The organism is Burkholderia sp. AU28863 (genome assembly GCF_002223195.1).
Lineage (GTDB): Bacteria > Pseudomonadota > Gammaproteobacteria > Burkholderiales > Burkholderiaceae > Burkholderia > Burkholderia sola.
This window is the reverse complement of sequence record NZ_NKFE01000008.1, coordinates 341763-569360: the sequence shown is the minus strand read 5'-3', so window position 1 is coordinate 569360 and position 227598 is coordinate 341763. Positions and strand designations below refer to the sequence as shown.

Annotated in this window: 212 protein-coding genes and 4 pseudogenes (2 of these 216 running past the window's edge); 108 read left to right on the top strand and 108 right to left on the bottom strand. The window is 66.8% G+C overall.

Annotation, left to right across the window (positions count from 1 at the left end; genetic code table 11):
* A protein-coding gene (locus CFB81_RS32435) for a GNAT family N-acetyltransferase (RefSeq protein ID WP_089437867.1) crosses the window boundary here: on the top strand, positions 1–200 show its 3' portion. 376 nt of this gene lie to the left of the window's left edge; the window shows 200 of its 576 coding nt (coding positions 377–576); its start codon lies beyond the left edge, outside the window; the stop codon is at positions 198–200.
* A gap of 149 nt (positions 201–349) precedes the next feature.
* Here the strand turns inward: CFB81_RS32435 and CFB81_RS32430 are convergent, their stop codons facing one another.
* A complete protein-coding gene (locus tag CFB81_RS32430) occupies positions 350–925 on the bottom strand; it encodes a DUF308 domain-containing protein (protein WP_069620078.1) in 576 nt (191 codons plus the stop codon).
* Between the two features lie 12 nt (positions 926–937).
* Complete coding sequence (locus tag CFB81_RS36345) at positions 938–1321, bottom strand: hypothetical protein (RefSeq protein ID WP_179236115.1); 384 nt, start codon at positions 1319–1321, stop codon at positions 938–940.
* Between CFB81_RS36345 and CFB81_RS32425 the strand changes: the two genes are divergently transcribed.
* On the top strand, positions 1220–2695 hold the full coding sequence (locus tag CFB81_RS32425; protein ID WP_089437866.1) for an HD domain-containing phosphohydrolase: 1476 nt from the start codon (positions 1220–1222) through the stop codon (positions 2693–2695). The two genes, CFB81_RS36345 and CFB81_RS32425, sit on opposite strands and share 102 nt — an antisense overlap.
* Positions 2696–2800: 105 nt before the next feature.
* Here the strand turns inward: CFB81_RS32425 and CFB81_RS32420 are convergent, their stop codons facing one another.
* The 9 genes from CFB81_RS32420 to CFB81_RS32380 all read right to left on the bottom strand — a co-directional run bounded on the left by CFB81_RS32420 (position 2801) and on the right by CFB81_RS32380 (position 11383).
* Entirely contained in the window at positions 2801–3109 is a 309-nt protein-coding gene (locus CFB81_RS32420; RefSeq protein WP_256976404.1) for a hypothetical protein, read from the bottom strand.
* Positions 3110–3226: 117 nt separating this feature from the next.
* Entirely contained in the window at positions 3227–3535 is a 309-nt protein-coding gene (locus CFB81_RS32415; protein WP_089437865.1) for an EthD family reductase, read from the bottom strand.
* Positions 3536–3595: 60 nt separating this feature from the next.
* Positions 3596–5077, bottom strand: coding sequence for an MFS transporter (locus tag CFB81_RS32410; protein ID WP_089437864.1), 1482 nt, complete (start codon positions 5075–5077; stop codon positions 3596–3598).
* Between the two features lie 50 nt (positions 5078–5127).
* Positions 5128–5724 carry a TetR/AcrR family transcriptional regulator gene (locus CFB81_RS32405; RefSeq protein WP_089437863.1) on the bottom strand — a complete coding sequence of 199 codons (597 nt, stop codon included), beginning with the start codon at positions 5722–5724 and terminating at the stop codon, positions 5128–5130.
* A 132-nt stretch (positions 5725–5856) separates the two neighbouring features.
* Complete coding sequence (locus tag CFB81_RS32400) at positions 5857–7329, bottom strand: NAD-dependent succinate-semialdehyde dehydrogenase (protein ID WP_089437862.1); 1473 nt, start codon at positions 7327–7329, stop codon at positions 5857–5859.
* Between the two features lie 113 nt (positions 7330–7442).
* Positions 7443–7934, bottom strand: coding sequence for an Lrp/AsnC family transcriptional regulator (locus CFB81_RS32395; RefSeq protein ID WP_006749694.1), 492 nt, complete (start codon positions 7932–7934; stop codon positions 7443–7445).
* Positions 7935–8019: 85 nt separating this feature from the next.
* Positions 8020–9420: an aspartate aminotransferase family protein gene (locus CFB81_RS32390; RefSeq protein WP_069620085.1), complete on the bottom strand. Its 1401-nt coding sequence runs from the start codon at positions 9418–9420 to the stop codon at positions 8020–8022.
* A 163-nt stretch (positions 9421–9583) separates the two neighbouring features.
* Positions 9584–10510, bottom strand: coding sequence for a glyoxylate/hydroxypyruvate reductase A (locus tag CFB81_RS32385; RefSeq protein WP_089437861.1), 927 nt, complete (start codon positions 10508–10510; stop codon positions 9584–9586).
* A 12-nt stretch (positions 10511–10522) separates the two neighbouring features.
* Positions 10523–11383 (bottom strand): GNAT family N-acetyltransferase, encoded by an 861-nt coding sequence (locus CFB81_RS32380; RefSeq protein WP_089437860.1) that lies wholly within the window; start codon positions 11381–11383, stop codon positions 10523–10525.
* A 22-nt stretch (positions 11384–11405) separates the two neighbouring features.
* Between CFB81_RS32380 and CFB81_RS35885 the strand changes: the two genes are divergently transcribed.
* The 15 genes from CFB81_RS35885 to CFB81_RS32300 all read left to right on the top strand — a co-directional run bounded on the left by CFB81_RS35885 (position 11406) and on the right by CFB81_RS32300 (position 29744).
* Positions 11406–11798, top strand: coding sequence for a hypothetical protein (locus CFB81_RS35885; RefSeq protein WP_143328659.1), 393 nt, complete (start codon positions 11406–11408; stop codon positions 11796–11798).
* Between the two features lie 51 nt (positions 11799–11849).
* Complete coding sequence (locus CFB81_RS32370; protein ID WP_069620089.1) at positions 11850–12518, top strand: haloacid dehalogenase type II; 669 nt, start codon at positions 11850–11852, stop codon at positions 12516–12518.
* Positions 12519–12693: 175 nt separating this feature from the next.
* Positions 12694–14232 carry a methyl-accepting chemotaxis protein gene (locus CFB81_RS32365; protein WP_089437858.1) on the top strand — a complete coding sequence of 513 codons (1539 nt, stop codon included), beginning with the start codon at positions 12694–12696 and terminating at the stop codon, positions 14230–14232.
* Between the two features lie 694 nt (positions 14233–14926).
* A complete protein-coding gene (locus CFB81_RS32355) occupies positions 14927–16510 on the top strand; it encodes an ABC transporter substrate-binding protein (RefSeq protein WP_089437857.1) in 1584 nt (527 codons plus the stop codon).
* Positions 16511–16589: 79 nt separating this feature from the next.
* Complete coding sequence (locus CFB81_RS32350; protein ID WP_069620092.1) at positions 16590–17543, top strand: ABC transporter permease; 954 nt, start codon at positions 16590–16592, stop codon at positions 17541–17543.
* A gap of 30 nt (positions 17544–17573) precedes the next feature.
* A complete protein-coding gene (locus CFB81_RS32345; RefSeq protein WP_089437856.1) occupies positions 17574–18530 on the top strand; it encodes an ABC transporter permease in 957 nt (318 codons plus the stop codon).
* Positions 18530–20398, top strand: coding sequence for an ABC transporter ATP-binding protein (locus CFB81_RS32340; protein WP_089437855.1), 1869 nt, complete (start codon positions 18530–18532; stop codon positions 20396–20398). Before CFB81_RS32345 ends, CFB81_RS32340 begins: the two co-directional genes overlap by 1 nt.
* Before the next feature lie 139 nt (positions 20399–20537).
* Positions 20538–21872 carry an FAD-binding oxidoreductase gene (locus CFB81_RS32335; RefSeq protein WP_089437854.1) on the top strand — a complete coding sequence of 445 codons (1335 nt, stop codon included), beginning with the start codon at positions 20538–20540 and terminating at the stop codon, positions 21870–21872.
* A 23-nt stretch (positions 21873–21895) separates the two neighbouring features.
* Positions 21896–22327 (top strand): helix-turn-helix domain-containing protein, encoded by a 432-nt coding sequence (locus CFB81_RS32330; protein ID WP_069620498.1) that lies wholly within the window; start codon positions 21896–21898, stop codon positions 22325–22327.
* A 120-nt stretch (positions 22328–22447) separates the two neighbouring features.
* The gene (locus CFB81_RS32325) at positions 22448–23182 is read left to right on the top strand and encodes a cupin domain-containing protein (RefSeq protein WP_089437853.1); all 735 of its coding nucleotides are present in this window, start codon (positions 22448–22450) and stop codon (positions 23180–23182) included.
* A gap of 2 nt (positions 23183–23184) precedes the next feature.
* Positions 23185–24510 carry an FAD-binding oxidoreductase gene (locus CFB81_RS32320; RefSeq protein WP_069620496.1) on the top strand — a complete coding sequence of 442 codons (1326 nt, stop codon included), beginning with the start codon at positions 23185–23187 and terminating at the stop codon, positions 24508–24510.
* 148 nt (positions 24511–24658) lie between these two features.
* Complete coding sequence (locus CFB81_RS32315; protein ID WP_069620495.1) at positions 24659–25936, top strand: FAD-binding oxidoreductase; 1278 nt, start codon at positions 24659–24661, stop codon at positions 25934–25936.
* Positions 25933–27390 carry an aldehyde dehydrogenase family protein gene (locus CFB81_RS32310; protein WP_089437852.1) on the top strand — a complete coding sequence of 486 codons (1458 nt, stop codon included), beginning with the start codon at positions 25933–25935 and terminating at the stop codon, positions 27388–27390. The genes CFB81_RS32315 and CFB81_RS32310 overlap by 4 nt, the downstream gene beginning before the upstream one ends.
* A gap of 69 nt (positions 27391–27459) precedes the next feature.
* Positions 27460–28647, top strand: coding sequence for a M20 aminoacylase family protein (locus CFB81_RS32305; RefSeq protein ID WP_069620507.1), 1188 nt, complete (start codon positions 27460–27462; stop codon positions 28645–28647).
* A 194-nt stretch (positions 28648–28841) separates the two neighbouring features.
* On the top strand, positions 28842–29744 hold the full coding sequence (locus CFB81_RS32300) for a GNAT family N-acetyltransferase (protein WP_089437851.1): 903 nt from the start codon (positions 28842–28844) through the stop codon (positions 29742–29744).
* A 169-nt stretch (positions 29745–29913) separates the two neighbouring features.
* Here CFB81_RS32300 and CFB81_RS32295 read toward each other — a convergent pair whose 3' ends face one another.
* Entirely contained in the window at positions 29914–30777 is an 864-nt protein-coding gene (locus CFB81_RS32295; RefSeq protein ID WP_089438162.1) for an SDR family oxidoreductase, read from the bottom strand.
* A gap of 110 nt (positions 30778–30887) precedes the next feature.
* Between CFB81_RS32295 and CFB81_RS32290 the strand changes: the two genes are divergently transcribed.
* Entirely contained in the window at positions 30888–31793 is a 906-nt protein-coding gene (locus CFB81_RS32290) for a LysR family transcriptional regulator (protein WP_089437850.1), read from the top strand.
* A gap of 62 nt (positions 31794–31855) precedes the next feature.
* Here the strand turns inward: CFB81_RS32290 and CFB81_RS32285 are convergent, their stop codons facing one another.
* Complete coding sequence (locus CFB81_RS32285) at positions 31856–33364, bottom strand: diguanylate cyclase (protein WP_089438161.1); 1509 nt, start codon at positions 33362–33364, stop codon at positions 31856–31858.
* A gap of 325 nt (positions 33365–33689) precedes the next feature.
* On the opposite strand from CFB81_RS32285, the gene CFB81_RS32280 reads away from it, so the two are divergent.
* A complete protein-coding gene (locus CFB81_RS32280; RefSeq protein WP_069620489.1) occupies positions 33690–34985 on the top strand; it encodes an MFS transporter in 1296 nt (431 codons plus the stop codon).
* A gap of 55 nt (positions 34986–35040) precedes the next feature.
* Positions 35041–35823, top strand: a complete 783-nt coding sequence (locus CFB81_RS32275; RefSeq protein ID WP_069620506.1) for a substrate-binding domain-containing protein — start codon at positions 35041–35043, stop codon at positions 35821–35823.
* A 24-nt stretch (positions 35824–35847) separates the two neighbouring features.
* Here the strand turns inward: CFB81_RS32275 and dctA are convergent, their stop codons facing one another.
* From dctA to CFB81_RS32195, 16 genes are all read right to left on the bottom strand, one after another.
* Positions 35848–37176, bottom strand: coding sequence for a C4-dicarboxylate transporter DctA (dctA, locus tag CFB81_RS32270; RefSeq protein ID WP_089437849.1), 1329 nt, complete (start codon positions 37174–37176; stop codon positions 35848–35850).
* A gap of 34 nt (positions 37177–37210) precedes the next feature.
* Positions 37211–38131 (bottom strand): LysR family transcriptional regulator, encoded by a 921-nt coding sequence (locus CFB81_RS32265; protein WP_089437848.1) that lies wholly within the window; start codon positions 38129–38131, stop codon positions 37211–37213.
* Positions 38132–38387: 256 nt separating this feature from the next.
* Complete coding sequence (locus CFB81_RS32260) at positions 38388–38678, bottom strand: hypothetical protein (RefSeq protein ID WP_069620486.1); 291 nt, start codon at positions 38676–38678, stop codon at positions 38388–38390.
* A gap of 150 nt (positions 38679–38828) precedes the next feature.
* Positions 38829–39254, bottom strand: coding sequence for an Hsp20/alpha crystallin family protein (locus tag CFB81_RS32255; protein ID WP_069620505.1), 426 nt, complete (start codon positions 39252–39254; stop codon positions 38829–38831).
* 36 nt (positions 39255–39290) lie between these two features.
* Complete coding sequence (locus CFB81_RS32250; protein WP_089437846.1) at positions 39291–39734, bottom strand: Hsp20/alpha crystallin family protein; 444 nt, start codon at positions 39732–39734, stop codon at positions 39291–39293.
* A 374-nt stretch (positions 39735–40108) separates the two neighbouring features.
* Complete coding sequence (locus tag CFB81_RS32245; protein ID WP_027810892.1) at positions 40109–40300, bottom strand: hypothetical protein; 192 nt, start codon at positions 40298–40300, stop codon at positions 40109–40111.
* Positions 40301–40473: 173 nt separating this feature from the next.
* Complete coding sequence (gene rfbB / locus CFB81_RS32240) at positions 40474–41490, bottom strand: dTDP-glucose 4,6-dehydratase (protein ID WP_069620484.1); 1017 nt, start codon at positions 41488–41490, stop codon at positions 40474–40476.
* A complete protein-coding gene (rfbD, locus tag CFB81_RS32235) occupies positions 41487–42371 on the bottom strand; it encodes a dTDP-4-dehydrorhamnose reductase (RefSeq protein WP_089437845.1) in 885 nt (294 codons plus the stop codon). Before rfbD ends, rfbB begins: the two co-directional genes overlap by 4 nt.
* Positions 42368–42949, bottom strand: a complete 582-nt coding sequence (gene rfbC / locus CFB81_RS32230) for a dTDP-4-dehydrorhamnose 3,5-epimerase (RefSeq protein ID WP_089437844.1) — start codon at positions 42947–42949, stop codon at positions 42368–42370. Before rfbC ends, rfbD begins: the two co-directional genes overlap by 4 nt.
* Positions 42946–43842 (bottom strand): glucose-1-phosphate thymidylyltransferase RfbA, encoded by an 897-nt coding sequence (gene rfbA / locus CFB81_RS32225; protein ID WP_069620481.1) that lies wholly within the window; start codon positions 43840–43842, stop codon positions 42946–42948. The genes rfbC and rfbA overlap by 4 nt, the downstream gene beginning before the upstream one ends.
* Before the next feature lie 99 nt (positions 43843–43941).
* Positions 43942–45339, bottom strand: coding sequence for an MFS transporter (locus CFB81_RS32220; RefSeq protein WP_089437843.1), 1398 nt, complete (start codon positions 45337–45339; stop codon positions 43942–43944).
* Positions 45336–46055 carry an ABC transporter ATP-binding protein gene (locus CFB81_RS32215; protein ID WP_069620479.1) on the bottom strand — a complete coding sequence of 240 codons (720 nt, stop codon included), beginning with the start codon at positions 46053–46055 and terminating at the stop codon, positions 45336–45338. The genes CFB81_RS32220 and CFB81_RS32215 overlap by 4 nt, the downstream gene beginning before the upstream one ends.
* Positions 46052–46837 carry an ABC transporter ATP-binding protein gene (locus CFB81_RS32210; RefSeq protein ID WP_089437842.1) on the bottom strand — a complete coding sequence of 262 codons (786 nt, stop codon included), beginning with the start codon at positions 46835–46837 and terminating at the stop codon, positions 46052–46054. The genes CFB81_RS32215 and CFB81_RS32210 overlap by 4 nt, the downstream gene beginning before the upstream one ends.
* The gene (locus CFB81_RS32205; protein WP_089437841.1) at positions 46834–47721 is read right to left on the bottom strand and encodes a branched-chain amino acid ABC transporter permease; all 888 of its coding nucleotides are present in this window, start codon (positions 47719–47721) and stop codon (positions 46834–46836) included. Before CFB81_RS32205 ends, CFB81_RS32210 begins: the two co-directional genes overlap by 4 nt.
* Positions 47714–48607: a branched-chain amino acid ABC transporter permease gene (locus CFB81_RS32200; protein WP_069620477.1), complete on the bottom strand. Its 894-nt coding sequence runs from the start codon at positions 48605–48607 to the stop codon at positions 47714–47716. Before CFB81_RS32200 ends, CFB81_RS32205 begins: the two co-directional genes overlap by 8 nt.
* A 32-nt stretch (positions 48608–48639) precedes the next feature.
* The gene (locus tag CFB81_RS32195; protein WP_069620476.1) at positions 48640–49740 is read right to left on the bottom strand and encodes an ABC transporter substrate-binding protein; all 1101 of its coding nucleotides are present in this window, start codon (positions 49738–49740) and stop codon (positions 48640–48642) included.
* A gap of 318 nt (positions 49741–50058) precedes the next feature.
* On the opposite strand from CFB81_RS32195, the gene CFB81_RS32190 reads away from it, so the two are divergent.
* The 10 genes from CFB81_RS32190 (at position 50059) to CFB81_RS32145 (ending at position 58728) form a co-directional block, all read left to right on the top strand.
* On the top strand, positions 50059–50409 hold the full coding sequence (locus CFB81_RS32190; RefSeq protein WP_179236147.1) for a RidA family protein: 351 nt from the start codon (positions 50059–50061) through the stop codon (positions 50407–50409).
* 17 nt (positions 50410–50426) lie between these two features.
* Positions 50427–51671: a D-amino acid dehydrogenase gene (locus CFB81_RS32185; RefSeq protein WP_089437840.1), complete on the top strand. Its 1245-nt coding sequence runs from the start codon at positions 50427–50429 to the stop codon at positions 51669–51671.
* Positions 51668–52477: an aspartate/glutamate racemase family protein gene (locus tag CFB81_RS32180; protein WP_089437839.1), complete on the top strand. Its 810-nt coding sequence runs from the start codon at positions 51668–51670 to the stop codon at positions 52475–52477. Before CFB81_RS32185 ends, CFB81_RS32180 begins: the two co-directional genes overlap by 4 nt.
* Before the next feature lie 90 nt (positions 52478–52567).
* Complete coding sequence (locus tag CFB81_RS32175) at positions 52568–53269, top strand: GntR family transcriptional regulator (RefSeq protein WP_069620472.1); 702 nt, start codon at positions 52568–52570, stop codon at positions 53267–53269.
* Positions 53270–53423: 154 nt separating this feature from the next.
* Positions 53424–54308, top strand: a complete 885-nt coding sequence (locus tag CFB81_RS32170; protein WP_089437838.1) for a glycosyltransferase family 2 protein — start codon at positions 53424–53426, stop codon at positions 54306–54308.
* 78 nt (positions 54309–54386) lie between these two features.
* The gene (locus CFB81_RS32165; protein WP_089437837.1) at positions 54387–55322 is read left to right on the top strand and encodes a dihydrodipicolinate synthase family protein; all 936 of its coding nucleotides are present in this window, start codon (positions 54387–54389) and stop codon (positions 55320–55322) included.
* 104 nt (positions 55323–55426) lie between these two features.
* Positions 55427–56605 carry an L-rhamnonate dehydratase gene (gene rhmD / locus CFB81_RS32160; RefSeq protein WP_089437836.1) on the top strand — a complete coding sequence of 393 codons (1179 nt, stop codon included), beginning with the start codon at positions 55427–55429 and terminating at the stop codon, positions 56603–56605.
* A 17-nt stretch (positions 56606–56622) separates the two neighbouring features.
* Positions 56623–57411, top strand: coding sequence for an SDR family NAD(P)-dependent oxidoreductase (locus CFB81_RS32155; RefSeq protein ID WP_069620468.1), 789 nt, complete (start codon positions 56623–56625; stop codon positions 57409–57411).
* A gap of 17 nt (positions 57412–57428) precedes the next feature.
* Positions 57429–57743: an L-rhamnose mutarotase gene (rhaM, locus tag CFB81_RS32150; protein ID WP_069620467.1), complete on the top strand. Its 315-nt coding sequence runs from the start codon at positions 57429–57431 to the stop codon at positions 57741–57743.
* Between the two features lie 88 nt (positions 57744–57831).
* On the top strand, positions 57832–58728 hold the full coding sequence (locus CFB81_RS32145) for an amidohydrolase (protein WP_089437835.1): 897 nt from the start codon (positions 57832–57834) through the stop codon (positions 58726–58728).
* Between the two features lie 128 nt (positions 58729–58856).
* Here CFB81_RS32145 and CFB81_RS32140 read toward each other — a convergent pair whose 3' ends face one another.
* Positions 58857–59711, bottom strand: a complete 855-nt coding sequence (locus CFB81_RS32140) for an SDR family oxidoreductase (protein ID WP_089438159.1) — start codon at positions 59709–59711, stop codon at positions 58857–58859.
* Between the two features lie 104 nt (positions 59712–59815).
* Between CFB81_RS32140 and CFB81_RS32135 the strand changes: the two genes are divergently transcribed.
* Positions 59816–60187 (top strand): helix-turn-helix domain-containing protein, encoded by a 372-nt coding sequence (locus tag CFB81_RS32135; RefSeq protein ID WP_256976403.1) that lies wholly within the window; start codon positions 59816–59818, stop codon positions 60185–60187.
* A 19-nt stretch (positions 60188–60206) separates the two neighbouring features.
* Here CFB81_RS32135 and CFB81_RS32130 read toward each other — a convergent pair whose 3' ends face one another.
* The 4 genes from CFB81_RS32130 to CFB81_RS32115 form a co-directional block, all read right to left on the bottom strand.
* Entirely contained in the window at positions 60207–60446 is a 240-nt protein-coding gene (locus CFB81_RS32130) for a hypothetical protein (protein ID WP_256976402.1), read from the bottom strand.
* Positions 60447–60561: 115 nt separating this feature from the next.
* Positions 60562–60876, bottom strand: a complete 315-nt coding sequence (locus CFB81_RS32125) for a hypothetical protein (protein WP_027806289.1) — start codon at positions 60874–60876, stop codon at positions 60562–60564.
* Between the two features lie 199 nt (positions 60877–61075).
* On the bottom strand, positions 61076–61558 hold the full coding sequence (locus CFB81_RS32120) for a LysR substrate-binding domain-containing protein (RefSeq protein ID WP_218829351.1): 483 nt from the start codon (positions 61556–61558) through the stop codon (positions 61076–61078).
* A gap of 162 nt (positions 61559–61720) precedes the next feature.
* On the bottom strand, positions 61721–62314 hold the full coding sequence (locus CFB81_RS32115) for an FMN-dependent NADH-azoreductase (RefSeq protein WP_089437833.1): 594 nt from the start codon (positions 62312–62314) through the stop codon (positions 61721–61723).
* Between the two features lie 90 nt (positions 62315–62404).
* Here CFB81_RS32115 and CFB81_RS32110 point away from each other — a divergent pair, with 90 nt between their 5' ends.
* Positions 62405–62809: a helix-turn-helix domain-containing protein gene (locus CFB81_RS32110; protein ID WP_089437832.1), complete on the top strand. Its 405-nt coding sequence runs from the start codon at positions 62405–62407 to the stop codon at positions 62807–62809.
* Between the two features lie 347 nt (positions 62810–63156).
* Positions 63157–63456: pseudogene (locus CFB81_RS32105) on the top strand (Tn3 family transposase); the annotation flags it as partial.
* Between the two features lie 248 nt (positions 63457–63704).
* On the opposite strand, the gene CFB81_RS32100 reads toward CFB81_RS32105, so the two are convergent.
* Complete coding sequence (locus CFB81_RS32100) at positions 63705–64634, bottom strand: LysR family transcriptional regulator (RefSeq protein WP_069620461.1); 930 nt, start codon at positions 64632–64634, stop codon at positions 63705–63707.
* 311 nt (positions 64635–64945) lie between these two features.
* On the opposite strand from CFB81_RS32100, the gene mdlC reads away from it, so the two are divergent.
* The 14 genes from mdlC to CFB81_RS32035 all read left to right on the top strand — a co-directional run bounded on the left by mdlC (position 64946) and on the right by CFB81_RS32035 (position 81898).
* Positions 64946–66535, top strand: a complete 1590-nt coding sequence (gene mdlC / locus CFB81_RS32095; protein ID WP_089437831.1) for a benzoylformate decarboxylase — start codon at positions 64946–64948, stop codon at positions 66533–66535.
* Positions 66536–66589: 54 nt separating this feature from the next.
* Complete coding sequence (locus CFB81_RS32090) at positions 66590–68041, top strand: aldehyde dehydrogenase (RefSeq protein WP_089437830.1); 1452 nt, start codon at positions 66590–66592, stop codon at positions 68039–68041.
* Between the two features lie 141 nt (positions 68042–68182).
* Positions 68183–68308, top strand: coding sequence for a hypothetical protein (locus CFB81_RS36740; RefSeq protein ID WP_256122085.1), 126 nt, complete (start codon positions 68183–68185; stop codon positions 68306–68308).
* Positions 68305–69651, top strand: coding sequence for an MFS transporter (locus CFB81_RS32085; RefSeq protein ID WP_069620458.1), 1347 nt, complete (start codon positions 68305–68307; stop codon positions 69649–69651). Before CFB81_RS36740 ends, CFB81_RS32085 begins: the two co-directional genes overlap by 4 nt.
* Positions 69652–69765: 114 nt before the next feature.
* Positions 69766–70938 (top strand): 4-hydroxybenzoate 3-monooxygenase, encoded by a 1173-nt coding sequence (locus CFB81_RS32080; RefSeq protein ID WP_089437829.1) that lies wholly within the window; start codon positions 69766–69768, stop codon positions 70936–70938.
* Positions 70939–71057: 119 nt separating this feature from the next.
* Complete coding sequence (locus tag CFB81_RS32075) at positions 71058–72203, top strand: alpha-hydroxy-acid oxidizing protein (RefSeq protein ID WP_089437828.1); 1146 nt, start codon at positions 71058–71060, stop codon at positions 72201–72203.
* A gap of 83 nt (positions 72204–72286) precedes the next feature.
* Positions 72287–73246 carry a helix-turn-helix domain-containing protein gene (locus CFB81_RS32070; protein WP_089437827.1) on the top strand — a complete coding sequence of 320 codons (960 nt, stop codon included), beginning with the start codon at positions 72287–72289 and terminating at the stop codon, positions 73244–73246.
* A gap of 151 nt (positions 73247–73397) precedes the next feature.
* The gene (locus CFB81_RS32065) at positions 73398–74450 is read left to right on the top strand and encodes a carbon-nitrogen hydrolase family protein (protein ID WP_089437826.1); all 1053 of its coding nucleotides are present in this window, start codon (positions 73398–73400) and stop codon (positions 74448–74450) included.
* 149 nt (positions 74451–74599) lie between these two features.
* The gene (locus CFB81_RS32060; protein ID WP_218829350.1) at positions 74600–75832 is read left to right on the top strand and encodes an MFS transporter; all 1233 of its coding nucleotides are present in this window, start codon (positions 74600–74602) and stop codon (positions 75830–75832) included.
* A 116-nt stretch (positions 75833–75948) separates the two neighbouring features.
* Positions 75949–77370: an indoleacetamide hydrolase gene (gene iaaH, locus CFB81_RS32055; RefSeq protein WP_089437825.1), complete on the top strand. Its 1422-nt coding sequence runs from the start codon at positions 75949–75951 to the stop codon at positions 77368–77370.
* A gap of 36 nt (positions 77371–77406) precedes the next feature.
* Positions 77407–78591 (top strand): substrate-binding domain-containing protein, encoded by a 1185-nt coding sequence (locus tag CFB81_RS32050; protein ID WP_089437824.1) that lies wholly within the window; start codon positions 77407–77409, stop codon positions 78589–78591.
* 4 nt (positions 78592–78595) lie between these two features.
* Positions 78596–79441, top strand: coding sequence for a branched-chain amino acid ABC transporter permease (locus CFB81_RS32045; RefSeq protein WP_089437823.1), 846 nt, complete (start codon positions 78596–78598; stop codon positions 79439–79441).
* Entirely contained in the window at positions 79419–81194 is a 1776-nt protein-coding gene (locus CFB81_RS32040; RefSeq protein ID WP_089437822.1) for an ATP-binding cassette domain-containing protein, read from the top strand. The genes CFB81_RS32045 and CFB81_RS32040 overlap by 23 nt, the downstream gene beginning before the upstream one ends.
* A 20-nt stretch (positions 81195–81214) precedes the next feature.
* Positions 81215–81898 carry an ABC transporter ATP-binding protein gene (locus tag CFB81_RS32035; RefSeq protein ID WP_089437821.1) on the top strand — a complete coding sequence of 228 codons (684 nt, stop codon included), beginning with the start codon at positions 81215–81217 and terminating at the stop codon, positions 81896–81898.
* A 63-nt stretch (positions 81899–81961) separates the two neighbouring features.
* On the opposite strand, the gene CFB81_RS32030 is transcribed toward CFB81_RS32035, so the two are convergent.
* Complete coding sequence (locus CFB81_RS32030; protein WP_039350043.1) at positions 81962–82699, bottom strand: helix-turn-helix transcriptional regulator; 738 nt, start codon at positions 82697–82699, stop codon at positions 81962–81964.
* Between the two features lie 453 nt (positions 82700–83152).
* Here CFB81_RS32030 and CFB81_RS32025 point away from each other — a divergent pair, with 453 nt between their 5' ends.
* The gene (locus tag CFB81_RS32025; RefSeq protein ID WP_084044419.1) at positions 83153–84211 is read left to right on the top strand and encodes a porin; all 1059 of its coding nucleotides are present in this window, start codon (positions 83153–83155) and stop codon (positions 84209–84211) included.
* 209 nt (positions 84212–84420) lie between these two features.
* Here the strand turns inward: CFB81_RS32025 and CFB81_RS32020 are convergent.
* Both CFB81_RS32020 and CFB81_RS32010 read right to left on the bottom strand, forming a co-directional pair.
* Positions 84421–84707, bottom strand: a pseudogene (locus tag CFB81_RS32020) (helix-turn-helix domain-containing protein); the annotation flags it as partial.
* Positions 84708–84954: 247 nt separating this feature from the next.
* Entirely contained in the window at positions 84955–86355 is a 1401-nt protein-coding gene (locus CFB81_RS32010; RefSeq protein ID WP_089437820.1) for an ISNCY family transposase, read from the bottom strand.
* A 726-nt stretch (positions 86356–87081) separates the two neighbouring features.
* Between CFB81_RS32010 and CFB81_RS32005 the strand changes: the two genes are divergently transcribed.
* Positions 87082–88779: a M4 family metallopeptidase gene (locus CFB81_RS32005; RefSeq protein WP_089437819.1), complete on the top strand. Its 1698-nt coding sequence runs from the start codon at positions 87082–87084 to the stop codon at positions 88777–88779.
* A 265-nt stretch (positions 88780–89044) separates the two neighbouring features.
* Here the strand turns inward: CFB81_RS32005 and CFB81_RS32000 are convergent, their stop codons facing one another.
* Positions 89045–90064, bottom strand: a complete 1020-nt coding sequence (locus CFB81_RS32000) for an ABC transporter substrate-binding protein (protein ID WP_089437818.1) — start codon at positions 90062–90064, stop codon at positions 89045–89047.
* Positions 90065–90115: 51 nt separating this feature from the next.
* The gene (locus CFB81_RS31995; protein ID WP_069616898.1) at positions 90116–90460 is read right to left on the bottom strand and encodes a DUF3088 domain-containing protein; all 345 of its coding nucleotides are present in this window, start codon (positions 90458–90460) and stop codon (positions 90116–90118) included.
* Between the two features lie 491 nt (positions 90461–90951).
* On the opposite strand from CFB81_RS31995, the gene CFB81_RS31990 reads away from it, so the two are divergent.
* The 4 genes from CFB81_RS31990 (at position 90952) to CFB81_RS31975 (ending at position 95296) form a co-directional block, all read left to right on the top strand.
* Positions 90952–92136 (top strand): porin, encoded by a 1185-nt coding sequence (locus tag CFB81_RS31990; protein WP_089437817.1) that lies wholly within the window; start codon positions 90952–90954, stop codon positions 92134–92136.
* 119 nt (positions 92137–92255) lie between these two features.
* Positions 92256–93512: a sulfite dehydrogenase gene (gene soxC / locus CFB81_RS31985; RefSeq protein WP_179236131.1), complete on the top strand. Its 1257-nt coding sequence runs from the start codon at positions 92256–92258 to the stop codon at positions 93510–93512.
* Entirely contained in the window at positions 93505–94029 is a 525-nt protein-coding gene (locus tag CFB81_RS31980; RefSeq protein ID WP_069616900.1) for a c-type cytochrome, read from the top strand. Before soxC ends, CFB81_RS31980 begins: the two co-directional genes overlap by 8 nt.
* A 79-nt stretch (positions 94030–94108) precedes the next feature.
* On the top strand, positions 94109–95296 hold the full coding sequence (locus tag CFB81_RS31975; protein WP_089437816.1) for an LLM class flavin-dependent oxidoreductase: 1188 nt from the start codon (positions 94109–94111) through the stop codon (positions 95294–95296).
* Between the two features lie 57 nt (positions 95297–95353).
* On the opposite strand, the gene CFB81_RS31970 is transcribed toward CFB81_RS31975, so the two are convergent.
* From CFB81_RS31970 to CFB81_RS31940, 7 genes are all read right to left on the bottom strand, one after another.
* The gene (locus CFB81_RS31970) at positions 95354–96571 is read right to left on the bottom strand and encodes an acyl-CoA dehydrogenase family protein (RefSeq protein ID WP_089437815.1); all 1218 of its coding nucleotides are present in this window, start codon (positions 96569–96571) and stop codon (positions 95354–95356) included.
* Positions 96572–96719: 148 nt separating this feature from the next.
* Positions 96720–97607, bottom strand: a complete 888-nt coding sequence (locus CFB81_RS31965) for an ABC transporter permease (RefSeq protein ID WP_089437814.1) — start codon at positions 97605–97607, stop codon at positions 96720–96722.
* Complete coding sequence (locus tag CFB81_RS31960; RefSeq protein WP_089437813.1) at positions 97604–98593, bottom strand: ABC transporter ATP-binding protein; 990 nt, start codon at positions 98591–98593, stop codon at positions 97604–97606. The genes CFB81_RS31965 and CFB81_RS31960 overlap by 4 nt, the downstream gene beginning before the upstream one ends.
* 67 nt (positions 98594–98660) lie before the next feature.
* Complete coding sequence (locus CFB81_RS31955; RefSeq protein WP_089437812.1) at positions 98661–99692, bottom strand: ABC transporter substrate-binding protein; 1032 nt, start codon at positions 99690–99692, stop codon at positions 98661–98663.
* Positions 99693–99740: 48 nt separating this feature from the next.
* Positions 99741–100613 carry a TauD/TfdA family dioxygenase gene (locus CFB81_RS31950; RefSeq protein ID WP_089437811.1) on the bottom strand — a complete coding sequence of 291 codons (873 nt, stop codon included), beginning with the start codon at positions 100611–100613 and terminating at the stop codon, positions 99741–99743.
* A gap of 260 nt (positions 100614–100873) precedes the next feature.
* Positions 100874–101881, bottom strand: coding sequence for an SDR family oxidoreductase (locus CFB81_RS31945; protein WP_069616907.1), 1008 nt, complete (start codon positions 101879–101881; stop codon positions 100874–100876).
* Between the two features lie 63 nt (positions 101882–101944).
* Positions 101945–102226 (bottom strand): hypothetical protein, encoded by a 282-nt coding sequence (locus tag CFB81_RS31940; protein ID WP_089437810.1) that lies wholly within the window; start codon positions 102224–102226, stop codon positions 101945–101947.
* A gap of 285 nt (positions 102227–102511) precedes the next feature.
* Between CFB81_RS31940 and CFB81_RS36340 the strand changes: the two genes are divergently transcribed.
* Complete coding sequence (locus tag CFB81_RS36340; RefSeq protein ID WP_176730141.1) at positions 102512–102667, top strand: hypothetical protein; 156 nt, start codon at positions 102512–102514, stop codon at positions 102665–102667.
* A gap of 84 nt (positions 102668–102751) precedes the next feature.
* Here the strand turns inward: CFB81_RS36340 and CFB81_RS31935 are convergent, their stop codons facing one another.
* From CFB81_RS31935 to CFB81_RS31920, 4 genes are all read right to left on the bottom strand, one after another.
* Positions 102752–102913 (bottom strand): alpha helical protein, encoded by a 162-nt coding sequence (locus CFB81_RS31935; RefSeq protein WP_069616909.1) that lies wholly within the window; start codon positions 102911–102913, stop codon positions 102752–102754.
* Positions 102914–102948: 35 nt separating this feature from the next.
* The gene (locus tag CFB81_RS31930; RefSeq protein ID WP_089438155.1) at positions 102949–103218 is read right to left on the bottom strand and encodes a DUF2934 domain-containing protein; all 270 of its coding nucleotides are present in this window, start codon (positions 103216–103218) and stop codon (positions 102949–102951) included.
* A gap of 26 nt (positions 103219–103244) precedes the next feature.
* Positions 103245–103670 carry a CBS domain-containing protein gene (locus tag CFB81_RS31925; RefSeq protein WP_089437809.1) on the bottom strand — a complete coding sequence of 142 codons (426 nt, stop codon included), beginning with the start codon at positions 103668–103670 and terminating at the stop codon, positions 103245–103247.
* A 72-nt stretch (positions 103671–103742) separates the two neighbouring features.
* A complete protein-coding gene (locus CFB81_RS31920) occupies positions 103743–104453 on the bottom strand; it encodes an MgtC/SapB family protein (RefSeq protein ID WP_069616912.1) in 711 nt (236 codons plus the stop codon).
* Between the two features lie 494 nt (positions 104454–104947).
* Here CFB81_RS31920 and CFB81_RS31915 point away from each other — a divergent pair, with 494 nt between their 5' ends.
* Positions 104948–105232, top strand: coding sequence for a helix-turn-helix transcriptional regulator (locus CFB81_RS31915; protein WP_089437808.1), 285 nt, complete (start codon positions 104948–104950; stop codon positions 105230–105232).
* A complete protein-coding gene (locus CFB81_RS31910) occupies positions 105222–106526 on the top strand; it encodes a HipA domain-containing protein (protein WP_089437807.1) in 1305 nt (434 codons plus the stop codon). The genes CFB81_RS31915 and CFB81_RS31910 overlap by 11 nt, the downstream gene beginning before the upstream one ends.
* Before the next feature lie 69 nt (positions 106527–106595).
* Here CFB81_RS31910 and CFB81_RS31905 read toward each other — a convergent pair whose 3' ends face one another.
* Entirely contained in the window at positions 106596–107561 is a 966-nt protein-coding gene (locus CFB81_RS31905; RefSeq protein WP_089437806.1) for an SDR family NAD(P)-dependent oxidoreductase, read from the bottom strand.
* 139 nt (positions 107562–107700) lie between these two features.
* Between CFB81_RS31905 and CFB81_RS31900 the strand changes: the two genes are divergently transcribed.
* Positions 107701–108621, top strand: a complete 921-nt coding sequence (locus CFB81_RS31900; RefSeq protein ID WP_089437805.1) for an AraC family transcriptional regulator — start codon at positions 107701–107703, stop codon at positions 108619–108621.
* A 148-nt stretch (positions 108622–108769) separates the two neighbouring features.
* Here CFB81_RS31900 and CFB81_RS31895 read toward each other — a convergent pair whose 3' ends face one another.
* The 9 genes from CFB81_RS31895 to CFB81_RS31850 form a co-directional block, all read right to left on the bottom strand.
* Entirely contained in the window at positions 108770–109300 is a 531-nt protein-coding gene (locus CFB81_RS31895) for an OsmC family protein (RefSeq protein WP_089437804.1), read from the bottom strand.
* A 60-nt stretch (positions 109301–109360) separates the two neighbouring features.
* The gene (locus CFB81_RS31890; RefSeq protein ID WP_089437803.1) at positions 109361–110431 is read right to left on the bottom strand and encodes a substrate-binding domain-containing protein; all 1071 of its coding nucleotides are present in this window, start codon (positions 110429–110431) and stop codon (positions 109361–109363) included.
* 167 nt (positions 110432–110598) lie between these two features.
* Positions 110599–111657 carry an ABC transporter permease gene (locus CFB81_RS31885; RefSeq protein WP_089437802.1) on the bottom strand — a complete coding sequence of 353 codons (1059 nt, stop codon included), beginning with the start codon at positions 111655–111657 and terminating at the stop codon, positions 110599–110601.
* The gene (locus CFB81_RS31880) at positions 111654–113222 is read right to left on the bottom strand and encodes a sugar ABC transporter ATP-binding protein (RefSeq protein WP_089437801.1); all 1569 of its coding nucleotides are present in this window, start codon (positions 113220–113222) and stop codon (positions 111654–111656) included. Before CFB81_RS31880 ends, CFB81_RS31885 begins: the two co-directional genes overlap by 4 nt.
* A gap of 102 nt (positions 113223–113324) precedes the next feature.
* A complete protein-coding gene (locus CFB81_RS31875) occupies positions 113325–114707 on the bottom strand; it encodes an LLM class flavin-dependent oxidoreductase (protein ID WP_089437800.1) in 1383 nt (460 codons plus the stop codon).
* 25 nt (positions 114708–114732) lie between these two features.
* On the bottom strand, positions 114733–115500 hold the full coding sequence (locus CFB81_RS31870; protein WP_089437799.1) for an ABC transporter permease: 768 nt from the start codon (positions 115498–115500) through the stop codon (positions 114733–114735).
* The gene (locus CFB81_RS31865) at positions 115497–116231 is read right to left on the bottom strand and encodes an ABC transporter permease (protein ID WP_089437798.1); all 735 of its coding nucleotides are present in this window, start codon (positions 116229–116231) and stop codon (positions 115497–115499) included. The genes CFB81_RS31870 and CFB81_RS31865 overlap by 4 nt, the downstream gene beginning before the upstream one ends.
* 4 nt (positions 116232–116235) lie before the next feature.
* Positions 116236–117039 carry a transporter substrate-binding domain-containing protein gene (locus tag CFB81_RS31860; RefSeq protein ID WP_089437797.1) on the bottom strand — a complete coding sequence of 268 codons (804 nt, stop codon included), beginning with the start codon at positions 117037–117039 and terminating at the stop codon, positions 116236–116238.
* 188 nt (positions 117040–117227) lie between these two features.
* Complete coding sequence (locus CFB81_RS31850; RefSeq protein WP_089437796.1) at positions 117228–118535, bottom strand: NtaA/DmoA family FMN-dependent monooxygenase; 1308 nt, start codon at positions 118533–118535, stop codon at positions 117228–117230.
* 347 nt (positions 118536–118882) lie between these two features.
* On the opposite strand from CFB81_RS31850, the gene CFB81_RS31840 reads away from it, so the two are divergent.
* The 6 genes from CFB81_RS31840 to CFB81_RS31815 all read left to right on the top strand — a co-directional run bounded on the left by CFB81_RS31840 (position 118883) and on the right by CFB81_RS31815 (position 125957).
* Positions 118883–120040: an MsnO8 family LLM class oxidoreductase gene (locus CFB81_RS31840; protein WP_089437795.1), complete on the top strand. Its 1158-nt coding sequence runs from the start codon at positions 118883–118885 to the stop codon at positions 120038–120040.
* On the top strand, positions 120037–120612 hold the full coding sequence (locus CFB81_RS31835; protein WP_089437794.1) for a GNAT family N-acetyltransferase: 576 nt from the start codon (positions 120037–120039) through the stop codon (positions 120610–120612). Before CFB81_RS31840 ends, CFB81_RS31835 begins: the two co-directional genes overlap by 4 nt.
* A 76-nt stretch (positions 120613–120688) precedes the next feature.
* Complete coding sequence (locus tag CFB81_RS31830) at positions 120689–122329, top strand: ABC transporter substrate-binding protein (RefSeq protein ID WP_089437793.1); 1641 nt, start codon at positions 120689–120691, stop codon at positions 122327–122329.
* A gap of 61 nt (positions 122330–122390) precedes the next feature.
* Positions 122391–123401, top strand: coding sequence for an ABC transporter permease (locus CFB81_RS31825; RefSeq protein WP_089437792.1), 1011 nt, complete (start codon positions 122391–122393; stop codon positions 123399–123401).
* Positions 123402–123414: 13 nt separating this feature from the next.
* Positions 123415–124284, top strand: coding sequence for an ABC transporter permease (locus tag CFB81_RS31820; protein ID WP_089437791.1), 870 nt, complete (start codon positions 123415–123417; stop codon positions 124282–124284).
* A complete protein-coding gene (locus tag CFB81_RS31815) occupies positions 124281–125957 on the top strand; it encodes an ABC transporter ATP-binding protein (protein WP_089437790.1) in 1677 nt (558 codons plus the stop codon). The genes CFB81_RS31820 and CFB81_RS31815 overlap by 4 nt, the downstream gene beginning before the upstream one ends.
* Before the next feature lie 137 nt (positions 125958–126094).
* Here the strand turns inward: CFB81_RS31815 and CFB81_RS31810 are convergent, their stop codons facing one another.
* Positions 126095–126307 (bottom strand): twin transmembrane helix small protein, encoded by a 213-nt coding sequence (locus CFB81_RS31810; protein WP_006489184.1) that lies wholly within the window; start codon positions 126305–126307, stop codon positions 126095–126097.
* On the bottom strand, positions 126304–126654 hold the full coding sequence (locus CFB81_RS31805; protein ID WP_050017815.1) for a hypothetical protein: 351 nt from the start codon (positions 126652–126654) through the stop codon (positions 126304–126306). The genes CFB81_RS31810 and CFB81_RS31805 overlap by 4 nt, the downstream gene beginning before the upstream one ends.
* A gap of 242 nt (positions 126655–126896) precedes the next feature.
* Here CFB81_RS31805 and CFB81_RS31800 point away from each other — a divergent pair, with 242 nt between their 5' ends.
* Together CFB81_RS31800 and CFB81_RS31795 are read left to right on the top strand one after the other, a co-directional pair.
* Complete coding sequence (locus CFB81_RS31800; RefSeq protein ID WP_069616929.1) at positions 126897–127655, top strand: YoaK family protein; 759 nt, start codon at positions 126897–126899, stop codon at positions 127653–127655.
* A gap of 96 nt (positions 127656–127751) precedes the next feature.
* On the top strand, positions 127752–127937 hold the full coding sequence (locus CFB81_RS31795) for a ribbon-helix-helix protein, CopG family (RefSeq protein WP_006489181.1): 186 nt from the start codon (positions 127752–127754) through the stop codon (positions 127935–127937).
* A 62-nt stretch (positions 127938–127999) separates the two neighbouring features.
* Here CFB81_RS31795 and CFB81_RS31790 read toward each other — a convergent pair whose 3' ends face one another.
* Both CFB81_RS31790 and CFB81_RS31785 read right to left on the bottom strand, forming a co-directional pair.
* Positions 128000–128836: a spermidine synthase gene (locus tag CFB81_RS31790; RefSeq protein WP_089437789.1), complete on the bottom strand. Its 837-nt coding sequence runs from the start codon at positions 128834–128836 to the stop codon at positions 128000–128002.
* Positions 128837–128917: 81 nt separating this feature from the next.
* Entirely contained in the window at positions 128918–129271 is a 354-nt protein-coding gene (locus CFB81_RS31785) for a zinc ribbon domain-containing protein YjdM (RefSeq protein ID WP_006498247.1), read from the bottom strand.
* Positions 129272–129400: 129 nt separating this feature from the next.
* Between CFB81_RS31785 and CFB81_RS36735 the strand changes: the two genes are divergently transcribed.
* From CFB81_RS36735 to CFB81_RS31770, 3 genes are all read left to right on the top strand, one after another.
* Positions 129401–129904 carry an HPr family phosphocarrier protein gene (locus tag CFB81_RS36735; RefSeq protein WP_256976397.1) on the top strand — a complete coding sequence of 168 codons (504 nt, stop codon included), beginning with the start codon at positions 129401–129403 and terminating at the stop codon, positions 129902–129904.
* A 65-nt stretch (positions 129905–129969) separates the two neighbouring features.
* Positions 129970–130191: a hypothetical protein gene (locus CFB81_RS31775; RefSeq protein ID WP_050017811.1), complete on the top strand. Its 222-nt coding sequence runs from the start codon at positions 129970–129972 to the stop codon at positions 130189–130191.
* Between the two features lie 346 nt (positions 130192–130537).
* A complete protein-coding gene (locus tag CFB81_RS31770; RefSeq protein ID WP_069616932.1) occupies positions 130538–131104 on the top strand; it encodes a GNAT family N-acetyltransferase in 567 nt (188 codons plus the stop codon).
* 22 nt (positions 131105–131126) lie between these two features.
* Here CFB81_RS31770 and CFB81_RS31765 read toward each other — a convergent pair whose 3' ends face one another.
* Both CFB81_RS31765 and CFB81_RS31760 read right to left on the bottom strand, forming a co-directional pair.
* Complete coding sequence (locus tag CFB81_RS31765; RefSeq protein WP_089437788.1) at positions 131127–131348, bottom strand: hypothetical protein; 222 nt, start codon at positions 131346–131348, stop codon at positions 131127–131129.
* On the bottom strand, positions 131345–131704 hold the full coding sequence (locus CFB81_RS31760; protein ID WP_089437787.1) for a hypothetical protein: 360 nt from the start codon (positions 131702–131704) through the stop codon (positions 131345–131347). The genes CFB81_RS31765 and CFB81_RS31760 overlap by 4 nt, the downstream gene beginning before the upstream one ends.
* Positions 131705–132294: 590 nt before the next feature.
* On the opposite strand from CFB81_RS31760, the gene CFB81_RS31755 reads away from it, so the two are divergent.
* Positions 132295–133005: a response regulator gene (locus tag CFB81_RS31755; RefSeq protein WP_089437786.1), complete on the top strand. Its 711-nt coding sequence runs from the start codon at positions 132295–132297 to the stop codon at positions 133003–133005.
* A gap of 43 nt (positions 133006–133048) precedes the next feature.
* Here CFB81_RS31755 and CFB81_RS31750 read toward each other — a convergent pair whose 3' ends face one another.
* The 3 genes from CFB81_RS31750 to CFB81_RS31740 all read right to left on the bottom strand — a co-directional run bounded on the left by CFB81_RS31750 (position 133049) and on the right by CFB81_RS31740 (position 137784).
* Positions 133049–134704, bottom strand: coding sequence for an efflux transporter outer membrane subunit (locus tag CFB81_RS31750; protein ID WP_089437785.1), 1656 nt, complete (start codon positions 134702–134704; stop codon positions 133049–133051).
* 1 nt (position 134705) lies between these two features.
* Entirely contained in the window at positions 134706–136298 is a 1593-nt protein-coding gene (locus CFB81_RS31745; protein WP_069616936.1) for a DHA2 family efflux MFS transporter permease subunit, read from the bottom strand.
* An 85-nt stretch (positions 136299–136383) separates the two neighbouring features.
* Positions 136384–137784 (bottom strand): HlyD family secretion protein, encoded by a 1401-nt coding sequence (locus tag CFB81_RS31740; protein WP_089437784.1) that lies wholly within the window; start codon positions 137782–137784, stop codon positions 136384–136386.
* 159 nt (positions 137785–137943) lie between these two features.
* Between CFB81_RS31740 and CFB81_RS31735 the strand changes: the two genes are divergently transcribed.
* Together CFB81_RS31735 and CFB81_RS31730 are read left to right on the top strand one after the other, a co-directional pair.
* Positions 137944–138144, top strand: coding sequence for a hypothetical protein (locus tag CFB81_RS31735; protein ID WP_089437783.1), 201 nt, complete (start codon positions 137944–137946; stop codon positions 138142–138144).
* A 203-nt stretch (positions 138145–138347) separates the two neighbouring features.
* Complete coding sequence (locus CFB81_RS31730; protein ID WP_069617013.1) at positions 138348–138818, top strand: NUDIX hydrolase; 471 nt, start codon at positions 138348–138350, stop codon at positions 138816–138818.
* Here the strand turns inward: CFB81_RS31730 and CFB81_RS31725 are convergent.
* From CFB81_RS31725 to CFB81_RS31685, 9 genes are all read right to left on the bottom strand, one after another.
* Positions 138796–139275, bottom strand: coding sequence for a hypothetical protein (locus tag CFB81_RS31725; protein WP_089437782.1), 480 nt, complete (start codon positions 139273–139275; stop codon positions 138796–138798). The two genes, CFB81_RS31730 and CFB81_RS31725, sit on opposite strands and share 23 nt — an antisense overlap.
* A 117-nt stretch (positions 139276–139392) precedes the next feature.
* Positions 139393–139872, bottom strand: coding sequence for a BON domain-containing protein (locus CFB81_RS31720; protein WP_089437781.1), 480 nt, complete (start codon positions 139870–139872; stop codon positions 139393–139395).
* A gap of 172 nt (positions 139873–140044) precedes the next feature.
* Positions 140045–140551, bottom strand: a complete 507-nt coding sequence (locus CFB81_RS31715) for a low affinity iron permease family protein (RefSeq protein WP_069616941.1) — start codon at positions 140549–140551, stop codon at positions 140045–140047.
* Positions 140552–140706: 155 nt separating this feature from the next.
* Entirely contained in the window at positions 140707–141447 is a 741-nt protein-coding gene (locus tag CFB81_RS31710; protein WP_089437780.1) for an FRG domain-containing protein, read from the bottom strand.
* Between the two features lie 127 nt (positions 141448–141574).
* Entirely contained in the window at positions 141575–141958 is a 384-nt protein-coding gene (locus CFB81_RS31705) for a DUF305 domain-containing protein (protein ID WP_069617014.1), read from the bottom strand.
* A gap of 94 nt (positions 141959–142052) precedes the next feature.
* Positions 142053–143723 (bottom strand): GMC family oxidoreductase, encoded by a 1671-nt coding sequence (locus CFB81_RS31700; RefSeq protein WP_089437779.1) that lies wholly within the window; start codon positions 143721–143723, stop codon positions 142053–142055.
* Positions 143710–144375, bottom strand: a complete 666-nt coding sequence (locus CFB81_RS31695; RefSeq protein ID WP_089437778.1) for a gluconate 2-dehydrogenase subunit 3 family protein — start codon at positions 144373–144375, stop codon at positions 143710–143712. Before CFB81_RS31695 ends, CFB81_RS31700 begins: the two co-directional genes overlap by 14 nt.
* Complete coding sequence (locus CFB81_RS31690; protein WP_089437777.1) at positions 144372–145223, bottom strand: hypothetical protein; 852 nt, start codon at positions 145221–145223, stop codon at positions 144372–144374. Before CFB81_RS31690 ends, CFB81_RS31695 begins: the two co-directional genes overlap by 4 nt.
* 19 nt (positions 145224–145242) lie before the next feature.
* Positions 145243–146343 (bottom strand): enolase C-terminal domain-like protein, encoded by a 1101-nt coding sequence (locus CFB81_RS31685; RefSeq protein ID WP_089437776.1) that lies wholly within the window; start codon positions 146341–146343, stop codon positions 145243–145245.
* 133 nt (positions 146344–146476) lie between these two features.
* Here CFB81_RS31685 and CFB81_RS31680 point away from each other — a divergent pair, with 133 nt between their 5' ends.
* Complete coding sequence (locus CFB81_RS31680; protein WP_089437775.1) at positions 146477–148312, top strand: thiamine pyrophosphate-requiring protein; 1836 nt, start codon at positions 146477–146479, stop codon at positions 148310–148312.
* 31 nt (positions 148313–148343) lie between these two features.
* Here the strand turns inward: CFB81_RS31680 and CFB81_RS31675 are convergent, their stop codons facing one another.
* Together CFB81_RS31675 and CFB81_RS31670 are read right to left on the bottom strand one after the other, a co-directional pair.
* Positions 148344–150122, bottom strand: coding sequence for a glycoside hydrolase family 15 protein (locus tag CFB81_RS31675; RefSeq protein WP_089438154.1), 1779 nt, complete (start codon positions 150120–150122; stop codon positions 148344–148346).
* A gap of 5 nt (positions 150123–150127) precedes the next feature.
* Positions 150128–151111, bottom strand: coding sequence for an SDR family oxidoreductase (locus tag CFB81_RS31670; RefSeq protein ID WP_089438153.1), 984 nt, complete (start codon positions 151109–151111; stop codon positions 150128–150130).
* A gap of 272 nt (positions 151112–151383) precedes the next feature.
* Between CFB81_RS31670 and coxB the strand changes: the two genes are divergently transcribed.
* From coxB to CFB81_RS31650, 4 genes are read left to right on the top strand one after another with little or no spacing between them, the layout of a single operon-like run.
* Positions 151384–152445 carry a cytochrome c oxidase subunit II gene (gene coxB, locus CFB81_RS31665; RefSeq protein WP_089437774.1) on the top strand — a complete coding sequence of 354 codons (1062 nt, stop codon included), beginning with the start codon at positions 151384–151386 and terminating at the stop codon, positions 152443–152445.
* A 13-nt stretch (positions 152446–152458) separates the two neighbouring features.
* Positions 152459–155098, top strand: coding sequence for a cytochrome c oxidase subunit I (ctaD, locus tag CFB81_RS31660; RefSeq protein ID WP_089438152.1), 2640 nt, complete (start codon positions 152459–152461; stop codon positions 155096–155098).
* Entirely contained in the window at positions 155095–155496 is a 402-nt protein-coding gene (locus CFB81_RS31655) for a cytochrome C oxidase subunit I (RefSeq protein WP_069616950.1), read from the top strand. The genes ctaD and CFB81_RS31655 overlap by 4 nt, the downstream gene beginning before the upstream one ends.
* Complete coding sequence (locus CFB81_RS31650) at positions 155487–157070, top strand: cytochrome c (RefSeq protein ID WP_089437773.1); 1584 nt, start codon at positions 155487–155489, stop codon at positions 157068–157070. The genes CFB81_RS31655 and CFB81_RS31650 overlap by 10 nt, the downstream gene beginning before the upstream one ends.
* 246 nt (positions 157071–157316) lie before the next feature.
* Here CFB81_RS31650 and CFB81_RS31640 read toward each other — a convergent pair whose 3' ends face one another.
* Positions 157317–158777: an efflux transporter outer membrane subunit gene (locus CFB81_RS31640; protein ID WP_089437772.1), complete on the bottom strand. Its 1461-nt coding sequence runs from the start codon at positions 158775–158777 to the stop codon at positions 157317–157319.
* A 77-nt stretch (positions 158778–158854) separates the two neighbouring features.
* On the opposite strand from CFB81_RS31640, the gene CFB81_RS31635 reads away from it, so the two are divergent.
* The 3 genes from CFB81_RS31635 (at position 158855) to CFB81_RS31625 (ending at position 163813) form a co-directional block, all read left to right on the top strand.
* Positions 158855–159472: a TetR/AcrR family transcriptional regulator gene (locus CFB81_RS31635; RefSeq protein ID WP_089437771.1), complete on the top strand. Its 618-nt coding sequence runs from the start codon at positions 158855–158857 to the stop codon at positions 159470–159472.
* An 82-nt stretch (positions 159473–159554) separates the two neighbouring features.
* Positions 159555–160679, top strand: a complete 1125-nt coding sequence (locus CFB81_RS31630; protein ID WP_089437770.1) for an efflux RND transporter periplasmic adaptor subunit — start codon at positions 159555–159557, stop codon at positions 160677–160679.
* Entirely contained in the window at positions 160676–163813 is a 3138-nt protein-coding gene (locus CFB81_RS31625) for an efflux RND transporter permease subunit (protein WP_089437769.1), read from the top strand. Before CFB81_RS31630 ends, CFB81_RS31625 begins: the two co-directional genes overlap by 4 nt.
* A gap of 138 nt (positions 163814–163951) precedes the next feature.
* On the opposite strand, the gene CFB81_RS31620 is transcribed toward CFB81_RS31625, so the two are convergent.
* The 9 genes from CFB81_RS31620 to CFB81_RS31580 all read right to left on the bottom strand — a co-directional run bounded on the left by CFB81_RS31620 (position 163952) and on the right by CFB81_RS31580 (position 172303).
* Positions 163952–164350 (bottom strand): RidA family protein, encoded by a 399-nt coding sequence (locus tag CFB81_RS31620; RefSeq protein WP_089437768.1) that lies wholly within the window; start codon positions 164348–164350, stop codon positions 163952–163954.
* An 85-nt stretch (positions 164351–164435) separates the two neighbouring features.
* The gene (gene benD / locus CFB81_RS31615) at positions 164436–165212 is read right to left on the bottom strand and encodes a benzoate diol dehydrogenase BenD (RefSeq protein ID WP_089437767.1); all 777 of its coding nucleotides are present in this window, start codon (positions 165210–165212) and stop codon (positions 164436–164438) included.
* Complete coding sequence (benC, locus tag CFB81_RS31610; RefSeq protein WP_089437766.1) at positions 165209–166231, bottom strand: benzoate 1,2-dioxygenase electron transfer component BenC; 1023 nt, start codon at positions 166229–166231, stop codon at positions 165209–165211. Before benC ends, benD begins: the two co-directional genes overlap by 4 nt.
* Positions 166232–166270: 39 nt before the next feature.
* On the bottom strand, positions 166271–166759 hold the full coding sequence (gene benB, locus CFB81_RS31605) for a benzoate 1,2-dioxygenase small subunit (RefSeq protein ID WP_089437765.1): 489 nt from the start codon (positions 166757–166759) through the stop codon (positions 166271–166273).
* Entirely contained in the window at positions 166756–168114 is a 1359-nt protein-coding gene (locus CFB81_RS31600) for a Rieske 2Fe-2S domain-containing protein (RefSeq protein WP_089437764.1), read from the bottom strand. The genes benB and CFB81_RS31600 overlap by 4 nt, the downstream gene beginning before the upstream one ends.
* 116 nt (positions 168115–168230) lie before the next feature.
* On the bottom strand, positions 168231–169181 hold the full coding sequence (gene catA, locus CFB81_RS31595; protein ID WP_089437763.1) for a catechol 1,2-dioxygenase: 951 nt from the start codon (positions 169179–169181) through the stop codon (positions 168231–168233).
* Between the two features lie 74 nt (positions 169182–169255).
* Positions 169256–169546, bottom strand: coding sequence for a muconolactone Delta-isomerase (catC, locus tag CFB81_RS31590; protein ID WP_069617017.1), 291 nt, complete (start codon positions 169544–169546; stop codon positions 169256–169258).
* 35 nt (positions 169547–169581) lie between these two features.
* Positions 169582–170718, bottom strand: a complete 1137-nt coding sequence (locus CFB81_RS31585) for a muconate/chloromuconate family cycloisomerase (protein WP_069616962.1) — start codon at positions 170716–170718, stop codon at positions 169582–169584.
* 670 nt (positions 170719–171388) lie between these two features.
* On the bottom strand, positions 171389–172303 hold the full coding sequence (locus tag CFB81_RS31580; RefSeq protein WP_069616963.1) for a helix-turn-helix domain-containing protein: 915 nt from the start codon (positions 172301–172303) through the stop codon (positions 171389–171391).
* Positions 172304–172664: 361 nt separating this feature from the next.
* Here CFB81_RS31580 and CFB81_RS31575 point away from each other — a divergent pair, with 361 nt between their 5' ends.
* The 6 genes from CFB81_RS31575 to CFB81_RS31550 all read left to right on the top strand — a co-directional run bounded on the left by CFB81_RS31575 (position 172665) and on the right by CFB81_RS31550 (position 178831).
* Positions 172665–173720: a porin gene (locus CFB81_RS31575; RefSeq protein ID WP_089438151.1), complete on the top strand. Its 1056-nt coding sequence runs from the start codon at positions 172665–172667 to the stop codon at positions 173718–173720.
* Between the two features lie 85 nt (positions 173721–173805).
* Positions 173806–174129, top strand: a complete 324-nt coding sequence (locus tag CFB81_RS31570; RefSeq protein ID WP_069616964.1) for a hypothetical protein — start codon at positions 173806–173808, stop codon at positions 174127–174129.
* A 168-nt stretch (positions 174130–174297) separates the two neighbouring features.
* Positions 174298–175545 (top strand): MFS transporter, encoded by a 1248-nt coding sequence (locus CFB81_RS31565; protein ID WP_089437762.1) that lies wholly within the window; start codon positions 174298–174300, stop codon positions 175543–175545.
* 70 nt (positions 175546–175615) lie between these two features.
* Positions 175616–176470, top strand: coding sequence for a dihydroorotate dehydrogenase electron transfer subunit (locus tag CFB81_RS31560; protein ID WP_089438150.1), 855 nt, complete (start codon positions 175616–175618; stop codon positions 176468–176470).
* Positions 176463–177497 carry a dihydroorotate dehydrogenase gene (locus tag CFB81_RS31555; RefSeq protein ID WP_089437761.1) on the top strand — a complete coding sequence of 345 codons (1035 nt, stop codon included), beginning with the start codon at positions 176463–176465 and terminating at the stop codon, positions 177495–177497. Before CFB81_RS31560 ends, CFB81_RS31555 begins: the two co-directional genes overlap by 8 nt.
* Before the next feature lie 110 nt (positions 177498–177607).
* Entirely contained in the window at positions 177608–178831 is a 1224-nt protein-coding gene (locus tag CFB81_RS31550) for a hydantoinase/carbamoylase family amidase (RefSeq protein WP_249190651.1), read from the top strand.
* A gap of 7 nt (positions 178832–178838) precedes the next feature.
* On the opposite strand, the gene CFB81_RS31545 is transcribed toward CFB81_RS31550, so the two are convergent.
* Positions 178839–179369 (bottom strand): DNA-binding protein, encoded by a 531-nt coding sequence (locus CFB81_RS31545; protein WP_069616967.1) that lies wholly within the window; start codon positions 179367–179369, stop codon positions 178839–178841.
* A gap of 262 nt (positions 179370–179631) precedes the next feature.
* Between CFB81_RS31545 and CFB81_RS31540 the strand changes: the two genes are divergently transcribed.
* The 3 genes from CFB81_RS31540 to CFB81_RS31530 are packed head-to-tail and all read left to right on the top strand — an operon-like array spanning position 179632 to position 183276.
* Positions 179632–180858: an aromatic ring-hydroxylating dioxygenase subunit alpha gene (locus CFB81_RS31540; RefSeq protein ID WP_069616968.1), complete on the top strand. Its 1227-nt coding sequence runs from the start codon at positions 179632–179634 to the stop codon at positions 180856–180858.
* Positions 180859–180906: 48 nt separating this feature from the next.
* On the top strand, positions 180907–182262 hold the full coding sequence (locus CFB81_RS31535; protein WP_089437760.1) for an SLC13 family permease: 1356 nt from the start codon (positions 180907–180909) through the stop codon (positions 182260–182262).
* Between the two features lie 42 nt (positions 182263–182304).
* The gene (locus tag CFB81_RS31530) at positions 182305–183276 is read left to right on the top strand and encodes a PDR/VanB family oxidoreductase (RefSeq protein ID WP_256976396.1); all 972 of its coding nucleotides are present in this window, start codon (positions 182305–182307) and stop codon (positions 183274–183276) included.
* 127 nt (positions 183277–183403) lie between these two features.
* Here the strand turns inward: CFB81_RS31530 and CFB81_RS31525 are convergent.
* A pseudogene (locus CFB81_RS31525) lies at positions 183404–183728 on the bottom strand (integrase core domain-containing protein); the annotation flags it as partial.
* Between the two features lie 193 nt (positions 183729–183921).
* Here CFB81_RS31525 and CFB81_RS31520 point away from each other — a divergent pair.
* From CFB81_RS31520 to CFB81_RS31510, 3 genes are all read left to right on the top strand, one after another.
* Entirely contained in the window at positions 183922–185391 is a 1470-nt protein-coding gene (locus CFB81_RS31520) for a benzaldehyde dehydrogenase (protein WP_089437758.1), read from the top strand.
* 14 nt (positions 185392–185405) lie between these two features.
* On the top strand, positions 185406–186533 hold the full coding sequence (locus CFB81_RS31515; protein WP_089437757.1) for an NAD(P)-dependent alcohol dehydrogenase: 1128 nt from the start codon (positions 185406–185408) through the stop codon (positions 186531–186533).
* Positions 186534–186703: 170 nt separating this feature from the next.
* A complete protein-coding gene (locus tag CFB81_RS31510) occupies positions 186704–187867 on the top strand; it encodes a helix-turn-helix domain-containing protein (protein ID WP_256976432.1) in 1164 nt (387 codons plus the stop codon).
* 209 nt (positions 187868–188076) lie between these two features.
* On the opposite strand, the pseudogene CFB81_RS31505 reads toward CFB81_RS31510, so the two are convergent.
* A pseudogene (locus tag CFB81_RS31505) lies at positions 188077–189522 on the bottom strand (leucyl aminopeptidase); the annotation flags it as partial.
* 147 nt (positions 189523–189669) lie between these two features.
* Here CFB81_RS31505 and CFB81_RS35880 point away from each other — a divergent pair.
* Positions 189670–190029, top strand: a complete 360-nt coding sequence (locus tag CFB81_RS35880) for a hypothetical protein (RefSeq protein WP_141723345.1) — start codon at positions 189670–189672, stop codon at positions 190027–190029.
* A 73-nt stretch (positions 190030–190102) separates the two neighbouring features.
* Positions 190103–190654: a sigma-70 family RNA polymerase sigma factor gene (locus CFB81_RS31500; protein WP_084044105.1), complete on the top strand. Its 552-nt coding sequence runs from the start codon at positions 190103–190105 to the stop codon at positions 190652–190654.
* 77 nt (positions 190655–190731) lie between these two features.
* Here the strand turns inward: CFB81_RS31500 and CFB81_RS31495 are convergent, their stop codons facing one another.
* The 12 genes from CFB81_RS31495 to CFB81_RS31440 form a co-directional block, all read right to left on the bottom strand.
* Positions 190732–191094, bottom strand: a complete 363-nt coding sequence (locus CFB81_RS31495; RefSeq protein ID WP_256976395.1) for a Fis family transcriptional regulator — start codon at positions 191092–191094, stop codon at positions 190732–190734.
* A gap of 97 nt (positions 191095–191191) precedes the next feature.
* Positions 191192–192679 carry a metalloprotease TldD gene (gene tldD, locus CFB81_RS31490; protein WP_089437753.1) on the bottom strand — a complete coding sequence of 496 codons (1488 nt, stop codon included), beginning with the start codon at positions 192677–192679 and terminating at the stop codon, positions 191192–191194.
* A gap of 51 nt (positions 192680–192730) precedes the next feature.
* Complete coding sequence (locus CFB81_RS31485) at positions 192731–194089, bottom strand: metallopeptidase TldD-related protein (RefSeq protein ID WP_089437752.1); 1359 nt, start codon at positions 194087–194089, stop codon at positions 192731–192733.
* A gap of 224 nt (positions 194090–194313) precedes the next feature.
* Positions 194314–195534 (bottom strand): thioredoxin, encoded by a 1221-nt coding sequence (trxA, locus tag CFB81_RS31480; protein ID WP_089437751.1) that lies wholly within the window; start codon positions 195532–195534, stop codon positions 194314–194316.
* Positions 195535–195612: 78 nt separating this feature from the next.
* Positions 195613–197400: an ABC transporter ATP-binding protein/permease gene (locus CFB81_RS31475; RefSeq protein ID WP_256976431.1), complete on the bottom strand. Its 1788-nt coding sequence runs from the start codon at positions 197398–197400 to the stop codon at positions 195613–195615.
* Positions 197401–197420: 20 nt separating this feature from the next.
* Positions 197421–197843 (bottom strand): biopolymer transporter ExbD, encoded by a 423-nt coding sequence (locus tag CFB81_RS31470; RefSeq protein WP_069616980.1) that lies wholly within the window; start codon positions 197841–197843, stop codon positions 197421–197423.
* Between the two features lie 11 nt (positions 197844–197854).
* Positions 197855–198595: a MotA/TolQ/ExbB proton channel family protein gene (locus CFB81_RS31465; RefSeq protein WP_027810027.1), complete on the bottom strand. Its 741-nt coding sequence runs from the start codon at positions 198593–198595 to the stop codon at positions 197855–197857.
* Positions 198596–198618: 23 nt separating this feature from the next.
* Positions 198619–199362, bottom strand: a complete 744-nt coding sequence (locus tag CFB81_RS31460; protein WP_256976394.1) for an energy transducer TonB — start codon at positions 199360–199362, stop codon at positions 198619–198621.
* Positions 199363–199396: 34 nt separating this feature from the next.
* Positions 199397–201787, bottom strand: coding sequence for a TonB-dependent receptor (locus tag CFB81_RS31455; RefSeq protein ID WP_089437748.1), 2391 nt, complete (start codon positions 201785–201787; stop codon positions 199397–199399).
* A 295-nt stretch (positions 201788–202082) separates the two neighbouring features.
* A complete protein-coding gene (locus tag CFB81_RS31450; RefSeq protein ID WP_012336653.1) occupies positions 202083–202547 on the bottom strand; it encodes an Lrp/AsnC family transcriptional regulator in 465 nt (154 codons plus the stop codon).
* 136 nt (positions 202548–202683) lie between these two features.
* Positions 202684–203631 carry a DUF4880 domain-containing protein gene (locus tag CFB81_RS31445; RefSeq protein WP_089437747.1) on the bottom strand — a complete coding sequence of 316 codons (948 nt, stop codon included), beginning with the start codon at positions 203629–203631 and terminating at the stop codon, positions 202684–202686.
* A gap of 182 nt (positions 203632–203813) precedes the next feature.
* Entirely contained in the window at positions 203814–205016 is a 1203-nt protein-coding gene (locus CFB81_RS31440) for a sugar transporter (protein WP_089437746.1), read from the bottom strand.
* Positions 205017–205216: 200 nt separating this feature from the next.
* Between CFB81_RS31440 and CFB81_RS31435 the strand changes: the two genes are divergently transcribed.
* From CFB81_RS31435 to CFB81_RS31405, 7 genes are all read left to right on the top strand, one after another.
* Positions 205217–205891: an HAD family hydrolase gene (locus CFB81_RS31435; RefSeq protein WP_050013954.1), complete on the top strand. Its 675-nt coding sequence runs from the start codon at positions 205217–205219 to the stop codon at positions 205889–205891.
* A gap of 579 nt (positions 205892–206470) precedes the next feature.
* Positions 206471–207433, top strand: coding sequence for a cyclopropane-fatty-acyl-phospholipid synthase family protein (locus CFB81_RS31430; protein ID WP_089438149.1), 963 nt, complete (start codon positions 206471–206473; stop codon positions 207431–207433).
* A 13-nt stretch (positions 207434–207446) separates the two neighbouring features.
* Positions 207447–208541 carry a methyltransferase type 12 gene (locus CFB81_RS31425; RefSeq protein WP_089437745.1) on the top strand — a complete coding sequence of 365 codons (1095 nt, stop codon included), beginning with the start codon at positions 207447–207449 and terminating at the stop codon, positions 208539–208541.
* Between the two features lie 12 nt (positions 208542–208553).
* Positions 208554–209609: a Rieske 2Fe-2S domain-containing protein gene (locus CFB81_RS31420; protein WP_089437744.1), complete on the top strand. Its 1056-nt coding sequence runs from the start codon at positions 208554–208556 to the stop codon at positions 209607–209609.
* A complete protein-coding gene (locus CFB81_RS31415; RefSeq protein ID WP_089437743.1) occupies positions 209606–210658 on the top strand; it encodes a Rieske (2Fe-2S) protein in 1053 nt (350 codons plus the stop codon). Before CFB81_RS31420 ends, CFB81_RS31415 begins: the two co-directional genes overlap by 4 nt.
* 437 nt (positions 210659–211095) lie before the next feature.
* Positions 211096–212643, top strand: a complete 1548-nt coding sequence (locus tag CFB81_RS31410) for a DUF6402 family protein (RefSeq protein WP_256976393.1) — start codon at positions 211096–211098, stop codon at positions 212641–212643.
* 13 nt (positions 212644–212656) lie between these two features.
* A complete protein-coding gene (locus tag CFB81_RS31405) occupies positions 212657–213088 on the top strand; it encodes a hypothetical protein (RefSeq protein ID WP_143328657.1) in 432 nt (143 codons plus the stop codon).
* A gap of 30 nt (positions 213089–213118) precedes the next feature.
* Here CFB81_RS31405 and CFB81_RS31400 read toward each other — a convergent pair whose 3' ends face one another.
* Positions 213119–213826: a succinate dehydrogenase/fumarate reductase iron-sulfur subunit gene (locus CFB81_RS31400; RefSeq protein WP_089437741.1), complete on the bottom strand. Its 708-nt coding sequence runs from the start codon at positions 213824–213826 to the stop codon at positions 213119–213121.
* A gap of 91 nt (positions 213827–213917) precedes the next feature.
* Entirely contained in the window at positions 213918–214160 is a 243-nt protein-coding gene (locus tag CFB81_RS31395; protein ID WP_069616990.1) for a DUF6566 family protein, read from the bottom strand.
* A gap of 176 nt (positions 214161–214336) precedes the next feature.
* Here CFB81_RS31395 and CFB81_RS31390 point away from each other — a divergent pair, with 176 nt between their 5' ends.
* From CFB81_RS31390 to glgB, 8 genes are all read left to right on the top strand, one after another.
* Complete coding sequence (locus CFB81_RS31390) at positions 214337–215032, top strand: MgtC/SapB family protein (protein WP_041492325.1); 696 nt, start codon at positions 214337–214339, stop codon at positions 215030–215032.
* The gene (locus tag CFB81_RS31385) at positions 215029–215367 is read left to right on the top strand and encodes a hypothetical protein (RefSeq protein ID WP_069616991.1); all 339 of its coding nucleotides are present in this window, start codon (positions 215029–215031) and stop codon (positions 215365–215367) included. The genes CFB81_RS31390 and CFB81_RS31385 overlap by 4 nt, the downstream gene beginning before the upstream one ends.
* A complete protein-coding gene (locus tag CFB81_RS31380; RefSeq protein WP_089437740.1) occupies positions 215364–217562 on the top strand; it encodes a VTT domain-containing protein in 2199 nt (732 codons plus the stop codon). The genes CFB81_RS31385 and CFB81_RS31380 overlap by 4 nt, the downstream gene beginning before the upstream one ends.
* Positions 217553–218344 (top strand): endonuclease/exonuclease/phosphatase family protein, encoded by a 792-nt coding sequence (locus CFB81_RS31375; RefSeq protein WP_089437739.1) that lies wholly within the window; start codon positions 217553–217555, stop codon positions 218342–218344. The genes CFB81_RS31380 and CFB81_RS31375 overlap by 10 nt, the downstream gene beginning before the upstream one ends.
* A gap of 29 nt (positions 218345–218373) precedes the next feature.
* Entirely contained in the window at positions 218374–218862 is a 489-nt protein-coding gene (locus CFB81_RS31370; protein ID WP_089437738.1) for a phage protein NinX family protein, read from the top strand.
* A gap of 147 nt (positions 218863–219009) precedes the next feature.
* Entirely contained in the window at positions 219010–222402 is a 3393-nt protein-coding gene (locus CFB81_RS31365) for a maltotransferase domain-containing protein (protein ID WP_089437737.1), read from the top strand.
* On the top strand, positions 222402–225812 hold the full coding sequence (treS, locus tag CFB81_RS31360) for a maltose alpha-D-glucosyltransferase (protein WP_089438148.1): 3411 nt from the start codon (positions 222402–222404) through the stop codon (positions 225810–225812). Before CFB81_RS31365 ends, treS begins: the two co-directional genes overlap by 1 nt.
* On the top strand, positions 225809–227598 hold the 5' portion of the coding sequence (glgB, locus tag CFB81_RS31355; RefSeq protein ID WP_089437736.1) for a 1,4-alpha-glucan branching protein GlgB. It continues 421 nt past the right edge of the window; only the first 1790 of its 2211 coding nucleotides appear in the window; its start codon is at positions 225809–225811; its stop codon lies off the right edge, out of view. The genes treS and glgB overlap by 4 nt, the downstream gene beginning before the upstream one ends.

The window sequence follows — 227598 nt, the reverse complement described above, 5'->3', positions numbered from 1 at the left end:
TCGATTACGGTTTCGACATGATGCAGATAAACCGCATCGAAGCCCAGGTTCACCCTCAGAACGCATCCTCTATACAAGTGCTGGAAACGCTGGGCTTTGTCCGTGAAGGGTATCAGCGTCAAGCGGGGTACTGGCGTGGTGCCTATCACGATCTCCTGCAGTTTTCGTTGTTACGTTCTGATTGCCTACGTCGTGGCTAACGAGCGGGTCAACGCCTTCGACTGCGAAATAATTGCTGTTGTCAGCACTACGATCGCCCGCAAGAGTTCATGCTTTGCACAACGCGCGGCCTTGACCGTAAGCATGGCGACGGCGCTTGTAGCGTGACATCTTCATTCCGACCGACGGCTCACGACACCCTGCGCCGCATCCCCCGCACCTGCAGCCAAATGGCGGATATCAGGAAGTAAAGCGCACCTACTCCCGCATAGCCGGCGATCTTCACGATCGCCGGCGGCATCGGCGCATGGCTTTGGACAATGAAGAACAACCCGGCCAGCGCCGATTGCGCGCCGCTCAGCACCATCACCCACTGCGCACCGGCGTGCTTCCATCGCCGCACGGCGGTGCCGAGTTGCAGCGCGCCGGAGAGAATCGCCCAGACGCCGAACACCGCGAGCACCGCGGCCATGCCCGCGTTCAGCGCCGGAAATACCGCCAGTGTCGTGACGGCGCTGATCGCGACGTTGACCGCTTGCGTGCGGTTTGCCGCCATCCCGCCGCTGCGGGACAGGTCGACGAAATTGGCGAGCGCATCCCAGGCCGGATAAACGACCAGCAGGACCGCCGCGCCGGCCTCGCTCTGCCGGCCGACGGAAAACGCCAGCGCGACCCAGATCAGCGAGAACACCGCCCGGGAAAAGTAGTATCGTTTCAGCCAGTGTTCGTCGGCAGGGGCGTGGAATTCGGGGTAGCGATCAGTCATTTGCACTCCTTTTTACATTGAATCGTCGTCCCGGCCGGCATGCAGAATTTCCGCCACGCGGATTCGGATGCGGCGCCGACCGGATCTCCAGTGCGCCGAGTATCGCAATCGTCCGCGCTTGCCGCCATCGGTCAGATGTCCGATGGCGAAGCCCGCTGCCGGTTGCCTGCACCGATGCCGGCGGACATCGCGCCCGCCCGGCTCCGGCGCGCCGCAGCTGCGCATGCTCATGCACGCCGCGACGCCGTCGCGTATGATCGTTTTCCCATCCTCGCGAATGTCCCCGCCCACCCGATGCCCGACGCCGAAGCCCATCACACCCCGCTGCGCATAGTCGACGCCGTCCGCGCGCTGGCCTTCATCGGCGATCTCAGCATGGGCCAGCCGACCGACCATTCGCCGCGCACCGGGTGGCTGGCGGCGCAGCTCGCGCACGCGGCACGATTCGATGCATCGGTCTGCGACACGGCCCGCGAGGTGGCGCTGTTGCGCTGGTCGGGCTGCACGGCGAACGCGGCGGGCTTCGCGCAGATATTCGGCGACGACGTCGCGATTCGCGCGGCGATGCTCGCGAACCGGGCCGGCATGGCTGAAGCGATCGGCGGCGCGGGTGTCGCACTGATCCCGCTCGCGCAGATTCATTGCGAAGTCTCCGGCGAGGTGGCGCGAATACTCGATCTGTCCCGCGCGACGGAAACCGCGCTGCGGCACATTTTCGAAACCTGGGACGGCAACGGGCTGCCTGCGCGGCTCGTGCGCGAACAGGTGCCGCCCGCCGTGTCGATCGTCGCACTGGCGGGCGATCTCGACGTATTCAGCCGCACGTACGGCATCGAACGGGCCCTCGAATTGATCCGCCAACGCGCGGAGTCGCGCTATCCGGCCGTGCTCGTCGAGACGGCTGCGCGCGACGCACCGCGCTGGCTGGCGGCGCTCGAACACATGGCGCCCGTCGACGTGGATGCCGCATTGGCCACGCCGGACATGCAGGGCGCGACGTCCGCCGAATTGATTGCGGACGTCATCGATCTGAAATTGCCGTGGATGACGGGTTTTTCGCGTTCGGTCGCCGCGACGGCGGCCGCGTGTTACGGCCGTCTGTCGCCGGACGAGGCCGCGCGCGAACGCGTGTACCGCGCCGGCCTGATTCATGGCATCGGCAGGGCTGCGGTGCCGAACGACGTGTGGAATCTGCCGACGCGGCTGCCTGCGAGCGCGTGGGAAAAGGTGCGACTCGTGCCGTACTGGACCGAGCGCGCGGGCAGGCAGACCGGCGCGCTCGGCGAAGCCGCGGTGCTTGCGTCGTATGCCTACGAGCGGCTGGACGGCTCGGGGTATTTTCGCGGCGCGCGCGATGCGGCGCTGACGCTGGAAGCGCGCGTGCTGGCGGCGTCGCTGGCGTGGGTCGCGTTGCGCTCGGCGCGTCCGTGGCGCGCGGCGCTGAGCGATGCGGCCGCCGCCAGCCAGTTGCAGGAAGAAGCGGCGTGCGGCCGGCTATGCGGCGAAGTGGTGGCCGCGCTCGTGACGGGCGGCGCGCCCGTGCTCCGGCGCATCGCCACGGGCGCGCCGGCCGCTGGCCCGCGCCTGTCCGCACGGGAAATCGACGTCCTGCGGGCGATTTCCCGCGGCGCGAGCAACAAGCAGGTCGCGCAGGCGCTCGCGATGAGTCCGAGCACGGTGCGCACCCATGTCGAGAAGGCGTTCCGCAAGCTCGAATGTTCGACGCGTGCCGCGGCGACTCTCAAGGCGTCGGCGTTGGGGCTGCTCTGACGCGTTCCGCGACGCGGATTCGCTTTCGTGTGTATGCGAACCGCCGGTCGGGCCGGCGCGACCTTTGACACTCCGCCCGCGTATCGAAGATGGCGGTTGCACCATTCAAGTCGGCCAGTCGTTCATCCGTTTCCGGCGTTCCGGGGCTCTTGCATCGGTGTCGGCCCAACCGTATCCCAACGCCGCGATTGCGAAGTAGACGGCACCGAGGGCTTCACAGGAAAGCAGCGCGCCGGCCAGCGCCGTTCGCGCCCCACCCGAGATCGTTCGCATCGGCGTGCCGGCGTGCTTCCCGCGATGCACTGCGGCGCCGATCCGAAACAGGCCCGACACGATCGCGAGCACGCCGAACGCACGCGGCAGGCCGTTCGCCAATGCAACGATGAAGATCTGACGTACCGACATTGCAGTCATCCCCCGGCCGAGTATTCGCGTGACGGTTGCCTATCCTGATACCCGATCGTTCGCGGCGCTATCGGACAAGTGACCGATGGCGCCGGCCGCAACCGATGCATGGCGGTGCGATCGCCGCTACGACACGGGCGAGAACACATCCGCGATGTGCCGATCGGGTTCGATATCGGTGAACGCATCGATATCGGCCATCACATCTGCCGTCTCCGGGGCAGCGAACGCAGCATCCAGCGCGGCGCTGTCCTTGAAGCGGCACATCGCGACGACGATCAGTTCGCTATCCTCACGTGCCGGGAAGAACGCGTCGATGTAGTCGAGCCCGTACGGCTTCCAGGATTTCTCCACCAGCGGAATGTGTTGCTCGACGTAGTAACGGGAATCGAATCGCGTGCCCGCGGCTCGGCGATAGGAAACGACGAAATACATGCAGAACCTCCGGGTCGGACTGCTACGGCGATGAATGTCGCTACGGGCGAATACGGCGGATTACGACCGTTCGCGTTCGGCGCCGAATACCGGCCGGGCGGCAGCCCGCCTCGACGGGTGCGCGGCGGGCGCGCGTGCGAGCGAGATACCCAGCGCGGCGCCGACGGCGAGGAATACCGAGATCGACAGCAGTGCGACGATGAACGCGTGCGCGATGGCCGCCGGCTCCTGGCGCGTGCCGAGCGTCGTATAGAAAATGCCGCCGATGATCGCCACGCTGAGCGACGTGCTGACCTGCAGCGTCGAGCTGGCGATGCCGGCGATCATGCCGGACAGCGCCGGTGCGACGCGCCCTGTCACCATGCGCATCAGCGTCGGCAGCGCGAGCCCTTGTCCGAAACCGATAACGAAGAGAACGACGGCGAGCGGCACGGCAGCGAGCGGCATCCCGATCGGCGTTACATTGATCAACCACGCGAGGCCGACGAGCCCGACGATCTCCAGCCCCATGCCGAACGGATTGACGTAAGCGCCGATGACACGCGAGCAGAAAGGCGTCGACAACGGGCCGAGCAGGAACCCGACGCCGAACGGCAAGAACACGAGGCCCGCGCTCAGCGCGTCGACGTGCAACGCATTCTGCAGATACACCGAGAACAGCAGGAAGAACGCGCCGATCGAGTACAGCAGCAGCGCGATCAGCAACGCGCGGCCCAGCCCCGGTGCGCGCAGCGCGGCCGGATCGAGCAGCGGTGCGCCGCCGCGGCGGCCGAGCCGGCGCTCGTAGCGCCAGAAGAACCCCGCGAGGGCCGGCGCCGCGAGCAGCGACACCCATGCCCATACGGGCCAGCCTGCTTCGCGCCCCTCGATCAGCGGCACGATCAGCGCGCCCAGCGTCAGCATCGACAGCGCGGTGCCGCCGAAGTCGAGTTTGCGCGCATGCTGCGCACGCGTTTCTTTCAACAGCGGAATCCCGAACAGGACGACCAGAATCGCCAGCGGCAGGTTGACGAGGAAGATCGTGCGCCAACCCAGATTCAACAGATTCAGCGAGATCAGGATCCCGCCCAGCGCCTGCCCGACCACGGCGGCGAGGCCGAATACCGCGCCGTACAAGCTGAGCGCGAGCGGCTTTTCCGATTCCGGAAAGATTGCCTGGATCGAAGCGAGCGCCTGCGGCGCCATGATCGCGGCCGTTACGCCCTGCAACGCGCGGCCGACGATGAGCGTCCACGGCGAACTCGCGAGGCCGCACAGCGTCGAGGCGATCGCAAAGCCGATCAAGCCGAGAAAAAACACGCGACCGCGGCCGAACAGGTCGCCCAATCGCCCGCCGGTGATCAGCGTCACCGCGTACAGGCCCGCATACGATGAAATGACGAGCTGCTCGGCCGACGACGACGCGCCCAGTTCCGCGCGGATCGACGGCAGCGCGACGTTGACGATGAAGAAATCCAGCGGCGGCAGGAACGCGCCGACGAGCAGGACCGAAAACATGGCCCAGCGGCGCGGGTCGGGTGATACGGGGTCATTCCTTGACATGGACGGCTCTCCATACGGAACCATTTGGTTCCAAATTGGGTAAAAAAATATCAGTCGAGGATGCGCATCGTGCGGTCGACCAGCGCGACCACGTCGGGTTCGGACATACCGGTTTTCCCCAGCACGCGCATGCCTTCGATCTGGCAGACGAGCAAACGCGCCAGCACCTGTTCGTCCTGCTCGGGGATCTCGCCGCTCGCCTGGCCACGGACGATCGCGCCGGCATAGAGTTGCTGCAGCCGCCGGTACAGGCGGCCGGTGCGTTCCGCGACATCCGCGTCGCGCGCGGCCAGTTCGGTGGTCATCGCGACCGCGAGACAGCCCCGTCGGCCCGCCTCGCCGACGGACAGGCGCGCATAGCGCAACAGCGACTCGCGAATCGCATCCTTCACGGCGCCGGGTTGCGACAGGATGTCCGCGGTTGCCTTGAGCCCGTCGGCCATATACAGGTCGAGCGCCGCCAGCAGCAGCGCCTTCTTGTCGCCGAACGCCTTGTACAGACTCCCGCGCGACAGGCCGGTGCCGGCCATCAGGTCGGGCAGGGACGCGCCTTCGTATCCGCGATCCCAGAAAACGTCCATCGCGTCGCGCGCGGCATCGTCAAGTTCGAATTCGCGGGGACGGCCCACGCCAGCCGGATTTGCCATTGATCGGTTTCGCAAACGATGCGGTGCCTGAAGTTGGATTCATTATATGGACCGATCGGTTCCGATGTCAACGCGTGTGTGCCGACTAGGTGCGGCGATGGCCGTCCTCGCGGACGGCCGGGATTCATCCGATCAGTCCAGCCCGCCCTGGCACAGATACTTGATCGACAGATAATCGTCGAGCCCGTAACGCGAGCCTTCGCGACCATAGCCCGATTCCTTCACGCCGCCGAACGGCGCGGCCTCGCTCGCGAGCGCGCCTTCGTTGATCCCGACGATGCCCGTTTCGAGCCGTGCCGACACGCGCGCGATGCGCCGCACGTCCTGCGTGTAGAAATACGCGGCGAGCCCGAACGGCGTGTCGTTCGCGGCATCGACCGCTTCGTCCTCGGACTCGAAGCGAAACAGCGCGGCGACCGGGCCGAAGGTTTCCTCGCAGGTCAGCTGCATGTCGGCGGTGGCATCGGCGAGCACCGTCGGCGCGTAATAGTTCGCGCCGAGTTCGGTCAGGCGCTTGCCGCCCGTCAGCACGCGGGCGCCGCGTTCGACCGCATCGCCGACGTGCCGCGCGATCTTGTCGACCGCGCGCGCGTTGATCATCGGGCCGATCTGCGCGGCCGGGTCGGTCGCCGGCGCGACCTTCAGCGCGGCGACGCGCGCGGCGAGCTTCTCGGCGAACGCGTCGTAGACGCCGGCCTGCACGTACACGCGATTCGGCGACACGCACGTCTGCCCGCCGTTGCGGAACTTGGCCGCCATCAGCCCGTCGACCGCGGCATCGAGCTCGGCGTCGTCGAACACGATGAACGGCGCATTGCCGCCGAGCTCCAGCGACAGCTTCTTCAACGTCGCCGCCGATTCGCGCGCGAGCAGCTTGCCGACGGGCGTCGAGCCGGTGAACGTGATCTTGCGCACGCGGCCGTCGGCGAGCCAGTCGGCCGCGGCTTCGACGCCGCGTTCGCGCGACGCGGTAATCAGGTTCAGCACGCCGGCCGGCACGCCGGCTTCCTGCGCGAGAAACGCGAGCGCGAGCGCGGTCAGCGGCGTGTCCTCCGCCGGCTTCGCGACGACCGTGCAGCCGGCCGCGAGGGCAGGCGCGATCTTGCGCGCGATCATCGCGAGCGGGAAGTTCCACGGCGTGATCGCGGCGACGATGCCGATCGGCTCCTTCACCGCGCTGAGCCGCTTGCCGCGCTGCTGCTGCGGGATCAGGTCGCCGTACGTGCGCGTCGCTTCCTCGGCGAACCACAGCACGTACGACGCACCGTACGCGACTTCGCCGCGCGCTTCGGCAAGCGGCTTGCCCTGTTCGCGCGACATCAGCTTCGCGAGATCGTCGGTGTGCGCGACGATCGCCGCATGCCATGCACGCAGGATCGCGGCGCGTTCGCGCGCGGGCGTCGCGCGCCACGCGGGCAGCGCGCGGGCCGCCGCATCGGTCGCCGCGTGTGCGTCGGCGGCGCTGCTGTCGGGTGCGTGGGCAACGGTCTCGAGCGTGGCCGGATCGGTGACGGCGAAGCGGCGGCCGTCGAGCGCATCGCGCCACGCGCCGTCGATCAGGTTGGCGGTGCGAACGAGTTCGGTTCGGGACAGCGTAAGCGGCATGACAGGTCCTTGAGTGAAGCGGTTCGGCGACAACGACAACGACGGCGGAGCGGGCGTGCGACGACCCCGCGCGGACAGCGGGCTGCCGCGTGACAGGGTGCCGCGCCGGTGCGTCAGTGACGTTCGCCGAACAGCGATTCGAGCGGGTAGTGCCGTTTGACGAACGGCGACTTGATGATCACGTAACTGAAATACTTCTCGATGCCGATGTTCTGCTCGAGCAGCCCTTCGACGATCGTCTGGTAATGGCTCACGCTGCGCGTGATGAACTTCAGCAGATAGTCGTAGCCGCCGCTTGCAAGGTGGCATTCGACGATCTCGTCGACGTTGCGGATCGCCGCGACGAAGCGGTCGAAATCCTCGCGCCGGTGGTCGGCCAGCGTGACCTCGGTAAACACGACCTGCACGTCGCCGAGTTTCTCGAGCTGGATGTGCGCGCCGTAGCCGCCGATGTAGCCGGCCTTCTCGAGCCGCTTCACGCGGATCAGGCATGGACTGGGCGACAGCCCGACCGCATCGGCCAGCTCGACGTTGGTCATGCGGCCGCGCTTTTGCAACTGGGAGAGGATGCGCAGGTCGATGCGATCCAGCTTGCTGTCCGTCATGTTCACGTGAGAAGGCAAAAATGGAATGTCCGGTTACTTTAGAGTCGAACGATGGCGGCCACAAGCCCGGCTTTCCCTTGGCCGGTCAGGCGGGCTGCGCGTGCGCGGCGTCGAGCGCGCGCTGCACGCCCGCGTCGGCCAGCACGTCGTCGAGCGTCTTGCGCACGCGTTCGAACAGCAGGTCGAACTCGCCCGCGGTGAAGCTCAGCGCCGGCGCGAAGCCGAGCACGCCGTCGCCGAACGCGCGGAACACCACGCCGTTCGCGTACGCGGCGGCCGCGATCTTGTCGGGCACGTTCAGCGCCGGGTCGAAGCGCGTCTTGTGCGCCTTGTCGGCCACCAGTTCGAGCGCGCCGAGCAGGCCGACCGAGCGGGCGTCGCCGACGAGCGGATGCGCGCGCAGCGCGTCGAGCCCCGCGGCGAAGCGCGGCGCCAGCGCCTGGCCGTTCGCGAGCAGTCCGCCTTCGTGATAGAGCTTCAGCACCTCGAGGCCGATCGCCGCGCTCACCGGATGCGCGGAATACGTATGGCCGTGGCCGACCACCGGCGAATCGGCGCGGTCGCCCGCGATCCCTTCGTAGATTTCGTCGGACATCAGCACCGCGCCCATCGGCGCATAGCCGGCGGTCAGGCCCTTCGCGACGGTCATCAGGTCCGGATCGACCTGTTCGGCCTCGCATGCGAACAGCGGGCCCGTGCGGCCGAAGCCGGTGATCACCTCGTCGGCGACGAACAGGATGCCGAGGCGCCGGCACGCGTCGCGCATCGCCTTCAGCCAGCCGGCCGGCGGCACGATCACGCCGCCGGAACCCTGCACGGGCTCGCAGAAGAATGCGGCGACGTTGTCCGCGCCGAGTTCGGCGACCTTCGCTTCGAGTGCGGCGACCGACGCGGCGATCAGCGCCTGCGGATCGTCGCCGAGCGGATGGCGGTACGGGTAGGGCGACGGAATATGGTGCTGGTCCGCGCGCGGCAGGTCGAAATGACGGTGGAACGCCGGCAGCGCGGTGAGGCCGGCGCCGACCGACGACGAACCGTGATAGCCGCGTTCCAGCGCGATCATCTGCTTCTTCGACGGGCGGCCGGTCGCGTTGAAATAATGCGTGATGAAACGGATCGCGGAATCGACCGCGTCCGAACCGCCGAGCGTGAAGTACACGCGGTTCAGCGACGGCGGCGCGAGCGCGGCGAGCCGTTCGGCGAGTTCGATCGCCGGCTGCGAGCCGAAATGGAAATAACCGGTCGCGTAGGGCAGCTTCGCCATCTGGTCGGCGGCGGCCTTCACGATGCTGTCGCGGCCGTAGCCGACGTTCACGCACCACAGGCCCGAGAACGCGTCGAGCAGCGTGTGGCCCGCGGCGTCGCGCAGGAATACGCCGTCCGCGGATTCCAGCACGGTGACGCCGCGCGCCTCGTGCGCACGGTAATTGACGACGGGGTGGATCAGATGTTGACGATCGGCTTCGATCAGCGCGGCTTGGTTCATGGGAAGGCGGGACTCTCGTCAGGTGTCAGCGGTGAGTTCATGCTAACGGGCGAGAAATCCGCATGCGTCTTCAATTTGCGGCCCGAAACGTATGCGCGCGGCGTTTGTGCGGGGCGCTTCGGCATTTTCTGCTGCGCGCCCGGCGGGCCGGGCGCGCGTCAGGTCAGTAGCCGCGCGTGCGATCGACGACGCCGATCATCGGCTGGCCCGCGCGATGGCGCGCGAGGTTCGCGAGCACCGCGTCGACCGCGGTGTCCGGCCGCGTCGCGCTGGCGATATGCGGCGTGATGCGAATGCGCGGGTGCATCCAGAACAGGTGGCCGGCCGGCAGCGGTTCGGGATCCGTCACGTCGAGGATCGCGCTGTCGAGGCGGCCGCTCGCGAGCGCCGCGAGCAGCGCGGCTTCATCGAGCTGCGGGCCGCGCCCGACCTGCACGAGCGATGCGCCGGCCGGCAGCGCGTCGAACACACGTGCGCCGAGCAGCCCGCGCGTGCTGTCGGTGAGCGGCAGCAGGCAGATCAGGATGTCGGTGCGGGCGAGGAACGCGTCGAGCCCCGCATCGCCCGCGTAGCAGTCGACGCCGTCGAGCGTGCGCGGCGTGCGGCTCCAGCCGGCGCACGGGAAACCGAAGCGCCGCAGCGTGTCGAGCACGGCCTGGCCGAGCGTGCCGAGCCCGAGCACGCCGACGCGCCGCGACGCGGCCGCGCGCACGGGATGCTCGCGCCACACCTGGTCGCGCTGCTGCGCCGCATAGTCGAACAGGTCGCGATGGATCGTCAGCACGGCCTGCGTCACGTATTCGACCATCCCTTCGACGATGCCCGGCTCGATCATCCGCACGACGGGGATATGCGAGGGCACGCGCGACAGGTCGAACTGGTCGATGCCGGCGCCGACCGAGAACACGACCTCGAGATTCGGCAGCAGCGCGACCGGATCGTCCGGCGGCTGCCATGCGGCGAGATAGCGGACGGCTTCGGCGTCGCCGAGGTCCGGCCAGATCCGGAACGGCAGATCGGGCGCCTGTTGCGCGAAGCGCGCTGCCCACTGCGCGCCGCGCACCGGGTCGGCCTTGTAGAGAAAGCTCATCGTGCGCTCCGCTCAGCCGAGCGCCTGGTTCACGATCGCGAACGCGCGCAGCGCCGGGTCGCGGGCAGGCGTCGCGCCGCGCGCCATCGCGACGACGGTGTCGACGCGCGGCAACCCGAGACCCTGCAGCCAGTCGGACAGCCCGCTGTCGCCCGGCACGTCGAGCCGCACGAACATGCCTTCGTGCAGCGCGAGCCAGTGGCTGATCAACGCCTGCGCGCGCAGCGCATCCGGCGCGACCACCGGGCCGATCACGTGGCCGCGGCCGAACCGGCGGAACAGCGCGAAGCCGAGCAGTTCGCCGTCGCGGTCGAGCGCGATCCCGTTCGCGACGTCGAGCAGCGCCTCGACCACCGCACCGCGTTCGTAGCCGGCCGCGCGCGACGCGAGCGCGGCGAGACGCGGCCCGTCGTTGGTGCCGAGCGGGCGCAGGCGCTCGCCGGGCGGCAGCGAGATCAGCGGAGGCTGGAACGCGGCGCCCTGGTGCTGATCGATCGTATCGATCACATCGAAGCCGAATTTCGCGTACAGCGGCTCGCCCGCCGGCGTCGCATGCAGAAAAATGGTCCGCGCGCCGAGGCTGTCGACCACGCGGGTCATCAGCTCGCGCCCGATGCCGCAGCCCTGGCGCTCGGGCGACACGATCACCATGCCGAGCGACGCGTGCGATTCGCCGAAGCGCCAGCCGAGCGCGGTACCGACGACGCCGGTTTCGTCTTCGGCGACGAAGCCGCCGCCGAGCTGGAACGCGAAGCGCCAGTCGTCGAGCCGGTGCGGCCACTTGACCGCCTCCGACAGTCGATGGGCGGCGGGCAGGTCGGTTTCGGCGAACGGACGATAGATGAGCGTGCGGGAAGGATTGAGGTCGGACACGCCGGACTCCGGATGGGTGGGAATGATCCGTTCACTCTGCCAGCGCGGTGGCGGCACGGATAGGACGATTCGCCTGTTTTCCGGCGGCGGCGGGCGCGCCCGCGAGATCGATGCAAACCGGCTCGATCGGCGCGAACGAACGCGCGGATCGTGCCGGCGCGGCCGGTCAATCCGGCCACGCGTGCTGTGGAATGCCACTACGATCGATGCACGGCGGCACTGCCGCCTGCCGAAGGGCCGCACCGGCCGGCGAGCCCGCCGCGGTAACGTGGCGCGCATCGGCTGGCCCCGCCGCGCCGCGCCCGATCGCGCCGCAGATCGTGCTGCATGTGGCGGGCAACACGCGGCGATTCTGCGTTTTGAGCGGCGCCGAATGATGCGCGAACGACTTTTTGCCCTGATTCAATTTCGTTAAACCCAGCCCATCCCCGGCCCTGCCGGGGCTTCACACCGACAGGACCTGACCATGATCCAGTTTGAACCGAAGTACATCACCTTCGACTGCTACGGCACGCTGACCCATTTCCGGATGGCCGAGACGGCGCGCGAAATCTATGCGGACCGGCTGTCGCCGGCCACGATGGAGGCCTTCGTGCGCGCGTTCGCCGCCTATCGGCTCGACGAGGTGCTCGGCGCGTGGAAGCCGTACCGCGACGTCGTCGTCAACGCGGTCCGCCGCACGTGCGCGCGGCTCGGCGTGAAGTTCGACGAAGCCGAGGCCGAGCTTTTCTATCATGCGGTGCCGACGTGGGGCCCGCACCCGGACGTGCCGGCCGGGCTGTCGCGGCTGGCGTCGAAGTACAAGCTGGTGATCCTGTCGAACGCGATGGACGACCAGATCATGAGCAACGTCGACAAGCTCGGCGCGCCGTTCCATGCGGTGTTCACCGCGCAGCAGGCGCAATCGTACAAGCCGCGGATGCAGGGCTTCGAATACATGTTCGACAAGCTCGGCTGCAAGCCGGAGGACGTGCTGCACGTGTCGTCGAGCCTGCGCTACGACCTGATGACGGCCGAGGATCTCGGGATCAAGCACAAGGCGTTCGTGAACCGCGGCCACGAGCCGGGCACGCCGTTCTACAACTATTACGAAGTGTCGGACATCGGTCAGCTCGCGACGCAACTCGGGCTGTAAGCCGGCTGCGCTGGCCGATCCATCGAGCGCCGGGACGCGGCCGTGATGCCGTCGCGTCCCCGGTACGCGTTCGTTCAGCGCACGAAACGAGGGTAATTACCGATATCGAGTGATTCAAGGTGGGGCCGCCCGGGCCGATATATGTACCGAACGGTTAATATTTCGAGGCCCCCGCATGAAGTTGTCCACCAAACTGCTGATGCTCGTCGCCGCGGCGCTGCTCGGCGTCGTCCTGCTCGCCGCGTTGTCGCTGCACACGCTGCGCGACGCGCTGATCGACAGCCGCCGCGAAGAGATCGTCATTCTGCTGACCAAGGCCGAGCATCTGGTCGATTCGTATCGCGCGATGCAGACGAGCGGCACGCTCACGCAGGAGCAGGCGCAGCAGCAGGCCAAGGCCGCGCTGGCGGCGCTCAACGCGAATTCGAAGAGCTACTTCTGGGTCACGACGTCCGACGGCGTCAACCTCGTGCACCCGAACGCGAAGTTCATCGGCACGCGCGCGAAAGGCAACCGCACGACCAGCGGCATGACCGACAGCGAGGCGTACCGCGCGGGGATGGCGCAGGCGCATTTCGCGCTCGTCGACGTGCTGATCAAGCGCAGCCCCGACGCGGACCTGGAGCCGAAGCTGCAGGGCGTGGTCGCGATTCCGGACTGGAACTGGTGGATCGGCACCGGATTTTTCTACGACGACATCAACGCGGCGTTTGCGCGGCTCGCGATGGTGCTCGGCGCCGTCGCGCTCGTCATCGCCGCGGCGCTCGCGGCCATCGCATGGGGCGTGCTGCGCAGCGTCAGGCGCACGCTCGGCGGCGAACCCGCGCATGCGACGCAGATCGCCGCCCGTATCGCCGCCGGCGAACTGGACGTGCAGTTCGATACCGCGCACGCCGCGCCCGGCAGCCTGCTCGTCGCGCTGGGCGACATGAAGGCGCGGCTGACCGACACCATCGCCGAGATCCAGACCACGACCCACTCGATCGCCACCGGCACCGGCGAGATCGCGCAAGGCAACCTGGATCTGTCGCAGCGCACGGAGCAGCAGGCCGCGTCGCTGCAGGAAACGGCGGCGAGCATGGAGCAGATCACATCCACGGTCAAACAGAACGCCGACAACGCGCGCCAGGCGAATGCGCTCGTGGCCCAGGCCAAGGATGCGACCGAACTCGGCGGCGCCGCCGTGCAGGCAGTCGTCGAAACGATGCGGCAGATTTCGGACGGGTCGGTGCGGATCGCCGACATTACCGTCGTGATCGAAAGCATCGCATTCCAGACCAACATTCTCGCGCTCAACGCCGCGGTGGAAGCCGCGCGGGCCGGCGAGGAGGGGCGCGGGTTCGCCGTCGTCGCATCGGAAGTCCGCTCGCTCGCGCAACGCAGCGCCGCGGCCGCGAAGGACATCAAGGGATTGATCGACGCGTCGGTCGAGCGGGCCGGCAGCGGCAGCCGGCTGGTCGAGACGGCCGGCGAGCGCATGACGGAGATCGTCCGGTCGATCGACCGGGTGGCCGACATCATGGGCGAGATTTCGGCGGCATCGGCCGAGCAAAGCACCGGCATCGAGCAGATCGGGCTGGCGGTCGCGCAAATGGACGAAGTCACCCAGCAGAACGCCGCGCTCGTCGAGCAGGCGGCTGCGGCCGCCTCGTCGCTGGACGAGCAGGCGGCGCGCCTGCGGGCCGCCGTATCGGTATTCCGGCTCGCTGCGTGACGGCTTCGCGCCACCCGCCCGCGGCTGGCGCATCATCCTGCCTCCCGCGCGCCACGCCGGCGCCCGCCCGGCGTGACGCGCCGACATGCCGGTGACCCACGCGTCGCCACACGACGGTGCGGCGCCTGACGGCTGCATGGGCCCGGTTGCCGGCCAGTCCCGTCATCTTCCCGTTTTCCCGCGAAGCCGTTCCGATCGAGCGGCATTCCTCTGAACTTTCCTGCGCGACGCACCGTCGCGATCCCCACCGTCGACGCCCGTGCATGCGGCGATCTGCCGCAATGCACCGCTCGTTTCAGCCGTCGTCGGCATGCGGACACGCATTCGACACAAACGTGCGGTTTGCGTGAGCCAAACGCGCGCCGGATGCCGAACGGGCAATTTTGTCGGCGCAATCTGCGGCGGCTGCGGCCTTACGATTTCCTGCATCGACACGGGTTCGGCAGCCGCCGCGACACGCCGCCGGGCCAACGGCGACACGTGCGCGCACGCAGCAATTCATGCTGCGCGGGCGGCTCAAAACGGTCGATTCGTATCGTGCGGGCCGCCCGAATCGCGACAAACCGCATTTTGGCGATGCTTAAATGAATTGCATGTGTACGACGTCGAGCCCGCCACCAGCAAGCGGGCGCGGCGCGATTGAACAACCACGCTGGACCCTTGGACCCACTTCCCACAGTCAGGAGCAGTTCGGATGAGCGACGATATCGACAAAGACGGCAAGGGCGGCTTCACGCGCCGCGACATGATGAAGGTCATGGCGGCGGGCGGCATGATGGCCGCCGGCGCCGGCGGACTGCTGATGACCCCCGACTCGGCGTTCGCCGCACCCGCGCCGAAGCGCGGCGGCAAGATCCGGGTCGCGAACGAATCCGGCTCGACGGCCGATACGCTCGACCCGGCCAAGGGCTCGACGGGCGCGGACTACACGCGCTTCTTCATGTTCTACAGCGGCCTCACGCAGCTCGATGCGAGCCTGACGCCGCAGATGAACCTCGCCGAGTCGCTGCAGACGACCGATGCGAAGACCTGGATCATCAAGCTGCGCAAGGGCGTCACGTTCCACGACGGCAAGCCGGTCGGCCCGGCCGACGTGGTGTTTTCGCTGATGCGCCACAAGAACCCGGCCACCGCGTCGAAGGTCAAGACGCTTGCCGAACAGTTCGCGGATGCGAAGGCGACCGGCCCCGACGAAGTCACGCTGACGCTCGCGAGCGCGAACGCGGATCTGCCGGTGATCCTCGCGACGCCGCAGCTCGTGATCGTCAAGGACGGCACGACCGACTTCTCGACCGGTATCGGCTGCGGCCCGTACAAGCTGAAGTCGTTCAAGCCGGGCGTGGCGACCATCGGCGTGCGCAACGACAGCTACTTCAAGCCGGGCCGGCCGTATCTCGACGAGATCGAGCTGATCGGCATCAGCGACAGCGCCGCGCGCCTGAACGCGCTGCTGTCGGGCGACGTGCACCTGATCAACGCGATCGATCCGCGCTCGACGCAGCGGGTCGCGTCGACGCCGGGCTACGCGCTGAAGGAAACCAAGTCGGGCCTCTATACCGACCTGATCATGCGCAGCGACAACCCGATCGTCTCGAATCCCGATTTCGTCGAAGGGATGAAGTACCTGTTCGATCGCGAGCAGATCCGCTCGGCGGTGTTCCGCGGCTACTCGGTGATCGGCAACGACCAGCCGATTCCGCCGGGGCATCGCTACTTCAACGCATCGCTGCCGCAGCGCGCGCACGATCCGGACAAGGCGAAATTCCTGCTCCAGAAGGCGGGGGCGCTCGGCGCGACGCTGCCGCCGATCTATGCGACGTCCGACGCGAACGGATCGATCGAAATGGCCGTGCTGCTGCAGCAGGCGGGCCAGAAGATCGGGCTGAACCTGCAGGTCAACCGTGCGTCGCCCGACGGCTACTGGTCGAATCACTGGATGAAGCACCCGCTCACCTTCGGCAACATCAACCCGCGCTCGAGCGCCGACGTGCTGTTCACGCAGTTCTTCAAGTCGGATGCGCCGTGGAACGAGTCGGGCTGGAAGAACGCGAAGTTCGACCAGTTGCTGCTCGCCGCGCGTTCGGAAACCGACGACGCGAAGCGCAAGCAGATGTACGGCGACATGCAGGTGATCGTGTCGCAGCAGGGCCGGGTCGGCATTCCGGCGTTCATCAGCTTCCTCGACGGGTACGACAAGCGGCTCGCGGGCCTCGGTTCGATCCCGACCGGCGGGATGATGGGCTTCATGTTCGCCGAGAACGTGTGGTGGAACGCATGACGTCGTGGCTGGCCGCCGTCGCGCGGCCGGTGCGGGCCTCCGCGCCGGCCACGCGCGGTTTTTTCGGGAGGGTCGCTCCATGAACCGAATTCTCATCGGGCTGATCGGCCGGCGCATCGCGGTCACCGCGCTGACGCTGCTGATCGTGTCCGCGATCATCTTCACGATCACGAACCTGCTGCCGGGCGACGCCGCGCAGGCCGCGCTCGGCCAGTCGGCGACGCCGGAGACGGTCGCCGCGCTGCGCCAGCAGTTCGGTCTCGACATGCCGGCGCACGAGCGGTACGTGCACTGGCTCGCAGGGCTGTTGCACGGCGATTTCGGCCGGTCGTTTTCCGGCGACATGCCGGTGTCGGAGCTGATCGGCGGGCGCCTGCCGAAGTCGCTCGCGCTGGCGGCGATCACGACCGCGGTGTCGGTGCCGATCGCGCTGCTGCTCGGGATCCTCGCGGCGGTCAAGCGCGAGTCGGTGATCGACCGCGTGATCAGCCTCGGCACGCTGTCGCTCGTCGCGACGCCGGAATTCCTGATCGCGACGGTCGCCGTGCTCGTGTTCGCGGTGAAGCTGCATTGGCTGTCCGCGCTGTCGTACAGCGGCCCGATCGAAAGCCTGCACGATTTCCTGCGTGCGTATGCGATGCCGGTGCTGACGCTGTGCGCGGTCGTGATCGCGCAGATGGCGCGCATGACGCGCGCCGCGGTGATCGAGCAATTGAGCGCGTCGTACGTCGAGATGGCCGTGCTCAAGGGCGCGAGCCCCGCGCGCGTCGTGCTGCGCCATGCGTTGCCGAACGCGATCGGTCCGATCGCCAATGCGATCGCGTTGAGCCTGTCGTATCTGCTCGGCGGCGTGATCGTCGTCGAGACGATCTTCAACTATCCGGGCCTCGCGAGCCTGATGGTCGACGCCGTCAGCAATCGCGATTTCCCGCTGGTCCAGGCCTGCACGCTGATCTTCTGCGTCGCTTACCTGACGCTCGTGCTGTTCGCCGACCTGTGCTCGATCGTGTCGAACCCGCGACTGCGCACCTGAGTGTTTCGTTTTCCTTCCGAGATGCCGCCCATGCAACCGATCGAACCCGTACAACGCAGCAGCGCGCTGCCGCCATCCGGCGACCCGCCCGTCGGGCGGGGCAGCATGCCGCCCGCCGCGCCCGCCCCCGACCAGCCGCGCAAGCGCCGCGCCGCGCGCATCGCCTTGACGACCGGCGGCCGCGTCGGTCTGTCGATGGCCGGCCTGATGTTGTTCATTGCCGTGTTCGCACCGCTGATCGCGCCGCATGACGTCGGCGCGATCGTCACGCCCGACGTGTTCGCGTCGTTCAGCGCGAAGCTGCCGTTCGGCTCCGACTTCCTCGGCCGCGACATGCTGAGCCGGATCCTGTACGGCACGCGGCTGACCGTGCTGCTCGCGCTGGCCGCGGTGCTGCTCGCCGCGGTGACCGGCACGACGCTCGGGCTGCTCGCGACCGTGTCGGGTCGCGCGGTCGACGAGACGATGAGCCGGCTGCTCGACGCGCTCACGTCGATTCCGTCGAAGATGTTCGCGCTGATGTTCGTCGCCGCATTCGGCTCGTCGCTGCCGCTGCTGGTCCTCACCGCCGCGGTCAGCTACATGCCCGGCTCGTACCGGATCGCGCGCGCGCTGGCCGTCAACATCAGCACGCTCGAATTCGTGCAGGTGGCCAGGGCGCGCGGCGAAAGCGCGTTGTACATCGCGTGCGTCGAGATGCTGCCGAACATGATCCACCCGATGCTGGCGGACACCGGGCTGCGCTTCACGTTCGTCGTGCTGCTGCTGAGCGGCCTGAGCTTTCTCGGGCTCGGCGTGCAGCCGCCGTATGCGGACCTCGGCTCGCTCGTGCGCGAGAACATCGCGAGCCTCGGCGACGGCTCGGCCGTCGCGATCATGCCCGCGGTCGCGATCGCGATCCTGACGGTGGGCGTCAACCTGATGATCGACGGTCTGCCGCATCGCGGCCGCCGCAAGGGCGCGGACGGCGCCGCCGGAGGACACTGATGCGACACGAATCGAATCCGCTCGTCGAGGTGCGCGGGCTGCGCGTGGTCGGCGGCCGGCCGGGCGGCGAGGAAACGACGATCGTCCACGGGGTCGACTTCGACATCGGGCGCGGCGAGGTGCTCGCGCTGATCGGCGAATCGGGCTCCGGCAAGACGACGATCGCGTTGTCGCTGATGGGCCATGCGCGTACCGGATGCCGGATCGCCGGCGGCTCGGTGAAGCTCGACGGCACCGACGTGTGCACGCTTTCGGCTTCGGCGCTGACCGCGCTGCGCGGCCGCAAGGTCGCGTATATCGCGCAGAGCGCGGCCGCCGCGTTCAACCCGTCGCGCACGATTCTCGACCAGGTGATCGAGAGCGCGCTGATCCACAAGACGATGACGAAGCGCGACGCGCAGGCGAAGGCGATCGAGCTGTTTCGCGCGCTCGCGCTGCCGGAGCCGGAGACGATCGGCAAGCGCTATCCGCACCAGGTATCGGGCGGCCAGCTGCAGCGGCTGATGGCCGCGATGGCGCTGATCACCGATCCGGAGCTGGTGATCCTCGACGAGCCGACCACCGCGCTCGACGTGACCACGCAGATCGACGTGCTGCAGGCGTTCAAGAGCGTGATCCGGCGCTACGGGATGAGTGCGGTGTACGTGTCGCACGACCTGGCCGTGGTCGCGCAGATGGCCGACCGGATCGTCGTGCTGAGCGACGGCGTGATCCGCGAGGCGGGCGGCACCGAACAGATCCTGCATGCGCCGACGCATCCGTACACGCAGAGCCTGATCGCGGCGGTCACGCCGAACGATGCCGAGCGCGACGCGCCGGCGCAACGACCGGCCGCGCCGGCGCCGCTGCTCGACGTGCGCGGCGCGATCGCCGGCTACGGCGGCCGCGCCGCGAACGGCTGGCCCGCGAAGGTGATCCTGCACGAAGTCGACCTGCGCATCGGGCGCGGGCAGACGGTCGGCGTGATCGGCGAATCGGGCTCCGGCAAGACGACGCTCGCGAAGGTGATCGCGGGCCTCGTGCCGGCGACGGGCGGCGCGATCCTGCTCGACGGCGAGCCGCTCGCGCGCGATATCGGCAAACGGACGAAGGAGCAGCATCGCCGCGTGCAGATCGTGTTCCAGAACGCCGATACCGCGCTCAACCCGGTGCATACCGTCGAGCGCACGCTCGCACGGCCGCTCGCGTTCTATCACGGCATCAGGGGCGCGCGTGCACGCCAGCGCGTCGCGGAGCTGCTCGAGCTCGTTCGGCTGCCGCCGGCGGTGGCCTCGCGGCGTACCGGCGAGCTGTCGGGCGGGCAGAAGCAGCGCGTGAACCTCGCGCGCGCGCTCGCGGCGGAGCCCGACCTGATCCTGTGCGACGAGGTCACGTCGGCGCTCGACACCGTGGTCGGCGCCGCGATCATCGAGCTGCTGCGCGACCTGCAGGCGAAGCTCGGCGTGTCGTACGTGTTCATCACGCACGACATCGCGAAGGTGCGCGCGATCAGCGACGACATCGTCGTGCTGTATGCGGGCCGCCGCGTGGAGACGGGCAGCCGCGATGCGCTGTGCGCGCCGCCTTATCACCCGTATTCGCACTTGCTGGTGTCGTCCGCGCCGGAATTGCGCGCGGGCTGGCTCGACGATGCGGCCGAGCGTTGCCACCGGCCGCTGGTGCCGATCGGCGAGCGCGAGAACGAGGCCGAGCTGTGTCCGTTCCTGTCGCGCTGCGCGATGCGCGTGGACGGCGTGTGCAACCGGACGGCCCCGTCGCTGCGCACGCTCGGGAACGGCGCGCAGGTGCTGTGCCATCGCAGCGAGGAGGATCTCGCGCGCTTCCAGGCGGAGCCGATTCCCGCCGGCGTCGCGCCGGTGCAGCCGTAGTGCGTGGCGCGCGAACCGTTCATCGCGCGGTGCGGTGAACGGCCCGCCGCATAGTGTGCCGCGGCGGTCGTGCAAAACGGCAATTTGCACGCGTGCCGCGCGCGAATACGCGGCAACTGCGGTTTTTGACGGTGATTAAATGATTCTCATTGAACGGTCGCCGATCGTCGTTGCCGGCATGCAAAAGAAGGATCCGATGAAACTGGAATCGTACTGGCTGGATACCCGCCCCGCGTTTCGCGACGGCAGCGTTGGGGCCGTCGAAGGGCGAGCCGACGTCGTCGTGATCGGCGGCGGTTTCACCGGCTTGTCGGCGGCGCTCGCGCTCGCGCAGCGCGGCGTTTCGGTGGTCGTGCTCGAAGCCGCGCAGGTCGCAGGCGAAGCGTCCGGCCGCAACGGCGGCCAGTGCAATACGGGCGTCGCGCAGGACTACGCGTCGCTGGCCGCCCGCATCGGCGCCGCGCAGGCGAAGCAGTTTTATCTTGCGTATGAAAGCGCGGTGAAGAGCGTCGAGACGATCGTGACCGAACAGGCGATCGACTGCGATTTCCGGCGCGCGGGCAAGCTGAAGCTCGCCGCGAAGCCGCAGCATTTCGCGGGGCTCGAAAAGACCTTCAACGCGTTGCGGCGCGACGTCGATCCGGACATCGAACTGATCGAGCCGTCGCGGATTCGCGATGAAATCGCATCCGACGGTTTCTACGGCGGGCTCCTGCAGCGCAACGGCGCGCAGATGCACATGGGCAAGTTCGGCGTCGGCCTCGCGCAAGCGGCCGTGCGGGCCGGCGCACGCGTGTACGAGCACGCGGCCGTCACGCAGCTCGACCGGCTCGACGGCGAGCGCCACCGCATCACCTGCGCCCGCGGCACGATCGTCGCCGACCGCGTGCTGGTCGCGACCGGTGCATCGCAGCACGGGCCATTCGCGTGGTTCCGGCGACGCATCGCGCCGGTCGGTAGCTTCATCGTCGTGACCGAGCCGCTGCCGGATGCGCAGTTGAACCGGCTGTTTCCGCACCGCCGTGCCTACGTGACGTCGCGCCAGATCGGCAACTACTTCCGCGTGACGCCCGACAACCGGCTGCTGTTCGGCGGCCGCGCGCGCTTCGCGATGTCGAGCCCGCGCTCCGATGCGAAGAGCGGCGACGTCCTGCGCGCCGGCATGGCCGGCTACTTCCCGGAACTGGCCAGCGTGCGGCTCGACTACTGCTGGGGCGGGCTGGTGGACATCACCGCCGACCGGCTGCCGCGCGCGGGCCAGCACGACGGGCTCTATTACTCGATGGGCTACAGCGGCCACGGCGTGCAGATGTCGGTGCACATGGGCCGCGTGATGGCCGACGTGCTGTATGGCGCCACCGCGTCGAACCCGTGGCGCGAACTCGACTGGCCGGCGATACCCGGCCATTTCGGGCACGCGTGGTTCCTGCCGCTCGTCGGCGCGTATTACCGGATGCAGGATTTCCTGCATTGAAGCGAGCGCCGGGAGAATTCGACATGACAGTGCAATTCGTTGGCTCGCCGCGTGTCGCGCGGCCCGTGTCGCCGGCGATCGGCGACGTGCTGCGCACGATCGACGCGTCGTTCGCGCAGCCGCTGAACCTCGATACGCTCGCGGCGGTGGCCGGGTTGAGCGTGTCGCGTTTCACCGCGCGCTTTCGCAGCGAAACCGGGCTGTCGCCGCACCGGTATTTGTGTCTCGTGCGGATACGGCGGGCGCAGGACCTGTTGCGCGCCGGTCTCGCGCCGTCGGTCGTCGCGACCGACGTCGGCTTCTTCGATCAGAGCCATCTGTGCCGGCATTTCCGGCGCGTGCTCGGGATCACGCCGCGCGATTACGTGGTCGCCCGCACGGGCGGCGCACCGGTGCGAACACCATCGACACGCATGCACGCCGAACGCCGCGATGCGTCGTGTCACGCGGCGTAAGCACACGCATGGACGACATGCCCCGCTGAGGATGTCCGGCACGAGAGCCGGCGAACGACGATTTCCGTTATCGCGTGACAGCTTTCGAACGAATCCGTCACGCACTGCACAGGAGCAGAAATGACCGCAGTTTTCGTGTTGCACCGGGCCGACGGCGCACCGTCTTCCACCGCGTTCCGCAAACAGGCGTTCGGCGCGAGCGATCCGTTCGCGTCGCATCGCGAGGTCGCGTGGGAAGGCCCCGACGCGATGGCCGCGGGGCGCATCGACTTCGTGGGCGAACTCGACGTGCCGAGCTTTCCGCACATCGAAACGCTCGTCGTCGTCCAGGGCGAGCTGACGCTCGAAGCGGCCGGGGCCGCGCCGCTGGTGGTCGGCCCGGGACAGGGCGCCGTCATCGGCGGCGGCACGGCGCTGCGCATCGCCGCGCAATCGCCGGTGCGGCTGATGTTCTGCGCGGCAGCGTGCGCGCAACCGACGAAACGCGGCCTCTTTGCGCTGCACGCCGACGCGGACTTCAAACCGTCCGCCACGCTGCCGGCCGAGGTACTGCTCGGCCCCGCGCCGCAATGCCGCAGCGACAACGTGTTCACCGACGACGGCGCCGGGTACTGCGCGGGCACGTGGGATTCGACGCCGTATCACCGGATCGTCCGGCCGCATCGCGCGAACGAGTTCATGTTCCTGCTGGACGGCGGCGTCCGGTTCGCGGCGCCCGACGGCAGCGTGGAATCGCTCGGTACCGGCGATGCGCTGTTCGTGCCGCGCGGCGCGTCGATCGGATGGGAAAGCAGCGAACGCGTGGCGAAGTTCTACGTGATGCAGAACGTCAAACCCTCCACCGAACGAGACTGAGCATGTCCCCTCCGCTGCGCCATATCGAAACCTTGTCCACGCCGCCGGCCGCGGCCGACGTCGTCGTGATCGGCGGCGGCATCATCGGCGTCTTCACCGCCTACTATCTGGCCCGCCGCGGCGTATCGGTCGCGCTCGTCGAGAAAGGGCGAATCGGCGCCGAACAGTCGAGCCGCAACTGGGGCTGGTGCCGGCAGCAGAACCGCGACGCGCGCGAGTTGCCGATGGCGAGCAAGAGCATCGATCTGTGGGAACGATTCGCCGCCGAATCCGGAGAAGACACGGGCTTTCATCGCTGCGGGCTGCTGTATCTCAGCAATGACGAGGCCGAACTGTCGCGCTGGGCCAGCTGGGGCGAATTCGCGAAGACCGCCGGTGTCACCACGTACATGCTCGACAGCAAGCAGGCCGCCGAACGCGGACGGGCGACCGGGCGGCAGTGGAAAGGCGGCGTCTTCTCGCCGACCGACGGCACGGCCGATCCAGGCAAGGCCGCGCCGGCCGTGGCCGCCGCGCTGATCAAGCTGGGCGGCAGTGTCCATCAGCACTGCGCGGCGCGCGGCATCGAGCTCGAAGGCGGCCGTGTCGCCGGCGTCGTCACCGAGGCCGGCGTCATCAAGACCCGAACGGTCGTGATGGCCGGCGGCGCATGGGCGTCGTCGTTTTGCCGCCAGCTCGGCATCCGGTTTCCGCAAGCGTCGATCCGTCAGTCGATCCTGAGCGTGTCGCCCGTCGACACGCCGCTGCCGGGTGCGATGTACACGTCCGGCGTGTCCATCACGCGCCGCGGCGACGGACGCTACGCATTGGCGATCAGCGGCCGCGCACGCGTGGACCTGACGCCGCAGTTCCTGCGCTTCGCGCCGCAATTCGTGCCGATGTTCGCGAAACGCTGGCGCAACCTGCTGCCGGGCGGCCTCGAAGGCGTGCGCAGCGGCCATGAAACGTTGAAGCGCTGGCGCCTCGATGCGCCGACGCCGATGGAAGCGATGCGCATTCTCGATCCGAAGCCCGACATGCCGACGGTCGCCGAAACGTACCGCCGCGCGTCCGAACTGTTGCCCGAACTGCGCGAAGCGAAGATCACGCACGCGTGGGCCGGGTACGTCGACAGCACGCCGGACGGCGTGCCGGGCATCGGCGAAGTGCCGGGCGTGCCGGGGCTGATCCTCGCGGCGGGTTTTTCGGGACACGGCTTCGGGATCGGCCCGGGCGCCGGGCACCTGATCGCCGATCTCGCGACCGGTGCGCAACCGTTCGTGGACCCGGCGCCGTACCGGCCCGCCCGGTTCAGCGAGTCCGCATGGGGCAAGGTCGCGGATTTCTAGTGCAGGGCCGTCGCGCTGATGCGGGGCAGCCTGGACGAGGTGCTTCGATCCCGATCGCGGGCAAGCGGCCCATCGGCCCGATCGGCGCGGCGAACGTTCAGCAGCCTCGCAGCGCGGTGCGGTGCGATGGACAGCTTTGGAGTGCCTGATGCGTTTCAGTTCCTACTGGCTCGACACGTCGGAGCCATTCGCGAGCAGCGCGCCGGCGTTGCATGACGGAAGTTGCGACGTGGCGGTGGTGGGCGGCGGGATCACGGGTTCGGCCGCGGCGCTGGCGCTGGCCAAGAAAGGCGCGCGCGTGATCGTCTGCGAGGCGGGCACCGTCGGGCAGGCGGCATCCGGACGCAACGGCGGCATGTGCAACAACGGCTTCGCGCAGGATTACGCGTCGCTGTCGCAGCGCATCGGCACGGAACTGGCCAACCGGCTCTATCTCGCGTTCGACGCGGGCGTCGACACGGTCGAGCGGCTGGTCCGGGAGGAGTCGATCGATTGCGATTTCGTGCGCCGCGGCAAGCTGAAGCTCGCGGCGAAGCCCGAGCATTACGACAAGCTCGTGCGCAGTCAGGCCCTGCTCGCGGCGAGCGTGGACCCCGATACGCGCGTGGTCACGAAGGCGGAACTGCGCGACGAGATCGGCTCGAACCGATATCACGGCGGGCTGCTGTTCGGCAAAAGCGCCGGGATGCATGTCGGCCGTTATGTGCGCGGCCTCGCGCGCGCCGCGCAAGCCCGTGGCGCGCATATTCTCGAGCATGCGCCGGTGCTCGGCCTGACACGGCAAGCGGGCGGCACGTACGCGGTGCAAACACCGCTCGGCGAGATTCGCGCGCGCCAGGTCCTGCTCGCGAGCGGCATTTCACAGGTCGGGCCGTTCGGCTGGGTTCGCCGCAGGATCGTGCCGGTCGGCGCGTTCATCATCGTCACCGAGCCGTTGCCGAACGATCTGCTCGACCGCTTGCTGCCGACGCGGCGGATGGTCACCGACACGAAGAACTTCGTGAATTTCTTTCGCGTCACGCCCGACAACCGAATGCTGTTCGGCGGGCGCGCGCGTTTTGCCGCGTCGAATCCGCGTTCGGACGAAAAGAGCGGGGCCATCCTGCGGCAGCAAATGGCCGCCGTGTTTCCCGAGCTGGCCGACGTACGCATCGACTACTGCTGGGGCGGGATGGTCGACATGACGGCCAACCGGCTGCCGCGCGCGGGCGAACGCGACGGCGTCTACTACTCGATGGGCTATAGCGGCCACGGCACGCACATGGCCACGCTGATGGGCACGTTGATGGCCGAGATCATGGACGGACGCGCCGACCTCAACCCATGGAAAGATTTCGACTGGCCCGCGATTCCGGGCCACTTCGGCAAACCCTGGTTTTTGCCGTTCGTCGGCGCCTGGTATCGACTCAAGGACACTCTCCAATGAATTCCCCTGTTGTTCACCTGATGCAAGCCGGCCGGCTGGATCGCTTTTTCATCGACGGCGACTGGGTGCTGCCCGAAGGCGGCGAGCGGTTTGCCGTCATCAGCCCGTCCACCGAAGACACGCTGTGCGAGATCCCGCTCGGCAACGCGCGCGACGCCGACCGCGCGGTGCTGGCCGCGCGCCGCGCGTTCGAACGCTGGTCCTCGACTTCACCGCAGGAACGCGCGGCGTTGCTCGACCGTGTGCATGCGCTGATGCTGGAGCGCGCCGAGCTGTTCGCCACCGCGCTCGCGCTGGAGATGGGCGCGCCGATCGGCTATGCGCGCGGCGCGCACGTGCCGCTCGCGGCCGAACATATTCGTGTCGCGCGCGACAACCTCGCGCGCTACCCGTTCATCGAGCGGCGCGGGACGACCGCGGTCGCGCGCGAGCCGATCGGCGTGTGTGCGCTGATCACGCCGTGGAACTGGCCGATCTACCAGATCACCGCGAAGGTCGGGCCGGCGCTCGCGGCAGGCTGCACGGTCGTACTGAAGCCGAGCGAGCTGTCGCCGCTCAGCGCGCTGCTGTTCGCGGAAGTGCTCGCCGATGCGGGCGTGCCTGCCGGCGTCTTCAACCTCGTGAGCGGCAGCGGCGAAACGGTGGGCGCCGCGCTTTCGTCGCATCCGGAGGTCGACATGGTGTCGATCACCGGCTCGACGCGCGCCGGCGTGCTCGTCGCGCAGGCGGCCGCGACGACCGTCAAGCGCGTCGCGCAGGAACTGGGCGGCAAGTCCCCGAATATCGTGTTGCCGGATGCGGACCTGTCGCGCGCGATCCCGCCCGGCGTGGCCGCCGCGTTTCGCAACATGGGGCAATCGTGCAGCGCGCCGACCCGCATGATCGTGCCGCGCGCCGTGCTCGGCGCGGTCGAGGCACTGGCCGTCGCGGCGATGCAAACGCTCGTGGTCGGCGATCCGTTCGACGAGGCCACGACGCACGGGCCGCTGGCCAATCGCGCGCAGTTCGGGCGGGTTGCGCAGATGATCGACGTGGGCATCGACGAACGCGCGAAGCTGATCGCCGGCGGCCCCGGCCGGCCCGCGGGGCTCGACCGCGGCTTTTATGCGCGGCCGACGATTTTCTCCGACGTGCGTACCGACATGGCGATCGCGCAGCAAGAGATTTTCGGCCCGGTGCTCGCGATCCTCCCTTATGACACCGTCGACGAAGCGGTCGCGATCGCGAACGATACGGTCTATGGGCTCGGCGCACACGTACAGGGCGCCGACAAGGAACGCGCCCGTGCGGTGGCCGCCCGCATCCGTGCGGGGCAGGTGCATCTGAACTACCCGGCATGGGACCCTCAGGCGCCGTTCGGTGGGTACAAGCAGTCGGGCAACGGCCGCGAGTACGGGATCGAAGGGATGGAGGAATACATGGAGATCAAGTCGATCGTCGGCTATTACGACTGACGCAGCCGCTGCGCGCGATTCGCGCCGGCAGTACAGTTGGAAGCCCGCTACATTCCGAAGGTGCCGAAATTGGATAACCCCGTCATCCCCGACACATCGCTGCAAGCGCATCACGCGCACTGGGCGAAGCTGCGCCGCGACCTGCATGCGCATCCCGAGTTGCGATTCGAAGAACACCGGACGGCCGACGTCGTCGCCCGCGAGCTCGAGGCGCTCGGCTATGCGGTGTCGCGCGGGCTCGGCGGCACGGGCGTCGTCGCGAGCCTGCCCGGCGCGGATCCGCGCCGCGGCATCGTGCTGCGCGCCGATCTGGACGCATTGCCGATCCACGAAGCAAACGACTTCCCGCACGCGTCGTGCACGCACGGGATCATGCACGCGTGCGGCCATGACGGCCATACCGTGATGCTGCTCGGCGCCGCGCGCGTGCTGAAGACGCTGCCGCAGTTGCCCGGCACCGTCCATTTCGTGTTTCAGCCGGGCGAAGAGGGCGGCGCGGGCGCGCGCAAGATGATCGACGACGGGCTGTTCGAGCAATACCCGACGGAAGCGGTATTCGGCATGCACAACTGGCCCGGGTTGCCGGCCGGGCATTTCGGGTTGCGCACGGGCGCGATCATGGCCGCGGGCTCGCGCTTCAGGATCACGGTGACGGGCAAGGGCGCGCACGCGGCGCAGCCGCATCTGGGCATCGATCCGGTGCCGCTCGCGTGCTCGATGGTGCTGCAGTGCCAGACCATCGCCGCGCGGCACAAGGACCCCGTCGACCCGGCGGTCATTTCCGTCTGCATGTTCCATGCGGGCACGACGGACAACGTGATTCCCGACACCGCGGAGCTGCGCGGCACGATCCGCACGCTGTCGTCGGCATTGCAGCAGAAGCTGCAGCGCGACGTGCGGCTCGCGTGCGAAGGGCTCGCGGCGGCCTACGGCGCGCAGGTCGACGTGGCGTTTTTCCAGTACTACCCGGCGACGGTCAACACGCCGGCCGAGACGGCGCTGTGCGAAGCGGTGATTCGCGACACGTTCGGCGACGCGCGCGTCGACCGCGACGTGCCGCCGAACATGACGTCCGAAGACTTCGGCTTCATGCTGGAGGAGCGGCCGGGCGCGTACGTGCTGATCGGCAATGCACAGGACGGCGCGGCCTCACCGGCGCTGCATCATCCGAAATACGACTTCAACGACGACATCATTCCGGCCGGTGTCCGCTACTGGGTCGCGCTGGCGCAGCGTTACTTCACGCGATCGCCGTGATGCGTCGGGGCGGCGTGGAAACCGGCGACGTCTGGTTGATCGACCGTCAGGTCCGGGGCTGGCGTGCTTCCGGATCGCGGTGCACCCATGCCAGCCGGCGAGAACCGTGCAATTGATCGACGCTTCGATGTGATCGCCGCATATTTTTCTGACGTGCCGTGTCGCACGATCACACCCTTTGAAAGGACTGCGTAATGAACCAGGAACCTGAAGTGAAGGAGCGCGACGCGACGTCGGCGCTTCGCTACCGCAGATTCACCGCGGCGGACGTCCCCGCCGCCCATGCCCTTTCCATCGCGCTTCGCTGGCCGTTCAGGGCGGAAGACTGGCAGTTTTCCGCGGAAACGTCGACGGCATTCGCGGCCGAGGAAAACGGCGTCGTCATCGGCACGGCGATGTGCTGGAAGTACGGTGCGGACCGCGCGGCGATCGGGCATGTGATCGTCTCCGACGCGCATCAGGGCCGCGGAATCGGCCGCAAACTGATGGAGACGCTCCTCGACGAACTGGGGCCGCGCATCACGTTCCTGCATGCGACGCCGGCCGGTCGGCCGCTCTACGAGAAGCTCGGGTTCACCGTGTGCGGTTCGCTGGGCCAATATCAGGGGAACGTGGATCGGCCCGCCGCCGTTGTCGTGCCTGACGGCGAGCGGCTGCGCACTGGCTCGCCGGCCGACTGGCCGCGCCTCGTCGAACTCGACACGCATGCGTCCGGTCTTGAGCGCGAAGCGCTGTTGTCCGCGTTGCAGACGCGGGGAGAATGCGTGGTGCTCGAACGCGACGGCGAGATCGTCGGGTTTTCGGTGCTGCGGCGCTTCGGTCGCGGTTACGTGGTCGGCCCGGTGGTCGCGCCGCGTTCGAGCGACGATGCGCGCGCGAAGGCGCTGATCGGCTATTGGCTGACGAAACGCGACGGCGACTTCGTGCGTATCGATGTGCCTGACGGGAGCAGTTTGCCGGGCTGGTTGAGCGAACAGGGACTGAAGCAGGTGGATGCCTGTTCGAAGATGGTTCGCAACGCGCCCGCCACCGGGCAAGACGGTGCGGCCGACCCGACATTCGGACTGTACGGGCTGGTCAGCCAGGCGATGTTGTAGCCGTGGGCCGCGCCGCGACGGACGAACTCAGCGCGCCCGGCCTCCGCTGCTCGTCGATCGTGCGGGTCAGCGGCGACTGGACGTCGCCGGTGGCGGTCGCGCCGAACCGGCCGCGCCCGCCGCCGGTTCCCCGCACCACCGCGCGGCGCGTGAAAGCACCGCATTTCACTCAACGCGCGAGCGCGGCCGCGAAGTCGCGATACGTCCGCAACGGGCGGCCGAGGATCGCGGTCAGCCGCTCGACGTCGCCGGCTTCCGGCACCATCCCGTCGCTGACGTAGCGCTCGGCCATCAGCCGCATTTCGTACGCCATCCATTTCGGCATGAACGTCGCCAGGTTGTCTTCGAACGGCGTGGGATCGTCGCCGCCATACGCAACCGGCCGGCCGAGCGTGTCCGACCAGATCGACGCCAGTTGCGGGCCGGTCAGCGTGTCGGGCCCGACCAGGTTGATGGTGTCGACCGGCAGCTTGTCCGGTGCGTCGTTGCGACGGATCAACTCGATCGCCGCGACTTCCGCGATATCGCGCACGTCGACCATCGCGACGCCCTTGCCGCCGATCGGCATCGGGTACACGCCGTGCCCGACGATCACGTCCTTCACCATCGATTCGTTATCCATGAAATACGCGGGTCGCAGGATCGTCGCGCCGAAGCCCATCTGCTCGATCATCCGCTCCGCGCCGGATTTCACCGCGAAGTGCGGCACGTTCACGAAGCGGTCGGCGTGCAGGACCGACAGATAGACGACGCGCTCGATGCCCGCTTCGCGGGCCAGGTTCAGCGCGATCAGCGCCTGCGTGAATTCGTCGCCCGCCACGCCATTGAGCAGGAACAGCGTGCGCACGCCGGAGAAGGCCGCCCGCAGCGCATCGACGTCAAGCATGTCGCCCGGTGCGACGATCACTGCCGCCGGAAAATCGGCCTTGGCCGGATCGCGCACCAGCACGCGCACGTCGGCGCCGCGATCGACGAGTTGACGGACGACCTGGCGGCCCACACGGCCGGTGGCGCCGGTAACGAGAATGGTCATGATGTTCACTCCTGAGGTAACGATGGGATTGACTGCCCACGTAAGTTAGGTGATCCATACATGATCCGGAAGATGTGATAAATAGACATGTCGTCTCACTGGTGGAACACATGGACCTGCTCGCTCTCGCCGATTTCAATCTCGTCGCCCGCCATGGCAGCTTCGGGGAGGCCGCGCGGGTCGCGGATCGCCCGAAGGCGACACTGTCGCGCCGCGTGGCGGAACTGGAGAACAGTCTGTCGCTGCGTCTGTTCGAGCGCGGCTCGCGCGGCGTGAAGCTCACGCAGGAAGGGCGCGCGCTCTACGAGCGGACGGGCGCGCTCCTCGCGGAGCTGGCCGACAGCGCGTCGGCGATCGCAGCCGGGAGCGAGCGGCCGCGCGGCCGGCTGCGGATCAGCGCGCCGATGCTGTTTTCCCAGTTCGCGATGGGGAAGCTGGTGGCGACGTTCGCGCTGAGATACCCGGACGTCCGGCTGGAGGTGACGACCGAAGACCGGCCCGTCGACATGATCGAGGAAGGATACGACCTCGTGATCCGCGTGAACCCGGCCCCCGACGAGAGCCTGATCGGGCGCGTGTTTCTGCGCGACCGGCTGGTGGTCGTCGCGAAGCCCGAGCTGGCGCGGCCCGGCGGCGACGCGCCCACACCGGCACCGGCCGTGGTGCGCGACGGGAACGACACGCGCACTGCCTGGGAGGTCGCCGGACCGGCGGGGACCGCGCGCATCCCGATCGAACCGGTCGCAAGGCTGTCGTCGCTGAGCATGGTGCGTGATACGGTCCGCCTCGGCCTGGGCGCCGCGTGCCTGCCGGCGTCGCTGGTGAGCCGCGACCTGGCCGCCGGCACGCTCGTCAGTTGGGGCGACGTGCCGGGTTCCGATATCGCGCTGTGGGCGCTGTATCCGTCCAGGCGATTATTGAGCACGCGCGTGTCCGCGTTTCTCGATCACCTGAAGGACGCGTTTCCGTCAGGTGAGCCGGAAGAACTGGCGGCGTACATCGAACCGGGGCAGTGAAACGACCATGATGGTCGCGGCAGCGCGCGTACCGCCGCCCGTTCCGACTCGAACCGCCGCGTTCACGCCGGCTCGGGCTGCGCGCAACACACGCGGTTCCGGCCTTCGCGCTTCGCGCGGTAGAGCGCCATGTCCGCCTGATGCGACAGCGCGTGCACGGAGGCGTGCCGCGCGCGCCGGCCGGTCGCACAGCCGATGCTGACGGTGAAAGCCGGCACGGTTTCCTCAAACCCGTCGAGCCGGTTACGCTCCACCTCGCGGCGAATCGCGTCGGCGACCCGCGCGGCGCCGTTTTCATCCGTATCCGGCAACACCGCGACGAATTCCTCGCCGCCGTAGCGCGCGGCGAGGTCGCCGCGCCGCCGCGTATGCGCGCGGATGCATTCGGCGAGAAAGCGCAGCGCGGTGTCGCCCTGCGCGTGCCCGTGCCGGTCGTTGTACTGCTTGAAATGGTCGGCGTCGATGAACAGCACCGACAGGGTGCCGCCGCTGCCGCGCTGCAGCCGCTCCCATTCGTTGGCCAGCGCGGTATCGAGCGCGCGACGATTGCACAATCCGGTCAACGGATCGGTACGCGTGAGATCGGTCAGCAGCGTCTGTTTGCGGAAATTGTCGCGCAGGGCGAAGGCCAGCAGCCAGACCACCGCACAGAACAATGCGCAGATCACGGATGCCGACACGCCGACCGTCCACGACAGGCGCCGGATGCCGGCCAGCACGTCGTTTTCGGCCGGCGCGACGACCGCGATCAGCGGGGTGCCCGGTATCCGCTGGTAGGTATACAACCGCACGATGCCGTCGATGCTCGAACGCGCGGGATAGAAGCCCGATTCGCTGTTCACCATCCGCTTGAAGGACGTCGAGCGACGCAGAAGGTTCATCTGACCTTCGTTCAGCGACGGGTTTCTCGCGAGGATCGTGCCGTCCGCGCGGACAATCGCGCTGACCCCGTTGGGTCCGACGTCGAGGCGGGACAGCAGCTGCTCGAAGTAGGTGAGATCGACGGCGACGACCGCGATCCCGTCGAACGCATGATCCGGCCGTTCGATGCGTCGCGACAGCGCGATGGATTCCTTGCCGCCGCGCGAGCGTGCGCGATAGGGCTGGGAGACGTAGAGCCCGACGTTGTCCGCATCGCGATGGACCTTGAAGTAGTCGCGATCGGCGAAGTCCCAGCGGTGGGTCGTGCTGCAGCACCCGTCGATCAGCCGGCCGCGACTGTCGGTCACGCCCATGCCGGTCACGTACTGCGCGGCCGTGCGCTCGAACAGCAGGTCGTGCCGCAATCCGGCGTCCATGCGCTGCACGGCCGGCTTGCCGAGGTCGGCCGCCAGCGCGATCAGCGCGTTGTTCGACGTTTCGACCGTCCTCGCGATCTGGCTCGCGAGCACGGCCGCGACGTTGCGCGACGTCTCATGCGCATGCTCGACGACTTCGCTGCGCGCGACCCACAGCGTCACCGCGCTGATCCCGAGCGCCGCGAGCGACATCAGCGTACCCAACGCGCCGACGACGAACGGGTGGCGTCCGGCCCAGTCGGCGATTTTCTCGATCGAAGTGAATGCGGGCATGCTCGCGCTCGTGTTGAGACGCCGGCTGCACTTGCGCCGGCGCGGGTCCAATCCCCGTTAACGGCACGGCCGACAAAAAATCGAGGCCGGGATGGCCGCCCATCGACGACCACGGCCCGACGCGACGACGCAAACGTGTGCGGCCATGCGGCGATACGGCTCGAGCGCCGTCCGGCCCCGCGCCGATCACGTCGATTGATAACCGGACTGCATCAATCCTTCCAAAAATCGCACTTATCGTTTGATCGATAACGCGCCAACATGCCGGAAAACGACAATCGACCCGCCCCTCCCGCGTATTCCAGGATTTTCAGGAGACACCCAGATGCACCCCTCGTCCAGCCTTCCGGCCGAACGCTCGAAGGCCGCCGCGATCTTTCGCGTCACGGCCGGCAATTTTCTCGAGCAGTTCGACTTCTTCCTGTTCGGCTTCTACGCCACGCAGATCGCCAACGTCTTCTTCCCCGCGCAAAGCGAGTTCGCATCGTTGATGATGACCTTCGCCGTGTTCGGCGCCGGCTTCCTGATGCGCCCGCTGGGCGCGATCGTGCTGGGCGCGTACATCGACGAGGTCGGCCGCCGCAAGGGCCTGATCGTCACGCTGTCGATCATGGCGAGCGGCACCATCCTGATCGCGTTCGTGCCCGGCTACGCGACGATCGGGTTGCTCGCGCCCGTACTCGTGCTGATCGGCCGGCTGCTGCAGGGTTTCTCCGCGGGCGCGGAACTGGGCGGCGTGTCGGTCTATCTCGCCGAGCTCGCGACGCCCGGCCGCAAGGGCTTCTTCACGAGCTGGCAATCGGCCAGCCAGCAGGTGGCGATCGTCATCGCGGCGGCCCTCGGCTTTGCGCTCAATCAGTGGCTGAGCGCATCGCAGATCGGCGCCTGGGGATGGCGCGTGCCGTTCTTCGTCGGCTGCATGATCGTGCCGTTCATCTTCCTGCTGCGCCGCAACCTGGAGGAAACCCAGGAGTTCAAGGCCCGCAAGCATCGTCCGGGCATGAAGGAAGTGTTCGGCACGCTGGTCCAGAACTGGGGCGTCGTGATCGCCGGCATGATGCTGGTCGCGATGACCACCACGAGCTTCTATCTGATCACCGTCTACGCGCCGACCTTCGGCAAGACCGTGCTGCACCTGAGCACCGCCGACAGCCTGCTCGTGACGCTGTGCGTCGGCGTGTCGAACTTCGTGTGGCTGCCGATCGGCGGGGCGCTGTCCGACCGGATCGGCCGTCGGCCGCTGCTGGTCGGCATGACGATGCTCACCGTGGTGACCGCCTATCCGGCGCTGTCGTTCCTCGCTCACGCGCCGTCGTTCGCCAACATGCTGCTCGTCCTGCTCTGGCTGTCGTTCATGTACGGTATCTACAACGGTGCGATGGTCGTCGCGCTCACCGAAGTGATGCCGGTGCAGGTGCGCGTCGCGGGCTTCTCGCTCGCATACAGCCTCGCGACGGCCGTGTTCGGCGGCTTCACGCCGGCCATCTCGACCGCGCTCATTCACGCGACGGGCGACAAGGCCGCGCCCGGCTACTGGATGAGCTTCGCCGCCGTGTGCGCGCTGCTCGCGACGTTCGCGCTCTATCGTCACCGCACTCCCAAGTTGACGCCCGCGCATTGATGTCCGGCCGATCCGGAACGTTCATTCACACCCACGCATCCGCATGACCACGACCATGAGAAACCTGTTCCTGAAATGCTGCGCGACCGCGCTCGTCGCCACCGCGGCGGTCGCGGCCAACGTCCACGCCGCCGAACTGCACGTGATGAGCTCGGGCGGCTTCACCGCCGCGTACAAGGTGCTCGGCCCGAGGTTCGCGGCCACGACGGGCAATACGCTCGCGACCGCGCTCGGCCCGTCGATGGGCAAGTCGCCCGAAGCGATTCCGAACCGACTCGCGCGCGGCGAGCCCGCCGACGCCGTGATCATGGTCGGCTACGCGCTGGACGATCTGATCAGGCAGGGCAAGGTCATTCCCGAATCGCGCGTCGATCTGGCCGACTCGCGCATCGGCATGGTCGTGCGCGACGGTGCGGCCAAGCCCGACATCGGCACCGCCGAAGGGCTCAAGCAGGTGCTGCTGCACGCGAAATCGATCGCTTATTCGGACAGCGCGAGCGGCGTGTATATCGAACGCGAACTGTTCAAGAAGCTCGGGATCGAGGAACAGGTGAAGTCGAAGGCGAAGATGATCCCTCGGATTCCGGTGGCGTCGGTCGTCGCGAACGGCGACTACGAAATCGGCTTCCAGCAGGTCAGCGAGCTGCTGCCCGTCAAGGGCGCGACCTTCGTCGGCAAGATCCCCGAATCGCTGCAGTCCGTTACGCGCTTCGCCGCCGGTATCCCGGTCGGCGCGCAGCATCCGCAGGAAGCGAAGGCGCTGCTCGACTATCTGGCGTCGCCCGACGTGCAGGCCGACGTGAAATCGACCGGCCTGGATTCCGTTTCCGCGCATTGAGCCCGATCGACGGGAAGGCGTGCATCAGACCGTCTTCCCGTCACTCCCGCCGCCTGCCGCGGCACTGTCTTCATCGGCCGCGTCCGCCAGGGCCGGCCCGGCCGCCGCGAGCCGCTGCACCAGACGCGTCCGATCGCACGCACCTTCCCACGACGACACGAAAATCACCGCGCACGCATTGCTGATCACGCTGGTCAGCGCGCGGGCCTCCGACATGAAGCGGTCGATGCCGACCAGCAGCGCGACGCCGGCGACGGGCAGGTCGGGCATCACGGCGAGCGTCGCGACCAGCGCGACGAGCCCGCTGCCGGACACGCCGGCCGCGCCCTTGGACGTGACCAGCATGATCGCGAGCATCGTCGCGACCTGCGGCGCGGAAAGCGGGACGTCGCATGCCTGCGCGATGAACAACGCCGCGAGCGTCAGATAGATCGCGGTGCCGTCCAGATTGAACGAATAGCCGGCCGGCAGCACGAGCCCCACGACGCCTTTGTCGCAGCCGAGCGCTTCCAGCTTGACGATCAGGCGCGGCAGGACCGGCTCCGTGGACGAGGTCGCGAGCACGATCAGCAGCTCCTCGCGCAGGTAGCGCAGGAGCCGCCACAGCGCGAAGCCGTGCGCTCGCGCGAGCGGGGCGAGCACCAGTGCGACGAATAGCGCGCAGGCCACGTAGAAGGATGCCATCAGCTTCGCGAGCGAGCCGACCGAACCGATGCCGAAGCGGCCCACCGTGAACGCCATCGCGCCGAATGCGCCGAGCGGCGCAAGCCGCATGATCATCGCGAGCACGCGAAAGACGACCTGGGCGATGCCGTCGATCAGCGCAAGCACGGGCCGGGCGGCGCGCGGATGCGCATTCAGCGAGAAGCCGAACAACAGCGACAGCAGCAGCACCGGCAACACTTCGCCGGTCGCGAACGCGCCGAGCATCGTGTCCGGAATCACGCCGAGCGCGAACGCCACCAGGCTGCGCGGCTCCGCGTGCTTTGCATACGGCGCGAGGATGCTCGCATCCAGATGACGGACGTCGATATGCATGCCGGCGCCCGGTTGCAGCAGGTAGGCGACGACGAGCCCGAACGCGAGCGCGGCGGCCGTCAACAGATAGAAGAGCGCCAGTGCGCGTACGATCGTGCGGCCGATGGCCCGCCCGTTCGACAACGACGTGATGCCCGACACGATCGTGCAAAAGACGATCGGCGCGATGGTCATCTTCACGAGCGCGACGAACGCGTCGCTGAGCGGCTTGAGCATCGCGCCCGCCGCCGGCCACACGTGACCGATGCCGATGCCGAGCAGCATCGCGAGCAGGACCTGGACGTAAAGCGATTTGAACAGCCGGGTCCACCTCACGATGCCGCCTTCCTTTGTTTCCGTTCCGTCGTCGTCATGCCGATGTGCCGCTGCCGGCGTCGCCGCGCTTCGCGTCGACGATCATCCGGTGAAACGCCTCGGCGGCCGGCGTCAGCGAGCGGCCGCGCCGCTTGACGATGCCCACGCGCCGCTTCACGGCCGGCTCGACGAGCGGCACGCTCGTGAGGACAGGATGGTCATGCCCCGGCATCGCCATCGACGGCACCGCGGCGACGCCGAGCCCCGCCTCGATCAGCCCGAGCAGCGTCGTGACGTGGCGCGCCTCGCAGACGCTCGGCTTGCGCGGCGCGACGGCCGCCAAGGCCTGGTCGAGCAGCAGGCGGTTACCGGACGTCTTGTCCACCGAGACGTAATCGTGCTCGTAAAGCTCGTTCCAGGTCACGCGCTTCTTGCGCGCGAGCGGGTGGTCGCGGCGACAGGCGGCGACGAACCGTTCCTGGAGCAGCACCTTGAACTCGATTTCCGCCTCCTGGCTGCCGATGAAGCTCACGCCGAAATCCGCCTCGCCGCTGATGACGGCGCCCAGCACTTCGTTGGCGCTGGCGTCGAGCAGCTTCACCCGGATGCGCGGAAAGCGCTGATGATAGCGGGCGATGATGGGGGGCAGGAAATAGTAGGCGACCGACGGCACGCACGCGATCGTCACATGCCCCAGGCGGCTCGACGACACGTCGCGGATGCCGAGCAGCGCGGCGTCGAGATCGTCGAGCAGTTGTTCGGCGCTCTGCGCGAACACGCGGCCGACGGTGGTAAGCGCGACGCGGCGCGTGGTGCGCTCGAAGAGCCGCACGCCGAGCGCGTCCTCGAGCTTGTCGATCCGGCGGCTCAACGCAGGCTGGGAGAGGCTGACCGCTTCGGCGGCCTTGCGGAAACTGCCCGTTTCCACGACCGCGCGAAACGCCTGCAAGTCCGTCAAATCGAAATTGATGCCCACCGGTCACGCTCCGCCACTCAGATGCGCAGCATTTTGCATGATTCCGCCGGCGTCATGCGTGTTGCGTCGTCCATGCGGCAGTGTTGGCGTGGCACGGTGGGCGGCCCGGCCGGCCGGAATCCCGCGGCCCGCACCGCTAATCGGGCCTCCCGACACGGCTTCCTGATGTACCGTATCGCTTTTGGGCGGGCAATGCTCAAGCGCCGGCGTCGGCCACCTGGGCCCACGCCGGAAGCATGCTCAACGTCCGGCGCGACTAGCGCCGTGCGTGTTGTCCGTGATCCGGATCGCTGCTCGACATGGCTCGATATCGTCTGACATACCGATCCGACACCACCGACCGTCGCTGAATCCATGCAAGCGCGAGTTCGAGCGCCTGGTCACTTGCTTCGCGGGTATCGGCGAAGTCGCCGTCAACGCCGAGCGTCCGGGTTTCACCGTCGCGATCCGTGAGGATCGCCGCCGCCGAGTAGCGGCCCGTCTCCGTGTCGGTGACCACGGCCCGGACCGTATATCCGCCATGTTCGATCGTCCTGTTGGTATGCATCAGATGCCTCCTGCAGGGAAATGCGGCATGTGTGACGACGCGGCGGCGCCGGCGCCGCCGCGGAAGCGGGGCGCCGGCACTTCACGCCGCGAGCGCAAGCCAAGCGGCGCGGACCGCGCCGGGTCGATGAAACGCTCCCGGCGCATCCACTCACCCGGTCGTCACCGGGATCCGCCGCGGCTTCGCTTCTTCGCGTCGCGGGATGCTCAGTTTCAGCACGCCGTCGCGCAGTTGCGCGTCGATACGCGACACGTCGAAATCCGGGCTCAGCGTGAATGCGCGCGAGAAGTGCGGATGCTGCACTTCACCGTGCTGGAGACGCAATCCCGGTGGCGTCGGAACGACGGCCTCCGCTTCGATGGCAAGGCTGCCGTCGTGCACGCGGACGTCGAGCTTCTCGCGCGGCACGCCCGGCAGGTCCGCGTACAACGTGATGCCGTGCGCGTCCTCGACGATGTCGACGGCTGGCGCAATCCGCGTGCGCGGCGTGTCGCGCTGAGCCGCTTCCCGATTCGTCACGGCCGTTCGCGTTTCGGCCGGACGGGTGGTCAGTTCAGTCGTGTTCGTGTCACTCATGATGTCCTCCGTCATGCGTTCGTGACGTCGTGCTGTTTACTGGACGGTGATCGCCCGCGGCTTCGAGGCTTCCGACTTGCCGACGCTGATCGTCAGGCAGCCGTTCGTATAGCGCGCCTCGATCTTGTCGGGGTCCGCGTGCTGCGGCAGTTCGACCACGCGGCGGAACGCGCCCATGAACCGCTCGTTCGCGTAAACGCGTCGCTCGTCGTCGGTTGCGGCGTCGTCCGCGGGAGTACGCTCGCCGCTGATCGTCAGCAGCCGGCGATCGACGGAGATGTCGATCTTCTCGGGGGCGAGACCCGGCGCGAACGCGACGATCTCGATCGTGTCGTCGGTGCTGCCGATATTGACCGGTGGAAACGCACCGGGGCGCGGCGCGCGCAGACTGGCCGGAAAGCCCGTGAACACGCTGGCCATCTGCCGTTGCAGGCGGTCGAATTCCGCCAGCAGATCGGTGGGAAAGAAGATATCGCTCATGACTGGCTCCTGTTGTGTCCCTTGCGAAGGGACGAACCGGACCACGCGCTCCAGTTCGTCCATCCGCGACAGGGTCGCTGACAAACAAATCGAAACACGCAGCGTGTCAACCGCGACTGCCTCGAGCGATACCTAAAATAGGATACGGCGCGTGGATTTCAAGGGGGAGGGCATCGGCATTCTGTCGATACGTGCGGGCGCCATGTGGGCGACTTATCGTCGGCGCGCCCGGCATGGTCGACGTCGAGATGGCAGGGTCCGACATGTCCGACGTTGCGCGGATCGGAGCACGGCGATAGAGGGCGGAATTTGCAACGGCACGCTGGAAAAGACGCGGCGGCGTACCTCCGCCGCCGCGTCGCGTCCACCACTGTTCAGCGCGACGGCCCGGACGGCGGCTTCACTTCGGACAGGTCGTCCTCGCGAACTTCGGCCTGACGCACCGTGGTGCCGTCGTCGCCGGTTTCCGAAATATCGGTTTCGAAGGTCTGCTGCCCGTCGTCGCGTTTCTCCGCGGGCTTCTCGTTGCCTGTCTGCTTGTCTGCCTGTGGCTGTTGACGTGTCATCTTGCTCTCCTGGTCGCAACCTGGGATGTTGCGCACGTTGCAGGTGAGCAAGGCGCGGGCCGCGCCAGGCTTTCAAATGGAAAGGTTCACGCGATGCCATCAGCAACCACGGCCTGGCGATTGACCTCGACCCTCGGCACGGCGCGACCTCGACGTGCCGAGTGCCACCGCCTCTATACATACCAATCCAGCGTCTTCACGATCCCCGTTTCGAAGCTCTCCGCCGGCCGCCATTGCAGTTCCCGGGCGAGCTTCCCCGCATCGATCGCATAGCGCCGGTCGTGACCCGCGCGATCGGTGACGAACCGGACGAGGCGCGCATGCGGCGCGTGTTCGGGCCGTCGCGCGTCGAGCAGCGTACAGATCAGCGCGACGATGTCGACGTTGCGCCATTCGTTGCAGCCGCCGACGGTGTAGGTCTCGCCGACCGTCCCGCGCCGGATGACCGCATCGATCGCGCGGCAATGGTCGTCGACGTACAGCCAGTCGCGCACGTTCGCGCCGTCGCCGTACACGGGGATGTCGGTGCCTTCGATGCAATGACGGATCACGGTCGGAATGAACTTCTCGCCGTGCTGGCGCGGCCCGTAATTGTTCGAGCAGTTCGTCGTGGTGACGGGCAATCCGTACGTATGGAAATAGGCCCGGACCAGATGGTCCGAGCTTGCCTTGGTGGCCGAGTACGGAGAGTTCGGCGCATACGGCGTCGTTTCCGAAAAAGGCGGGTCGTCGGGACCCAGCGAGCCATACACCTCGTCGGTGCCGATATGGTGAAAGCGGCGGCGCGCGAGGGCGTCGGCCCGGCCGAGTTTTTGGTCGTTCAGCCACAGCTGGCGGCACGCGTCGAGCAGCGTCCAGGTGCCGAGCACGTTCGTGCGCACGAATTCGCCGGGGCCGTCGATCGAGCGGTCGACGTGGCTTTCGGCCGCGAAGTGGACGACGGTGTCGATCGCATGATCGCGCAGCAGCGACTCGACGAGCGTTCGGTCGCAGATGTCGCCGAGGACGAAGCGATGACGATCGGCGCCCGGCAGGTCGTCGCCGAGATTGTCGAGGCTGCCCGCATAGGTCAGCAGATCCAGCGTGGTGACGCTGACCTGCGGGTCGCTTTCGAGCAGATGCCGGACAAAATTGGCGCCGATGAAACCGGCGCCGCCCGTCACGAGAACATGTTTGGGTCGATAGCTCATTGGGTTCGCTTCCAGGTGGCAAACACGTCGGTGAGACCCGCGATCCACGAAGGCGATTCGACCCCGAAGTGTTCTCGCAGGAGGCTGCAGTCGAGCGCGGAATTCGCCGGTCTCGGCGCAGGCAACGGATAGGCGTCGGTCCGGATCGGCCGGACCAGCGGCACGCGGTCGATGAGGCCGGCGCGCCGCGCCTCGGTGAAGATTGCTTCGGCGAAGCCGTGCCATGTCGTCACGGGCGTGCCGCACAGGTGATAGGTGCCCCAGCGCAGCACTTCACCGGTCCGATATCGCGCCGCGATCGTCAGCAGCGCGTCGGCGATCGCACCGGCATGTGTCGGGCCGCCGTACTGATCGGCGACGACGCCGACGACCTCGCGCTCGCGCGCCAGGCGCAGCATGGTGCGCACGAAATTGCCGCCGTGCGCGCCGAACACCCATGCGACGCGCAGAATCAGGTGACGGTCGGGCAGTCGCTCGCGCACCGCTTCCTCGCCCGCGAGTTTGCTCCGGCCGTACACGCCGAGCGGCGCGACGGCGGCGGTTTCCGCGTACGGGCCGGGCATGCGGCCGTCGAACACGTAGTCGGTCGACAGATGAATCAACGGAATCCCGAGCGTGGCGCACGCGTCGGCCAGCACGGCCGGCCCGTCGCGGTTCGCCCGCCACGCGGCATCGGGCTCGGCCTCCGCGCGGTCGACGGCGGTCCATCCGGCGGCATTGATCACGAGCGAGGCCCGGTGTTCGTCGAGCGCGCGGCGCACCGAGCCTGCATCGGCTATGTCGAGCGCGGCGCGCGACAGCCCGACGAGCGGCTGCTCGCCCGCGCGCAACACGAGTTCGCGGCCGACCTGGCCGAGCGCGCCGGTCACGACGATCGTCATCGCGCACTCCCGTATACGGGCAGCAGCGCCGGCGCGCCGGCTGCCAGTTCGGCGAGCGGCGGCTGCCGACGATCCTTGTCCGACAACTGATACGGTGCGCCGGAATCCGGCCAGTCGATGCCGATCTCCGGATCGTCCCAGCGCACGCCCGCATCCGAATCGGGATCGTAGTACTGCGTGCACTTGTACGCGAAGTCGGCCTCGTCGGACAACACGCAAAAGCCGTGCGCGAAGCCGGGCGGAATCCACAGCATCCGGTGCGACACGTCGTCGAGCTGCGCACCGAACCAGCAGCCGAAGAACGGCGAGCCGCGCCGGATGTCGACGGCGACGTCGTAGACCGCGCCGCGCACCGCGTGCACCAGCTTGCCTTGCGGATTCACCCGCTGGTAGTGCAGCCCGCGCAGCACGCCGCGACGCGAGCGCGACTGGTTGTCCTGGACGAAGGTGGCGTCGACGCCGGCGTCGCGCAGCCAGCTTGCCCGGAAGCTTTCGACGAAAAAGCCGCGCGCATCGCCGAACACGCCGGGCTCGATCAGCAGCACGCCGGGCAACGGCGTTTCGATCACGCGGGTCATGCCGCGACCTCCTTGCTCAGCAGATCGAGCAGATAGCGGCCGTAACCGCTTTTCGCGAGCTTGTGGGCGAGCGTTTCGAGCTGCTCCGCATCGATCCAGCCGAGCCGGTACGCGATTTCCTCGGGACACGCGATCTGCAGGCCCTGCCGTGCCTGCATCACCTGGATGAAATTGGCCGCGTCGAGCAGCGATTCGTGCGTGCCGGTGTCGAGCCATGCGTAGCCGCGCCCGAGTATCTCGACGTTCAGCGCGCCGCGCGCGAGATACGCGAGATTCAGGTCGGTAATTTCCAGTTCGCCGCGCGCGGACGGTCGCACGGCCTTCGCGAGTTCGACGACGTCGTTGTCGTAGAAATAGAGGCCGGTGACCGCGTAGTTCGACTTCGGCTCGCGCGGCTTCTCCTCGAGGTCGATCGCGCGGCCATCCGTGTCGAACGACACGACGCCGTAGCGCTCCGGATCGCGCACGTAATAGCCGAACACCGTCGCGCCGGTCGTCCGTGCGGCGGCCTGTTGCAGCAGCGACGACAGCGCGGGCCCGTGATAGATGTTGTCGCCGAGCACGAGCGTCGCCGCGTCGCGACCGATGAACGGCGCGCCGATCACGAACGCCTGCGCAAGACCGTCGGGGCTCGGCTGCGCCGCATACGAAAAGCTCATGCCCCACTGGCTGCCGTCGCCGAGCAGTTGCCGGAACGCGTCGAGATCGCGCGGCGTCGAGATGATCAGCACGTCGCGGATGCCGGACAGCATGATCGTGCTGAGCGGATAATAGATCATCGGTTTGTCGTACACCGGCATCAATTGCTTCGATACCGAATGCGTGAGCGGGTGGAGCCGGGTGCCCGAGCCGCCCGCCAGAATCAGTCCTTTACGGCCAATCGCTGTTTGCATGAGGTCCCTCGCTGCAAGAGGAAAAGTGCGTGCGTGATACGCGGAATACACCGAATGCTTCGATTGCACCCGATTGCCTTCGATACCGTGCGCGCCCGGCTACGGCTGCTCGGCACCGTCAACGTGAATCGCACGGAATACGATCGCGAAGCCAAGCGCGTACAGCGCGGTGATCACCGCGAAGCCGACGGCCGTCGCGCGATCCGGATCGTCGATCACGTGCAGGATCACCGACGCGATCGCGATGCCGACGAGCGAACCGATCTGCCGGCTCGCGTTCAGCGACGCGGCGGCAAGGTTCGCGTCCGCCGCATCGGCCGACTGCATCACGACGAGATTCATCGCCGGAATGGCCTGGCCGGCGCCGAAGTTGGCCAAGCCGATCGCGACGGCCAGCACCGGATACGGCATCGCCGCGACGCCGACGAGCGCCACGCTGCCGAGCGCGGCCAGCGCGAGCCCGGAGAGCAGCGTGTGGCGCGCGCCGAACCGGGCACTGACCTTCGCGGACGCGAGATTGCCGATGCCGAACATCGCCATCAGCGGAAACAATTCGAACCCGGCGACGAGCGCGCTCGCGCCGCGGACGTTCTGCAAATAGAGGCTCAACAGAAAGATCTCGGCGAGAATGCCGAAGTTGATCGCGAGGCCCAGCGTGCTGCCCGCGACGAAACGCCGGTTCGCGAGCAGTGCCGGCGACAGGATGCGCGAATTCGCGTAGCGCTCGCGTAACGCGAATGCCGCGGTGGCGGCGAACGTCGTGGCCACGCCAGCGAGGATCGACGGCGAGTGCCAGCCGGCGCTCGGCCCTTCGATCAGCGTGAAGCTCAGCGCGGCGAGCGCGAGCGCGCCGAACAGATGGCCGAGCGCATTCAGCGGGCCGGGATGACGCGGCGCCCGTGCGATATGCCGGTACGTGAGCCACAGGCCGGCCGCGCCGACCGGCAGGTTCACCCAGAAGATGCCGCGCCAGCCGATCGCGTCGACCAGCACGCCGCCGACGCAGGGCCCGAGCGCCATCGCGGCCGACACCAGCGCGCCCCAGATGCCGATCATCCGCGTGCGCATCGGTCCCGGCGGGAACGCGAGCGTGAGCAGGCTCAGCGAACTCGGCATGAACAGCGCCGCGCCGACACCCTGGGCGAGGCGCGCCGCGACCAGCGCGCCGCTGGACTGCGCGGCCGCGCACAGCACCGACGCGCCGACGAACAGCGCGAGCCCGGCGACGTAGACGGCCTTCGACCCGTAGCGATTCGCTACCGCGCCGCCGAGCAGCAACAGCGCGGCGAAGCTGAGCGTGTACGCATCGACGACCCACACCAGCGCCGTCAGCGACATCGACAGGCTGCTTTCCATCGCCTTCAGCGCGACGTTGACGATCGTTACGTCGAGCATGGCCATCACGAAGCCGCACGCGAGCGCGACCATCACGAGCACGGGACGCGCCGCGGCGGATGTGTATGCGCCGGCGGCCGGCGTGGCGCTCCCGCCGCTCATGCGGCCCTCCCGCCGAGGTACAGGCGCCGCATCTCGTCGCTGTCGAGCAGCTCGGCCGCGGGGCCTTCGAGCGCGACGCGCCCCATCGTCAGCACGATGCCGCGATCCGCGATGCGTAGCGCCTCGATCGCATTCTGCTCGACCATCAGCACGCCGATATGCTCGGTGTCGCGCATCCGGACGATCGCGTCGAACACCTCGTCGACCATCTTCGGCGACAGGCCGGCCGACGGCTCGTCGAGCAGCAGCAACACCGGACGCGGCATCAGCGCACGCGCGAGCGACACGATCTGCCGCTCGCCGCCGGACAATGCGCCCGCCAGCGACCGGTAGCGCCGCCGCAGGACCGGGTACTGCTCGCACAGCTCGTCGATGCGCGCCTCGCGCGGAAACGCGGACATCGACTGGCCGCCGAGCATCAGGTTTTCGCGCACCGTCAGCGACGCGAACACGTTGTCGGTCTGCGGCACGAAGCCGATCCCGTACTCGCGGATCTTTCGGTGGACCGGCACGCGCGCCACGTCCGTGCCCTGGATCGTCACACTGCCCGCACGAGGCAGCACGAAGCCCGCGATCGACTTCAGCAGCGTCGATTTTCCGCAGCCGTTCGGGCCAAGGATCGTCACGATGTCGATGGCGCCGACCGTGAGCGACACGCCATGCAGGATGTCGACTTCGGGCGTATAGCCGGCGACGAGTTCGCGCACGTCGATCATGACGCCTCCAGCGGACGAGGGGCGGCATGGGCGCGTCCCAGATACGCGTCGAGTACGCGACGGTTGCGCTCCAGTTCGGCCGGCCGGCAGTTCGCGATCGTCACGCCGCGGTCGAGCACGACGCAGCGGTCGCACAGCTCGCGGATGAAATGCATGTCGTGCTCGATGACGACCAGCGTGACGCCCTGTTGGCGAATCCGTCGCAGTTCGTCGATCAACTCGCCGCGCAGGTTCGGGTGCACGCCGGCGGTCGGCTCGTCGAGCAGCAGCAGTTTGGGCTCGGTCATCATCGCGCACGCGATGCCCAGCAGCTTCTTCTGGCCGCCGGAGATCGACGCGGCGCAAAGGTGCGCGACGCCGGACAGTTTCAGTTCGTCCAGCAGCGCGGCGGCGCGGGCACGCGTATCGGCCTCGAGCGCGCGCGTCGCACGGCCGCGCCAGAGGGCGGCGGCGATTCCGTGGCGGACGGACGAAGCCGCCATCGCGAGTTCGAGCACCGACATGCGCGCGGGCATCGACGGCAACTGGAACGTGCGGCGCACGCCCAGCCGCGCGATCCTGTGCGGCGACAGCGCGTCGATCCGCTGACCGTCGAAGCGGATGGCGCCCGCCGCGAGCGGCGCGAACCCGGTGATCGCGTTGAGCGCGGTGCTCTTGCCGGAACCGTTCGGGCCGAGCAGTCCGACGATCTCGCCGCCGTCGACCGACAGCGTGACCCCGGACAAGACGACGTTCTCGCCGTAGCGGATCGTCACGCCGTCGAGATCGAGCAGCGCGCTCATGGCCGCACCTCCAGGCGCTCGGGTACGAGCCCGTGCGGACGCCAGAGCACACACCCGAGCAGCATCAGGCCGACCAGGCCCAGTCGCACCGCGCCGGTCAGGTCGCTGCCGACATCGAGCCAGTCCTTGAGAAACGGCGCCAGCGCGTAGACGGCCTGCACGATCAGCGTGCCCGCCAGCACGCCTGCGTGGCTGCCGAGGCCGCCGACCATCACGACGGTCCACAGCGCGAAGGTCTCGGACGCGATCATCGCGTCCGGCCCGACATAGCCGATGTACCACGCGGCGAGTGCCCCGGCGAGCGCGGCCGGCAGCGCGCCGGCAATGCACGCCCGCGTTTTCAGCGCGAGCGGATCGTAGCCGAAGCAGACCGCGAGCGCGGGTTCTTCGCGCATCACCTTCAGCGCCCGGCCGAAGCGGCTTGCGGTCAGGCGCCGGTACGTCGCATAGGTGAGCGCGAGGCAGCCGGCCGTGACCGCGAGGAACGCGAGTTCGGCCCACGGCGCCCGCAGCCCGGGGAATAGCGGCGCGATGCCGCCGATGCCTTGCGCGCCACCGGTCAACCAGCTTTCGTTGAGCGCGATCGTGCGCAGGATCTCGGCGATCGCGAGCGTCGCGATCCCCCAGTAGTCGGCGGAGAGCTGCCGCCCGAGCCGCGCGACGACGATCGCCAGCGCACCCGCGGCGGCCAGCGCGAGCGTCAGCGCCGAAGGCAGCGGCCAGCCGAGCTGCGACGCGATGCCGGCCGCGTACGCGCCGAGCCCGCTGAACGCAATGAAGCCGAAATTGACGAGTCCCGCATAGCCGGCCTGCAGGTTCAACCCGAGCGCCATCGTCGCGTACAGGCAGCCGACGGTCAGCAGATGGATGACGAAGCTAGACACGCCGTACCTCCCGATCGAAGATGCCGTAGGGCCGGAAGATCAGTGCGACGAGCAGGATCGCGAACGACACCGCGCCGACGTACTCGACCGGAAAGAATTGCATCGGCCGATCGACGAGCCCGCCGAAATCGACGTTCAGTGCGACGGTTTCGGCCACCGCGATCAACAGCGCGCCGGCCGCGGCACCGAGCGGGTTGCCGAGACCGCCCAGGATCGCCGCGGAAAACACCGGGATCAGCAGTCCGTAGCCGAGATTCACATGCACGCTCTCGGTGGCGCCGAGCATCGTGCCGCCGAGCGCCGCCAGCACGCCGCTCGCGAACGTGATCACGTTGGTCACGCGCGTCGCGTCGATGCCGGTCGCGAGCGCCAGCGCGCGATTCGAGGCGAGCGCACGCATCGCCCGCCCGAGCCCGGTGCGGTACAGCAGCGCCGCGAATATCGCGAGCGCGCCGGCGCCGCATGCGATCGAGCCCAGTTGCGGCACGGACAGCGCGACGCCGGCGATCACCATCGGCGGATGCACGTCCTGCGCATACTGTTGCGGTCGCGAGCCGGCGATGCCGAGCACCAGCGCGACCGCGAGCATCGAGATCGCGAGCGAGCCGATCATCGCCACCGCGCTGCCGGAGCGCAGCAGTCTCGCAAAAACGAACAGGTTCAGCAGCGTCGCGGCGGTGCCGACCAGCGCGCAGGACACGGCCGTCGCGAGTGCGAACGGCAGCCCCGCGCGTTCCAGCCAGAGCGTCGCGAATGCGCCCAGCATCGCGTACTGGACATGCGCGATGTTGGGAAAGCGGATCAGCGAATAGAGCGTCGACAGGCCGACCGACACCAGCAGCAGATCGGCGGTGCGGATCAATACGTCGACAATGAATGACAGCATGGCGAGGTCCTCTGGTTCATCCGGGCGGGCGCTTACTGCTGCGCGACGACCGATTGGCGGTAGACCACCTTCTCGTACGGCTGGACTTCCCGCTGGCCGTCCGCATCGAACGCGATCGCGCCGGTCACGCCGGTATACGACTTGCCCAATGCCGCGAGCGCCGTGCGAATCTTCGCCGGGTCGATGGATTGCGCGCGACCGATCGCCGCGGCGGACAACAGCGTTGCGTCGTACGCATAGCTGCCGAACGCCGAGCGCGGCGCCTCGTTGTACGCGGCTTGATAGGCGCTCGCATACGCTTTCGCGCCCGCACCGAGCGCGGCGACTTCGAGGCCGATCTGGCCTTGCGCGATCTGCGCGGGCGTGTCGCTCGTGCACATCGTCAGATAGATGCCGTACCACGGGTGCTGGTTCAGACGCATCTCGAATGCCTGCCGGTTCAGCGTCGCGGCCTCCTGGCCATAGGCGCTGTAGACATACGCGTCGGGCTGCGCGCGTGATGCCTGCTCCAGTTCGCGGCGATAGGTCGATTGTCCTTCCGTGTAGAGCACCGTCGACACCACGGTGCCGCCGAGCGCCTCGAAACGCTTCTTGAATTCGCCGGCGATGCCCTGGCCATAGCCGTTGTTCGGCGCGATCAGTGCGATGCGCCGCAGCTTGCGGGCGTACACGTCCTGAGCCGCGAAGCGCGCGGACAGGTCGTCCAGCCCGATCACGCTGAACGAGCCCGCGCCGATCTTGCGCACCTGCTGGCTCGACGAGCCGATGTTGATGTGCACGTCGCCCTGACGCACCAGGAACTGTCCGACTGGAATCGTCACCGACGACGAGAACTCGCCGAGCACGACCGGCACGTGCTCGACGGTCGCGAGCTTGCGCGCGGCGTCGAGTGCGGTATTGGCCGAGCCGCCCGAATCCTCGATGCGCACGGCGAGCTTCTGGCCCAGCACGCCGCCTTTCGCATTGATCTGCGCGACGGCAAGCTCGATGCCGCGGCGCTGGTCTTCGCCGATCGACGCGCTCGCGCCGGTCAGCGGCAGCACCGCACCCACGCTGACGTCGGCCTGCGCGGCGCCCGACGCAAGCGCACCGAGTGCGATCCAGACACCGACACTCCACTGACTTGCCTTCATCTTCGTTCTCCCGTCGCATGGTCGGCCGCACGGATGGCGGCATGGTTTGATATACAGAAGTGTCGACAGAATCACAGATCAAAAATCGTTTGCAAATAAATTTTCGAGTCGCTGTGCGGAATCGTGAAAGTCTCTGGAACGATAGAAAAATATCCCTGTTTTCATGCATTTATGCACTCTTTCAAAGAGCGTGGATAGTCGTGGTGCACAAGCGCGCCAATCTGGCGCAATGGAGAATATTTCTGAAAAAAGTGTATACAGAGGTGAATTGCAGTGCTTAAATCAGCCCAACTCGACACGACCTCGGAGGACAGTCAGATGGTGGAGATCAAGCGATACGGCGTGAGTGAACGGATGAGCCAACTGGTGGTCGCGGGCGGGCTGGCCTTCGTCGCCGGGCAGGTGGCGGACGATACGTCGCTCGACGTGGCGGGGCAGACCCGTCAGATTCTCGACAAGATCGACCGGCTGCTCGAAGAGGCGGGGCTCGACAAGCGCCGGATCGTGTCCGCGAGCATCTGGCTGGCCGACTATCGCAGCTTCGCCGAGATGAACAGTGTATGGGACGCGTGGGTGCCGCAGGGCGAGCCGCCGGCACGCGCGTGCGTCGAATCGAAGCTCGCGTTTCCGCAGTACACGGTCGAGATCGCGGCGATCGCCGCGAGCTAGTACAGGAGAAGCGGAGTATGAAGACGATCGTGCTCGGCGGCGGCATCGTCGGCGTGACCACTGCGTATTTTCTCGCGAAGGCGGGCGACGAGGTGACGGTGATCGAACGTCGCGACGGCGTCGCGCTCGAAACGAGCTTCGCGAATGCGGGGTTGATCGCGCCCGGCCATTCGTATACCTGGGCATCGCCGCGTGCGCCGAAGATTCTCTTCAAGTCGTTGTTTGCCGACGGCCAGGCGCTGCGGCTCAAATGGACGCCCGACTGGCGGATGTGGGCCTGGTGTGCGCTGTTCCTGCAGAACTGCACGGCCGAGCGCTCGCGACGCAACACGTCGATCAAGGTGCGGCTGTGTCGTTACGCGCAGCAGCGGCTTCAGCAGGCGACGAATGATGAACTGCTCGAGTACGACCGGACGAGCGGAGGATTGTTGTACCTGTATCGCGACCCTGCATCGTTCGAGCGCGGCGTCGCGAACATGCGGATCCTGACCGACAACGGCCTGCCGCTCGACATCCTCGATGCGCGGGCCACCGTCGAACGCGAGCCGGCGCTGCGCCACGCGGCGGGCGCGATCGCGGGCGCGATCCATTGCCCGAGCGACGAGAGCGGCGACGCGCATCTGTTCACGCGCGCGCTCGCCGAGCGCTGCCGCGCGCTCGGCGTCGAATTCCGCTTCGGCACGTCGATCGACGGCGTGCGCGCGAGCGCCGATGCGATCGACTACGTCGAGACGTCGCAGGGCCGCGTGACCGGCGATCGATACGTGCTCGCGCTCGGCGCGTACTCGCCGTTCGTCGCGCGCACGCTCGGCTACCGGCTGCCGATCTATCCGGTCAAGGGGTACTCGGTCACGCTGCCGATCGACGACACGCACGAGCCGCCCGCGCTCGGCGGCGTCGAGGAGAATCAGCTCGTCGCATGGGCGCGCTTCGGCGACCGGCTGCGGCTGACCGCGACCGCCGAGTTCAGCGGCTACGACACCACGCATTCGCCGCGCGATTTCGCGCACATGCTCGCGACCGCGCAGGCACTGTTCCCGAACGGCGCCGACTACACGAAGCCGTCGTACTGGGCCGGGCTGCGGCCGATGACGCCGGAGGGCACGCCGATCATCGGCGCATCCCGCCACCGCAACCTGTTTTTCAACACCGGCCACGGCCATATGGGCTGGACCATGTCGTGCGGCACCGCGAAGATCGTCGCGGATCTGATCCACGGCAAGCGGCCCGACATCGACATCACGGGGATGACCCTGCAATGAGCGAACTTCTCTCCACCTCCCCGGATTCGGGCGTCGGAGCCGGCCCGGCGCGCGACGCGTACGCCCGCTTCGATTTCTCGCTCGACGCCGGCATCGCGCGGCGCGCGGCGATCGGCCTCGTCGTGCTGGCGACCGACCATACGATCGAATACGAGTGGCGGCGTCTGCTCGCGATCGATGGCGTCGCGTTCTACGAAAGCCGGATCGCGAATTCGGCCGAGATCACCGCCGAGACGCTCGCGCGGATGGACGGCGGGATCTGCGCGGCGGTCGAATTGATCCGGCCGGGCGAGCGCCTCGACGTCGTCGCGTTCGGCTGCACGTCGGCGTCGATGGTGCTCGGCGAGGAGCGCGTGTTCGAGCGCATCCGCGAGGCGCGGCCCGGCGTCGCGTGCACCACGCCGATTACCGCCGCGCGCATCGCGCTGACGGCGCTCGGCGCGCGCGGGGTCGCGCTGCTGACGCCGTACGAGCGCACGATCAACGAAGCGATGGCCGCGTACCTGCGCGCACGCGGCGTCGATATCGTGCGGGTCGGATCGTTCGAGCACCGCGACGACAACGAGGTCGCCCGCATCGAGCGCGCGTCGATCGAGCACGCGGTGCTGACGCTCGCCGCCGATCCGGCCGTCGATGCCGTATTCGTGTCGTGCACGAGCCTGCGCATCGTCGATGCGCTGGCCGATATCGAAGCGCGTGCGGGCAAACCCGTGCTGTCGAGCAATCACGCGCTCGCCTGGCACGCGCTGAGGCTCGCGGGCATCGACGATCCCGTGCCGGGCTTCGGCAGCCTGCTGATGCGCTGACGCAGGGCGCGTGCATGTAAAAAGACGCGCGCGGGCAAATTGCCGATGGATAATGACGCGCGGTGACAACAGATGGAACCAGGAGACGAGATGTCGACTTCCGTTATGGCTGGCCGGGAGACCGCGGCGCCGACGCGCACGGGCCTCACGGTCAACGAGATTTACGAGCAGTTGAAACAGATGGCCGTGCTGTACGAGATCCGGCCGGGTGAACGGTTCAACGAGCTGGAGCTTGCCGAGCGCTTCAACGTGAGTCGCACGCCGATTCGCGAGGCGCTGAACCGGCTCGTTGCCGAAAACCTGCTGGTGTTCGTGCCGAACCGCGGTTTCTTCATTCGGGAACTGGAGGGGAAGGATGTGTTCGATCTGTTCGAATTGCGTCGCTCGATCGAGACGACCGCGGTGATGCTCGCATGCGAGCGCGCGTCGGACAACGACATCAAGGCGCTGCGTCGCTTCTGGAAGCAGGTGATGAAGAATGCCGCGCGGATGTCGTCGTCGGAGCTGGTCGTCAAGGACGAGCAGTTTCACCTGGAACTCGCCGCGTTGTCGGGCAATGCCGAGATCGGCCGGGTGCTGCAAGGGATCAACGCGCGGATTCACTACGTGCGCTGGGTCGATGTCGATCAGCGACGCAACGAGGCGTTTACCGAGCATCTCGAGATTCTCGACGCGCTTGCCGAACGCGATGCGGAGCGGTGCGCGACACTGACCGACACGCATATCCGCTGGCGGATGGAGGAAATCACGCGCGTCGTCCAGGCGAGCGTCGTCAAGCTGTACGCAAAATAAAGCAAGATCGGCCGCGGCGCCTGCGACGATCGCGTGCAGCACGCGAACGGGCAGGGCAGGCCGGTCGACGAGACAAGCAGTCGTGCAAAGGAGGACGGGCCGCCCGGATCGACCGGCGCGGCGCATCGCTACTTGATCGTCACGAGGTGCCGTCATGACACACGGTACGTTGGTCACGCTGTACAAGCCGTCAGCAGCGCAGATCGAGCATTTGCTGACCTTGCCTGCGAAAAGCCCCGCCGTCGTCGCGGTCGACAATTCGCCCGTCGCCGACCGCGCACTGTACGCGCGGCTCGCCGAAGGCGGCGTCGACGTCATCGCGAATCACAATCGCGGCGGCATCGCCGGTGCGTTCAACGCCGGCGTCGAATTCCTGATCGGCCGCGGCTGCGACGTCTTCTTCATCTTCGATCAGGATTCGCACGTTCCGGACGACTATTTCAACCGCATGCTCGCCGGCTGTGCGCGGGTGGGCGACAGCCGCTTCCTGGTCGGCCCGCGGATCTTCAACCGCAATTTTCAGCGCGACCTGCCGTTGTTCACGGTGCGCCGCTGGTCCGCGCAGATCACGCCGATCCACGGCGGCGCGCAGGGCCTGCTGTCGTGCTCGGTCATTATCTCGTCGGGCACCGCGATCTCGCTCGACGCGTATCGCGCGCTCGGCCGCTTCCGCGAGGACTTCTTCATCGACCACGTCGACGCCGAATACTGCATGCGCGCGCAGGCGCACGGCGTGCCGGTGCGCGTCAACGCCGACGTGTCGCTGCCCCACGAACTCGGCAGCCCGTCCGCGCAGCAGCACTGGCCGCGCGTCGAGATATTCGACCAGAGCGCGCTGCGCCACTACTATGCGGCGCGCAACTGCATTCTCGTCGCGCGCGACTATTGGCGGCGCTATCCGGCGATGCTGCTGATCAATCTCATCACGCTCAAGCACGTCGCATTCGTGCTGCTGCATGCGCGCAACAAGCGTCTGAAGCTCAAGGCAATCTATTGCGGCGTGACGGACGGGCTGCGAGGGCGGTACGGGCGCGTGTGACGCGTGATTTATCGTGGTATTGGCGCACGACCGACGCGCCATACAATTCGGATCACTTACTATAAGAGAGGGTTGCAGATGAGCCTGACTAAGCCGATTCACCGCCGCTATACGGGCGCGTTCTCCGTCGCGCCGACGATCTTCACCGAGTCGGGCGAGATCGACATGCCGGGCCAGAAGCGCTGTGTCGACTTCATCATCGACGCGGGCGCGGACGGCCTGTGCATCCTCGCGAACTACTCGGAACAGTTTTCGTTGACCGACGACGAGCGCGAGCGGCTCATCGCGGCGATCCTCGAGCACGTGGCGGGGCGCGTGCCGGTGATCGTGACGACCACGCATTTCAATCCGACGATCTGCGCGGCGCGCAGCCGAGCCGCGCAAGCGGCCGGTGCGGCGATGGTGATGGTGATGCCGCCGTACCACGGCGCGACGATTCGTTGCGGCGAGGCCGCGATCGAGCAGTTCTATGCCGAACTCTCCGATGCGATCGAGATCCCGATCATGTACCAGGACGCGCCGATGAGCGGCACGCAGGTATCGGCCGCGTTTCTGGCGCGCATCGCGCACACGATTCCGAATCTGCGCTATTTCAAGATCGAGGTGCCGCAGTCGGCGGCGAAGCTGCGCGAACTGATCGCGCTTGGCGGCGACGCGATCGAAGGGCCGTTCGACGGCGAGGAGGCGATCACGCTGCTCGCCGATCTCGATGCCGGCGCAACCGGCAGCATCCTCGGCGGCGGTTATCCGGACGGGCTGCGGCCGATTCTCGCCGCATATCTCGCCGGGGAGCGCGACGAGGCGGTCGCCCAGTACGAGCAATGGCTGCCGTTGATCAATTACGAGAACCGTCAGGCCGGCCTGCTGGCGGCGAAGGCGCTGATGAAGGAGGGCGGCGTGATCGCATCGGACGCGCCGCGGCGTCCGCTCGCGCCGCTGCATCCGGCGACGCGCGCGGGTCTGATCGAAATTGCGCGACGGCTCGACGCGCTGGTGCTGCGCTGGGCACGCTGACGCAACCGCCTCGCAGCACGACGTTGCGATTTCCGCCGCAGCCGGCACGCACGACGCGTACGGGCGGCCTTCTCACTCGATCACCCAACCAAGGAACCCGAAGAATGAGCATGCCGACGATACGCGCGGTCCGCGCGCTGACGGTGCGTGGTGGCGGCGCCGACTACCACGATCAGGATGCCGGTCACTGGATCGACGACCACATTGCGACGCCGATGTCGCGCTACCCCGAATACCGGCAGAGCCGCCAGTCGTTCGGCATCAACGTGCTCGGCACGCTCGTGATCGAAGTCGAGGCCAGCGATGGAACGGTCGGCTTCGCGGTGACGACCGGCGGCGAGATCGGCGCGTTCATCGTCGAGCGGCATCTCGCGCGCTTCATCGAAGGGCAGCGCGTGACCGACATCGAGAAGATGTGGGATCAGATGTTCTACGCGACGCTGTACTACGGGCGCAAAGGTGTCGTGCTCAATGCGATTTCGGGCGTCGACCTCGCGCTGTGGGATCTGCTCGCGAAGGTCCGGCAGGAGCCCGTGCACCAGTTGCTCGGCGGCAAGGTGCGCGACGAGCTTGAGTTCTACGCGACCGGCGCGCGGCCCGATCTCGCGAAGGAGATGGGTTTCATCGGCGGCAAGCTGCCGTTGCATCACGGCCCGGCCGAGGGCGAGGTCGGCCTGCGCCGCAATCTCGATGCGCTCGCCGAGATGCGTTCGCGCGTCGGCGCCGATTTCTGGCTGATGCTCGACTGCTGGATGAGTCTCGACGTGCCGTATGCGACGCGGCTCGCGCACGAAGCGCATGCGCTCGGCCTGAAATGGATCGAGGAATGCCTGCCGCCCGACGACTATTGGGGCTATGCGAAGCTGCGCCGCGACGTGCCGCGCGGCATGCTCGTCACGACCGGCGAGCACGAGGCGACCCGCTGGGGCTTTCGCATGCTGCTGGAGATGGAGTGCTGCGACATCATTCAGCCGGACGTCGGCTGGTGCGGCGGGCTCACCGAGCTGATGCGGATCTCGGCGCTCGCCGATGCGCGTGGCGTGCTGGTGATTCCGCATGGCTCGTCGGTCTACAGCTATCACTTCGTCGCGACGCGGCACAACAGCCCGTTCGCCGAATTCCTGATGATGGCGCCGCAGGCCGATCGTGTCGTGCCGATGTTCGATCCGCTGCTGCTCGACGAGCCGGTGCCGGTCGGCGGGCGGATGAAGGTGCCCGATACCCCTGGTTTCGGCGTGCGCCTGAATCCGGACGTGCGCATGCAGCGCCCGTATGAACACTGAGTGTACGGAGGGGCCCAATGACGAAGTTGCTCGAAGACAGGATCGTCGTCGTGACGGGCGGATCGCGCGGGATCGGCCGCGCGATCGCGCTGGCGTGTGCGCGGCATGGCGCCGACGTCGTCGTCAACTACTGGACGAACCCGCTGCTGCCCGCGCAGGCCGATCACGAGATCGACGCGCTCGTCGACGCGATCCGCGCGACGGGGCGCGACGCGCTCGCCGTGCCGGGCGACGTCGCGCAGCCCGACACGGCCAGCGCACTCGTCGCGACTGCGGTCGAGCGATTCGGGCGGATCGACGTGCTGGCGAGCAATGCCGGAATCTGCCCGTTCCACGGCTTCCTGGACTTGCCGCCCGAGCTGCTGCAAAGAACGATGGAAGTGAACCTGCACGGCGCGTTCTACGTGACCCAGGCCGTCGCCCGGCAAATGGCCGCACAAGGGCACGGCGGCGCGATCGTCGCGACCAGTTCGATCAGCGCGCTGGTCGGTGGCGGCATGCAGACGCACTACACGCCGACCAAGGCCGGTGTCCATGCGCTGATGCAGTCGTGCGCGGTCGCGCTCGCGCCGCATCGGATCCGCTGCAATTCGGTGCTGCCCGGCACGATCCGCACCGAAATCAACGACGACGATCTCGCCGCGCCCGGCAAGACCGAGTACTTCGAGCGCCGGATTCCGCTCGGCCGCCTCGGCGAGCCGGACGACGTCGCCGACTGCGTCGTGTTTCTCGCGTCCGACATGGCGCGCTACGTGAATGGCGCCGCGCTGCTCGTCGACGGCGGCATGTACGTGAACCTGCAATGAAACCGCGAGGCATGACCATGGAAACGATCGCCTTCAGGATGCGCCTTCACCCCGGCAAGCGGGATGAGTACCGACGCCGGCACGATGCGATCTGGCCGGAACTCGCCGACGCGCTGCGTGCAGCGGGCATATCGGACTACTGGATTTTTCTCGACGACGACACCCATCACCTGTTCGCCGTGCTCAAACGGCCGGCCGATCACCGGATCGCGCAACTCGCCGAAACGGACGTGATGCGCCGCTGGTGGGCGTACATGGCCGACCTGATGGCGACCGGGCCGGACGGACGTCCGGTCGAGAAATCGCTGGAGCCGATGTTTCATCTGGAATGACGCCGGCCCGTTCAACGGATGGGCAGCGCTCGACGTGTGCCGACCCATTGCAGCGGATCATCGTGTCGCATGAACTCACGGAGCCTACATGCAGATTGTCGATCCCCATGTCCATTTCTGGGACGCCGACGCGTTGAGCTACAGCTGGCTCGATCGCGCTCAGCCGGCGTTTTCGGGCGCGGTGGCGGACTTGCCGCGCCGCTACCTGCCCGCGGACCTGCGCGCGGACGCCGGCGCGGATATCGACGTGCTGAAGGTCGTGCATGTCGAGGCGATCCACGATGCGTGGACGACGCCGAGCGAAGTCGACTGGCTGCAGGCGCTTGCCGATGCGCCGGCGAGCGACGGGATGCCGGACGGCATCGTCGCGGGCGTCGACCTGTTCGCGCCGGACGCACGCATCCGGCTCGCGGGCGCGGCGGCGCACCCGAACGTGCGCGGCATCCGGCAGGTGTTGAACCGGCATCCGGACCCCTGGTACAACTATGTCGACGTGGACTATCTGGCCGCGCCGCGCTGGCGAGAGAACTTCGGGATGCTGAGCGAGTTCGGTTTGTCGTTCGACCTGCAGCTGTACCCCGCCCAGATCGGCGCGGCGCTCACCGTCATCGACGCGCACCCCGACACGCCCGTAATCGTCAATCACACGGGCATGTTCGTCGACCGGACCAGCGTGCACGGCTGGCGCGAATGGCGCGACGGACTGCGCGGGCTCGCGCGGCGGGCGAACGTGACGATGAAGCTGTCCGGGCTCGCGATGTTCGACCATCGCTGGACGGTCGAGAGTTTCCGCCCGTACGTGCTGGAGGCGATCGACGCGTTCGGCGCGGCGCGCTGCATGTTCGCGTCGAATTTTCCGGTCGATCGGCTCCATGCCGGCTATCAAGCGCTCTGGCACGCTTATGCGGCGATTGTCGCGGGCGCCCGCGACGACGAGCGCGAGGCGCTGTTCGTCCGCAATGCGATGCGAACTTACCGGTTGTGAGGCACGCGCCCGCCATCGGGTGGCGAGCGTTGTCACCGAAGCACGTGCCGGGCGCGCGTCCCGGCAACATCAGCCGAACGCGCACGCTGCAGCCGCGCTGGCTGATGCCTCATCGGGGCTTGTTCGCCCTAGTCGCGCAACGCAGTCGCGACGACGCTCGCCAATGGCGTCGTGGGCCGACCGATCAGTCGCGCGAGGGCGCCGCCGTCGTCGAACAGCGCACCGCGCGAGGCGGCCACGTCGGCATCGGCCAGGACACTGGCAAACTCGGGCGGCAACCCGGCGCTCGTCAGCACGTCTGCATAAGCGTCCTGCGCAAGATCGTTGTAGACGACGGTCTTGCCGGACTGCCGCGAAACCTCGGCAGCCAGTTGCGCCAGCGTGTACGCATCGTTTGCCGCCAGTTCATGGGTTTTTCCTGCGTGGCCGTCCGTCGTCAATACCACGGCCGCAGCCGCCGCATAGTCCTTCCGCGCGGCGGCAGAGAAGCGCCCGTCCTTCGCGGCCCCGACGAACGCGCCATGCTCGAGCGCAGCGGGAAGGGCCATCAGATGGTTCTCGGTGTACCAGCCATTGCGAAGGATGACGGCGGGGAGGCCCGAGGCCGCGATGGCTTCTTCCGTCTGCCGATGCTCGATCGCGAGTCGGACGGGCGACGTGTCGGCGCGCAGCATGCTCGTATAGGCGAGCAACGAGACTTCAGCCCGCCGGGCCGCGTCGATCACCGCGCGGTGCAATGGCAGGCGGCCGGCGACTTCCGTCGATGAGATCAGCAGGAGTTTGTCGACACCGACGAACGCGGTGGCGAGCGTTTCAGGCCGCTTGTAATCGGCCTCGCGCACCACCACGCCGCGCGCTTCAAGGTCGCGTGCCTTCGCCGGATTCCTGACCGCCGCGACGATCCGGTTGGCCGGCACGGCTTCAAGCAATGCGTCGATCACAAGGCGCCCGAGCTGTCCGGATGCTCCCGTTATTGCATACATGTTCATGCTCTCCGTGTATCGATAGGTGAGGCTCCAAGTGTAGGGATGAAGGTTTCCGTTGGAAACCATCTATCCATCAGTTACCATCATTTTCAAGTAACCAAATGGAAACCATCTCCGGGACGACGATGGGTTTGAGAATGAGAAAGAAGGTGGAGCCGCTTCCCGGCTGCCCGATGTCGAAATGCATGGCGTTGATCGGCGGTCTGTGGACGCCCGAACTGATCTGGTGCCTGAGCAATGGCCCGCGTCGGTTTTCGGAGTTGCGGCGCGACAACCCGACCATCACCGCCAAGGTGCTGACCGGCAGGCTGCGTGATCTCGAGGAGCGGGGCGTGATCCGGCGAAGCGTGTTGCCGACGTCGCCGCCGTCCGTGGAATACGAGTTGACGTCGCTGGGCCAGGAACTGCTGCCGGCGATTACGTCGATCGTGGAGGTCGGGTCGCGCCTGCTGCTGCGCGACCGGCCGCGCTAGCCATTCGCCACCGTGCGGGCTACCGCGCCGCCGTCGAACGCTGCCGCTTCGTATTCGGCAACGGCTCATGCTGCATCGGCCCTTTGACGAGTTCGCTCATCGCGTCGCAGATCCAGCGACTGGCCGGCTCGCGATGAAAGCGCGGATGCCAGTGCAGATAAAGTTCGTATGTGGGCGCGGGGAAGGGCAGCGGCAGCAGCTTGGCGTTCACGAGCTCCGCGAAGCGCCGCCCGACGGCCTGGAGCACCGTGGCGATCATGTCCGCCCCCGCGACGATGAACGGCGCGCCGATAAAGCGCGGCGTACGAAAGCGTACGTTGACACGAATCCCGAGAAACGGATCGCCGGGTGCGACACCACGCCGGCGCAACGCTTTACGCGTCTTTCAGCCAGGGCATTTCCACGGGTGACACGACCAGTTGCCGGAATTCGCGTTTCAGATCGAAGATGAACCCGACGAGGATCATGGAGTCGGCGTAAGGAATCGGAAAGACCTGCGGATTTTCCGGGGTACGCAGCGGCCGCTCCGGCGTGTCCGCCGTCGCCGCGGCGTTTTCGCGAACGCTTTCCAGGTCGTCTGCCATGGCCGGGCCGCCGGCTTTCAGCACACGGCTACGCAGCTCGCTGAAAGGTTCGATGCGCGCGGCGTCTTCGTGGTATTCGGGCACTTCATAAACGAACCAGGACATTGTCGTCTCCCATGAGAAGGGGCGCTATTCTAACGCTACACGAGGGCCTACCGAAAATCGGCCATGTTGTGCGATGGGCCCGGTCGCTGCGGGAAATACGCCGGGTGTTGCAACTGTCAGCAGCATAAACGCGGCGCCTTGGCCGTCAGTTTATGCGTCGCCCAGAAAGGTTCGGACAGGTTCGCTCCGTCTCTCCGATTCACGCCTGTCTATCAATTCTGAAGTCCGCAGCCGCCTCCCTGATGTGTTTCCAAAGCAGATCCGCGATCGGCCCGTGCGGTAAATCGCGCCGGCGCGCTGCCGTGATTTCGACCCGCCCTCCTTGCAGATGCCGTCCGCCAATCGACGGAAGGCGTCCGTCCCGCAACTCCTGTTCGATCGGATAATCGTGGGGATGGCCCCAGGCCGCGCCCTGCATGATGATCTCCTTCTTCATCAAATGATCGCCCACCGCGCAGGTCCGCGCTCCCTCGATGAGGTAGTAGTTCGGCCGATCGATGTGACGCGCCGTGTCTCGTATCACGCATTGGACGTAGCCACGCATCTGCTCAGGCGTGATCTCGTCCGAGATGGGCAAATGAAGAAATCCCGGCGCTACAACAGGGACGAGTTTCACCACGCACAAGTCGATGTACTCGAGCCGAGGATCGGCTTTGTCGGCGTGAATCGCGCCGATACCCACATGCGCGAGGGCACATGGCCCGAAGCGGCCGAGATCAGCGGAATCGAGTGCGCCGGAATCGTGAAGGCTGATCCGGACGGGCGCCTGATTCCGGGACGCGGGCAGGGGATCCGGTGTCAGGCGTTTCGTTCGAGCAATCGAAGCAGCGATTCCTCCGTCATGTCAAGCGCCCGGCGTAGCCGGAGCCGCAGAGTTCGGAGAGACCTCGCGCGCTTTTTCGAGTGCGCTCGCAATCGAGGCGCGGCGCACCTCCTCGCTGCGTCCGAGTCCTTCCGCGACGATGAACTCGATATCTTGGACACCCATGAACGTGAACACCGAGCGAAGCAAGGTCTCGGCATGTTCGAACGCCTGATACGGGGAGCCCTCGCTGTAAACATTGCCGCGCGCCAGCGCGACGATCACGCGCTTGCCCTGGGCAAGACCGATCGGTCCGTTCTCACCGCGCGTGAAGGTCTTGCCGCGCACGACGATATGATCGATCCAGGCCTTGAGCTGGGTGGGAACCGAAAAATTGTAGAAGCCGGCCCCGATCACGACGACGTCGGTTTCGAGGAACTGCTGCACGTCCTTGCCGGCGTCGAGCGTCATGAACGCGTCGAAGGAGAGATGCGGGAGCGTCTCGCTGGCAAGATCGCGATAGGTGACATTCACGGCGTCGTTGGTTGCGACGATCCGCTCGACGATGGCGGCAGAGAGCACGCGGCTCGCCGAGTTTGCGCCCATGATGCTGGAATCGAGATGAAGCAGTTTCACTGGATGCCTCCGGTATGGATTTGTGACCGGCACTATGCTATGTAACTAGAGGCAATCCGCCAAGAACGCATATTTTTAGGACCAGGTCAGATGGATATGCCTGCCTCACCGGGCGTCAGCACCCAATGCCATCAGGTCGGCAAGGTGCTCGCAATCGTCGGCGACAAATGGACAGTGATGATCGTCAGAGTGCTGGTCGAGCAGCCACGCCGCTTCAACGAGATCAAACGGACAGTCGGCGGCATCTCACAGCAGATGCTTACGCGTACCCTGAGGGCACTCGAGCGTGACGGCATGGTCAGCCGCACGGTCTACCCGACGGTGCCCCCGCAAGTCGAATATGCGCTGACGCCGCTCGGACAATCCCTGGCGGTGCCGGTTCGCGCACTCGGTGCGTGGGCGGGCGAGCATCTCGAAGAGATCGAGAACAACCGGGCACGCTATGATCAGGGCAAACAGGCTCGCAGCGAACGAGGTGGCTCAGAGCCGGCCTGACGTTCTGCGGGAGACGACGGCTCGCATCGTTCGAAGCGCTGATGGTGCCTGGGTTCGTCAACTGTTTGGCGCCGGCGCGCATAACGAACGAATTTCAATATTAATCGGGCCCCGTTGTCATACCCGGATTCAGATGTCGTAGCGCCAGCTAAATTCAGATGTCGCATATTTCATCGGCCTTTCCATCATTGAACGTTGAAGCGCCGAGTCTGAAGCAGCAGGGCGCTGACGTTCACCCGCGGGCCTTCGCAGACCGCCGCTCAGTTTCTGCTTTTGACGCAACTTCCAGAATCGCCGTTTCCATGTCAGCCACCGTGAACCGGCGGGGTTTCTTCGTGCCGGGTTGCAGTGCTGCACAGGGTGACCCGGTGTATCGGGCCGCCGATCAGCTCGGCAAGTTGCTGCGCACGCTTTTCTTGTGCGACTACTTCAGTAACGCAGCGTTCCGCCGGGAGCTGCATACGCTGCTGAATCGCGGCGAGTCGGTCCACCAGCTTCAGCGTGCGATTTACACTGGTCGTGTGGCCCCCGAGCGCGGCCGACGCCGAGATGAAATGGTCGCGATCTCGGGGTCGTTGACGTTGCTGACGAACCTCGTGATCGCGTGGAACACGCAGCGCATGCAGGCAACGGTCAACGACTGGCGTGACTTTGATTTCCACGCAATTTTCCGGTTAGGGCGAACCCGGTTGTATGCGGCCTCGCGGACTACCAATAAATATTGGTTTTCATTCAAATGGTTGCTATCTGGTTGCCGAGCCGGCGCTTTCCGGGCCGATCGTCGAAAACGCGGAACAAGAAATTAAAGTCGGGATAGTCAGGACTATGTTCCCATTCATTTTGGATATTCCCTGAACACGTGGATCGGATTGTCGACATGCGTGATTCAAGGCTATTAAGACGGGCGTTGCCCTTCTTTGCGCAAAGATCCTGTCAGATGACGAAGTTCGTCCAGCAGTTTGACGGCGGGCGTGGGTAGCGTGCCTCGCCTGCGCCGAAACGCCGTCAGAGTGCGTTGCGCATCCAGGCCTTCGATATCCAGGGCGTCGATGACGCCGGCTTTGCTTTCAGTGTCGTACATGGGTTCGGCCATCCAGGAGACAAAGCCACATCGTGCTACGAGGCTTTTGAGCACGGTGACCGAACGGGTCTCGACCGCGATGGCGGGCATCGGCAGACCGCGGGCCTTGAAGGTTTCCTGCATGTGGGCATAAGGTCCGGTTCCCTTGGGCGTGAGTGCCCACCGTTGTGTCAATGTGTCATCGAGTCGAAGACCGCGCTTCGCGCGCAGCGGATGATCGGGTGCCGCGACCACGAAACTCCTGTCGGTCCATGAACAATCGGAGAGCGCAGCGACATCCTCGGTTTCCACTCCCGATGTGCATAGCGCCAGGTCGATTTCATAAGCGAGCAAGCCCTCGACGAGACGATCCCACACGCCTTCGATCACCTCGACGCGCAGATTGGGCCATTTCTCGAGCACACATGCGATGGCCATCGGTAAGACGAGGCTCGCTATGCTGCCCACCGCGCCAACCTTGATCACCCCCTTCGCCAGGCCCCGCATCGCGTCCAATTCCTCGCGCGCCTGTTCAGCCTCCCTTTGCAGCGACATCGCATGCGGCATCAATGCTTCGCCGAGCGCGGTCAGTTGCATCCCTTTGGTGTGGCGCTCGAAAAGCGGCGCCCCGACGGATTCCTCGAGCCGCTTGATCGATCTGCTCAGCGCCGGCTGCGTCATGTTCAGTATGGTCGCGGCTCGTCCCAGGCTACCCGCGGAGACGATCGTGGTGAACATCATCAACTGCTGCAGATTGAAACTCATCGTGACGAACCAGGATTGAAAGGGGTGAAGGGAGCGAAGGCGATCCCGGCTCGCCAGCGCTGGCTAGGTGTCTTCCCTGAACGGAATCGCCGTGCCCGCTCAATGCGGCTGCCACCGAGCCCGTGATGACGCCGGAAAACCTTGGCCAGCAAGGCTTCGGGGCGAAATGGGGGCATCCGGCAAGCTGATCGAGCATGCCAAAATGTAATGACTTTTAGCATATTTTGCAATTTTCAAACAAGGCATTGAATCCCATACTGCGGCTCATCCAGTCACCGCCAGCCTGAGTGGCGAACCGCAGAGGATTCGAGATGCAACGAAACACAAGTGGGCAGCCGACCGTTCGCGATGCCGTCGTGGACTTGATGCGGCGCCTCGAATTGACGTCGGTGTTTGCCAATCCCGGCTCGACCGAGCTACCGATGTTCCGCGATTTCCCGGAGGACTTCCGGTACGTGCTCGGGTTGCAGGAGGCGGTCGTGGTCGGTATGGCGGACGGGTATGCTCAAGCGACCGGCAATGCCGCCCTTGTTAATCTGCATTCGGCGGCCGGTGTCGGCAACGCGATGGGCAACATCTTCACGGCCTTCAAGAACCGGACGCCGCTGATCATCACGGCCGGCCAGCAGGCCCGTTCGATCCTGCCGTTCGATCCGTTTTTGTCGGCCTCGCAAGCAACTGAGCTGCCACGGCCCTATGTGAAGTGGAGCATTGAACCGGCGCGTGCCGCGGATGTTCCGCTGGCGCTCGCCCGTGCTTACCACGTGGCGATGCAGGAGCCGCGCGGCCCGGTGTTCGTTTCCATTCCGGTCGACGATTGGGACCAGCAGGCCGACTTCGTCGAGGTGACGCGGGTCAGTACCCGGTTCCGTCCCGATCCAGTACGGATCGCGGAGATCGGCGATGCGCTGGACAATTGCAAACGGCCGGCCATCGTCGTCGGCGCGGAACTCGATCGTGCCGATGCCTGGAGCGAGGCAATCCAGCTGGCCGAGCGTCATAACGCGCGGGTTTATGTCGCGCCGATGTCGTCACGCTGCAGCTTCCCTGAAGATCATCGTCTTTTCGCCGGGTTCCTGCCCGCGATGCGGGAAAAAATCGTTCGGATTCTGGACGGACATGACCTGGTCTTCGCCGTCGGGGCGCCGGCTTTCGCGTATCACGTCGAAGGCAGTGGGCCGCATGTGCCCGACGGCGCGGCGTTGTACCAGCTCATCGACGATCCGGCTACCGCTGCGTGGACACCGGTCGGCACGTCGGTGGTGGCGAACATTCGCCTGGGGCTCGCGGACCTGCTCGCCCGTCCGGCACCGCAAGGCCGGCCTCTGCCGGCGCCGCGCGAGGTCATCGAGCGAGCCGAGCCCGCAGCAGTGATGTCGGTTGCCTATGCGTTACAGACGCTGTCCGAGGTCCGCAACGCAGCGGATATCGTGGTCGAGGAGGCGCCCAGTTCACGCCCCGTCATGCAACGTTATCTGCCGTTCACGCGCAGTCAGACGTTCTACACGATGGCAAGCGGCGGTCTCGGCTACGGCATGCCCGCCGCGGTGGGCGTGGCCCTGGCCAAACCCGGCAGCCGCGTGATCGGCCTCATCGGCGACGGCTCGACGATGTATTCGCCGCAGGCGATCTATAGCGCGGTCCAGCTCGATCTTCCGATCACATTCGTGATCCTGAATAACTCGCGCTACGCCGCCTTGCAGGAATTCGCGCCCGTGTTCGGCTTCGCCGCGTCGGATCCGGTACAGGGCACCGACCTCCCGGGGCTGGATTTCGTTTCCCTGGCCAACAGTATGGGATGCGAAGGCGTTCGAGTGAGCGACGCGCTGTTGCTGAAGCCCGCGCTGGAGGACGCGTTGTCTTCCGGAAAAACACGCGTCGTCGAAATTGTCGTGGCCTGACCGCGAGTTGGTGATTCGGCAGGCCGGTTTCCAAGAATATTCCAGGAGACGGTAATGAACCAGGTATTGATGTTGATTAACGGCGAGCGTGCGATGGCTCGCGATGGCGCGACATTCGAGCGCCGCAACCCGCTCGATGACACTGTTGCCTCGACGGCGCCGGCCGCGACTGTCGCCGATGCACAAGCGGCGGTGCAAGCGGCGGCCGCCGCGTTTCCCGCATGGTCGGCGATGGGCCCCGGCGAACGACGCGCGCTACTGAATCGGGCCGCGGATGCGCTCGAAGAAAAAGGCGACGCTTTCGCGCTAGCCATGGCAACCGAAACGGGCGCATCCCGCCTGTGGGCGGATTTCAACGTCAAGCTTGCGGCCGACGGGCTGCGTGAAGCGGCTGCGATGATCACGCAGATTTCGGGCGAGGTGATTCCGTCGGACGTGCCGGGCAGTCTCGCGCTCGGCGTGAGGCAGGCCGCTGGCGTCGTGCTCGGGATCGCACCGTGGAACGCGCCCGTCATCCTCGGCGTGCGTGCCATCGCGTTGCCGCTCGCGTGCGGCAATACCGTCGTGCTCAAAGGCTCCGAAACCTGCCCCGCGACCCACGGCCTCATCATCGAGGCGCTGCAGGACGCCGGACTGCCGCGCGGCGTCGTGAACTTCGTCACGAACGCGCCGGCGAATGCGGGCGACATCGTCGAAGCGATCATTGCCGAGCCGGCGGTCAGACGGGTGAACTTCACAGGTTCGACGCGCGTCGGCCGCATCGTCGCGACCCAATGCGCGAAATATCTGAAGCCTTCGGTACTCGAACTCGGCGGAAAGGCGCCGTTTCTGGTGCTTCACGATGCCGATATCGAAGCTGCCGTTCAAGGCGCGGCATTCGGGGCGTTCGCCAATTCCGGCCAGATCTGCATGTCGACCGAACGCATCGTCGTCGACACGAAGATCGCCGATGAATTCGTCGCGCGACTGGCGGAAAAGGCGCGAAGCCTGCCGCTTGGCGATCCGAGAAAAGGGCCGGCCGTGCTGGGCTCCGTCGTGGACATGGCGACCGTCAGGCGGTGCAACGACCTGATCGACGACGCGCTGGCGAAAGGCGCGACGCTGGTATGCGGAGGGAAAGCCGAGACCACGCTGATGCCGGCCACATTGCTCGATCACGTGACGGCGGACATGCATATCTACCGGGAGGAGTCGTTCGGGCCCGTCAAGGCGATCGTTCGCGTCAATGGCGACGAAGAGGCCATCGCATGTGCAAACGACAACGAATATGGTCTGTCCGCGGCAGTCTTCAGCCGTGACGTCGCGCGGGCGTTGACGGTAGCGAAGCGTATCGAGTCCGGGCTTTGCCACGTCAATGGCCCGACGGTTCACGACGAGGCGCAAATGCCGTTTGGCGGGATGAAGTCCAGTGGTTTTGGGCATTTCGGCGGCAAGGCGGGAGTCGCGGAATTTACCGATTTGCGCTGGATCACCGTGCAAACGACGTCTCGTCACTATCCGTTCTGATTGCTGCCGCGGTCAGCGCGCGTGTTTCTCGCCATGGATGCGGTCGGCTTCCGGATGGTGGGCACGAACACAATAACAACCCGATACCGTTGAGACGCCTTCGCTCCTGGAACGACGAGCGATCGGCTTAAGGAGACTGCAATGCCTGTCATCAATTTCGAGTCGTCGCTCGATCGCACCTGGTTCGAGTCCGACCGTCACGTCGGAAAACGCATTACGCAGGACCGCGATTCGGACTTCGCCCGCCGGGCCGGGGGAGCGAAATGAACGATCGCAATCCGCGTCTGCCGACCGTAGACATCGGCCGCACACTTGATGATGGACCGTTCTCGGCGTTCCAGCGAATGGTCGTCCTGCTCGCCGCGCTCGCGATCGTGATGGATGGATTCGATGGGCAACTCATCGGATTTGCCATTCCCAGCCTGATCAAGGAATGGGGCATCACGCGCAATGCATTTGCGCCCGCCGTTGCCGCCGGTCTCGTCGGCATGGGTATCGGCAGCGCGTTCGCCGGGCTTTTCGCGGACCGGTTCGGTCGGCGCTGGGCAATCATCGGGAGCGTGCTGGTATTCGGCCTGGCGACGAGTTCGATCGCGCTATCTCCGGACGTCATGACCATTGCGATCCTGCGTTTCTTCGCAGGACTGGGTATCGGCGGCGCACTGCCGAGCGCGACGACCATGACGGCGGAATTTACGCCTGCTCGCCGACGAACGCTCGCCGTGACCGCAACCATCGTTTGCGTACCGTTGGGGGGCATGCTTGCCGGGTTGTTCGCGAGCGTCGTGCTGCCTCATTATGGCTGGCGCGGCCTCTTTCTGATTGGCGGCACGCTTCCCGTCGCGCTGGCGTTCCTGCTGTATTTCGTCATGCCGGAATCGCCACGTTATCTGGCCCGCCGTCACGAACGTTGGAACGAACTGCGTCACCTGCTGACCCGCATGTCCCGCTCGATTCAGCCGGACGCCGTGTTCGCCGATCAGAAGGAGCAGAAGGCAGGGCAGCGTCCAGGCTTTCGTGCGCTGTTCGCCGACCATCAGGGCCGAGACACGCTGGCAATCTGGGTCGCTTTCTTCATGAACCTGGTCGCGGTCTACAGCGCATTCAGCTGGCTGCCGACGATGCTTGCAGGCGAGGGTCTCAGCCCTTCGGTGGCGGGTTCGGGGCTTACCGCCTACAACCTCGGCGGCGTACTCGGGGCAATGGGCTGCGCAGTCGCGATCGGTCGGTTCGGGTCGCGCTGGCCTTTGCTCGTGTGCTGCCTGATGGCATCCGCGAGCGCGCTTTTTCTGCGCGGTCTCGACGTCTCCGCCCACACGACGCTGCTCGTGTTCGGCATCGGTTTGCACGGTCTGTTCGTCAACGCGGTTCAGTCGACGATGTATGCCCTTTGCGCGTATGTCTATCCCACTGAGATTCGCGCGACCGGGACCGCATCCGCGCTCGCGTTTGGGCGGCTCGGCGCGATTCTCAGCGCGTTCGCGGGGGCCTTCGTGATCACGCAGGGTGGAGCGTCTGCGTACCTGGGCATGCTGGGGGGAGCGATGGCGATGGTCTTTATCTGCCTGATGATCGTGCGTCGCCATATTCCGCCCATCAAGGGCGTCTGAGATTAGTGTCGAGGGCGACATATGTTACGAGCTCCGCGCAGAGCACGTAACGACGTCGCTCATGTTCAACCGAATGACGGAAAGCGTCTGACAGTACCTTCAGTTGGAGATAGCATGCGCACTCAAGTAGGCATTATTGGCGCCGGTCCTGCCGGCCTCCTTCTCTCTCATCTTTTGCATCTGAAAGGTATCGAGTCCGTCGTGCTCGAAACCCGCGGACGCGAGCAGATCGAATCGACGATCAGGGCGGGTGTACTCGAGCAGGGGACGATGGACCTGCTTGAAGCGTCCGGTGTCGGTGAACGAATGAAGGCGGAAGGTGCGTTGCATCACGGCTTTGAACTCGCGTTCGACGGAAAGCGGCGGCGCATCGACCTCAAGGCGTTGACCGGGCGGGCCATCACCGTCTATGCGCAGCACGAAGTCATCAAGGATCTGGTGGCGGCTCGCGTTGCTGCGGGCGGCTCTATCCTGTTTGGTGTCGCGGATGTCTCGATTCACGACATCGACACGTCAGCCCCGTCGATACGGTTCATGCATCAAGGGCAATCGCATACGCTGAACTGTGATTTCGTGATCGGATGCGACGGTTCGCAAGGGGTGTCCCGTTCGGCGATTCCCGAGAGCGTTCGGCGCGATTTCGAGCGCGTCTATCCCTTCGGCTGGTTCGGCATTCTGGTTGAAGGTGCACCGTCCGCCGACGAACTGATCTATGCACGTCATGATCGTGGCTTTGCATTGGTCAGCACCCGTTCGCCGACGGTTCAGCGTATGTATTTCCAGTGCGACCCGAAAGATTCCGTCGATATGTGGTCCGACGATCGGATCTGGGCCGAAATGCACGCACGCGTCGACTCCGCCGATGCTCAGCGCGTTGTCGACGGGAAGATTTTTCAGAAGAATATCGTCGGCATGAGAAGCTTTGTCTCAACGACGATGCAGCATGGCAGGCTATTTCTTGCCGGTGATGCCGCTCATATCGTTCCGCCCACCGGAGCAAAAGGTCTCAACCTGGCAGTCTCCGACGTACGAATCCTGAGCGGTGGACTGGACGCGTATTACCGGACTGGCGATGAAGCGCAACTCGCTGCGTACAGTCAGTCCGCGCTGAAGCGGATCTGGCGCGCGGAGCATTTCTCCTGCTGGATGACCCGCATGATGCATCGCCTCGACGATGCCTCGCCGTTTGAACAGCAGTTGCAGGTTGCCGAACTCGAACATGTGACTACGTCCGAGACTGCGGCGAGGTCCATGGCGGAAAACTATGTCGGCAGCGTTGTCGTTTAGCTTTCGGTGCCGTTGCTCGGTCGTCTTCCGGCTCGGACGATCGACGGAGACGCGCGAAACCGGCGTGCAGTGCGTCTCGTGCTTTTTGCATTACGACTTACTCTGACAGTACTCCAATCATGACAACAGGATTTCCCGGAATTTTCTCCGTCAGCGACTATCGTGACGAAGCCAGACGGCGGCTGCCGCGCATGGTGTTCGACTATCTGGAAGGCGCGGCGGACGATGAATCGGGATTGACGCATAACCGTTCGGCGTTCGACAGGTTGCAGTTGTTGCCGCGCCGGCTGTCGGATGTCAGCACGCGAGAGCAGTCGGTGCCGCTTTTAGGGCGGCGGATTCCATTACCGCTGGTGATCGCGCCGACGGGCCTCAATAGCGCGTTCTGGCCGAAGGGCGACCTCGCACTTGCGCGCGCAGCGGGCAAGGCCGGTATTCCGTTTGCGCTATCGACGGCTTCCAACATGTCCATCGAAGAGGTGGCAAAAGGGGCCGACGGAGACCTTTGGTTTCAGCTGTACGTCGTTCATCGCAACCTCGCGAAGAGTCTGGTCAATCGTGCCCGTTCGGCTCGCTATTCGACCTTGATCCTCACTGCCGATGTCGCGGTGAACGGCTTTCGCCGACGCGATCTTCGCAATGGCTTTGCCATGCCGTTCAAGGCAAGTGCACGTGCGGCAGTCGACGGACTGTCGCACCCGCGCTGGCTTTGGTCCTATCTGATGAACGGCATGCCGGAGTTGAAGAATTTCGCCACGGACGATGCATCGGACACCGCCTCCCAGGCGGCGATTCTTCGCCGGCAGATGGATGCGAGCTTCAGTTGGGACGACCTGCGCCGTTTGCGGGACGAATGGCCGGGCAAACTCCTCGTCAAAGGCATCGTGACGGCCGACGATGCCGCGCGGTGCGTCGCGCTCGGCGTGGACGGCGTCATCGTTTCGAACCACGGCGGCAGGCAACTCGCCGACCTGCCCGCGACGGCCGACGTGTTGCCGGATATCGTCGAGCGCACCTCGGGCACGACGGTCATTCTTGACAGCGGCATCCGGACGGGGACCGACGTCGTCAAGGCGGTCGCGCTGGGGGCCCACGCCGTGATGCTGGGGCGCGCCACCTTGTACGGGCTGGCTGCCAGAGGGGAAACCGGCGTGAGCGATGTCATCGACATGATCAAACGGGAAACTGACCGGACGCTCGCGCTCATCGGTTGTCGCTCGATGGGCGAGCTCGATCGCAGCTATATTTCGAAGCGGCCATCATAGGTAACTGCGCATTGACGGCGGATTCTGGATGCGCAATTGTTCGGGGTAACACTCCCGCGTATTTGCCGCCGGAACCTTGTGCCATGAATCAAGTGACGACCACGGATCATTACCATCGCGACGACCGGCTTTTGGCATGGGCGGATCAGGTTCGGGCCAGTTGCGTCCCCATGGTTTTCAGCACCAAATCCGATCAGGGATTTCGTGGCGAGATTTCCAGCGTGAACACCGGCGGAGTGTGTGTGTCGCGGATCTCGGCGGTCGATCACGTCGCGGCTCATGACTGGGACGACGTGCGGCGCACGGCGGACGACTACCTGCTCGTGTCGATCCAGATCGAGGGGCGAGGTGCACTCGAGCAGGATGCCCGCACTGCGTTCGTCGACCCTACAGACATGGTGCTGTTCGACTCATCGCGCCATTTCGTCTGGCATTTTTCCGGACAACACTACACGATCCGCTTTCCCCGCCAGGCGCTGGAGAAACTGGTGCCGTGCGGCCGGCAGCACACCGCGGTGCGTATTCCTGCGGCTACCGGGATACGCCGTATCGCCGCGGACCATATCGCGTCGCTGCACCGAGTGCTTTCGTCAGACAAAGGCGCGATGACCGCTTGCGAGAGGCTTGGCGATGTGTCCGCCAACCTGGTCGCGCTGGCGTTGGCGGATTATTTCAACACGGTTCCGCTGCCCAGATCCAACGTGAAAGAGATGCATCTGCTTCGGGCACGTGCGTTGATCAAGGACCGGATTCACGAACCGGAACTGGGACCCGAACGGATCGCCGATGAACTGGGGGTGTCCAGCCGTTACCTCTACCGGCTGTTCGCCGAGGTCGGGGAGTCGATCGGCGAGACCATCTGTACGGCCCGACTCAACGGGTGCGGCGAGTGGCTTCGGCAACGTGCGTACGCAAACCGCTCGATTACCGATATTGCGATGGCATGGGGTTTCAATAATGCATCGCATTTCAGTCGCACGTTTCGGCGTCACTTCGGCATGTCCGCGCGCGACTACCGTGCGAAGCACCGCAGCGCTATTTGAATCGCCCTGAGCGGGCTGCGCGGCGATCCCACCGGCTGGCAGCATAAGTAAAAATCCTGTTCTGTCAGAGTCAAGCGTCCGCCATATTGGCCCCGGACACTTCCTCTACAACGTTGCGGGCGTCCCGTCCCGCGAGTCGTGGAGGAGTATCTTGGCTCTCAACCATCCCCAATATAAGGCGGCTGTCGTGCAAGCCGCCCCGGCGTTCCTTGATCTTCAAGCCGGAATCGAAAAGTCCATACGCCTGATTGAAGAGGCGGCGCAGGCCGGCGCCGCCCTGATCGCATTCCCCGAAGTGTGGCTGCCGGGCTACCCGTTCTACATCTGGCTGGGTACACCGGCCTGGTATATGAGCAAAGGCTATGTTCAGCGATATTTCGACAACTCGCTGAGCTACGACAGTCCGGAAGCCGATGCACTGAGGGACGCGGCGAGAAAAAACCGCATCACGGTGGTGATGGGACTCTCGGAGCGCAAGGGCCATTCGTTGTATATCTCCCAATGGATCATCGGCCCCGACGGAGAAACCCTCCTGCAACGACAGAAACTCAAGCCTACCCACCTCGAGCGGACGGTCTTCGGTGACGGGGAGGGCAGCGGCCTGACCGTAATCGACAGTCCGTTGGGAAAGCTCGGCGGGCTTTGTTGTGCCGAACACGTGCAGCCTTTGACCAAGGCCGCCATGTATGCGCAAGGCGAACAGGTCCACGTTGCGGCCTGGCCAAGCTTCTCGCTCTATGAATTTGCCAGCGCATTGAGCCACCAGGTGAACAACGCGGTTTCGCGGACGTATGCCGTCGAAGGAGGTTGCTTCGTCCTCGCGCCTTCGACAGTCGTGACCCAGGAAATGGTCGAGAGCCTTTGCGACACCGAGGACAAACGTCAGCTGTTGCGGGCAGGCGGTGGCCATAGCGTCGGATACGGGCCCGACGGGGCGGAACTGTTCGACAAGATCGACGAAACCGCGGAAGGCCTGCTCTACGCCGATATCGATCTCGGCATGCAATCGCTTTCGAAGTGCGTTTTCGATCCGGTGGGGCATTACTCGCGGCCTGACGTTCTGCGGTTGCTGATCGACCGGCGAGCGCGCCCCCCTGTCGCCGAGATTTTCGACAGAGCGCCTGGGGAGGAGGTTGCCGATGATCAGACTGCATCGGACAACAGCTGCCCGTCCGAGCCAGCGAGAAGTGGCGGAGATCGGTAGTGGGACCGCCGGACTCGCCATGTCATTCGATGGCGAGCCGGTTGGAGACTTCGTGTCGCTGCCGTGTGGGCTTGATGCCGATTAAGGTGGGATGGCTATTCTTCGAAGCGGTGACCATCAAGTCAAGACGATATAGTTAGGATGTCGATATGAACTACAAAGAAAATAGAAGCTACGAATGGAAGATGGTCGTCTTGCTTGCGGTGCTGTTCGGCATCGTCGGTCTCGACCGTCTGGTCATCGTGTACCTGTTCCCGGTTCTTCTGCCGGAGCTCAAGCTGAACAACACGCAGGCCGGCGCCATCGCGTCGGTTCTCGCGCTGACCTGGGCGATTTCGACTTGGGTGCTCGGGAGTTTGTCCGACCGCCATGGGCGTCGCAAGATCCTTCTTGGGTCGTCAATCTTCTTTTCGGTGATGACCTCCTTTACCGGCGTCGCCAAGTCGTTCCACAGCATGCTGCTCGTGCGAGGCCTCCTTGGCGTGGGCGAGGGTGGCGTGTTCAGCGCCAGCGTTGCGACCATCGACGAAATATCGACGCCGAGCCGGCGCGGCCTGAATCTGGGCATTCATCAGTCGTTTTTCCCGCTTCTGGGTATCGGCCTCGGGCCGATCATCGCTACCCAGCTCGTGATGCACATGCACTGGGAGTGGGTGTTTTTCGTGCTCGGCATCCCGGGGCTTTTGCTGACGTTCCTGATCGGCAAGACCATGCGCAAGACGGGGGCCGGTCGCGACAAGCAGGTCCGATCCGCATCGGGCGGCCCGTTGACCGTGCTGAGATACAAGAACATCTGGTTGACCACGGTCATCGGATCGCTGTTCCAGACGGGCCTGTTCGTGTTCTCGACGTTCGTCGCGCTCTATCTGACCAAAGTGGTGGGCCTCAGCCTCGGTACGGTCGGCCTGATCATCTCCGGATGGGGTTTCGGCGGGTTCATCGGGATGATCGCCGTTCCGGCGATATCGGATCGGCTCGGGCGCCGTATCGTGCTCGTCGTCTCCGCGACCTGCTATGGCCTCCTGATGTTGGCGTTCGTGCTTTGTCACGCTTCCCCGATCGTGATGTTCGCCAACCTCTTTGCTGCCGGGATTTGTGGCTTCGGGATCGCGCCGCTCTTTCTTGCCGTGATTCCTTGCGAATCCGTACCGTCGACGCTGACCGGCTCCGCCGTGGGCGTTCCAACCGCTGTCAGTGAACTCATTGGCGGGGTCCTGATGCCGGTGGTGGCAGGCGGGCTCGCCGACACGTTCGGCCTGGGTTATCCGATGCTGATCGTCGGGTGTGTGTCGTTGGTGAGCGCGTTCGTCGGGATGTTTCTCGACGAAACGGTGCCCGCGGCGACGTCGAAGCATGCCGTCTCGAACATCGACGCGGCCTGAACGTCCGGTGATGAGGCGACGCTGGCAGGGTTGACGGCGTCGTCGTCATTTCTGACGATGCGCGACAAAAAAGCCGGCGCGCAATCTACGAAGACCGACATGCACGAGAGACGTAGATGCCAACCCTGCCGCAGCTTTCAGTCGTCGACGCAAAAGGCGCGATCGATCGACGCGAGATTTCCTGCCTGGAATACGTTCAGGCGCTGGTCGATCAACAGGCCAAAACCGAGTCGCTGAACGGGTTCGTGTATTTCAACGCCGAGGCGCTGTTGCAAGCAGCGCGGGCGCACGATGAAGCGCTCGCAGCCCGAACTGGCCGGATGCCACTTGCCGGCATTCCGTTGGCTATCAAGGACAACATCGACTGTGCGGGCATGCCGACAGCCGCTGGAACGGCAGCGCTCCGCCACGCCGTACCGCGAGCGAACGCGCCGGTCGTGGCACGCGTGATCGAGGCCGGTGCGCTGGCAGCCGGCAAAGCCAACATGCACGAACTCGCTTTCGGCTGCACCAACGACAACGGATGTTTTGGCCCGGCCCGGAATCCGTATGACCCGTCCAGAATTCCCGGCGGAAGCAGCGGTGGGTCTGCCGTTCTGGTGGCGAGCGGTGCGGTGCCGGCGGCGCTCGGCACCGACACGGGCGGATCGGTACGGATACCGGCGGCGCTGTGCGGACTGGTCGGCTTTCGTCCTACGCATGGACGCTATCCGTCCGGGGGCGTCGTACCGATATCGCCCACGCGTGACACGGTCGGCCCGATTGCCCGCACCGTCTCCGACGTGATACTGCTGGACGAGATCCTGTCGGGAAGTGATTCAGCGCTTCCCGTGATCGACGGCGAACGTGACTTTCGCCTGGCAGTCCCGTACTCGACGATGTGGGAGGGGCTGTCGCCCGATGCCCGGCCGGTACTCGAACGTGCGCTGCAGCAGCTCGAGGAAGCCGACTTCGAACTGGTCGACGTGGATCTGCGACGTTATCCGTTTTTCCGTGCGAAGAAGAACGCCACCATCCCTTTCTTCGAATTTGCCGGCGCCGTGGCGCGCTATCTGGAAGCAGGCGGCGTAGCCGTGACGTTCCCGGAGATCGTCGCCCGTATCGAGAGCCCGGATGTGGCCCGAATCGTCGGCCACATCCTGGGGGGCGGTGCGATTTCCGCGACCGAATACGCCGAAGCGCTTCTCGCGCGAGAGCAGTCGCGCACGTCGTACGTGGCGTGTCTTCGCGAAGTGGACGCAGACGCACTGCTGTTTCCCACAGTCCTGATTCCGGCCTGCAGCATCGGCGCTGAAACGGTGGTGGTCGGGTCCGAAGCGCTCGATGTCTTTGCCGCATACACACGAAATACCGAACCGGGCAGCAACGCAGGGGTACCCGGCATCACCGTGCCGGCAGGTCTGACCCAGGATGGGCTCCCGGTTGGATTGGCGCTGGACGGTGCTCCGCATTCGGATCAGCGAATTCTGCAGATCGGCAAGGAAATGGAGCGTGTCCTGTGTGCCGCGACGTTCCCGCGTCTCGACGCACCCGTTTGAACCATCCGGCAACGGCTTAACGAGAAAGGCAAGCAAATGAATCGTCGAAATGTCCTGAAGAGTATTGCGCTCGGTGCTGCAAGTGCCGCGGTGGGCGTTGGCGGGCTCGTGCCGGCATCGGTACGCGCGGCAAATCAGCCGCTGAAGTTGGCGCTGATGGCGCCGATGAGCGGGCCGGCCGCATTCTTCGGCCAAGCCTGCAAAAACAGCGCAGCGATGGCAATCGCGGAGATCAACGCGCGCGGGGGCGTGTTGGGGCGCCCGCTCGAGTTGCTGGTGGGCGACGCCGGCGCAGCACCTTCCGAGTCGGCGCAGACGGCGCTCCGCCTCTGGAAGCGCGACAAGGCGGAGGTCTTCGTCGGATCGCACGACAGTGCCGTGCGCACGGCGCTGGAAAGTCTGTTCCGAGGCCTGGTGCCTTACTTCTATACGCCGATGTACGAGGGGGGCGATTGCGCGAAGGGGACGTTCTTCGTCGGCGAGACGCCCGCGCAGCAACTGACGCCGGTCATTCCGTGGCTGACCGCCCAACACCAGATCAAGCGCTGGTTCCTGATCGGCAACGACTACATCTGGCCGCGCAAGTCGAACGAAGTGGCGAAGAAGGCGATTCAGGGTGCCGGCGCGACCGTGGTCGGCGAAGAGTACGTGCCGTTCGACGTCGACAACTTCGACGCGGTACTCGGCAAGATCCGGGACAGCAAGGCAGATGCGGTGTTCATCACGCTGGTGGGCGGCTCGGCCGTCACGTTCAACAGAAGTTTTGCGAGCTTCGGTCTCAGCGACAAGACGATCCGTTTCGGCACGATGATCGAGGAAAACACGTTGATCGGCATCGGTGCGTCCAACGCCAGGAACCTCTACTCGGCTTCCGGCTTTTTCTCGACGCCGACCGCCACGTCCGCGCAGTTTCTGGAGCGCTATCACAAGCAGTTCGGCGCTTCGGCGGTATTGAGCAGCATTGGCGAGTCGACATACGAAGGCATCCTGATGTATGACGCGATGGCCAGGAAGGCGAATGCCGTGTCGATCGGCGAGCTGACGAAGGCGTCCGATGGGGCCAGTTACAAAGGCCCGCGCGGCGTGGTGACGATGAAGTCCCGCAATGTGACGGCCGACATCTTCCTCGCGAAGGCATCGGGCGCCCGCTACGACATCGTCAAGACGTTCTCGCAACTCGGCTCGGCCGAGACCTGTGCGAGCGGAGCGGGCGCGGGTTAACGTCATGCTGCTTTCCTATCTTCTCAATCTCGGGTACGCGTGTGCGGCCCTCGCGCTCACGACGATAGGCCTGGCCATCGTGTTCGGCCTGCTGGGCGTGCTGAACATGGCGCATGGCGAGTTCATCATGCTCGGCGCGTACTCGGTTGTCGTCGTGCAGCGTCTCGGGTTACCTGCCTTGCTTGCCATACCTTTGGCGATCGTCGTATGCGCCGCCGTCGGATGGATCGTCGAACGCCTGCTGGTGCGTCCTTTGTACCAGCGGCCATTCGATACCTTGCTCGCCACCTGGGGCGTTTCGATCCTGCTGCGCGAAGGCGTGGTCGCATTGTTCGGAAAGGGTTACCAGGACGTGGCCGGTGTGGATGGCGCATCGATCGATGTCTTGGGCACGCCGTATCCGGCATTCCGGCTCGCGATGATGTTCGCGGTGGGCCTCGCATTCGCCGGGCTCGCGGCATGGTACAGCCGCAGCCAGACGGGCGCGCGGATCCGAGGCATGGTCGCGAATCCCCTTCTTGCGAAGGCGGCCGGCATCAACACGACGCGACTGGCCAGCGGCACTTTCATCACGGGTGTGGTGCTAGCCGGACTGGCGGGGGTGCTGCTCGCACCGATCGTGCGGGTCGAGCCGTACATGGGCCTCGACTATCTGCTCAATTCGTTTTTCGTGCTCGTCGTCGGTGGCCTGGGCAGCTTGCTCGGTCTCGCGGTAGGCACGTTCGTCATCGGCGGAACGCAGGTCGCGGTGTCGAGTTTCATCGATCAGACGTCGGGTTATACGGCTGTTCTGATCCTGTCCATCTATTTCTTGTGGAGTCGCCCAAATGGCCTCGTCTCGCGCCGTTGAAACGGCCCTCCAGGTTGCCACGGCGGCGATTCTTCTGAGCTTGCCGCTGTGGGCCGGCGACTACAGCGCAAACCAGATCGGGCTGCTGTTGCTGTATGGAATGGCGACGCAAAGCGTTGCCTTGTGCTGGGGGAATTCGGGTTTCTTGCCGCTCGGCCAAAGCCTGTTCTTCGGGCTGGGCGCGTATGTCAGCGCGTTTGTATTGCGCTCCGCGGGCGCGGCCGGCGGCGAATGGCAGATCATTCTGCTTCCGCTTGCCATAGCGGCGCCGGCGGCGCTGGCCTATGCGATCGGATTCATCGTCTTTTCGCGCCGGATCGACAGCGGGCCGTTTTTTTCGTTGATTACTCTCGCGTTGTGCATGTTGGGGTTTCTGCTGGCCAATCAATGGAGCAGCGTGACCGGCGGTTTCAACGGGCTCACCGATATCCCCGATCTGCCGATGACCGACCGGTATGGAAATCTGTATTACGTGATCGCAGCGGCTGCGGTCGGGGTCACGGCACTGATCACTTGGCTGAACCGCAGACCGATCGGGACGCTCTGGGCAGCGATTTCGGAGAATGAAGATCGCCTCCAGTTTTTTGGATTTGCGACGCACAAGCTGAAGGCGGCCGCTTTCGGCCTCTCGGGCGCGATCGCGGGTTTGGGCGGCGCCCTGTATGCGCCGCACGAGGGTCTGGTCGGTCCGCAGGCGGTCGGCGTGGCATTGTCGGCGCAGTTCGTCATCTGGGCGGCCGTCGGCGGAAAGCGCAGTCCATTGGGCGCGCAACTCGGCGCCGTCGTGATCGGGCTGCTCGCCGCGACGTGGCGTGACCTGTTCACCTATTGGGAAGTGCTGGTCGCGCTGATTTTCATCGGTGTGGTGCGGCTATTTCCCGATGGCCTGGCCGGCGCGGCGGCCGCGCTTGCGCGCATGGCCGGTCTGCGCGTCGCGAGCCCCATTCCGGAGAAACGGATCGATGCGCACGACATCGCGACGATCGACCTGCGACCGGCTCAATCCACGCTGCTCAGTTTCAGGAAGGTGGAAGTCAGCCAGGGCGGCGTCAACATCCTCAACGGGCTTGATCTCGAGGTGGGAGCAGGGGGCGTCAATTGTTTCATTGGTCCCAACGGCGCCGGGAAGACGTCGACGTTCAACGCAATGACGGGCCGCTTGCCGGTTCGTTCCGGTGAAATCCACTTTCGCGGGGCCGAGATTTCGTCCTCGCCGGCGTGGCAGGTCGCCCGACTGGGCGTCGGCCGCAAGTTCCAGATTCCGTCGGTTTTTGCGCAGTTGTCCGTCAACGAGAATCTTCAGATCGCGCTGTGGGCGAACCGGATCCGTCCTCGAGAGATGGTGGCCGCGGCGCCGCTGCATTGGAATTCGCTTCAACGCGTTCGCACACTCGAAAAATTCGGATTTCTCGAATCGAATATGGCCGTTCGTGCGGGGGATCTTTCTCAAGGGATGCGCCAGATGCTGGAGTTCGCGATGGTGGCGATCACCGAGCCGCGTCTTATGCTGCTCGACGAACCGTGCGCCGGTCTCTCGGCGCACGAAACCCGTCACATGATGGACGCGATCACGTCGACCGTAAGCGAACTGGACGCGTCGGCCATCGTGATCGAGCACGACATGAGCGCACTCGAAAAGATCGCCGACAACGTGGTGGTCCTGCATCAAGGCAGAAGCCTCGCGGTCGGATCTTTGGCACAGGTCAAGATGTCGGAAGACGTCAAGGCCGTCTACTCGGGAGGAAGAAAGTGAGCGAGCGCCGGGGAGAAGCCATGCTGAGGTTTTCGTCGATCGTCGCGGGCTACGGCGACACGATGGTGCTCAAGGGGATCAGCGGCGAGGTGGCCGCAGGTAGCGTACTGGGCGTATTCGGCCGCAACGGCGTGGGCAAGTCGACGCTCATGCGCGCTTTGGCCGGCGTCATCCAGCCCGCGTCCGGTACGGTCACCGTCAACGGCAGCGAAGTGGGCAAAGTGCCGTCGCATCAACGGCGACGTTTGGGAATGAGCTATGCGCCGCAGGAGCGGGTCGTCTTCGACAATTTGAGCGTCGCGGACAACCTGACACTCGGATTCAAGACCCGAAGCCTGGACGCATACGACGATCTCCTCCGGATTTTCCCGCGGCTGAAGGAACGCTTGTTCCAACCGGCCGGGAAGTTGAGCGGTGGTGAAAAAAAGTTACTTTCCTTCGCCAGGGTCATCGCAGAGCGTTCGCCTCTCACGCTGATCGACGAGCCGTCGGAAGGTGTTCAGCAGGAGAATCTGGAGCGGATGGCGTCGGTCATCCGGTCTCGAATCGCGGACGGAGCGGCGTTCGTGGTCGTCGAACAGAATCTGACGTTTCTCACGTCGATCGCCGACCATTTCATCGGTCTGGATCATGGAGAGGTCGTGCTGTCGGGCGACTCGATCGATATGTCTCGCGACCGGCTCGAAGCGGTGTTGGCAGTCTAGTCTCCCGTATCGGGCGATTCGTCTCATCGTGCGTACGTGGCCGTCGACCGCGCCGTTCAATCGTCACGACGGCGCGGTCGTGACGGCCGCGGCGACGCAGGCAGCAAGCTCCGCGCGGTTGGAGAATCCCTTCTTGTCCATGATCCGCCGCAAATGGGTGCGCACGGTCGACAGGCTGATGCAGAGAAGACGGCCGATATCCTGATCGGTACAACCCTTTGCGACCAGCTGCGCGATCTCGCTCTCACGGTCCGTGAGTCCCGTTGCGCTGCCTGCCCGACGTTTGATCGCGCGGCAAAGGAACGGTTCGATCGCATCGAGCACGAGTTTGTCGCGCATCTCGAACTCAGGCCGATTCCTCGTTCGCCAGATTCTCAGATCGCTGAGCTGGCGTTCGCCGTCGAAGACAAACACGTTGATCCCGTGATGCAAACCGTCCTGCGCGAGAAACTCGTTGTAGAACTCGCTTTTCTCCAGTGCAGGCCGGTCCATCACTTCCTCCACCAACGTGGCCCTGCGCAGCTTGCAGAGTTGCGCCGTCATCGGGTCATTGTGCTGGTACCAGCTCGTATAACGACGCACGTGATCCGAATCGACGTTGACCGCAATCGGGTCGACATAGGTTCCTTTTTCGGCATCCCAGTTGTAGGAGACGCAGAAATCGGATCGCAGCAGCCGGGTCAAGTCTGACAAAACGACGCGCCTGACATCCACGATCGGTCCGAGCTCTTCGAGCCGTCCGATGATGTCGCCGAAAAGTCGGAGTTCGTCGAGCGTGAGATCGTGAACTTGTGGCTTCAAGGGTGCCTCATCGGTGGGAAGAATCAGGAGACAGCATGCGTGACAGCCTTGAAAGACTGGTTCGCATTACACACCAAGCATAGCAGCGCAAAAAATCCTGATCAGCAACGAACTTCGCTGCCTCTGTCCGTCCGTTGTATTCATGCCGCAGTCAGGTGCACTGCCTATTGCGGATCGGATGGGACGCTCGCGCGGGGCCTGAATTTCGTGAGCGCAGGCTCAGTCCGGAATGTCCCTGTCGACATTTCTAACGATGGGGCTCAAAAAACGCGGCTCATAGAGTAGACGCACAGTGGGAAGCGGACGTGCTGAGCCTGTTCGTTGTAGAGGCGAGCTGGAGAATTACCCGGAGACGCCTGCCCATTGACCAAACGATTCCGACGCATTTCCGGCGGGACGTTTTCCTCAGTCATTTCGTCAACGAAAACTACGCCATAAAATTAGGAAAGCGATATGAATACGGTCATCAAGCGAAGCATGGTGGTGTGCGCCGCGGTTGGGTGTGGCGTGGCACATGCGCAGTCGTCAGTGACGCTGTACGGGCTGGTGGATGCCGGCATCACGTACACGAACAATGCGAAATCGAGCACGGGACATGGTGCGCTCGTGCAGTTTACGTCTGGGTCCTCGCAGGGAGATCGTTGGGGGCTGACGGGTAAAGAGGATCTGGGTGGCGGGCTTAAGGCGATCTTCACGCTCGAAAGCGGTTTTCAACTTTCCAACGGCGCGTTGGCGCAGAGCGGGCTGTTGTTCAATCGCGCAGCCTTCGTCGGCCTTGACGGGCGCTTCGGCACGCTGACGCTCGGGCGGCAATACGACTTCATCGGTGATATTTTCCCGGCATACTCGATTGCGGGCAACACGGCGGCGGGTATTTTGGGCTGGGGAATCCCGGCGTATGCGGCTGGCGGGTATACGCTCGATAACCGACTGTGGGGCGACAACATCAATAACTCGGTGAAGTATCTGTCGCCCACGATTTCGGGTTTCAGTGTCGGCGCCATGTATGGTTTCGGCAATGTCGCCGGCTCGTTGGGCACCAACAGTTCGATGAATTTTCTGCTGAACTACAGCCAAGGCGGGCTTGCCGCATCGCTGTCGTATTTCAAGCAGCATAACGCGACGACTTCCGCGAATTTGACCGAGTACGCCGGTGGCGCAACTTACAGCCTGGGGAAAGCCCAGATATTCGGCGTAGTGACCGATGTCCAGCTGAGCAGCGGGACCCAGGCTCGGGCGCTGACCTATGACGGCGGCATGACATACTTTGTCAGGCCCGATATTTCGCTCGGAGCAGGGTTCCAGTTTCAACAGCGTAACAACGGGGTTGGCAGCGCGAATCAGATAACCATCGGTGCGGACTACTTCATTTCCAAGCGAACGGACGTTTATTTCGTTGGCGCGCTCGCGCACGATCATGCACACGGCGCTCAAATCGAGGCTGCGCTCGGATCGCCGTCCAGCACGAGTTTTCAGACCGCAGCGCGGATCGGCATTCGGCACAAGTTCTGACGGTTGCGGGCCGAGAACGATGGCGAACAGCGTGGGGCGCCGACTGGGATGTCGTGTGGCGGCTGATCGAACTCGGTGCCCGCACCGATACGCCCAAGGCAGCGGTCGGGCTGGTCGGGATATTCAAGATTCCCCGCGCCACCGTGCCGGACAGCCCGATATACCCCTTCAAAGTGAAGGTATGGTTGGTCTCGATGGCGCGCCAGGACGTGGCACTCATACAGCTTCTCGCAGGCCAGCGTCGGCCCGAAATCGGCGTAGCGATCACGGATGATCGACAGTGCCCGATCGGCCAGATCAGCGTCCAGCCGCCGATTACCGGGACGCCACGCTTGCGCGAAGCCAGTCCGGGCGGGCCAGCAGCCCGATACCGGGCGACCAGCCGTTCAATCTGCCGTCGACTGATCCCGAGCCGCTCCGCGGCCCGCCAAGGCATCAGACGCTGCTCGATCACAGCTTCCACGACCTTCAGACGATCCAGCTCCCGCATGCTCATGGTGATCAGTCTAGGTTGGCCCACGATGCGCTCCGGCAGTTCGAACCGCCGCCAGCATGCGCCGAAACCCTCGAGCTACGACATTTCAACTTTGCCCAGATGCGACATTACAACTTTGCTCTTACAACAATGTCATACCCGGATTCAGATGTCGTAGCGCCAGCTAAATTCAGATGTCGCATGTTTCATCGGCCTTTCCATCATTGAACGTTGAAGCGCCGAGTCTGAAGCAGCAGGGCGCTGACGTTCACCCGCGGGCCTTCGCAGACCGCCGCTCAGTTTCTGCTTTTGACGCAACTTCCAGAATCGCCGTTTCCATGTCAGCCACCGTGAACCGGCGGGGTTTCTTCGTGCCGGGTTGCGCTTCATTTGCCCGCACCGGCAGCCCGCGATGCGTTCGCGACGGCGCGGTGCCGATCCGCCGGCTGTCGCGCTGCGCCTGAAACGCTTGCGCCACCTGCAACGCGTGACTCAGCCGCTTGTGGTCCACGATTGCGCCTTGGTCGACCTCAGCCAGCCGGTCATAGGACTGAGCTGCCAGTATCTGACCGGCTGCTCGGATTTCAATCCGACCATCCGGGTACTCCCACACCTCGACGTCGCGATGTATCCACGCTCGATTCCCTGGCGTATCGTCCAGCAGGTACAGCACCCGGTCGTACTGCACCGTCAACGCCTTCGTCACCCGGCGTGTCTCACGCCAGGTCAGCAGCCGGTCCAGATCCTCGTCGGATCGCAGCGGCCGATGCGCATCAAAGCCGCTGCGCGGCGGCTTCGCGAAGCGCGCGTTATACGTGGCGATGAAGGAGGGCGCATAAGCGTTGGCATCCGCTACCGTGTTGATGCCGCGCAGTCGCATCTCCTTGACCAGCCGATCCTGCAGCGTCAGGTGGGCCCGCTCGACGCGCCCCTTGGCCGAGCTGCTGTTCGCACAGAACGTGTCGATGTTCAGTTCGTACATCGCCCGGCCGAAGTGCGTCACGCTCTGGCCGGTCTTGCTGGCGCTCGTATTGCGGAACACGCTGTACTTGTCGCTGTAGAACGCCACCGGCTTGCCGTAGCGCTCCAGATACATTCGCGTGGCCTCGAAGTAGCTGAACGTCGATTCGGTCTGCGTGAAGTGCAGCACCATCAGCCGGCTCGTCGCGTCGTCCACGTACACCAGCAGCGTGCAGGCCGGCGCTCGTTCCTCGAACCACCGATGATCGCAGCCGTCGATCTGGATCAGTTCACCCAGACACGCCCGGCGCGCTCGCGGCTGGTAGACCTTCGGCGGACGCTGCCGGCGCGGAATCCACAAACCTGCGTCTGTCATCAGCTTCCTGACCGTCTCCTTGGCCAGCCGAATGCCGTGACACTCCCAGAGCTTCTCGCAGGCCAGCGTCGGCCCAAAATCGGCGTAGCGCTCTCGAATAATGGTCAAGGCGCGTAACGCGAGCCCGTCGTCGAGCTTGCGGTTGCCTGGCCGGCCACGACGGCCCGAAGCGACGCCGCCAGGTCCGTGCTCGCGATACCGGATGACCAGCCGTTCTACCTGGCGCACGCTCAGGCCCAGCCGTTCGGCTGCACGCCCGGGCTTCAAACCCATATCCACCACGGCCTGGATCACCTTGAGTCGATCAAGCTCTCGCATCGTCAGTGTCACCATGTCACCAATCCGGCTGGCTGCATGGTCGGCTCCCGCGCTTGCTCAACGAGCCGTCCAGCATGCCAGCAGTCAAAAACACGACATCTGTAAATAGCCAGAACACGACATTAGGATATGGCTGCCACACGATTTGACGTTGATAACACGCATTATGTCAATTTACATCGACATAAGTACCGTCCGCACGCAGTCTGCGGCCCTACGGTCCGCCAAGGCTCGAACATCGCCGTGAGCGATCAGCAAGATCCCCCGAATCACCTCCCGTAGTTGTCATGCGATCCTCGCTCGCCGACGCCCATCGACATTTAATGACTCCACGTCACAACCAGAAGATATCAAAAGCATAAAAAATTGATTTTACGGCACGCGGATCATCAACAATCGAAATCAATATTCAATAAAAAATGATCTCGACCATCCACTTAACTCGAGATCTCATCGCCCGCACTCCTTACAATCCTGCCACGACGATAAAGCCGCAAAGCGTCGCGGTGACACGCCGTAGAGACATCGCCCCGTTATCGCCATCGACACGATCATTTCAAATTCCTCACCAAATCCCGACTTGATTAACGGCAACGATATGAAAAATTAATAACAAAGAAAATATCTTGTAATTATAAAAATCACCTCCTAGCATCCCCCTGCTGTTCGCGACATGTCTTGTTTAAAAGTCATCACTTGATGCATTCCTCGAACAAACCCACTCATAACCTGGGGAATTACATGAAGAAACTGTCTCGACTGCTGCCCATCACCGCGATTACCGTCGCGAGTCTCAGCGCTTTTGCGCAGGCCGGCGACCAGCCGGCCGCGGTCGACAAGGCGCTGCAACTGATCCAGCAGAACCCGACCACCTTCAGCGTGGCGGCCAGCGGCGCGGCACGCACGTTGAAGTTCGCCGGACCGCAAGCAGGCGCCCCAACCGACGGCGACCAGTTCCAGGTGCGTGACGTGATCGTCGATCCCGACGGCACCGAGCACGTGCGCTTCGATCGCTTCCACGCGGGCCTGCCCGTGATCGGCGGCGACGTGGTCGTCCATTCGCGCAACGGGCAGTTGAAGCAGGCAAGCGTGACGCAGCTCGCACCGATCAATCTCGCCGGCACGATCGGCAAGGTCGGCAACCGCGCCGTGGTACGCAACGCACCCGACGTAGGCGCGACGCGGGCCAGACACATCGCGGCCGCGCGCTTCAACTCCGACGTGCGCCGCGTCGATGACCCGGAACTCGTCGTGTTCGCCCGCGACGTCACGCCGACGCTGGCCTATGCGGTACGCGTCTACGGCAAGTCGACCGACACGCACGGCGACGCCGTGCTGTACTACGTCGACGCCCGCACCGGCGCCGTGCTCGACGCACAGGACCTGATCAAGACCGCCGCCGCGACCGGCACCGGCCGTTCGCTGTACTACGGCAACCTGACGCTCACGACGGACCAGACCGGCACGAACGCATACCGGATGCTCGATCCGGGCCGCGGCGGCGGCTCGGTCTACGATGGCCGCGGCCTGAGTTCGGACGAGGTCGAGCAAGCGACCGACCTGCCGATCTTCACGAGCAGCACGAACGTGTGGGGCAACAACACGACCACCGACCGGCAGACGGTTGCGGCAGACATCGACTACGGGCTCGCGTTGACTTGGGACTACTACAAGACCGCGCACAATCGCAACGGCATCTTCAACGACGGTCGCGGCGTGAGAAGCTACGCTCACGTGGTGTTCAATACCGGCAGCGGCACGACCGGCGCGAACGCGGCATGGCTGTCGTCGCGCGTGATGGCGTACGGCGACGGCGAACCGGGCACGCGCCTGCCGAAACCCGTGGTGTCGGTCGACGTCGCCGGGCACGAGATGAGTCATGGCGTGACCGAAGCCACCGCCAACCTGAACTATTCGGGCGACGCGGGCGGCCTGAACGAGGCGACGTCCGACATTTTCGGCACGCTCGTGAAGTTCTACGCGAACAACCCCAACGATCCCGGCAACTACGTGATCGGCGCGCGCGTGGTGAGCGGCGGCCTGCGCAAGATGTACAAGCAGGATCTCGACGGCCGGTCGTTCAGCTGCTACCCGTCGGGCGGCTTCTCGTGGTCGAATCCGCGCCACGATCCGCACTTCACGTCGGGGGTTGGCAACCGCTTCTTCTACCTGCTGTCGGAAGGGCCGTCGGTGCCGTCGACCGACACCGGCCTGTCGAGAGCGCAACTGGTCTGCAACGGCGACACGACGTTCAGCGGGCTGGGTCGCGACAAGGCCGGCAAGATCTGGTACCGGACGCTCACCGTGTACCTGAACGCCAACTCGAGCTACCCGAACGCCCGGCGTGCGTCGATCCAGGCGGCGAACGACCTGTACGGCGCGAACTCGGCCGAAAGCGCGACGGTCGCGCGCGCATGGAGTGCTGTCGGGGTGAATTGACGGCGCTTGCGGATCCGTCGAACGCCAGAGGCCGCGTGATGGTGCTTCGCTTCGGAGGAAAGCGATTCGGTCGTGGTCACGCGGCGCTCGGATAAATGACGGGAACGTGCCGACCGACCGCCTGCGCATGCAGGCGGTCGGTGGACTGTGTGTTCTTGCCGTCAGACGCCCGCCCCCGGGACCGCGCATGCTCCAGGCTCCGGGAGATTCCTTCGTCAACGGTCCGCCGCCAGGCCTATGTCTTCCGACGCAATCAGCTTCGCCCCTAACCGGCAAGCGCTTTCCGCTTCAGCGCATCACTCGCCGCCACCGTCGGATTGAACGACGTATCCCACAACGGCGCGACACGCGCCGGCCCGTCCAGCACACCGATGCGCGCAAACACGTCCGCGACCTGCTGGTGCTGCGCGACCACGTCGGGCGTCACCGGCAGCAGCGCGTAGTCTTCGCTGCGCTGGTCGAACATCGCGACGAGATCGGCAACCGGCACACGCGTCTCATGATTCTGCGCGATAGCGTAGTCGCGAAAATGCCCGTTCGCCCACGCATACGCACGCCGGAACCGCAGCAGCAAATCACCGGTCGCCGCGCGGCGACGCGCATCGTCGAGCGTGCGCGGATTCGCATACACCGGGAAATTGCCCGACAGATAACCCTTTCCCGTCTTGAGCACGCGGGCGCCGTAGCGGTTGCGCGCGAGCTGGCCGTTGTAGCCGTAAATCGCCCATGCGTCGATGTCGCCGCGATCGTACGCGGACAACCCGTCGGTCGGCGACAGGTTGATCGGCTGGATGTCGTCGAAGCTGAGGCCGGCTTCCGCCAGTTGTCGATACAGGAAATAGTGCGACGTCGTCGCGCGCACGTAGCCGACGCGCTTGCCCTTCAGATCCGCGATGCTGCGGATCGGCGTGTCCTTGCGCGCGAGCGTGACCTGGTTGTTCAGGTCTTCGCGCACGCGCGAGATGAATCTCACATTGGCTTTCTGGCGCGCGGCGAACACGGCGGGAATTTCGCTACCCGAACCGATATCGAGTGCATCCGCATTGAGCGCCTCGATGTGCAGCACGCCGTTGTTCAACTCGCGCCAGTCGATCCGGTATGGCGTGTTGTCGAGCCCGGCCGCATGCAGCAGCGCGCGCCAGCCGCCCTTGTAGGTCGCGACGCGCAACGTCGTGCCGGCGAGATCGGCATCGGCGTCCGGCACGGCAAACGCAGCCAATGGATGCGCCGCGACTGCGGCGCCGGCTAGCAGCAGGCGGCGACGTACCGCCGACATTGACGACATCGGATGCTCCTGGCGATCGGATGGAACCGGATGGAAAGCGAAACCGCCGCGTCAATGCAGCGCCGGAAAGCCGTGGCGTTCGGCCAGCAATTCGAGAATGCGGCGCGCGTCGGCGACGAAGCGCACGTCGCCGAGCGTCTGCGCGTCGTCCGGCGCGGGCTGGTCGCGGCCCAGCACGAGCACCGGCAGGCCCTGGTGCGCGTCGTCGAGCGCGTCGATCACAGCGGGCCGCGGCCGCTCGAAACCGACGCGCTTCACGTCGATACGCTTGGCGAGATCGGGCGCGCTCGCGAGCAGCCCTTCGATCGGCAGTCCATGCGGGCAGACGAAGCGCTGGCCCGGATGCTTCGGATCGGCAAAGCCCGGTGCCAGCAGAAACAGTACATCTCGACTCATGTCAAACGGCTCCTTTCTCGTTGATTGCCCCGGTCGGGAAGCGCGCGCACCCGCGCGCCCTGCTGTTCCCGACGCATGCCGGCCAGCGGCCGGATGTCAGACTCTACCGTCGCGCTTCGCCCGGCCCTACCAACGTTTTGCGGAATCGATATGCGAACGCGCATAGCGCATCGGCCCGTCGTCGCCTAGCGGGCCGTTGCGTAAACGCATCGTCATGCGAACGACGTGTACTACGCACATCGAACGATTTCATCGATCGATATGACCGCCTCAACGGGTTTCCGGCGAACGACGTTCGCTGTCCGCACGATGCGTTCGCCGCAGCAGGCGTGCCGGACGCAATCGCAGCACACCTGCCGGGCCGGCGGCAATGCACATTACAAATCGGCCGCTCAGCGATTTACAAACCACGGATCGGCCGTTCATCGGCGCGTCCGTCGTCAATAGCATCGTGATCCTCGCAAACGTACTGATAAAAACAGAGGTTGGTCATGATCAAAAAAACGGTGGTACTGGGTTTGGTTTCGATCGGTTCGGTCGGCGCGCATGCGCAGAGTTCGGTAACGTTGTACGGGGTGGTCGACGCCGGCATCGCGTATACGAACAACCAGGGCGGCGCGAGCAACATCCAGCAGACGAGCGGCAAGCTGAGCGGCAGCCGCTGGGGCCTCAAAGGCGCGGAGGATCTCGGCGGCGGCCTGCAGGCGGTCTTCACGCTGGAAAGCGGGTTCCGGCCGAGCGACGGCGGGCTCGGCCAGGGCGGCCGGCTGTTCGGCCGGTCCGCGTACGTGGGCCTCGGCAAGAAAGGGCTCGGCACGTTGACGTTCGGCCGTCAGTACGAGCCGATCACCGATCTCGTCGCGCCGTACTCGGGGGCGGGGTTCTGGTCTCCGGCCACGCACGTGGGCGACAACGACAACCTGAACCAGAGCTTCCGGCTGAACAACGCGGTGAAGTTCCGCAGCGACACGATCGCCGGCTTCACGGCCGACCTGCTCTACGCATTCAGCAACCAGGCCAATGGCGGCGCGGGCACCGGATTCTCGAACAACAACGCGTGGGGCGCATCGGCGAACTACGTGAACGGCCCGCTGTCGATCGGCGGCGGCTATGTGCGGTTCAATCATCCGAATGCGGCGTCGAATACGAGCGGCGCGGTGGGCGGCGCGACCTCGACCACCGGCAACGACTACAGCGGCGCGTTCTTCTACGGGCTGAACGGCGGTGTACTGAAGCAGCAGATCGGCGCGGCAGGCGCGAACTACGTGCTCGGCCGCGCGACGCTCGGCTTCGCGTGGAGCCACACGCAGCTCGATTATCTCGACGGTTCGTCGCGCAAGTTCAACAACTACGACGTGAATGCGCGCTACCAGCTCACGCCGGCGGCGACGCTGATCGGGGTCTATACGTTCACCGACGGGCGCGCGAGCGGCCTGCCGGGCACGAGCGGCCAGACGCTGAAGCCGCGCTGGCATCAGTTCACGCTCGGGTTCGACTATGCGTTGTCGAAGCGCACCGATATCTACGTGTCGGGCATCTACCAGCTCGCGGCCGGCGATGCGAGCACCTCGACGCCGGGCGGCTATCGCAAGATCGCGGCGATCTCGAACATCGGCAGCGCGTCGTCGACGAACCGCCAGCTCGCGTTCGTCAGCGGGCTGCGCGTGAAGTTCTGACGGCACGCACACCGGGCGTCGCGCAACGGGCACGATAAGCAAAGCGGGAATCGTTGTTTGCCGCGCCGCGCCCGGTTGCCGAGAATGATCGTTTCCCCGCGCGCGACATGCGTTCGACCATGACCGATTCCCGTTTTCCTCCCCGATCGCCGCGCAGCGGCCGGCGCGCGGCGCTGCGCCAGCTCGCCGGCGGCTGGGCGGCCGCGATGCTGCCCGCCAGCGGCGCGCTCGCGAGCCAGCCGCTCGACGTACCGCCGTGGACGCGCACGCCCGGCGCACCGCTGCTGTCGCCACCGTACGGCCTGCCGGCGGAGCACGAACGCGACGTGATCCGTCGCAGCGCCCGTACCCCTGCGCTACCCGGTTCCGGCTCGTCGATGACGCCGCTCGCCGACCTGTTCGGCGACATCACGCCGAACGGGCTGGTCTACGAGCGTCATCATGCGGGCGTGCCCGACATCGATGCGCAGCGCCATCGCGTCGTCGTGCACGGCCTCGTGCGCGAGCCGCGCGTCTTCACGCTCGACGACCTGCTGCGCTTTCCGTCCGAATCGCGGATCCACTTCCTCGAGTGCTCGGGCAACACCGGCAGCGAATGGAACGGCCCGAGCGGGCTGCCGGTTCAGTTCACGCATGGGTTGCTGTCGTGCTGCGAATGGACGGGCGTCCGGCTGTCGACGCTGCTCGACGAAACCGGCATCGATCCCGATGCATGCTGGCTGCTCGCCGAAGGCGCGGATGGCGCGGCAATGACGCGCAGCCTGCCGCTCGACCGGCTCCTCGAGCGCGCGCTGGTCGTCTATGCACAGAACGGCGAGCGGCTGCGCCCGGAGAACGGTTACCCGGTGCGGCTGATCGTGCCGGGTTTCGAAGGCAACACGAACATCAAGTGGCTGCGGCGGCTGAAGCTGGTGCGTGCGCCGGAGATGACGCGCGAGGAAACGTCGAAATACACGAATCTGCTGCCCGACGGCTGCGCACGCCAGTTCGTGTTCGAGATGGATGCGAAGTCGGTGATCACACGGCCGTCGGCCGGCCACCGGCTCGCCGCGCACGGCTATTACCCGATCAGCGGCTACGCGTGGTCGGGCCGCGGCCGGATTCGCGCCGTCGACGTGTCGACCGACGGCGGCCGCACGTGGCGGCCCGCCCGGCTCGCCGGCGACGTACGCGACCGCGCGCTGACGCGTTTCGAGGCCGACTGGGTATGGCGCGGCGAGCCGGCCGACCTGCAAAGCCGCGCGACCGACGAGACGGGCTACGTGCAGCCGACCCGCGACGCGCTTGTCGCCGCGCGCGGCCTGAACTCGCAGTACCACTACAACGGCATCCAGAACTGGCGCGTCGGCGCCGACGGCGAGGTGCGCAATGCGTAAGCCGCTCGCTTGCCTGCTGGCGGCCTGCGCGATGACGACGAGCGCGTTCGGTGCCGGTTTCGACCTGGGCCGGCCAATCGATCGCGCGGCGCTCGCCGCGTGGGACATCGACATCGCGCCGGACGGCAGCGGCCTGCCGCCCGGCGCGGGCACGGTCGCACGCGGCGCTCACGTGTTCGCCGAAAAATGCGCGATGTGTCACGGCGCCGGCGGCGAAGGCGGCGTCGGCGATCCGCTCGTCGGCGGCATCGGCTCGCTCGCGAGCACGAAGCCCAGAAAGACCGTCGGCAGCTACTGGCCGTACGCGACGACGCTATTCGACTACATTCGCCGGGCGATGCCGTACAACGCGCCGCAATCGCTGAGCGCGGACGACGTCTATGCGGTCACCGCGTACGTCCTCCACCTGAACGGCATCGTGCCCGGCGACGCCCGGCTCGACGCGCGCACGCTGCCGCGCGTACAGATGCCGAACCGCGACGGCTTCGTGCCCGACCCGAGGCCGGGCAGGCTATGACGCACGCCGCGCCGCTTGCCGCCGCATCGGGCCGCACACCCATGCGCATCGCGTCGCCCCTTTCAGCAAGGACCCCGTAATGAGCGATCCCTCCGTCACCGCCCCGCTTGCGCCGTCGCCGTTCGTCGACGTTCGTTCGCCGGCGGATTTCCCCGACAGCCCCGTATCGCGCACGCTCGCGCAGCCGTTGATGCTCGGGCTGTTCCTGCCGATCCAGGCCGGCGGATGGAGCGCATCGACGCTGCCGCGCTCGACCGACTGGACGTTCGACTACAACGCCGATCTCGTGGCCCGAGCCGAAGCGCTCGGCTTCGATCTCGTGTTCGCGCTGTCGCAATGGTTGCCGAAAGGCGGCTACGGCGGCGTGTTCGACGGCCACGCGCTCGACTCGTTCATGACGCTGGCCGCGCTCACCGCGCGCACCGAGCGGATCATCCTCGTCGCGACGAGCCACGTGCTCTACGGGCCGTGGCATCCGCTGCATTTCGCGAAGTTCACCGCGACGCTCGACCACATCTCGCGCGGGCGCTGGGGCATCAACGTGGTGACCGGCCACCGCGCGATCGAGCACGAGATGTTCGGCTGGAACCGGATCGAACACGACCGGCGCTACGAGATGGCTGCCGAATTCCTCGATGCGGTCCAGCAGTTGTGGGCGCAACCGGATAATTTCAGCTACACGCCCGAACTGTCGAGCTGGCGGCTGGGCGGCGCATTCGTGACACCGAAACCGCGCTACGGCCGCCCGCTGCTCATCAACGCGACGGGTTCCGATGCGGGCATCGCATTCGCCGCGCGCTATTCGGACATCGTGTTCGTCACCAGTCCGGCCGGCCCCGACGCCGAGCGCGCGATCGATGCGCTGCCCGCGCATACCGCACGCGTGAAGGCGGCCGCCGCCGCGCACGGCCGCACGATCCGCACGCTGCTCAATCCGCTCGTGATCTGCCGCGAGACGGCGGCCGAAGCGCGCGCGTACCGCGACGCCATCGTCGCGCATGCGGACGAAGGCAGCTTCCATCGCTTCGACAGCGACGCGCACGCGTGGCGCGGCGGTTTCGAGCAGCGCGCGCAAGCCGCCGCGCGCGCGATCGGCGGCAACATCTCGATCACAGGCTCGCCTGAAGAAGTCGCCGATACCCTCGTGCGGCTGCATCGCGCGGGCATCGACGGCATCCAGTTGAGCTTCTACGACTTCAAGCCCGATCTCGACTTCTTCGGCGAGCGCGTGCTGCCGCTGCTGCGCGAAGCCGGCTTGCGGCGTTGACGTCCGCGGGGCTGCAACCCGGCGCGGCGGCACAGCAGCCGCGCCCGGCGGCCGTCGTCAGAACACGCGCCCTTCGGTCAGGTGCGTCGTCACGCCGTTCAATGCGTAGTCGCCGATCACGCGCGCCTTGTGCAGCAACGGGTTGTGGCTGAAGATCGTGCGCAGATTGCGCCAGTGGCGATCGAAGTTGTGCTCGCGCGCCGTCGCCGATGCCCCGCCCACTTCGAACAGCCGCTCGGCCGCATGCAGCGCAAGCTTGCTGACGATCAGCTGCGTACGCGCGGTCGCGAGCGCGCTGTCGAGCACGAGCGCATCCGCGTCGGCGGCGCCTGCTTCGATCGCGTCGGCGGAGCGGTCGAGCGCGCGTGCGTTTTCTCGTACGAGCGCGTCGATCGCATGGCTATGCGCGGACAGCTCGCCGACGATCTGCTGGATGAAATGATCGTCGCGCGCGGTCGGTGCCGGGCTGTGCAGCGCGGGCCGGCCGTGCGCGAGCACGTAGCGGCGCGCATCGGCCACCACGTTGCGCACGATGCCCGCGCCCGTCGCGACGAGATGAAGCTGCCGCAGCGCGCCGCAATGACGGCCGACGAGCGTCGATCCGTCGCGCGGGACCACTTCGTCCGCGAACACCTGCACGTCGTTCAGCAACAGGCTGCCGCTCGCCGTCATGCGCTGGCCCATCCCGTCCCAGTCGTCGAGCACCTGCAGGCCGTCGCGCGCAACGGGAACGATCACCGCGAGCGCATCGCCCTGCTCGTTCTCCACGTTGATGCGCGCGAAATCGGCGAACGCGGTGCCCGTCGAATAGTATTTGCGGCCCGTCACGCGGTAGCGGTCGCCGTCGCGACGCAGCACGGTCGTGTTCTCGCCCGGGCGCGACGTGCCGCGCTCGGTCGACGCGCCGCCGAAGATCGCACCACTGAGCACGCGCGCGAGCTGCACGTCGTTGAACGCCGTGCGCGGCGACAGCCGCAGCGTCTCGGTCTGGTCGTAGTGGATGCGCAGCGCGTGCGCGAGATTCGAATCGGCGGCCGCCAGCGTCGCGATCGACTCGAACAGGTCGACCAGCGTGCCGCCGAGGCCGCCGCGCTCGACCGGAATCCGCAGCGCGCCCAGTGCCGAGCGCCGGAAGATCGCGAAGCCTTCGAACGGCAGTGCGCGACGCACCTCGCGTTGCGCGGCATCCTGCCCGATGGCAGTCGCGAGATCGGGCAGCGTGGCAAGCGCGTCGCGCAATGCGTCGCGCGGATCGACGGCATCACGGGCAGTCATTCGGCAGGTCCTTGTTCGGGAAGATCGGGGCGTGTCGCGGTAGCGCACGACACGGTGTCCGCAAGTATAGGGACACCCCCGCCACGCGTAAAAAGCCGATTTCAGCTTACGTTATGCCCGCGCCGGGATTGATCGCGCACGGACGCCGTCAGTGCTGAATGCCCCAGCGCCGCACGGTCGCGCGCTCGAGTGTATCGAACACGAGGTTCTCGACCAGCAGCCCGATCACGATGACGGCCGCGAGACCGGCGAACACGCGGTCCGTATACAGCTCGTTGCGGTTCTGGAAGATGTACCAGCCGAGGCCGCCCTGCCCCGCGCTCGCGCCGAACACGAGCTCGGCCGCGATCAGCGTGCGCCACGCGAATGCCCAGCCCACGCGCAGTCCCGACAGGATTGACGGCAGCGCGGCCGGCACGAGAATCAGCGCGATCTGGCGCAGGCCCGTGAGCCCGTAGTTGCGCCCGGCCATCTTCAGCGTGGCGGGCACGCCGACGAAGCCGGTATAGATATTGAGCGCGAGCGGCCACAGCACCGCATGCACGAGCACGAACAGCAGGCTGCCGGTGCCGAGTCCGAACCACAGCAGCGCGATCGGCAGCAACGCGATGGACGGCAGCGGATTGAACATCGACGTGAGCATCGTCAACAGGTCGCGGCCGATGCGCGTGGATACCGCGAGCGACGTCAACGCGAACGCCAGCAGCACGCCCAGCGCATAGCCGCGCAGCAGCACCGACATCGAGATGCCCGTCTTCACGAGCAGTTCGCCCGACTCGATGCCCTGCACGAACGCGGCCAGCGTCGCGCCGAAGGTCGGGACGAGCAGATCGTTCGCGACGATGCGCGCGACGATCTCCCATGCGGCGATCAGCACGAGCGCGATGACGCTGCGGCGAAACCATGCGGCACCGGCGATGCGGCGCAGCAGCGGCGCGGGCGCCGCGCGCTCGGCGTAAGGCAGCGTGTCGGGCGTGCGCGTGTATTCGGCGCGCACGGGCGGCAGCGGCGGCACGGCTGGATCGATCGTATTCATGATGCGGCGTCCTCCGTCGTCGGTACGTGCGGTGCGTCGGTGTCGAACAGCAAGCGATGGATCCGTGCGACGTTGTCGCGGAAGTCGCCCGTATCGACGTTGTCGAGCGAATGCTCGTGACTGTTGAGCTCCGCGCGCACGCGGCCCGGGTGCGGCGACAGCAGCAGAATCCGGTTGCCGACCACGAGCGCCTCCTCGATCGAGTGCGTGACGAACAGCAGCGTGAAGCGGAATTCGTCCCACAGCCGCAGCAGTTCCTCCTGCATCTTGCGGCGCGTGAGCGCATCCAGCGCGGCGAACGGCTCGTCCATCAGCAGCACGCGCGGCTGCATCGCCAGCGCCCGTGCAATCGCGACGCGCTGTTTCATGCCGCCCGACAGCGTATGCGGATAGGCGTCGGCGAACGTGCCAAGGCCGACTTTGTCGAGATAGTGCAGCGCGCGCTCGCGTGCTTCGGCGCGCGACAGCTTCGCGGCGACGCGCAACGGAAACGCGACGTTCTCGACGACCGTTTTCCACGGCGGCAACTGATCGAATTCCTGGAACACGACGATGCGGTCGGGCCCCGGCCCGCGCACCGGCCGGCCGTCGAGCGCGATCGAACCCGAGACGGGCTCGATGAAGCCGGCGATCGCCTTCAGCAGTGTCGACTTCCCGCACCCGGACGGGCCGAGCAGCACGAAGCGGTCGCTGCCGTACACGTCGAAGCTCACCTGATGCGTCGCACGAACGATCCGCGCGCCGCTGCGGTATTCGAGGCTGACCTGGTCGATCGCCAGCAGGCGTTCGCTGTGCGTGCCGGCCTGCGCGGCGTTCGCGGCCGGGCGATCGTCGGCACGCGTATCGGCCACGGCCGGCGCGGCCGGCGACGCGCCGCCACGTGCCGCATACGGCGGCAACCAGGTTCGGGGAGAAGTGGCGTTCACGATCGAATCTCTTGCGGGAAAAGCATCAACATACGGCCGGGCGCCGCGCGGACCAACCATCGATTGCGCATATCGAAACCGCGCCGACGCATAAGCGTCGATCGCGGCGTCGGAACATCGGCGTCGCTCAGCTGCCGCCCGCCGTCGCCGGATCGTCGAAGAAGTAGTCGCGCCACGACTTCGGTTCGTTGCGGATCGCGCCGGTGCGATGCATGAACTGCGCGAGCGGCAGCGTGTTCTGCGGCGCGGTCTTGAACTGCACCTGCGGATTGCGCAGGATCTTCAGCAGCAGCGTGCGATCGATCTTCGATCCGTTCACGCGAATATAGGTATCGGCCGCGCGCTCCGGATCGGCCGCGATCTGCCGAGCGGCGTCGGCCAGCGCGGCGACGAACGCGCGATAGGTCTTCGGGTTGTCGTCGCGGAATTTCTCGGTCGCGTACAGCACCGTCGCCGAGCTCGGGCCGCCGAGCACGTCATACGAATTCAGCACGATGTGCGCGTTCGGGTTGCCGGCGAGCTCCTGCTCCTGGAACGGCGGATTGCCGAAATGGCCGGTGATCACGTTGCTGTTCGCGAGAATCGCGGCCGTCGCGTCCGGATGCGGAATCGCCTGCGTGAGCGCGTCGAGCTTGTCGAACTGCTTGTCGCCCCACTGCTTCGCGGCCGCGTACTGCAGCACGCGCGACTGCACCGACACGCCGACCGCCGGCACCGCGATGCGGTCCTTCGCGCTCAGGTCGGCGATCGTCTTCACGTTCGGGTTGCTGCTCACGAGGTAGTACGGAAAATTGCCGAGCGACGCGACGCCCTTCACGTTCTGTCGGCCGCGCGTGCGGTCCCACACGGTCAACAGAGGGCCGACGCCCGCGCCCGCGATGTCGACCGCGCCGGACAGCAGCGCGTCGTTCACGGCCGCGCCGCCTGACAGTCGCACCCAGTCGACCTTGATGTCGAGGCCGGCCTTGCGCCCCTCCTTCTCGATCAGTTGCTGGTCGCGCGCGACGTTCAGCATCAGGTAGACGACGCCGAACTGCTCGGCGATGCGGATGCGACCTTCCGCGTGCGCGGCGTGCGGGATGACCGCGCCCGCTAAGGCGAGCGCGGCGGTGAGCGTGGCCGCCAGCGCGCGACGCGCCGGCAAGAACGAAAACGACATCGGAACTCCGGTCGGGATGGGTCGGAAATGAATGACGCGGCGCGCGGCTCAGAAAGGCACGTCGCCTTCGATCGTCGTGCGGTACAGCTTGCGGCGCAGGTGGTCGGGCGTGCCGGCGGCGAGATGCATCAGCGAGCGGTTGTCCCAGAACACCAGATCGTGATCGCGCCACGCGTGCCGATACAGGTGCTCGGCGCGCACGCTGTGCGCGAACAGTTCGTCGAGCAGCGCGCGGCTTTCGTCGTCGGGCAGCCCGACGATGCGCGTCGTGAAATGCTCGCTGACGAACAGCGCCTTGCGGCCGGTTTCCGGATGCGTGCGCACGACCGGATGCACGACCGCCGCGACCTGCGCGATCTGTTCGGGCGACAGGTTCGGCCGCCACGGGCTGCGCGCCTGCAGTTCCGCGTAGCGCGCGAGATACGTATGCTCGGCGCGCCGCCCTTCGACCGCGCGGCGCAGATGGGCCGGCAGCGTGTCCCACGCGAGATGCATGTTCGCGAACAGCGTGTCGCCGCCTTCCGCCGGCAGTTCCTGCGCGTGCAGCAGCGAGCCGAGGCTCGGTTTTTCCTTGTACGACAGGTCGGAATGCCAGAAATGGCCGGCGTCGCCGAGCCCGACCGGCTTGCCGTTCTCGACGATGTTCGACACGATCAGCACTTCCGGATGGCCGGCCAGTGCGAACTGGTGCAGCACGTGGATCTGCAGCGGTCCGAAGCGGCGGCTGAACGCGATGTGCTCGTCCGGCGTGATGCGCTGGTCGCGAAACACCAGCACGTGGTGATCGAGGTGTGCACGATGGATGCGCGTGAAATCGTCGGCGTCGAGCGGTTGCGACAGGTCCAGGCCGATCACTTCGGCGCCGAGCGGCGCGTCGAACGGCACGATGTCGAAATGCTGCGCCGTGCCGCCCGGCCGCAAGGCGGGATGTCCGGCGGAAAGCGTTGCGGCGTCGCTGAGGGTGGTAGTCGTCACGGCACGGCCCTGATTCGGTCAAAACGCGAATCTACGAGGCCGTGCCGGCGTGCGTCAACGAAGCGATTCGGATACGTTTATCTGCTGCGGTGATAAAGATCGCTGCTCGCGCATACGGCGCCGAGCAGCGGCGGAGTCGTGCAGCCGGTGCCAATGACCGGAGGTGCCGTCCGCATCCAGCCGCCTCGGCCTGGGCCCCGAGCCGGCTAAGGCTGCCCCGCCCCGCCCGACGCCCCATAGATCTGCCCGGTCACGTAGCTCGCGCGCGACGAAAGCAGCTCGACATAGATCGACGCGATCTCGGCCGGTTGTCCCGGCCGCCCCATCGGCACCTGCTCGCCGAATTTCTCGACGTTGTGCGTCGTCTGTCCGCCGCTGACCTGCAACGGTGTCCAGAACGGCCCCGGCGCGACGCCATTGACGCGAATGCCGCGCTGGATCATCTGTTTCGCGAGCCCCTTCGTGAAATTCGCGATCGCCGCTTTCGTCATCGCGTAGTCCAGCAGGTTCGCGGACGGGTCGTACGCATTCACCGACGTCGTATTGACGATCGCCGAGCCGGGCGGCATGTGCGGAATGGCCGCCCGCGTGATCCAGAACATCGCATAAAGATTGGTGCGCAGCGTCCAGTCGAACTGCTCGGTGCTGATGTCGAGGATCGAGTCGTGGCTCTGTTGGCGGGCCGCGTTGTTCACGAGGATGTCGAGCCCGCCGAGCGCGGCGACCGCCCGCTCGACGAGCCCGTTGCACGCACCTTCGCTGCGGATGTCGACCGGCAGCGGCACCGCCTTGCGGCCCGCGCTGCGGATCAGGTCGACGACTTCGCGCGCATCGGGCTCCTCGTCGGGCAGATAGACGATCGCGACGTCCGCGCCCTCTCGTGCACAGGCGATCGCTACCGCACGGCCGATGCCCGAATCGCCGCCGGTGATCAGCGCCTTGCGACCATCGAGCCGGCCGCTGCCGCGATAGCTGCGCTCGCCGTGATCGGGGCGCGGCGTCATGCGGCCCGCAAGCCCGGGCCACGGCTGGTGCTGCTGCGGAAACGGCGCGTGCGGATAGAGCGTGCGCGGATCGCGCGGCGCCGTATCGCCGGCATCGGGCGCGCCGCCGCCCGTCTGCGCGATCGTCGGCAGGGCGACGCTGGCGACCAGTCCGGCCGTCGTGCCCTGTACCCATTTGCGACGGGATTCGGAAACTTCGTCTGATGACATGTTGGACTCCGGTGCGTGGTTGTCGGAACGCAGCAGGCCGCGACGATTCGGCCGACGCGCGCGCTACAGCGGCCGCGGCCGCTCGCCCGAATCGTCGGGCGCATCGTGCTCGCCGGGCCACGGCTTGCCGGCCGGATCGCGTACCTCCGTCTGGCGCGGGTCGTCCGGCACGACCTTGTGCGCCTGATCGTCCGGGATCGTGTCGAGTTCGCCGCCGCCGGGCGCATGGCCGGGGCGCGCGGTCGATTCGCCGCCGGGTGCCGAGCGGCGCCGGCCCTGCGCGTCGGCTGCGTCGCTTGCCGCGTCGGGCGACGCGGTGTCCTGCCGTTGACTGTCACGGGTCATGAGTTTCTCCCTGTGCGGATGCTGAATGCGTTGCGCCGCACCGCGCCGCGATGGGTGGTGCGGCGGCCCGCAACGCTTCCAGCAAGCGACATGCCGTCGTCGGACTGCCCCGTCGCACCGCGAGCGGATGAATCCGCTAAAGAAATTACAAGCGGCGCGTCATCCGGCACAGCCTCCGCAACACGCGTGGCAGCGCCGATGCGACACGCAACGCGGCACGCGCGATGCTCGAAAGCGACATGCCGGCTGCGCGCCGGCGCCCTTTCGACGCAGCCGAGGACGATCATGAGCGCGATGCACGCGACAAACGCAACAAACCCGACACCGAACGACGACGACATGACCGACACGCCGGATATTCCGCCGCCGGAGCCCGACGACGGGCGCCACGACGACCTGCCCGACTTGCCGGACCCGACCGAAGTGGGCGAGGACGGTTAGCCATCGCGTCGCGGCAGTGTGCGTAGCTGCTCCGTCGCGCGCTTGGCAGCGTGCGATGCGAAGTGCGCCGGCCGCGCGCCCTGCCTACTTGTTGCCCGGCTCGCGCGTACGCTCGCCGTACGTGCCGTTACCGCAGTGCGGGCACTTCGGGATCGGGTGTCCCGCCTGCACGTGCGTCGACCGGTGGCATTTCTCGCATCGAAAGTCACCGGTTTTTTCCGCTTTCTCTCCTGCGTGCGCCGTCATCTTCGTTCTCCTTCCGGCTTGCGATTACCCGCGCTTCACCGCGTGCGTCGCCTTTCGTGCGCGACCTCGCCGGTCGGCACCGCGTCGACGTCCTGCAGCGGCTCGCCCGGAATGCGGCGCTTCGCGGACTGATCGACCGGCAAATCCGCCGCCTGCTCGCCGCGCCCGTCCGCGCTGCCGCCCTCGGCATCGAGCTGCTGTTCGGCCCGCTGCCAATATTCGTCGGCCCTGCCGTCGGGCGTGCCGTCCGCCTGCCACAGGCGGTACGCTCGCTCGCGGATCTGCGTTTCTCTCTCTTCGTTCATGTCGTTCTCCGTGTCTACGATGGCGATCACCGGTCCGGGCGCGACGGCGCCGATACCGCACCGAGCGTCGACGACATCCCTCCGTCGGCGGCGGTCGCCAGATCGCCCAGCGCGACGATGCCAACCAGCCGCTTCTGCCGGTCGACCACCGGCACGCGGCGAATCTGCGCGTCCTCCATCTTCTTTTGCACCACTGAAACGTCGTCGTCCTCGTAACACCAGTTCGCGGGCCCGCTGACGACGCCTTCGACCGCCTCGTCCGGCGGCACGCCCATCGACACCGCGCGCACCACGATGTCCCGGTCCGTCAGCATGCCGATCAGCCGCGTGCCGTCGCATACGGGCAGCGCGCCGACATTCAGGTCGCTCATCAGCCTGGCCGCCTCGCGCAGGCTCTGCGTCGGACCGATGGTCGCCGCGTCGCGTGTCATCACTTCCGATACACATGTCATGTTTCGCTCCTTGGTAAGCCGCCTGTCGCGGCCTGCTGCACGAGCATCGCGCGTTCCGGGGGCCGCCGCGCGTCAGTTCTCCGTCGAACAGCGGACCGACGTCAGGCCGGCCGATTCGACGATCCGTATCAGTTGCTTCAGCATCACGTCGGCGCCGGCCGCTTCGCGCCACTGCACGAACAGTTCCTCGTCGCGCACCCCGCGGGCGGCCGTTTCGCAAAAGCTTTTTGTCCGGCACGTGAATCCCGCGTCGCGCAGCTTCGCGGCCAGTTGTTCGCGGGCAGCCGAGCCCAGCGGATACTCGACCGTGACCAGCGCGGTCCTGACGCGCCGCAAGCGCTGCTCGACCAGCCGCAGCGGCCAGACGACGAGCAGCGCGAGCACGAGCCCGACCGCACCGAGCGACAACTGGCCGCCGCCGATGCACAGCCCGATGACCGTCACGAACCACAGCGTCGCGGCCGTGGTGACGCCGGACACCAGGCCGTCGCGATGAAGAATCGCGCCGCCGCCGATGAAGCCCATCCCGGTCAGGATGCCGAGCGGCAGCCGCATCAGGTCGAGTACCGAGAACGCGCCCTCCGGTTTGCCCGCCTGCAGCAGCAGCGCATTGACCTGCAGCATCGACAGGCACGCGGCGAGGCAGACGAGGATCGTCGTGCGCAGTCCGGCCGTCTTGCCGGATTCGCTGCGATCGACGCCGATCAGCCCGCCCGCGACGAGCGCCAGCGCGATCCTGACCAGCACGTCGTGCCACTGCAGTACGACCGGCATCGCTTCCATGCGCCCTCCCGTGCAAATCGTCGTGCGTCGGGACGCGAACGCCGCCGACGAGGCTGGGGCGGTCGCAAGGATCGGGCCTGCTTTCGGAGGATGGCGGCGCGTGTAGTGCGTCGGATGGAATTGTAGAAAGGGCGTGCCGCGAGCAGCGTACGTCAGTGGCGAAGGTGCCGGAGCGGTGTGCGGAATGATCGCATGCTGCCGCTCGGCGCGCCGGAGGCGGCGGACGGACTGCCGGCACGGACATTCAGCGGCGCCCTCCGCGGCGTGCCCGTCGGACGCGCGTGCACAGGCGCCGACATCCTCTTACTCCGTATCCGATCGGATACGAAACTCGCCTCCGCGATCCTTTCTCGGCAATTCGTTCCCGACCGGGAACGGAATGATGTCGCCGCTATCGGAATCCACCGTTCGTTCCCGTACGAATACGAACCGCTGCCCGATCCGGCGAGTTATGCAATACTGTTCCCGATCAGATACGAAGCACGGAGAACGTCATGTCGGAGACCCAATCCGTCGACACGATCGGCGCGCTCGCCCACTTCATTCGCGCGGCGCGAATCCAGCAGGGGTTCACGCGGGACGAACTCGCGAACGCGACCGGGCTGTCGCCGAAATTCATCAGCCAGGTCGAAGCCGGCAAGCCGACCGCGCAAATCGGCAAGGTCATGCTGCTGCTGAGCGAGCTCGGCGTGCGGCTGTACGCCGAGTCGTCGATCAAGATCTCCGAAGCCACCGCGCGGAAGGCCGCGCAGCGCCGCAGGAGCAGCCATGGCGGCTAGAACGCTGATCGCATCCGCGAACGGCGTGCGCATGGGCACGCTGACCGACGACAAGGGGATCTGGTCGTTCGCGTACGACCCGCAATGGCTTGCGTCGTCGGCCGCGTATCCGCTGTCGCCCGCGTTTCCGCTGCGCGCAGGCGTGTTCACCGACACGTCGACCGATCGCCCGGTCCAGTGGTTCTTCGACAACCTGCTGCCCGAGGAAGGCATGCGCACGTCGCTCGCGCGCGAGGCGAAGGTCGATGCGGCCGACGCGTGGGGCCTGCTCGCGTACTTTGGCCGCGAATCGGCCGGCGCGCTGACGCTGCTGGCCGACGGCGAGCAGGAAACGCCCGGCGGCCTGCAGCCACTGCCGCTCGACGAGCTCGAGCGCCGGATCCAGGCGATGCCCGAGCGCGCGCTGACGGCCACCGCGCCCAAGCGCATGTCGGCGGCCGGCGCGCAGCAGAAGCTGCTGCTGGTGCTGCGCGGCGACGCGCCCGACTACGCGCTGTTCGAGCCCGTCGGCAGCGAACCGTCGATGCACCTGCTCAAACCCGACATGCGCGCGGCCGGCTATCCGCATTCGGCGATCAACGAGTTCTTCTGCATGCAGCTCGCGAAGAAGATGGGGCTCGACGTGCCCGACGTGCATTTCCTGCGCGCGCCGTCCGCCTGCTACGTAATCGACAGGTTCGACCGCGACGTCGCGTCCGAACCGGCCGGGCGCGTGCATACGATCGACGCGATGCAGTTGCTCAACTACGACCGCGGTTTCAAGTACCAGCGGGCCAATGCACAGGAGCTCGCCCGCGCGATCGACCGCACCAGCACACGTGCGCTGACACGCCTGTCGGTGTTCCGCTGGACCGTGTTCAACGTGGTGGTCGGCAATGCCGACGCGCACCTGAAGAACCTGTCGTTCTTCGTCGACGCGCGCGGCTACCGGCTCGCGCCGTTCTACGACATCGTCAGCACCGTCGTGTATCACACGCCGACGCACCGGCCCGACCATCGCGGCGATCACTGGCCGCACTGCGAGCTGACGATGCCGCTCGGGCATGCGACACGGTTCGCCGATATCGACGCGAATGCACTGGTCGAATTCGGCCAGGCGCTCGGGCTCAGGGAGAAAGCAGCCGCCAGCGAACTGCGGCGCTTTCTCGAACCGCTCGATCGTCAAGTCGATCAGACGCTCGATGAAGTGCGAAACATCGCGCATCCGGACGCCGGGGAAATGCGATTGCTGAATTCGATCGTCGCGATGCCGATCGCGGAAATGGGGCGCGCGCTGCGGCCGGCGCGCGCATAGGTTGCCGCGCGTGGGTGTCGTGCCGCCGCCGATACCCGCGCACCGCCCCGCCCGGCGAATGCATGGGCGTCAGCGGCGCACGGCAAAGGCATCGACGCCCGTCGCTGCCGCGGACCACGCCCACAGCCGCGCCGCATCCTCCGGATCGATCGCATGCGGCCGCACGCCCGATTCCTCGTTGCCGCGCGTCACCGTGGCGACGTCGCAATCCTCGCAATAGACGCCGCCGAGATCGGCAATGCGCGGCGACGTCGCCGCCCATACCTGGGTGGCCGCGCCCTGCGCAGGCGTCTTGAAGGTCGGATCGATCGGCACGCCGTGTTCGTCGACCCACCCCTGCGTCATCATTTCCTCGCGCGTCAAATGACGTTGCAGCGGCGTCGCGATCTTGCCGGGATGCAGCGAATACGCGCGAACGCCGAACGGCGCGCCGAGCCCGTCGAGCTGCACCGCGAACAACGCGTTGGCGGTTTTCGACTGCCCGTACGCGAGCCATTTGTCGTAACCGCGCGCGAAATCGATATCGTCCCAGCGGATCGGCGACAGCCGGTGCCCGAGCGAGGACACCGCGACCACGCGCGCGCCGTCGCCGTGCGCGAGCGCAGGCCACAGCCGGTTGACGAGCGCGTAGTGACCGAGGTGGTTGACGGCCATCTGCGCTTCGCGACCGTCGCCGACGCGCGTCTCGGGGCACGCCATGATGCCCGCGCTGTTGATGACGACATGCACGTCGCGACGCGCGTCGACGAACCGCGCGGCGAATGCGGCCACGCTCGCGGGGTCCGCCAGATCGAGCGTCGCGATCTCCACGCCTGCGATGCCGCGCATCGCTTCGCGCGCGGCCACGGCGCTGCGTGCGCCGACGACGACGTGCGCACCGGCGCGCGCCAGTGCGCGCGTGGTTTCGAGCCCGAGACCCGAATGGCCACCCGTGACGATGGCGGTCTTGCCGTGGAGGTCAAGGCCGGCCAGTACGTCGGTCGCCGTCGATCCAGCGTCGAATCCGGAATGAAGGGGGTGCTGCCTGCTCGTCATTGAAAGCTCCTGGAATGATGCTCGACGCGCGCGGCCGCCCGTCGGCCGCGTCGCTGCACGAGATCATTTTCCGGCCGCGCGTCCGGACTGTGAATGCAATAGAATCCGGTTTTTCGTCGAGATCGTCCGGGGATTGCACGTGGACCCGCTATCGGAAGTACTGTCGCTGCTGGAAACGCGCGACTCGTTTTTCACCGGCCTGCGGGCCGGCGGCCCGTGGGCGGTCGACCTTCCGCCGCCCGACGGGATCAAGTTCAACGCGGTGGTCGAAGGCAGTTGCTGGCTGACCGTCGACGGTGCGGGGCCGCCCGTCCGGCTGCGCGCGGGGGACTGCTTCCTGCTCGCCGCGCCGCGCGCATTTTCGCTGGCGAGCGATCCGTCGGTCGCGCCGGTGCCGGCCGCCGACGTGTACCGGCATCTCGAACGCGGTATCGCGCACTACGGGCAACCGGCCGACTGCTTTCTGATCGGCGGCCGCTTCACGTACGAGGAACGCATGCCGCTGCTGCTCGGCAGCCTGCCGCCCGTGGTCGTCGTGAGTGGCGATTCCGAACCGGCGGCGGTACTCCGCTGGTCGCTGCAGCAGCTCGCACGGGAGTTCGGCGCGTCGTCGCCGGGTGGGTCGCTGATGGTCCGGCATCTCGGACACATGATGCTGGTGCAGATCCTGCGGCGCTATGTGGACGCCGGCGCGAACGGCGATGCCGGATGGCTGGCCGGGTTCGCGGATGCGCGGGTCAGCGCGGCGCTGGCCGCGATTCACGCCGCGCCCGAGCGACGCTGGACCGTCGACGCGCTGGCGGCCTGCTGCCACGTGTCGCGTTCGACGTTCGCGCTGCATTTCAAGCGGCGGCTCGGGTTCGGGCCGCTCGAATACGTGCTGCGCTGGCGGATCCAGCTGGCGATGCGGGAACTGCGCAGATCGAACGCATCGATCTCGGCGATCGCGCAGCGGCTCGGCTACGACTCGGATAGCGCGTTCGGCCATGCGTTCAAACGCATCGTGGGCTGCTCGCCGCGCGCCTATCGTCATGACGCGACGAAGGAACCGGGCAACTAGCGTCTTGACCGCCTTCGTCGGGCGCGTGATGTTGCGATTCCGCCGACGTCACGCATTCGCATTACGACCATCAGGATAAGATAAGTATTCTTATCACAATATGCCGATTTAATTTCCGAACTCGACCGTGCAGCAATGCGTCAGCGCATCACGCGCTGGTATGCCGCAATTTCCCGTCGATGTGCTGCGGAAGCCTCAGCAGGTTGAAGATCGGGCACACCGCTTCGACCGCTTGATGCAATGCGCGGATGGTCTCCGGCGGCTCCGGCGACACGATGTCCAGCGTATAGCGGATGTTGTGCGGGAATACCGGCACATGTTCGAACCCGGGTTGCTGTGCGAGCGGATGCTGGTCGCCGGTGACTTCGACTTCGATCGCGTCGATCTTCAACCCCTGCTCCGCGGCCTGGATCAACGTGATGTGCGTGAGGCAACTGCCGAGCACCCCAAGCTGCAACTCCGGCGATGCGGGCCCGAGGTTGTAGCCCGCGAAATCGGGCGGGCTGTCGCTGATCACCTGGAAATCGCGAATCCGGATCTCGCGCACGCCGCTGCGGCCGAGCGCGCGCACGGTCGCCTTCAGCGGCGTCGCCTTGAAATCGGGATCGTTGCGGGCGGCCTGCTGCTTCGCGTGCCACGCAGCGCGCTTTTGCGCGAGATAGTCGTTCAGGGTCGTCATGGTCAAGTCATGGGTAGGCGGCACGCACGCGACGGATTGGTTCGCTGCGCGCCGAAGCGATCAGTCGATCGCCGGAATCCACGCGGCCGTCGCCGCGTCGCTCGCGCGGAACGCCGGAAACTTCGCGCCGAGTTCGGCCACGGTATGAATGTCGTTTTTCACGAGGTCGTCGCGCGTGATCAGCGTCGGCTTGACCGCGATGCGCGCGCCCGGGTTTTGCCCGGCGACCAGCAGCGCCGCGGCCCGCACCGACACCGCGCCGACGACCGCCGGATTGGTCGCGGCCGTCGCGACCCATGCGCTGTTCGGCGCGCGGATGGCCTCGATGTCGGCCGTCGACACGTCCGCGCTGTAGATGCGCAGCTTCGACGACAGCCGGGCCTCGTCGGCCGCGAGCTTCGCGCCGCGCGCGAATTCGTCGTACGGCGCGAACACGACACGGATGTCCGGATTCGCGCGATACACGGCCGCCGCCTGGTTCGCGACCGACTGCGCGATCGGATTGTCGACGGTGCCCCAGCGCGCCTTTTCCCGAACCTTCGGATGCGCGCGCTTGAAGTCGCGCCACGCGGCATCGCGGCGGTCCAGCGGCGCGAATCCGGCCACGTACACGTACCCTGCCGTGAATGCGTCGCCGTTGTCCTTCACGGCCTGATCGAGCAGCAGGTTCGCGAGGTCGCGATCGTTCTGCTCGATCTGCGGCACCTTCGGGTTGGCGAGATCGACGTCGAACGCGACGACCTTGATGCCTTTGTCCAGCGCACGCTGCACGACGTCCTTCAGCGATTCCGGCAAGCCGTGATTGACGATGATCGCGGACACGCCGATGCTGATCGCCTGCTGAATCTGCTCACGCTGCTCGGCCGCATCCTGCCGGCCTTCGTAGATGCGCAGATCGACGCCGAGCGCGCGTGCCTGCTTCTGCGCGCCGGCTTCGTAGGCCTGGAAGAAATCGCCGGTCGACAGGTAGTTGACGAGCGCGATCTTCACGCCGCCCTTGTCGAACGGCGCGGGCGCGCCCTTGAGCGGGCCGGCGTGCGCCGCGGGCACACCGAGCGCGAGCGCGGCGCCCAGTACGAGTGCAGCGAGTTTCGGTTCGAGGCGCGACTTTCGGCGAAGCAACGAGCGCATGGCGTGTCTGTCTCCGTACAGGACGATATCGGCCCAATCTATCAGCACGGCACGCGAACTCAAACCGACCGATTCGGCAATCGATATTACTTTGGATAACAAACAGTCCCGCCCGCCAATCCTTCGAACCCGTTCGTGACCGAGCCGCGTCTCGGCAACCTCACGCATCACGTCCGGGCATCCGCCCGGCGCCCGATGCCGAACGTAAACGCGAGGGCCAGCACGAGCAGCACGCCCTTGATGAAATCCTGCATATAGTAGGGTGCGTTCAGCATCGTCAGCCCGTTGAGCAGTACGCCGACGAACACCGCGCCGACGACCGTGCCGAACACGTTGGGCCGCTTCGCGCCCCACACCGCGTAACCGATCAGCGCGGCCGCCACCGCGTCGAGCAGCAGCGAGTGCCCCGCGCTCACGTCGCCGCGGCCGACCCGCGCAGCGATCAGCACGCCGCCCAGCGAGGCGATCGCACCCGACACGACATACGCGGCGACGCGGTACCGTGCGGCCGGCGCGCCGGCCAGTCGCGCGGCCGTTTCGTTGCCGCCGATCGCATAGATCACGCGGCCCCAGCGCGTCGCTTCCATCGTGATGCAGGCCAGCACCGTCACCGCCGCGAGCACCAGTACCGGCAACGGTACGACATCGAACACGCGCAGCCGGCCGAGCGCGAGGAACGCGTCGGGGAACACGCCCGTGGCGTCCGTGCCGTCCGGCAGCACGGAGCCGGTCGCGAGCGAACGGCCGCCGGTCGGGATCAACTGCAGGCCGGCCAGCAGGAACAACGTGCCGAGCGTCGCGAGCTGGTCGGGCACACGCAGCCGCGTAATCAGCACGCCGTTGAACAACCCGGCGGCCACGCCAAGCGCGACGCAGGCGATCACGGCCCCCCATGCACTGCCGTGCCAGACGACCAGCACGTAGCTCGCGGCCATCTGCGCGGTCGCGGCCACGCTGCCGACCGACAGGTCGAAGCCGCCGGCCGCGAGCGTGACCGTCACGCCGACACCGAGCAACGCGACGATCGACACCGCCTGCAGGATGCTGAACAGATTGTCGACGTTCAGGAACGCAGGCTCCTTGAGCGCGAACACGACCACGAGGGCGGCCAGCACGAGCAGGATGCCGGTTCGTTCGAGCGCATCGCGGATACGCGCGGGCACGGGGCGCGACGACCGTTCGACGGGAGCGGCATGACGCACGGCGGAAGAAGTCGCGGGTTTCATGAGCAGGCACGCACGATGGAAGAAGTCGGAGGCAGGCAATCGAGCGTGGCGCGATCGAACCGCACGATACGATCGGCGATCTCGGCGGCTTCCTCGAGATCGCTGACGAACACGATCGTCGCACGCTCATGCGCATGACGCCTCAGCGTATCGACGATATCGGCGCGCGCGCCCGCATCGATGCCCTGAAACGGCTCGTCGAGCAGCAACAGCCGCGCCGGTTCGGCGTGCCAGCGCGCGAGCACGACCTTCTGCTGATTGCCGCCGGACAGATGCGCGACGCGATCGTCCGGCCCGTCGCAGCGAATGCCGAATCGCGAGATCGCCGCCTCGGCCGCCGTGCGTTCGCGCGTTCGGCGCACCGCGCCGCTGGCGAACCAGCGCGACAGGAACGGAAAACCGATCGTGCCAGCGATCGATGCGAACGGGACGCTGTCGGGAAACAACGACGTGCGCCATCGGTCCTCGCCGGCCAGGAACACGCCGGCGCGAATCGCGTCCGCCGGCGAACGTGGCCGCCACGGCCGGCCGTCGAGCGTCATCTCGCCGGCCGCCGCATGCACCGCGCCGAAGATCGTCCGCGCGAAGCGCGACTTGCCGCCGCCGACCGGGCCCGCGATCGCGACGATCTCGCCGCGCCGGGCATCGAGGTCGAACGGCGTGCTGGTCGGCATCAGCCGGATCTGCCGCGCGCTGAAGCCCGAATCGCCCCGGGCCGCGGATCCGGCCAGCCCGGCACGTTCCGGCGCTGCGGCACGCGCACGCGGCAACGGCCGGCCGATCATCGTTTCCACCGCGGCGTCGAAATCGATCGGCGCGGCCAGATCGGCGACGATCCGGCCGTCGCGGACGATCGCCGCGCGATCGGCGATGCGGCGCAAATCGCCGAGCCGATGCGACACCAGCAGGATCGCGACGCCATCGCGGCGCAACGCGTCCACCAGCACGAACAGCCGCTCGGCCTCCGCCGCGGACAAGCTGGCGGTCGGTTCGTCGAGAATCAGCAACGACGGCTGTCCGGCCAGCGCACGCGCCAGGGTCACGCGCTGCTGGTCGGCCAGCGACAGCGATGCGAGCGGCGCCGCCAGATCGACGTCGAGCCCGACCCGCGCGGCGAGCGACCGCGCCGAGGCGCGGCGCGCGGCCGGCGGCACGCGCCATGGCGAGGCCGGGTCGCACAGTCGATCGAGCAGCAGGTTGTCGGCAATCGACAGCGTCGGCACGACGGCGTCGGCCACCGACTGGTGCACGGTCGCGACGCCGAGCCGCTTGGCCGCGTGCGGCGATGCCGGCCGATAAGGCTCGCCGCGCAGTGCGAGCGTGCCGCCGTCCGCTTGCAGCGCGCCGCTCAGGATCTTGACGAAGGTCGACTTGCCCGCGCCGTTCGCGCCCATCAGCGCGACGACTTCCCCCGCGCCGATCGACAGGTCGAGCGCCGCCAGCGCGACGGTCGCGTCGAAGCGTTTCGCGATGCCCGTGGCGCTCAGGACCGGTGGCGACGCCGACCGAGGGGGGCGAGCTTCGCCCCGCGTCGCGTCCATGGTTTCATTCGTCGCGCTCTTCATGCCGGAAGGTTCCGGTCGGCACGATGCGGCTGCAGCAGGAACAGTAGGTCATCGGTCATGTCATGCAACTCCGCTGAGGGTCCTCCGGTATCGAGCGGCTGATCAGCCGGCTTCAGCCACGGGAAACCGGAACGAAGCACCATAGGCCGTGTCCGGCAGGCGGTCCCGCCCGCTCAGCCGTGAACGGAAGGTGCCGCTCGCCGGCGTCGTCCGGTACAGGCCGCGCTTTTTCAGTTCCGGCACGATCAGTTCGGCGAAATCGTCGAGCGTACCCGGGCTGACCAGCGGATTGAGCATGTAGCCGCTCGTCGTCGACTGCCGTGCATGCTCGGCAAGCTGGTCCGCGACTTCGTCCGGCGAGCCGACGAGGATCAGGTCGGTGCCGCGCGTGACGCTCGCGAACTTGCGCCGCACGTCGCCGGCGGTGAGCGGCTTGCCGCTGCCGTCCGGCCGCACCACGTAGGACGTCAGCCCTTCCGTCTGCGTCGTCAGCGGTTCGTCGTCCGCATAGCGGTCGATGTCGATGCCGGTGTCGCCCGCATAGCTGACGAGTTGCGCCTGCTGGTGATAGTGCTGCTGCAGCGCGTGATATTTCTCCTTCGCGTCGCTCGACGAGCGCGCGGTCACGATCCGCAGCACCGTCAGCGACTTCACGTCGTCCGTCGCGCGACCGCGCTCGGCCGCGAGCCGTCGAATTTCGTCGAGGCCCGCGCGAATCTCGTGGGGATTCGACTTCGCGACGAACACGACCTCCGCGTGCTTCGCCGCGAATTCGCGCCCGCGCCCCGACCATCCGGCCTGGATCAGCACGGGCGAGCGCTGCGGCGACGGCGCGCAGACGTGCGGCCCCTGCACGCGGTAATGCGTGCCTTCGTGCACGATCGGCCGCACGCGGTCGCCACGCGCATAGCGCGGCGCGTGCTTGTCGGCAACGACCGCGTCGTCCGCCCAGCTCCCTTCCCACAATTTGTATACGACGTCGAGAAATTCCTCCGCGCGCGCGTAGCGCTCGTCGTGGCCGATCATCCGGTCGAGCCCGAAGTTGCGCGCCGCGCTCGTCAGGTAAGACGTCACGATGTTCCAGCCGATCCGGCCGTTGCTCAGATGATCGAGCGTGCTGAATCGGCGCGCGAGCGCGAACGGGTGCTCGTAGGTCGTGCTCGCGGTCACGCCGAATGCGAGCCGCTCGGTCTGCGCGACGAGCGCCGGAATCAGCATCATCGGATCGTTCGCGGGCGCCTCGACCGCCCACTGCAGCGCCGCGTCGGCCGACCCGCCGTAGACGTCGTACAGGCCGAGCACGTCCGCGAAGAACAGCATGTCGAGATCGGCCTGCTCGGCCGTACGCGCGAGGTTCGACCAGAATGCGAGCGTATTCGCGCGCAACCGTTCGTCGGCGGGATGGGCCCACAGGCTCGGCGCGCCGCCGCAGCCGACGCTGGCTTGTTCATACAGGGAAAACAGCAAGGGGCGAGGATCGGACATCGTCGAAATCGGTACCAGGCGGAAATCAGTTGGGGGCCGCCCACGCGCCCGACGACGCGCGGCGGCGCCGTACGGGCATGCGGTCGTCGGTCACGCGCGTCAGATAGCGATTGACGCGCTTCTCGAGACGGGCGGCAGGAATGGTCAGCAGTGCGACCAGCACGACATAGACGATCGCCGCACCGGCCAGCGGTTCGTATACGCGCAACGTCTCGAAGCGCAATGTATTGGCCGTGCCCATCACGTCGAACACGGTCACGGTCGATGCGAGGACGGTCGATTTCAGCAGCAGGATCGCCTCGCCGACGAGCGCGGGCAGCGCAAGCCGCCAAGCACGCGGGCCGACGATGCGGCGCAGCACCTGCACGCGCGTCATCCCGTATGCGTGGCCGGCCTCGATCTCGCCGGCCGGTACCCCGGCGATCGCGCCGCGCAGGATCGTCGCGACGTACGCGCTCTCGTTCACGCTCAATGCGACGATCGCGTACCAGAATGCGTCGCGCAGCAGCGGCGACGCCCAGCTGTCGCGCATCCATTCGCGCGGAACGATCTGCCCGAATCCGTAGTACAACAGATAGAGCTGAACGAGTAGCGGCGTGCCGCGAATCAGCATGAGCCAGCCGCGCGCGGACCAGCGCAGCGGCGTATGGCGTGCACCGGCGGCGAGCGCGAGCGGCACGCCCAGCAGCACGCTGGCCGCGCCCGACACAAGCGTCAGCGCGAGCGTGGTCGGCACCGCGGCGAGCAGCTTCGGCATCACCGTATCGAGCAGGAAAGGTAGCGAGAAGATCATGTCGTCGCGCGCCTCGTGCCGCGATTCGCATGCCGCTCCAGCACCGCGAAGAGGCCGGTCGACGTGATGCTCAGCAGCAGGAACAGTGCGGCCGTGACGAGGTAGAAGAACACGTAGTGCCGCGTCGCGCCGGCCGCGAGCTGGCTCGCCTTCAGCAAATCCGTGAACGAACCGAGCACGCTGATGAACGACGCGTCCTTGGTGGCGTTCAGCCACACGTTGCCGACGCCCGGCAGCGCGAGCCGCGCGGCGGCCGGGAGCCGGACGCGCGCGAACGTCTGCCATGGCGTCATCCCGTACGCGTGCGCGGCTTCGATCTGGCCGATCGGGACGTTGACGAGCGCCGCGCGGAAGATGTCGGTGAGATACGCACCCTGGATGAAACCCAGCGACAGTACGGCGACGACGAACGGGTCGAACGCGAAGTCGCCGGATACGATGCCGCTGCCGCGCAGCGCGTTCTCGATGGCCGGTGCGACCGCATAGAACGCGAGCAGCAGGCACAACAGTTCGGGCAGCGCACGCACGAGCGTCGTGTAGAGCCGCGCCAGCCACACGAGCGCCGGGTATCGCGACAGCTTGCCGAGCGCGCCGGCGATGCCGAGCAGCACGCCGGTGCAGAACGACGCCGCCGCGACGCCGAACGTCAGCGCGAACGCGCTCGCGAACACGCGGCCGTAACCGCCGTCGACGAATGCGAGCAGCGCGAGCAGCGAATCGTCCGCGGCCATGTGGTCAGCGGCCCTTCTCGATCGTGCCTTTCAGGTTCGGATAGCGGGCGGTGATCGCATCCCACGTGCCGTCCTGCTGCAGCTGCGCGATCGCGGTCGACAGCTTGCCGCGCAGTGCATCGCCGTGCCGCACGCCCGCGCCGATGCCGAGGCCCAGCACCGGATTGTCCGCGCACGTGGCCTTGACCTCGAAATCCTTGCCGTCGCGCGACGCGAGGAATGCCGTGAACAGCCCCTTGCCTTCCTGCACGTAGTCGACGCGGCCGGACACCAGATCGGCGAGCGCGTTGTCGAACTTGTCGAACGCCTTGATCTGCGCGTCCTGCTTGAAGCGGGCATCGAGGAACGCCGAGAAGTTGGTGCCGGCCTCGACGCCGATCACGCGGCCCTTGAAGGTCGCGGGGACCGCGCAGTCGACGCGGCGGCGGTCGCTTTTCGCGCCGACGAACACCGTCGGCGATTCGTAATACGCGCGGCTGAAATCGATGGCTTTCTGCCGTTCGCCGGTGATCGTCATCGACGACCAGATCACGTCGATCTTGCGATTCTGCAATGCCGGAATCAGGCCGTCCCATGCGATGTCGGTGAGCTCGCACCGTACGTTCAGCTTGCCGCACGCGGCATCGAGCACGTCGACTTCCCAGCCCTTCCACTTGCCGGAAGCATCCTTCGAAAAGAACGGCGGATACGACTCGGCGTCGATGCCGACGCGCAACGTCGGCTGGGCCGCATGGGAAACCGGCGCGAGGCCGAGCACGAACAGCGCGGCCGCGACACGGCGGGCCCTGGAATGCATCAAACGATTCATGTGGCGCGTTTCTGAAATAACGTCGGAACGACCGGCGTTGCAGCCGGCAGGAGGCGAGACTGTAATGCGCGCCGAAGCGTGTACCAAATGGTTATTTTTTCGATGGATATCTGATCGCGCGATATGCACGACATGCGCGCAACCGCGTACCGTCCGACGTGCAGCGCGGTGCGCGGTTCATCGGTCGTTCACGCCGCCGCGGCCTCGCGCCGCAACGCCGGCAGTTCCAGATTCGCGCGGAAATCGCCGCCCACATAGTCGGTGTCGAGCAGATCGCGCCGACGCAACTCGGGCAGCAAGCCGTTGAGCAGCAAGTCTTCCTGGTCCGGCTGGCCGAGCCCATGCAGCGACAGCACGTCGACGAGCCCCGCGCGATAGCGCGTCTCGATCGCATCGGCGAGCTGCTCCGGCGTGCCGGCGACGAACCAGTGGCCCGTCTCCTGCGCGCGGATGATCAGCTCGCGCAGCGTCAGTCGCTGGCGCGCATAGCCGACGAAGATCGCCACGCGTCCGCGCCGGCGGTGCACGCTGTCGATCGCCGGCAGCAGCGACGCCGGCAACGGCTGGTCGAGCGGCAGGCCGCGCAGGTCCACGTTGCCGCCCAGCATGTCGGCAAGCTTCAGCCTGCCTTGTTCGTAATCGATGCGTTCATGCTTGTCGCGCAATCGCCGCGCGACGTCCGCATCGGATTCGCCGATCACCGAATGAAACGAGTTCATCACGAGCGGCGGCCGGTCGCCGCGGCTGAATGCGGCCGCCTGCCGGTGCAGTTCTGCGACGAACAGGCGTGCATCGTCGAGGGTCGGCTGCGACGTGTAGACGACTTCCGCATACCGCGCGCCGAGCGCCACGCCGCTCGCCGACTGCCCCGCCTGGAACAGCACGGGCCGCCGTTGCGGCGAAGGCGGCACGTTCAGCGGCCCCTGCACCTGGAAATGCGCGCCGCGATAGTCGATCGCGCCGAGCTTCAGCGGATCGACCGAGATGCCGCCGCCAGGCCCGCGCCGCGTCGCGCGCGGATCGTTCGCGTCGAACAGCGCGTTGACGACTTCGACGAATTCGGCCGCGCGCGCATAACGCTGCTCCGGGTCGGGCAGCGCCGCGTCGCCGAAATTCTCCTCGCCGACCGACGACGTCACTGCATTCCATGCCGCGCGGCCGCCGCTCACGTGATCGAGCGTGCCGATCAGCCGCGCGAGGTTGTACGGATGGTGATACGTCGTCGAAACGGTCGCGACGAGCCCGATCGCCGATGTCGCCTGGCTCAGCGCCGCCAGCGCGACGATCGGCTCCTGGCTGCCGGTGGTCCCGGCGAGGCCGGCCGCATCGGCCTGCAGCAAGTCGGCGGTAAAGAGGCCGGTGATCTTCTCGGCTTCCGCGCGGCGCGCAAGCGCCGCCGCGCGCCGCACGCCCTGCGCGACATCCGCATCGCCGGGTGCATACAGTACGCTCGCCGCGCCGACGAGCGTCTTCAGCCGTCTGCGTGCGCCTCTCATGACGCAGCTCCGGTCGTCGTGCGATGGCACGCAGTGAGGGCCGGACGTCGTTCGCGTTGCTCGTTCATTCGTATTCCTCGTGATTCCGTTCGGTCGGAGAATCGGAGCATGCCTGCGGGCATCGCGACCGCGAACGTACTCGCGCCGGCTCGTCGGGCAGGCTCCACGCACGCGCCGCGAGGCGCACAGCCAACGACCATAACGCAAGCCCCCTGGTCGGCCGGAACGAATATTTTCGGCTTTGGATATTCTTGTTGATTGTTTGACCGTGCGACCGTCGACGCAAAATAATTCGGCATGCCAAATCCGTTGATCAGGCCGTTTCGACCCGCGCCGATCGCTTCATCATGACGTTCGACGCCCTCCGCTCCGACTTCGATTTTTCCGCTTTGTCCGCATGGCCGTTCCGCTTGAGCGTGCTCGACAAGAGCCCCATTGCACCGGGAGAAACCGCCGCCGACGCGCTGGCGCGCAGCGTATCGCTCGCGCGCTTCGCCGATGCGGCCGGCTATCACCGTTACTGGCTCGCCGAACATCACAACACCGCCGCGCTCGCGTGCCCGTCGCCGGAAATTTTGATCGCACACGTCCTCGCGCAGACGCGACGCATTCGGGTCGGATCGGGCGGCGTCATGCTGCAACATTACAGTCCGTACAAGATCGCGGAGAATTTCAACCTACTCGCGTCGCTCGCGCCCGGCCGCGTCGATCTCGGCATCGGCAAGGCGCCGGGCGGCCTGCCGCTGTCGACGCGCGCGCTGCAGGCCGGCTACGATCCGGCGCGGCGCGCGTCCTTCGCCGATCTGGCCGACGAATTGAATCGCTATCTCAATGGTGAGGATGCGACAGCCGATGCGGCCGGTCAGGATGCCGCGACGCTGCACGCGACGCCGCACCCGCCGGTGCCCGCGCAACCATTCCTGCTCGGCGCCAGCGCGGAGAGCGCCATGCTCGCCGCGCGGCTCGGCTGGGCGTTCGTCTACGCGTCGCATCTGAATGCCTCCGCGACGAATCTCGAACGAACGTTCGACGCCTATCGCGAGGCGTCGGATGGCCGTACGCCGCTGCTGGCCGTCTCCGCGATCGTGGCCGACAGTCGCGACGCGGCGGCGCGACTCGCGAGCGGACATCAGGGCTTTCGCGTGCAGGTCGGCGACACGCCCGCCGTCAACGTCGGCAGCCTGGAACAGGCGCACGCATACATCCGCCAGGCCGGCGGTGGCCCGCACCGGATCGACCCGCGCGAAACGCGGATCGTGCACGGCACGCGCGACGACGTGCTGCGCGAGTTCGACACGTTGCATCGTCGCTACGGGATTGCGGAATTCGTCGTCGACACGCCGCTCGCCGATGCCGTACCGCGGATTGCGTCGCTGCGGTTGCTGGCCGGGGCGGCTGCCGACGACGATCACGACACGATGGTGGCGCACGACGAAGCGAACGCGCGAGACGCCAGCGCGCGCACGGCCACGCGTCAACCGCACTTCGAGGGCACCGCGCCATGACCGATACGATCCGCATCGCCGGCGCGGACGACGTGCCGGCCGTCTACGCGTTGCTGCAGGACGCTTACGCGCCGCTCGCGGCGCAGGGCGTGCACTTCACGATCACGCGCTCGCCGATCGAACGCGTCGCGCAAACCGTAGCGCGCGAAACGACGTTCTTGCTCGAGCACGCGACACCCGACGGCCGCACGGCGCTCGCGGCTACGTTGACCGTGCGGTTTCCATGGGTATCCGGCGAACTCAATCGCACGCCCTATCCGTTCCTGCATTGGTTCGCGGTCGCCCCCGCGTTCAAGCGACAGGGATTCGGAAACGCACTGATCGCGCACGTCGAGACCCAGTTCCTGGCGTCGCAAATCAAGGCACCCGCGACGTATCTCGCGACCGCGACCAACCATCCGTGGTTGCAGTCGTATTACGAGCGCGGCGGCTACCAGCCGTTCGACCGCTCGACGAACGCGCTCGGCACGCCGCTCGTCTGGCTGAGAAAAATCTTGATCCCGGATCTCTACGCTGATCCTGCGGCGGACGATCCCGCCCGAAACCCGTTGCGCATCCACGCGAACGCATGAAATGACGTACCGCGCAGGCCCACGCAGCGACGCGAACCGCATCCACCGCTACCCACCTCGTAAAAGGCTTTCTCGCATGACATTCGCATTTCCGGATTCCGCGCTGCGCGCGTCGCGCCGCACCGCATCGGCTGCACTGCTGCTCGCACTCGCGCTGCCGCATGCGGCGTTCGCACAGGGCGCGCCCGTCGCCGGCGGCACGCTGACCTGGGGCGTCGAAACCGAGCCCCGCACGCTGAACCCGCAACTGAACGGCCAGGACAAGGTCGAGCTGCTGCTGCGCAACGCATACGAAAGCCTGCTTGCGCAGAAGCCCGACGGCAGCTACGTGCCGTGGCTCGCGACCGGCTACAAGGTCTCCGCCGACGGCAAGACCTATACGTTCACGCTGCGCGACGGCGTGAAGTTCACCGACGGCGCGCCGTTCGACGCGAAGGCCGTCGCTCGCAATTTCCTGAACGCACGCGAACTGTCGTATGCGGCCGGCAGCCAGCTGGCGCGGCTGATCTCGCACGTCGCCGACGTCAAGACGCCGGACGCGCACACGGTCGTCATCACGCTCGACGCGCCGTATGCGCCGTTCCTGACGTTCGCCGGCCGGCTGCCGCTGCTGTCGCCGAACGCGTTCGACCGGCCCGGCCTGAAGTCGGGCGGCCCCGACATCGCGGGCACCGGCCCGTTCATCCTGCGCCGCTACGTGAAGGGCCAGGAAATCGAGTTCGCGAAAAATCCCGACTATCGCTGGGCGCCGCCGACGGCCGGCCACCAGGGCCCTGCGTACCTCGACCGCATCGTCTACCGGTTCCTGCCCGAATCGTCGGTCCGCACCGGCGCGCTGCTGTCCGGCCAGGTCGACGTGATCGAGGGCGTGTCGGGCAACGACGCCGCGCTGATCCGCAACAACGCCGATTTCACTTACCGCCACGCGCTCAACACCGGCACGCCGTACTCGCTGTTCCTGAACGTCGGCTACGGCCCGACGCAGGACGTGAAGGTGCGCCGCGCGCTGCTCGAAGGGCTCGACACGACCGGCATCGTGCAGTCGATCTACCGCGGCGAGCGCACGCGCGCATGGGGCATCACGTCGCCGATCGATCCGTTCTACGACGCGTCGATCGAAAAGACCTACGGCAACAACCCGAAGCTCGCGAATCAACTGCTGGACGAGGCCGGCTGGAGCGCGCGCGACAGCGGCGGCTACCGCACGAAGAACGGCGAACGGCTGACGATCGCGGTGGTCCAGGCGCAGGCGACCGTGCGCGACCAGCGCGACGTGCTGCTGCAGGCGCTACAGGCGCAGGCGCGGCAACGGCTCGGCGTGGACCTGAAGATCCAGTACGTCGACGACGGCACGTACGTCGAGGCGCGCAAGAGCGGCAAGTTCGGCTCGATCGCGAACTCGAACACGCCGCCGGACGGCATCGACATCGAAGGCCACTACCTGCCCGTCGATCGCGGCGGCGCGCTGAACTACAGCCGCGCGGCGGCGCCCGAGCTGACGCGCTGGCTGCAGGCGGCCGCGCGCGCGCAGAACGTCGCCGAGCGCAAGAAGCTGTACGGCGAGCTGCAGCGCTTCGCGATCAACGAGCAGGCGTACGCGCTGCCGCTGTACGAGCCGGAAGACCAGATCGCGGCCGCGAAGGCGGTCCAGGGGCTGCGCTTCCGCTCGTTCGCGCAGATGCCCGAGAACCCGTACGACGTGTGGGTGAAGAAGTAGGCCGACGCGGGCCGGCCCGCGTCGCATCGCCCATCGCGCCACCCCGACAGGAGAATCGACCATGAACCGTCCGTCGTCCGCTTTCGTCTCCGTCCCGGACGCGGCGCCTGCCACGGCGACGCCGCCCGCATGGCGCCGCTGGCTGCGTTCGCCGGTCGCGACGCGGCTCGCCACCGGCGTGCTCGTGCTGTGGGCCGCGGTCACGCTGTCGTTCATCGCCATCCATCTCGCACCGGGCGATATCGTCGGCATCCTGATCGGCGAGCAGTTGAGCACGCCGGAGATCGAAGCCGCGATCCGCCGGGAATGGGGGCTCGACGAGCCACTCGCGCTGCAATACCTGCATTACCTGTGGCGCGTGCTGCACGGCGAATTCGGCCGCTCGTACATCCTCAACACCGACGTCGCGCCGCTCGTGCTCGGCCAGCTTTGGCCGACGCTGAAACTGACGGGCGCGGCGCTGGTGGTGACGATCGTGTTCGCCGTCGGCCTCGCGGTGCTCACGGCCGGCCGCCGCTGGGCCGGGCGCGCGGCATCGGGCGTCGAGCTGCTGCTCGCGTCGACGCCGTCGTTCTGGCTCGGCATCATGCTGCTGTTCGTGTTCAGCTTCACGCTCAAGCTGTTCCCGGTGGCCGGCGATCGAGGCTTCGCGTCGCTCGTGCTGCCCGCGCTGTCGCTCGGGCTCGCGCAGGGCGCGGTGATCGGCCGCGTGCTGCGGCAAGGCATCGAGCGCGCGCTCGACGAACCGTACGCGCTGACGGTGCGTTCGTGGGGCATCGGCGGGCTTGCGCTGCGCGTGCGCCATGCGCTGCGCCACGCGGCGCTGCCGGCCGTCACGCTCGCCGGCTGGCTCGTCGGCGGCCTGCTGAGCGGCGCGGTGATCACCGAGCAGGTGTTCGGCCGGCCCGGCCTCGGCAAGGTGACGGTCGACGCGGTGCTGTCGAAGGACATGCCGGTGATCCTCGCGATCGCGATCCTGTCGGCGGCCATCTACGTCGCGCTCAGCACGGCCGTCGACCTGCTGTACCTGCTGATCGATCCCCGCCTGCGCGACCGCCGCGCACCGCGTTGAACCGGAGACTTCGTTGTCCACGCCCATCGACTTCACGTTGCGCACGCCCGCAACATTCGCCGCCGCCGGCTGGCTGCGCCGCCATCCGGGCCTCGCGCTCGCCGCCGTCTATCTGCTGCTGAACGTGGTCGCCGTCGTCGCTCCCGGCTGGCTCGCGCACTGCGACCCGCTGGCGGCCGATCCGCTGTCCGCGCAGCTCGGCAGCAGCGCCGAGCACTGGCTCGGCACCGATCAGCTCGGCCGCGACATCTTCTCGCGGGTCGTGTACGGCGCCCGCTACTCGCTGTCGATCAGCGCGGCCGCGATCGGCGTCGCGACGCTGTTCGGCACCGCGCTCGGGCTGTTCGCCGGCCTCGCGCGCGGCTGGCTCGACGAGCTGATCACGCGCCTGCTCGACGTCGTGTCCGCGTTCCCCGACCTGCTGCTCGCACTGATGCTGATCTCGTTCACCGGCCCCGGCGCGGTCAACCTCGTGTTCGCGCTCGGCGTCGCGTCGGTGCCGCGCTTCGCACGCGTGGTGCGCGCGCAGACCTTCGTCGTCGCGGCGTCCGGCTATGTCGAGCACGCGCGCACGCTCGGCCTCGCGCCGGCGGTACTGGTGTGGCGACACGTGCTGCCGCATGCGATCGCGCAGGTGCCGGTGCTCGCGACGATCGGGCTGGGCACCGCGATCATCGGCACGTCGGGACTGAGCTTTCTGGGAATGGGACCGCAACCGCCCGCCGCGGAATGGGGATTGATGCTCGCCGAGGGCCGCAACTATCTGTACAACGCGTGGTGGATCGCGGTATGGCCCGGCCTCGCGATCACCGCAGCCGTGATCGCCGTGAATGCGCTCGGCGGCTACTGGCAGGCGCGTTTCGAACACCGGGAGGCAGCATGAGAACGCCTGATGCCGTTGCGCGCGCAACGACTTCCACCGCCGCGCCGCTGGCCCGCATCGAGCGCCTGACGATCGCGTTTCGCGGGCCGCGAGGCACTCGGGCCGTCGTCGGCCCGCTCGACCTTGCCGTGCATGCCGGCGAATGCGTCGCGCTCGTCGGCGAGTCGGGCTCCGGCAAGTCGGTCACCGCACGCAGTCTGGTCGGGCTGAACGGCCCGCACGCGGTGATCGACGCTGCCCGGTTCGAGATCGCCGGTGCCGATGCGCGCGGCCATCGCGAGCGCGACTGGCGCGCGATACGGGGCCGCCGGATCGGCTACGTGCTGCAGGATGCGCTGGTGTCGCTCGACCCGCTATGGCGCGTGCGCGACCTCGTCGCGGAGGCGTTGCACGATACGCGTCGGCGCGACGTCGCCGCGCGCAGCGCCGACCTGCTGCGCTCGGTCGGCATCGACGATCCCGAGCGACGGCTGCCGCAGTATCCGCATCAGTTGTCGGGCGGCTTGCGGCAGCGCGTGCTGATCGGCACCGCGATCGCGGGCGGCGCATCGCTGCTGATTGCCGACGAGCCGACCACGGCGCTGGACATGACCGTACAACGCCAGATCTTGTCGCTGCTGCGTGCGCGGCGGGACGCCGGCGACGCGATCCTGCTGATCAGCCACGACCTCGCGGTCGTCGCGGATCTGGCCGATCGCGTGCTCGTGATGCGCGCGGGTCAGGTCGTCGAACAGGGGCCGGCACGCGACGTGCTGAGCGCACCGGCGCATCCGTACACGCGTGCGTTGCTCGCGGCGATTCCGACCGCCGCGTCACGCGGGTTCCGGCTCGCGAGCGCCGAGCGCGTTCCGCTGCCGCCGAAGCGCATCGACGCGCAGGCCCCGGTGCTGGCCGTCGACGCGCTGACGAAACGCTATGGCGGGCGCGATGCGCCGGCCGCCGTCGACGGCGTGTCGTTCTCCCTCGCGCGCGGCGAGACGCTCGGCATCGTCGGTGAATCCGGCTCAGGAAAATCGACGGTCGCGCGGATCGTGCTCGGGCTCGTCGAACCCGACGCCGGTACCGTCACGCTCGACGGCCAGCCGTGGAACGGCGTGCCGGAAGCCGCGCGGCGCGCCCGCCGCGCACGGCTGCAACTGATCGCGCAGGACCCGTACAGTTCGTTCGATCCACGCTATTCGGTCGGCCGGATCATCGGCGAAGGGCTCGACGCGGTCGGTATTCACGGCGAGGCGCGCCGTCGCCGCGTGCTGCAACTGCTCGACGAAGTGCAGCTCGGGGCCGCATGCTTCGATCGGTATCCGCGTGAATTGTCCGGCGGCCAGCGGCAGCGCGTCGCGATCGCCCGCGCGTTCGCGTCCAATCCGGCGCTACTCGTCGCGGACGAACCGGTCAGCGCGCTCGACGTGTCGATCCAGGCGCAAGTGCTCGACCTGCTCGCCGATCTGCAGGCCGAACACGGCACCGCGATGCTGTTCATCTCGCACGATCTGGGCGTGGTGCATCACGTGGCCGACCGGATTCTCGTGATGCGGCGCGGCCGCGTGGTCGAAAGCGGCCCGGTCGCGCAGGTATTCGACGCACCGTCGCACCCGTATACCGCGTCGCTTCTGGACGCACTGCCGACGCTGCCCGGCGCGGCCGCCGCACCGACACTCGCCGCGCTCGCATGACGGCTGCCCGCCCTCGTCGAACCGCCGTATTGCGCTGATCGACCGCCGGTTCTCGCCGTCAGGTCCATCTCGGCGCGATCACGCGGAGCGATATCGCGCGGGATCGAACCGCCCGCCGCCCGCGCGCCAACCGCGCGTCATCGCCCGATCGGCAACCCGGTCGGTTCGATCCAGCCGAGCTTGTACGCGATCAGCAGCGACAGGAACAACGTGACCGACAATCCCACGCGCGCGGCGAGCGACCAGGCCATCCGCTTGGATTTGCCGCGATCGTGATTCATGAAGTACAGCGCGAAGATCAGGCTCGCGATGATCATCGCGAATGCCACAGAAACCAGCAGGGTTTTCATTGCCGTTGCCTTTGAAGATCCGAATCGGCCTGAATCAGTTCGGCCAGTTTTTGCCGCTCGTCGGCGACGCCGCCGACACCCGATGCCGGCCAGTCCAGCGCGACGCCGTTGCCCAGCGAATCGCGCACGAGCGCCTGGTAGCGCCGGTCGTTGATCGTGCCGTGCTCCATCGTGTCCGAGATCTCGCGTCGAAACGGCAGCGGGAAACTTGCATACCCGCGCGACAGCGCCGCATATTGTCTCGCATCGATTTCTTTCGACGAGGGTATGACGGTCCAGATCACCACGGCGACGATGGCCGTGAACGGGATCGCCGTATAGCGAAGGATGAACTTGATCGGGGTCATGAAGCGGTGAGCAGAAGGGAATCGCGAGCAAGCGCCGCTCGGCGGCGAAACAGCCAGCCGGCGGTGCATCGCGTCATTGTACTGAAAGCACCATCCTGCCAACAGAGTATGATAATGACATTATCATGTTCATCACATGATTCGACAGCCCCGGGATCCGGCGCAAGCAGCGTGCCCGTCACGTCATCCGCACCGGTTTTCCGCCCGTACCCGCGAATCCGCGACGATCGAGCGAAGCCCTTATGCCAGCGCAGTACTTTCGAAACCTGACGGGAAAACACCGCAGCGCGACCGCGAACCGCCAGCTCGGGTTTTCGCTCGCGTTCGTCGCCGGCGCGGCCAATGCCGGCGGCTTTCTCGCGGTCAAGCAATACACGTCGCACATGAGCGGCATCGTGTCGGCGATCGCCGACCAGACGGCGCTCGGCGACGTGCGGCTCGCGCTCGCCGGCATCAGCTCGCTGGGGTCGTTCCTGATCGGCGCCAGTTGCTCGGCGATCCTCGTCAACTGGGGGCGCCGCCGCGGGCTGCACAGCCAGTTCATGCTGCCGCTGCTGGTCGAAGCCGCGCTGCTGTTGCTGTTCGGGCTGCTCGGCAGCCACCTCGCGCTGTGGGAAACGTTCTTCGTGCCGGTAACCGTGACGTTGCTGTGCTTCATCATGGGGCTGCAGAACGCGACGATCACGAAGCTGTCCGGTGCGGAAATCCGCACGACGCACATAACGGGCATCGTGACCGATCTCGGCATCGAGCTCGGGAAGCTGTTCTACTGGAATCGGTCGGCCATCGACGTCGACGCGCACGCGGTAATCGCCAACCGTTCGAAACTGAGGATACACGCGACGATGCTCGCGTCGTTCTTCATCGGCGGCCTGGCCGGCGCCATCGGCTTCAAGCATGTGGGCTACGTATCGACCGTGCCGCTCGCCGCGGTGCTCGTCACGCTCGCGATCGTGCCGGTGCTCGACGACCTGTTCGCGCTGCTGCGCAGCAAGCGCTGATCGTTCGCCACGCGCGGCGCTTGCTGCGCTTCGAGTGTCGAGCCGAAAGCGCATCGATTATAATTTGATTAACATACTGATCACTCTCGCCTCGTCATGGAAACGAAAACCGCCCGCCTGACCGTCCTGATCGATCCCGCGAAGAAAGAAGCCTTCGAGATGCTCTGCGCGGAGCAGGATCTTACGCCGTCGCAAGTCGTGCGGCAGTTGATCCGCGAATATCTCGACCGGCACGGCGTCACGTACAAGACCCGCAGCGCGATCGGCAAGCGCGTGAAGTAAGCGCGGCCGCAAAGGCGCGCGGCGCCGGCGCGGTAGCCACGGCGCCCCAGCCCCCGCCACCGTTACGCGCCGATCTCCCAACGTTCGTGCGACTGCGCACGCCACACCAGCCGCCGCGGATCGATGCTCTCGCCGTGCTTCATCCGCCTCGCGGTGGCGGCCAGCTTGAGTTCGCCGGCCAGCGGGCACGCGAGCGCCCGCTCCAGCAGGATACGCAACGACGGCAGCCGGCTGCCGTCCTTCCACGCGAATGCAACGAAGTTGTTGTCGTCGCCGCACGGCACCAGCGCATACGACGAGCCGAATACCGATCGCAACTGCTCGAGGTGCTGCGGCAATGCCGGATCATCATCCATGAAGTTGATCGCGAGCACGCCGGCTTCGCTCAGGCGCGCGCGGCACGCATCGAGGAACGTGCCGCCCGTACAGCGACCGCGCATGCCGTCGGCGACGAATGCATCGTGCAGGATCACGTCCGTGCGCACATCCGCCCGTTCCAGATGATCGGCGCCGTCGGCGCAGATCACGCGAAAGCGCGCGTCATCGGCAGGAATCTTGAACACGTCGCGCAGCGCGATCACGTCCGGATTGATCTCGACCGCGTCGATCGACGTGCGGGGCAGGTGGCGGTAGCAGTACTTCGCGAGCGACCCGCCGCCGAGCCCGAGCATGCAGATGTGTGCGGGCTCGGCCTGCAGCAGCAGAAAACCCATCATCACGCGCGTATAGCCGAGCGCGAGCCGCACCGGATCGCGCAGCGACATGAAGCTCTGGGTACCGAGATGATCGAAGTGCAGCGAGACCGCGTGCTGCGTCTCCAGCACGAAGGGCCGGCCGTCGTTCAGCGGCGTCGCCAGGAACCTGACGAACGCGTCGTAGGAAATTCGATCCTCGGCCATGTGCGGGTAATCGGCTGACGAGCAGCGGCTGGAAAAACAGCGGATGAAAACGCGGATGCAACGGTCGCCTGGACCGTGCGCTCAGACCTTCTTCAGATAGCACGCCTTCAGCATGAAGCCGCCCATGTCGGTCTTGCAGTCGACTTCGTGATCGCCGCCGACGAGCCGGATGCTCTTGACCTTGGTGCCCATCTTCAGCGTGATCGACGAACCCTTCACGCGCAAGTCCTTGATCAGCACGACCGAATCGCCGTCCGACAGCACGTTGCCGTTCGCATCCTTGACGACGTCGCCTGCCGGTTCGTCGCCGGCCTCGGCGCCGGCGTCGGCCGACCATTCATGGCCGCAGTCCGCGCACACGGTTAGCGCGCCGTCCGGGTAAGTGTTTTCCATCGCGCATTGCGGGCAGGCAGGGGCGTTCATTGCAGCTTCCATTCGGAGAGGGGTTCGGGTCGATCGACGATGCCGGGCGAGCACATTGCGCGCCCGGAGGCGCGGCCGCTCGCCCCCGCCGGCAGTGCCACGGGCCGGCATCGGCGCACACGGCATTATAATACAATTCACATGATCTGGCCGATGCATTATAATCGCCCACTTCCGACAATCCGCGAACTTGAATGCGCCTTCGCAGCGGATGTCGGCACGTTCGCGCCGAATGGCGCGTGCAATCCGCCCGGCCGGCGCCCCGCGACCCTGCGGGAAATCGTGACACGCCGGCCGCCCGATGTCCGCAACACGTGCGCAACCGTGCACCGTGCATGTCGTGCACCGCCCCGCCCACCCGTCCGGAGGCTTTCCAGCATCGTGGCAACCGTTGTGTACGTTGAAATCGGCCCCGCATGGAACCGCAATCGCGGCCGCGCCGCGCGCGACGCGGCGGTCGACGCGGCACGCCGTTTCGACAGCGACATCCAGCTGATCGCGAACGGACACCGCAGCAACGCAAAAGACAGCGGCGCGATCGCGTCGCTGCAGGTTCACGGCGGCACGTCGGCGCAGGTGCTCGCCACCGGCCCCGACGAGGAAGCGGCGCTGCACGCGCTGCTGCCGTTGCTGCAAGCAAGCTGACGCATGCGCCGACGATCCCGCGGCCACGCGCCGTCCATCCCGAAACGCCATTTCCCGAGGAAGCGATGAACGAGACTCTCACGCCCAACACCCCCAACCTGTCGGCCTCCGCGATCTGGGCGCTCGAACGCCTCGCCGATGTTCGCTACGGCCGCGACGCGCCGGCGCTCGGCTGGTCGATTGCGCGGGAGCTCGTCAACGCCGGGTTCGTCAGCCATCCCGCGCACGGGCGCTCCGGCGCGTCGATCACGGCCGAAGGGCGCTCCTTTCTGAAAAGCCGCAAGTAACCCCTGCCGGTACGGGCGCGATCCCGCGTGGGGCGCGACGCGCGGGCGCGTCGATGGCTGCCGCCAGGCAGCGGGCCGCCCGCTCGCCGCAGCCGATGTTCGCGAAGGCGGTCACGACACGCATTCGCCACACGGCCGCGCACGGCCCGCATGCGTCCAGCGCCCCGCGTGACGCGCCAGCCCGCGACATCGTCACGCGAGCCGGTCCATGCGGGCACCGCCGAACCCCGGCCATCCGCGCGATGCGCACGCTACCCCGATGCGGGCGGGGAATTGCGTCCGCATCGCCGTTTACGCGGTATCGTACGGGACCCAAGCGCGGCGCCCTGCGTCGCCGTCCTTCCTCATGGAACGCCCGATGACAATCAGTGCCGTGCCACCCGTCTCGTCCCCGCCCGTTCTCGACACGCCACGCCTGATCCTCGAAGGCCACCCGCTCGGCGACTTCGACGCACTCGCCGCGATGTGGGCGGAGCCCGGCGTCGTCGCGCACATCTTCAACGGCACGCCTTCCACGCCGCGCGACTCGTGGATGCGCATGCTCGCGTATCGCGGGCTGTGGCCGCTGCTCGGCTATGGGTACTGGGCGATTCGGGAAAAGGCGTCGGGCCGGTATGTCGGCGATCTCGGCTTCGCGGATTTCCACCGCAACATCGAGCCGTCGATTCGCGGCGTGCCGGAGGCCGGCTGGGCGCTGGCGACGTGGGCGCAAGGCAATGGCTATGCGACCGAGGCGCTCGCGACCGCGCTCGCATGGCTCGACGCGCAGCAGCGATTCGAGCGCAGTGTGTGCCTGATCGCGCCGACCAACGTCGCGTCGATCCGGGTCGCGGAGAAAGCCGGTTACGGCGCGCCGCAGCGCATCCGCTTCAACGACGCGGAGTCGCTGATGTTTTCGCGCAAGAGTCGATAGGTTTGGCGAACCGGCGGGCGAGTCAGTCGGCGGCCGGTTCGTAGCAATGCATGAAGAGGCCGTCGTCCATCGGCCAGCAGTTACCGCATTCGTCGCGCAGGATCCAGTCGCCCGGCTTCACCGAACGCCAGCCTTCCGGCGTCGCGACCGCCCACCCGCCGTGACGGCGCTCCACCCGTTCATGGTCGCCGTCGGCGAACCACCGCGTTGCATCGACGCGACCGGTGCGTTTCTTGAATTTCATTCCACCACCGAAGGAAACGAATCTTGGTGTCGCGTGGCCGCGGCGCCGACATCGGGCAACCGCTGCTGCGCCCTCAGTGCGTTCGTTGCCAAGCGGGTTTCGTGCAATGCTTTCCAGCCCTCCGCGATCAGCGCCTCCAGCGTGTCGCGCGCGACCGTGGAGATCCGAACGTCCATCTCCTGCACCTTCATCAGCGCCGACACGACCGTGGCCGGTTGATTGGGTGCAAGCGCAACGATGAACACCGAACGCATCTCGGCGGCCCGGACGGCCTCGTTCCAGTCGGCACGCGCCACCGCGGCTTCGATGGCGTGCGTGAATGCATCGAGACGCTGGACGACTTGCAACGGCGTCATGTCGTTTCCCCGTGAATGTTTCGTACTGTCCGCTTGCGGGCACCGTCCGGAGCCGGCGCGGCGTCGATTCGACCCACGCGCATCCGGTTCCGCACGCGAGCAGCATGACGCGACGTGCCATCGAAGCAGCCAATCGATGCGAGCGGGAAACAGATGCAATCGCAGTATGCGACGCGCGTCAGTCAGGTTCGGGAATTGTAGGGAGCAGGATGCCCGGACGTCGGTAATATTTTGTAATGATATGTCGACTAACCTTGCCTGGCCTGGGTTCGGCCGGGACGAACGAGGTGCGCGGACGCCGGACTGACGCAAACGTTTTCGTCTGAAGGATGCCTGCTCGCGCATCGTCGCGAGCGCCGCGCCGGATCTCGCATCGACCCGTTTCGGCCGCACGCGCGGCCCCGCCTCGCTCACCCCGCGCGTTCCGCCCGGCGGCGGCGATCCCCCCATAGCTAAGCTCACCGAACGATCCAGAATTCACCACATTCCGCTGGAATGTTGCGCAGTATCATCCACGTCGCTTCGGCTACGACGCGTTCGGACTGGGCCTGACCGCTCGCCACCTTCCCGTTTTGCCCCTTCGTTTAGCGATGCCCATCCGAATCCTGCTCGTCGAAGACGACGTCCCGCTGTCCGCGCTGATCGCCGATTATCTGCGCAAGCATCATTACCTGGTGGAAACGCTGTTCGACGGCGCCGGCGCGGTGCCGGCGATCGTCGCGAGCCGCCCCGACCTCGTGCTGCTCGACGTCAACCTGCCGGGCAAGGACGGCTTCGAGATCTGCCGCGAGGCGCGCATGCACTACGACGGCATCGTGATCATGGTGACCGGCCGCGACGAGCCGTTCGACGAATTGCTCGGCCTGGAACTCGGCGCGGACGACTTTCTCCGCAAGCCGGTCGAGCCGCGCCTGCTGCTCGCGCGGATCAAGGCGCAGTTGCGGCGCACACGCGTGCCGACGGGCGACCTCGTGCCCGATTCTCCGCAGCGATACGTATTCGGCAAATTCTCGATCGACCGGACCGACCGCCGCGTACATCTTCCGGACGGCAGCATGCCGCGCCTGACGTCGACCGAATTCGACCTGCTGTGGGCCCTCGCGTGCCGCGCGGGCGAGGTGGTCAGCCGGGAAGACCTGACGCTGCTGCTGCGCGGCATCGCGTTCGACGGCCTCGATCGTTCGATCGACGGCCGTATCTCGAAGCTGCGCCGCAAGCTGCGCGACGACGCGAACGAACCGAAACGGATCAAGACCATCCGCTCGAAGGGCTATCAGTTCAGCAAGCACGCGTGGGATTGAGGCCGCGCGAGCGCGATCCGCGAGGTCCGGCCCGCGCTCGCGGCTATCGCGCGCGGGCCGCATCCGTACGCGTACCCGCGTCCGTATCCGTGCCCGGGCCCGCCTGCCATCCGCCGCCGAGCGCCTTGTACAGCGCGACGAGATCGGTGGTCGTCTGCAACGCGCCCTGCTCGGCCTGCTGCCGGCCCTCCGACCATTGCCGCTCGGCGTCCAGCACGTCGAGGAACGGCGACAACCCCTTCCGGTACCGATCGCGCGCGAGGTCCAGCGCGCCCTGTTCGGCCCGCACCGCATCGTCGAGCGCGGCCGCGCGAGCCTGGTCGGTGCGGTACACGGCCAGCGCATTGTCGACGTCGCGCAGCGCGACGAGCACGGCCTGCCGGTAGGCAAGCGCCGCTTCGGCCTGGCGCGCCTGCGACAGCCGCAGGTTCGACACGAGCGCGCCGCCGGAAAAAATCGGCAGCGATACGGCCGGCCCGAACGCATAGAACAGGTGCGACCAGTGCGCGAGCTCGCGCACGTGCGACGCGCGCAGGCCGACCTGCCCCGTCAGGGAAATGTCCGGATAGAACTGCGCGACCGCGACGCCGACGTCGGCGGTGGCCGCATGCAGCTCGGCCTCCGCGCGGCGGATGTCGGGGCGCCGGCGCGCGAGCGTCGACGGCAGGCCGACCGGCACGGTCGGCGGCACGTCCGGCAACGCGCGCGGCGCGGCAAGCCAGTCGTCGAGCGCGCCCGGCGCGCCGCCGACCAGATACGCGAGACCGTTGCGCAACAGCACGATCTGCTGGTCGAACTGCGGCAGTTGCGCGCGGATCTGCGCGAGCCGCGCGTCGGCGCTGCGCACGTCGAGATCGCTCGCGAGACCGTGCGCGGCCTGCTCACGCGTCAGGTCGAGCAGTTCGCGCTGCGCGCGTTGCAGATCGTCGGCCAGCGCGCGCTGTGCTTGCGCGCCGCGCAGTTGCAGATAGGTTTGCGCGACTTCGGCCTCGAGCGACAGCAGCGCATCGTCGCGGCTCGCGACCGCCGCGCTCGTCTGCGCGCCGGCTGCTTCGACCGAGCGGCGCACGCGGCCGAACAGATCCAGCTCCCACGATGCGTCGAACCCGGCCTGCCACAGGTTGACCGGCGATTCGAGCGCATCGAGCGCGCCGCGCGCGCCCTGCTGCACGCTTGCGCCGGTGCCCGGCCCGAACCGGTCGAGCGGCGAGCCCGGCGCGCCGAGACGATCGACGCGCTGGTCGATGCCCTGCTCCTCGACGATGCCTTTCAGGCCGAGCTGCTCGCGCTGGTAGCTCGCATTCGCACGCACGTCCGGCAAGCCCTGTGCGGCGGCCGCGCGAACCTGCGCGCGCGCCTGCGCGATGCGCAGCACGGCGGCCTGCACGTCGAGGTTGTCGTGCGCCGCGCGCTCGACGAGCTGGTCGAGCAGCGGATCGCCGAACGCGCGCCACCAGCGCGGATCCGGATCGGCATCGACCGTCGGCGACGACCGTGCGGCCACGCCGGACGCGGGAGCCGCCGCCTGCCCATCCGCCCGCATCGCATGCCAGGTGTCCGGGACGTCCGCTTTCGGCGGCTTGTAGTCGGGGCCGACGGTGCAGCCCGCGACGATGGCGCATCCCGCGAATAACGTCACCGCGCGGCACACGATGGAGTGAATCAGGCGGCGGCTACGATTGTCCCGATGCATGCGCATGTCAATGCCCTCCCGCGCCGCCCGCGGCCTTCGCCGGCGAAAACAGGAACGTCAGCGGAATGCTGAACGCGCAGAACACCGCGAGAATCGCGAACACGTCGATATACGCGAGGATCGTCGCCTGCGCGATGAACGTCTCGTACAGCCGCCCGGTGGCCGTCTGCAGCGCGGACGACGGCGGCGCGCCCGTCAGCGCGCCCACCGTGCGCGCGTTCTGCTGCAGCGCATCCTGGAAGTTCTGCGACAGCGTCGACATGTGCGTGGACAGATGTGCCATGCGCGCCTGCGTGCGCTCGCGGATCAGCGCGGTCGACACCGAGATGCCGATCGAACCCGCGACGTTGCGGAACATCGTGAACAGCGCGGACGCGTCGTCGTTGAGCCGCTGCGGCACGGTCAGGTAGGCGAGCGTCGTGATCGGCACGAACATGAAGCCGATCGCGAGCGACTGCGCGCACCGGATCATCATCAGGTGCGTGTAGTCGATGTCCGGCACCAGCGTGCGCGAATAGATCAGCGAACCGCACAGCAGCACGAAGCCGAACCCGACCAGATAGCGCGTCTGCACGTGCGGCATCAGCCGGCTCACGAGCGGAATCTCGAGCGTGATCAGCAGCGCGCCGGGCGACAGCACGAGCCCCGCGAGCGTCGCCGTGTAGCCGAGACGCTGCTGCGCGAGCTGCGGCACGATCACCGCGCTGCCGTACAGCACGGCCGCGAAGGTCGCGATCGTCACGCAGCCGAGCGCGAAATTGCGGTCGCGCAGGCACGACAGGTCGACCACCGGCTTCTTCGTGCGCAGCAGCCACAGCGTCGCGCCGATCAGCCCGAGCGCGGACAGCACGGCGAAGACGCGGATGAAGTTCGAGCCGAACCAGTCTTCATCCTCGCCGCGATCGAGCATCACCTGCAGGCAGCCGAGCCCGATCGCGATCAGCCCGATGCCGATGTAGTCGATGGAAATTCCGCGTTCGGCGCCGCGCCGCCACGGCGGATCTTCGACGAGCTGCATCACCGCGAGCACGGTGAGCGCGCCGATCGGCACGTTGAGCAGGAACACCCAGCGCCACGAGAAATGGTCGGTGATCCAGCCGCCGAGCGTCGGCCCGAGCACCGGCGCGACGACGATCGCGATCGCCGAGATCGAGAACGCGCGGTTGCGCTGCGCGGGCGGGAACGTATCGAGGATGATCGACTGCTGGTTCGGCTGCAGCCCGCCGCCGAACAGCCCCTGCAGCACGCGGAATACGATCAGTTCGCCGAGGTTGGTCGCGACGCCGCACAGGAACGAGCACACGGTGAACGCGGCGATGCACAGCAGGAAGTAGCGCTTGCGGCCGAGCAGGCGCCCGAGGAACCCCGAGATCGGCAGCACGATGCCGTTCGCGACGAGATACGACGTGAGCGTCCAGGTCGCCTCGTCGTAGCTCGCCGACATCGTGCCGGCGATGTGCGGCAGCGCGACGTTGACGATCGTCGTGTCGAGCACTTCCATGAACGCGGCGAGCGTGACGACGATCGCAATGAGCCACGGGTTCGCGGCGGGACGCCACGCACCATCGGATGCGCCGCTGCGGTCGGGCGGCCGGTTCATCGGCGGGCCTCGCGATGCAAGAACGGCATGCGGGTATCGGGCATCGGATCGCTCCGGTCGAAACCGGCCGCGGCACGGCGGCCGATCATTTCAGGTGGACGGTCGGCACGGCCGACAGGCCGAGACCGAGCGGCGGACGGTTCGGCAGCGGGCCGTCGAGCACGATCTTCACCGGCACGCGCTGCACGATCTTCACGAAATTGCCGGTCGCGTTCTCGGTCGGGAATGCGGAGAAGCGCGAGCCGCTGCCGAGCTGGATGCTGTCGACGTGGCCGTGCAGATCGAGATCGGGATACGCGTCGACCGACACGTCGACGCGGTCGCCGACGCGCATCCGCTCGAGCTGCGACTCCTTGAAATTCGCGGTGATCCACACGCGCGGCGTGACGATCGAGAAGATCGACGTGCCCGCTTGCAGGAACGAGCCCAGTTGCACGTTGCGCCGCGTGACCCAGCCGTCGGACGGCGCGCGCATCTCGCAGTACGACAGGTTCAGGCTGGCCGTCTCGAGCTGCGCGCGCGCCTGCAGCACCTGCTGGCGGCGTTCCTCGACGGCCGTCTCGGCCTGCCGGATCTGCTGCGGCACGAGGCTCGCGGTGCGCGCCTGCGCCTGGGCCATCGCGACGTTCGCGTCGGCGGTCGCGCGCTGCGCGTCGGCCGCGTCGATCGCCTGCTGCGAGGTTGCGCGCGCATCGACCGCCCGCTGCCGCGCCTGCGCGGCGAGCGCCTGTCGATACGCGGCTTCCGCCGATTCGATCTGCGCGCGCGCCTGCCGGTACTGGGCCGGATACTGCACGCGTGCGATATCGAGCTGCACGCGCGCCGCGTCGAGCTGCGCCTGCGCGAGGCCGAGCTGCGCCTGCGCCGCGTCGACCTGTGCGCGGTAGTCGCGCGGATCGATCTCGACGAGCACGTCGCCGCGCCGCACGAACGTGTTGTCGTCGACCGCCAGCCGCGTCACGTAGCCGGACACGTGCGGCGCGACCGCGACCGCGTTGCCGTCGGTGTATGCATCGTCGGTGCTCTCCTGGTTGCGCGTCGCGAACCACCATACGAGCCCGCCGACGAGCAGCACGAACACCACCGCCCCGAGGATGATCAGCGGCTTCTTGCCCGGCCGCTTGTGTTCGCCTTCGCCGTTGTCGCCGTCTCCGTCGCCGCCGGTGCGGCCGCCGCGATCGTCGTGCGGATGGTGATCGCCGCCACCGCCGCCCGGCGCGTCGGTCGGCCGCTCGCCGTTGCCGTCCGGCGTGGCGCCCGAGCCGCCGGCGCCGGACTGGCCGTCGCCTGCCCGCGCGACGGCGGGCGGCCGGCGCTCGAACGCCGGCCAGGGCACGCGCAGCGGCGTCGACGGTACGACGCCGGCCATCGCCGGCGCAAGCGCGTCCGGCGCGCCGGCGCCGTACCGACCGGACGTCAACGCGCGCCGGAACACGACGCCGAATCGCTTACGAACGGATAACGGGCACAAGATCGCATCGGGCATGAAACGGGGCTCCAGGCGGCGGGCGCGGGCGTCATTGCCCGCGCCGGCCTCAAGCGCGCGGTCAAGCAAACAGCGGGCCCGGCCACGTGCTCCGTTCGACCGCGGCACGCCCGATGCGCGATGCGTACGCATCCACCGCCCCGACAGGACGCCCGAACCATGACACGCTCGACCTCACTCGACACCGACACACGCGACGAGGATCGCGGCGACAGCACGCCCGGCCCCGAGGGCAAGCGCCGCGGCACGACCACGCCGCCGCCGCGCACTGCGCACGACCCCGCCGAAGGCAAGCCGGTCGGGACGGAAAACGGGACGCCGCCGCGTCGCGCGCCGTCCGGCGAACACGGCGACGCGTGATCGCCGCGCGTCGCGCTGTCCGTCCGCCCTGCTGAAGCGGCCGCACGGAACGGCGGCAGAAATGACAAGCCGTTGAAAATTCGCGGACGGCGATCGACGAGTTCGCCCGAATCGTTCACACGCCGTCCTGCGTGAGCACGACACAGGAACGCACATTGCGGCACAGGCGGATGGATCTTTCAATCACCGGCCGCCTGCCCTGCATGACGCTACCCGACCCGTCCGATTTCCCTGTTCGCGCGGTGCCGCTCGCGCCGCTGGCGAAGGAACGCGCCACGATCGTCTGCCTGCGCAACCGGCGCGTGCTGCTGGTTGCCCGCGGGCGATCGTCGCGCTGGACGCTGCCTGGCGGCGTGATCCGGCGCGGCGAATCGGCGCTCGACGCCGCGCATCGCGAACTGCGGGAGGAAACGGGGCTCGCCGATCTCGAACTCGCATATTTCTTCTACGTGGACGGCAGCGTGAAGCGCCATCACGTGTTCGTCGCGAACCTGCCGCGCGGCGCGCATGCGTGCCCGGGCCGCGAAATCGCGCTGTGCCGCTGGGTCGGCATCGACGCGGTGTCGCACTGGCCGGCAAGCGCGCCGACGCAGCGCATCATCCGTCAGTTCGCGGGCCTGTGCACCGCCAGCGGCTTGCAACCTGACGCGCTCACGCGTCCTTCGTCTCGTTGAGCCCGGCGACCGGCGGCTGAGGATCGCGCGCGAGCCCTTGCGCGAACACCTTCAACCCTTCGAGCAGCGGCGTCAGCGCATCCCACAGCGCCTCGTCGTGCAGCAGCCGATAGACGCCGCGCACGCCGGGCGCGACATGCTCGTGCTGCGCCGGCTGCCACGCGCCCACGTGATGGAGCGCGTCGGCCGCCGCGAATGCGGCGCGACCGAACTGTTCCGGCGGAATGCGCGACAGCGCCGTCACGAGCATCGCGAGATTCTGCATGCCGCTCTGCATGCCGGGCTTGTCGAGCGCAGCGACGAACGTGTCGGCGAGCCGCGCGTTCGCGCTGACGACCTCGTTCGCGAAGCGCAGGAAGCCGTGCCGATGCAGGCTGCCGAGCAGGTGTTCGAGCGCGTCGTGCGCGCCGGGCTCCGGCTGCAGCGGCATCGTATCGGGGGGCTGGCGTTCGGTCATGGGCTTGCTCCGGTTGAGGCGCCACGCCAGACGGCCGTCGTACCGGCAGCCGCGGTGCGCCGAATGCGTGTCGTACGCGTTCGCCGGCCCCCGCCGGGGCGGGCAGCCGTGGCCGCGTCAGTGCGAATGACCGTGCGGCGGCGCCTTGTATTCGCTGCGCGCGCCCATTGCGTCCTCGACGAGATGCACGCCATGCAGCGCGGCGACGCCGTCGATCAGCGCCTGCCGTTCGGCCTCCTCGACCTGTCCGGTCAGGCACACGTTACCGTGCTCGACGCTCACGTCGATGTCGCGCGGGCGACCGACCAGGTGGCCGAGCGCCGCACGCACGCGCTCGGCGACCTGCACGTCGTCCGCATCGCCCGCGAGCCAGTCGGCCCGCAGGCCGGCGATCGCGCCGCGCGCATGGTCGGCCGCCCGCTTCACCTGCGTATTCGCATAGTCGGCCACGCCGTGCCGGCCCGCGACCGCCTTGTCGCGCAGATAGGCACGACGACGCCGGCCGGACGACGGATCGAGGAAGTACATCGCGGCCGCCCCGCAGGCGACGGCCACCGCGAGATTCAACAACGGATTCGAAGGCGTTCTGGCGTTCATGGTGGCACCCTAGGCAATACCCGGGACGACCGGGCTTCGTTTCGACGTGCAGCACGTGCCGTTCCCCGCTGCGAGCGTCGCGTACACGCGGTCGCGCCGCGACGCGGCGCCGGAAACGACAAGCGTTTGAAAAATCATCGGGCGCGCATCGCTCGATCGGCCCTTCAGGCGATCACGATTCGGGCGGCGTGTCGGCCGTTTCCGCGCGCTTCCCGCCCGGCTCGTCGTCGCCGCGTTCGGCCGCGCGCTGCGCCATTTCGACGTAGGTCTGCGCCAACGCGCGCAACTCTTCTTCCGACGCATCCTCGATCCCGATCAGCCGGTCGCTCGCCGCGCGCGTGACCGCGAGCAGTTCGTCGAGCTTCAGGTGCAACGCCACGCTGTCGCGATTCTGGTTGCGCTGCAGCAGGAACACCATCAGGAACGTGATGATCGTGGTGCCGGTATTGATGACGAGCTGCCACGCGTCGGAGTAATGAAACACGGGCCCGCTCGCGAGCCACAGCACGGTGATGGCGACCGCGCTGCCGAATGCCACCGGCGAGCCGGCCCAGGTCGTCACACCCGATGCAAAACGTTCGAACGCGCGGGTGACGGCGTGCCCGGCCGGCCGGGAACCGGCGCCGGGCTCGCACGTCGTGTCGCGACGATCGCTCGGTGGTTCGTTGGGTTCGCGCATGAATGCCTCCGGATTCGATGGTCTGTCTGAATACACGCATGAACCGCCGCAGCGCCCGCCACGAGTCGGTCGCAAGCCGGCGGCTTGGGGGTCGGTCCCGTGCGCGCCGTCGACACAAGCATCACGCGTGCCCGGCCCGAACGCCCGTGCGCGCCTTACCGGGGCGCGTGCGTGTCCTCGTCGTCCGGGAAATAGCGCGTGTCGGTCAGTTGCGCGATGCCGTCGAGATCCGGAAAGATCGTCGCGATGCTCACGCCGACGCCCGCGAGCTCCTGCCGGATCGTCGCGAACCGCGCGCCCGGCACGACGATCCGAATGAGGCGACCGGCGAGGTCCGCATGCTCGTCGAGCGGCACGAAGCGCTCGGCGCCGGCGTCGTAGCAGTGGATCGTGAACCAGCCATCCTGCGCGGTGATCCTCGGCATCACGTGGCGCGGCCGGAACACCTTCGTGCGCGTGACCTGCAGCGGCGCGCGCCGTTCGGCGGCGGTCGCGATGTCGTCGGCGTCGTGCGACAGGCACCACACCACGCCGTCTCCGCCCGATTCGCTCGCGCGCCTGACCGCGAACCACAGCGCGGCCAGCGCGTTGCCGGACCAGTCGAGCAGACGCGTGCGCATCCCGTGCTGCTGCGCGAGCGCGAGCCAGTCGCACGCATCGAGGTTCTGCCCGGGTTCGAGATGCGGCAACGCGCGCCGCGTGAATTCGTCGAGCATCCGCGCTTCGACGTCGGGCGACGCGCGCTGCCGCGCGATACCCGGCACGAGCGGCCAGCCCGCGTTGCACTGGCCGCGAAAAAGCCGCAGCGCCATCGTCTGCCGCTGCGCGCCGATCACGGCCATGTAGTCGGCCACGCTGTCGATCGAGCGATCTTCGGCCACACCCTTATCGTCCATGCATCGTGCCTCCTGCCACGGCTGCCCGGGCTCGCGGCCATTGCGTCGGCGCGGGTCCGGGAGCGCGGCTTGCCGGATGCCAAACCGCCGGACCAGCCGGCTGCGTATCGACGTATCGCATCGCGGTTCACGGCGCCTTGCCGCGCTCCTTCTGCCAGCGCTCCATCAACGCGATCTCGTCGCGCTGCGCGGCGACGATCCGGCTTGCGAGCTGCCGCAGCGTCGGGTCCTTGCCGTATTTGAGTTCGACCTGCGCCATGTCGATCGCGCCCTGGTGATGCGGCGCCATGTGCGCGACGAAATCGCGGTCGGCGTCGCCGGTGTACGGCGCGCTCTCCATCGCTTCCATCATCTTTCGATCGGCGCGCTTGAACGCCTGCGTGGACGTGTCGGGCACGCTGGCGGGGTTCGGCGGGCGCAACTGTGCCGCCGCCGACAGCGCCGACGCGCACGCGGCCAGCAGCGCGCAGGCCGCACAGCGGCGTATGAATGAACGGTTGAATGCAGGCATGAGACGATTCCTCGACAAGAAGGTGAATGGATCGCGTGCGGCATCGTCGCTCGCACGCGTCGTATCGGCCGCCGGCGCGGCCGCGCCGCGCGATTCACCGCCATCGCGCACGCGCATGCGCGTCGCCGCGTGCGACCAGCGTCCGGATGCGGTCGGCGGTGCGGCACGCGATCGCCTGGATCGTCAGCGACGGATTCACGCCGCCGACCGTCGGAAACACCGAGCCGTCGCACACCCACAGGTTCGGGATGTCCCAGCTTCGGCAGTCGGCGTCGACGACGCTCGTCGCCGGGTCGTCGCCCATCCGCACGGTGCCGGCGAGATGGCACGTGTCGTCTTCCTCGTGCCAGATGTCCCGTGCGCCGGCCGCTTCCAGCGAACGTCCCATCTGCGCGAGCGCATGGCGGATCATCCGGCGGTCGTTGTCGTCGTACGAATAGGTGACGCGCGCGACCGGCAGCCCGAACGCGTCGCGCTCGTCGGCGAGCGTCACGCGGTTGTTCGCGCGCGGCAGCGTCTCGCCGACGATCTTCAGGCCGGCCTGGAAGTTGTAGCGCGCCATCTCGCGCTTCAGCGCATCGCCCCACAGCCCGCGCGCGGCGACCTTGCGCGCCCATTCGATCGGCAGCGGCCCCTGGCTCATCCAGCAATAGCCGCCGAAGAAATCCTTGCCTTCGTCCGCGTAGTTCCAGTGCTCGGTAATCGACAGCGACGGCGGCCCCTTGTACCAGCGCACTTCGTCGTCCATCGTCCCCCACGACGCCTGGTTGAGCTGCGCCATCAGGTAGCGGCCGACGAGGCCCGAACTGTTCGCGAGTCCCTGCGGATGCCGCCCGTTCGCGGACAGCAGCAACAGGCGCGGCGTCTCGATCGCATAACCGGCGACGACGACGTTGCGTGCGCGCTGGAACCGGGTGCGGCCGTCGCGCCGGTAGTGCACGCCGGTCACGCGGTCGCCTTCGGCGTCGATCCGCAGCGCCATCGCGAGATCGCGCACTTCGGCGCCGGCCGCGACCGCCCGCGGTATCCACGTGACAAGCGCGCTCTGTTTCGCGTTGGTCGCGCAGCCGGCGATGCAGAAGCCGCGATACACGCACGGATGCGCGCGGCCGCGCGGCGCGGACAGCGTCGCGAGCGGCGTCGGCGTCCAGTCGATGCCCATCGCCTCCGCGCCGCGCGCGAGCACGAGCGCGGCCGCATTCAGTTCGTGGGCGCGATACGGATAGCGCGGCCGCGGCGGGCCCCACGGGTAGTTCACCGGCCCGCCGATCTTCAACGTCTGTTCGACCTCGCGGTAGTAGCGCCACATCTCGCGCCAGTCGAGCGGCCAGTCGACGCCGTAGCCGAGCGCGCTACGCGAGCGAAACCACTCGGGCCGGAAGCGCAGCGACACCATCGCGAAATGCACGGTGCTGCCGCCGATCGCCCGGCCGCTGTTGTTGGTGCCGAGCGTCAGCGGATCGGCGCCGTCGCAGATCCGCTCGTCGGTCCAGAACAGCTTGTGCTGATGCGTCTCGTCCGACGCGAATTCCTCCAGCGGCCGCCACCAGGCGCCCGCATCCAGCGCGACGACCGAGAAACCGTATTCGGCGAGCTTGCACGCGAGCGTGCCGCCGCCGGCGCCGGTGCCGACGATCACGAAGTCGACCGCGTCGTCGTCGCGGAACATCCGCATCGGCGACCACCCGCCGACCCGCAACGGATCGGGTGCACGACCGTCCCGGCCGCGCGGTGTCGGAGCGGACAACGGTTCATCGGCGGCCATCGCGATCGCCCTCCTCCGTGCGCATTTCCGCTTCCCATGGGTCGCGGCGGTTGAAGTCCATTCGCACGTAGCCGCGCGGGCTCGCGGGGCCGCCGAAGCCGATTTCGTTCCATGCGAACGGATGCCCGTAATACGCGCCGCAGATATCCATCAGCACGCGCTTCATGAAGAACGTGTGCGGGTCCATGCCGGCCCAGGCCGGCGCCGCCTGCGGGTCGACGTCGCCTTTCTGGACCGCGTGCAGCAACGCATCGGCGTCGCGCGGGCCAAGCGCCGCGAACGGGCAGCCATGCGCGTGCCGCGCCATCGCGTCGAGTGCGGCGAGGCCCGTCTGCCAGGCGGCGCGCAGCGGCGGCAGGCGTGCATCGCGATAGCCGTCGCCGTCGTCGGCCGCGAGCCGCGCGTCGACCAACGCGGCGGTCGGGATCGCGCCCGCGCCGCCCGGTTGCTGCGGCACGATGCGCGCGCACAACGCCGCGAGCGTCGCAAATCGTTCGGAATCCAGATAGCGCGGCGCATTGGCCGCGATGCGCAGACGTGCATCGATCGCACGCCGCGTCGCATCGTTCCACGACGGCGAGTCGCGCTTGGCGAGCACGTCGTAGCCCGGATAGCGCGGCAACGCAACCGGCTTGCGGCGTGCATCGCTCATGACGCCTCCCGTTCGGCGAGCGCGGTCGCGGCGAGCCCCGCGATCGCGAGCGCGGTGAAGCTCGGCGGCGCCGGCAGCGGCGGGCCCGATAGCAGGTTCTGCGACCAGTTGCGCCAGCCGCCCATCTGCCGCGCGACGCCGCGCGCATGGAACGCGACGCCGACGAACCCGAGCACGGCCGTCGCGCGCAACCATCCGCGGCAGAAGCGTCGCTCGGCGCGCGGGCGCGACAGCGCGAGTTGCGCGGTCGCCAGCGCGGCCACCGGCGGCACGACGACCGGCGCGAACATCGCGCGATGCTGGAACGCGCCGCGAAAATGCAGCAGCCCGACTTCGCCGAGCGTGCCGACGAGCCCCGCCGTGACCAGCCCGGCCAGCGCGCGCCCGGCCGGCAGTCCGGCGAGCCGCGGCGCGTCGGCCGGGCTCTCGCGCAGCCGCTCGCCGGCCGCGCCGAGCGCGCCGGACAGCAAGAGCGCGAACGGTGCGCCAAGCGGTGCGCCGTAGAACAGGTTGTGCCAGCTGAAACCGCCCGGCCGCTTCGTCACGTTGTACAGGTGGAACGCGGAGCCGGCGACGCCGACCGCGGCCGATGCGACGTGCACCGCGTCGCGCAGCCGGTGGCGCACGGGCGTGCCGTCCGCGTGGCCGTGCACGCTCGCGATCACCGACAGCGTCGACATCGCGAGCGGCGCAAGCATCGCGCGATTGTGAAAGGTGCCGCGATAGTGCTCGACGCCGCTGTCGGCAAGTACCGAGCCGGCCAGCAGCAGCGCGCTGCGGTTCAGCAGCCGCGCGGCGTCGGCCAGCAGCCTGTCACGCTCGGCGGCGCGATGTCGCGGGTGTCGCATCGTTCCTCCTCGTCGGTATTCAGCGCGCGAAATCCCGCAGATCGGCGGCGCGCAATTCCAGGCCGAGCCCGGCGCGCGTCGCATCGATTTCCAGTGCGCCGTCGACGAGCGTCGGCGCGCCGTCGAACAGCATCCGCTCGACGCGGACATGATCGTGAAACCATTCGACGTGGCGCAGGCGCGGCGCCGCGCAGCCGACGTGCCGGTGCAGCGCGGGCGCGCAGTGCGCGGACAGGTCGACGTGATACGCATCGGCCAGCGCCGCGGCCGCGAGAAAACCGCTGACGCCGCCGCAGCGTGTCGCGTCGGCCTGCAGCACGTCGACCGCGCGACATTCCAGCAAGCGCCGGAAATCGTCGGGCGTATACGCGTATTCGCCGGCCGCGACGTCGACCCGCGGGCCGACGTGCTCGCGCACGAATCGCAGCCCCGCGACGTCGTCGCTGCTGACGGGTTCCTCGAACCAGCGGATGTCGCAATCGGCGGCGGCCTGCGCGAACGCGAGCGCGGTGCGCGGCGCATACGCGCCGTTCGCATCGACGAACAACTCGACGCCGGGCCCGAGCGCGTCGCGCGCCGCACGCACGCGCGACAGATCGCGCACGTCTTCCGCACCGATCTTGATCTTGCACGCGCGCACGTGTTCGGCGCGCCAGCCTTCCAGCTGCGCGGCGAGCGTCCGCGCATCGTAAGTCGTGAAGCCGCCGCTGCCGTACACCGGCACGCGTTCGCGCAGGCGGCCCAGCAGCAGCGCGAGCGGCACGTCGGCGAGCTTCGCCTTCGCGTCCCACAGCGCCGTGTCGAGCGCCGAAATCGCGGTCGCCGCGATCCCGCCGCGGCCGACGTTGCGCACCGCGCGCCACAGCGCGTCGACCGCGGCCGGGATGCCCACCACCGGCCGCTTGCGCAACACGCCGGCCAGCAGCGACGTCATGAGCGGCACGGCGCTCGCGTCCGTGTACGTATAGCCGAGCCCCGTCACGGGCCCCGCGTCGATCTCGACGACGACGACCGTCGTCGCGGTCCACGCGTAGGTGCCGTCGGCTTCGGGCCGGTCGGTCGGCACGCGGTACGCGCGGGCGCGCACGTCGTCGATCGCCGGCGCGGCGGAAAGTGCCATCGTTGCGCTCCGGTCAGCTTGCTATTGGCTTGCGAACCTCGCGTGCAACCGATGTGCCCGACGCCACACGCGGGGCGGCACGTGCCTTGCGCGGCCCCTCGCATCGGCTCATCCCGAACCAAGGAGAAACGGCATGGCGACAGTGGCGGATTTCATCGTCGAGCGGCTGTACGACTGGGGCGTGCGCCGCATCTACGGCTACCCGGGCGACGGCATCAACGGCTTTTTCGGCGCGCTGAACCGCGCGGACGGCAAGATCGAGTTCGTCCAGGCTCGCCACGAGGAGATGGCGGCCTTCATGGCGTCCGCGCATGCAAAATTTACAGGCGAGCTGGGCGTATGCGTCGCGACGTCTGGCCCCGGCGCCGCGCACCTCGTGACGGGCCTCTACGACGCGCGGCTCGACCACATGCCGGTGCTCGCGATCGTCGGCCAGCAGGCGCGCGCGGCGCTCGGCGGCCACTACCAGCAGGAGGTGGACCTTCCGGCGCTTTTCAAGGACGTTGCAGGCGCATTCGTTCAGCTTGCGACGGTGCCGGGCCAGGTACGCCATCTGGTGGACCGCGCGGTGCGCACCGCGCTCGGTGCGCGCACGGTCACCGCGCTCGTGCTGCCGAACGATCTGCAGGAACTCGACTACGCGCCGCCGAAGCGCGCGCACGGCACCGTGCATTCGGGGGTCGGCTATACCGCGCCGAAAGTCGTGCCGTATGCGGACGACCTGCGACGCGCGGCCGACGTGCTCAACGCGGGGTCGAAAGTCGCGCTGCTGGTCGGCGCCGGCGCGCTGAAGGCGACCGACGAGGTCATCGCGGTGGCCGACCGGCTCGGCGCGGGCGCCGCGAAAGCGCTGCTCGGCAAGGCCGCGCTGCCGGACGATCTGCCGTGGGTCACCGGCTCGATCGGGCTGCTCGGCACCAAGCCGAGCTACGAGCTGATGACCGAATGCGACACGCTGCTGGTCGTCGGCTCCGGCTTTCCGTATTCGGAATTCCTGCCGAAGGAAGGCCAGGCGCGCGGCGTGCAGATCGACCTGAAGGCCGACATGCTGAGCCTGCGCTACCCGATGGAAGTCAACCTCGTCGGCGACAGCGCCGAGACGCTGCGCGCGCTGCTGCCGCTCCTGAACGAGCGTCGCGACACCGCATGGCGCGACCGGATCGCGAAATGGAACCACGACTGGCACGACACGCTCGCGGCGCGCGCGGCCGCGAAGGCCAGCGCGGGGCGCGGCGTGAACCCGCAGCGCGCGTTTACCGAACTGTCGCCGCGCCTGCCCGACGACGTGATCCTGACGAGCGATTCGGGCTCCTGCGCGAACTGGTATGCGCGCGACCTGATGATGCGGCGCGGGATGATGGGCTCGCTGTCCGGCGGGCTCGCGTCGATGGGCGCCGCGGTCCCCTACGCGATCGCCGCGAAGTTCGCGCATCCGGTGCGCCCGGTGATCGCGATGGTCGGCGACGGCGCGATGCAGATGAACAACATGGCCGAGCTGATCACCGTCGCGAAATACTGGCGCCAGTGGCCCGACCCGCGCTGGATCTGCATGGTGCTGAACAACGAGGACCTGAACCAGGTCACGTGGGAGCAGCGCGTGATGGAAGGCGACCCGAAGTTCGACGCATCGCAGCAGATCCCGAACGTGCCGTACTACCGCTTCGCGACGCTGCTCGGCCTCAAGGGCATCTACGTCGACGATCCGGAACAGCTCGGCGCCGCGTGGGACGAAGCGCTCGCGTCCGACCGGCCGGTCGTGCTCGAGGTGAAGAGCGACCCCGAGGTGCCGCCGCTGCCGCCGCACGTGACGCTGCAGCAGGCGAAGCATTTCGCCGAAACGCTGGTGAAAGGCGATCCGCGCGAGGGTAACGTGATCGTCGAGACCGCGCGGCAGGTGTTGTCGGCCGTGCTGCCGGGCAATGGCGAACACGGCGACAAGCGCGGCAAGGGCGGGAAAAGCGAATCGTAAGCAAGCGGCGCGTGCGGGACGGCGCGACACCCTAGCCGATGTCGACGTCGTCCCGCCCGTCGCCCTGCAGCGCGAGCGCCGCGTTCACGAGCCCGACCTGCGCGAGCGTGAACGGAAAATTTCCGCACATCCGCCGCGCCTTCACGTCATATTCCTCGGCCAGCAGCCCGACGTCGTTGCGCAGGCCGAGCAGCCGCTCGAACAGCGCGTGCGCGTCGTCGTCGCGCCCTTGCATCCGGTACACCTGCACGAGCCAGAAGCCGGCCGCGACAAACGCGCCTTCGTCGCCTTCGCAGCCGTCCTCGAAACGCGGCGGCCGATAGCGGAATGGCAAGCCGTCGTCCATCAGCTCGCGCTCGATCGCGGCGACCGTCGCGGCGACGCGCGGGTCGGACGCATCGAGCATCCCCGTCAACGGAATCAGCAACAGGCTGACGTCGATGCCGTCGCCGTCGAAGCGGTCGACGAAGCGGCCGAGTGTGGCGTGATAGCCGCGCTCGAGCACCTCCGCACGCACCGCGTCGGCCCAGCGCCGCCACACGTCGAGCGGCGCGTGGTGGCCGAAGGCGCGCGCGGAGCGGTACGCGCTTTCGACCGCGGCCCACACCATTACCTTCGACGACGTGAACGGATGCCGGCCGCTGCGCACTTCCCAGATGCCTTCGTCCGGCTCGCGCCAGATCGTCGCCAGATGTTCGAGCAGGCGCCGCTCCAGCACCCACGCGTCGTCGTCGGGCGGCAGCCCATGCCGGCGCGCGTGGTACAGCGCGCCGAGCACCTCGCCGTACACGTCGAGTTGCAACTGGTCGGCTGCGGCGTTGCCGAAGCGCACCGGCCGCGCACCTTCGTAGCCGGCCAGATGCACGGCGTCCCACTCGGCCGCGCGCCGGCCGCCGTCGGCTGCATACAGCACCTGCAGTTGCGACGGATGATCGGCGATCGCACGCACGAGCCAGTCGCGCCAGCGCGCGGCTTCGTCGCGATAGCCGCAGCGCACCAGCGCGCGCAACGTGAAACTCGCATCGCGCAGCCAGCAGAACCGGTAGTCCCAGTTGCGCGCGCCGCCGAAGCGCTCGGGCAACGAACTGGTCGGCGCCGCGACGATGCCGCCGGTGCGCACGCTCGACAGCAGCTTCACCGTGATCAGTGCGCGCTCGATCGCGTCGCGATACGGGCCTTCGGCGGCGTTGCAATCCGACCAGCCGCGCCAGAACACCTGCGTATCGTGCAACGATGCGTATGCATCGGGCACGGCCGGCGCCGGGTCGAACGAGCGCGCATAACTGATGCAGAAATCCACCCGCTCGCCCGCCGCGATCCGTCGTGTGCCGACCAGCCGGTCGCTCTGCACGTCGAGCCGCGCATCGGTGTCGAGCCACATCGCATCGCCGCCCGTCATCATCCGCCAGCGGCGGCCGAAAGGCCGGCACCACGGCAGCGCGTTGCCGTAATCGAAGCGCACGCCGAGATCGACATCGACATCGACCGTCCCGCGCTCGCCGCTCACGCTGCGGATCAGGCACGGATCGCGCGCGTTCCAGCTCATCCAGTCGGTAATCGAGATGCAGCCCGACGACGTTTCGAACGTCGTTTCGAGGATCGCGGTGCGCGGCAGATAGCGGCGTGTCGTGCAGGCATCCTGCTCGCGCGGCGCAATCCGGAACCGGCCGTTGTCCGGCGTACCGACGAGCGCGGCGAAACACGGCGGCGAATCGAAATCCGGCCAGCACAGCCAGTCGATGCTGCCGTCCCGCGCGACGAGCGCCGCGCTGCGGCCGTCGCCGACGAGCGCGTAATCCTCGATCCGCATCGCGTTCACCGGCTCCGTTTGCGCACGGCGGCAAACGCGCCGGCGAGCAGCGCGACGGCCGCGCCGAAAGCGAGCACGCGCGACGCGCCGAGCCCGGCCTCGGCACCCGCGCGGCGCGCTTCGTCGGTGAACGCGCCGCGCGTCGCGTGCCGGCCCGGCACGGGGGCCCACAGATTCGACACGCGCGGGCCAGCCGGCGCCGCGCGCTGCTGGCCGCGCACGGCGGTGCGCGCGAGATAGCGATCGAAGCAGCCGGGCGCGAGGCCGTTCGCGACGATCGCCGCGAGCGACGACCAACCGACCCAGCGCTCGCGGCACGGATGCCGGACGGCGTGCACGATCGCATCGGCCGCCACTTCCGGCGCATAGACCGGCGCGACCGGACGCGGTGCGTGCGGCAGCACCGATTCGGCCCAGTCGAACTGCGGCGTGTCGATCGCGGGCAGTTGCACCATCGTCACGCGCACGCGGCTGCGCGCATGCAGCAGCTCGCAGCGCAGCGCGTCGGTGAAGCCGCGGATCGCGTGTTTCGCGCCGCAGTACGGCGTCTGTAGCGGAATCGACCGGTACGCGAGCGCCGAGCCGACCTGCACGATCGTGCCGCGGTTGCGCGGAACCATTCGCGCGAGCGCGGCCCGCGTGCCGTACACGTAACCGAGGTAGGTGACGGCCGTTACGCGCGCATAGTCTTCCGGCGAGATTTCGTCGAACGGCGCGAACACGGTGACCATCGCGTTGTTGACCCACACGTCGAGCGGCCCGAGTTCGTGTTCGATCCGCTCGGCCGCCGCGTCGAGCGCGGCCGCGTCGCTGACGTCGACGGCGATCGGCAGCGCCTGGACGCCATACGCGCGCACCTCGCTTGCGGTGTCGTCCAGCGCGCGCGGATCGCGAGCGAGCAGCGCGACGTTCGCGCCGAGCCGCGCAAACGCGTGGGCGCTCGCGCGGCCGACGCCGGCGCTCGCACCGGTGATCGCGACGGTCTTCACGGTCGGTTCCTCCCGTTTTGCGATGAGGGCGGCACGCCTCGGCGTGCCGGAACACGATCGGCGCAGCAAACGGTATGCCGTCGTCCACGCGGGCCGCATCGCTCCGGCAATGGTCGTGAACGGCCGCCCAATTTACAAGCCGGCTGTAACGCAACGGCCGTTGCGCGCGCAGTTTCGCCCCCTCCAGGCTGCCCAGCAGCGAGCCCGGCGCGCACGAAACTTGCTCGGCCGCGAACGGTTGTCGTCGCCGCCGAACGCGGCAAGGAGTCGCGTTGCTCGTCCCGTCGTCCAGGAAAACGTGTCGTATCGCATGCATCGCGCCGTTCGCTTGGGCGGTCGGGCCGATGGTCGCGCGCGCGGCCACCGAGCGTGCCGTCCCCGGCAATCCGGCCGCGCCGCTACCGCTCGCGTACGTGATCCACGCGGCGGGCCCCGCCGCGCAGCCGGTCTTCGTGCTCGGGTGGGCGTTGCTCGCGCTGTGCACGTTCGTCTGCGTCGCGATCGCGGTGCTGCTGCTGATCGCGCTGTTTCGCCGTCGCGCGCACGCGGGCGGCGGCTACGGCAGCGGGCTGACGATCGTGACCGTCGGCACCGCGATCTCGATCCTGCTGCTGTTCGGCGCGCTCGTGTACATGCTGCGCGTGCTGGGCGCGATCGCGGCGCCGCCGCGTCCGCCCGCGCTGACGATCACCGTGACCGCGCAAGACTGGTGGTGGGCCGTTCGTTATCCGGACGAGGCAGGCGGCCCGGGCTTCGTCACGGCGAACGAGATCCATATTCCGGTGGGCGAGCCGGTCGCGATCGAGCTGAAGAGCGCCGACGTGATCCATGCGTTCTGGGTGCCGCAACTCGCCGGCAAGACGCAGACGATTCCCGGCCAGACGAACCGCCAATGGCTGCAGGCCGACCGGCCCGGCATCTACCGCGGCCAGTGCTCGCAATACTGCGGCGCGCAGCATGCGCACATGGCGTTCGAAGTCGTCGCCGAGCCGCCCGACGCGTTTCGTGCGTGGCTCGCCGCGCAGCGGCAACCGGCCCCAGCACCCGCGGCGGGCGCCGGCGCCGAGCGCCGCGGCCAGCGCGTGTTCGCCGCGCGCTGCGCGGGCTGCCACGCGGTGCGCGGCACCGACGCGACGGGCGATGCCGGCCCCGATCTCACGCACGTCGGCACGCGCCGGCTGCTCGCGGCCGGCACGCTCGACAACACGCCCGACAACCTGCGCCGCTGGATCGCGCTTGCGCAGCAAATCAAACCGCAATCGCTGATGCCGTCGATCGCGCTCGCGCCGCGCGATGCCGACGATCTCGCCGCGTATCTCGCGACGCTGCACTGAACCGAGGATGCCGATGGCCATTGCCCGCGACACGCCCGCCCCGCTCAGCCGCGTACCCGATCTCGGCGAAGCGCCGCCCGGCTCCCCGCACGAACGCGCGCTGGCCGAGCTGTGGGAATCGGAACCCGGCTGGCGCGGCTGGCTCGGCACCGTCGATCACAAGCGCATCGGGCTGCGCTACATCGTCACCGCGTTCGCGTTCCTGCTGCTCGGCGGCGTCGAGGCGCTCGTGATGCGCATCCAGCTCGCGCGGCCGAACGCGACGGTGCTCACGCCCGCGCAATACGATTCGCTGTTCACGATGCACGGCGTCACGATGATCTTCCTGTACGCGCTACCCGTGCTGTCCGGCTTCGCGAACTATCTGTGGCCGCTGATGCTCGGCTCGCGCGACATGGCTTTCCCGCGGCTGAACGCGTTCTCGTACTGGTCGTTCCTGTTCGCCGGGCTGTTCCTGTACGCGAGCTTTCCGCTCGGCGCGGTGCCGGACGGCGGCTGGTTCAATTACGTGCCGCTCACGTCGCTCGACTACAGCGCCGGCGCGAACATCGACATCTACGCGCTCGGGATGATCCTGCTCGGCATCTCGACGACCGGCGGCGCCGCGAACTTCGTCGTCACGCTGCTGCGGATGCGCGCGCACGGCATGTCGATCGATCGCGTGCCGATCATCGTGTGGGGCACGCTGACCGCGTCAGTCGCCAACCTGGTCGCGGTGCCGTCGGTGAGCCTCGCGTTCCTGCTGCTGTGGCTCGACCGCAATGCCGGCACGCATTTCTTCGACGTCGCGCACGGCGGCCGTCCGCTGTTGTGGCAGCACCTGTTCTGGATGTTCGCGCATCCGTGGGTCTACGTGGTCGTGCTGCCGGCGATGGGGATCGTGTCGGACGCGCTGCCGACCTTCTGCCGGCGTCCGCTCGTCGCATACGAGGCCGTCGCCGTGTCGACGGTGGCGACGATGCTGATCGGCTTCGAGGTGTGGGTCCACCATATGTTCGCGACGGGCATCGCGCCGCTCGCGCTCGCGTTCTTCGGCGCCGCGAGCATGCTGATTTCGATTCCGAGCGCGGTCGCGGTGTTCGCGTGGATCGCGACGATCTGGACCGGCCGCCCCGTGTTCCGCACGCCGTTCCTGTATTTCGCGGGCTTCGTGCTGATGTTCGTGATCGGCGGCGTGTCCGGCGTGATGACCGCGGCCGTGCCGCTCGACTGGCAGCTCACCGATACGTACTTCGTCGTCGCGCACCTGCACTACGTGCTGCTCGGCATCAACGTGTTTCCGGTGCTCGGCGGCGTCGCGTACTGGTTCCCGAAATTCACCGGGCGGATGATGAACGAACGGTTCGGCCGCTGGACCTTCTGGGTCGTGCTGATCGGCTTCAACCTCGGCTTCTTCCCGATGCATATTTCCGGGCTGCTCGGGATGCCGCGCCGCATCTATACCTATCCATCGGGAATGGGTTGGGACACGTCGAACCTGCTGACGACGATCGGCTCGTTCGTGTTCGGGATCGGCATCGTGATGTTCGTCGTCAACGCGCTGGTGAGCGCGCGGCGCGGCGTGCGCGCCAGCGAGAATCCGTGGGGCGCGGCCGGCCTCGAGTGGTCGGTCGCGTCGCCGACGCCCGTGTACAACTTCGCGGTGCTGCCGCTCGTCGCGTCGCGGCATCCGCTGTGGGAAACGCGCGACGATCCGGCGCGCACCAGCCTGCGGGTCGGCTACCGGCTCGCGGACGGGCGCGAGGCGCTCGCGGTCACGCCGCTCGCCGCCGCGCCGAGCGCGATCCTGAAGATGCCCGAAGACAGTTGCGTGCCGTTCGTGCTCGCGCTGCTCGCGACCGCCGTGTTCGCGGCGATGCTCGCGCGCTCGCCGACGCTCGTCTGCGTGGCCGTCGCCGGTTGCGCGATCGCCACCGCCGCGTGGCTGTGGCCGCGCCGCGAACTCGGGCAACGCGCGCGCCTGCCGGCCCGCGCCGACACGCAGGCGCCCGCCGCGGCCGCCGGGCTTCATCCGGACGAACCGCCGTCCGCGACGGCGCCGGCAGCCGCGCCGGCCGCGTGCATCGAGCCGCTGCCGGTCGGCAGTTGCGGCGAACGTGCAGGCGGCTGGTGGGGCGTGCTCACGCTGATCGTGACCGAGGCCGGGCTGTTCGGCTACCTGCTGTTCTGCTACTTCTACCTGCAGTCGCAGTGGTCCGCGCCGTGGCCGCCCGAAGGAATGCCGAAGATCGGGCTCGCGGCCGTCAACACGGTCGTGTTGCTGTCGAGCAGCGTGTTCGTATGGCTCGCCGAGCGGGCGGTGCGGGCCGGCCGGCAGGCGCGCGCGGTCGCGCTGCTCGTCGTCGCGCTGGCGCTCGGCACCGCATTCGCGCTGGTTCAGCTGCACGAATGGCGCGATCACCCGTACGGCCCGACCGCGCATCTGTACGGCAGCCTCTACTTCACGATCACCGGGTTCCACCTCGCGCACGTCGTGGCCGGTCTCGCGATCCTCGCGCTGCTCGCCGCGTGGACGGCCGCCGGCTTCTTCGGCCGCGAGCGACGCGTCGCGCTGACGGTCGGCGGGCTCTACTGGCACTTCGTCGACATCGTGTGGCTGTTCATCTTCACCGCGCTGTACGTATCGCCGTTCTGGCTGAGGAGCACCGGATGAACGACGCCCGACGCGCGTGGACGCCGCTGCTCGCGATCGCGGCCGGCCTCGTCGGCGCGCCCGCGCTGTGGTTCGCGCAGATGCTGGTGTCGGAGACGCTCGCGTCCACGGCGTGCTATCCGCTCGGTGTCGCGCAGGCCGCGCCGCGCTGGGCGCACGTCGGCGCGTGGCTCGCGCTGATCGCCGCGGGCGCGTTCGCGCTGGCCGCGGCCTGCGCGACCTGGCTCGCACGCGTGTGGCGGCGCCGGCACGATGCCGATGCGCGTGCCGTGACGCGCGACGGCAGTACGCGCTTTCTCGCGCGCTGCGGCATGCTCGCGGCGCTCGGTTTCGTGATCGGTCTGGTGTTTACGGGGATCGTCACCGCTTTCGTGGGGCCTTGCAGTCCATGGCGCTGATCCCGTTCGCTTCGTTCCCGTTCCGCGTTCCGGGCCGCCGCGCGGGGGGCGCGTTCGCGGTATGCGTCGCGCTCTGCGCGTGCAACGGGCGGCAGGACGACAACGCGGCCGCGGGCAGCGGCACGGCCGGCGCCGCGTCGGCGGCTGAAGCGCGCGAGCCCGCGTCGGGCTGGCGGTTCGTGCGGATTCGCGCGTCGGCGGCCGATGCCGGCGCGTCGATGTCCGCGCGCGTGCAGAACGACCGTCGGCTGTCACGCGACCGGGATGCATCGGTGGCGGATGCGACATCGTCCGCGGCATCCACCCCGCCGCCCGGCGCCGCTTCCGCTTCGACCGCCCGCCGCCCGGTCATCGCGGCGGCGGCCGCGAGCGCCGACGCCGCGACGATCGCGCGCGGCCGCTATCTCGCGCTCGCCGGCGATTGCGCCGCGTGCCACGACGCGGCCGACCATACGCCGTACGCGGGCGGGCAGCCGGTGAATTCGCCGTTCGGGCCGATCTATGCGCCGAACATCACGCCGGACCCGACGCACGGCATAGGCAACTACACGCTACGGCAATTCGACGATGCCATGCGGCGCGGCGTGCGCGCGGACGGCAGCCGGCTGTATCCGGCAATGCCGTACCCGTCGTTCGCGCACCTGAGCGACGACGACGTGCGCGCGCTGTATGCGTATTTCATGCGCGGCGTCGCGCCGTCCGCGAATGCGGCGAAACTCACGCAACTGCCGTTTCCGTTCAACCAGCGCTGGGCGCTCGGGCTGTGGAGCCTCGTGTTCGCGAACCGCGACCGGTTCACGCCGCAGCCGTCGCAATCGGCGGAATGGAATCGCGGCGCGTATCTCGTGCAGGGGCTCGGCCATTGCGGCGCATGCCATACGCCACGCGGCCCGGCCTACAACGAACGCGGCTACGACGAGCGCAGCCCCGCGTTCCTGACCGGCGGCATCAACGACCACTGGTTCGCGCCGAACCTGACCGGCGCAGCCCCGGACGGCCTCGGCCGCTGGTCGGCCGACGACATCGCCGCGTTCCTGCGCAGCGGCCATGCGGCGCGCGGCGCGGTATTCGGCGCGATGGCGCCGGTCGTCGGCGAAAGCACGGCGCTACTGACGGATGCCGATCGCCACGCGATCGCCGTGTACCTGAAATCGTTGCCCGCGCAACCGACTGCCGCGACGAATCCGCTCGGTGTCGGTGTCCCGCGGCTGACCGTTGCCGGCCCGCGTCCGGAAGGCGGCCAGCAGGCGCCGGGGGCCGGCGTGTATGCGGGGTTCTGTGCACGCTGCCATGGCGCCGACGGTAAAGGCGTACCTGATCACGGGCCGGCGCTCGCGGGCAGTTCGATCGTCGCGGCGGCCGATCCGACGAGCACGATCCGGATCGTGGTCGAAGGTGTGCGGCCCACGCCCGGCAAGCCGGGGCCGGTGCAGCGGATGCCGGCGATGCGCGGCGCGCTGACGAGCGGCGAGATCGCGGCGGTGGTCAGCTACGTGCGCGGTGCGTGGGGGAATCGGGCGGCGCCTGTGTCGGAGCAGGATGTGCGGCGGTTGCGGGGGGCGATCAAGCGGTAGCCGCGTGTCGCGCGGGGTACCGCGCGATGCCGGCGGGATCCATACGGGCGGGCCCGACGCGAAAGTTTCAGCCGGGCCTGAGGACATCACCCGTGGGCCGCCGCCCGTGCGGGCGAACGCGTGCGCGTGCGCGACGTCGGCTCCGGTGCGGGTGCCGCTTCGGTGGCCTGCGTGGACGGCGCAACGGTCGGATGCAATCCCAACGCGGCGACGACCTTCATGATCGTTGCAGTTTCGACGCCACCGCTACCGGCTCGCAACAGCCTGCGCTTCCGGCGCCTGCCACCCGCCGCCGAGCGCCTTGAACGCGGCGACCGCCGCGCGCGCCGCTTCCGTTCGCGCCTGCACGCGTTCGTCCGATGCGCGCAGCAGGCTTTCGTCGGCCTGCAACACTTCGATCAGGCTGACCACCCCTTTCTGGTAAGCCGCAAACGATGCGGTCCGCGCGCGGCCGAGTGAATTCACGCCGTCGCCGAGAATGGCCGCCTGCTCGTCACGCTTGACGAGCGCCGAGAACGCATTTTCGACGTCCTCGGTCGCGTGCAGTGCCGCGAGCCGATACGCGGCCAGCATTTCGGCATCCTGCCCTTTCGCTTGCGCGATCTGTGCATTGATCCGGCCGAAGTCGAACAGGCGCCAGCGCAGGCCGAGCACGCCCGCCGCTTGGTTCGCGCCGCCGGCAAACAGGTTGCCCGCGCCCATCGTCGTCGCGCTGCCGAGCAGTCCGCCCAGCGAGAACTTCGGGTAATACTCGGCGATGGCCACGCCGATGCGCGCGTTCGACGCCGCCACGCGCCGCTCGGCGACAATCAGGTCGGGCCGGCGCCGCAGCAGTTCGCCGGGCGTGCCTGTGGCCGCGATCCGCGGTGCGACCGGTACGTCGCCGCCGGCAAGCAATTCCGCGCGATGCGTGCCGGGCTGCGCGCCGAGCATCACGTCGAGCGCATTCATCGCCGCGTCCAGCGCCGCTTCGAGCACCGGCACCGTCGCGCGAACCTGGGCAAGCGCGCCTTCGGCCTGCCTCACCTGAAGCTCCGCCGCGAGACCCTTCCCGTAGAGCAGGTTGAGCGTCGACAGCAGATCCTGCTCGGTCCGCACCTGGCGCCGCGCGACGTCGAGGCGGCCCTGCAACCCGCGAATCGTGATGTAGGTATCCGCGGTTTGAGCGGCGACGGCGAGCCGCGTCGCGACCGCCACCGCTTCGGATGCCTGATAGTCGGCGAGCGCCGCTTCGCGGCCGCGGCGTAATCCGCCGAATACGTCCAGCTCCCAGCTTGCGTTGAGATCGGCCTCGTAGTCGTTGCCATGACGGTCGAAACCGGGCGTCGCATTCAACACCTGCCCCAACGGCGTTTCGACCGACTGATAGACGCGCGCGGCCTGGCCGCTCACATTGCCGGACGGCAGCAGCGCCGCATTCGCCGCACCGAGCCCCGCGTGCGCCTGCGCGACGCGCGCCGCGGCCTGCGCAAGATCGAGGTTCTGGGCGAGCGCCAGCGTGATGTATCGCGTCAGTTGCGGATCGCCGAAGCCCGTCCACCACGTCGCGAGATCGGCGTCGGCCGCCGCGTGGCGCTGGCCCACGGCGCGCTGCCCGTGGAACTGCTCCGGCATCGCCACGTCCGGCCGCACATAGTCGGGACCGACGGCGCATCCCGCCGACAAGATGGCGGCGAGCGCCGCGGCAACGATGGGTTTGGGTAGCATGTGGGCGTTAGCAAGAATCCGGTGGTGACTATAATACCAAATAGTCACTCGTTGCACATTCCTGTCCGTCGCAGCCCATGAAAAAAATCGACTCTTCCCCGGCACCCGCACGCGGCCCGGCCGACCACGACGTCCGCGACCAGATCGTGGCCGCCGCCACCGAGCACTTCAGCCGGTACGGCTACGAAAAGACGACCGTGTCGGACCTCGCGAAGGCGATCGGCTTCTCGAAGGCCTATATCTACAAGTTCTTCGAGTCGAAACAGGCGATCGGCGAGATGATTTGCGCGAACTGCCTGCACGAGATCGAAACGGACGTGCGCGCGGCCGTGGCCGCGGCCGAACTACCCACCGAAAAGCTGCGGCGGATGTTCAAGGTCTTTACCGAAGCGAGCTTGCGGCTGTTCTTCCGCGACCGCAAGCTGTACGACATCGCGGCATCGGCCGCGACCGGGAACTGGCAGTCGGTGCAGGCCTACGAGGCGCGCGTGCAGAAACTGCTGCAGGACGTCCTCCAGGAAGGCCGGCAAAACGGCGAGTTCGAGCGCAAGACCCCGCTGGACGAAACCGCCACGGCGATCTACCTCGTGATGCGGCCGTACCTGAACCCGCTGCTGCTGCAGTACAACCTCGACACGACCGACGCCGCACCCGCCCAACTGTCGAGCCTTGTCCTCCGAAGCCTCGCGCCGTGATGCGTCACCATTTGTGACTATTGACTATATTAGTCACTAGATACACAATGAAAGCCCCCCTCACTTCGTCACTGGGTCTTTCATGGTTCGGCGTCGCCTCGCTTTCCTCGCAGTCGCTTCCGCACTGCCCGTCACGCTAGCCGCCTGCAGCGGAAAAGCGCCGTCCGACCCGCGCACGGAGGCGCCTCTCGTGCGCACCGCCGTCGTGCAGGCGGCTGCTCCCGCGTCCCGCTCGTTCACTGGAACCGTCGCCGCGCGCGTGCAGAGCGATCTCGGCTTCCGCGTAGCCGGCAAGGTGCTGGAGCGGCTCGTCGATACCGGGCAAACCGTGCGGCGCGGCCAGCCGCTGATGCGACTCGACCCGGTCGACCTGAAGCTCGCGGCGCGCGCCCGCGACGAGGCGGTCGCCGCCGCACGGGCCCGCGCGCGGCAAACCGCCGAGGACGAAGCCCGCTACCGCGACCTGCGCGGCACCGGCGCGATATCGGCATCCGCGTACGACCAGGCCAAGGCGGCGGCCGATGCCGCGAAAGCGCAACTGAGCGCCGCCGAGGCCGACGCCGACGTCGCGCGCAATGCGACCGGCTATGCGCAACTCGTCGCGGACGGCGACGGCGTGGTGATGGAAACGCTCGCGGAACCGGGCCAGGTCGTCAGCGCGGGACAACCGGTGGTGCGGCTCGCGCACGCCGGCAGCCGCGAGGCCGTGATCCAGTTGCCCGAAACCCTGCGCCCGGCGATCGGGTCGGCGGCACAGGCCGGACTGTTCGGCAAGCCGGACGTCGGCGTCGCCGCGACGCTGCGCCAGCTTTCCGATACCGCGGACGCGAGAACGCGTACTTTCGAAGCGCGCTACGTGCTGCAGGGCGTGCTGGCCAATGCGCCGCTGGGCGCGACCGTCACGATCCGCATCGCGGACGACGCGCGCACGGCTTCGCCACGCGGCATGCAGGTGCCGATCGGCGCGCTGCTGGACGCGGGCAACGGGCCCGGCGTGTGGGTCGTCGCCGGCGAACCGGCCAAGGTGACGTGGCGGCCGGTCAAGGTCGAGCATCTCGACGACGACAGCGCACGCGTGTCCGGCGACGGCACGCTCAAACCGGGCGAGCGCGTCGTCGCGCTCGGCGCCCCGCTGCTGCACGAAGGCGAAGCGGTCCGCGTCGCCGCGCAGGCCGCGACGATCGCGAGCGAAGGAGCACGGCCGTGAGCGAACGCCGCTTCAACCTGTCCGCGCTCGCCGTGCGCGAGCGCGCGATCACGCTGTTCCTGATCTGCCTGATTTCGCTGGCTGGCCTCGTGTCGTTCTTCAAGCTGGGCCGCGCGGAAGACCCCGCGTTCACGATCAAGGTGATGACCATCATCACCGCATGGCCGGGCGCCACCGCGCAGGAAATGCACGACCAGGTCGCCGAAAAGATCGAAAAGCGCATGCAGGAGCTGCGCTGGTACGACCGCACCGAAACCTATACGCGCCCGGGCCTCGCGATCACGACGCTGACGCTGCTCGACAGCACGCCGCCGTCGGAAGTGCAGGAGCAGTTCTACCAGGCACGGAAAAAGATCGGCGACGAGGCGACCACCCTTCCTGCCGGCGTGATCGGCCCGATGGTCAACGACGAATACGCGGACGTCACGTTCGCGCTGTTTGCGCTGAAGGCCAGGGGCGAACCGCAGCGCCTGCTGGTGCGCGACGCCGAAGCGTTGCGCCAGCGGCTGCTGCACGTGGCGGGCGTGAAGAAGGTCGACATCATCGGCGAGCAGGCCGAGCGTATCTACGTGCAGTTGTCGCACGACCGGCTCGCGACGCTCGGCGTGAGCCCGCAGGACGTGTTCGCCGCACTCAACGGCCAGAACGTGCTGACGGCGGCCGGCTCCGTCGAGACGCGCGGGCCGGAGATCTTCATTCGCGTGGACGGCGCGTTCGACAAGCTGCAGAAGATCCGCGACACGCCGATCGTCTCGCAGGGCCGCACGCTGAAGCTGTCGGACATCGCGACCGTCGAGCGCGGCTACGAAGATCCGTCGACGTTCGTGATCCGCAACAACGGCGAACCCGCGCTGATGCTGGGCATCGTGATGCGCGACGGCTGGAACGGGCTCGACCTCGGCCGCGCGCTGGACCGCGAAGTCGGCGCGATCAATGCGGAGCTGCCGCTCGGCATGAGCGTGACCAAGGTCACCGACCAATCCGTGAACATCAGCTCGGCCGTCGACGAGTTCATGGTCAAGTTCTTCGCCGCGCTGCTCGTCGTCATGCTGGTGAGCTTCGTCAGCATGGGCTGGCGCGTGGGGCTCGTCGTCGCCGCGGCCGTCCCGCTGACGCTGGCCGTGGTGTTCGTCGTGATGGCCGCCACCGGCAAGAACTTCGACCGCATCACGCTGGGTTCGCTGATTCTCGCGCTCGGGCTGCTCGTCGACGACGCGATCATCGCGATCGAAATGATGGTCGTGAAGATGGAGGAAGGCTACGGGCGCGTGGCCGCTTCGGCCTACGCGTGGAGCCATACGGCCGCGCCGATGCTGGCCGGCACGCTCGTGACCGCGGTCGGCTTCATGCCGAACGGCTTCGCGCGCTCCACGGCCGGCGAATACACGAGCAACATGTTCTGGATCGTCGGGATCGCGCTGATCGCGTCGTGGGTCGTGGCGGTGGCGTTCACGCCGTACCTCGGCGTGAAGATGCTGCCCGAGTTCAGGAAGATCGAAGGCGGCCACGACGCGATCTACGACACGCCCCGCTACAACCGCTTCCGCCAGATGCTGACGCGCGTGATCGCGCGCAAATGGCTGGTCGCGGGGTCCGTCGTCGGCCTGTTTGCACTCGCCATTCTCGGCATGGCGGTCGTGAAGAAACAGTTCTTCCCGATTTCCGATCGCCCCGAGGTGCTCGTCGAGGTACAGATGCCGTACGGCACGTCGATTTCGCAAACGAGCGCCGCCGCGTCGAAAGTCGAAGCATGGCTCGCGAAGCAGAAGGAAGCGCGAATCGTCACCGCGTACGTCGGCCAGGGCGCGCCGCGCTTCTATCTGGCGATGGGACCGGAGTTGCCCGATCCGTCGTTCGCGAAGATCGTCGTGCGCACCGATAGCCAGGACGAACGCGACGCGTTGAAGGCACGGCTACGCCGCGCCGTCGCCGACGGCCTCGTGCCGGAAGCGCGCGTGCGCGTCACGCAACTCGTGTTCGGCCCGTATTCGCCGTTCCCGGTCGCGTACCGGATCACGGGCCCCGATCCGGACACGCTGCGCGGCATCGCGTCCGCAGTCGGGCACGTGATGAACGGCAGCCCGATGATGCGCACGGTCAATGCCGACTGGGGCACGCGCGCGCCGACGCTGCATTTCACGTTGCAGCAGGATCGCCTGCAGGCGGTCGGGCTGACGTCCAGCGCGGTCGCGCAGCAGCTGCAGTTCCTGCTGACCGGCGTGCCGGTCACCGCGGTGCGCGAGGATATCCGGACCGTGCAGGTCGTCGCGCGTTCGGGCGGCGATGCGCGGCTCGACCCGGCGCGGCTCGACGACTTCACGCTCGCCGGCGCGAACGGGCAGCGCATTCCGCTGTCGCAGGTCGGCAAGGTCGACGTGCGGATGGAGGAGCCGATCATGCGCTGGCGCGATCGCGTGCCGACGATCACGGTGCGCGGCGATATCGCCGACGGTTTGCAGCCGCCGGACGTATCGGCCGCGATCACGAAGCAGCTACAGTCGATCGTCGCGCGGTTGCCGAGCGGCTACAAGATCGAAGAAGCAGGCTCCATCGAGGAATCGGGCAAGGCGACCACGGCGATGCTGCCGCTGTTCCCGATCATGCTCGCGATCACGCTGGTCATCATCATCTTCCAGGTGCGCTCGATCTCGGCGATGGTGATGGTGTTCATGACGAGCCCGCTCGGGCTGATCGGCGTGGTGCCGACGCTGATCCTGTTCCGGCAGCCGTTCGGCATCAATGCGCTGGTCGGGCTCATTGCGCTGTCGGGGATCCTGATGCGCAACACGCTGATCCTGATCGGGCAGATCCATCAGAACGAACAGGCCGGGCTCGATCCGTTCCATGCAGTCGTCGAGGCGACCGTGCAGCGCGCGCGGCCGGTGATCCTCACCGCGATGGCGGCCGTGCTCGCGTTCATTCCGCTCACGCATTCGGTGTTCTGGGGCACGCTCGCGTACACGCTGATCGGCGGCACGTTCGCCGGCACGATCCTCACGCTGGTATTCCTCCCCGCGATGTACGCGATCTGGTTCAGGATCGGGCCCGGCCGAGCCGCCGGCTCGCATCGCGGCCTGCAACCGGCATCGCCGGGCGAGATCGCGCTTCAGCCCGCGCTCGACGCGCGCGATTGATCCGTCCGCCATTCATCGTGTCGAAGGAAACCGTCATGTCGAATTCAGCCGTTGTCGTCGTGCCCGGCGTGTCGTCAAGGCATCGGGCGCGCGGCCCTGTCGGCGGCAGCCGGATTCCCGCGCAACGATAGCCGTCGATCATCGCCGCAGCATCGCCACCGCCTTGATTTCGACGATGTACCCCGGCCCGCCGCCGAGCATGTGGGCACCGACGGCCGTCCACGCCGGCCGCGGATGCGCATGAAAATAGCGGTCGCGCACCTGCATGAACAACGGCAGGTCGCGCATGTCGGTGTGAAAGGTCGTGAGGTCGACCACGTCGTCAAGCGTCGCACCGCCCGCCTCGAGCACGCGCTTGAGGTTCTCGAACGCCTGCACGATCTGTGCTTCGCGATCCTCGACCAGTTGCATCGCCGCGTCGCGGCCGATCTGCCCGGATACGTAAAACGTATCGCCAACCCTCAATCCCGGCGCATAGCCGATCTTCTCGTACACCGCTTCCATTCCCATCGGAACGACGGCTTTGCGTTCATGCATGATTGTCTCCGTGGCCGGTGGCGTCGCACCGGTCGTCTGGTTGTCGATGAAGGCGGTCGATGAATCAAGGCAACCGGTACGCCGCTCAACCCGTATCGCCACCCGCGACCGGCAACACCGTGCCGGTGATATAGCTCGCCTCGTCCGACGCGAGGAACAGGATCGGCGCGATCTGTTCGTCGAGGCTGCCGTAGCGCTTGAAGTACGTCGATTCGGTCACCTGCGTCACGGCCTCGGCCATCCACGCCTGTTCCTGCCCGGTATCGCCGGCCGCATTGCGCGGCACACGGCGCGGCGGCGCGCTGGTGCCGCCCGGCGCGGTGGCGACGACGCGGATGTTGTATTCCGCATACTCCATCGCAAGCGCCGACGTCAGCGCGTTCACGCCGCCCTTCGCGGCCGAGTACGGCACGCGGCGGATGCCGCGCGTCGCATTCGACGAGATGTTGACGATCGTGCCACCGCCGCGCGCAATCAGGTGCGGCAGCACGGCGTGACACGCATAGAGCGTCGGCATCAGCGAGCGGCGGATCTCCGCGTCGATCTGCGCCGGTTCGAACTCGGCGAACGGCCGCATCCGAATCGCGCCGCCGACGCCGTTGATCAGGATGTCGATGCCGCCGAACGTCTGCGCCGCGCACGCGATCGCCGCATGCGCGCCTTCATAGGTTTCGAGATCGGCAACGAAGCCTGCCGCCTCGCCACCGGTCGCTTCGGCCGCGACGTCGGCGACGAAATCCGCGCGATCGACGAACAGCACCTTGCCGCCCTCGGCCGCCGCGCGCAGCGCGACACCGCGGCCGATGCCCTGCGCCGCGCCGGTGACGACGACGACCTTGCCGGAGAATCGTTGCATGGTCATGCCGCCTTTGCCGTGACGTTGGGGGTGAACTTCTCGTAGTGGAAGCTGTTCGGCTTCACGCCTGCGTCGTCGAAGTACTGACGCACCGCATCGACCATCGGCGGCGGGCCGCACAGATACACGTCGACGTCGCCGTCGTTCAGCGCGTCGGCCGGGATATGCTGCGTGACCCAGCCCTTGCGCGGATGGCTCGATGCGGCATCCGCGACGACCGTCGCGAAGCTGAAGTTCGGCAGCTTCGCCGCCAGCGCTTCGATCGCGTCGACCAGCACGAGATCGAGATCGCGCGTGACGCCGTAGATCAGGTGCACCTTCTGCCGCGAACCGCTGCGCGCGAGCACGTCGAGCATCGACAGGAACGGCGCGAGGCCCGTGCCGCCGGCGAGGAACAGCAGCGGCCGCTGCACGTCGCGCAGATAGAAGCTGCCGAGCGGACCGTGCAGTTCGAGCGTGTCGCCGGGCTGCGCGGATGCGAGCCACGTGCTCATCACGCCGCCGGGAATCTTCTTGATCAGGAAGCTGACCTTCGCGTCGCCCGGCGCGGACGAGAACGAATACGAGCGATGCTGGCCGCTCGCGGGCACGTCGATGTTCACGTACTGGCCCGGCAGGAACGCCGGCGCGCTCGCGCCGACGTCGAGTTCGAGCACGACGGCCGCATCGTTGTGCTGCTCGACCTTCGTGACCGTGGCGGCAAAGCTGCTCTGCCCCGTCTTGCACGCGACCGACGACGTCGGCACCGCGATCACGCAATCGCTATGCGGCACCATCTGGCACGTCAGCACGAGGCCGCCGTCCTTTTCGTCCTCGGTGAGCGCGTCGTCGATGTAATCGTCGCCGAGATCGTAGCGGCCGCTTTCCGCGCGGCACTTGCACGTGCCGCACACGCCGTCGGAACAATCCATCGGCAGGTTGATCTTCGCGCGGAAGGCCGCGTCGAGCACCTTCTCGCCGGCCTTGCAGTCGACGAAGCGGGTCACCCCGTCCTCGAAATTCAATGCAATCTTGTAGCTGGACATCGCGTCACCTCCACTTCCTTTCATGGCAAACCAACGGCGTCAGACGTGATACACGTCGAGCACCTGCCGGATGTAGTCGTTCTTCAGCACGATCTTCTTGCGTGAAATCAGCAGCGCGTCGCCCGCACGGCGCAACGTGACGAACGTCGTGCCGAAGAAGTGATCGGTCACGCGGTAACGGTGGTTCAGCGTGTGGAAGTTGTAGCGCACGTCGACCTCGTCGTCGCGTTCGGCCAGCACCTCGACGTTCGTCACGTTGTGGCTGGTGCGCGGCTCCGGCGTCGATGCGCCGCTGCGCTCGGTCTTGATCCGGAACACGCGATCCTCGAGGCCGCCGCGGTCCGGGTAATACATCAGCGAGATCTGGCGCTGCGGATCGTCGGTCGGCCGATCGTCGTCGTCCCACGCGGGCATCCAGTACGTGACGTCCTCCGTGTAGCAGGTCAGCCACGCGTCCCACTCGCGATCGTCGAGCAGGCGCGCCTCGCGATACAGCGCCGCGCAAATCGTCCGGTAATCGAAGCTCATGCCGCCACCTCCCCGCGCTCCTTCTTCAGCGCATCGCGCATCACGTGCACCCAGTGTTCGTGCTGACACACGAACAGCCCTTCGTCCTCGCTGCGCTCGCCTGAAATGCGCGGGTTCAGCCCCATCTTTCTCGCGTTCTCGTCCGGCCCGTCGATCCACAGCGGCGCGCCGCGCGACAAGTCGTTCCACATCGCCGTGATGCCCGCATAGCCGGCCTGGCACGCACGAAACTCCTCGAGATCGTCGGCCGTGCCCATGCCGGTCACGTTGAAGAAATCCTCGTACTGGCGGATGCGCGTCGTGCGATCGGCTTCGCTCTCGCCCTTCGGCGCGAAGCAGAAGATCGTGACCTCGGTTTTGTCGACGCCGAGCGGCCGCACCACGCGGATCTGCGTGCTGAACTGGTCCATCAGGAACACGTTCGGGTACACGCACAGGTTGCGCGTCTGGTTCACGATGAAATCGGCCTGCACGTCGCCGACGCGCGCACGGATCTCGTCGCGGTGCTGGTACACGGGCCGCACTTCCGGGTTCATCGTCTTGGTCCACAGCAGGATGTGGCCGTGGTCGAAGCCGTACACGCCCGCGACCGACTTGCTCCAGCTGTTCGCATCGACCGCCTTGGTGCCGTCCTCCTTGCGGCGGCTCATCGTCGCCGCATAGTTCCAGTGCACGGTGCTGACGTGGTAGCCGTCGCAGCCGTTTTCCATCTGCATCTTCCAGTTTCCCTCGTAGATGTAGGACGAGTTGCCGCGCAGCACTTCGAGCCCGTTCGGCGCCTGGTCGACGATCTGGTCGATGATCACGCGCGCTTCGCCGAGGTAGTCCTCGAGCGGCAACACGTCGGCGTTGAGGCTACCGAACAGGAAGCCGCGATAGTTCGCGAAGCGCGCGACCTTCTTCAGGTCGTGCGAGCCGTGCGTGTTGAACTGCACCGGGTACTCGGTCGTCTTCTCGTCCTTCACCTTCAGCAGCTTGCCGGTGTTCGAGAAGGTCCAGCCGTGGAACGGGCACGTGAAGCTGCCCTTGTTGCCGTGCTTGCGGCGGCACAGCATCGCACCCTTGTGCGCACATGCATTGATGACCGCATGCAGCTCGCCGGTCTTGTCGCGCGTGATGACGATCGGCTGGCGGCCGATCCACGTCGTGTAGTAATCGTTGTTGTCGGGAATCTGGCTTTCGTGCGCGAGGTACACCCAGTTGCCTTCGAAGATGTGCTTCATCTCGAGTTCGTACAGCTCCGCGTTCGTGAAGATGTCGCGGCGGCAGCGGAAGATGCCGGCCTCCTTGTCATCCTGCACGGCGGTGTCGAGCAGGTGATCCAGTTCGTTCGCGGGGTCGATCGTGACGGACATGATGGCTCCTCCCATGCGCGTGCCGCGTCCTGCAAGCACGCTCGCATCGGTATCGGTTGAATCTCGGGGGACCGGCCGGCAGCGGCGGCGCACGCGCGCCGCCGTGCCGCCGGCGGTCATGCGGCGGCGGACGCGCGCAGGCGGTCGACGATCTGGTTGTCCTTGCCCTGCACGCGCGGCGTCAGCACGAAGTCGAACGCGATGTCCTGGTACGCGTCCGCTTTCATGCCGAGCGCCGTGCCGCCGGTCTTTTCGGTCACGGGCGGAATCAGCTCCTCGCGCGTCGCATACGCGAAGTCGTCCCAGATCAGCGGATCGCCGTCGATGTTGAACTGCGTCGTCAGCTTGCGGTGGTCGGGGCTGTCGACGAAGAAGTGCACGTGCGCCGGGCGGTTGCCGTGGCGGCCGAGACGGTTCAGCAGTTGCTGCGTCGCGCCCTGCGGCGGGCAGCCATAGCCGACCGGCATCAGCGTGCGGAATTCGTATTGGCCGTCGGCGCCCGTCTTCACCGCGCCGCGCAGGTTGAAGTCGCTCTGCTTGCCGGTCGGATCGAAGTGCGAATAGAAGCCGTGCGAATTCGCATGCCAGCATTCGACCAGCGCGCCGGCCACCGGCTTGCCGTCGAGATCCTTCACCGTGCCGTGGATCACGAGCGGGCCCGCGCCGTCGTCCGCGTCGAGATCGATCTTTGCGACGCCGTCGCGCACCGGAGCGCCCGCCACGTACAGCGGCCCCTCGATCGTGCGCGGCGTGCCGCCGTCGAGGCCGATCGCCTTGTCCTCGGCATCCATCCGGATGTCGAGATACTTCTCGAGACCGAGGCCGGCCGCGAGCAGCGCCGCTTCGCCATCCTGACCAAGTTTGTTCAGGTAGTTCACGCCGGCCCACACTTCATCGGGCGTGATGTCGAGATCGTCGATCGCCTTGAACAGATCGCCGAGCAGGCGCAGCACGATCTGCTGCGTGCGTGCGTCGCCTTTCGTGCCATTTTCGTCGCTCCCGCCCGCGTTCGATGCGGCCTTCAGCAGGTCCTGCACTTCCTTGGTTTCGAATACCTTGACGCTCATGATGGTGTCTCCACGTGTATTAGGGGAATAGTGACCCGGCGTGCTCGCTGTCCGAGAAGCGGCGACTCCGTGGTTCAAACGTCGTCGTCGCGGATCGACGACGGATGGCGACACAACGGCGTCACCGAAATCTTCATGTACGGGAACAGCGGCAGGCCGGTCAGGATCTCGTGCAGCTCGGCGTTGCCGGAGACGTCGAACACGCTGTAGTTCGCGTATTCGCCGGCGATGCGCCAGATGTGGCGCCACTTGCCGCTGCGCTGCAACGCCTGCGAGTACGCCTTCTCGCGGGTCTTGATTTCGTCGGCCACGCCGGCCGGCATGTCGGCCGGGAGGTTGACGTCCATGCGTACGTGGAAAAGCATCGTGATGTCCTGATACGTCATCGCGTTAGCGCGGGTTAGCGGGAGACTTTCGTCAGCCCGTCGCGGGTGAAGCGCGCGACCTTCGCTTCGTCGAGTTCGATGCCGAGGCCCGGGCCGGTCGGCACGGTCAGTTCGAAATCGCTGTAGTCGAGCGGGGTCGTGAGAATTTCTTCGGTGATCAGTAGCGGCCCGAACAATTCCGTTCCCCACTGCAGGTTCGCGAAGCTCGCGAACAGATGTGCGGACGCGACCGTGCTGACCGCGCCTTCGAGCATCGTGCCGCCGTACAGCTCGATGCCGGCCGCATCCGCGATCGCCGCGACGCGTTGCGCGGCGAAGAGGCCGCCGCTCTGCTCGATCTTGATCGCGAACACGTCCGCGCCGTGCTGCTTCGCGATCTCGAACGCGCTGTCCGGCCCCTGCAGGATTTCATCGGCCATCAGCGCAACCGGGAAGCGGCGCATCAGCCGCGCGAGCGCCGCGGCCGATGCCACCGGCTGCTCGACCAGCTCGCAGCCGGCATCGGCGAGCGCCGGAATCGCGCGCGCGGCCTGCGTTTCGCTCCATGCCATGTTCACGTCGACCCGCACCGAGGCGCGCTCGCCCACTGCCCGCTTGATCTCGGCCACGTGCTGGAGGTCCGCGTCGAGCGCCTTCGCGCCGATCTTCAGCTTGAACACGTTGTGGCGGCGCTCATCGAGCATCCGTTCCGCTTCGGCTATATCGGTGGCCGTGTTTCCCGATGCGAGCGTCCAGGCAACCGGCAGGCGATCGCGGCGGCGGCCGCCGAGCAGTTCGCTGATCGGCACGCCGAGCCGCTTGCCGTGCGCGTCGAGCAACGCGGTTTCGAGCGCGCTCTTCGCGAAGTGATTGACTTTCGCGAGCTTGCCGAGGAAGGCCATCAGCGTCTGAACGCGGGTCGCGTCGCGACCGATGAGCGCCGGCGCAAGGTAGGCGTCGATCGCGAGCTTCATCGCTTCGGGGCTTTCCGGGCCGTAGGCCATCCCGGCGATCGTCGTGCCTTCGCCGACGCCGGTCACGCCGTCGCTGCACAGCACTTTCACCAGCATCAGCGTCTGGCCTTGCATCGTGGCGACCGACAGCTTGTGCGGACGGATCGTCGGCAGGTCGATGAGGCGGGTTTCAATACGTTCGACGGTGACTTGGGACATGGGGCACGCTGCGTGGGGAGTTCATGGGACGGATTTATACGCGGCCGGGATTTGGAGCGTCCAATACTTTTGGACGGGTTTTTTGATACCTGACGGGTATTGAAATGCAGGTCGGGATGCGGATATTGCGCTGCGCCATACCTTTTTTGGCTAGGTGTACGGGCCGAAAGGCTTGCTGGAGCGGGGTCGTGCGAGTTCGGGGCATCGCTGTGGCGGGAGTGCAATGCAGTTGCTTTCGGCAGCGGGAAAACCGGCTGAAACCGGCGGCCGGCGTGAGCCGATCAGGGTTTTCCTGAGGGAAAAACGGTGCGGCTGGCCGTCGGGACTTCGGCTTCGGCGTCGGTTTGTGCAAACGTCCAGAAGGAAGTCGGTATGCGGATATCGACGTTCGCCCCGGTCCATCAGAAGCTGACGGCAGCGATCGACTGAGGATTCAACCCGCCGGCCAGGCATGCGCTCGCGGCCTGGTTTTGGTGGGACGGCGGTGTTTGCTGTGGTGGACTGACTCGAGCGAAACTTCGGGCGAAATGGCCGGAAGGATTAGCGTGGCCGCTGCGAATCCTATTGCGCCGACACCACCGAATACCCGGACGAGCAACTGGCTCCACCGAGCCCTATTCGTCAGGATCAGCGGCTCTCGCGCAAGGGTCGATGCCCCGCATTGCGCCGGTCAGGCGCGATCAAGCACGCTCTTCAGCAAATCGGCGCCTTCCTTTCCTTTGGCCGCATCGGTCCAGAGACGGTCGATCATCTTGCGGTACATGGTCACCGCGTCAGGCGCCGTCGTGATGGTCGCGATACCGGTGCGGATATTTGGCAACTCGCCGAGACGGAACGGCGAGGTCGCGACATACGTCTCCTCTTGGTCCGCGAAGATCTGGAAGGTTTCGCTCGGCATGTTGTCGCTGACAATGCCGATATGAATGCCGTCGACATCGCGATCGAGCATCTCGACGATACGCATGACTTCACGGCGCGCGGCCAGTTTCCGTTCGAGCTGCACGCCCGGAGGCAGACCGAGGCGGCCCACCATCCCGTGATGCAGGAACTGTTCGATCTGACGCAAGCCGATCAGACTCGTCACATGGGGACGTGCCTGGCTGAATGCTGCCTTGCGTTCGGCGAGGATGGCTGTGACGCGGGCCAGCAACTGTTGCCACGACACGTCGTTCAGCGATGCCGGAATGCTTTCATGGAGCATCTGCGTGAGCCAGCCGTCGTATTCGTCGGAAGTCAGCAGGAACGAGAAAGGGTCGAAATGGGCGACGATGCGCGCCGAGCGGCTTTCCAGTTGACGCATCCGTTCGAAGTAGCTGACCGCCGAGTCGTGATATTCCACTTCCACGCCCAGCAGATTGGCAAGCGATACGCCGAACAGCGCCGCGAGGCGCTCGAGTGTGTCGACCTTGACGATCTCGCCGCGTTCGAGCTTGTACACGGCGGCGCGCGAGATGTTCAGCCGATCGGCGACATCTTCGCTGCGCAGCTCGGCCGCCATCCGGTAAGCACGTAGACGTTCGCCGATGCTTTGATAATCGAAGCGTGCCCCGTGCGGGCGTTTTTTCCGTGTGCTGGAGGATGTCACTCTGAAGGCCTCTGACGTTTGCGCAAGGAAATGCGGGGCGGCCACGCGGCCCCGGCGTCCCGGCTATAGACAATGAATTATTTTGTCTATTTTTTTGGATCGTGTATTTTAGCTCGAAAGGCATCGCGTGAGGAAGCGCGACGCAGATTTCACGGCATCACGGCATGCAGTGCGTCCTTGGCAATGGGGGTTACGCACGGCCGATCTGTCTAAATAAATAGACAGATCGGCCGTGCGGGGCTGCACCTCGATGCCGTCGGACACGTCGGCCGCGCAGACGACGAAATGCCGTCGGCTGCGCGACCGCTCCAGCGACACGGGTTATGACACCAGCCATCAACGGCCGGAAAAGGACAAAGTGATGAATTTCAAACGCAAGCATTGGGCGGCGCTGACCGCTGCCGGCCTCACCGTCAATATGCCGGTGTCCCATGCGCAATCGAACGTGACGCTGTACGGTATGGCGGACGTGTTCGTGGGCTCCGTGAAAAACCCCGGTGGCCGGGCAGCCGTGGTCAATCAGGGCGGCGGGATGTCGACCTCGTTCTGGGGCCTGAGCGGCAAGGAGGATCTGGGCGGCGGCAATTCGGCGTTCTTCGTGCTGGAGAGCTATTTTCAGCCGCAAAACGGCGCTTACGGCCGCTATACGGGCGACAGTTTCTTTTCCCGTAACGCATTCGTCGGCTTGTCGACGAAGTTCGGCCAGTTGCGCGCCGGCCGCATTACAACGCCGCTGTATCTCGCGACGATCCAGTTCAACCCGTTGTTCAACTCATACACGTTCTCGCCGATGATTTTCCAGACTTTCAAAGGTCTGGGCACCGAAGGCGTGGTCGGCGACTCCGCATGGAACAACGCGGTGAGCTACACGAGCCCGACGTTGGGCGGCTTCAATGCGGGCGTGCTCTACGCGCTCGGCAATACGGCGGGCGAGAACGGCGCGAAGAAATGGAGCGTCAACGCCAACTTCGTGCGTGGCGCGTTCGCCGCCGCGGCGGTTTACCAGTACGTGAATTTCAACGCGACACCCGGCGATCTAGGCAAGACGCTCACCGGCGTGCCGGGACTCTACAGCCAGAGCACGGCTCAACTGAACGTTTCGTACGACTTCGGGTTCGTCAAGCTCTACGCGCAATACATGAACGTCGAAAACCGCTCACGGACCGGCAATTTCCACGGCAATACCGGGCAGGCCGGCGTGAGCGTGCCGATCGGCGTCGGTGCGTTACTGGCCAGCTACGCCTACACCCGATCGAGCGGCGGCGCCACGGACGGCCAGCATCGCAGCACCGGCGCACTCGGTTACGACTATCCGCTTTCGAAGCGCACCGACCTGTACACCGCGATCAAGCTCGATCATTTCGACAACGAGTCGACCGGCGTGACTTATGGCGCCGGCATGCGCACCCGTTTCTGATGCCATCGCACATTCGTCGCTCAATCAATGCTTGCATTCTCTGATTTGCACTAGTAGTCTAAATATTTAGACAAGGAGAAATAAAATGAATCTTTCGATCGCCAACGCATGGCTCGCTCAGGACATGGTCGGTTTTTCGGACATCCACCGCTTTGCGGAACGTTGCAGGGACGCTTCGTCGTCCGGCGGGCATGAAGCGGCTGCACTGGTTCTGCTCGCGCAGGCCGCGGCGACGTTCGCCGAGCGTCAGGAGGGTATCGCCGTCGATCAGGCGACGGTGCGGACGTTTCTGGTGAATTTACGCGCCGATGTGCAGCGTTTGAGCGACGCGAGCGGAGAATCCGACGCGGCGCTCCTGGCCGCGCTGAACCACTTCGCCGCAGGCATTTCGCAAGTCCTCGTCGTGTGACGGTGTGGAGCCCACCGAATGGCGCAGCCACTGCAAGCGTCCCGTCGGCGGTGGCCGATCAAGCTGCGCCCGTCCCCGCCGTCGATAAAAAACGACAATGAACGGCACGCAGAAACCGAATCGCCTGTCGCGTCGTAGAAAGCCAACCACTCACGCATACGGATAATCATGGAAGCAAATCTTCAATCGTCGGCGGCCATCCAGGCGCCGCAGTCGCCGGAACGGGTGTCGCGTTACGCGTGGAAAGTGCTGGCCGGCTCGGCAATCGGCTACGCGATGGACGGCTTCGACCTGCTGATTCTCGGCTTCATGCTGCCGGCCATTTCGGCGGGGCTTCATCTCGGCGGCCAGCAGGCCGGCGCATTGGTGACGTGGACGCTGATCGGCGCGGTGGCGGGCGGTGTGATCTTCGGTGCGTTGAGCGACCGCTTCGGCCGCATTCGCGTGCTGACCTGGACGATTCTGCTGTTCGCGATCTTCACGGGCTTATGCGCGTTCGCCCAGGGTTTCTGGGACCTGCTCGCGTACCGCACGATTGCGGGCATTGGGCTGGGCGGCGAATTCGGCATCGGCATGGCGCTCGCCGCCGAAGCATGGCCCGCGAGCAAACGGGCGCGGGTGTCGTCCTACGTGGCGATGGGCTGGCAAAGCGGCGTGCTGCTCGCGGCGCTGCTGACGCCGCTTCTGCTTCAGCACATCGGCTGGCGCGGCATATTCGCGGTCGGCGTGCTGCCGGCGCTGGTAGCCTGGATCTTGCGCAACAAGCTGCATGAACCCGAAGTGTTCGTGAAGGGCAGCAAGCCGGCGCGCACGACCCAGCGCTTTCGTCTGCTGGTGGCCGACAGCCGCACCGCGCGCACGAGTCTCGGCATCATCATCCTGTGTTCGGTGCAGAACTTCGGCTACTACGGAATCATGATCTGGATGCCTACATTCCTGTCGAAGCAGATGGGCTTCTCGCTGACGAAGTCGGGGCTGTGGACGGCGGTGACGGTGATCGGAATGATGAGCGGCGTGTGGCTGTTCGGGCAATTGGCCGACCGGATCGGCCGCAAGCGGACCTTCCTGTTGTATCAGTTCGGCGCCGTGGTCATGGTGATCGCGTATTCGCGCCTGACCGATGCGGTCACGATGTTGTGGGCCGGCGCGCTGATGGGCATGTTCGTCAATGGCATGGTGGGAGGCTACGGCACGCTGATGTCCGAAGCCTATCCGACCCGTGTGCGCGCCACCGCGCAAAACGTCCTGTGGAACGTGGGCCGCGCGATCGGTGGACTCGGGCCGTTGGTGGTCGGCGCGCTTGCGGCGCAGTACTCGTTTCAGATCGCGATTGCCCTGCTTGCCGCGCTATACGTGCTCGACATGGTGGCGACGCTCGTGCTGATTCCCGAATTGAAAGGCGTGCCGCTCGAGTAAATCGTCCGGCGCAGTAGAAATGGGCGACCGTTTTCGCGGCCGTTATGCCAACAACCAACGGGAGGACGTCATGCGTGACGATCCGTGTTCCTGCGGCGCTTCATGGGCCGCGAGCGTGAGCTCGCACGATTGTGAAATCGTCGAGCATCGCGCAGTCAACAGCCGCTACCGCTATCTGCGTGTACGGGCGCAAGCACCGCTCGCCAACACGACGCAAGCCGGCCAGTTCTATCAGTTGACGTGTCCGGTGACAGCGCAGCATCAGCCGTTCCTGTTGCGGCCCATGAGCGTCTACGGCATGGGACCTGGCGCGGGAGAAATCGAATTTCTCTACAACGTAACGGGCGTCGGCACGCGCGCGCTTGCGCAGTCCGTGAACGGCGCGCGCATCTCGATCGTCGGCCCGCTTGGACAGCCGTTCCATCTTCCGCCCGCGGCGCGCCGGCTGTTGCTGGTGGCGCGTGGCGTGGGTCTCGCGACAATGGCGCCACTGGTGCGACGCGCGGCACACGCCGGCATCGCCCTGACCATTGTGATGTCGGCGCGCAAACCGGGCGACTTGATGCGCGAGGCGTTTCTACGCGGTGCAGACGCCGAGGTCCATTGCGTATTCGACAGCGACGGCTCGTCGGACCCGCAACGAATGGAGCCGCTGCTGCGTGCGTTGCTTGCGCGTGAACGGCTGGATGCGGTCTACACCTGCGGCTCGCAGCGTGTGCTGGCGTTGCTGCAGCGCCTGCTTGTCGAGCATCCGCGAATTCACGGCGAAGTGGCCCTGGAGCAGCGCATGGCGTGCGGCATGGGCGTGTGCCTGTCTTGCGTGCGGATGTTCGATGACGGCGAAACGCGCAGCTTTCAGCGCGTCTGTCGCGAAGGTCCGGTATTTGCCATTCGCGACGTCGTGGCGGAGGTGGATTTTGCCTGATCTCTCAGTCAATCTCGGCGCGCTGCGTCTGCGCAATCCCGTGATGCCCGCATCGGGCTGCTTCGCGATCGAGTACGGCGAGGCGCTCGATCTCGAGCAACTCGGCGCGCTGGTCGTCAAAAGCGTGTCGCCGGTGAGCCGTCCCGGCAACCCGACGCCGCGTGTGGCGGAAACCGTTCACGGCATGCTCAACTCGATCGGTATCCCGAGCCGCGGAATCGACCACTACCGCGATCACGTGCTGCCCGCATATACCCGCTACGGCACGCCCGTGGTGGTGTCGGTGTCGGCGGATACGGCCGACAGTTTCGCACAAGCCTGTGAAGCACTCTCGCTGCCCGAGGTGGCCGCGATCGAGGCCAACATCTCGTGCCCCAACCTCGAGGCGGACGGCATGGCCTTCGGCATGGACGCGCAGACCACATGGCAGGTCGTCGACGCGGTCAGGCGGCGCACACGTCATCCGCTGTGGGTCAAGCTCACGCCGAACGCGGGCAACATCGCGCGGATCGCGCGCGCGGCCGAAGAGGCCGGCGCCGACGCAGTCGTCATGGGCAATACCGTGCTGGGCATGTCGATCGACGTGCGCACGCGCAAGCCCTCGCTCGGCAACGTGATGGGCGGACTGTCGGGACCGTCGATCAAGCCAGTCGCGCTGCGGCTGGTGCACCAGTGCTATCGCGCGATTTCGATTCCCGTGATCGGCTGCGGCGGCATCCAGAATGCCGACGATGCCGTCGAGTTCATGCTCGCGGGCGCGAGCGCGGTGCAGGTCGGTACGGCGTCGTTCCGCGATCCTGGTGTGATGCAGACAATCATCGACGGACTCGCGGCGTATTGCGTCGAGCAGCGTGTCGACGCCATCGCGGAGTTGACCGGCCGCGTCGAACTCGACGCGCAGTTGAACGAACGCTGGGCGCGATTCTGCGCGACGGCCCATGCACGGGCTCCTGCAAGCGGAGCCGAGCCGAAGCTCAAAAGCGAGCACGACCATCATCACGGCCGCAATGTGGTCGGCATGCCATGAATGCAAATACTGAAGTCCTGAACAGCCTGCGCGAACCGGCGTATTCGCCGGAAGTGACGCCTGCGCCGCCGGCTCCACCGATCCCGCTTGAAGAACTGACGCCGCTCGCGATGCAGTGGTTCGACGAAACCCGTGCGTTGTCGTTCGACGGTGTCGGCATCACGCGTGAGAGCTATGGCGAAAGCGAATCGGCCGCCGCCCGCCTGCTCACGCAGTACGCCGAGCAGGAGGGCTTGCATGTCACCGCCGATCACGCGGCCAATCTGATCTTCAGCCTGCCCGACAGCGACGACCGTACACCCGCCATCTGGGTCGGCTCGCATCTCGACTCCGTGCCGCACGGCGGCAATTACGACGGCCTGGCCGGCATCGTCGCCGGTCTGCTCTGCCTGGTCGATCAGCGGCGCAATGGACGTCCTTCGCGGCATCAGTTGAAAGTGATTGCCTTGCGCGGTGAAGAGAGCGCCTGGTTCGGCAAGGCGTATATCGGATCCAGCGCCCTATTCGGCAAACTGCAGCCCGACGATCTGCTGATGAAGCATCGCAGCACCGGGCGCACGCTGGCCGAATGCATGGCGTCGGCGGGCGTCGACGTGGACGCCGTGAGAGCCCGGAAGCCTTGCTTCGACCTGCGTGGCGCGCATGCGTATCTGGAGTTGCATATCGAGCAGGGTCCGGTCATGGTGGCGCGCGATCTGCCGGTAGCGGTGGTGTCGGGCATTCGCGGCAATATCCGCCACAACTCGATTAGCTGCATCGGCGAAGCGGGTCATTCCGGCGCCGTGCCGCGTGGTTTGCGACATGATGCGATTTTCGCGGTGGCCGAGCTGATCACGCGGCTCGACGATCACTGGCGCTCGCTGCTGGAGCGCGATATCGACCTGGTGGTGACAACCGGCATGGTGTCGACCGATCAGGAGGAGCATTCGATCTCGCGGATTCCCGGCCAGGTGCATTTCAGTTTCGAGGCGCGCAGCGAAAGCACCGACACGCTCAACGTCTTCCACGAGCTGCTGATGGCCGAGTGCAACTCGATTGCGCGCGAACGCGGCGTGAGATTCGAATTCGACCGCCGCTTGACGAGCGCGCCCGCGCGCATGGACCCACGCCTGCGCGAGGCGCTGACGCAAGCGTGCAACCGCCTCGCTATTCCCGTCGCGACCCTGGCGAGCGGCGCGGGCCACGACGCCGCGCTGTTCGCGAACGCCGGCGTGCCGAGCGGCATGCTGTTCGTGCGCAATGCGCACGGCTCGCACAACCCTCACGAAGCGATGGACATCGCCGACTTCATGAAGGGCGTGGGCGTGCTCGCGGAAACGATCCGGTGTCTTTGAATGCGCGCTATTGCGCCGGCGCGGTATGACAGCGGATAAACGCGAACACTTCGTCCAGCTCGGAGACGATACGCGTGCCGTCCGGCACGCCTTCAAACGCGCTTGCGGGACCGATGCACATCAACGGCTTGGCGAAGCGCGTGGCGAGGCGTATCTCGTCGAGCGTGCCCTTGCTGCCCGGCAATGCGATCACCACGTCGCTCGTCAGCACGTTCACGTAATTGCGACTGAGCGCGGAATCCGGCGCGCCGGCTTCCTTGCGCGGCAGCGGCGTGAGAATCGGCAGATCGACAAACGGGTTCGGATAGCCGGCGATCGGAATGAAGCCGAATAGCGGATGCGTCTCGCTCGGCACGATGCCGATCGAGCGCCCTGCGCGCTCGCGCACGGTGGCGAATGCCCGCGCAGTGGACAGCATCACGCCCCGTCCCGCGCCGGTCAGCAGGTCGAAGCCATGACAGGCGATCCATGTGCCGAGCGGTTCCGCCAGTTCCGGCCATTCGCTGCTGCCAGAGCCCATCACGCCAATAATTGCCATCTTCCCCCTCCTGTTTCGCAGACAAACCCAGAAGTCGTTAGCATGCCCGCTCGTCTTTTTAATTATACACAGAGATGTCGCCATGACCGCCCGGGCCACTAAATCCGCGCGAAAATTGCCAATTTTTGCGCTTGCATTTCTTCTTGAGTTTGTTTAGTCTAAAAAAATAGATTTCAAATCGACTGAAGGCGATGGCCGTCGTCTTCGGCATAGAAACGTTCCGGGTTTAAACGCCCGCTATTACCTGAGAGAGATGAGAACCATGCTTGACCACGCAACCAACGAATTGCTCACGCGCGTCGGACCCAATACACCGTGCGGCGATTTGCTGCGGCGCTACTGGCATCCGGTGGGATATTCGTCGGAACTGGCCGAGCCCGGCCAGACGAAGCAGGTGCGGGTTCTCGGCGAGGATCTCGTGCTGGCGCGCACCGAAGGTGGCGACGTGCTGCTGGTGCAGGAGCGTTGTCCGCATCGCGGTGCCTCGTTGCTGTACGGCTTCGTCGAGGGTGAAAAGATTCGTTGCGCCTATCACGGCTGGCTCTACAACGCGGCGGGAGAATGCGTCGAGCGTCCGTTCGAATCGGCGAAAGCCAGCCGCGTCTGCAAGAAGATGATCGACAGCTACGCGACTCACGAATGCGGCGGCCTGATCTTCGCTTACATGGGACCGGCCGAGCACAAGCCCGCGTTTCCGAACTGGGACATTCTGGTGAGAAATGATGGCGTCCGTCACTTCGAAGTGCAGGACGACCTGGCCTGCAATTGGTTCCAAGTGCAGGAAAATGCCGTCGACGTCACGCATACGTTCTACACGCACTCGAAGTATTTCGAACATCTCGGCATGACCGACCGTTCCGGTTTCGGCAAGCCGTTCAAACGCTTCGGCTTCCAGCGTTTCGACTGGGGCATCGTGAAGAGTTGGGAGTACGCGTCGGCGGGACGTGGCTGGGGCAACCTGATGGTGTTCCCGAACATGCTGCGCATCATGACCGAAATGCATTGGCGCGTGCCGGTCGACGACACGACCACGCGCATCGTCTGGGTCTCGTTTAAGCCTTCCGCCGACGGCGCCGCCGTGACCGCCAGCGAAGCGCCGAAAATCGTACAGCAACCGAAGCGCACCGACGTCGCCGGCCGTTACCTGATGGACACGTTCATGAGTCAGGACGCCATGGCGGTCGAAACACAGGGCCCGATCCTGGACCGCTCGCGCGAGAATCTCGGCGCCTCCGATCGCGGCATCGTGATGTTCCGGCAGATGCTGCAGGAGCAGATCGAAGCCGTGGCGCGCGGCGAGCGGCCGGTAGCGAACGTCTACGGCGCCGCGCCTGAAGTGACCGATCTGCGTCAGTGGATGGGCGGCTATCTGCCGATGAGTTGCGAACCCGATCCCACGTTCCGGCAAAGCCGCGAATTCTCCGACATTTTCGACGACTCGCACATCGAGTACGAAATTCCGGCGACGTCACCCGCGATGCGTGGTTGAGCGACGCTCCCGGCCATTCATCCACACGAATCACGCGAGGCAAAACGCTTGAGCACGAGAAACAGGATTGCGCCGGCGCTGCTGGTGTTGGGGCTGGCGGCCATCGTGCTGCTGGGTTGGCGGGGGCTGCTGTCAGCGCAGGATACCCGGATCGTCGCCATCGTCTTTACGTGCATCGTATTGTGGGCGACGTCGATGATCGGCGGTCTGCTGGTGTCGCTGCTGTTCTTCTTTCTTGCCGCGACGCTGACCTCGGTACCGACCCAGGAGATTTTCTCCGGCTTTGCGTCGAGCGCATTCTGGCTGGTGTTCAGCGGTTCCGCGATCGGCTTCGCGCTGAAGGAAAGCGGTTTGAGCGAGCGCATCGGCATGGCGCTCGCGCGGCGCATCGGCGGCTCGTATCTGAAAGCCCTGCTCGCCTTCGCGGTGCTGAGCTTTCTGCTGTCGCTGGTGATGCCCTCCACGTTCGGCCGCATCGCGATCCTGATTCCGATCGCCATCGGCTATTGCGACGTGGTGCGCCTGGGCGAATCCGCCAAAGGACGACGCGGCATTCTGCTGCTCGTGATCGTCGGCTCGTATGAACTGGCCGCGGCGGTGCTGCCGGCAAATCTGCCGAACGTGATCATGGCGGGGATTCTCGAACAGACGCACGGTATGCATCTGCGTTTCTCGGAATATCTGCTGTACTTCTTTCCGGCCGGCGTGCTTGTGCGCGGCGCGATTCTCGTGTGTGTGTCGCACTGGCTGTTCGCGGACAAAGTCGACGAAGTGGCGATACCGGCGGCGAGCGCGCGCATGAGCGCGCGCGAACTGCATGCCATCGTGCTGCTCATGATCACGCTGCTATTCTGGTTCACCGATTCGATTCACCACATTGCGCCGGGCTGGGTCGGACTCGGCTTCACGCTCGCGTACTTCCTGACCTCGCCCGCGGAGCAACTCACGCGCTTCACCGCCACGGTCAAGATGGATCTGCTGTGGTTTATCGCCGCGATCATCGGCTTGACCGCGCTCGTCAATCATCTCGGCGTACGCATTCCGGACGATCTCGCGCTGGCCTCGTTGCGCGAGAGCCCGTTCGGCGCGTATCTGGTCCTGAGCGCGATGTCGATCGTACTGTGCTTCGCGGTGACCTCCAACGCCGAGCCCGCGCTGTTCGTGCCGGTCGTCTCGCGGATGCTCGCGCAGGCAGCGCATCTTAAGGTGGGACTGCTGTCGCAGGTGATGGGCTACGGCACCACGTTTCTCCCGTATCAGTCGCCGCCGATTGTGTTCGGCAACGAACTGGCGCGGCTCGACCGGCGCGCGGCCATCCAGTATTGCCTGGTGACGGCCGTGCTCGGCGTGCTGTTGGTGATCCCGATCAATGCGTTGTGGTGGCGGCTCATCGGGCTGCTGTAACCGCAGTCATGCAATACCTGCGAACTCATTCGATACTCAATCATGGAACACGATCTGATCGCCGTGCGCGTGGCCGCGCGCGAGCGTGCCGCTTCCGATGTGATCTCGCTTCGGCTGGTGAGTGACGACGCCGACGTGCCGCTTCCTTCGTTCGCGGCGGGCGCCCATATCGACCTGCATCTGCGCGATGGGCTGACCCGCAAGTATTCGCTGTGCAATGCACCCGCCGAGCGCGGCTTCTATGAAATCGCCGTGAAACTCGAAGCCGCCTCGCGCGGCGGCTCGGCGCACGTGCATGACGCGCTCCGGGTCGGCGACGTGCTGCGCGTCGGCGTGCCGCTCAACTATTTTTCGTTGGCCGACGACGACAGTCCGAGCGTGCTGCTGGCCGCCGGCATCGGCATTACCCCATTGCTGGCGATGATGCACGATCTGACGCGCGCGAAGCGGCCGTTTGCGTTGCATTACTTTATTCGCTCGATGGACAGCGCTGCTTACGTGGAGACCGTGCAACGGCAATTCGCCAGTGTGTCGAATCTCCACGTCGGCCTGACGCCTTCGGCGACGACCGCGAAAATCGGCGAGATCGTCGCCGAGATGGACGTGCGCTCGCATCTCTACTTTTGCGGTCCGGCCCCGTTCATGGACGCGGTGAACGCAATCGCGGCTTCGCGCCTGCCTGCTGCCCACGTTCACTACGAACATTTCTCCGCGCCGGTTTGCACGGACGCGGCCGAAGGGGGAGAGCGGGAATTCATCATCGAGCTGGCGCGCTCGAAGCGCGTGCTTTCCATCCCAGCCGACCAATCCATCACCGATGTGCTCTATGAACACGGGATCGAGGTCGAGACTTCGTGCGAGGCAGGTATTTGCGGCGCGTGCCGTACCGCGGTTCTCGGCGGTACGCCCGATCACAGGGACGCGTTTTTGAGTCCGGCGGACAAGGCGCGCAACGATTGCGTGATGCCGTGCGTGTCGCGCTGCCGAGGTGAGCGTCTGGTGCTCGATATCTGAGCTTGCCTCCCAATCATGTTGCGTTCTTGCAAAAAACCTACCTCATCCCCGACCCTGGCTCACAAAACTGTCCCGTTTGAAACTGGAAAATGCCGGCATTGAGGCCGGCCCGATTGCCGTCCTGGCCTTAATTGGAAAATTCCGGCTCTTCGGGGCAGGCCGAACCGGCCCGATAGGAGCACTGGCGGGCGAATTCCGCCGGTGTCATCCACTGCAGCGCAGAGTGAGGGCGCCTCGTCATAGTGCTCGCACCAGACTTCGATTTTGCGTCCGGCGTCCTCGAGCGACACGAACCCATGGGCGCTGAGGCATTCCTTTCGAAAGCGTCCGTTGCACGATTCATTTTTCGCATTGACGGTCGGCTTGCGTGGACGCGAGAAGTCGATTTCCACGCCATTCTCGTACGCCCATTGGTTGAGCGCCCTCGCAATGAATTCGCCGCCATCCTCTGACGTGCCGCAAGAATCCGTGCAATGACTGTTCAGTTTCCGCACACATCAACGCAAACCCCCACCGACCCACGCGGCCCCGACGGATGGGAAGAAACCCGGATAGCCCCGCTTCTCCACCCCCGCCTACCCTCGCGCGCATGCCGGTCGACGCCCAGGCAACGATCCGGCCGATCCGAATTCCCCAGGAGCGCACATGGATAGCACCCACCCCGTACTGTTCGACACCGACATCTGGCGCGGCAAGATCTTCACCGGCCGCTGGCGCGCAAGCCCGCACGCGGCCGACGTGATCGAGCCGGCGACCGGCAACACGCTCGGCCGCATCGGTCTCGCCGACGGCGCAGCCATCGCCGAAGCATCGGCCGTCGCACACCGCACCCAACCCGGATGGTTCGCCCTGCCCTACGACGCGCGCGCGGCGGTCCTGCGCCGCGCGGCGACCGTCGCCGAAACGCACTTCGATTCGATCGTCGACTGGCTCGTGCGCGAAAGCGGCTCGACGCGCGCGAAGGCGGCGTTCGAAACGTCCGTCACGATCAAGGCGCTGCACGAAGCTGCCGGGCTGCCGTCGCGCGCGGCCGGCGAAGTGCTGCCATCGGCGGCCGGCCGGTTGTCGCTCGCGCGCCGCCGCCCGCGCGGCGTGGTCGGCGTGATCTCGCCGTTCAATTTCCCGCTGTACCTCGCGATACGCGCGGTCGCGCCGGCGCTCGCGCTCGGCAACGCGGTCGTGCTGAAGCCCGATCCGCGCACCGCCGTGTGCGGCGGCGTCGCGATCGCCCGCGTGTTCGAGCTCGCCGGCTTGCCCGAGGGCGTGCTGCACGTGCTGCCCGGCGACGGCGCGGCCGGCGCGGCGCTGGTCGCCGATCCGCACGTCGCGATGATCCAGTTCACCGGCTCCACCGCGGCCGGGCGCAAGGTCGGCGAAGCGGCGGGCCGCCACCTGAAGAAGGTATCGCTCGAACTCGGCGGCAAGAACTCGCTGATCGTGCTCGACGATGCCGATCTCGACCGCGCGGTCGCGAACACCGCGTGGGGCGCGTATCTGCACCAAGGCCAGATCTGCATGGCGACCGGCCGCGTGCTCGTGCAGCGCGCGATTCACGACCGCTTCGTCGCGAAGCTCGTCGAGAAGGCGAGAAGCCTGCACGTCGGCGACCCGGCCACCGGCGACGTCGGCCTCGGCCCGCTGATCAACGCCGCGCAACGCGACCATGCGGCGAGCGTGGTCGACGCGGCCCGCCGCGCGGGCGCACGGGTCGAAACGGGCGGCAATCATCGCGGGCTGTTCTTCGAGCCGACCGTGCTGAGCGGCGTCGCGCCGGGCAATCCGGCATTCGACGAGGAGATTTTCGGGCCGGTGGCGATCGTCGTGCCGTTCGATACCGACGAAGACGCGATCGCACTCGCGAACCTGACCGAATACGGGCTGTCGATGGCGATCCTGTCCGCCGACGTCGGCCGCGCGCTGAGGATCGGCGAGCGGTTGAACACAGGGTTGCTGCACATCAACGACCAGACGGTCAACGATGAAGTGATCAATCCGTTCGGCGGCGTCGGCGCATCGGGCAATGGCACGAGTATCGGCGGTGCGGCAAACTGGGAGGAATTCACGCAGTGGCAGTGGCTGACGATCAAGGGCGAAGCGCCGCTGTATCCGATTTGACGAGGAGACCGACCATGTACACCGACAACGATACACGCGCCGTCACCGCGGCCGTCGCACGCGCCGCCGGCGCACCCTTCTCGATCGAAGCGGCCCGCATCCGCGCGCCGCGCGGCGACGAGGTACTGGTGCGCGTCGTCGCGACCGGCTTGTGCCATACCGACCTGATCGTGCGCGACCAGTACTATCCGGTGCCGCTGCCGGCCGTGCTCGGTCACGAAGGCGCCGGCGTGATCGAGGCGGTCGGCCCGAACGTGAAGACGCTCGCCGCCGGCGATCACGTCGTGCTGACCTACGGCGCGTGCGGCCATTGCGCGTCCTGCGTCGGCGGTCACGGCGCGTATTGCCGGCAGTTCTTCGCGCTGAATTTCGGCGGCGCCGACACCGACGGGCAGACGGCCATCCGCGACGAAGCCGGACAACCGCTGCACGATCATTTCTTCGCGCAGTCGTCGTTCGCGAGCTACGCGCTTGCGCGCGAGAACAACGCGATCCGGGTGCCGAAGGAAGCGCCGCTCGAACTGCTCGGCCCGCTCGGCTGCGGGATCCAGACCGGCGCGGGCGCGGTAATCCACTCGCTGGCGGTGCGCCCGGGCAGCAGCTTCGCGAGCTTCGGTGCGGGGGCGGTCGGCATGAGCGCCGTGATGGCCGCGCGCATCGCGGGCGCGACGACGATCATCGCGGTCGACATCGTGCCGTCGCGGCTCGCGCTGGCGCTGGAGCTCGGCGCGACGCACGCGATCAACAGCCGGGAAGTCGACGTGGTCGACGCGATCCGCGAGATCACCGGCGGCGGCGTCGACTACGCGCTCGAATCGACCGGGCTGCCGGCCGTGCTGTCGCAAGGGATCGACGCGCTCGGCTCGCGCGGCACGATGGGCGTGGTCGGCGCGCCGAAGCTCGGTACGAAAGCCGAATTCGACGTGAACAGCCTGCTGCTCGGCGGCCATACGATCCGCGGCATCGTCGAAGGCGACAGCGTGCCGCAGACGTTCATTCCGCAGCTCGTGCAGCTATATCTGCAAGGGCGGTTTCCGTTCGACCGGCTGGTGAAGTTCTATCCGCTCGACCAGATCAACCAGGCGGCGGAAGACAGCAGCAAGGGGATCACGCTCAAGCCGATCCTGCGGTTGCCGCACTGAGCGCGCGCGGGCGCCGTGCGGGCCGCCGACGCCTCGCGGCGGCACGCGACGACGCCCTCGGGGGAGGAAAATGCCGCATTCCGGGCACCGGGCTATATTACGCATTCGCTCGACACGCCGGCGCGGCATGCGCGCCCGGACCTTCGACCCACATGGAGCGCAGCGTGAACATGGCCCCCGAATCCCCTGCACGGCCGGTCGATCTCGACCGGCTCCGCGCCCGCTTCGCCGCGGGCGAGCCGCTGCCGGAAACGGCGTTGCCGGCCAGCGTCGCGCGCTCATGGCTGCGCTCGCGCGACGCCGGGCTCCGGCCGTGGCAAACCGCCCGCTATGAAATGCAGCGCGAGCGCGACGAATCCCGCGCGGACCGACGGCTCCATCGCTGCGTCGCGCAGGAAATCGAGCCGCTGTGGGCCGCATTCGGCGGCAGGGAATGGACGATCATGTGCGTCAATCCGCACGGCACGATCGTCCATGCGCGGCGCAGCCCGCAATGCGACGACGCGCTGCTGACGCCGATCGTCGCCGGGCGCCGGATCGTCGAGCCGAACATCGGCACGACCGCGCCGAGCTGCGTGATTCACGACGGCGCCGAGGCCGTCGTCGCGGGCGCGCAGCATTATCTCCACGAGTTCTCGCGGGTGTTCTGTCTCGCGGTGCCGCTGGTCGGCTTCGACGGCGAAGTGATCGGCGCACTCGATATCACCGGCATCGGCCGGCGCAATGTCACGCAATTGCACGAACCGTTCCGGCACGCGTCGCTGTCCGCCGAACAGCGCCTCTATGCGATGCTGCGCGACTGCCATCTGTTGCAGGTGCAATTCGATCCGCGCTGGCTCGACACGCCGCTCGCCGGCGTCATTGCGCTCGACGAAGCGGGCCGCGTGCGCGCTGTGAGCCGCCTGGCGCGCCAGATGCTCGGCCTCGCGCCTGCCGGGCCGGTGGCGCCGCATGATCTGCGGCAGCTGTTTCCCGGCGCGACGCCCGCGCAGCGGCGTCGTTTGCTGACACCGGCGCGCACGCCGCAACGGATCGCGCGCGACGATGGTAGCCACGTATGGGTGCGCGCCGTGCGCGCGCCGCTCGATCGCGCCGCCGCAACGCGCCACGCCGACGTGCTCGAAGACGCCGCCGACGTGTGCCGCGCGGCGCCGGCCGCCGGCCCCCAGGCGAGCCTGCACGAACAGTCGCTCGACGCGATCCGGCGCGCGCTCGACGAGCACGACGGCAACGTGTCGGCGGCCGCGCGGCAACTCGGCATTTCACGCACGACGCTGTACGCGAAATTGCGGCAGCGCGATGCGGCGGGGATCGAGCACGACGGATCGCATTGACGATGCGGAGTGAAGCAGGTCGCGTGGCAATGGCGCTTAGGGCTTGTTCACGCTGATAACAGGCTTGCGCCGCCCCCCAAAGGCCAATACATGTTTGGGTCTCATCCGTTAGTCTCGTGTAGTCGCAGCCAGTCATTCGCAAAGGTGCGCGCCGGTTCACCGTCGCGCATCGCACAGGGCTCAAGCGAGGCGGCGTGCGACGCGCGAATTCACGCTTGCGCGCGACTCGCGAGGAACTCCACGAGCAATGCGACCGGCCGGCCGGTCGCGCCTTTCGTCGCGCCGCTTCGCCACGCGGTACCTGCGATGTCGAGATGCGCCCACGGATATGCCTGCGCAAAGCGTGACAGAAAACAGGCCGCCGTAATACTGCCCGCTGCGCGTCCGCCGATATTCGCCAGATCGGCGAAATTCGATTTCAGTTGCTCGCCGTACGCGTCGTCGACGGGCATACGCCATATCGCGTCCGACGCGGCTTCAGACGCATGCAGCAACGCGTCGGCAAGCGCATCGTCATTTGCGAACAGGCCGCTGCGATGATGGCCGAGCGCGACGACGCACGCTCCCGTGAGCGTGGCCACGTCGATCACGGCGGCGGGCCGGAAGCGCTCCGCATACGTGAGGGCATCGCACAGAATGAGTCGCCCCTCCGCGTCGGTGTTGAGCACCTCGATCGTGAGGCCCTTCATGCTCGTGACGATGTCGCCCGGCTTGTTCGCATCGCCGCCGGGCATGTTCTCGCAAGCCGGAATGATCGTGACGACATTCAACCGCAGCCCCATCTCGGCGACAGCCCGCATCGCACCCAGCACCGCGGCCGCCCCGCACATGTCGTATTTCATCTCGTCCATGGCTTCGGCAGGCTTGAGCGAAATGCCGCCCGAATCGAACGTGATACCTTTGCCGACGAGCACGACCGGCGCCGTGCGCGCGCCGGCGCAGCGATACTGGAGGACGATCAGTTGCGCCGGCTGTGCCGAACCGCGCGCGACGCTCAGGAATGCGCCCATTTTCAACGCGGTGATACGTTGGGGTCCCAACACGTCCACCTTCATGTCCCGGCCACGGGCAATCTTTCTTGCCGTATTCCCCAGCCATGCGGGCGTGCAAACGTTGCCCGGCATATTGCCGAGATCGCGTGCGAGATCGATGCCGTTTGCCAGCGCCACGGCGTGCCGGATGGCGCGCTTCGCGGCTTTCATCGCATCGGCTTCGACAGCGAACACCGCCGCGGTCAATGAGCCAGGAACATCCTCTTTCTCGCTTTTCATGTCGACGAAGCGATAACGCTCGTCGCGCAATTCAAGCACCGCAGCGCGCACGCGGGCGGCTGCGTCGAGGTCGATCACCGGCGCGAGTGTCAGCGCGATATTCACCCTCGTGAGCCGGGTGGCGAGTACGGCGCGCCAGGCAGCACGCAGTGCCTGCCCGTAACGTCGACGGTCGAGCGCTTCCGATGTGCCGAGCCCGACCAGCAAGATGCGCGACGCGCCCATGTGTTGCACTTCGTGCAACCAGTATGTCGAACCGACCTTTCCGTCGATATCGCCTGCCTTCCACAAACGGTCGATGCGTGCCGCGACCGCGCGATCGGGAATCGCCCACGTCGCGGACGGTTTCTGGTTTTCGAACAAACCGATCACGAGGCAATCGGCATCGGAGGCGTAGCCTTCGGCAGGCGTGCAGAGCAGAAAATTCATGGATCGAGCACAACTCGGAAGTAAGGGGAAACGTCACGGCGGGCGGTTCCCGGCCCTGCCCCGACACTGCCGAGATCGTACGCGTCACGACGCAAACGACTTTTGCGAATTAAATCGCCGGTCGGCCGAAATGAAGGACGTTTTTCCGCTGCGGCGGTGCTCGGCGGAATGCATTTTCCGCGCAGGTTGCGACGCCGCGAATTAGCCGTCCTCGTTCCGATCGTCGCGTCATCCCGATTCGACGATTCCCTGGTTCCGTCGATGATGCTGTATCCGTATCGTTCACGTATTCGTCAGACTTATCGGCCGATGACGGCGTGGTCCTTCGACGGCGAAACGACGGCACAAAATATTGCGTTGGTTTCAAACCACTTTGAGTCCGGCGGTTTTTGCAATGGCATACTCAAGCCTGGGCGCTGCGCAGAGACGTTGTCACTTCCAGAGGCGTGGCGGCGCAAATAATGTGCGCTTCTCACGTGCCGTTTTCGTGCACGCTTGCGAGCCTTGACGCCACGGGTCCAGGAATCCGTTTCATATGAATTACAGTTCACCGATCAGCGGCTCCCCCACGAGATGCGATGTCGACGACGAGCGCACGCGTTCGCGCGCGGCATGGTTGACGAGTGAATTCCGCGCGAGCTACGCGTGGCTGAAGTCGAAACTGCAAAGGCGCGTCGGCTCGCCGGCCGACGCGGAAGATCTGGCGGCGTCGTCGTTCGCCGAACTGGCGGATGTGCAGGACCTGACAGCCGTGCGCGATGCGCGCGCCTTTCTCACGGTCATCGCACAGCGCCTCACCTACGAGATGTGGCGCCGCCGCGATCTGGAACGCGCGTACCTGGACACGCTCGTCCATCGGGAAGAAGCCGTCATGCCGTCGGCGGAAAGCATGGCGGAAGTGACGCAGGCGCTCTTGCTCGTGGATCAGGCGTTGAACGGCCTGTCACCCAACGCGAAAAGCGCGTTCGTGATGAGTCAGATCGACGGCCTCACGCACGCTGAAATCGCCGAGCAGCTCGGGGTGTCGGTGAGCATGGTGCGCAAATATATCGCGCAGGCGCTGACGCAATGCTATCTGATGGCATGAGCCGGCTGCGCCCGCGTCGGCGCTCGGCTGCCGGCTGACCTCCTCCCGAGCCGTTCATGGTCGCGAACGTGCCGCTTTCACTGCGCCGCACCGGGTCGCTCCAGTTGCCGTGCGACGATGTCGATCGCCCGCACGGGCGCTGCCTCCAGTTGCGAGTCATGATCCGTCACGAGCGCCGCGAACACGCGAAAGGCGGCCGGATCGAATCCGTAGCGGCCTTCCTCTCCCGATTCATAGGCATCGCCGGCGATGCGCTCGTATTCGTCGGACGCATGCAGGTGTTGCCCGCCATAGCCGAGCTCGCGCAGCATCGCGGCGGCCATCGCCACGCGCAACAGGATGCGCAGTGCGACCAGCGAGCCGGCCCCGGCGCGCAGCGCTTCGAGCTGAAGGTGATACTCCAGTGAAAGCGCATCGCGAATGGCCTTCGGTAACGGCAAAAGCTCCGTCTTGTCCGCCCGCGACCGGACCCTCGACTGGTCGAGGCGCTGTGTCCACCCTCTCATCGTCGACTTGCCATCCGTCCGCACGCATTCGTCATGCCGTTCCGCCCACCGTCATGTCGTCCACGCGAACGGTAGGCTGCCCCACGCTCACCGGCACCGACTGGCCGGCCTTGCCGCACACGGCGCGGCCCGTGTCGAGTTCGAGGTTGTTGCCGACCATGCTGATTTTCTGGATCGTGTCCAGCCCGTTGCCGGTGATCGTCGCGCCTTTCACGGGTGCGCAGAGCCTGCCGTTTTCGATCAGGAATGCTTCCGACGCCTCGAACACGAACTGCCCGCTCGTGATGTCGACCTGCCCGCCCTCGAGCCCCGCCACGTATATCCCGCGCTTCACCGACGCAATGATCTCCTCGTGTTCGCGATCGCCGTTGAGCATGAACGTGTTGGTCATGCGGGGCATCGGCAACACCGCATAGCCCTCGCGGCGGCCATTGCCCGTCGGCCGCATGTTCATCAGGCGCGCATTGAGCGAGTCCTGCATGCAGCCGCGCAACACGCCGTCCTCGATCAATACCGTGCGTTGCGTCGGACAGCCTTCGTCGTCGATATTGAGCGAACCGCGGCGGCCTTCGAGCGTGCCGTCGTCGACGATGGTGACGTGACGCGCCGCCACGCGCTCGCCGATGCGGCCCGCGAACACCGAGGTCTTGCGCCGTATGCCGTCGGCCTCGAGACCATGGCCCACGGCTTCGTGCAACAGCACGCCGTTCCAGCCCGGCCCGACGACGACCGTCATCGTTCCCGCCGGCGCGGGTCGTGCATCCAGTTTCGTCAGCGCGGCTTCGACGCGGTCGTACACCAGCGTGCGGATGTCATCGTCCGACCACGAAGCGATCCCGTAGCGACCGCCGATCCCGCCGCTCGCGCTTTCGATCCGGTCGCCCGATTTGACCCGAACGTTGATCGCCAACCGCAGCATGGGTCGCACATCGCCGACACTGAGTCCGTCGCAACGCGCGATCCACACTGTCTCGTGCGTCGCGGCGAGCATGGCGTTGACCTCGATCACGCGCCGATCCTTCGAACGTGCCAGTTCGTCCACACGCTTGAGCAGCGCAAGTTTCCGCTCAGCGCCGATCGCGCTAAGCGAGGCGCGCGGAAGATAGATCGATCGCGCCGCCGCGGAGCCGGCTGGTTCGCCGCGCGGCGTTACGCGGGACAGAACCTCCGGTCCCGAACGAATCTGCCGCGCGATCGTGCGCAACGCGTCCGCCCCGATTCGTTGCGAACTTGCGAACGTCGTCTCCTCGCCGTTCAGCACGCGAATGCCGAATCCCGAATCGCACTGCCAGGCGCCGCCCCGCACGGCGCCGCCTTCTAGCGACCACGATTCGGCGATCGACTCCTTCAGATAGATGTCGGCGAAGTCGCCGGACTGCCCGAGCGCGCTGTTCAGCGCGGCGAACAAGTGCGTTTCGTCGATGCCGTGTTTGTCGAGCAGCCCTGCATACGCCGCGCGACGCATGTCGTCGAGCGAGGGGTCGCGGGTGTCAGTCAGGGTTTCGTGCGTGTCCAGCATGGTGTCGTACCGGTATGTGACAGGAAAGGATGGCCGCGCGTACCGCGCACGTCAGCTGCCGCCGATTCTCATTTCATCGATCAGCCACGAACCCGTGCGGAAGCTGCCTCTGGTCACGGTGTCGGCCCCCACGGCGAGCAGGCCGGAAAACATCGCATTCAGATTCGACGCGATCGTGATGCCGGTGACCGGAAAACGGATCTGGCCGTTCTCCACCCAGAACCCCTTCGCGGCACGCGAGAAATCGCCGGTCAGCCGATTCACGCCGCCGCCCGCCATCTCGGTGACGAACAGGCCGCGATCGAGCCTTTCCAGCATCACGTCGATCCCGTCCGAGTTCGCGGTTTTCGCACTGCGCACTTCGAGGTTGTGCGGGCCCCAGCCGTTGCCGGTCGGCGCCATGCCGAGACGCCGGGCCGCGTACAAGCCAAGAAAGTAGCCGCGCAACACGCCTGCGTCGACGACCGATCGCCGAGAGACGGCAACGCCATCGGAGTCGAAGCAGCGACTCGCCATTCCCCTTGAGACGAATGGATCTTCGTATAACTGAATGTGATCGGCAAAGACTGGGGTGTCGAGACGGCGAGTCAGGTACGAGCCCGTCCGATAAAGCGCATCGCCGGATGCCGCGTTGACGAACTCGCCGAGCAGCGACATCGCGGCCGTCGGCTCGAACAACACGGGGCAACGCTGCGTTTCAATCTGCGTGCCGCCCAGCAGCGCGAGCGCGCGCGTTGCGGCTTGCGTGCCGATCCGTTCGGGTGCGTCGAGATCGGCATAGGCGCGCGCGCCGTCGCTCCAGAATCCCATTTGTTTCTCGCCGCTGCCTGCGGCGACGGGCATGCACGACACGAAATGCGCGGACCACGGCACGCTGTGCCCAAACCCCTGGCTGGTCGCGAGCAGCGACAACCCCGTGGAAGTCCCGATGCTGGCGCCGTTGGTCGTCAGGATGGCGGGGCTCGTGGAAAATGCGGCCTCTTCCGCGCGACGGGCATCGTCGAGCATGTCATCGAGCGACAGATCGAGCGGATGACACAAGTCCAGATCGATGAAGTCCCTGGCCAGCAAGTCCGCCTGAGCCAGGCCAGCGGCGGCATCGACGTCCGTGACCGACGCGATGTCGATGGCGGCCGCCACCGCACCGGCGAGGCCGTCGGCGGACAAATCGGACGAGGTCGTCGCGCCACGTCGGCCATTGCGATAGGCCACGAGCGAGACCGATGAAGACAGTCGAAGGCTCCGCTCGGTCGGCATCCGGTTGCGCACGGTCGCCGTTCGCGATTCGACATGATCGATCTCCACACGAACGCCGTCGGCCCCTGCGCGTCGTGCGAGATCGAGTGCACATTCGGCCGCTGCCTCCAGGCTGGATTTCACGTCGCGCCACTGCGTACCGCCGTCATGCATGGAAATTACTCCGAGTGTTGGAATGCCGTGTGCCCGATGAGTCCGCTCATCTGCCGAGACGTTTTCGCGTCATATCGAGCGGGAGCACATTGGAAACAGTCTATCGATCGCGATCGAAATTTTTTTACGAAAGAAATCGCCGTCTCGCGGATTCGTGGAATCGTTTTGCGCGCACGTCGGCGTATCCGGAATTCACGTTCGACGCGCACTTTTTCTGCGATGACTCACGTGCAGCGCTTCGTCAGAACGATCAAACGATCGCCGATGTTCGTGCCGACCTTTTTCATGGCCTGCGTGCCATCGCCGTAGTGGGATCGAAATCGCGCGATGAGCGAGGAATCCACCAACTCGATCCGCTCGAGGGTCTTGTCGCCTTGCGAAGCTTCTTCGCCGCGCTCCACCGCGCGCTTCGACGTTTCTTCCGCGAGCTGCATGAAGCGTCGGTCGTCGTCGGGCGTCCAGTTGCAGGCCGCGCGCAACAATTCCCAGTGCGCGCCCGCAAGGCCGAATATGAAATCGGTGACGACCGCGGCATCGCCGAGCGGTTGAGCGACCAACAAGAGAAGCCGTGTCGCCAACGCGTGTGCGGCGCCGGCCGGGGTGGTACCGGCTTTCGCGAGCGCCTGCTTGATCGCGGCCAGTTCCAGGTCCAGGGGCCCTTCCGCCCGAGCGGGGTCATGCTGCGCGGCCAGCCGGTCGCGAATCGACAGCAGCGCCGCATCGTCGCCGATCAACTCGGTCATCTCGCCGCCGGACAGCAGATCCGTGACCAGCATTCGCGGCAGCCGCGAGAGATTCGCACCCACCGGCACGGCGTCAAGCCACTGCGCGACGAACTCCGCGCCGTTCAGATGGGTGCGGCGATAGCTCGTCAGCGATTCCACCACGGCCAGCACGTTGGCCGGAATACCCAGCGTTCTTGCGCAATCGTCCACGTCCGCGGTGTTGCAGACGAACTGAATGGCGCTGCCGATTTCGCCGTCCCACATCGCTTCGGAAGGCGCGGCCCGCTTGCGGTCCAGCCACGCGCGCAATGCGGCAAGGCGCTCCGCCTTGAGCTGCGCGTCGCCGGCGAACGCGTTCGGTGCAACGGCGATCGCCGCAGGCAACGGCGTCACGGATCCGAGGTGATTGTCGATGAAGCCGGCCAGTTGCGTGGCGGAGCGATTGCCGACCACGCGGCCGAGCTCCTTGCCGCCGCGCAGCAGGATCAGCGTCGGAATACCGCGGACACCGAATCGTTCGCGCACGCCTGCATTCTCGTCCACGTCGATCTTCACGAACGCCACGTTGCCCTGAAACTGCTCGCTCACCTTCGACAGCGTCGGCGCGAGCGCCTTGCACGGACCGCACCAGGGCGCCCAGAAGTCGACCAGTACGGGCAGCGGGTTGTTGATCACGTCGGCTTCGATGGTTTCCAGCGTCACTGCTTTCAGATTGCTCATGGATCGACCTTGTCCTGTTTCACTTGTTGGCGCGCCGTACATTTTTCAAATGCATGTCGCCGGTTGGGATCGTGGTGCTCAGCACAGCTGCGTTCCCACGTATGCGCGGCCGCCGGGGTGTGCACCCTGCGCTTCGTCGGCGGCGTGCTGTCGTGCTTCCGGTGCCGACGGTGCGGGGAAATCGAGCGTCGTGTCGTGAAACGCCAGCAGTTCCTTGCGATGCGCGACGCTGACGACCGTGGCCTGAGGCAAACGCTCGATCAACAGACCGTAGAGTTCCTTCTCGCTCTGGCTATCGAGTGCGGACGTGCATTCGTCGAGGAACACCGTGGACGGTTTGGCGAGCAGCACGCGCGCAAACGCCACGCGCTGCTGCTCGCCACCGGAAAGCCGTGTGCTCCAGCGGTCCTCGACATGGAGCAAGCGCGCATAGGCCGACAATCCGCATGCGTGCAGCAGTGCCTCGCATTCGCTGTCCGGGTACGCCGACGCGTCGCGCGGATAGGTCACGGCCGCCTTCAGCGAGCCCGGCGGGATATAGCTGCGTTGCGGCAAGAAGAACGTGCCGGCTGCCGGACGCACGATCGTGCCTTCGCCGTAGGGCCATAGGCCGGCCAACGCGCGCAGCAACGTGCTTTTCCCGCACCCCGAGCGACCGCGCACGAGGCACCGCCGGCCGGCTGGGAGCACGAAGTCGGGCACGCGCGACAGTATGTCGCCGGACGCGTCGCGCAAGACGAGCCCGCTCGCGGCGACCGCTCCAGTGTGGCTTTCGTCCAGCGCGATTTCCTGCCGCGGCTCATGCTCGCTCACGTGCAGGAATTCGCGCAGACGGTTGGCCTCCGCACGCCACGACGTAAATCCCGGATAGGCTTGCCAAAAAAATGCCAGCGACCCCGTGACGGAATTGAATGCGCTGTTCGATTTCATCAGCCCGCCGAGCGTTAGCCCACCCGACATCAGCTGCGGCAGCATCAGCAAGGTCGGAATGATTGGAACGACCGAACTGAACTGACCGACGACATTGGTGAAGAACGAGAGGCGCGTATTCACCCACAGCGTCGCGTAGAGATTCGATACCACGAAGCGAAACGATGCCTGCAGACGCCCATGCTCGGACGTTTGCCCCTGAAAGAACGCGATCTGTTCCGCGAATTCACGCACGCCCACCATGAGCACGCGAAAATCGCCCTCGACACGATGCTGTCTGGCCGTCAGCGTGATGAGCCTGCGGCCCAGATAATGCGTCGCCGCGAAAATGACGCCGGTGTAGGCAAATGCGGCGAACACCAGATAACCGTGCAATACGTACGACGATCCGCCGACATGCATCTGCAACGGGCCGCCCATGCGCCACAGCACGACGCTGAACGATACGATGCTGACCGGCACTGAGAGAAACCCGAGACCCAGCAGCAGCGTGTCGTTGACGAACAGCTTCACGTCTTCCGCGATACGCTGATCGACGTTCTCGAGTTCCCGGTCGCGTTCGATCCGATAATAGTTGTTGCGTGCGAGCCATTTGTCGGCGAGCCACGTCGTGAGCCACCGGCGCCAGCGAATCTGGACGATTTGCTGCAGCACTGCCCCGGTAATATGCACGACCGCGCCGGCCATCGCCACGAGCAGGAAACGCACGAGCAGCTCCGGCAGCACGTTGAATCGGGAAGCGCCGATCGCATCGTAGAACGTGCCGGTCCAGTTGTTGTTCCACAGCATCACGTACGTCGTGGCCCAACTCGACCCGATCACGAGCATCAGCAATATCAGCGAGAACACGCCTTCGCGCGTACGCCAGTAAGGGAACAGCAGTCGCCATACCGACGGAAAATGGCGGCGCGCTTCAGCGTCTTCCGCGCGGTCCATTGGAGAAGCACCGTTCACCGTCATGGGCGCGCCTCGGGCGGTTGCATCACGAAGTTGATCTTGTTGAGGCCGCCGCCCTGAAGCGCCGCGAGAATGGTCGCGACCTTGCCGTACTCGACGTGCTGATCCGCGTTGATGTTGACCGCTGGCGGCTCGCCCTTCGCCGCGGCCTCGGCCACGCGCGCCTTCAACGCCGCCTCGTCGACCGGCTGCTTGTTCCACAGCACCGTCTTGTCGGCGGTGATCGACAGGTCGATGTCCTGCGTTCTCGACACGGCCGGCTGCGCGGCCGCCTGCGGAAGATCGACCTTCACCGCCTTGTTGATGACGGGCAGCGTCACGATGAAGATGATCAGCAACACCAGCATCACGTCGATCAGCGGCGTCATGTTGATGTCGTTCATGACGCCTTCGTCGCCGCCGCCATCGGTAATCATTGACATGACGGGCTCCTTCAGGCGGCCAGATTGGGCGTCGCGCGCTTGGTCGCGGCCGGTGCGCCGACCGGCCGGCTGGCGTCGGCGCGGGCCTTCGCGCCGGTGACGAAATACACGTGCAGCTCATGCGCGAAGCGGTTCAGCCGATGGCTCACGCGCTTGTTGCCGCGGTTCACGTAGTTGAAGCCGAGCACCGCCGGAATGGCGACGAACAACCCGATCGCGGTCATCACGAGCGACTCGCCCACCGGGCCGGCAACGTGATCGAGGCTGGCCTGCCCCGACATGCCGATCGCCATGAGTGCGTGATAGATGCCCCAGACGGTGCCGAACAGCCCCACGAACGGCGCGGTGCTGCCGATCGAGCCCAGCACGGCCAGGCCGTTCTGCAGGCGCGCGACTTCGTCGTCGAATGCGTTGCGCAGCCCGCGCGCCACCCATTCGCTCGCGCTCAGGCTGCCCTGCATCGACGGTTCGTTGCCCGCATGCTGTTCATTCGCTTCGCGCCCGGCAAGCACCAGCGCACGATAAGGATTGTCACCGCGCTCGCCCAGCGCCGCGATGCCGTCGCTGATCGACGCACTGGACCAGAAACCCGTTTGCGCGCGCTTGCCGAGCGATTCGAGACGCCGATTGGAAAATCCTTTCGTCAGTATCACGAACCACGAGACGACCGACATGCCGATCAGGAAAACGAAGATGAAGCGGGTAACGAAGTCACCCTGTTGCCAGACGTTGGCGATGCCATACTGTTCCATGTGTTGCTCCGATTGGTGCGGGTTCAGTCGTTCAGGTTGAATGCGATGGGTTGGGAAGCTTCGACCGAGCGCGCGATGCCCGCGGTCTCGTACGGATGACAGCGGCCGGCACGGATCGCCGCGACGGCGGCCGCGTCGAGCAGCGGCGAGCCGCTGCTCTGCGCCACGCGCGCGGACGTCACCGCGCCGTCGGTGCCGATGCTCAGATGCACGACCACGGTGCCCTCCTGTTGCAGCCGCCGCGCTTTCGCCGGGTAGTCGGGTCGCGGCATCTGGCATCCCAACTGCTTCAACTCGCCCGCACTGATTTGCTTCGGCGCGTCCAGCAGGTTCGGCCCCGGCGCGGGTTGCGCGACAGGTTGGGCCGGCGCCGCTTCAGGTGCGGGATGCGGCTCGGGCGCCGGCGCGACCGGCCGCGTTTCGGCGGGTTTCGGCGCCTCCAGGGGCGCCGCCTCCACCGTGCGCGGGCTCGGCGCGTGCGACGCCAGCACATGCGCCTTTTCCGGCTTCGCCGGCGCCACGGGTTTCGGTGGCTCGGTGCGCGGCTTGGGCGGCGCAGGCGGTGTCGGCGCGGGCCGCGGCGCCGGCACGGCGACCAGTTGCACCTGCACCGTGCCGCCCGCGGGACGCCCCGCCTCAAGCCTGAGCGTCACCGCGCTTTGGTGGACCGCGACGTACAGCCCCAGCGCATGGGCGAGCAGCACCCCTGTGGCACACGCGATGCGGCGTGTGCGCGCATAAGGCGCCTGGGACGTGTTCTCGCGCACGGCGATGTCGTCCCAGGGGCGGCCGGGCAAGGAATCAGAAGTCATAGGTTCCGGTCAGCATGACCGTCCGCTCCGGACCCATCGGAATCATGGCGGCCGACGTGCTGCTGTAGTAGAGCTTGCGGTTGAACACGTTCTTGATCGAAAGATTCAAGCCGTACCCCTTCTTCCGATAGAACACGCCGAGATCCGTCTCCACCTGACTGGGGATGCGGTACGCCGAGCCCGAGCCGATGTACTGCCCGCTCGCGAAGAAGAGCCCCGCGCCGACTCCGAAACCCTGGAGCTTTTCGGTCTGGAAGTTGTAGGTCGCCCACAGGCTGGCACTGTTCTTGGGCAGGTTCACCGCCAGCTTGGTGTTCGGGGGCTGCACGAAGTCGTTGTACGTATAGCTGCCCACCACATTGACGCCGGGCAGCGGCTGCCCGGTAATCTCCGCTTCGAATCCGCGGCTCACGGCGCCGCCGGCAGGAAGAGAGAAGCCGCGATGGGCCGGGTCGGCAACGTTGTAATTGCTGAACGAGGTCCGGTAAGCCGAGGTCGTGATGGCCAGCTTGTCGTCCAGCAGGTTGAACTTCATGCCCACTTCGACTTGCTGGCTGATTTGCGGGGGGAGCACACCGCCACCGAATTGAAGCGCCGTGCCCGGCTGGAAGCCGCGGTTGTAGCTCGCGTAGGCCGCAACCTCGGAGGTCAGTTCGTAGAGCAGGCCGAGGCTCGGGCTATAGGCGTTCTGATGGCTTCCCGGTGGCGGGGTACCGGCGTAGGTCGCATGTGTCAGATAGGTATCCCGGCGCACGGACGCGAGCGCATGGAAATTCTTATAGGAAAACTGATCTTGTAGATATAAGCCGGTTTGAGTGAAGTAGGTAGTGCCATTCGGCATCACGTTTCCCGTGTCGGAAGACGGAAGAGTAAATGAGCCGAAGACATTCGGAATGGAAATGAATTTCGATGTCGTGGTGTCAAACTGATGCTGGCTGTAGCGAAGAACGTCCCAGCCCGCAATCACCGTATTTTTCGCAGCGCCGATATCGAACTTGGCTCGCAGGTAATTCTGGAAGCTCCAACTGTAGAAATCCGAGACCGAATCGAAGTTGTGGAACAACGTGCCGTTGGTCGCCGAGAGCGGCGTCGCCGTTGTCCAGGCTTGCTGCGTTTGTTGGGTCCGCGTATAGGAACCCTTGCTCACGAAGGTCAGCGCCGTGCCGAGCTTTTGTTCGAGGTGAACGAAAATATTGTCCGTTTGCGCGCCGAAATGGTCGGACGGCGTGCCCAGCGGCCTGTCGATATAGTTTCGATAGATGTCGCCCTTGGCATAGCCGACGGTGAATGGGGGAACCGGCTCGCGATTGACGGTGCGCTCATAGCCCACCGTCAGATCCGTGGTCGAATCCTTCCATTCCAGGGTCGGGGCAAAGTAGAAATTTCTCTCGCCGTCATATCCCATCGAATTCTGGCCGACCCGTTCACCCGAGATGATGAAGCGATACCGAAGCTTCTTGTCGGCGGTGATGGCGCCCGTGCTGTCCAGCGCGATCTGCTCGCTGCCGTAGGAACCGTAGCCCACCTGGATTTCGTGGAATGGATCGGCCTGAGGCGTCTTCTTGACGATATTGATGACACCCCCCGGCGGGCTGTTGCCGTTCACGATCGCCGACGGGCCCTTGACCACTTCGACGCTCGAGATGGCGATCGTCGGCGTGACGTTGGGGGCCGCCCCGACAGTCGCCAATCCGTCCGATGTGAGGTTTTGCGCTACAAACCCGCGAATCGTGTAACTCGGCACACCAAGCGGCCCCGGCCGCGTGACGACACCGGAAGCGTTCCTCAGCACATCGGAGAGCGACTGGGCGGCCTGGCTCTGGATCACCGCCGCGTTGATGACGCTGACCGATTTCGGCGTCTGGCTCAGCGGCACGTCCGAGCGCGCATAGGTAGACGACGATTCCGCGACGAAGCCGGTACCGCCGGAGTCCCGGCTGGCCGCCACGCTGATGAGCGGAAGCGTGGTATCGACAGGCCCCACGGAGGCTGCCGCCGCTGCCGCCGACGCCGCAACGGGCGCAGCCGGCTTCGCAACCGCCTTCTGGATGGTCAGGCCGCCGCTACCCGTCGCGACGAGGTCGAGGCCGGTGCCTCGGAGCGCTTGTCGAATCGCGGCCTCGGCGGTGTAGTTCCCCTCCACGGGCGATGATTTCAGCGATTGCACGAGGCCCGCGTCGTAGCTCAACCTCACGTTGGCCGCCTGCGCGATTTCGACCAGCGTACGGTCCAACGGACCGCTCGCGAGATGCCATGACTGCCGGGCAGTCTGTTGTGCATGCACCGACGCCGCCATGAAAACCTGTGCAACGGCGACCGCGATGGCAACCCCTGATGCCTGGCTCGAGATAGCCCGGCGTGTTCTGATGTTGAGCTTCACGTTTGAACCACTCCCTTGTCGAATGTATTGGCTCTTCGTCCGTTCTGTCAGTATTCCTACGCGTAATCGCGTCATCATCGTGTCGCAAAGTACCGTCATGCTTCCAATCGGGCTTCGGTCGGCCTCTTGCCCGAACGCGTCATCGATGAAACAAGTCTATCGTCCGGGCCTGGAATGTTTTTTTGAAACAATTCGCTTGCGCCGCCCGTTTTGGAATTCCATTCCGCGGTTTCCGCCGCGTCGGTGAAATTCCGTCCTTCTCCGTCCTTGTCGATAAATTGCTCAGCCCGCGCGGTCACAGCATGTAATCGAGCGGTAATACGGTGGTCTGCTTAATGGTCTCCATCGCGAAGCTCGAACTGACGTCGAAGATATCGACCGCCCCAATCAAACGCCTGTATACGCTGTCGTACGCGTCGATATGCGGCACCACCACCTTGAGCATGTAGTCGATGTGCCCGCTCATGCGATGAACCTCCACCACCTCGGGAATCGTCGCCACCACGTCGCAGAAACGCCGCAACCACGCGGCGGTATGTTCCGCGGTCTTGATTTCCACCAGCACGGTCACGCCCACGTTGAGCTTCTTCGCGTCCAGAAGCGCCACGCGACGCGCGATCACGCCGTCCTGCTCGAGCTTCTGAATGCGTCGCCAGCATGGCGTCGTCGAAAGGTTCACGCGGTCGGCGATCTCCGCCACCGAGAGCGTGCTGTCCTGCTGCAGCACGGACAATATGGACTTGTCGATAGCGTCGAACACACTTCCTCCACTCGAGTGCACGGGTTGATGTCGAGCGATTCGATGCGCTCTTATTTACCTTGTGCAACGAGCGGCGAAAAGTGACACCGCAAATCGAAAAAAATTCGGAGGGGGGCTGGAGCGGCAGCCTGCAGTTTCAGGCAGGTGTGGCGACGGCGAGCATCTTGCCGTACAGATTCAGGGAAAACCCGAGGCTTTCGGCCAGTTGCCGGAGTGCGGCCGGCGCGTCGTCGAGCGGAAAGACGCCGCTCACGCGGCGCGACAGCGCGGCCTCCGGGAAACGGATATAGCCGCCGAAGTAACGGCCCAGGGTTTCGATCACGTCCGGCACCGCGCGGTCGAGCACGACCAGCGTGCCGCGTGTCCACGAGAAGATGTCGGCCGACGTTTCGGGCATGCGGGCGATCTGTCCGCCCGACAGCGACCATGCCGATCCATCGGGTACCCGCAAGCGGCGCCCGCGACGCACGGCGAGGACCGCGTCGCCGCCTTGCACGGCCACGACGGTATGCAGGCGCAGAACATCCACGCTCACGCGCGCCCGCTCGGTGCGAACCATGCCGTCGCGGGTGGTCACGACGACAGGCTGATAGCCTGCGCGATTCGGATCGGTTGCAACCTGACCGGCGGCCAGATAGAGGTCGGCTTGCTCACGTGCATGGGTATACACCCGCGTGGCCGCGCCGGCCGTGACCGAAACATTGCCGTCGAACTGAACTCTTTGTGGGACCACATCGCCATTGTGGTAGTCCGCGTCGAGCGAAAACGTCGAAATGAGCTGGCGCGTGCCGATCCCGGCAAGCACGATGCCGCCCAGGCCCGCGCCGGCTTTCAGCCATCGTCTGCGGTGATGCGACGGCTCATCGAGCGCCCGCCGCACCGCCGCACTCGACGTGCCCTGCAACGGACCGAGCCTGCCGAGCCGCTGCTGCAGCCGCGCCCACGCTTCTTCGTGAGCCGGATCCGCGCGCCGCCATGCCAGGAATGCATCGCGCTCGTCCGGCGAAAGCTCGCCGGAGCGCAGCCTCACTTCCCAGTCAATCGCCTCTTGCGCCACTGGATCAAGCGTGGAGTTACCGTTCATGAGCGTCAATCAATCGAGGGCGAACGGCCGTGCCGCACACGCGGCCCGTTGCCGAGCCGCTAATTCCGGAACACGGGTTTCGCGCGGAGCATAACATGCCGCATTCAGCGCGTCGCAACGAACGATGCGGCAAAATACGCATGGATCAGGTGCGTAATCTCTGGCCTCGCGGCGCGGCGGCCTCAACGCACGGTGGCCGCGACCGCCGCTTCCCGTTTCGCGTGCAGGCGCAACGCGGCCCACGCGATCCCGGCCGCAAAGATCGCGACCACGCCGCCGAACGTGCCGATCCACGGCAACCCGAAGTCGCTCGCGATATGGTTGCCGAGCAGCGCGCCGGCGCCGATCCCGACGTTGTACAGCCCGGAGTAGATCGACACGGCCAGGTCGGTCGCCTCCGGCACCAGCTTCAGCACCCACGCCTGCATCGCCAGCCCGAAACAGACGATCGCGCCGCCCCACACCAGCGTATGCACGGACAGCGTGACGATGTTCAGTGCGCTCGGAAACAGGATCAGCAGGCAGCCCGACAGCGCGACGATCGACGCCAGCAGGAAATCGTCGGGCCGGTGCGGATAGACGCGATTGAAGCAGACCGCGGCCGGCAGGCCCGCGACGCCGAACAGGATCAGCACGTACGTGATCCGGCTGTTGCTCGCATGGTTGACGCTCTGCACGAACGGTTCGATATACGTGTACGACGTGAAGTGCGCGGACACGACGAGCACGGTGATCGTGTACAGCGCGACCAGCGCCGGCTTGCGCAGGAACACCCCGATGCTGCTCAGCGACCCGGCGCCCTGGCTCGGCAGCAACGGCAACGTGGCGCGCAGCAACAGCAGCGTGACGCCCGCCGCGCCCGCGATGATCAGGAACGTGACGCGCCAGCCGAACGCCTCGCCGATCACGCGGCCGAGCGGAATCCCGGCCACCATCGCGATCGCGGAGCCCATCGCGATCAGGCTGAGCGCGCGGCTCTTGCGGTCGCTCGGCGCGAGCCGCACCGCGAGCGGGATCGAAATCGACCAGAACACCGCATGCGCGCACGCGATGCCGAGCCGGCCGATCATCAACAGCGTGAAATTCCACGCGACGCCGGTCACGACATGGCTGCCGACGAACACCAGCAGCGCGACGCTCAATAGCTTGCGGCGCTCGACGTGCCGCGTGACGAAGGTCAGCGGCAGCGACACGACCGCGACGGCCCACGCGTAGATCGTCAGCATCAGGCCGACGTCGGTCGGCTGCATGTGAAGGCTGTCGCCGATCGCGCTCAGCAGCGCGACGGGCACGAATTCGGTGGTATTGAAGATGAAGGCGGAAAGCGCGAGGGCCAGAACGCCCGACCACGATTGTTCGGAACTGACGGCGTCGGAGGTTGCCATACGGGGATTCGACGAAGGTTGGGCGCGCGGGCGGCCCGCCCGGCGCATCGGCGCGATTGTACCAGCGCCGTTCGACACGCTGCCGCCAGGCGCGGCGCGTGCGGTGCGGGACATGGCGGTGACACGGCCGCGCGCCGATAATGTGACGAACCGGGTTTTGCCGACGATTTGCCCGAAAACTATCGGGCCAGGAGATTTACATGCGCATTGAAACGTCATTTCTGTTCGATCTCGACGGCACGCTCGTCGACAGCGTCTATCAGCACGTACTCGCGTGGAAGGAAGCGCTCGATGCCGAAGGCATCGAACTGTCGGTGTGGCGCATCCATCGCAAGATCGGGATGAGCGGCGGCCTGTTCCTGAATCAGTTGTTGCGCGAGACGGACGGCGACATCGACGCCGACCGTGTCGAGCGGCTCGCGCGGCTGCACGCGGCCGCGTACCAGCGGCTGCGCGCGCAGGTCCGGCCGCTGCCGGGCGCGCGCGAGTTGCTGGCCGCGCTGTCGAACGCCGGCATTCGCTGGGCGATCGCGACCAGCGGGCGGATGGAAACCGCGGCGATCAATCTCGAGGCGCTCGGCGTCGATCCGGCGAAGAACGTCGTCGTCACGCGCGATCAGGTGAAGTATGCAAAGCCGGACCCCGACCTGTTCCTGACCGCCGCCGCGAAACTGAACGTGCCGATCGAGCATACGGTGGTCGTCGGCGACAGCATCTGGGACATGCTCGCCGCGAGCCGCTGCCGCGCGCTGGGGGTCGGGCTGCTGGCCGGCGGGTACGGCAGCGACGAACTGGAACGCGCGGGCGCGCTGCGCGTGTACGACGATCCGGCGGATCTGCTGTGGCATCTCGACGAGATTGCCGCGCGACCGTAGGCGCCGGGGGGCACGCCTGGCTTCGTCCGGCCGGGCAGCCGCGCGTGATCGTTCGCGGCGCGGCTGCCTGTTTCGATTCATCGAATCGAAACAATCCGGATTGCCATTGACGATCGCGATTTAAAATATTTTTTACCGATGCTTGTTTTCCCGTGTTTTTAAAACAGCCGGGAAGATTCTTGAAAAAACGAATCACCTCTCATATAACAAATACACCTCGCCTCCGGTTCACGATCGCAGTATCCGGATCGTGAAAGTGCGAGTGCCATACGGAGCCGAACCGCCCAGCCGGCGCAACCCCGCGTAGCCAGAAATTCTGTGCATGATATGGGGTCTGCATCGCGATACTGCGTCGCGGCGCCCTTTTCGCCATTTATTCGGGGCCCTATAAATGCGCACGGATCTTTCGCCTTCATAACGCTTCGACAGAAGCATTACATCGATTCATTCAATCGCACGAGCGCACGTATCGGCCGCGGAGCATTTTCGCGCCGGCGTTTCGTGACGGCGTGCGCTGCCGCTCGATCGGCGGGCATTGTTTTGTCCGGCTTGACGGAAATGGACGACGCGAGGATTTCGATGAATCAGATCAGCGAACAGGCAATCGCCGACATGCGCGCGCCGCATCTGGAACCCACCCTGCCTATCCGCGTGCTGCATGGCGAGACGGTGAGCGACTACGAGCAAAAAGTGCAGGCGACCTACGCCGGCAGTCCGGACGACTGGCGCAAGGCGATCGGCGAGTACCTGTTGTTCCAGTTCGGCGTCTACGACGATCCGCGCTCCACGCCGCCGATCTCGCTCGATGAATCGGGCATTCGCTACTTCGAACGTCAGCTTCGCCTCGCGGGCTTCGACGACCCCGTTCCCGCACGCGTCGAGCGCATTCTCGACATCGGCTGCGGCTGGGGCTACATCCTCAAGTATCTGGCGGGCCGCTTCCCCGGTTGCATGCGCCTAGACGGTATCAACGTCAGTCGCGAGCAACTCGAGTACTGCGCACGCTTTCATGCACGGCACGGGCTCGCTGGACGCATCAACCTCTATCAGTGCAACGCGCAGGACGTCGACCGACTGCCCGATCCCGCGGCGCCGTACGATCTCGTGATCATTCGCGGCGTGATCTCGCATTTCCCGAACGCGCTGTACGAAAAGGCCATGCGCGCACTGCATGCGCGCGTGCGCAGCGGCGGCTCGGTGATCATCTCCGATAACCTGTACAACGTCGCACTGAGCGAATACGAGTCCGACACGCCGGACGAGATCGACCGGATCGCGTGCAAGCACCGGAAGACGCCCGACTATTTCAGACAGGTGCTGATCGACGCCGGGTTCGCGATCCGCGACATGCGCGTGCTGCCGTCGAACATCGACGTTGCGCGCTGGCTGATGGACGCCAAGGCCAACATCGACCGCCATTTTCCGCACCGCGCGCCGGACACGCTGGAGGAATTGCGCGTGCTCGCCGAAAACTGGTCCGTCGCGCTGATCAAGAACAAGGTGTCGACCTACAGCATCGTCGCGGTCAAACCGGACGCGTAACCCGGAGATCCGCATGCAAGCATCCGGAACGCCACACGCCGCCAGCGCTGCGCCGAGCGCGACGCAAACGCTGGTGCTGCCGCTGCCGCGTCTGTCGCTGCCCGTCGCGCGGCACCCGCAGTACGAAGCGATCGAGCAGCAACTCGCGATCGACGACTATCCATACATCCTGCGGCACTATCGCAGCGACGCGGCGGCGCGCCGTTTTCTCGCGCAGCGCATTCCCGCGTATGGCAGCCTGTGCTATCCGAATGCGCGGCCCGATCGCGCGTACACGATCCATCGCATGATGAACGTCACGACGCTGATGGACGACGCCTTCACGCATCTGGCGCGCACCGGTAACCAGGCGGGGCTCGACGCGTTGCGCGATCATTTCCTTGCGGCCGTCGACGGCACGCCGCCGCCGGCCGATGTGCCCGACGCTCGACTGCTGCACGACACGCTGCGCGCGATGCACGCCCGGTGCGACGCGCGCCCGGCCTTTTGGCAGCGGTTCGTCGAATGCGTCCGCGCGCAGATCCGCACGCAGGCCGATCCGACGGCGACCGACGCATCGCGCCTGTCGCTCGCCGACTATCTGGCGTTTCGCCGGGTCGAGGGCTTCGGCCACTGGATCACGCTGCTCACCGAATACGCGCTCGACGTCGACATGGGGCAGCGCCTCGCGCAACACGCGGCCCTGGCCGACGCGCGGGACAGGACGATCGATTCGGTGATCCTCGTCAACGACCTGTTTTCGTTTCGCAAGGAACGCTCCGCGCACGAGCGATTCAATGCCGTCTGGATCCTGATGCGCGTCGAGCAGTTGAACGTCCAGGCGGCGCTCGACCGGCTGGCAGCGCTCTGCACGTCGAACGAGCGCCGCCTGATCGACGCGCGCGAAGCGGTCGCGACCGGCGTGCTGGCGGACGACCCCGACACGCAGGCCTACGTGACGGAACTGGGCTACATGAGTGCGGGCAACGCGGAATTTCACGCGTTCAGCACCCGCTACCACGGCGACGATCTCGGCGGCGGCCGCTTCGCCGGCGGCGAAATCGCGATGACGGCGCTGCCGACACTCGAGGAAATCGCGGCGGCCGACCGGCAGGCTTCGCACCGGTGACTGGAGACGCGCATGCACGCATCGATCCCTGTTGTGCCCGAACCCGCCGCCGCTTCGCGACATCGCTATCCGGACGGCTGGTTCGCGCTGGCCTACAGCCGCGACGTCAAACGCGGCGCACTGGTCGTCACGCGCTTCATGGGCGAGGACGTCGTGCTCTATCGGACGGCATCCGGCCTGATTCGCGCGATCGCGCCACATTGTCCGCACCTCGGCGCGCATCTCGGGCATGGCGGCGTCGTGCGCGGCGAGGAGATCGTGTGCCCGTTCCATCACCTCGCATTCGCGCCGGACGGCACCTGCGTGCGCGCCGGGCGGGACGGCAAGCCGCCCGCCGCCAGGCTGCGGCAGCGCCACGTGCGCGAATGGAACGGGCTCGTGCTCGCGTGGCACGACCGTGCGGGCGCGCCGCCATCGTGGTCGCTGCCCGAACTCGACCTCGACGGCTATTCGCGGCCGCGCGGCGCATGCCACACGTTGAACGGCAGCCTGCAGAATCCGGCCGAGAACGGCGTCGACGTCAACCATTTCAGCCCGGTGCACGGGTGGTCGAATCCGGTGCTCGAGCCGCCGCAAGCCGATGGCCACCGGATGACGATGCGCTCGACGCTCGTGCTGCTCGGCCAACGGCTGCTGCTGGACATCACGATGCACGGCCTGGGCTGCATGGCCGCGCGCATGGAACTGCCGGACCTCGGGCTACACGCGCGGGTCGTGCTGTTCCCGACGCAGATCGAACCCGACCGCTGGACCTGTCGCGAATTCGTCGCGCTGCGCGTCGAACGCGTGTCGGCGTGGCCGTCGCCGCTGCGCCGGGCCGTGCACGAGATACTCGTGAGCGCCGCGTACCGATTGTGGTTCGTGCCGCAATTCAAACGCGACCTGCTCATCTGGGATCACCGCGACTACGACGCGCGCCCGACGCTGATGGCGGGCGAGATGCCGATCATGACGTTCCGGCGCTGGGCCGCGCAGTTCTATCCGGCGGCCGGCGGCAACGGAACCGACGGACAAGGCGACGTCGTGCCCGCAGCCCCGGCGCACGCCGATCGGGAGTTCGCGCGATGAGTGCCATGCCGATGCAGGTGCGCGCGATGCATGCAACCGGCCCGGTCGACGAAACCGCGCCGCTGCCCTATCCGGACGGATGGTTCGCGCTGTGTTTCAGCCGCGAGCTGAAGCCCGGCGCCGTGCTCACGACGCCATTCATGGGACGCGATGTCGTGCTGTACCGGACGGCATCCGGCGTCGCGTGCGCGGCCGACGCGTATTGCCCGCACCAGGGCGCGCATCTGGGCCACGGCGGCACGGTCGACGGCGAGCAGATCGTCTGTCCGTTCCATCACTACGCGTATGGCCCCGACGGCCGGCGCACCGGCACCGGTTGCACGAAAGGCGGCCAGGCGCTGACGCTTCGCACCCGGCATGTGCGCGAGTGGAACGGCTTCGTGTTCGTGTGGCAGAACGCCGATGGCCTCGCGCCGACGTGGGAACTGCCGGAAGTCGACATGACCGGCTTCTCGGCGCCCGTCGGTCAGGCTTTCACGCTGCGCGGCGTGATGCAGAACCTGCCGGAAAACGGCTACGATCTCGAGCATTTCGGCGCGCTGCACCGCTGGAAGGACATGAAGCCGCATGTGCCCGTGATCGACGGCCCGCGCATTTCGATGCAGGTGGACATGGCATGGAAGAACATCAAATGGAGCACGCTGATCGGCGTTCATGGCCTCGGCTGCGTGTCGTCCGACCATGAAATGAAGGCGATCGGCCTCGAAGCGAAGATCTTCGCGTGCGGCGTACAGATCGCGCCGCTGCGCTGGACCTTCCGGGACGGCATCTCGTTCCGCTTTTCGTGGCTGTCGCGATGGCCGGCTCCGTTGCAGCGGATCGTCTACGCCGCGCTCGGCCGGTTGCTGCACCGACTGTGGCTGGTGCCGGTGTTCAAGGAAGACATCATGGTGTGGAGCAATCGCGACTACACGGGCTACGGTACGCCGGTCGCAGGCGACGGGCCGTATCCGGTGTTTCAGCGATGGGCGCGGCAGTTCTATCCGGGCGAGGGTCGGCCGGCGGCGCAGCGGTGCGACACGCGTGTGGACGTATTCGCCGAGAAATAGTGGAAGCCGGCGGTTGCGTCACTGACGAACTGGAACGCTCCAGCGCACTCCGCATGTACGACGCTCTGACTCCGCGGCATCTGGCACTTCGCACACCTCCAGATAGCGCAACCGGCGTGCAGGCGTCAAGAATGACCCGCCATATCCGTAAAAAATCGACATCGGGCCTCGCGGCCGGCGCAAAGAGCGGGACGCGTACAACGCCAGAATCGACGCTGGCTGCGACCCGCGCCTGTACGTTTTCCCGTGTTTTCAAGTCACCAACGAATAACGCTCGCGCGTGAATATCTTTTGACCAGTAAATTTCTTGAATTCGATAACCTTAATTTTAAATTATCGAACAGACACGACCCCTTAATTATTAAACTCAATTACAAGAACATTCCCCAGACACCTGTGGCCACACTTCTGCATCCGCGTAGACTAAACCGGTTTCGATGAACGAATACCTGCACCTATCTGCAAGTGAAATTGGAACTCGACAGGCTGTAGCAGAAGGCGGAAGCGCCAAGGCAGCAGGAATGTGCGGCCGTCGTGGCCGATATCGAGGCCGTATGGAGCGGGACACGCCACTTGGCTTGATTTGCTCTTCGCCTCGGGCGGAAGCCGTGTCCGTGTCTTTTCGACCGTCGAGTACGCAGGCTGATGTAACAGTTGTTTTCATTGTTGCCGCTCTATTTTTTGAATATTTATTAATTTTGCACCATCCTATTTCAAAAATTACTATCAAAAACCCTATGCAGGAAATCAAAAAAGTTCCGTATTATGTAATAAAAACATCATCGATTCCATTCTCAATGCCAAAGTGGAAGGAATATGCTGGCACCAACGGATGTGTTCCCTTGAATACCCCGTACGGGATTTGCATGGACAAGCTTGCTCCGGGCGAAGCCAAACCCTTCAAGCCTCCTGAGCCCGAACCAGCAAAGCCTGGGACGATGAAAGCGCCAGCGCCGGCAAAGCCACCTCCACCCAAGCAAGCGTCATCTAGCAAGTCATCCGAACCAGCCGACGCGGAAGATTGCGAGAGTCCACCTCCCTTCGATCTGCTGGATGTTCCGGAGGCTATGGACCGAATGAAATGGCCTGTTGCGGCCAAGCTCGCCAGACGATGGTTCGGGGGCCCCAAGCATGTTTGGGACAACAGCTTCAAAACGGACCAGCCGTTTGACAATACCACTGTCACCCTTGATTGGGCCCTCAAGTTCGGGAAGGTCAAAGAGCGATACGAGGAGCTTATCTCGAAAAATATTTACAACGAAAATGCCATGGCAAGGTTGAGAGAACTGCTACGGCATGTGGTGAAAGAAAAGTTCGCATCTTCGGTAGCCTTCGATTTTAAGACGGTCGGCGACAAAGGCAATCCCGTCGAGTTTTGCAGGAAGTGGCAATTTCAACTCGTCAATGTTTCGAGTTTTGATACGACGGGAGGTCTCCCGTATGCGCCGACAGATTTGACTGCCGCTCTGGCTAACTTCAACATCTATGCCGCCATCGGGCGCGTGGAGTTTTCTGGAGACAGATATTACAAATACGACAATCATAACCAGACCAAATCCTATTGCACCGACTTGATCGCGTCCATAACACACGTCTACGCCTACATAAAAGACAGTTACTCCTTCAATGACGGGAAGTCCCCATCGAGCAGCCAATATTTGGGGCACTGGAATAAAAATGGCATGATCATCACGAACGGAGGACGAATCAGGGAGCTTCTATATCGAACCGGCGTCAGCTCGAACCTTGGAGACTCTCTCGAAATTGATTCGAGAATTAAATGGAAATATCTGATCGGTGATTTTCTGGATAAACCCATAGATACCCGGAAAGGCCTAGCCAAGAAATTCAGAGCCTGTGATGTACACTATCCTGTTTTCAACAAAACCTACAATGATTGGAGAATCAAGCATAATCGCGGAGAGGATTTCGTGATATATTCTCAATTTCGATATCTCAAGTTGACAAACCCCCAATTAAATTGAGCTTGGGCGAAATATGCAGGCCACCAGAAAAAATCTAATCGCGCTCGCGCTCATTTTGGCGCTGGCGATCCCGTCTATAGCGTTTCGGAAATCATATGGGGGTTGCGAAAACTATACCCAGGCGCTTAACGGGGGAACGAAAGAGTTCGGGGGCGAGAAATACAAAATCGAGCTGTGTGGCGCACGTCGCTCCTTTGGCGACGGCGACGAAATTCGGCTCCGGGTGATAGACCCGGCCGGGGACGTGCTGGCGGAGCGGTATTTTGCGGTGCGCACGATCAACGATGCAGCCCCTCGGGAACTGGAGTACGGCGACGACACTATTTTCTACTACGACCAATCGAAGTCGTCTCCATTGCGGTTCATCGCCATGCCGCCATCCAGGATGGACGGGTGGACGGCGCGAATACCGTTGCTGCAACGGCTTATCGCATCATTTTTATAATTTCGAGAGCAAGCAATCAGACGCCCTGCGTCACACCGTCCGCCTGACCAGCATCGTCCGGATCTCCGAAATCGCCTTCGTCGGATTCAGCCCCTTCGGGCACACGTCCGTGCAGTTCATGATCGTCCGGCAGCGGAACAGCCGGTACGGATCCTCCAGATCGTCGAGCCGTTCGGCCGTCGCCAGATCGCGCGAATCGGCGATGAAGCGGTACGCCTGCAGCAGCCCCGCCGGCCCGACGAACTTGTCCGGATTCCACCAGTAGCTCGGGCACGACGTCGAACAGCACGCGCACAGAATGCATTCGTACAGCCCATCGAGCTGGTCGCGCTCTTCCGGCGATTGCAGCCGCTCGCGCGCGGGCGGCGTCGTGTCGTTGATCAGGTAGGGCCGGATCGAGTGGTACTGGTTGAAGAAGTCGGTCATGTCGACGATCAGGTCGCGCACCACCGGCAGCCCGGGCAACGGCCGCAGCACGATCTCGCGCGGCAGCGTCTGCATGTTGGTCAGGCACGCGAGGCCGTTCTTGCCGTTGATGTTCATCGCGTCCGACCCGCAGATCCCCTCGCGGCAGGAACGCCGATACGACAGCGTCTCGTCGTCGCGCTTCACGCGGCCGAGCACGTCGAGCAGCATGCGGTCGTCCGGGTTCACGTCGATCTCGTAGCGCTGCATGTAAGGTGCCGTGTCGCGGTCGGGGTCGTAGCGGTAGATATGCAGGGTGCGCGGATCGCTCATCGGTTCCTCCCGGCGCGAGCCGGCATGGGTGGGTTCAAGGGATGCTGCGGGACGCCTGTCGCGGCCAACGGCGCCGCAAGCGCCATGCCGGTCAGTCGTCGTCCACGCGCTTGTCGATCAAATAGCGGCCGCGCTCGAGCCCCGCACGCAGCGCCTCGACCTCGGTCAGCCATTCGGGGCCGGCGGCCTCCGGTACCATCAGCTCGATGCGCGCGCCGTTGACGTACACCTGTACCTCGTCGCGCCATGCGCCGCGCTCGTTGGGTCGCGCCCATACCAGGATTTCGTGGCCGCGATACGGGTCCCGAACCTGTGCGTCCTGTTGATGTGCCACGGTGGCCTCCTGTCTTATCTGCGATGGCGATGAAAAAAATGCGCACCGCATGATCGCCGTGCGCGCCGCCGGCCTCGCGCGCACGCGCCGTGCCCGGCCGGCACGCTGCTTGCGTCCCTTTTCCGCATCGAACCGTTACCGGCCCGCATCTCGAAGCGCCGGAAGGGATGCACATCATGATCGGCCACCTCGAATTGCTTGGACGCCTGCTGCTGGCCGCGCTGCTCGGCAGCGTGATCGGGCTCGAACGCGAACGCCTGAACTGGGCCGCGGGGCTACGCACGCACATGCTGGTGTGCGTGGGCTCCGCGCTCGTGATGCTGGTGTCGACGTTCGGCTTCGAGGACGTGCGCGGGCAAAACGGCGTCGTGCTCGATCCGTCGCGAGTCGCCGCGCAGGTCGTGTCCGGCATCGGCTTTCTCGGCGCGGGCTCGATCCTGCTGCGCGGCGAAGTGGTGCGCGGGCTGACGACGGCCGCGAGCCTGTGGGCGGTGGCCGGCGTCGGGCTCGCCGCGGGCGGCGGCATGGTGGTTGCATCGGTCGGCGCGACAGCGATCGTGCTCGCGATCCTCGCGGGCGTGAAGCCGCTCGAGCGCCGCTTCATCGCGCAGCGCCAGCAGCGCACGCTGCTGCTCGTGGCCGAACGCGGCGGCCTGACGCTCGGCACGCTGCACGAGGCGCTCGGCCCCGGGCGCGTTCGCGTGAAACGGTTCATCGTCCAGCAGTCGGACGACGATCCGGACACCGACGACATCTCCGTCTCGTTCTCGCGCACGAGCGGGCCGGAATTTGCGGCGATCTGCGAAACGCTGCAAAACATCGCGTGCGTCCGGACCTGTCAACCCGACACCTCGTCAAGGAGTTTCGTGTGACTCAGACCGACCTGCTCTCCTATCTCGTGACGAGCCAGCTCGCCGCCCGCATGCGCAGCGGCGCGTGGCTCACGACCAGCCAGCTGGTCGGCGCGTTGCGCGCGTGGCTCGCGTGCCGACACGCCGAATGCGAGTGGCTCGACCGGATCAGGATCGCGCACGCGTCGGCGACGATCGCGCAGGAGATCTACGACATCGCGATCACGCACGGCGATCCGCACAGCGGCGAGCGCGTGCGGCTCGACGCGGATTCGCCGGAATTGCAGGCGCTGCGCGCACGCTGCGACGCGCTGTTGCAGCGGATCGACGGCGGCCGGGACGTCGGCGCACGATGATCGTGCCGGACCGCGTGCCGCGCGCCGACGATCGGCGCGTCGATCCCGCGCCGGCGGACGGCCCTTCGCGGCACGGCCTGCTCGAACAGGGGCGCAACTGCGACACGATCCGCCATGCCGACCGCTTCGCGATGCTGGTCGACGGCGACGCGTATTTCTCGACGCTGCGCGCCGCGCTGCTGCGTGCGCGCCATACGGTGTTCATCGTCGGCTGGGACGTGGACAGCCGGATGCGGCTCGCGCCGGGCGGCGCCGACGACACGCTGCCCGACACGCTCGCGGCCTTCCTGCACGCGCTCGCGTCCGCCCGCCACAACCTGCGCATCTACGTGCTCGCGTGGGACTTCGCGATGATCTACGCGCTGGAGCGCGACTGGCCGCCCGTGTATCGAGCCGGCTGGCGCGCGCATCGCGGCATCCGGTTCCGGCTCGACGACGCGCACCCGCGCGGCGCGTCGCATCACCAGAAGCTCGTCGTGATCGACGACCGGCTCGCGTTCGTCGGCGGCCTCGACCTGACGCGCGCCCGCTGGGACACGCCCGCGCATGCGGCCGACGACCCGCGCCGCCGCGACGAGCACGGCATGCCGTACGGCCCGTTCCACGACGTGCACGCGATGTTCGACGGCGACGCGGCCGCCGCGATCGGCGAACAGGCGCGAGCCCGCTGGCTGCAGGCGTGCGGGCGCCCGATCGCGATCCGCGCGCAGCGGCATCTCGACCGGCCGGACGACCCCGATCCGTGGCCGCCCGACGCGCGCGTCGACGTGCGCGACGTGCGGCTCGGCATCGCGTACACCGCACCGCGCCACGGCGGTCGCGAACCGGTCACGCAGGTGCGTGCGCTCGTCGAGGACATGATCCGCGCCGCGGAGCGGCACCTGTATGTCGAAAACCAGTACTTCACCGCGGCGGTGGTGCGCGAAGCGTTGTCGGAACGCCTCGCCGACGCGCACGGGCCGGACGTGACGGTCGTCGCGCCGCGCGTGCAGAGCGGCTGGCTGCAGGAAGCGACGATGGGCGTGCTGCGCGCGCGGCTGCACGCGACGCTCGCGTCGGCCGACCGCTTCGATCGCTACCGGCTGTTGTATCCGCACGTCGACGGGCTCGGCGACGGGTGCGTGAACGTGCACAGCAAGGTCGCGATCGTCGACGACGAATGCATCGTGATCGGCAGCGCGAACCTGAACAACCGCTCGATGCTGCTCGACACCGAATGCTGCATCGCGCTGGTCGCGGGCGGCGATGCCCGCGTCCGCGCGACGATCGCCGGCATGCGCGATCGGCTGCTGGCCGAGCACCTCGGCACGACGCCCGCGGCGGTGGCCGACGCATTCGCGTGCGGAGAACGGCCGAACGTCGTACTCGACCGGCTGCGCGCGAAGCCGGGCCGCACGCTGCGCACGCTCGACCCGGCCGTGTCGCCGCAATTCGAGGCGCTCGTGCCGGTCAGCGCGCGGCTCGACCCCGAGCAGCCGATCGAGCCCGACCGGTTCGTCCGCGAATTCGTGCCGCACGAGCAGCATCGCTCGCTCACCGCGCGCTTCTTCGTGCTGGGCGCGGTGGTGCTCGCGATCGCCGCGCTGGCGCTTGCGTGGCGCTTCACGCCGCTGGGCGCGCACCTGAACGTTGCGTCGCTGTCGCGCGCGGTGGCCGGCATCGCGCGGCTGCCGGCCGCGCCGGTGCTGCTGCTCGCGGCCTACGTGATCGCCGCGACCTTCGCGGTGCCGATCACGCTGCTGATTGCCGCGACGGGGCTCGTGTTCGGCGCGTGGCCGGGCTTCGCGTATGCGGGCGTCGGCTCGATGGCCGCAGCCGCCGCGACCTACGCGCTCGGCCGCTGGCTCGGGCGCGACGCGGTGCGCCGGCTGGCCGGCCCGCGCGCGAACCGGCTGAGCGAGCACATCGGCCGGCGCGGCGTGGTCGCGATGGCCGTGCTGCGGCTGCTGCCGATCGCGCCGTTCACCGTCGTGAACCTCGTCGCCGGCGCGTCGCACATCGGGCTGCGCGACTACCTGATCGGCACCGCGCTCGGGATGCTGCCCGGCATCGTGCTGACGGTCACGTTCGCGCACCAGTTGACCGCCGCGCTCAGCCACCCGGGGCCCGGCGCGTTCGCGTGGCTCGCGGCGATCGGCCTCGCGCTGGTCGGCGTGTCGATCCTGCTCGTGAGGGTGCTGCGACGATGGCGCTGAGCCAAGATCCGGCCCCGCCGCCGCACGTCGTCACCGCCGACGCGGCGCCCGCCGCCGCGCCGGGCGGGCGCGACCTGCGGATCGCGACCTACAACATTCACGGCGGCTACGGCGCCTGGCCGGCGCGCGCGGTCGACCGGATCGCGGCGGTGATCGACGAACTCGATGCGGACGTGATCGCGCTGCAGGAAGTGCCGCTCGGCGGCACGCGTGCGCCCGACGTGCTCGCGCACCTGCGCGACGCGACCGGCATGCATGCGGTGGCCGGCGCGACGATCGATACGCCGGAGCGCCGCTACGGCAACGCGGTGCTGTCACGCTGCCCGATCCGCGCGGCGCGCACGCTCGACCTGTCGTTCCATCCGCGCGAGCCGCGCGGCGCGCTCGACGCCGACATCGATTGCAGCGCGGGCCCGATCCGCGTGGTCGCGACGCATCTCGGGCTGTCGGCCAGCGAACGGAGCGCGCAGGTGCAGCGGCTGCTCGCGGCGTTCGATACGGGCGCGATGCCGGTGATCCTGCTCGGCGACATCAACGAATGGTTCGTGCGCGGCCGCGCGCTGCAGGCGCTCGTCACGCGGTTCCGGCGCGCGCCGGCGCCGCGCACGTTCCCGACCGTGTGCCCGGTGTTCTCGCTGGACCGGATCTGGATTCATCCGGGCGAGCTACTGGTCGACGTGGTGGTGCATCGCAGCGCGCGGGCGCGGCACGCGTCCGACCACTATCCGCTGGTGGCCCGGATGCGCGTGACGCCGGCGACGGGCACGGCGCTTGCGCGGTAAGCCGTTTTTCGATCCGACGGAGGCAGCTCATGCGAACCGACGCACTCGACGGAAAGGATCTCGACTACTGGTGTGCACGCGCGTTGTGCGCCGACGACGAAGACACGCTGCGCTTCACGGCCGTCGCGCCGACCGTCGTCGTGACGGCCGCGTGCGACGCGTTCCGGCACCTCAACGCGCCGTTTGCGCCTTCGGCATCGTGGGCCGATGCGGGCACGGTGCTTGAACGCGTGGAGGACCTGCGAATCGCCCGCCACGGCGACGACGTCGAATGCGACGCAACCTTCGTCGACGGGCCGTCGACGTGCGGCGCTCGCGGCCGCGATGCGCGCGTGGCACTGCTGCGCGCGTTCGTGCGCGCGCGCTTCGGCGACGAGGTGGACGAGCCGCCGCCGTTCCCGCACCGGATCGAACATGGGGCGGTGGTGCGGTATGACCCGGGTGTGCCGATTCCGACGTCAGATGACGATCCGGCGATGGGAGACAGTTCGGATATCCGCTCGGTACCACGCATGTAGATCATGCGCGAGTCCGGCGGTCATGTAAAAACGACAGGCCCTTTCCGGCCGGCTTTCCGCACACGCCGTGCCCGCAGGGAATCGCGCAGCAGGCACGCAGGTTGCGACGCACCGACGGTTACCGCTCGCCGCCGCCCGCCCCACGCCATGGACTCCACACCGCCGTTCGCTCCACACCTCTACTTCTGCGACGCCCGCCTCGTCGGGCCGCTCGACGCATGGCCGCAGACCTTCGCGCATATCGCCGGGATGGGATTCGATCACGTGCTGGTCGGTGCGTTCTGGGCCGCGAGCGTCGCCGGCTTTCCGCGCCACGTGGCCGATTTCCGGCGGCCGGCCCAGTCGTTCGCGACACGCGCGAGCGCGCTCGAAACCTTCTCGCGCCTCGCGCAACTGGCGAAGGGCCACGGGCTGCGCCTGCTGCTCGAAGTCGTACCCGATCGCATCGCGCGCGAGAACCCGCTGCGCGCCGAGCATCCTGACTGGTACGTCGAGCGCACGCACGACGACGCGTTGATCGACCCGCGCGGCACCGCGCACGCGCTGGACATCGCGCATGCGAACGCCGGCGACGAAGCGGTGCGCGACGCGCTGTCGGCATGGTGGTGCGCGCATCTCGCGACGTTCGCCGACGCGGGCGCGGCCGGCTTCCTGATCGACGCGCCGCATCATCTACCGGCCGACTGGTGGCCGGGCTGGCGCGCGGCGCTGCGCCGTGCGCGCCCGGACGTCGCAGTGCTCGCGGGTGTACCCGGCCATGCGCGCGACGCGCTCGCGCAGCTCGAAGCCGCCGGGTTCGACGCGGTGTTTTCATCGGTGCGCTGGTGGGATCTGCGCGCGCCGTGGTTCGCGGACGAACACCGGCTGCTGCGGCGCATCGGCGCGCCGATCGCATTTCCCGATGCGCCCGACGGCCCGCGTCTCGCCGACGACTGGCCCGACGCGCCGGACGATACCGTCGCCCGCGCGTATCGGCGCGCGCTGTGGACGGCGGCGGCCGTCGGCACCGGCTGGCTCGTGCCGATGGGTTTCGAACGCGGCGTGACGGTGCCGCTGATGGCGCGCGACGCGGATGCCGTGCGCTACCGCGCCGCATTCGAGCACGCGCGTTTCGACCTGTCGGGCGCGCTCGCCGATGCGAACGCGTGGCGCCGCGCGACACCCGTCGCGGCGGCGCGCGGCGAGATCGTGCAACTGAGCGCGCCGGGCGCGGGCGCGACCGCGCTGCTGCGCGGCACCGGCCCGTCGCTCGAACACGACGACGCGGCGTTGCTGATCGCCTTGAATCCCGATCTCGACGCGCCCGCCACGATCGACCCCGCGACGATCCTGCCCGGCGTACCGGGCGGCTTCACGCGCGTCGCCACGCAGGACGGCGCGCACACGCAACCGCCAGCCGCGCTCGAGCCGTTCACGCTCGCGCCCGGCGCGTACGCGCTGCTGCATGCCTGGCGGGCGCCGCCCGTCACGGCGCGCGCCGACGCCGCCCGCGAGCGCACCGCGCTGTCGGCGGCGCTCGCGGCCGACCGGATCGCGATCGAGCGCGTCGAACCGTCGGTCGACGACGGCCGCTTCGCGATCAAGCGCGTGATCGGCGAGCCGCTCGTCGTGAGCGCATCGATCTTCACGGACGGGCACGCGCATCTGGCGGCCGTGCTGCAGTGGCGCGCCGCCGATGGCGACGAATGGCGCGAAGTGCCGTTCGAAGCCGAGCCGAACGACCGCTGGCGCGCCTGCGTCACCCTCGACCGGCTCGGCCGCCATGAATTTCGCGTGGTCGCGTGGCGCGACGACTGGGCGTCGCTCGTCACCGACATCGCGAAGAAGCGCGCGGCCGGCCAGGACGTGACGCTGGAGGTGCGCGAAGCGCAACTGCTGCTCGCGACCGCGCTGAAGCGCGCCGAGCCGGCCGATCCACGCGCGCTCGCGCAGATGAAACGGCTCATCGAGGCGCTCAAGGACGCGTCGCCCGACGACCGCCTCGCGCTGATCGGCGGGCCCGCGCTCGCCGACGCGTTCGCGGCGCTGCGCTACCGCCCGTTCGTTACGCACGACGCGACGGTCTACCCGGTCGACGTCGAACGCCGCAAGGCGCGCTTCTCGAGCTGGTACGAGATGTTTCCGCGCTCGGCCAGCGACGATCCGCACCGGCACGGCACGTTCGACGACGTGATCGCGCATTTGCCGCGCATCCGCGACATGGGTTTCGACGTACTGTATTTCCCGCCGATCCACCCGATCGGCACGTCCGCGCGCAAGGGTCGCAACAACAGCCTGAGCGCCGGCCCCGACGACGTCGGCAGCCCGTACGCGATCGGCTCGCCCGACGGCGGCCACACGGCCGTGCATCCGCAGCTCGGCACGCTCGACTCGTTCCGCGCGCTGGTCGACGCCGCGCGCGGGCACGGGCTCGAGATCGCGCTCGATTTCGCGATCCAGTGCTCGCCCGACCATCCGTGGCTCGCCGCGCATCCGGGCTGGTTCGCGTGGCGGCCCGACGGCTCGCTGCGCTTCGCGGAAAATCCGCCGAAGCGCTATCAGGACATCGTGAACCCCGATTTCTACGCGCCGGACGCGCTGCCCGACCTGTGGCTCGCGCTGCGCGACGCGGTGCTGTTCTGGGTCGATGCGGGCGTGCGGATTTTCCGCGTCGACAACCCGCACACGAAGCCGCTGCCGTTCTGGGCGTGGATGATCGACGACGTGCGCGGCCGGCATCCGGACGTCGTGTTCCTGTCCGAAGCGTTCACCCGGCCGGGGATGATGTACCGGCTCGCGAAGGTCGGCTTCTCGCAGTCGTACACGTACTTCACGTGGCGCGAGTCGAAGCGCGACTTCATCGACTACCTGACCGAGCTGACGGCCGGGCCCGCGCGCGAATTCTTCCGGCCGAACTTCTTCGTCAACACGCCCGACATCAACCCGCGCCACCTGCAGAACGCGCCGCGCTCGCAGTTCGTGATCCGCGCGGCGCTCGCGGCGACGCTGGCCGGCTCGTGGGGCCTGTACTCGGGCTTCGAGCTCGGCGAATCGGCGCCGCTGCCGGACAGCGAGGAATACGCGGATGCGGAGAAATACGAGCTGCGCGCGCGCGACTGGAGCAAGGCCGCGCACATCGGCACGGAAATCGCGCGGCTGAACCGCGCGCGGCGCGATCACCCGGCGCTGCAGACGCATCTCGGTCTCACGTTCGTCGACGCGGACAACGACTCCGTGCTCGTGTTCATGAAGGCGACGCCCGCGTTCGACAGCGTGGTGATCGTCGCGATCAGTCTCGACCCGTGGCATCCGCAGGCCGCGAACTTCACGCTCGACGCGGCGCTGTGGCGCGGCCTCGGGCTGGCCGACGGCGAACCGCTCGATGCGCTCGAACAGGACGCCGCGCACGCGCAAACCTGGCGCGGCCATCGCCAGTACGTGTCGCTCGATCCGCACGTGCGGCCGTACGCAATCTGGCGGCTCGCGCCGTCTCCGGGCGCCACGCGGGCGGCGGCGCCCGAACCGGATCCCGCCCGCCGCCCTTCGGGAGCGCATGCATGATGAAACGCGAAGATTCCCTCGACGACGTGCGCCGCGCGCAATTCCCGTCGCTCGCGCCGGCCGGCACGCCGCGCCGGCGCCGTGCGCGCCGCCGCGAACCCGCGCTCTGTGCGGACGATCCGCTGTGGTACAAGGACGCGATCATCTACCAGGTGCACGTGAAGTCGTTCTTCGACTCGAACAACGACGGCATCGGCGATTTCCCCGGCCTGATCGCGAAGCTCGACTACATCGCCGAACTCGGCGTCGACACGATCTGGCTGCTGCCGTTCTATCCGTCGCCGCGCCGCGACGACGGCTACGACATCGCCGACTACCGCGACGTGCATCCCGACTACGGCACGCTGGCCGACGTACGGCGCTTCATCCGCGAAGCACATGCGCGCGGCATCCGCGTGATCGCCGAACTGGTGATCAACCACACGTCGGACCAGCACCCGTGGTTCCAGCGCGCCCGCCGCGCGAAGCCGGGCTCCACGCATCGCGACTACTACGTGTGGTCCGACACCGACACGAAATACGCGGGCACGCGGATCATCTTCCTGGATACCGAAACGTCGAACTGGACGCACGACCCGGTGGCCGGCCAGTACTACTGGCACCGCTTCTATTCGCACCAGCCGGACCTGAACTTCGACAACCCGGCCGTCGTGCGCGAAGTGATCCAGGTGATGCGCTTCTGGCTCGATCTCGGCATCGACGGGCTGCGGCTCGACGCGGTGCCGTACCTGGTCGAACGCGAAGGCACGAACAACGAGAACCTGCCGGAGACGCACGCGATCCTGAAGCGGATCCGCGCGACGATCGACGCCGAGTATCCGAACCGGATGCTGCTCGCGGAAGCGAACCAGTGGCCGGAAGACGTGCAGGAGTACTTCGGCAACGAGGACGAATGCCACATGGCGTTCCACTTCCCGCTGATGCCGCGCATCTACATGTCGATCGCGAGCGAGGACCGCTTTCCGATCCTCGACATCATGCGGCAGACGCCGGCGCTCGCGCCGAGCAACCAGTGGGCGGTATTCCTGCGCAACCACGACGAGCTGACGCTCGAGATGGTCACCGATTCGGAGCGCGACCTGCTGTGGCAGACCTATGCGAGCGACCGCCGCGCGCGGCTGAACCTCGGCATCCGGCGCCGGCTCGCGCCGCTGATGGAGCGCGACCGGCGCCGCATCGAGCTGATCAATTCGCTGCTGCTGTCGATGCCCGGCACGCCGGTGATCTACTACGGCGACGAGCTCGGGATGGGCGACAACATCCACCTCGGCGATCGCGACGGCGTGCGCACGCCGATGCAGTGGTCGTCGGACCGCAACGGCGGCTTCTCGCGCGCCGATCCCGAACTCCTGGTGCTGCCGCCGGTGATGGGCTCGCTGTACGGCTATGACGCGATCAACGTCGAGGCGCAGACGCGCGACCCGCATTCGCTGCTGAACTGGACGCGGCGCATCCTCGCGACGCGCCGCGCGTCGCAGGCGTTCGGGCGCGGCACGATCCGCTTCCTGCGCCCGGAGAACCGCAAGGTGCTCGCGTACCTGCGCGAGCTGGACGGCCACGAGCCGGTGCTGTGCGTCGCGAACCTGTCGCGCGCGTCGCAGGCGGTCGAACTCGACCTGTCCGAATTCGCGGGGCGCGTGCCGATCGAGATGACGTCCGATTCGCCGTTTCCGCCGATCGGCCAGCTCCCGTATCTCCTCACCTTCCCGCCCTACGGGTTCCTGTGGTTCGTGCTCGCCGAGCACGGCCGCGAGCCGTCGTGGCGGCAACCGCACGCGGAGCCGCTGCCCGAATACGTGACGCTCGTGATGCGGCGCGGCGATACGCGGCCGGACGTTTCGCAACTGCATGCGCTCGCGCACGATGCGCTCGCATCGTGGCTCGCGCGGCGGCGCTGGTTCGCGTCGAAGGATCGCAAGATCGGCGACGCCTGGCTGAACGTCGTCACGCCGATTCCGGACGAGCCGTTCCAGTACGCGGAGGCGTGGGTGTCGGCGAGCGACGGCGGCGTCGAACGCTACGTGGTGCCGCTCGCGACCGCGTGGGGCGGCGAGACGTCCCATCCGCTGTTCGCGCAACTGGCGCTCGCGCGCGTGCGGCGCGGCCATACGGTCGGCTACCTGACCGACGCGTTCGCGCTGCCGGCGTTCGCGCGCGGGATGCTGCGCAAGCTGCGCGACGGCGCGACGGTGCCGATGTCCGACGGCGGCCAACTCACCTTTCTGCCGGAGGACGCGCTCGCCGGGCTGGACCCGGGCGACGACGCGGAAGTGCGCTGGCTCGCGGCCGAGCAGAGCAACAGCTCGCTCGTGATCGGCGACGCGATCGTGCTGAAGCTGGTGCGCAAGGTCGCGCACGGCATTCATCCGGAAGCCGAAATGAGCCGGCACCTGACGCGCATCGGCTATGCGAACACCGCGACGCTCGCCGGCGAAGTCGTGCACGTCGATCCGGACGGCACGCCGCACACGGTCGCGATCCTGCAACGCTATGTCGACAACCAGGGCGACGCGTGGACGCGTTCGTTCGATTTCCTGCGGCGCGCGATCGACGAACTCGCGCTACCGGCCGCGGACGAAGGCGAAGCCGCCGAAACGGGCGAGGAGCCCGATGCGCTGCTCGGCTACGCGGCGTTCGCGGGCATCATCGGCACGCGGCTCGGCCAGTTGCACGTCGCGCTCGCGCAGCCGTCCGACGATCCCGCGTTCGCGCCGGAACGCGCGACGCCCGAACACGTCGACGGCTGGTGCGTGGACGCGATCGCGTCGTTCGAGCGCGCGCTCGACGTGCTGCGCACGCGGCTCGATGCGCTCGATCCGGCCACCCGCGCGTCGGCCGACGCGCTGCTCGCGTCGCGCGACGCGGCCGTCGAGGCGCTCGGCGAACTCGTGCCGCGCACGCTCGATGCGCAATGCACGCGGATTCACGGCGATTTCCATCTGGGCCAGGTGCTCGACGTGCAGGGCGACGCGCTGCTGATCGACTTCGAAGGCGAACCGGCGCGCGCGCTCGAGCGGCGTCGCGCGAAATCGCATCCGCTGCGCGACGTGGCCGGCCTGCTGCGCTCGCTGTCGTACGTGAGCGCGACCGCGCAATTCGCGATCGAAAAAGCGCCGCCGCAAGCGGCCGGCCGCAAGCGCGCGCTGTTCGACCGCTTCGGGCAGGCGGCCGCCGACCGCTTCGTCGAATGCTATCGCGCGGCGGCCGACCTCGCGCCCGCGCGCTTCGTCGATCCGCACTACGCGGATCGCCTGCTCGCGCTGTTCCTGATCGACAAGGCGTCGTACGAGCTGTGCTACGAAGCCGCGAACCGGCCCGACTGGCTGAGCGTGCCGGTCGGCGGGCTGGCGGCACTGGTCGACCGGCTGCTCGGCGACGGCGTGCTGCCCGACGACGGAGGAAACCCATGACCGACACGCTGTTCGAACGCGCCGATATCGATGCGCTGCTCGCCGGCCGCCATCCCGACCCGTTCGCTTGCCTCGGCCCGCACGAACAGGCCGACCAGGTCGTCGTGCGGGCGCTGCTGCCCGGTGCGGAGCGCGTGCGCGCGCTGTCGCCTGACGGCGCCGAACTCGGCGCGCTCGCGTGCGTCGACCGCGCCGGCTGCTTCGCGGGGACGATCGCGCGCAACGGCGGCACGCCGCACTATTTGCTCGCGATCGACTGGCCGAACGCACATCAGGTGACCGACGACGCGTATGCGTTCGGCACGCTGCTCGACGAAGCGGCGCTTGCGCGCTTCTCGGCCGGCGACCCCGAAGCCGTGCTCGACTGCCTCGGCGCGACGCCGGTGCGCATCGACGATACCGACGGCGTGCGTTTCGCAGTCTGGGCGCCGAACGCGCAGCGGGTATCGGTGGTCGGCGATTTCAACGGATGGGACGGGCGCCGCCATCCGATGCGGCTGCGGCGGCCGTCGGGCGTGTGGGAACTGTTCGTGCCGGGCATCGACCCGGGCGAACGCTACAAGTACGAGCTGCGCGCGGCCGACGGGCGCGTGCTGCCGCACAAGGCCGATCCGTGCGCGCGGGCGACCGAGGCGCCGCCGCGCACGGCATCGGTGGTCGCCGACGTCGCGGCGCTCCACGCGTTCGCATGGCACGACGACGGCTGGATGCGTGCGCGGCCGCGCCACGACGACCGCTACCGCGTGCCGTGGTCGATCTACGAGGTCCATCCGGAATCGTGGCAGCGCATCCCCGAACAGATGGACCGCAGCGCGACGTGGGACGAGCTCGCCGAGCGGCTGATTCCGTACGTGAAGGGAATGGGCTTCACGCATGTCGAATTCATGCCGATCGCCGAATACCCGTTCGGCGGCTCGTGGGGCTACCAGCCGCTCGCGCAGTTCGCGCCGTCCGCGCGCTTCGGGCGGGTCGACGGTTTCGCGCGCTTCGTCGATCGCGCGCACGCGGCCGGCATCGGCGTGCTCGTCGACTGGGTGCCCGCGCATTTTCCGAACGATGCGCACGGGCTCGCGCAATTCGACGGCAGCGCGCTGTACGAGCATGCCGATCCGCGCGAAGGCATGCATCCCGACTGGAACACCTGCGTGTTCAACGTCGGGCGCACCGAGGTCAGCGCATTCCTGGTAGCGTCGGCGCTCGCGTGGGCGCGCCGCTATCACGTCGACGGCATCCGCGTCGACGCGGTCGCGTCGATGCTGTACCGCGACTATTCGCGCAAGGAAGGCGAATGGGTGCCGAACGTATACGGCGGCCGCGAGAACCTCGAATCGGTCGCGTTCCTGCGCCGGCTGAACGACACGCTGCACGGTGATGCCGCGCCGGCCGGCGTCGTCACCGTCGCGGAAGAATCGACCGCGTGGCCGGGCGTCACCGCGCCGACCGCCGACGGCGGGCTCGGCTTCGACTTCAAGTGGAACATGGGCTGGATGCACGACACGCTCGCGTACCTGCACGAAGACCCGATCCACCGCCGCTATCACCACGACCGGATGACATTCGGGCTCGTGTACGCGTTCTCGGAACGCTTCGTGCTGCCGCTGTCGCACGACGAGGTCGTGCACGGCAAGGGCTCGCTCGTCGCGAAGATGCCCGGCGACGCGTGGCAGCGGCTCGCGACGCTGCGCGCGTATTTCGGCTTCATGTGGGCGCATCCCGGCAAGAAGCTGCTGTTCATGGGCAGCGAATTCGCGCAATGGGCGGAGTTCGCGCACGATGCGACGCCGCA

What these genes read in the sequence shown, in the direction of transcription:
- CFB81_RS31445 (WP_089437747.1), bottom strand. Translation starts at nt 203,631, where the DNA reads ATGAACGGTAACTCCACGCTTGATCCAGTGGCGCAAGAGGCGATTGAC.
- CFB81_RS32045 (WP_089437823.1), top strand. Translation starts at nt 78,596, where the DNA reads ATGCTGCTTTCCTATCTTCTCAATCTCGGGTACGCGTGTGCGGCCCTC.
- CFB81_RS31725 (WP_089437782.1), bottom strand. Translation starts at nt 139,275, where the DNA reads ATGACCGAACGCCAGCCCCCCGATACGATGCCGCTGCAGCCGGAGCCC.
- CFB81_RS32010 (WP_089437820.1), bottom strand. Translation starts at nt 86,355, where the DNA reads ATGGTGACACTGACGATGCGAGAGCTTGATCGACTCAAGGTGATCCAG.
- CFB81_RS32260 (WP_069620486.1), bottom strand. Translation starts at nt 38,678, where the DNA reads ATGCATACCAACAGGACGATCGAACATGGCGGATATACGGTCCGGGCC.
- rfbD (WP_089437845.1), bottom strand. Translation starts at nt 42,371, where the DNA reads ATGACGATCGTCGTGACCGGCGCGCTCGGCCAGGTCGGCCGCGAACTC.
- CFB81_RS31510 (WP_256976432.1), top strand. Translation starts at nt 186,704, where the DNA reads ATGGCCCCCGAATCCCCTGCACGGCCGGTCGATCTCGACCGGCTCCGC.
- CFB81_RS32250 (WP_089437846.1), bottom strand. Translation starts at nt 39,734, where the DNA reads ATGAGCGATATCTTCTTTCCCACCGATCTGCTGGCGGAATTCGACCGC.
- CFB81_RS31730 (WP_069617013.1), top strand. Translation starts at nt 138,348, where the DNA reads ATGACGCTACCCGACCCGTCCGATTTCCCTGTTCGCGCGGTGCCGCTC.
- CFB81_RS31405 (WP_143328657.1), top strand. Translation starts at nt 212,657, where the DNA reads ATGCAGGCCACCAGAAAAAATCTAATCGCGCTCGCGCTCATTTTGGCG.
- rhaM (WP_069620467.1), top strand. Translation starts at nt 57,429, where the DNA reads ATGGAAACGATCGCCTTCAGGATGCGCCTTCACCCCGGCAAGCGGGAT.
- CFB81_RS31815 (WP_089437790.1), top strand. Translation starts at nt 124,281, where the DNA reads ATGAGAACGCCTGATGCCGTTGCGCGCGCAACGACTTCCACCGCCGCG.
- CFB81_RS32130 (WP_256976402.1), bottom strand. Translation starts at nt 60,446, where the DNA reads ATGATCGCCACGGTGCTCCAGGCCGTCGGGCGGCGCTTCGCGGAGCTC.
- CFB81_RS31760 (WP_089437787.1), bottom strand. Translation starts at nt 131,704, where the DNA reads ATGACGCCGTTGCAAGTCGTCCAGCGTCTCGATGCATTCACGCACGCC.
- CFB81_RS31895 (WP_089437804.1), bottom strand. Translation starts at nt 109,300, where the DNA reads ATGACGACCCTGAACGACTATCTCGCGCAAAAGCGCGCTGCGTGGCAC.
- CFB81_RS32290 (WP_089437850.1), top strand. Translation starts at nt 30,888, where the DNA reads ATGGACCTGCTCGCTCTCGCCGATTTCAATCTCGTCGCCCGCCATGGC.
- CFB81_RS31440 (WP_089437746.1), bottom strand. Translation starts at nt 205,016, where the DNA reads ATGGCAACCTCCGACGCCGTCAGTTCCGAACAATCGTGGTCGGGCGTT.
- CFB81_RS31365 (WP_089437737.1), top strand. Translation starts at nt 219,010, where the DNA reads ATGGACTCCACACCGCCGTTCGCTCCACACCTCTACTTCTGCGACGCC.
- CFB81_RS32080 (WP_089437829.1), top strand. Translation starts at nt 69,766, where the DNA reads ATGCGCACTCAAGTAGGCATTATTGGCGCCGGTCCTGCCGGCCTCCTT.
- CFB81_RS32330 (WP_069620498.1), top strand. Translation starts at nt 21,896, where the DNA reads ATGACAGTGCAATTCGTTGGCTCGCCGCGTGTCGCGCGGCCCGTGTCG.
- CFB81_RS32385 (WP_089437861.1), bottom strand. Translation starts at nt 10,510, where the DNA reads ATGAGCTTTCTCTACAAGGCCGACCCGGTGCGCGGCGCGCAGTGGGCA.
- CFB81_RS31630 (WP_089437770.1), top strand. Translation starts at nt 159,555, where the DNA reads ATGGTTCGGCGTCGCCTCGCTTTCCTCGCAGTCGCTTCCGCACTGCCC.
- CFB81_RS31370 (WP_089437738.1), top strand. Translation starts at nt 218,374, where the DNA reads ATGCGAACCGACGCACTCGACGGAAAGGATCTCGACTACTGGTGTGCA.
- CFB81_RS32140 (WP_089438159.1), bottom strand. Translation starts at nt 59,711, where the DNA reads ATGTATGCAATAACGGGAGCATCCGGACAGCTCGGGCGCCTTGTGATC.
- CFB81_RS32085 (WP_069620458.1), top strand. Translation starts at nt 68,305, where the DNA reads ATGAACGATCGCAATCCGCGTCTGCCGACCGTAGACATCGGCCGCACA.
- CFB81_RS31995 (WP_069616898.1), bottom strand. Translation starts at nt 90,460, where the DNA reads ATGAGTCGAGATGTACTGTTTCTGCTGGCACCGGGCTTTGCCGATCCG.
- CFB81_RS31720 (WP_089437781.1), bottom strand. Translation starts at nt 139,872, where the DNA reads ATGAACGCCAGAACGCCTTCGAATCCGTTGTTGAATCTCGCGGTGGCC.
- CFB81_RS31585 (WP_069616962.1), bottom strand. Translation starts at nt 170,718, where the DNA reads ATGTCCCAAGTCACCGTCGAACGTATTGAAACCCGCCTCATCGACCTG.
- CFB81_RS32050 (WP_089437824.1), top strand. Translation starts at nt 77,407, where the DNA reads ATGAATCGTCGAAATGTCCTGAAGAGTATTGCGCTCGGTGCTGCAAGT.
- CFB81_RS31545 (WP_069616967.1), bottom strand. Translation starts at nt 179,369, where the DNA reads ATGGCAATTATTGGCGTGATGGGCTCTGGCAGCAGCGAATGGCCGGAA.
- CFB81_RS35885 (WP_143328659.1), top strand. Translation starts at nt 11,406, where the DNA reads ATGATCCGTTCACTCTGCCAGCGCGGTGGCGGCACGGATAGGACGATT.
- CFB81_RS31375 (WP_089437739.1), top strand. Translation starts at nt 217,553, where the DNA reads ATGGCGCTGAGCCAAGATCCGGCCCCGCCGCCGCACGTCGTCACCGCC.
- CFB81_RS32365 (WP_089437858.1), top strand. Translation starts at nt 12,694, where the DNA reads ATGAAGTTGTCCACCAAACTGCTGATGCTCGTCGCCGCGGCGCTGCTC.
- CFB81_RS31850 (WP_089437796.1), bottom strand. Translation starts at nt 118,535, where the DNA reads ATGAGAGGCGCACGCAGACGGCTGAAGACGCTCGTCGGCGCGGCGAGC.
- CFB81_RS32280 (WP_069620489.1), top strand. Translation starts at nt 33,690, where the DNA reads ATGCACCCCTCGTCCAGCCTTCCGGCCGAACGCTCGAAGGCCGCCGCG.
- CFB81_RS31550 (WP_249190651.1), top strand. Translation starts at nt 177,608, where the DNA reads ATGCAGTGGTTCGACGAAACCCGTGCGTTGTCGTTCGACGGTGTCGGC.
- CFB81_RS32220 (WP_089437843.1), bottom strand. Translation starts at nt 45,339, where the DNA reads ATGAGCGGCGGGAGCGCCACGCCGGCCGCCGGCGCATACACATCCGCC.
- CFB81_RS31890 (WP_089437803.1), bottom strand. Translation starts at nt 110,431, where the DNA reads ATGCGCTCGTTGCTTCGCCGAAAGTCGCGCCTCGAACCGAAACTCGCT.
- CFB81_RS32185 (WP_089437840.1), top strand. Translation starts at nt 50,427, where the DNA reads ATGAAGACGATCGTGCTCGGCGGCGGCATCGTCGGCGTGACCACTGCG.
- CFB81_RS31420 (WP_089437744.1), top strand. Translation starts at nt 208,554, where the DNA reads ATGCACGCATCGATCCCTGTTGTGCCCGAACCCGCCGCCGCTTCGCGA.
- rfbA (WP_069620481.1), bottom strand. Translation starts at nt 43,842, where the DNA reads ATGCAAACAGCGATTGGCCGTAAAGGACTGATTCTGGCGGGCGGCTCG.
- CFB81_RS32355 (WP_089437857.1), top strand. Translation starts at nt 14,927, where the DNA reads ATGAGCGACGATATCGACAAAGACGGCAAGGGCGGCTTCACGCGCCGC.
- CFB81_RS31940 (WP_089437810.1), bottom strand. Translation starts at nt 102,226, where the DNA reads ATGACCCGTGACAGTCAACGGCAGGACACCGCGTCGCCCGACGCGGCA.
- CFB81_RS31415 (WP_089437743.1), top strand. Translation starts at nt 209,606, where the DNA reads ATGAGTGCCATGCCGATGCAGGTGCGCGCGATGCATGCAACCGGCCCG.
- CFB81_RS31795 (WP_006489181.1), top strand. Translation starts at nt 127,752, where the DNA reads ATGGAAACGAAAACCGCCCGCCTGACCGTCCTGATCGATCCCGCGAAG.
- CFB81_RS36740 (WP_256122085.1), top strand. Translation starts at nt 68,183, where the DNA reads ATGCCTGTCATCAATTTCGAGTCGTCGCTCGATCGCACCTGGTTCGAG.
- CFB81_RS31500 (WP_084044105.1), top strand. Translation starts at nt 190,103, where the DNA reads ATGAATTACAGTTCACCGATCAGCGGCTCCCCCACGAGATGCGATGTC.
- CFB81_RS31735 (WP_089437783.1), top strand. Translation starts at nt 137,944, where the DNA reads ATGACACGCTCGACCTCACTCGACACCGACACACGCGACGAGGATCGC.
- CFB81_RS31865 (WP_089437798.1), bottom strand. Translation starts at nt 116,231, where the DNA reads ATGGCCGCGGACGATTCGCTGCTCGCGCTGCTCGCATTCGTCGACGGC.
- CFB81_RS31465 (WP_027810027.1), bottom strand. Translation starts at nt 198,595, where the DNA reads ATGGAACAGTATGGCATCGCCAACGTCTGGCAACAGGGTGACTTCGTT.
- CFB81_RS32060 (WP_218829350.1), top strand. Translation starts at nt 74,600, where the DNA reads ATGAACTACAAAGAAAATAGAAGCTACGAATGGAAGATGGTCGTCTTG.
- CFB81_RS31990 (WP_089437817.1), top strand. Translation starts at nt 90,952, where the DNA reads ATGATCAAAAAAACGGTGGTACTGGGTTTGGTTTCGATCGGTTCGGTC.
- CFB81_RS32040 (WP_089437822.1), top strand. Translation starts at nt 79,419, where the DNA reads ATGGCCTCGTCTCGCGCCGTTGAAACGGCCCTCCAGGTTGCCACGGCG.
- CFB81_RS31910 (WP_089437807.1), top strand. Translation starts at nt 105,222, where the DNA reads ATGGCGGCTAGAACGCTGATCGCATCCGCGAACGGCGTGCGCATGGGC.
- CFB81_RS31775 (WP_050017811.1), top strand. Translation starts at nt 129,970, where the DNA reads ATGAACGAGACTCTCACGCCCAACACCCCCAACCTGTCGGCCTCCGCG.
- CFB81_RS31430 (WP_089438149.1), top strand. Translation starts at nt 206,471, where the DNA reads ATGAATCAGATCAGCGAACAGGCAATCGCCGACATGCGCGCGCCGCAT.
- CFB81_RS31785 (WP_006498247.1), bottom strand. Translation starts at nt 129,271, where the DNA reads ATGGAAGCTGCAATGAACGCCCCTGCCTGCCCGCAATGCGCGATGGAA.
- CFB81_RS31515 (WP_089437757.1), top strand. Translation starts at nt 185,406, where the DNA reads ATGTACACCGACAACGATACACGCGCCGTCACCGCGGCCGTCGCACGC.
- CFB81_RS31880 (WP_089437801.1), bottom strand. Translation starts at nt 113,222, where the DNA reads ATGAAGAGCGCGACGAATGAAACCATGGACGCGACGCGGGGCGAAGCT.
- CFB81_RS31570 (WP_069616964.1), top strand. Translation starts at nt 173,806, where the DNA reads ATGAATCTTTCGATCGCCAACGCATGGCTCGCTCAGGACATGGTCGGT.
- CFB81_RS32425 (WP_089437866.1), top strand. Translation starts at nt 1,220, where the DNA reads ATGCCCGACGCCGAAGCCCATCACACCCCGCTGCGCATAGTCGACGCC.
- benB (WP_089437765.1), bottom strand. Translation starts at nt 166,759, where the DNA reads ATGAGCTTCGATTACCGGACGATTTGCGCGGCGCTGTATCGCGAGGCG.
- CFB81_RS31745 (WP_069616936.1), bottom strand. Translation starts at nt 136,298, where the DNA reads ATGAACCGGCCGCCCGACCGCAGCGGCGCATCCGATGGTGCGTGGCGT.
- CFB81_RS31400 (WP_089437741.1), bottom strand. Translation starts at nt 213,826, where the DNA reads ATGAGCGATCCGCGCACCCTGCATATCTACCGCTACGACCCCGACCGC.
- CFB81_RS31755 (WP_089437786.1), top strand. Translation starts at nt 132,295, where the DNA reads ATGCCCATCCGAATCCTGCTCGTCGAAGACGACGTCCCGCTGTCCGCG.
- CFB81_RS31540 (WP_069616968.1), top strand. Translation starts at nt 179,632, where the DNA reads ATGCTTGACCACGCAACCAACGAATTGCTCACGCGCGTCGGACCCAAT.
- CFB81_RS31485 (WP_089437752.1), bottom strand. Translation starts at nt 194,089, where the DNA reads ATGCATGACGGCGGTACGCAGTGGCGCGACGTGAAATCCAGCCTGGAG.
- CFB81_RS32430 (WP_069620078.1), bottom strand. Translation starts at nt 925, where the DNA reads ATGACTGATCGCTACCCCGAATTCCACGCCCCTGCCGACGAACACTGG.
- CFB81_RS32170 (WP_089437838.1), top strand. Translation starts at nt 53,424, where the DNA reads ATGACACACGGTACGTTGGTCACGCTGTACAAGCCGTCAGCAGCGCAG.
- CFB81_RS32335 (WP_089437854.1), top strand. Translation starts at nt 20,538, where the DNA reads ATGATTCTCATTGAACGGTCGCCGATCGTCGTTGCCGGCATGCAAAAG.
- CFB81_RS31575 (WP_089438151.1), top strand. Translation starts at nt 172,665, where the DNA reads ATGAATTTCAAACGCAAGCATTGGGCGGCGCTGACCGCTGCCGGCCTC.
- CFB81_RS31390 (WP_041492325.1), top strand. Translation starts at nt 214,337, where the DNA reads ATGATCGGCCACCTCGAATTGCTTGGACGCCTGCTGCTGGCCGCGCTG.
- CFB81_RS31925 (WP_089437809.1), bottom strand. Translation starts at nt 103,670, where the DNA reads ATGACATGTGTATCGGAAGTGATGACACGCGACGCGGCGACCATCGGT.
- CFB81_RS31425 (WP_089437745.1), top strand. Translation starts at nt 207,447, where the DNA reads ATGCAAGCATCCGGAACGCCACACGCCGCCAGCGCTGCGCCGAGCGCG.
- CFB81_RS31750 (WP_089437785.1), bottom strand. Translation starts at nt 134,704, where the DNA reads ATGCGCATGCATCGGGACAATCGTAGCCGCCGCCTGATTCACTCCATC.
- CFB81_RS31955 (WP_089437812.1), bottom strand. Translation starts at nt 99,692, where the DNA reads ATGTCGTTTTCGTTCTTGCCGGCGCGTCGCGCGCTGGCGGCCACGCTC.
- soxC (WP_179236131.1), top strand. Translation starts at nt 92,256, where the DNA reads ATGACCGATTCCCGTTTTCCTCCCCGATCGCCGCGCAGCGGCCGGCGC.
- CFB81_RS31965 (WP_089437814.1), bottom strand. Translation starts at nt 97,607, where the DNA reads ATGAATACGATCGATCCAGCCGTGCCGCCGCTGCCGCCCGTGCGCGCC.
- mdlC (WP_089437831.1), top strand. Translation starts at nt 64,946, where the DNA reads ATGCAACGAAACACAAGTGGGCAGCCGACCGTTCGCGATGCCGTCGTG.
- CFB81_RS32295 (WP_089438162.1), bottom strand. Translation starts at nt 30,777, where the DNA reads ATGACCATTCTCGTTACCGGCGCCACCGGCCGTGTGGGCCGCCAGGTC.
- CFB81_RS31805 (WP_050017815.1), bottom strand. Translation starts at nt 126,654, where the DNA reads ATGACCCCGATCAAGTTCATCCTTCGCTATACGGCGATCCCGTTCACG.
- rfbB (WP_069620484.1), bottom strand. Translation starts at nt 41,490, where the DNA reads ATGAGCTATCGACCCAAACATGTTCTCGTGACGGGCGGCGCCGGTTTC.
- CFB81_RS31435 (WP_050013954.1), top strand. Translation starts at nt 205,217, where the DNA reads ATGCGCATTGAAACGTCATTTCTGTTCGATCTCGACGGCACGCTCGTC.
- CFB81_RS31650 (WP_089437773.1), top strand. Translation starts at nt 155,487, where the DNA reads ATGGCGCTGATCCCGTTCGCTTCGTTCCCGTTCCGCGTTCCGGGCCGC.
- CFB81_RS32350 (WP_069620092.1), top strand. Translation starts at nt 16,590, where the DNA reads ATGAACCGAATTCTCATCGGGCTGATCGGCCGGCGCATCGCGGTCACC.
- tldD (WP_089437753.1), bottom strand. Translation starts at nt 192,679, where the DNA reads ATGCTGGACACGCACGAAACCCTGACTGACACCCGCGACCCCTCGCTC.
- CFB81_RS31685 (WP_089437776.1), bottom strand. Translation starts at nt 146,343, where the DNA reads ATGGCACTTTCCGCCGCGCCGGCGATCGACGACGTGCGCGCCCGCGCG.
- CFB81_RS31830 (WP_089437793.1), top strand. Translation starts at nt 120,689, where the DNA reads ATGACATTCGCATTTCCGGATTCCGCGCTGCGCGCGTCGCGCCGCACC.
- CFB81_RS32320 (WP_069620496.1), top strand. Translation starts at nt 23,185, where the DNA reads ATGTCCCCTCCGCTGCGCCATATCGAAACCTTGTCCACGCCGCCGGCC.
- CFB81_RS32410 (WP_089437864.1), bottom strand. Translation starts at nt 5,077, where the DNA reads ATGTCAAGGAATGACCCCGTATCACCCGACCCGCGCCGCTGGGCCATG.
- CFB81_RS31635 (WP_089437771.1), top strand. Translation starts at nt 158,855, where the DNA reads ATGAAAAAAATCGACTCTTCCCCGGCACCCGCACGCGGCCCGGCCGAC.
- CFB81_RS31770 (WP_069616932.1), top strand. Translation starts at nt 130,538, where the DNA reads ATGGAACGCCCGATGACAATCAGTGCCGTGCCACCCGTCTCGTCCCCG.
- CFB81_RS32190 (WP_179236147.1), top strand. Translation starts at nt 50,059, where the DNA reads ATGGTGGAGATCAAGCGATACGGCGTGAGTGAACGGATGAGCCAACTG.
- CFB81_RS31565 (WP_089437762.1), top strand. Translation starts at nt 174,298, where the DNA reads ATGGAAGCAAATCTTCAATCGTCGGCGGCCATCCAGGCGCCGCAGTCG.
- CFB81_RS36735 (WP_256976397.1), top strand. Translation starts at nt 129,401, where the DNA reads ATGATCTGGCCGATGCATTATAATCGCCCACTTCCGACAATCCGCGAA.
- CFB81_RS32110 (WP_089437832.1), top strand. Translation starts at nt 62,405, where the DNA reads ATGGATATGCCTGCCTCACCGGGCGTCAGCACCCAATGCCATCAGGTC.
- CFB81_RS31840 (WP_089437795.1), top strand. Translation starts at nt 118,883, where the DNA reads ATGACGTTCGACGCCCTCCGCTCCGACTTCGATTTTTCCGCTTTGTCC.
- catA (WP_089437763.1), bottom strand. Translation starts at nt 169,181, where the DNA reads ATGAGCGTCAAGGTATTCGAAACCAAGGAAGTGCAGGACCTGCTGAAG.
- CFB81_RS31960 (WP_089437813.1), bottom strand. Translation starts at nt 98,593, where the DNA reads ATGGTTGGTCCGCGCGGCGCCCGGCCGTATGTTGATGCTTTTCCCGCA.
- CFB81_RS32125 (WP_027806289.1), bottom strand. Translation starts at nt 60,876, where the DNA reads ATGTCCTGGTTCGTTTATGAAGTGCCCGAATACCACGAAGACGCCGCG.
- CFB81_RS31380 (WP_089437740.1), top strand. Translation starts at nt 215,364, where the DNA reads ATGATCGTGCCGGACCGCGTGCCGCGCGCCGACGATCGGCGCGTCGAT.
- iaaH (WP_089437825.1), top strand. Translation starts at nt 75,949, where the DNA reads ATGCCAACCCTGCCGCAGCTTTCAGTCGTCGACGCAAAAGGCGCGATC.
- CFB81_RS32390 (WP_069620085.1), bottom strand. Translation starts at nt 9,420, where the DNA reads ATGAACCAAGCCGCGCTGATCGAAGCCGATCGTCAACATCTGATCCAC.
- CFB81_RS31470 (WP_069616980.1), bottom strand. Translation starts at nt 197,843, where the DNA reads ATGTCAATGATTACCGATGGCGGCGGCGACGAAGGCGTCATGAACGAC.
- CFB81_RS31825 (WP_089437792.1), top strand. Translation starts at nt 122,391, where the DNA reads ATGAACCGTCCGTCGTCCGCTTTCGTCTCCGTCCCGGACGCGGCGCCT.
- CFB81_RS31800 (WP_069616929.1), top strand. Translation starts at nt 126,897, where the DNA reads ATGCCAGCGCAGTACTTTCGAAACCTGACGGGAAAACACCGCAGCGCG.
- CFB81_RS31715 (WP_069616941.1), bottom strand. Translation starts at nt 140,551, where the DNA reads ATGCGCGAACCCAACGAACCACCGAGCGATCGTCGCGACACGACGTGC.
- CFB81_RS32345 (WP_089437856.1), top strand. Translation starts at nt 17,574, where the DNA reads ATGCAACCGATCGAACCCGTACAACGCAGCAGCGCGCTGCCGCCATCC.
- CFB81_RS32200 (WP_069620477.1), bottom strand. Translation starts at nt 48,607, where the DNA reads ATGCTGTCATTCATTGTCGACGTATTGATCCGCACCGCCGATCTGCTG.
- CFB81_RS32195 (WP_069620476.1), bottom strand. Translation starts at nt 49,740, where the DNA reads ATGAAGGCAAGTCAGTGGAGTGTCGGTGTCTGGATCGCACTCGGTGCG.
- CFB81_RS32415 (WP_089437865.1), bottom strand. Translation starts at nt 3,535, where the DNA reads ATGTATTTCGTCGTTTCCTATCGCCGAGCCGCGGGCACGCGATTCGAT.
- CFB81_RS32070 (WP_089437827.1), top strand. Translation starts at nt 72,287, where the DNA reads ATGAATCAAGTGACGACCACGGATCATTACCATCGCGACGACCGGCTT.
- CFB81_RS32315 (WP_069620495.1), top strand. Translation starts at nt 24,659, where the DNA reads ATGCGTTTCAGTTCCTACTGGCTCGACACGTCGGAGCCATTCGCGAGC.
- CFB81_RS31920 (WP_069616912.1), bottom strand. Translation starts at nt 104,453, where the DNA reads ATGGAAGCGATGCCGGTCGTACTGCAGTGGCACGACGTGCTGGTCAGG.
- ctaD (WP_089438152.1), top strand. Translation starts at nt 152,459, where the DNA reads ATGGCCATTGCCCGCGACACGCCCGCCCCGCTCAGCCGCGTACCCGAT.
- CFB81_RS32000 (WP_089437818.1), bottom strand. Translation starts at nt 90,064, where the DNA reads ATGTCGTCAATGTCGGCGGTACGTCGCCGCCTGCTGCTAGCCGGCGCC.
- CFB81_RS32255 (WP_069620505.1), bottom strand. Translation starts at nt 39,254, where the DNA reads ATGAGTGACACGAACACGACTGAACTGACCACCCGTCCGGCCGAAACG.
- CFB81_RS31810 (WP_006489184.1), bottom strand. Translation starts at nt 126,307, where the DNA reads ATGAAAACCCTGCTGGTTTCTGTGGCATTCGCGATGATCATCGCGAGC.
- CFB81_RS32005 (WP_089437819.1), top strand. Translation starts at nt 87,082, where the DNA reads ATGAAGAAACTGTCTCGACTGCTGCCCATCACCGCGATTACCGTCGCG.
- benD (WP_089437767.1), bottom strand. Translation starts at nt 165,212, where the DNA reads ATGACCATGCAACGATTCTCCGGCAAGGTCGTCGTCGTCACCGGCGCG.
- CFB81_RS32075 (WP_089437828.1), top strand. Translation starts at nt 71,058, where the DNA reads ATGACAACAGGATTTCCCGGAATTTTCTCCGTCAGCGACTATCGTGAC.
- CFB81_RS31945 (WP_069616907.1), bottom strand. Translation starts at nt 101,881, where the DNA reads ATGTCATCAGACGAAGTTTCCGAATCCCGTCGCAAATGGGTACAGGGC.
- CFB81_RS31530 (WP_256976396.1), top strand. Translation starts at nt 182,305, where the DNA reads ATGGAACACGATCTGATCGCCGTGCGCGTGGCCGCGCGCGAGCGTGCC.
- CFB81_RS32300 (WP_089437851.1), top strand. Translation starts at nt 28,842, where the DNA reads ATGAACCAGGAACCTGAAGTGAAGGAGCGCGACGCGACGTCGGCGCTT.
- CFB81_RS31675 (WP_089438154.1), bottom strand. Translation starts at nt 150,122, where the DNA reads ATGCGGATCGAGGATTACGCGCTCGTCGGCGACGGCCGCAGCGCGGCG.
- rhmD (WP_089437836.1), top strand. Translation starts at nt 55,427, where the DNA reads ATGAGCATGCCGACGATACGCGCGGTCCGCGCGCTGACGGTGCGTGGT.
- CFB81_RS32400 (WP_089437862.1), bottom strand. Translation starts at nt 7,329, where the DNA reads ATGCCGCTTACGCTGTCCCGAACCGAACTCGTTCGCACCGCCAACCTG.
- CFB81_RS31640 (WP_089437772.1), bottom strand. Translation starts at nt 158,777, where the DNA reads ATGCTACCCAAACCCATCGTTGCCGCGGCGCTCGCCGCCATCTTGTCG.
- CFB81_RS32405 (WP_089437863.1), bottom strand. Translation starts at nt 5,724, where the DNA reads ATGGCAAATCCGGCTGGCGTGGGCCGTCCCCGCGAATTCGAACTTGAC.
- benC (WP_089437766.1), bottom strand. Translation starts at nt 166,231, where the DNA reads ATGTCCAGCTACAAGATTGCATTGAATTTCGAGGACGGGGTGACCCGC.
- CFB81_RS31740 (WP_089437784.1), bottom strand. Translation starts at nt 137,784, where the DNA reads ATGCCCGATGCGATCTTGTGCCCGTTATCCGTTCGTAAGCGATTCGGC.
- CFB81_RS36340 (WP_176730141.1), top strand. Translation starts at nt 102,512, where the DNA reads ATGAGCGCGATGCACGCGACAAACGCAACAAACCCGACACCGAACGAC.
- CFB81_RS32340 (WP_089437855.1), top strand. Translation starts at nt 18,530, where the DNA reads ATGCGACACGAATCGAATCCGCTCGTCGAGGTGCGCGGGCTGCGCGTG.
- catC (WP_069617017.1), bottom strand. Translation starts at nt 169,546, where the DNA reads ATGCTTTTCCACGTACGCATGGACGTCAACCTCCCGGCCGACATGCCG.
- CFB81_RS32420 (WP_256976404.1), bottom strand. Translation starts at nt 3,109, where the DNA reads ATGACTGCAATGTCGGTACGTCAGATCTTCATCGTTGCATTGGCGAAC.
- CFB81_RS32180 (WP_089437839.1), top strand. Translation starts at nt 51,668, where the DNA reads ATGAGCGAACTTCTCTCCACCTCCCCGGATTCGGGCGTCGGAGCCGGC.
- CFB81_RS32370 (WP_069620089.1), top strand. Translation starts at nt 11,850, where the DNA reads ATGATCCAGTTTGAACCGAAGTACATCACCTTCGACTGCTACGGCACG.
- CFB81_RS32310 (WP_089437852.1), top strand. Translation starts at nt 25,933, where the DNA reads ATGAATTCCCCTGTTGTTCACCTGATGCAAGCCGGCCGGCTGGATCGC.
- CFB81_RS32210 (WP_089437842.1), bottom strand. Translation starts at nt 46,837, where the DNA reads ATGAGCGCGCTGCTCGATCTCGACGGCGTGACGATCCGCTACGGCGAG.
- CFB81_RS32090 (WP_089437830.1), top strand. Translation starts at nt 66,590, where the DNA reads ATGAACCAGGTATTGATGTTGATTAACGGCGAGCGTGCGATGGCTCGC.
- CFB81_RS31690 (WP_089437777.1), bottom strand. Translation starts at nt 145,223, where the DNA reads ATGCGACACCCGCGACATCGCGCCGCCGAGCGTGACAGGCTGCTGGCC.
- CFB81_RS32100 (WP_069620461.1), bottom strand. Translation starts at nt 64,634, where the DNA reads ATGAGTTTCAATCTGCAGCAGTTGATGATGTTCACCACGATCGTCTCC.
- CFB81_RS32035 (WP_089437821.1), top strand. Translation starts at nt 81,215, where the DNA reads ATGCTGAGGTTTTCGTCGATCGTCGCGGGCTACGGCGACACGATGGTG.
- CFB81_RS32175 (WP_069620472.1), top strand. Translation starts at nt 52,568, where the DNA reads ATGTCGACTTCCGTTATGGCTGGCCGGGAGACCGCGGCGCCGACGCGC.
- CFB81_RS31930 (WP_089438155.1), bottom strand. Translation starts at nt 103,218, where the DNA reads ATGAACGAAGAGAGAGAAACGCAGATCCGCGAGCGAGCGTACCGCCTG.
- CFB81_RS31695 (WP_089437778.1), bottom strand. Translation starts at nt 144,375, where the DNA reads ATGAGCGATGCACGCCGCAAGCCGGTTGCGTTGCCGCGCTATCCGGGC.
- CFB81_RS31860 (WP_089437797.1), bottom strand. Translation starts at nt 117,039, where the DNA reads ATGAATCGTTTGATGCATTCCAGGGCCCGCCGTGTCGCGGCCGCGCTG.
- CFB81_RS31700 (WP_089437779.1), bottom strand. Translation starts at nt 143,723, where the DNA reads ATGGCCGCCGATGAACCGTTGTCCGCTCCGACACCGCGCGGCCGGGAC.
- CFB81_RS32025 (WP_084044419.1), top strand. Translation starts at nt 83,153, where the DNA reads ATGAATACGGTCATCAAGCGAAGCATGGTGGTGTGCGCCGCGGTTGGG.
- CFB81_RS32165 (WP_089437837.1), top strand. Translation starts at nt 54,387, where the DNA reads ATGAGCCTGACTAAGCCGATTCACCGCCGCTATACGGGCGCGTTCTCC.
- CFB81_RS31790 (WP_089437789.1), bottom strand. Translation starts at nt 128,836, where the DNA reads ATGGCCGAGGATCGAATTTCCTACGACGCGTTCGTCAGGTTCCTGGCG.
- CFB81_RS32325 (WP_089437853.1), top strand. Translation starts at nt 22,448, where the DNA reads ATGACCGCAGTTTTCGTGTTGCACCGGGCCGACGGCGCACCGTCTTCC.
- CFB81_RS31655 (WP_069616950.1), top strand. Translation starts at nt 155,095, where the DNA reads ATGAACGACGCCCGACGCGCGTGGACGCCGCTGCTCGCGATCGCGGCC.
- CFB81_RS31915 (WP_089437808.1), top strand. Translation starts at nt 104,948, where the DNA reads ATGTCGGAGACCCAATCCGTCGACACGATCGGCGCGCTCGCCCACTTC.
- rfbC (WP_089437844.1), bottom strand. Translation starts at nt 42,949, where the DNA reads ATGACCCGCGTGATCGAAACGCCGTTGCCCGGCGTGCTGCTGATCGAG.
- CFB81_RS32275 (WP_069620506.1), top strand. Translation starts at nt 35,041, where the DNA reads ATGAGAAACCTGTTCCTGAAATGCTGCGCGACCGCGCTCGTCGCCACC.
- CFB81_RS32285 (WP_089438161.1), bottom strand. Translation starts at nt 33,364, where the DNA reads ATGCCCGCATTCACTTCGATCGAGAAAATCGCCGACTGGGCCGGACGC.
- CFB81_RS36345 (WP_179236115.1), bottom strand. Translation starts at nt 1,321, where the DNA reads ATGGTCGGTCGGCTGGCCCATGCTGAGATCGCCGATGAAGGCCAGCGC.
- CFB81_RS31905 (WP_089437806.1), bottom strand. Translation starts at nt 107,561, where the DNA reads ATGACGAGCAGGCAGCACCCCCTTCATTCCGGATTCGACGCTGGATCG.
- CFB81_RS31835 (WP_089437794.1), top strand. Translation starts at nt 120,037, where the DNA reads ATGACCGATACGATCCGCATCGCCGGCGCGGACGACGTGCCGGCCGTC.
- trxA (WP_089437751.1), bottom strand. Translation starts at nt 195,534, where the DNA reads ATGAGCAATCTGAAAGCAGTGACGCTGGAAACCATCGAAGCCGACGTG.
- CFB81_RS31710 (WP_089437780.1), bottom strand. Translation starts at nt 141,447, where the DNA reads ATGGACGATAAGGGTGTGGCCGAAGATCGCTCGATCGACAGCGTGGCC.
- CFB81_RS32135 (WP_256976403.1), top strand. Translation starts at nt 59,816, where the DNA reads ATGGAAACCATCTCCGGGACGACGATGGGTTTGAGAATGAGAAAGAAG.
- CFB81_RS32155 (WP_069620468.1), top strand. Translation starts at nt 56,623, where the DNA reads ATGACGAAGTTGCTCGAAGACAGGATCGTCGTCGTGACGGGCGGATCG.
- CFB81_RS32245 (WP_027810892.1), bottom strand. Translation starts at nt 40,300, where the DNA reads ATGACACGTCAACAGCCACAGGCAGACAAGCAGACAGGCAACGAGAAG.
- CFB81_RS32215 (WP_069620479.1), bottom strand. Translation starts at nt 46,055, where the DNA reads ATGATCGACGTGCGCGAACTCGTCGCCGGCTATACGCCCGAAGTCGAC.
- CFB81_RS31680 (WP_089437775.1), top strand. Translation starts at nt 146,477, where the DNA reads ATGGCGACAGTGGCGGATTTCATCGTCGAGCGGCTGTACGACTGGGGC.
- CFB81_RS31705 (WP_069617014.1), bottom strand. Translation starts at nt 141,958, where the DNA reads ATGCCTGCATTCAACCGTTCATTCATACGCCGCTGTGCGGCCTGCGCG.
- CFB81_RS31935 (WP_069616909.1), bottom strand. Translation starts at nt 102,913, where the DNA reads ATGACGGCGCACGCAGGAGAGAAAGCGGAAAAAACCGGTGACTTTCGA.
- CFB81_RS31600 (WP_089437764.1), bottom strand. Translation starts at nt 168,114, where the DNA reads ATGTCCGTCACGATCGACCCCGCGAACGAACTGGATCACCTGCTCGAC.
- CFB81_RS31560 (WP_089438150.1), top strand. Translation starts at nt 175,616, where the DNA reads ATGCGTGACGATCCGTGTTCCTGCGGCGCTTCATGGGCCGCGAGCGTG.
- CFB81_RS31975 (WP_089437816.1), top strand. Translation starts at nt 94,109, where the DNA reads ATGAGCGATCCCTCCGTCACCGCCCCGCTTGCGCCGTCGCCGTTCGTC.
- CFB81_RS31475 (WP_256976431.1), bottom strand. Translation starts at nt 197,400, where the DNA reads ATGGACCGCGCGGAAGACGCTGAAGCGCGCCGCCATTTTCCGTCGGTA.
- treS (WP_089438148.1), top strand. Translation starts at nt 222,402, where the DNA reads ATGAAACGCGAAGATTCCCTCGACGACGTGCGCCGCGCGCAATTCCCG.
- CFB81_RS31620 (WP_089437768.1), bottom strand. Translation starts at nt 164,350, where the DNA reads ATGCATGAACGCAAAGCCGTCGTTCCGATGGGAATGGAAGCGGTGTAC.
- CFB81_RS31765 (WP_089437788.1), bottom strand. Translation starts at nt 131,348, where the DNA reads ATGAAATTCAAGAAACGCACCGGTCGCGTCGATGCAACGCGGTGGTTC.
- CFB81_RS31885 (WP_089437802.1), bottom strand. Translation starts at nt 111,657, where the DNA reads ATGAAACCCGCGACTTCTTCCGCCGTGCGTCATGCCGCTCCCGTCGAA.
- CFB81_RS32395 (WP_006749694.1), bottom strand. Translation starts at nt 7,934, where the DNA reads ATGACGGACAGCAAGCTGGATCGCATCGACCTGCGCATCCTCTCCCAG.
- CFB81_RS31520 (WP_089437758.1), top strand. Translation starts at nt 183,922, where the DNA reads ATGGATAGCACCCACCCCGTACTGTTCGACACCGACATCTGGCGCGGC.
- CFB81_RS31410 (WP_256976393.1), top strand. Translation starts at nt 211,096, where the DNA reads ATGAACGAATACCTGCACCTATCTGCAAGTGAAATTGGAACTCGACAG.
- CFB81_RS31870 (WP_089437799.1), bottom strand. Translation starts at nt 115,500, where the DNA reads ATGATCTTCTCGCTACCTTTCCTGCTCGATACGGTGATGCCGAAGCTG.
- CFB81_RS31980 (WP_069616900.1), top strand. Translation starts at nt 93,505, where the DNA reads ATGCGTAAGCCGCTCGCTTGCCTGCTGGCGGCCTGCGCGATGACGACG.
- CFB81_RS31970 (WP_089437815.1), bottom strand. Translation starts at nt 96,571, where the DNA reads ATGACTGCCCGTGATGCCGTCGATCCGCGCGACGCATTGCGCGACGCG.
- CFB81_RS31875 (WP_089437800.1), bottom strand. Translation starts at nt 114,707, where the DNA reads ATGTCCGATCCTCGCCCCTTGCTGTTTTCCCTGTATGAACAAGCCAGC.
- CFB81_RS32145 (WP_089437835.1), top strand. Translation starts at nt 57,832, where the DNA reads ATGCAGATTGTCGATCCCCATGTCCATTTCTGGGACGCCGACGCGTTG.